General features: G+C 65.5%; 206 protein-coding genes, 5 tRNA genes and 2 riboswitches (2 of these 213 cut by a window edge). Of the genes, 82 read left to right on the top strand and 129 right to left on the bottom strand.

Going from position 1 to position 225,935, the window contains the following annotated elements; genetic code table 11:
• Positions 1-1,072, top strand: the 3' portion of a protein-coding gene (locus AVME950_RS18230; RefSeq protein ID WP_284430894.1) for an L-talarate/galactarate dehydratase. The gene continues 83 nt to the left of window position 1, outside the view; 1,072 of the gene's 1,155 nt are visible here — the last part of the coding sequence; its start codon lies off the left edge, out of view; its stop codon occupies positions 1,070-1,072.
• Between the two features lie 78 nt (positions 1,073-1,150).
• Positions 1,151-2,746: a galactarate dehydratase gene (garD, locus tag AVME950_RS18225; protein WP_284430893.1), complete on the top strand. Its 1,596-nt coding sequence runs from the start codon at positions 1,151-1,153 to the stop codon at positions 2,744-2,746.
• A gap of 42 nt (positions 2,747-2,788) precedes the next feature.
• Here garD and AVME950_RS18220 read toward each other — a convergent pair whose 3' ends face one another.
• Complete coding sequence (locus AVME950_RS18220) at positions 2,789-3,211, bottom strand: acyl-CoA thioesterase (protein WP_284430892.1); 423 nt, start codon at positions 3,209-3,211, stop codon at positions 2,789-2,791.
• Positions 3,212-3,550: 339 nt separating this feature from the next.
• On the opposite strand from AVME950_RS18220, the gene AVME950_RS18215 reads away from it, so the two are divergent.
• Positions 3,551-4,456, top strand: a complete 906-nt coding sequence (locus AVME950_RS18215; RefSeq protein WP_284430891.1) for a metal-dependent hydrolase — start codon at positions 3,551-3,553, stop codon at positions 4,454-4,456.
• A gap of 83 nt (positions 4,457-4,539) precedes the next feature.
• On the opposite strand, the gene AVME950_RS18210 is transcribed toward AVME950_RS18215, so the two are convergent.
• The 5 genes from AVME950_RS18210 to AVME950_RS18190 all read right to left on the bottom strand — a co-directional run bounded on the left by AVME950_RS18210 (position 4,540) and on the right by AVME950_RS18190 (position 9,676).
• On the bottom strand, positions 4,540-5,196 hold the full coding sequence (locus AVME950_RS18210; RefSeq protein WP_284430890.1) for an ankyrin repeat domain-containing protein: 657 nt from the start codon (positions 5,194-5,196) through the stop codon (positions 4,540-4,542).
• A gap of 113 nt (positions 5,197-5,309) precedes the next feature.
• Entirely contained in the window at positions 5,310-6,836 is a 1,527-nt protein-coding gene (katB, locus tag AVME950_RS18205; protein WP_284430889.1) for a catalase KatB, read from the bottom strand.
• A 256-nt stretch (positions 6,837-7,092) separates the two neighbouring features.
• On the bottom strand, positions 7,093-7,812 hold the full coding sequence (locus AVME950_RS18200; RefSeq protein WP_284430888.1) for an autoinducer binding domain-containing protein: 720 nt from the start codon (positions 7,810-7,812) through the stop codon (positions 7,093-7,095).
• A gap of 153 nt (positions 7,813-7,965) precedes the next feature.
• A complete protein-coding gene (locus AVME950_RS18195; RefSeq protein ID WP_284430887.1) occupies positions 7,966-8,883 on the bottom strand; it encodes a DMT family transporter in 918 nt (305 codons plus the stop codon).
• 10 nt (positions 8,884-8,893) lie between these two features.
• Positions 8,894-9,676, bottom strand: coding sequence for an SDR family oxidoreductase (locus tag AVME950_RS18190; protein ID WP_272563733.1), 783 nt, complete (start codon positions 9,674-9,676; stop codon positions 8,894-8,896).
• A gap of 139 nt (positions 9,677-9,815) precedes the next feature.
• On the opposite strand from AVME950_RS18190, the gene AVME950_RS18185 reads away from it, so the two are divergent.
• A complete protein-coding gene (locus AVME950_RS18185; protein WP_284430886.1) occupies positions 9,816-11,522 on the top strand; it encodes an electron transfer flavoprotein-ubiquinone oxidoreductase in 1,707 nt (568 codons plus the stop codon).
• 192 nt (positions 11,523-11,714) lie between these two features.
• Positions 11,715-12,317 (top strand): lipocalin family protein, encoded by a 603-nt coding sequence (locus AVME950_RS18180; protein ID WP_284430885.1) that lies wholly within the window; start codon positions 11,715-11,717, stop codon positions 12,315-12,317.
• 136 nt (positions 12,318-12,453) lie between these two features.
• Here the strand turns inward: AVME950_RS18180 and AVME950_RS18175 are convergent, their stop codons facing one another.
• Positions 12,454-12,912 carry an Lrp/AsnC family transcriptional regulator gene (locus AVME950_RS18175; RefSeq protein ID WP_272563736.1) on the bottom strand — a complete coding sequence of 153 codons (459 nt, stop codon included), beginning with the start codon at positions 12,910-12,912 and terminating at the stop codon, positions 12,454-12,456.
• Between the two features lie 280 nt (positions 12,913-13,192).
• Positions 13,193-13,280: riboswitch (glycine riboswitch) on the top strand.
• A 23-nt stretch (positions 13,281-13,303) separates the two neighbouring features.
• A riboswitch (glycine riboswitch) is annotated at positions 13,304-13,417 on the top strand.
• A 47-nt stretch (positions 13,418-13,464) separates the two neighbouring features.
• On the opposite strand from AVME950_RS18175, the gene gcvT reads away from it, so the two are divergent.
• From gcvT to AVME950_RS18125, 10 genes are all read left to right on the top strand, one after another.
• Positions 13,465-14,598 (top strand): glycine cleavage system aminomethyltransferase GcvT, encoded by a 1,134-nt coding sequence (gene gcvT, locus AVME950_RS18170; protein ID WP_284430884.1) that lies wholly within the window; start codon positions 13,465-13,467, stop codon positions 14,596-14,598.
• A gap of 80 nt (positions 14,599-14,678) precedes the next feature.
• Complete coding sequence (gcvH, locus tag AVME950_RS18165; protein ID WP_284426881.1) at positions 14,679-15,053, top strand: glycine cleavage system protein GcvH; 375 nt, start codon at positions 14,679-14,681, stop codon at positions 15,051-15,053.
• Positions 15,054-15,096: 43 nt separating this feature from the next.
• Positions 15,097-17,985 (top strand): aminomethyl-transferring glycine dehydrogenase, encoded by a 2,889-nt coding sequence (gene gcvP, locus AVME950_RS18160; protein ID WP_284430883.1) that lies wholly within the window; start codon positions 15,097-15,099, stop codon positions 17,983-17,985.
• 174 nt (positions 17,986-18,159) lie between these two features.
• Positions 18,160-18,507 (top strand): FKBP-type peptidyl-prolyl cis-trans isomerase, encoded by a 348-nt coding sequence (locus tag AVME950_RS18155; protein ID WP_442867280.1) that lies wholly within the window; start codon positions 18,160-18,162, stop codon positions 18,505-18,507.
• Positions 18,508-18,529: 22 nt separating this feature from the next.
• Positions 18,530-19,549 carry a MerR family transcriptional regulator gene (locus tag AVME950_RS18150; protein WP_284430882.1) on the top strand — a complete coding sequence of 340 codons (1,020 nt, stop codon included), beginning with the start codon at positions 18,530-18,532 and terminating at the stop codon, positions 19,547-19,549.
• An 80-nt stretch (positions 19,550-19,629) separates the two neighbouring features.
• Positions 19,630-20,991 carry an MFS transporter gene (locus tag AVME950_RS18145; protein WP_284430881.1) on the top strand — a complete coding sequence of 454 codons (1,362 nt, stop codon included), beginning with the start codon at positions 19,630-19,632 and terminating at the stop codon, positions 20,989-20,991.
• Between the two features lie 194 nt (positions 20,992-21,185).
• Complete coding sequence (locus tag AVME950_RS18140) at positions 21,186-23,381, top strand: PAS domain-containing hybrid sensor histidine kinase/response regulator (RefSeq protein WP_284430880.1); 2,196 nt, start codon at positions 21,186-21,188, stop codon at positions 23,379-23,381.
• The gene (locus tag AVME950_RS18135) at positions 23,365-24,066 is read left to right on the top strand and encodes an RluA family pseudouridine synthase (RefSeq protein ID WP_284430879.1); all 702 of its coding nucleotides are present in this window, start codon (positions 23,365-23,367) and stop codon (positions 24,064-24,066) included. Before AVME950_RS18140 ends, AVME950_RS18135 begins: the two co-directional genes overlap by 17 nt.
• Positions 24,067-24,199: 133 nt before the next feature.
• Positions 24,200-24,958: an SDR family NAD(P)-dependent oxidoreductase gene (locus AVME950_RS18130; RefSeq protein ID WP_284430878.1), complete on the top strand. Its 759-nt coding sequence runs from the start codon at positions 24,200-24,202 to the stop codon at positions 24,956-24,958.
• Positions 24,959-25,084: 126 nt separating this feature from the next.
• The gene (locus AVME950_RS18125; RefSeq protein ID WP_284430877.1) at positions 25,085-26,068 is read left to right on the top strand and encodes a Bug family tripartite tricarboxylate transporter substrate binding protein; all 984 of its coding nucleotides are present in this window, start codon (positions 25,085-25,087) and stop codon (positions 26,066-26,068) included.
• Positions 26,069-26,193: 125 nt separating this feature from the next.
• On the opposite strand, the gene AVME950_RS18120 is transcribed toward AVME950_RS18125, so the two are convergent.
• A complete protein-coding gene (locus tag AVME950_RS18120; protein ID WP_272552433.1) occupies positions 26,194-26,631 on the bottom strand; it encodes a universal stress protein in 438 nt (145 codons plus the stop codon).
• Positions 26,632-26,766: 135 nt separating this feature from the next.
• Positions 26,767-27,516 (bottom strand): 2OG-Fe dioxygenase family protein, encoded by a 750-nt coding sequence (locus tag AVME950_RS18115; RefSeq protein WP_284426889.1) that lies wholly within the window; start codon positions 27,514-27,516, stop codon positions 26,767-26,769.
• Positions 27,517-27,636: 120 nt separating this feature from the next.
• Here AVME950_RS18115 and AVME950_RS18110 point away from each other — a divergent pair, with 120 nt between their 5' ends.
• On the top strand, positions 27,637-28,020 hold the full coding sequence (locus AVME950_RS18110) for a PilZ domain-containing protein (protein WP_284400318.1): 384 nt from the start codon (positions 27,637-27,639) through the stop codon (positions 28,018-28,020).
• A gap of 15 nt (positions 28,021-28,035) precedes the next feature.
• Here AVME950_RS18110 and AVME950_RS18105 read toward each other — a convergent pair whose 3' ends face one another.
• Positions 28,036-29,739, bottom strand: a complete 1,704-nt coding sequence (locus tag AVME950_RS18105; protein ID WP_284430876.1) for a long-chain fatty acid--CoA ligase — start codon at positions 29,737-29,739, stop codon at positions 28,036-28,038.
• Positions 29,740-30,088: 349 nt separating this feature from the next.
• Here AVME950_RS18105 and AVME950_RS18100 point away from each other — a divergent pair, with 349 nt between their 5' ends.
• Entirely contained in the window at positions 30,089-31,096 is a 1,008-nt protein-coding gene (locus AVME950_RS18100; protein WP_284412378.1) for a D-2-hydroxyacid dehydrogenase family protein, read from the top strand.
• 133 nt (positions 31,097-31,229) lie between these two features.
• Here AVME950_RS18100 and AVME950_RS18095 read toward each other — a convergent pair whose 3' ends face one another.
• The 4 genes from AVME950_RS18095 to AVME950_RS18080 all read right to left on the bottom strand — a co-directional run bounded on the left by AVME950_RS18095 (position 31,230) and on the right by AVME950_RS18080 (position 35,022).
• On the bottom strand, positions 31,230-32,360 hold the full coding sequence (locus tag AVME950_RS18095) for a branched-chain amino acid ABC transporter substrate-binding protein (RefSeq protein WP_272563750.1): 1,131 nt from the start codon (positions 32,358-32,360) through the stop codon (positions 31,230-31,232).
• A gap of 160 nt (positions 32,361-32,520) precedes the next feature.
• Complete coding sequence (locus AVME950_RS18090; protein ID WP_284430875.1) at positions 32,521-33,057, bottom strand: hypothetical protein; 537 nt, start codon at positions 33,055-33,057, stop codon at positions 32,521-32,523.
• On the bottom strand, positions 33,057-33,491 hold the full coding sequence (locus AVME950_RS18085; RefSeq protein ID WP_284430874.1) for a DNA polymerase III subunit chi: 435 nt from the start codon (positions 33,489-33,491) through the stop codon (positions 33,057-33,059). The genes AVME950_RS18090 and AVME950_RS18085 overlap by 1 nt, the downstream gene beginning before the upstream one ends.
• 19 nt (positions 33,492-33,510) lie before the next feature.
• Positions 33,511-35,022, bottom strand: a complete 1,512-nt coding sequence (locus AVME950_RS18080; RefSeq protein WP_284430873.1) for a leucyl aminopeptidase — start codon at positions 35,020-35,022, stop codon at positions 33,511-33,513.
• A 23-nt stretch (positions 35,023-35,045) separates the two neighbouring features.
• On the opposite strand from AVME950_RS18080, the gene lptF reads away from it, so the two are divergent.
• The 6 genes from lptF (at position 35,046) to AVME950_RS18050 (ending at position 40,798) form a co-directional block, all read left to right on the top strand.
• The gene (lptF, locus tag AVME950_RS18075) at positions 35,046-36,140 is read left to right on the top strand and encodes an LPS export ABC transporter permease LptF (protein ID WP_272563754.1); all 1,095 of its coding nucleotides are present in this window, start codon (positions 35,046-35,048) and stop codon (positions 36,138-36,140) included.
• Positions 36,137-37,240 carry an LPS export ABC transporter permease LptG gene (gene lptG, locus AVME950_RS18070; protein WP_284430872.1) on the top strand — a complete coding sequence of 368 codons (1,104 nt, stop codon included), beginning with the start codon at positions 36,137-36,139 and terminating at the stop codon, positions 37,238-37,240. The genes lptF and lptG overlap by 4 nt, the downstream gene beginning before the upstream one ends.
• On the top strand, positions 37,237-37,632 hold the full coding sequence (locus AVME950_RS18065; protein WP_284430871.1) for a sirohydrochlorin chelatase: 396 nt from the start codon (positions 37,237-37,239) through the stop codon (positions 37,630-37,632). The genes lptG and AVME950_RS18065 overlap by 4 nt, the downstream gene beginning before the upstream one ends.
• 109 nt (positions 37,633-37,741) lie before the next feature.
• Positions 37,742-38,683 carry a CysB family HTH-type transcriptional regulator gene (locus tag AVME950_RS18060; protein ID WP_092743937.1) on the top strand — a complete coding sequence of 314 codons (942 nt, stop codon included), beginning with the start codon at positions 37,742-37,744 and terminating at the stop codon, positions 38,681-38,683.
• A gap of 87 nt (positions 38,684-38,770) precedes the next feature.
• Positions 38,771-39,943: a pyridoxal phosphate-dependent aminotransferase gene (locus AVME950_RS18055; RefSeq protein ID WP_284430870.1), complete on the top strand. Its 1,173-nt coding sequence runs from the start codon at positions 38,771-38,773 to the stop codon at positions 39,941-39,943.
• 243 nt (positions 39,944-40,186) lie between these two features.
• Positions 40,187-40,798 carry a hypothetical protein gene (locus tag AVME950_RS18050; protein WP_284430869.1) on the top strand — a complete coding sequence of 204 codons (612 nt, stop codon included), beginning with the start codon at positions 40,187-40,189 and terminating at the stop codon, positions 40,796-40,798.
• 142 nt (positions 40,799-40,940) lie between these two features.
• Here the strand turns inward: AVME950_RS18050 and AVME950_RS18045 are convergent, their stop codons facing one another.
• The 5 genes from AVME950_RS18045 to AVME950_RS18025 all read right to left on the bottom strand — a co-directional run bounded on the left by AVME950_RS18045 (position 40,941) and on the right by AVME950_RS18025 (position 44,898).
• Entirely contained in the window at positions 40,941-41,642 is a 702-nt protein-coding gene (locus tag AVME950_RS18045) for a pentapeptide repeat-containing protein (protein WP_284430868.1), read from the bottom strand.
• A gap of 6 nt (positions 41,643-41,648) precedes the next feature.
• Positions 41,649-41,990 carry an SMR family transporter gene (locus tag AVME950_RS18040; protein ID WP_284430867.1) on the bottom strand — a complete coding sequence of 114 codons (342 nt, stop codon included), beginning with the start codon at positions 41,988-41,990 and terminating at the stop codon, positions 41,649-41,651.
• Positions 41,987-42,613 (bottom strand): TetR/AcrR family transcriptional regulator, encoded by a 627-nt coding sequence (locus AVME950_RS18035; RefSeq protein WP_284430866.1) that lies wholly within the window; start codon positions 42,611-42,613, stop codon positions 41,987-41,989. Before AVME950_RS18035 ends, AVME950_RS18040 begins: the two co-directional genes overlap by 4 nt.
• A 103-nt stretch (positions 42,614-42,716) precedes the next feature.
• A complete protein-coding gene (rng, locus tag AVME950_RS18030) occupies positions 42,717-44,204 on the bottom strand; it encodes a ribonuclease G (RefSeq protein WP_284400347.1) in 1,488 nt (495 codons plus the stop codon).
• A gap of 76 nt (positions 44,205-44,280) precedes the next feature.
• Entirely contained in the window at positions 44,281-44,898 is a 618-nt protein-coding gene (locus AVME950_RS18025; protein WP_284430956.1) for a Maf family protein, read from the bottom strand.
• 115 nt (positions 44,899-45,013) lie between these two features.
• On the opposite strand from AVME950_RS18025, the gene AVME950_RS18020 reads away from it, so the two are divergent.
• Positions 45,014-45,634: a GNAT family N-acetyltransferase gene (locus tag AVME950_RS18020; protein ID WP_284430865.1), complete on the top strand. Its 621-nt coding sequence runs from the start codon at positions 45,014-45,016 to the stop codon at positions 45,632-45,634.
• A 20-nt stretch (positions 45,635-45,654) separates the two neighbouring features.
• On the opposite strand, the gene rlmH is transcribed toward AVME950_RS18020, so the two are convergent.
• From rlmH to AVME950_RS17995, 5 genes are all read right to left on the bottom strand, one after another.
• Entirely contained in the window at positions 45,655-46,122 is a 468-nt protein-coding gene (gene rlmH, locus AVME950_RS18015) for a 23S rRNA (pseudouridine(1915)-N(3))-methyltransferase RlmH (RefSeq protein ID WP_054255308.1), read from the bottom strand.
• A 19-nt stretch (positions 46,123-46,141) separates the two neighbouring features.
• Complete coding sequence (rsfS, locus tag AVME950_RS18010) at positions 46,142-46,969, bottom strand: ribosome silencing factor (protein WP_284430864.1); 828 nt, start codon at positions 46,967-46,969, stop codon at positions 46,142-46,144.
• A 193-nt stretch (positions 46,970-47,162) separates the two neighbouring features.
• Positions 47,163-48,128: an oxygen-dependent coproporphyrinogen oxidase gene (hemF, locus tag AVME950_RS18005; RefSeq protein WP_284430863.1), complete on the bottom strand. Its 966-nt coding sequence runs from the start codon at positions 48,126-48,128 to the stop codon at positions 47,163-47,165.
• Positions 48,128-49,408: a phosphoribosylamine--glycine ligase gene (purD, locus tag AVME950_RS18000; RefSeq protein WP_284430862.1), complete on the bottom strand. Its 1,281-nt coding sequence runs from the start codon at positions 49,406-49,408 to the stop codon at positions 48,128-48,130. The genes hemF and purD overlap by 1 nt, the downstream gene beginning before the upstream one ends.
• Positions 49,409-49,490: 82 nt before the next feature.
• Positions 49,491-50,210, bottom strand: a complete 720-nt coding sequence (locus tag AVME950_RS17995) for a YebC/PmpR family DNA-binding transcriptional regulator (protein ID WP_272563766.1) — start codon at positions 50,208-50,210, stop codon at positions 49,491-49,493.
• An 82-nt stretch (positions 50,211-50,292) separates the two neighbouring features.
• Between AVME950_RS17995 and AVME950_RS17990 the strand changes: the two genes are divergently transcribed.
• Both AVME950_RS17990 and AVME950_RS17985 read left to right on the top strand, forming a co-directional pair.
• Entirely contained in the window at positions 50,293-51,801 is a 1,509-nt protein-coding gene (locus AVME950_RS17990; protein WP_284430861.1) for a helicase HerA-like domain-containing protein, read from the top strand.
• Between the two features lie 38 nt (positions 51,802-51,839).
• Positions 51,840-52,541 carry a glutathione binding-like protein gene (locus AVME950_RS17985; protein ID WP_284430860.1) on the top strand — a complete coding sequence of 234 codons (702 nt, stop codon included), beginning with the start codon at positions 51,840-51,842 and terminating at the stop codon, positions 52,539-52,541.
• Between the two features lie 27 nt (positions 52,542-52,568).
• Here AVME950_RS17985 and AVME950_RS17980 read toward each other — a convergent pair whose 3' ends face one another.
• Together AVME950_RS17980 and AVME950_RS17975 are read right to left on the bottom strand one after the other, a co-directional pair.
• Positions 52,569-53,336: an amino acid ABC transporter permease gene (locus AVME950_RS17980; protein WP_272563769.1), complete on the bottom strand. Its 768-nt coding sequence runs from the start codon at positions 53,334-53,336 to the stop codon at positions 52,569-52,571.
• Between the two features lie 102 nt (positions 53,337-53,438).
• Positions 53,439-54,206: a basic amino acid ABC transporter substrate-binding protein gene (locus tag AVME950_RS17975; RefSeq protein WP_272563770.1), complete on the bottom strand. Its 768-nt coding sequence runs from the start codon at positions 54,204-54,206 to the stop codon at positions 53,439-53,441.
• Positions 54,207-54,347: 141 nt separating this feature from the next.
• Here AVME950_RS17975 and AVME950_RS17970 point away from each other — a divergent pair, with 141 nt between their 5' ends.
• The 10 genes from AVME950_RS17970 (at position 54,348) to AVME950_RS17925 (ending at position 63,311) form a co-directional block, all read left to right on the top strand.
• A complete protein-coding gene (locus AVME950_RS17970) occupies positions 54,348-55,208 on the top strand; it encodes an enoyl-CoA hydratase-related protein (protein ID WP_284430859.1) in 861 nt (286 codons plus the stop codon).
• A 169-nt stretch (positions 55,209-55,377) separates the two neighbouring features.
• Positions 55,378-56,352, top strand: a complete 975-nt coding sequence (locus AVME950_RS17965) for a threo-3-hydroxy-L-aspartate ammonia-lyase (RefSeq protein ID WP_284400376.1) — start codon at positions 55,378-55,380, stop codon at positions 56,350-56,352.
• 109 nt (positions 56,353-56,461) lie between these two features.
• On the top strand, positions 56,462-57,091 hold the full coding sequence (gene upp / locus AVME950_RS17960; RefSeq protein ID WP_272552393.1) for a uracil phosphoribosyltransferase: 630 nt from the start codon (positions 56,462-56,464) through the stop codon (positions 57,089-57,091).
• Between the two features lie 85 nt (positions 57,092-57,176).
• The gene (locus AVME950_RS17955; protein WP_284400379.1) at positions 57,177-58,187 is read left to right on the top strand and encodes a BMP family protein; all 1,011 of its coding nucleotides are present in this window, start codon (positions 57,177-57,179) and stop codon (positions 58,185-58,187) included.
• Positions 58,188-58,220: 33 nt separating this feature from the next.
• On the top strand, positions 58,221-59,873 hold the full coding sequence (locus tag AVME950_RS17950; RefSeq protein ID WP_284430858.1) for an ABC transporter ATP-binding protein: 1,653 nt from the start codon (positions 58,221-58,223) through the stop codon (positions 59,871-59,873).
• The gene (locus AVME950_RS17945) at positions 59,870-60,931 is read left to right on the top strand and encodes an ABC transporter permease (protein ID WP_284406417.1); all 1,062 of its coding nucleotides are present in this window, start codon (positions 59,870-59,872) and stop codon (positions 60,929-60,931) included. Before AVME950_RS17950 ends, AVME950_RS17945 begins: the two co-directional genes overlap by 4 nt.
• 109 nt (positions 60,932-61,040) lie before the next feature.
• Positions 61,041-61,964, top strand: a complete 924-nt coding sequence (locus tag AVME950_RS17940) for an ABC transporter permease (protein WP_284430857.1) — start codon at positions 61,041-61,043, stop codon at positions 61,962-61,964.
• Between the two features lie 54 nt (positions 61,965-62,018).
• Entirely contained in the window at positions 62,019-62,633 is a 615-nt protein-coding gene (locus AVME950_RS17935; RefSeq protein ID WP_284430856.1) for a GNAT family N-acetyltransferase, read from the top strand.
• A 16-nt stretch (positions 62,634-62,649) separates the two neighbouring features.
• A complete protein-coding gene (locus AVME950_RS17930; protein ID WP_284430855.1) occupies positions 62,650-63,003 on the top strand; it encodes a hypothetical protein in 354 nt (117 codons plus the stop codon).
• Positions 62,988-63,311 carry a hypothetical protein gene (locus tag AVME950_RS17925; protein ID WP_284430854.1) on the top strand — a complete coding sequence of 108 codons (324 nt, stop codon included), beginning with the start codon at positions 62,988-62,990 and terminating at the stop codon, positions 63,309-63,311. Before AVME950_RS17930 ends, AVME950_RS17925 begins: the two co-directional genes overlap by 16 nt.
• Positions 63,312-63,435: 124 nt before the next feature.
• Here AVME950_RS17925 and AVME950_RS17920 read toward each other — a convergent pair whose 3' ends face one another.
• On the bottom strand, positions 63,436-63,825 hold the full coding sequence (locus tag AVME950_RS17920) for a VOC family protein (protein ID WP_284430853.1): 390 nt from the start codon (positions 63,823-63,825) through the stop codon (positions 63,436-63,438).
• A gap of 252 nt (positions 63,826-64,077) precedes the next feature.
• On the opposite strand from AVME950_RS17920, the gene AVME950_RS17915 reads away from it, so the two are divergent.
• Positions 64,078-65,352, top strand: coding sequence for an amidohydrolase family protein (locus AVME950_RS17915; protein WP_284430852.1), 1,275 nt, complete (start codon positions 64,078-64,080; stop codon positions 65,350-65,352).
• A 60-nt stretch (positions 65,353-65,412) separates the two neighbouring features.
• Here AVME950_RS17915 and AVME950_RS17910 read toward each other — a convergent pair whose 3' ends face one another.
• On the bottom strand, positions 65,413-67,545 hold the full coding sequence (locus AVME950_RS17910) for an NAD(P)-binding protein (protein ID WP_284430851.1): 2,133 nt from the start codon (positions 67,543-67,545) through the stop codon (positions 65,413-65,415).
• A gap of 69 nt (positions 67,546-67,614) precedes the next feature.
• Positions 67,615-69,153: a winged helix-turn-helix domain-containing protein gene (locus tag AVME950_RS17905; protein ID WP_284430850.1), complete on the bottom strand. Its 1,539-nt coding sequence runs from the start codon at positions 69,151-69,153 to the stop codon at positions 67,615-67,617.
• 145 nt (positions 69,154-69,298) lie between these two features.
• Between AVME950_RS17905 and AVME950_RS17900 the strand changes: the two genes are divergently transcribed.
• Together AVME950_RS17900 and AVME950_RS17895 are read left to right on the top strand one after the other, a co-directional pair.
• Entirely contained in the window at positions 69,299-69,832 is a 534-nt protein-coding gene (locus AVME950_RS17900; RefSeq protein ID WP_284430849.1) for a hypothetical protein, read from the top strand.
• A gap of 73 nt (positions 69,833-69,905) precedes the next feature.
• Complete coding sequence (locus AVME950_RS17895) at positions 69,906-70,199, top strand: hypothetical protein (protein WP_284430848.1); 294 nt, start codon at positions 69,906-69,908, stop codon at positions 70,197-70,199.
• Positions 70,200-70,284: 85 nt separating this feature from the next.
• Here AVME950_RS17895 and AVME950_RS17890 read toward each other — a convergent pair whose 3' ends face one another.
• Both AVME950_RS17890 and AVME950_RS17885 read right to left on the bottom strand, forming a co-directional pair.
• A complete protein-coding gene (locus AVME950_RS17890; protein WP_272563794.1) occupies positions 70,285-70,998 on the bottom strand; it encodes a YebC/PmpR family DNA-binding transcriptional regulator in 714 nt (237 codons plus the stop codon).
• 269 nt (positions 70,999-71,267) lie between these two features.
• Positions 71,268-71,672 (bottom strand): TfoX/Sxy family protein, encoded by a 405-nt coding sequence (locus tag AVME950_RS17885; protein WP_284430847.1) that lies wholly within the window; start codon positions 71,670-71,672, stop codon positions 71,268-71,270.
• Positions 71,673-71,979: 307 nt separating this feature from the next.
• On the opposite strand from AVME950_RS17885, the gene adh reads away from it, so the two are divergent.
• The 3 genes from adh (at position 71,980) to AVME950_RS17870 (ending at position 75,072) form a co-directional block, all read left to right on the top strand.
• Positions 71,980-73,500 carry an aldehyde dehydrogenase gene (adh, locus tag AVME950_RS17880; protein WP_284430846.1) on the top strand — a complete coding sequence of 507 codons (1,521 nt, stop codon included), beginning with the start codon at positions 71,980-71,982 and terminating at the stop codon, positions 73,498-73,500.
• 109 nt (positions 73,501-73,609) lie between these two features.
• Positions 73,610-74,644, top strand: coding sequence for an alcohol dehydrogenase AdhP (gene adhP / locus AVME950_RS17875; RefSeq protein ID WP_284430845.1), 1,035 nt, complete (start codon positions 73,610-73,612; stop codon positions 74,642-74,644).
• A gap of 5 nt (positions 74,645-74,649) precedes the next feature.
• Complete coding sequence (locus tag AVME950_RS17870; protein WP_284430844.1) at positions 74,650-75,072, top strand: DUF779 domain-containing protein; 423 nt, start codon at positions 74,650-74,652, stop codon at positions 75,070-75,072.
• On the opposite strand, the gene AVME950_RS17865 is transcribed toward AVME950_RS17870, so the two are convergent.
• From AVME950_RS17865 to sbcB, 3 genes are all read right to left on the bottom strand, one after another.
• Positions 75,047-77,167 (bottom strand): sigma-54-dependent Fis family transcriptional regulator, encoded by a 2,121-nt coding sequence (locus tag AVME950_RS17865; protein WP_284430843.1) that lies wholly within the window; start codon positions 77,165-77,167, stop codon positions 75,047-75,049. The genes AVME950_RS17870 and AVME950_RS17865 overlap by 26 nt on opposite strands.
• 161 nt (positions 77,168-77,328) lie before the next feature.
• On the bottom strand, positions 77,329-78,195 hold the full coding sequence (locus AVME950_RS17860; protein ID WP_284430842.1) for an NAD-dependent protein deacetylase: 867 nt from the start codon (positions 78,193-78,195) through the stop codon (positions 77,329-77,331).
• A 48-nt stretch (positions 78,196-78,243) separates the two neighbouring features.
• Positions 78,244-79,680, bottom strand: a complete 1,437-nt coding sequence (gene sbcB / locus AVME950_RS17855) for an exodeoxyribonuclease I (protein ID WP_284430841.1) — start codon at positions 79,678-79,680, stop codon at positions 78,244-78,246.
• A 61-nt stretch (positions 79,681-79,741) separates the two neighbouring features.
• Between sbcB and AVME950_RS17850 the strand changes: the two genes are divergently transcribed.
• Both AVME950_RS17850 and AVME950_RS17845 read left to right on the top strand, forming a co-directional pair.
• Positions 79,742-81,139, top strand: coding sequence for a lytic murein transglycosylase (locus AVME950_RS17850; protein WP_284430840.1), 1,398 nt, complete (start codon positions 79,742-79,744; stop codon positions 81,137-81,139).
• A gap of 83 nt (positions 81,140-81,222) precedes the next feature.
• The gene (locus AVME950_RS17845; RefSeq protein ID WP_284430839.1) at positions 81,223-82,149 is read left to right on the top strand and encodes a restriction endonuclease; all 927 of its coding nucleotides are present in this window, start codon (positions 81,223-81,225) and stop codon (positions 82,147-82,149) included.
• A gap of 127 nt (positions 82,150-82,276) precedes the next feature.
• On the opposite strand, the gene clpA is transcribed toward AVME950_RS17845, so the two are convergent.
• The 3 genes from clpA to dnaE form a co-directional block, all read right to left on the bottom strand.
• Positions 82,277-84,628 (bottom strand): ATP-dependent Clp protease ATP-binding subunit ClpA, encoded by a 2,352-nt coding sequence (gene clpA, locus AVME950_RS17840; protein WP_284430838.1) that lies wholly within the window; start codon positions 84,626-84,628, stop codon positions 82,277-82,279.
• Between the two features lie 57 nt (positions 84,629-84,685).
• Positions 84,686-85,054, bottom strand: coding sequence for an ATP-dependent Clp protease adapter ClpS (gene clpS / locus AVME950_RS17835; protein WP_272563803.1), 369 nt, complete (start codon positions 85,052-85,054; stop codon positions 84,686-84,688).
• An 80-nt stretch (positions 85,055-85,134) separates the two neighbouring features.
• Entirely contained in the window at positions 85,135-88,683 is a 3,549-nt protein-coding gene (dnaE, locus tag AVME950_RS17830; protein WP_284430837.1) for a DNA polymerase III subunit alpha, read from the bottom strand.
• A 188-nt stretch (positions 88,684-88,871) separates the two neighbouring features.
• Here dnaE and AVME950_RS17825 point away from each other — a divergent pair, with 188 nt between their 5' ends.
• Entirely contained in the window at positions 88,872-89,669 is a 798-nt protein-coding gene (locus AVME950_RS17825; protein WP_272563805.1) for an outer membrane protein assembly factor BamD, read from the top strand.
• Here the strand turns inward: AVME950_RS17825 and yoaA are convergent.
• Positions 89,632-91,722, bottom strand: coding sequence for a DNA repair helicase YoaA (yoaA, locus tag AVME950_RS17820; protein ID WP_284430836.1), 2,091 nt, complete (start codon positions 91,720-91,722; stop codon positions 89,632-89,634). The genes AVME950_RS17825 and yoaA overlap by 38 nt on opposite strands.
• A 196-nt stretch (positions 91,723-91,918) precedes the next feature.
• Between yoaA and AVME950_RS17815 the strand changes: the two genes are divergently transcribed.
• A complete protein-coding gene (locus tag AVME950_RS17815) occupies positions 91,919-92,707 on the top strand; it encodes a PP2C family protein-serine/threonine phosphatase (protein WP_284430835.1) in 789 nt (262 codons plus the stop codon).
• A 99-nt stretch (positions 92,708-92,806) separates the two neighbouring features.
• On the opposite strand, the gene AVME950_RS17810 is transcribed toward AVME950_RS17815, so the two are convergent.
• The 6 genes from AVME950_RS17810 to AVME950_RS17785 all read right to left on the bottom strand — a co-directional run bounded on the left by AVME950_RS17810 (position 92,807) and on the right by AVME950_RS17785 (position 100,661).
• Positions 92,807-93,508 carry a hypothetical protein gene (locus tag AVME950_RS17810; RefSeq protein WP_284430834.1) on the bottom strand — a complete coding sequence of 234 codons (702 nt, stop codon included), beginning with the start codon at positions 93,506-93,508 and terminating at the stop codon, positions 92,807-92,809.
• Positions 93,509-93,522: 14 nt separating this feature from the next.
• Positions 93,523-94,620 (bottom strand): cell division protein ZapE, encoded by a 1,098-nt coding sequence (gene zapE / locus AVME950_RS17805; protein WP_284430833.1) that lies wholly within the window; start codon positions 94,618-94,620, stop codon positions 93,523-93,525.
• Between the two features lie 86 nt (positions 94,621-94,706).
• Entirely contained in the window at positions 94,707-96,134 is a 1,428-nt protein-coding gene (lpdA, locus tag AVME950_RS17800) for a dihydrolipoyl dehydrogenase (protein ID WP_284430832.1), read from the bottom strand.
• Positions 96,131-96,430, bottom strand: a complete 300-nt coding sequence (locus tag AVME950_RS17795; RefSeq protein ID WP_284430831.1) for a hypothetical protein — start codon at positions 96,428-96,430, stop codon at positions 96,131-96,133. Before AVME950_RS17795 ends, lpdA begins: the two co-directional genes overlap by 4 nt.
• Positions 96,431-96,445: 15 nt before the next feature.
• Entirely contained in the window at positions 96,446-97,729 is a 1,284-nt protein-coding gene (gene odhB, locus AVME950_RS17790) for a 2-oxoglutarate dehydrogenase complex dihydrolipoyllysine-residue succinyltransferase (protein ID WP_284425474.1), read from the bottom strand.
• Positions 97,730-97,781: 52 nt separating this feature from the next.
• On the bottom strand, positions 97,782-100,661 hold the full coding sequence (locus AVME950_RS17785; protein WP_284430830.1) for a 2-oxoglutarate dehydrogenase E1 component: 2,880 nt from the start codon (positions 100,659-100,661) through the stop codon (positions 97,782-97,784).
• A gap of 232 nt (positions 100,662-100,893) precedes the next feature.
• Between AVME950_RS17785 and AVME950_RS17780 the strand changes: the two genes are divergently transcribed.
• The 3 genes from AVME950_RS17780 to AVME950_RS17770 are packed head-to-tail and all read left to right on the top strand — an operon-like array spanning position 100,894 to position 104,694.
• On the top strand, positions 100,894-101,952 hold the full coding sequence (locus AVME950_RS17780; RefSeq protein ID WP_284430829.1) for an AI-2E family transporter: 1,059 nt from the start codon (positions 100,894-100,896) through the stop codon (positions 101,950-101,952).
• A gap of 42 nt (positions 101,953-101,994) precedes the next feature.
• A complete protein-coding gene (locus AVME950_RS17775) occupies positions 101,995-104,253 on the top strand; it encodes a diguanylate cyclase domain-containing protein (RefSeq protein ID WP_284430828.1) in 2,259 nt (752 codons plus the stop codon).
• A gap of 57 nt (positions 104,254-104,310) precedes the next feature.
• Positions 104,311-104,694 (top strand): FlxA-like family protein, encoded by a 384-nt coding sequence (locus tag AVME950_RS17770; protein WP_284430827.1) that lies wholly within the window; start codon positions 104,311-104,313, stop codon positions 104,692-104,694.
• Positions 104,695-104,832: 138 nt separating this feature from the next.
• On the opposite strand, the gene AVME950_RS17765 is transcribed toward AVME950_RS17770, so the two are convergent.
• From AVME950_RS17765 to AVME950_RS17750, 4 genes are all read right to left on the bottom strand, one after another.
• Positions 104,833-106,536, bottom strand: a complete 1,704-nt coding sequence (locus tag AVME950_RS17765; protein WP_502869423.1) for an ABC transporter ATP-binding protein — start codon at positions 106,534-106,536, stop codon at positions 104,833-104,835.
• A complete protein-coding gene (locus tag AVME950_RS17760; RefSeq protein ID WP_372588246.1) occupies positions 106,533-107,630 on the bottom strand; it encodes an ABC transporter permease in 1,098 nt (365 codons plus the stop codon). The genes AVME950_RS17765 and AVME950_RS17760 overlap by 4 nt, the downstream gene beginning before the upstream one ends.
• Positions 107,614-108,651, bottom strand: coding sequence for a microcin C ABC transporter permease YejB (locus tag AVME950_RS17755; protein WP_284430826.1), 1,038 nt, complete (start codon positions 108,649-108,651; stop codon positions 107,614-107,616). The genes AVME950_RS17760 and AVME950_RS17755 overlap by 17 nt, the downstream gene beginning before the upstream one ends.
• 63 nt (positions 108,652-108,714) lie before the next feature.
• The gene (locus tag AVME950_RS17750) at positions 108,715-110,547 is read right to left on the bottom strand and encodes an extracellular solute-binding protein (RefSeq protein ID WP_284430825.1); all 1,833 of its coding nucleotides are present in this window, start codon (positions 110,545-110,547) and stop codon (positions 108,715-108,717) included.
• Positions 110,548-110,672: 125 nt separating this feature from the next.
• On the opposite strand from AVME950_RS17750, the gene fabI reads away from it, so the two are divergent.
• Complete coding sequence (gene fabI / locus AVME950_RS17745; RefSeq protein WP_272563819.1) at positions 110,673-111,470, top strand: enoyl-ACP reductase FabI; 798 nt, start codon at positions 110,673-110,675, stop codon at positions 111,468-111,470.
• 75 nt (positions 111,471-111,545) lie between these two features.
• Positions 111,546-112,421, top strand: a complete 876-nt coding sequence (locus AVME950_RS17740; protein ID WP_284430824.1) for a DNA ligase — start codon at positions 111,546-111,548, stop codon at positions 112,419-112,421.
• A gap of 139 nt (positions 112,422-112,560) precedes the next feature.
• Here the strand turns inward: AVME950_RS17740 and AVME950_RS17735 are convergent, their stop codons facing one another.
• Both AVME950_RS17735 and AVME950_RS17730 read right to left on the bottom strand, forming a co-directional pair.
• A complete protein-coding gene (locus tag AVME950_RS17735; protein WP_284406391.1) occupies positions 112,561-113,121 on the bottom strand; it encodes a fasciclin domain-containing protein in 561 nt (186 codons plus the stop codon).
• Between the two features lie 175 nt (positions 113,122-113,296).
• Positions 113,297-115,678, bottom strand: coding sequence for an arginine/lysine/ornithine decarboxylase (locus AVME950_RS17730; protein WP_272563822.1), 2,382 nt, complete (start codon positions 115,676-115,678; stop codon positions 113,297-113,299).
• 134 nt (positions 115,679-115,812) lie between these two features.
• Between AVME950_RS17730 and AVME950_RS17725 the strand changes: the two genes are divergently transcribed.
• The 3 genes from AVME950_RS17725 to AVME950_RS17715 all read left to right on the top strand — a co-directional run bounded on the left by AVME950_RS17725 (position 115,813) and on the right by AVME950_RS17715 (position 117,383).
• Positions 115,813-116,238: an NfeD family protein gene (locus tag AVME950_RS17725; protein ID WP_284430953.1), complete on the top strand. Its 426-nt coding sequence runs from the start codon at positions 115,813-115,815 to the stop codon at positions 116,236-116,238.
• Positions 116,239-116,312: 74 nt separating this feature from the next.
• Entirely contained in the window at positions 116,313-117,233 is a 921-nt protein-coding gene (locus AVME950_RS17720; RefSeq protein ID WP_272563823.1) for an SPFH domain-containing protein, read from the top strand.
• A 60-nt stretch (positions 117,234-117,293) separates the two neighbouring features.
• Positions 117,294-117,383 (top strand) — tRNA-Ser (locus AVME950_RS17715).
• A 95-nt stretch (positions 117,384-117,478) separates the two neighbouring features.
• Here the strand turns inward: AVME950_RS17715 and AVME950_RS17710 are convergent.
• A complete protein-coding gene (locus tag AVME950_RS17710) occupies positions 117,479-118,396 on the bottom strand; it encodes a carbohydrate kinase family protein (protein WP_284430823.1) in 918 nt (305 codons plus the stop codon).
• 1 nt (position 118,397) lies between these two features.
• A complete protein-coding gene (locus tag AVME950_RS17705; protein WP_284430822.1) occupies positions 118,398-119,366 on the bottom strand; it encodes an ROK family protein in 969 nt (322 codons plus the stop codon).
• On the opposite strand from AVME950_RS17705, the gene AVME950_RS17700 reads away from it, so the two are divergent.
• Positions 119,365-120,186 (top strand): LysR substrate-binding domain-containing protein, encoded by an 822-nt coding sequence (locus AVME950_RS17700; RefSeq protein ID WP_284430821.1) that lies wholly within the window; start codon positions 119,365-119,367, stop codon positions 120,184-120,186. The genes AVME950_RS17705 and AVME950_RS17700 overlap by 2 nt on opposite strands.
• Here the strand turns inward: AVME950_RS17700 and AVME950_RS17695 are convergent.
• From AVME950_RS17695 to AVME950_RS17625, 15 genes are all read right to left on the bottom strand, one after another.
• Entirely contained in the window at positions 120,183-121,082 is a 900-nt protein-coding gene (locus tag AVME950_RS17695) for a DMT family transporter (RefSeq protein ID WP_284430820.1), read from the bottom strand. The genes AVME950_RS17700 and AVME950_RS17695 overlap by 4 nt on opposite strands.
• A 9-nt stretch (positions 121,083-121,091) precedes the next feature.
• On the bottom strand, positions 121,092-121,847 hold the full coding sequence (locus AVME950_RS17690; RefSeq protein WP_284430819.1) for an SDR family NAD(P)-dependent oxidoreductase: 756 nt from the start codon (positions 121,845-121,847) through the stop codon (positions 121,092-121,094).
• The gene (locus AVME950_RS17685; RefSeq protein ID WP_284430818.1) at positions 121,844-122,278 is read right to left on the bottom strand and encodes a GlcG/HbpS family heme-binding protein; all 435 of its coding nucleotides are present in this window, start codon (positions 122,276-122,278) and stop codon (positions 121,844-121,846) included. The genes AVME950_RS17690 and AVME950_RS17685 overlap by 4 nt, the downstream gene beginning before the upstream one ends.
• On the bottom strand, positions 122,265-123,437 hold the full coding sequence (locus AVME950_RS17680) for a sedoheptulose 7-phosphate cyclase (protein ID WP_284430817.1): 1,173 nt from the start codon (positions 123,435-123,437) through the stop codon (positions 122,265-122,267). The genes AVME950_RS17685 and AVME950_RS17680 overlap by 14 nt, the downstream gene beginning before the upstream one ends.
• A gap of 346 nt (positions 123,438-123,783) precedes the next feature.
• Positions 123,784-123,860: transfer RNA gene (locus AVME950_RS17675), tRNA-Pro, on the bottom strand.
• 29 nt (positions 123,861-123,889) lie between these two features.
• Positions 123,890-124,309, bottom strand: a complete 420-nt coding sequence (locus AVME950_RS17670; RefSeq protein ID WP_284430816.1) for a MerR family transcriptional regulator — start codon at positions 124,307-124,309, stop codon at positions 123,890-123,892.
• A 98-nt stretch (positions 124,310-124,407) separates the two neighbouring features.
• Positions 124,408-124,764 carry an integration host factor subunit alpha gene (locus AVME950_RS17665; protein WP_272563834.1) on the bottom strand — a complete coding sequence of 119 codons (357 nt, stop codon included), beginning with the start codon at positions 124,762-124,764 and terminating at the stop codon, positions 124,408-124,410.
• Complete coding sequence (gene pheT / locus AVME950_RS17660) at positions 124,764-127,205, bottom strand: phenylalanine--tRNA ligase subunit beta (RefSeq protein WP_284430815.1); 2,442 nt, start codon at positions 127,203-127,205, stop codon at positions 124,764-124,766. The genes AVME950_RS17665 and pheT overlap by 1 nt, the downstream gene beginning before the upstream one ends.
• 74 nt (positions 127,206-127,279) lie before the next feature.
• Complete coding sequence (gene pheS / locus AVME950_RS17655) at positions 127,280-128,332, bottom strand: phenylalanine--tRNA ligase subunit alpha (protein WP_272563836.1); 1,053 nt, start codon at positions 128,330-128,332, stop codon at positions 127,280-127,282.
• 111 nt (positions 128,333-128,443) lie between these two features.
• Entirely contained in the window at positions 128,444-128,806 is a 363-nt protein-coding gene (gene rplT / locus AVME950_RS17650; protein WP_092745027.1) for a 50S ribosomal protein L20, read from the bottom strand.
• Positions 128,807-128,830: 24 nt separating this feature from the next.
• A complete protein-coding gene (rpmI, locus tag AVME950_RS17645) occupies positions 128,831-129,034 on the bottom strand; it encodes a 50S ribosomal protein L35 (protein WP_092745026.1) in 204 nt (67 codons plus the stop codon).
• A gap of 187 nt (positions 129,035-129,221) precedes the next feature.
• Positions 129,222-129,818, bottom strand: coding sequence for a translation initiation factor IF-3 (gene infC, locus AVME950_RS17640; protein ID WP_284430952.1), 597 nt, complete (start codon positions 129,816-129,818; stop codon positions 129,222-129,224).
• A gap of 80 nt (positions 129,819-129,898) precedes the next feature.
• Positions 129,899-131,818: a threonine--tRNA ligase gene (gene thrS, locus AVME950_RS17635; RefSeq protein WP_284430814.1), complete on the bottom strand. Its 1,920-nt coding sequence runs from the start codon at positions 131,816-131,818 to the stop codon at positions 129,899-129,901.
• A gap of 269 nt (positions 131,819-132,087) precedes the next feature.
• The gene (aceA, locus tag AVME950_RS17630) at positions 132,088-133,407 is read right to left on the bottom strand and encodes an isocitrate lyase (protein ID WP_284430813.1); all 1,320 of its coding nucleotides are present in this window, start codon (positions 133,405-133,407) and stop codon (positions 132,088-132,090) included.
• A gap of 249 nt (positions 133,408-133,656) precedes the next feature.
• Positions 133,657-134,085 carry a gamma-glutamylcyclotransferase family protein gene (locus AVME950_RS17625; protein WP_284430812.1) on the bottom strand — a complete coding sequence of 143 codons (429 nt, stop codon included), beginning with the start codon at positions 134,083-134,085 and terminating at the stop codon, positions 133,657-133,659.
• Between the two features lie 49 nt (positions 134,086-134,134).
• Here AVME950_RS17625 and AVME950_RS17620 point away from each other — a divergent pair, with 49 nt between their 5' ends.
• Complete coding sequence (locus AVME950_RS17620; RefSeq protein WP_284430811.1) at positions 134,135-135,115, top strand: DMT family transporter; 981 nt, start codon at positions 134,135-134,137, stop codon at positions 135,113-135,115.
• Between the two features lie 21 nt (positions 135,116-135,136).
• Here AVME950_RS17620 and AVME950_RS17615 read toward each other — a convergent pair whose 3' ends face one another.
• The gene (locus AVME950_RS17615; protein ID WP_284430810.1) at positions 135,137-135,628 is read right to left on the bottom strand and encodes an Lrp/AsnC family transcriptional regulator; all 492 of its coding nucleotides are present in this window, start codon (positions 135,626-135,628) and stop codon (positions 135,137-135,139) included.
• A gap of 93 nt (positions 135,629-135,721) precedes the next feature.
• Between AVME950_RS17615 and yedA the strand changes: the two genes are divergently transcribed.
• The 8 genes from yedA to hemP all read left to right on the top strand — a co-directional run bounded on the left by yedA (position 135,722) and on the right by hemP (position 139,913).
• On the top strand, positions 135,722-136,645 hold the full coding sequence (yedA, locus tag AVME950_RS17610; RefSeq protein WP_284430809.1) for a drug/metabolite exporter YedA: 924 nt from the start codon (positions 135,722-135,724) through the stop codon (positions 136,643-136,645).
• Positions 136,646-136,867: 222 nt separating this feature from the next.
• Positions 136,868-137,176, top strand: a complete 309-nt coding sequence (locus tag AVME950_RS17605) for an SWIB/MDM2 domain-containing protein (RefSeq protein ID WP_272552302.1) — start codon at positions 136,868-136,870, stop codon at positions 137,174-137,176.
• A gap of 34 nt (positions 137,177-137,210) precedes the next feature.
• Positions 137,211-137,351 carry a hypothetical protein gene (locus AVME950_RS17600; protein WP_284430808.1) on the top strand — a complete coding sequence of 47 codons (141 nt, stop codon included), beginning with the start codon at positions 137,211-137,213 and terminating at the stop codon, positions 137,349-137,351.
• 38 nt (positions 137,352-137,389) lie between these two features.
• Entirely contained in the window at positions 137,390-137,662 is a 273-nt protein-coding gene (locus tag AVME950_RS17595) for a (2Fe-2S)-binding protein (RefSeq protein ID WP_272552300.1), read from the top strand.
• 97 nt (positions 137,663-137,759) lie between these two features.
• Positions 137,760-138,461 carry an energy transducer TonB gene (locus AVME950_RS17590; protein ID WP_284430807.1) on the top strand — a complete coding sequence of 234 codons (702 nt, stop codon included), beginning with the start codon at positions 137,760-137,762 and terminating at the stop codon, positions 138,459-138,461.
• 15 nt (positions 138,462-138,476) lie between these two features.
• On the top strand, positions 138,477-139,193 hold the full coding sequence (locus AVME950_RS17585; protein ID WP_284430806.1) for a MotA/TolQ/ExbB proton channel family protein: 717 nt from the start codon (positions 138,477-138,479) through the stop codon (positions 139,191-139,193).
• Between the two features lie 3 nt (positions 139,194-139,196).
• Positions 139,197-139,604, top strand: coding sequence for an ExbD/TolR family protein (locus AVME950_RS17580; RefSeq protein WP_284430805.1), 408 nt, complete (start codon positions 139,197-139,199; stop codon positions 139,602-139,604).
• Between the two features lie 90 nt (positions 139,605-139,694).
• A complete protein-coding gene (gene hemP, locus AVME950_RS17575; protein ID WP_092745014.1) occupies positions 139,695-139,913 on the top strand; it encodes a hemin uptake protein HemP in 219 nt (72 codons plus the stop codon).
• Between the two features lie 212 nt (positions 139,914-140,125).
• On the opposite strand, the gene AVME950_RS17570 is transcribed toward hemP, so the two are convergent.
• Positions 140,126-140,533 carry a GlcG/HbpS family heme-binding protein gene (locus tag AVME950_RS17570; protein WP_092745095.1) on the bottom strand — a complete coding sequence of 136 codons (408 nt, stop codon included), beginning with the start codon at positions 140,531-140,533 and terminating at the stop codon, positions 140,126-140,128.
• Positions 140,534-140,755: 222 nt separating this feature from the next.
• Between AVME950_RS17570 and AVME950_RS17565 the strand changes: the two genes are divergently transcribed.
• On the top strand, positions 140,756-141,448 hold the full coding sequence (locus AVME950_RS17565) for a Bax inhibitor-1/YccA family protein (RefSeq protein WP_272563846.1): 693 nt from the start codon (positions 140,756-140,758) through the stop codon (positions 141,446-141,448).
• Positions 141,449-141,604: 156 nt separating this feature from the next.
• Positions 141,605-141,985: a hypothetical protein gene (locus AVME950_RS17560; protein ID WP_284430804.1), complete on the top strand. Its 381-nt coding sequence runs from the start codon at positions 141,605-141,607 to the stop codon at positions 141,983-141,985.
• 34 nt (positions 141,986-142,019) lie between these two features.
• Here AVME950_RS17560 and rlmD read toward each other — a convergent pair whose 3' ends face one another.
• The 3 genes from rlmD to AVME950_RS17545 form a co-directional block, all read right to left on the bottom strand.
• Positions 142,020-143,459 (bottom strand): 23S rRNA (uracil(1939)-C(5))-methyltransferase RlmD, encoded by a 1,440-nt coding sequence (rlmD, locus tag AVME950_RS17555; RefSeq protein ID WP_284430803.1) that lies wholly within the window; start codon positions 143,457-143,459, stop codon positions 142,020-142,022.
• Between the two features lie 43 nt (positions 143,460-143,502).
• On the bottom strand, positions 143,503-143,817 hold the full coding sequence (locus AVME950_RS17550; RefSeq protein WP_284430802.1) for a hypothetical protein: 315 nt from the start codon (positions 143,815-143,817) through the stop codon (positions 143,503-143,505).
• A gap of 112 nt (positions 143,818-143,929) precedes the next feature.
• Positions 143,930-144,406 carry an Lrp/AsnC ligand binding domain-containing protein gene (locus tag AVME950_RS17545; protein ID WP_284430801.1) on the bottom strand — a complete coding sequence of 159 codons (477 nt, stop codon included), beginning with the start codon at positions 144,404-144,406 and terminating at the stop codon, positions 143,930-143,932.
• Positions 144,407-144,510: 104 nt separating this feature from the next.
• Between AVME950_RS17545 and putA the strand changes: the two genes are divergently transcribed.
• Positions 144,511-148,272: a trifunctional transcriptional regulator/proline dehydrogenase/L-glutamate gamma-semialdehyde dehydrogenase gene (putA, locus tag AVME950_RS17540; protein WP_284430800.1), complete on the top strand. Its 3,762-nt coding sequence runs from the start codon at positions 144,511-144,513 to the stop codon at positions 148,270-148,272.
• 140 nt (positions 148,273-148,412) lie between these two features.
• On the opposite strand, the gene AVME950_RS17535 is transcribed toward putA, so the two are convergent.
• The 19 genes from AVME950_RS17535 to AVME950_RS17445 all read right to left on the bottom strand — a co-directional run bounded on the left by AVME950_RS17535 (position 148,413) and on the right by AVME950_RS17445 (position 174,358).
• On the bottom strand, positions 148,413-149,135 hold the full coding sequence (locus tag AVME950_RS17535; protein WP_284430799.1) for a DUF2325 domain-containing protein: 723 nt from the start codon (positions 149,133-149,135) through the stop codon (positions 148,413-148,415).
• A 494-nt stretch (positions 149,136-149,629) separates the two neighbouring features.
• Positions 149,630-152,377 carry a type VI secretion system ATPase TssH gene (gene tssH / locus AVME950_RS17530; protein ID WP_284430798.1) on the bottom strand — a complete coding sequence of 916 codons (2,748 nt, stop codon included), beginning with the start codon at positions 152,375-152,377 and terminating at the stop codon, positions 149,630-149,632.
• Positions 152,378-152,414: 37 nt separating this feature from the next.
• A complete protein-coding gene (gene tssG, locus AVME950_RS17525; RefSeq protein ID WP_284430797.1) occupies positions 152,415-153,545 on the bottom strand; it encodes a type VI secretion system baseplate subunit TssG in 1,131 nt (376 codons plus the stop codon).
• Complete coding sequence (gene tssF / locus AVME950_RS17520) at positions 153,542-155,416, bottom strand: type VI secretion system baseplate subunit TssF (RefSeq protein ID WP_284430796.1); 1,875 nt, start codon at positions 155,414-155,416, stop codon at positions 153,542-153,544. Before tssF ends, tssG begins: the two co-directional genes overlap by 4 nt.
• Positions 155,417-155,482: 66 nt before the next feature.
• Positions 155,483-156,007 (bottom strand): type VI secretion system baseplate subunit TssE, encoded by a 525-nt coding sequence (gene tssE / locus AVME950_RS17515; RefSeq protein WP_272552281.1) that lies wholly within the window; start codon positions 156,005-156,007, stop codon positions 155,483-155,485.
• Between the two features lie 8 nt (positions 156,008-156,015).
• Positions 156,016-156,810 carry a type VI secretion system accessory protein TagJ gene (locus AVME950_RS17510; protein WP_284412226.1) on the bottom strand — a complete coding sequence of 265 codons (795 nt, stop codon included), beginning with the start codon at positions 156,808-156,810 and terminating at the stop codon, positions 156,016-156,018.
• Positions 156,811-157,006: 196 nt separating this feature from the next.
• On the bottom strand, positions 157,007-158,503 hold the full coding sequence (tssC, locus tag AVME950_RS17505) for a type VI secretion system contractile sheath large subunit (protein WP_272563858.1): 1,497 nt from the start codon (positions 158,501-158,503) through the stop codon (positions 157,007-157,009).
• Positions 158,504-158,521: 18 nt separating this feature from the next.
• A complete protein-coding gene (tssB, locus tag AVME950_RS17500; protein WP_272563859.1) occupies positions 158,522-159,061 on the bottom strand; it encodes a type VI secretion system contractile sheath small subunit in 540 nt (179 codons plus the stop codon).
• A 313-nt stretch (positions 159,062-159,374) separates the two neighbouring features.
• Positions 159,375-160,382, bottom strand: a complete 1,008-nt coding sequence (tssA, locus tag AVME950_RS17495) for a type VI secretion system protein TssA (RefSeq protein WP_284430795.1) — start codon at positions 160,380-160,382, stop codon at positions 159,375-159,377.
• Positions 160,383-160,456: 74 nt separating this feature from the next.
• Positions 160,457-161,134: a type VI secretion system-associated protein TagF gene (gene tagF, locus AVME950_RS17490; RefSeq protein ID WP_284430794.1), complete on the bottom strand. Its 678-nt coding sequence runs from the start codon at positions 161,132-161,134 to the stop codon at positions 160,457-160,459.
• A 17-nt stretch (positions 161,135-161,151) separates the two neighbouring features.
• Positions 161,152-164,778 carry a type VI secretion system membrane subunit TssM gene (tssM, locus tag AVME950_RS17485; protein ID WP_284430793.1) on the bottom strand — a complete coding sequence of 1,209 codons (3,627 nt, stop codon included), beginning with the start codon at positions 164,776-164,778 and terminating at the stop codon, positions 161,152-161,154.
• A 2-nt stretch (positions 164,779-164,780) separates the two neighbouring features.
• The gene (locus tag AVME950_RS17480; RefSeq protein WP_284430792.1) at positions 164,781-166,121 is read right to left on the bottom strand and encodes a DotU family type VI secretion system protein; all 1,341 of its coding nucleotides are present in this window, start codon (positions 166,119-166,121) and stop codon (positions 164,781-164,783) included.
• A gap of 8 nt (positions 166,122-166,129) precedes the next feature.
• Positions 166,130-167,464, bottom strand: coding sequence for a type VI secretion system baseplate subunit TssK (tssK, locus tag AVME950_RS17475; RefSeq protein WP_284430791.1), 1,335 nt, complete (start codon positions 167,462-167,464; stop codon positions 166,130-166,132).
• Positions 167,465-167,469: 5 nt separating this feature from the next.
• Positions 167,470-168,039: a type VI secretion system lipoprotein TssJ gene (gene tssJ, locus AVME950_RS17470; protein WP_284430790.1), complete on the bottom strand. Its 570-nt coding sequence runs from the start codon at positions 168,037-168,039 to the stop codon at positions 167,470-167,472.
• Positions 168,040-168,068: 29 nt separating this feature from the next.
• The gene (locus AVME950_RS17465; protein WP_284430789.1) at positions 168,069-168,857 is read right to left on the bottom strand and encodes a PP2C family protein-serine/threonine phosphatase; all 789 of its coding nucleotides are present in this window, start codon (positions 168,855-168,857) and stop codon (positions 168,069-168,071) included.
• The gene (tagH, locus tag AVME950_RS17460) at positions 168,854-171,064 is read right to left on the bottom strand and encodes a type VI secretion system-associated FHA domain protein TagH (protein WP_284430788.1); all 2,211 of its coding nucleotides are present in this window, start codon (positions 171,062-171,064) and stop codon (positions 168,854-168,856) included. The genes AVME950_RS17465 and tagH overlap by 4 nt, the downstream gene beginning before the upstream one ends.
• A 27-nt stretch (positions 171,065-171,091) precedes the next feature.
• On the bottom strand, positions 171,092-171,574 hold the full coding sequence (locus AVME950_RS17455) for a TssQ family T6SS-associated lipoprotein (protein ID WP_284430787.1): 483 nt from the start codon (positions 171,572-171,574) through the stop codon (positions 171,092-171,094).
• Between the two features lies 1 nt (position 171,575).
• A complete protein-coding gene (locus AVME950_RS17450; protein WP_284430786.1) occupies positions 171,576-172,391 on the bottom strand; it encodes a PEGA domain-containing protein in 816 nt (271 codons plus the stop codon).
• Positions 172,391-174,358, bottom strand: coding sequence for a serine/threonine protein kinase (locus AVME950_RS17445; RefSeq protein WP_284430785.1), 1,968 nt, complete (start codon positions 174,356-174,358; stop codon positions 172,391-172,393). The genes AVME950_RS17450 and AVME950_RS17445 overlap by 1 nt, the downstream gene beginning before the upstream one ends.
• A 627-nt stretch (positions 174,359-174,985) precedes the next feature.
• On the opposite strand from AVME950_RS17445, the gene AVME950_RS17440 reads away from it, so the two are divergent.
• Positions 174,986-175,468, top strand: a complete 483-nt coding sequence (locus tag AVME950_RS17440) for an Hcp family type VI secretion system effector (protein WP_284430784.1) — start codon at positions 174,986-174,988, stop codon at positions 175,466-175,468.
• A 244-nt stretch (positions 175,469-175,712) separates the two neighbouring features.
• Here the strand turns inward: AVME950_RS17440 and guaA are convergent, their stop codons facing one another.
• Positions 175,713-177,332 (bottom strand): glutamine-hydrolyzing GMP synthase, encoded by a 1,620-nt coding sequence (gene guaA, locus AVME950_RS17435; RefSeq protein ID WP_284402196.1) that lies wholly within the window; start codon positions 177,330-177,332, stop codon positions 175,713-175,715.
• A 75-nt stretch (positions 177,333-177,407) separates the two neighbouring features.
• A complete protein-coding gene (gene guaB / locus AVME950_RS17430; protein ID WP_272552260.1) occupies positions 177,408-178,883 on the bottom strand; it encodes an IMP dehydrogenase in 1,476 nt (491 codons plus the stop codon).
• 105 nt (positions 178,884-178,988) lie between these two features.
• On the opposite strand from guaB, the gene AVME950_RS17425 reads away from it, so the two are divergent.
• Positions 178,989-179,504 carry a DUF4124 domain-containing protein gene (locus AVME950_RS17425; RefSeq protein ID WP_284406423.1) on the top strand — a complete coding sequence of 172 codons (516 nt, stop codon included), beginning with the start codon at positions 178,989-178,991 and terminating at the stop codon, positions 179,502-179,504.
• Positions 179,505-179,579: 75 nt separating this feature from the next.
• Here AVME950_RS17425 and AVME950_RS17420 read toward each other — a convergent pair whose 3' ends face one another.
• On the bottom strand, positions 179,580-179,936 hold the full coding sequence (locus AVME950_RS17420) for an RnfH family protein (protein WP_502869422.1): 357 nt from the start codon (positions 179,934-179,936) through the stop codon (positions 179,580-179,582).
• On the bottom strand, positions 179,929-180,369 hold the full coding sequence (locus AVME950_RS17415) for a type II toxin-antitoxin system RatA family toxin (protein WP_272568720.1): 441 nt from the start codon (positions 180,367-180,369) through the stop codon (positions 179,929-179,931). Before AVME950_RS17415 ends, AVME950_RS17420 begins: the two co-directional genes overlap by 8 nt.
• Before the next feature lie 140 nt (positions 180,370-180,509).
• Here AVME950_RS17415 and smpB point away from each other — a divergent pair, with 140 nt between their 5' ends.
• The 4 genes from smpB to AVME950_RS17395 all read left to right on the top strand — a co-directional run bounded on the left by smpB (position 180,510) and on the right by AVME950_RS17395 (position 182,842).
• On the top strand, positions 180,510-180,983 hold the full coding sequence (gene smpB / locus AVME950_RS17410) for an SsrA-binding protein SmpB (protein ID WP_272568719.1): 474 nt from the start codon (positions 180,510-180,512) through the stop codon (positions 180,981-180,983).
• A 100-nt stretch (positions 180,984-181,083) separates the two neighbouring features.
• Positions 181,084-181,467: a COG4315 family predicted lipoprotein gene (locus tag AVME950_RS17405; RefSeq protein ID WP_272568718.1), complete on the top strand. Its 384-nt coding sequence runs from the start codon at positions 181,084-181,086 to the stop codon at positions 181,465-181,467.
• Between the two features lie 27 nt (positions 181,468-181,494).
• Complete coding sequence (locus AVME950_RS17400; RefSeq protein ID WP_284430783.1) at positions 181,495-182,010, top strand: sigma-70 family RNA polymerase sigma factor; 516 nt, start codon at positions 181,495-181,497, stop codon at positions 182,008-182,010.
• Between the two features lie 7 nt (positions 182,011-182,017).
• Entirely contained in the window at positions 182,018-182,842 is an 825-nt protein-coding gene (locus AVME950_RS17395; RefSeq protein WP_284430782.1) for an anti-sigma factor family protein, read from the top strand.
• Positions 182,843-182,851: 9 nt separating this feature from the next.
• On the opposite strand, the gene AVME950_RS17390 is transcribed toward AVME950_RS17395, so the two are convergent.
• Entirely contained in the window at positions 182,852-183,955 is a 1,104-nt protein-coding gene (locus AVME950_RS17390) for an enoyl-CoA hydratase/isomerase family protein (protein ID WP_284430781.1), read from the bottom strand.
• Positions 183,956-184,194: 239 nt separating this feature from the next.
• Here AVME950_RS17390 and AVME950_RS17385 point away from each other — a divergent pair, with 239 nt between their 5' ends.
• Positions 184,195-185,955, top strand: a complete 1,761-nt coding sequence (locus AVME950_RS17385) for an ABC transporter ATP-binding protein/permease (RefSeq protein ID WP_284430780.1) — start codon at positions 184,195-184,197, stop codon at positions 185,953-185,955.
• 104 nt (positions 185,956-186,059) lie between these two features.
• On the opposite strand, the gene typA is transcribed toward AVME950_RS17385, so the two are convergent.
• The 9 genes from typA to AVME950_RS17340 all read right to left on the bottom strand — a co-directional run bounded on the left by typA (position 186,060) and on the right by AVME950_RS17340 (position 197,065).
• Positions 186,060-187,880: a translational GTPase TypA gene (gene typA, locus AVME950_RS17380; protein ID WP_272568713.1), complete on the bottom strand. Its 1,821-nt coding sequence runs from the start codon at positions 187,878-187,880 to the stop codon at positions 186,060-186,062.
• Complete coding sequence (gene truB, locus AVME950_RS17375) at positions 187,877-188,866, bottom strand: tRNA pseudouridine(55) synthase TruB (RefSeq protein ID WP_284430950.1); 990 nt, start codon at positions 188,864-188,866, stop codon at positions 187,877-187,879. The genes typA and truB overlap by 4 nt, the downstream gene beginning before the upstream one ends.
• Positions 188,867-188,955: 89 nt before the next feature.
• On the bottom strand, positions 188,956-189,327 hold the full coding sequence (gene rbfA / locus AVME950_RS17370; RefSeq protein ID WP_272568711.1) for a 30S ribosome-binding factor RbfA: 372 nt from the start codon (positions 189,325-189,327) through the stop codon (positions 188,956-188,958).
• A gap of 15 nt (positions 189,328-189,342) precedes the next feature.
• A complete protein-coding gene (infB, locus tag AVME950_RS17365; protein ID WP_272568710.1) occupies positions 189,343-192,192 on the bottom strand; it encodes a translation initiation factor IF-2 in 2,850 nt (949 codons plus the stop codon).
• 23 nt (positions 192,193-192,215) lie between these two features.
• Entirely contained in the window at positions 192,216-193,700 is a 1,485-nt protein-coding gene (nusA, locus tag AVME950_RS17360; RefSeq protein ID WP_272568708.1) for a transcription termination factor NusA, read from the bottom strand.
• Between the two features lie 76 nt (positions 193,701-193,776).
• The gene (gene rimP / locus AVME950_RS17355; protein ID WP_272568705.1) at positions 193,777-194,367 is read right to left on the bottom strand and encodes a ribosome maturation factor RimP; all 591 of its coding nucleotides are present in this window, start codon (positions 194,365-194,367) and stop codon (positions 193,777-193,779) included.
• Between the two features lie 252 nt (positions 194,368-194,619).
• The gene (locus AVME950_RS17350; RefSeq protein WP_284430779.1) at positions 194,620-195,000 is read right to left on the bottom strand and encodes a thioredoxin family protein; all 381 of its coding nucleotides are present in this window, start codon (positions 194,998-195,000) and stop codon (positions 194,620-194,622) included.
• A gap of 17 nt (positions 195,001-195,017) precedes the next feature.
• The gene (locus AVME950_RS17345) at positions 195,018-196,301 is read right to left on the bottom strand and encodes a cytochrome c (RefSeq protein ID WP_284430778.1); all 1,284 of its coding nucleotides are present in this window, start codon (positions 196,299-196,301) and stop codon (positions 195,018-195,020) included.
• Complete coding sequence (locus AVME950_RS17340; RefSeq protein ID WP_284430777.1) at positions 196,298-197,065, bottom strand: c-type cytochrome; 768 nt, start codon at positions 197,063-197,065, stop codon at positions 196,298-196,300. The genes AVME950_RS17345 and AVME950_RS17340 overlap by 4 nt, the downstream gene beginning before the upstream one ends.
• A gap of 166 nt (positions 197,066-197,231) precedes the next feature.
• Here AVME950_RS17340 and AVME950_RS17335 point away from each other — a divergent pair, with 166 nt between their 5' ends.
• A complete protein-coding gene (locus AVME950_RS17335) occupies positions 197,232-198,692 on the top strand; it encodes an aminotransferase-like domain-containing protein (RefSeq protein ID WP_284430776.1) in 1,461 nt (486 codons plus the stop codon).
• A gap of 78 nt (positions 198,693-198,770) precedes the next feature.
• Here the strand turns inward: AVME950_RS17335 and AVME950_RS17330 are convergent, their stop codons facing one another.
• The 4 genes from AVME950_RS17330 to AVME950_RS17315 all read right to left on the bottom strand — a co-directional run bounded on the left by AVME950_RS17330 (position 198,771) and on the right by AVME950_RS17315 (position 203,963).
• Entirely contained in the window at positions 198,771-200,864 is a 2,094-nt protein-coding gene (locus AVME950_RS17330; protein ID WP_284430949.1) for an alpha/beta hydrolase domain-containing protein, read from the bottom strand.
• A gap of 186 nt (positions 200,865-201,050) precedes the next feature.
• Positions 201,051-202,076 carry a Bug family tripartite tricarboxylate transporter substrate binding protein gene (locus AVME950_RS17325; RefSeq protein ID WP_284430775.1) on the bottom strand — a complete coding sequence of 342 codons (1,026 nt, stop codon included), beginning with the start codon at positions 202,074-202,076 and terminating at the stop codon, positions 201,051-201,053.
• 80 nt (positions 202,077-202,156) lie between these two features.
• Positions 202,157-202,585, bottom strand: coding sequence for an AtuA-related protein (locus AVME950_RS17320; RefSeq protein WP_284430774.1), 429 nt, complete (start codon positions 202,583-202,585; stop codon positions 202,157-202,159).
• A gap of 25 nt (positions 202,586-202,610) precedes the next feature.
• Positions 202,611-203,963 carry an acyclic terpene utilization AtuA family protein gene (locus AVME950_RS17315; protein WP_284430773.1) on the bottom strand — a complete coding sequence of 451 codons (1,353 nt, stop codon included), beginning with the start codon at positions 203,961-203,963 and terminating at the stop codon, positions 202,611-202,613.
• 81 nt (positions 203,964-204,044) lie between these two features.
• Between AVME950_RS17315 and AVME950_RS17310 the strand changes: the two genes are divergently transcribed.
• Entirely contained in the window at positions 204,045-204,947 is a 903-nt protein-coding gene (locus AVME950_RS17310; RefSeq protein WP_284430772.1) for a LysR family transcriptional regulator, read from the top strand.
• 349 nt (positions 204,948-205,296) lie between these two features.
• Here AVME950_RS17310 and AVME950_RS17305 read toward each other — a convergent pair whose 3' ends face one another.
• Positions 205,297-205,656 carry a hypothetical protein gene (locus tag AVME950_RS17305; RefSeq protein WP_284430771.1) on the bottom strand — a complete coding sequence of 120 codons (360 nt, stop codon included), beginning with the start codon at positions 205,654-205,656 and terminating at the stop codon, positions 205,297-205,299.
• Positions 205,657-205,809: 153 nt separating this feature from the next.
• Here AVME950_RS17305 and AVME950_RS17300 point away from each other — a divergent pair, with 153 nt between their 5' ends.
• The 3 genes from AVME950_RS17300 (at position 205,810) to AVME950_RS17290 (ending at position 206,734) form a co-directional block, all read left to right on the top strand.
• Positions 205,810-206,121, top strand: coding sequence for a hypothetical protein (locus AVME950_RS17300; protein WP_284406272.1), 312 nt, complete (start codon positions 205,810-205,812; stop codon positions 206,119-206,121).
• A 43-nt stretch (positions 206,122-206,164) separates the two neighbouring features.
• Entirely contained in the window at positions 206,165-206,446 is a 282-nt protein-coding gene (locus tag AVME950_RS17295; protein WP_284430770.1) for a hypothetical protein, read from the top strand.
• A gap of 111 nt (positions 206,447-206,557) precedes the next feature.
• A complete protein-coding gene (locus tag AVME950_RS17290) occupies positions 206,558-206,734 on the top strand; it encodes a DUF3606 domain-containing protein (protein WP_284430769.1) in 177 nt (58 codons plus the stop codon).
• 687 nt (positions 206,735-207,421) lie between these two features.
• Here AVME950_RS17290 and AVME950_RS17285 read toward each other — a convergent pair.
• Positions 207,422-208,546: a hypothetical protein gene (locus tag AVME950_RS17285; RefSeq protein WP_284430768.1), complete on the bottom strand. Its 1,125-nt coding sequence runs from the start codon at positions 208,544-208,546 to the stop codon at positions 207,422-207,424.
• A gap of 432 nt (positions 208,547-208,978) precedes the next feature.
• Between AVME950_RS17285 and AVME950_RS17280 the strand changes: the two genes are divergently transcribed.
• Positions 208,979-209,188 (top strand): hypothetical protein, encoded by a 210-nt coding sequence (locus tag AVME950_RS17280; RefSeq protein WP_284430767.1) that lies wholly within the window; start codon positions 208,979-208,981, stop codon positions 209,186-209,188.
• Positions 209,189-209,220: 32 nt separating this feature from the next.
• Here AVME950_RS17280 and AVME950_RS17275 read toward each other — a convergent pair.
• From AVME950_RS17275 to tolB, 5 genes are all read right to left on the bottom strand, one after another.
• A tRNA-Lys gene (locus tag AVME950_RS17275) sits at positions 209,221-209,296 on the bottom strand.
• Between the two features lie 70 nt (positions 209,297-209,366).
• Positions 209,367-210,146: a tRNA threonylcarbamoyladenosine dehydratase gene (locus tag AVME950_RS17270; protein ID WP_284430948.1), complete on the bottom strand. Its 780-nt coding sequence runs from the start codon at positions 210,144-210,146 to the stop codon at positions 209,367-209,369.
• Between the two features lie 47 nt (positions 210,147-210,193).
• Entirely contained in the window at positions 210,194-210,988 is a 795-nt protein-coding gene (ybgF, locus tag AVME950_RS17265; protein ID WP_284430766.1) for a tol-pal system protein YbgF, read from the bottom strand.
• Positions 210,988-211,539 (bottom strand): peptidoglycan-associated lipoprotein Pal, encoded by a 552-nt coding sequence (gene pal / locus AVME950_RS17260; protein WP_284430765.1) that lies wholly within the window; start codon positions 211,537-211,539, stop codon positions 210,988-210,990. The genes ybgF and pal overlap by 1 nt, the downstream gene beginning before the upstream one ends.
• Positions 211,540-211,586: 47 nt before the next feature.
• Positions 211,587-212,906 (bottom strand): Tol-Pal system beta propeller repeat protein TolB, encoded by a 1,320-nt coding sequence (gene tolB / locus AVME950_RS17255; RefSeq protein ID WP_284430764.1) that lies wholly within the window; start codon positions 212,904-212,906, stop codon positions 211,587-211,589.
• A 122-nt stretch (positions 212,907-213,028) separates the two neighbouring features.
• Between tolB and msbA the strand changes: the two genes are divergently transcribed.
• Entirely contained in the window at positions 213,029-214,810 is a 1,782-nt protein-coding gene (gene msbA / locus AVME950_RS17250; RefSeq protein WP_284430763.1) for a lipid A export permease/ATP-binding protein MsbA, read from the top strand.
• Positions 214,811-214,857: 47 nt separating this feature from the next.
• Here the strand turns inward: msbA and AVME950_RS17245 are convergent, their stop codons facing one another.
• From AVME950_RS17245 to mltG, 6 genes are read right to left on the bottom strand one after another with little or no spacing between them, the layout of a single operon-like run.
• Positions 214,858-215,538: an ankyrin repeat domain-containing protein gene (locus tag AVME950_RS17245; protein ID WP_284430762.1), complete on the bottom strand. Its 681-nt coding sequence runs from the start codon at positions 215,536-215,538 to the stop codon at positions 214,858-214,860.
• Entirely contained in the window at positions 215,535-216,347 is an 813-nt protein-coding gene (locus AVME950_RS17240; protein ID WP_284430761.1) for a TatD family hydrolase, read from the bottom strand. The genes AVME950_RS17245 and AVME950_RS17240 overlap by 4 nt, the downstream gene beginning before the upstream one ends.
• A 60-nt stretch (positions 216,348-216,407) precedes the next feature.
• Positions 216,408-216,767, bottom strand: a complete 360-nt coding sequence (locus AVME950_RS17235) for a PilZ domain-containing protein (protein ID WP_272568678.1) — start codon at positions 216,765-216,767, stop codon at positions 216,408-216,410.
• A gap of 18 nt (positions 216,768-216,785) precedes the next feature.
• Positions 216,786-217,790: a DNA polymerase III delta subunit-related protein gene (locus tag AVME950_RS17230; RefSeq protein ID WP_284430760.1), complete on the bottom strand. Its 1,005-nt coding sequence runs from the start codon at positions 217,788-217,790 to the stop codon at positions 216,786-216,788.
• Complete coding sequence (gene tmk / locus AVME950_RS17225; protein WP_284430947.1) at positions 217,787-218,467, bottom strand: dTMP kinase; 681 nt, start codon at positions 218,465-218,467, stop codon at positions 217,787-217,789. The genes AVME950_RS17230 and tmk overlap by 4 nt, the downstream gene beginning before the upstream one ends.
• Before the next feature lie 29 nt (positions 218,468-218,496).
• Positions 218,497-219,498: an endolytic transglycosylase MltG gene (gene mltG, locus AVME950_RS17220; RefSeq protein WP_284430759.1), complete on the bottom strand. Its 1,002-nt coding sequence runs from the start codon at positions 219,496-219,498 to the stop codon at positions 218,497-218,499.
• Between the two features lie 46 nt (positions 219,499-219,544).
• Here mltG and ygfZ point away from each other — a divergent pair, with 46 nt between their 5' ends.
• Positions 219,545-220,462: a CAF17-like 4Fe-4S cluster assembly/insertion protein YgfZ gene (ygfZ, locus tag AVME950_RS17215; protein WP_284430758.1), complete on the top strand. Its 918-nt coding sequence runs from the start codon at positions 219,545-219,547 to the stop codon at positions 220,460-220,462.
• Between the two features lie 70 nt (positions 220,463-220,532).
• On the opposite strand, the gene AVME950_RS17210 is transcribed toward ygfZ, so the two are convergent.
• The 7 genes from AVME950_RS17210 to uvrC form a co-directional block, all read right to left on the bottom strand.
• The gene (locus AVME950_RS17210; protein ID WP_284430757.1) at positions 220,533-220,805 is read right to left on the bottom strand and encodes a hypothetical protein; all 273 of its coding nucleotides are present in this window, start codon (positions 220,803-220,805) and stop codon (positions 220,533-220,535) included.
• Between the two features lie 148 nt (positions 220,806-220,953).
• Positions 220,954-221,029, bottom strand: a tRNA-His gene (locus AVME950_RS17205).
• Between the two features lie 50 nt (positions 221,030-221,079).
• Positions 221,080-223,002: a SurA N-terminal domain-containing protein gene (locus AVME950_RS17200; RefSeq protein WP_284430756.1), complete on the bottom strand. Its 1,923-nt coding sequence runs from the start codon at positions 223,000-223,002 to the stop codon at positions 221,080-221,082.
• A gap of 59 nt (positions 223,003-223,061) precedes the next feature.
• Positions 223,062-223,137 (bottom strand) — tRNA-Val (locus AVME950_RS17195).
• A gap of 17 nt (positions 223,138-223,154) precedes the next feature.
• On the bottom strand, positions 223,155-223,427 hold the full coding sequence (locus AVME950_RS17190; protein ID WP_007858657.1) for an HU family DNA-binding protein: 273 nt from the start codon (positions 223,425-223,427) through the stop codon (positions 223,155-223,157).
• Between the two features lie 349 nt (positions 223,428-223,776).
• Entirely contained in the window at positions 223,777-224,346 is a 570-nt protein-coding gene (pgsA, locus tag AVME950_RS17185; RefSeq protein WP_272568672.1) for a CDP-diacylglycerol--glycerol-3-phosphate 3-phosphatidyltransferase, read from the bottom strand.
• A gap of 54 nt (positions 224,347-224,400) precedes the next feature.
• Positions 224,401-225,935 carry the 3' portion of an excinuclease ABC subunit UvrC gene (uvrC, locus tag AVME950_RS17180; RefSeq protein ID WP_284430755.1) on the bottom strand. It continues 514 nt past the right edge of the window, so only the last 1,535 of its 2,049 coding nucleotides appear in the window; its start codon lies off the right edge, out of view; its stop codon occupies positions 224,401-224,403.

Below are 225,935 nucleotides of genomic sequence, written 5' to 3'. Positions count from 1 at the left end.
CCCCATCAGCGATGCCAAGGTGCTGACCGGACGGCAAAAGCCCATGACCGAGATCGCCATGCTGTTCGCCGAGATCGAGAGCAAGGACGGCCACCGGGGCCTGGGCTTCAGCTACTCCAAGCGGGCGGGCGGGCCGGGGCAGTTCGCGCACGCCCGGGAGGTCGCGCCGGCGCTGCTGGGCGAAGACCCGAGCGACATTTCCCGGCTGTGGACCAAGCTCTGCTGGGCCGGCGCGTCGGTGGGGCGCAGCGGCATGGCGGTGCAGGCCCTCGGCGCCTTCGACGTGGCGCTGTACGACCTCAAGGCGCGCCGCGCGGGCCTGTCGCTGTCCAAGCTGCTGGGCTCGCAGCGCGACTCGGTGCGCTGCTACAACACCTCGGGCGGCTTCCTGCACACGCCGCTGGACCAGCTGCTGCGCAACGCCAGCGCCTCGCGCGAGCGCGGCATCGGCGGCATCAAGCTGAAGGTGGGCCAGCCCGACCATGCGCTCGACATCCAGCGCGTGGAGGCGGTCCGCAAGCACCTGGGCGATGCCATGCCCATCATGGTCGATGCCAACCAGCAGTGGGACCGCCCCACCGCGCAGCGCATGTGCCGCGTCTTCGAGCCCTTCAACCTCGTGTGGATCGAAGAGCCGCTGGACGCCTATGACTTCGAAGGCCACGCCGCGCTCGCCGCCCAGTTCGACACGCCGATCGCCACTGGCGAGATGCTCACCAGCGCGGCCGAACACGGCGAGCTGATCCGCCACCGCGCGGCCGACTACCTCATGCCCGATGCACCCCGCGTGGGGGGCATCACCCCGTTCCTCAAGATCGCCGCGCAGGCCGAGCACGCGGGCTTGAGCCTGGGCCCGCACTTCGCGATGGAACTGCACGTGCACCTGGGCGCGGTCTATGCCACCGAGCCCTGGGTCGAGCACTTCGATTGGCTCGAGCCGCTGTTCAACGAGCGCCTGGAAATCCGCGACGGCCGCATGATGGTGCCCACGCGCCCGGGCCTCGGCCTGAGCCTGAGCGAGCAGGCCCGCGGCTGGACGCGCGAAACAGCGGAGTTCGGCACCCGCGCGTGAGCCCGGCGCCATCGACAATCGAGCGGCATGCCGCATGCAAAGCCCCCAGAACATCGCCCCACCCACGACGACCGCCCCATGACCGATTCCGCTTCACCCACCCGCCCGCCCCTGACCGTGCAGATGCACGCGGCCGACAACGTGGCCATCGTCGCCAACGACGGGGGCCTGCCCGCAGGCACGGTGCTGGCCTCGGGCCTGACGCTCGTCGACCGCGTGCCCCAGGCCCACAAGGTCGCCCTGGAAGACATCCCACAGGGCGCCGCCGTGCGCCGCTACAACGTGCCCATCGGCTACGCCATCCAGCCCATCCCCGCCGGCAGCTGGGTGCATGAGCGCCTGCTGCACATGCCCGAGGCCCTGTCGCTGGAGGGCCTGCCCCTGGCCACCGTGCGCCCCGAGCCCCTGCCCCCGCTCACCGGCTACACCTTCGAGGGCTACCGCAACGCCGACGGATCGGTGGGCACCCGCAACATCCTGGCTATCACCCAAACCGTGCAGTGCGTGGCCGGTGTCACCGAATTCGCCGTCGCGCGCATCAAGGCCGAACTGCTTCCCCGCTTTCCCAATGTGGACGACGTGGTGGCGCTGGAGCACACCTACGGCTGCGGCGTCGCCATCGACGCGCCGGACGCCGTCATTCCCATCCGCACCCTGCGCAACATCAGCCTGAACCCCAACTTCGGCGGCGAGGTGATGGTGGTCAGCCTGGGCTGCGAGAAGCTCCAGCCCGAGCGCCTGCTGCCCCCGGGCAGCATCCCGCTGGTGGACGAGCGCAGCGTGGCCGACGTGGGCACCAGCGCCGAACCCAAGCTGGACGTGGTCTGCCTGCAGGACGAAGCCCATGTGGGTTTCATGTCCATGATCGACTCCGTCATGCGGCAGGCGGAAAAGCACCTGGAGCGCCTGAACGCCCGCCGCCGCGAGACCGTGCCCGCCGCCGAGCTGGTGGTCGGCGTGCAGTGCGGGGGCAGCGACGCCTTCAGCGGCGTCACCGCCAATCCGGCCGTCGGCTTTTGCACCGACCTGCTGGTGCGCGCGGGCGCCACCGTCATGTTCTCGGAAGTGACCGAGGTGCGCGACGGCATCGACCAACTCACCTCGCGCGCCAGCACCCCGGAAGTGGCCCAGGCCATGATCCGCGAGATGGCCTGGTACGACGCCTACCTGGACAAAGGCCGGGTGGACCGCAGCGCCAACACGACGCCGGGCAACAAGAAAGGCGGCCTCTCCAACATCGTGGAAAAGGCCATGGGCTCCATCGTCAAATCGGGCAGCGCCCCGATCTCGGGCGTGGTCTCGCCCGGGGACAAGGCCACGCAGAAAGGCTTGCTGTATGCCGCAACACCGGCCAGCGACTTCATCTGCGGCACGCTGCAGCTTGCGGCCGGCATGAACCTGCACGTGTTCACCACGGGGCGGGGCACGCCCTACGGGCTGGCCGAGGTGCCGGTGATCAAGGTGGCCACGCGCAGCGATCTGGCCCGGCGCTGGCACGACCTGATGGACATCAACGCCGGGCGCATCGCGGACGGGCAGGCGACCATCGCGGACGTGGGCTGGGAGATGTTCCATCTGATGCTGGAGGTGGCCAGCGGGCGCAAGAAGACCTGGGCCGAGCAGTGGAAGCTGCACAACGCCCTCGTGCTGTTCAATCCCGCGCCCGTGACCTGAGCGGCCCGGCGGCGCCGGCTGCCGAACGCGATGACGGCGGCGTCACGCGCCGACCAGCGCGCGCACCCAGGCCGGCAGGTCCACGGCTTTCTTGCGCGGAAAGTCCACCCAGATGGTCGTGGCACCGCCCGCCGCGCACACCACGCCGGGCCGGTCCACGCGTTCCATCGTGCCCCAGGTCTCGAACGTGGTGCGCCCCGGGTCGCTCACATAAAGCTTGAGCAGCACCTCGGCCGGGTACTTGAGCTGCTGGTAGAAATTGCAGAAGGCATTCACGATCACTGGCCCCTGGCCCTGCGGGTCGGGATTGCAGCCCGCCGCGACCAGCCAGTCGATGCGGGCCGTCTCCAGATAGCGGAAGTACACGGTGTTGTTCACATGGCCCATGGCGTCCATGTCGCCCCAGCGCACGGGAAAGCGCATCGTGTGCACGAGCGTCTTGGCTTCGGGAATCTCGATCTTCATCGGCGGCCTCGGTTGGTGCCGGGCGTGCGGGGCGGAACGCGCTGCAGACGGCCCGGCGAAGACTGGCGTCCACCCGCACAGCGTATCGCACGGCAGTCCCTGCACAGCGACCTTTTCCCAAACATGAGCACGGCGGCCAAAGCGGGACGGTCGCTCGACCACCTCACGGCTGAAACGCAGCATCCACGCGGTCCCGGGGCCTGGCTGCAGGCGATCGGGCTGCCCCGGAAAACCTGAGCAGTAGGCGAGTAGCGCGTCCGGTCTAAAACTGAATAATCCTCAGAAAACGGAGCCCGGCGGCGTTGCCGGGCCACCGCCGTTTCTGGAAAGCCGCCTCCCATGTCCGAGATCCCCGCCTCCCCCGCCCCCGCGCCCGCAGCAGCAGCCGCCGCCGCAGCCACCCTCCCCGTGCGCAAGCTCGAAGTGGACCTGCAAAAAGGCTTCGCCCGCCACTGGCACGGCGGCGATGCCTTCCGCACGCAGTTCTTCAATGCGCTGTCGATGAGCTTTCCGGTAGGCGAGCAATTTTTCATCGATTCCGTGCGCGATGCCACGCCGTTGCTGGGCAATCCCCATGGGCCGCTGGCCACCCGCTTCCAGTCCCTGCTGCGCGGCTTCATCGGGCAGGAAGCCACGCACCGGCATCTGCACGGGCTCTACAACGCCGAGTTGGAGCGCCAGGGCCTGCAGAACCACTGGCAGCACTGGGCGCGCGGACGCATCGCCCGCCTGCACCTGCGCACCAAGAATCCGCTGCACGCCCTGGCGGTCACCTGCGCCTACGAGCATTTCACGGCCCTGCTGGCCGATGGCACGCTGCGCCATGGGCGCTGGCTCGATGGTGCCGACGCCACGCTGCAGACCGTGTGGCGCTGGCATGCGGCCGAGGAGACCGAGCACCGTGCCGTCGCCTTCGACCTCTACCGCGCGGCGGGCGGCAGCAACGCCTGGCGGGTGCGCTGGTACTTGTATGTGGTGCTGGTGTTCACCGTCGATGCGATGCGCCAGACGGTGCTCAACCTGCAGCGCGACGGCACGCTGTGGCGCCCCTCCACGGCCTGGAGTGCGCTGCGGTTCTTCTGGGGACGCGATGGCGTGGCCTGGCGCTCGCTGCCGGCGCTGGTGCGCTACCTGCGCAGCGACTTCCACCCCGATCAGGAGCACGCATCGCCCACGGCCGCGGCGCTGGCCCAGCAATGGCTGCAGGCGAACGCCGAGCGCTTTCGCGTGGTGGGGCGCAGCTGACCCTCTTTACTATTATTTTTATAGCAAAACGCCCTAGTTCCCATTGCGCTGGAGGGCGATTTGGCTTGAAGCCCCGTGAAGGCTCATCGCGCGGGTGAACCGGCAAATTCGCCGCGCTGCAGCTGCGACACATCGTTGCCCCGCGCGTCCCTGGCGCCGAGATCCGCGCCTTTGGCGGCCAGGGCCTGCAGCAGTTCGGTCCGCTGGAACAGGGCGGCGTACATGGCGGCGGTCTGGCCGGCGTTGTTGCGCTGATCGGGGGCGCAGTCGGCCTGCACCAGCCGCCGCGCGATCGCCACCTCGCCCTTGAAGATCGCGCCCATCAGGGCGGTGTTGCCGCGCAGGTCCTGCACGCAGGGGTCGGCGCCGGCCTTGAGCAACTGCTCCACCACCTCGCGGTGCCCGTGGTAGGCCGCCAGGATGAGCGCGGTATAGCCTTTTTCATCGCGGACATTGAGGTCGTAGCGGGCGGCGATGAACTCGCCCAGCATGTCGCGCCGGCCCTCGCGGGCCGCATCGAAGAAATAGCGGCGCAACTGCCGCTGGACCTGGGCCGGATCGGTCGGGGCTGCCGGCTCGGCCCCCGCCGCGGCTGCGGGTGGCGACGCAGATGCCGCCGCTGCCGTGCCTGGGACCGCACTGGGGGCCGCGCTGGGGGCCGCACCCGCTGCGCCAGCCGCCATCGCGCCCATGCACAGCACTGCCAGCACCCAGGGGCGCGATCGATGGGAAAGGGACATGCCGATCTCCTTGAAATGGGGGGACGGTCGTGGGAGGGGCACCGCCAGCGGCGCCCCTCGATGCAGCACGCGGGCGCCAGAACGGCCCCCACGCGTGCATCGCATGCCCCGCGTCAGTCCTGCAGCGTCGAGGCCAGTTGCTTCACGCGGGCCAGGTCGCCCTTGGCCACGCGGGCCACGCCCGTGCCGTACTCGGGATCGGCCTTGTACAGGAACGACAGGATGATGTGCTTGCTCTCGGCATCGGCGCCGGCCAGCGATTCGCCGAAGCTCTGGATCAGGTCCTCGCGGTCCTTCTTGCCGTAGCTGCGGTACAGATCACCGGCCTGCTTGAAGTTCTGCTCCTTGCCGATCTTGGCCTGCTGCGTGGTGCCGGACAGCGGCAACTGGCTGTAGCGCGCCGCCGAGACCTGCGGGCGGGGCTCCAGGCGGCTGGGCTCGTAGTTCACGCCGCTGGTCGTCTGCCCGAAGTTCAGCGTGCCGTCCTGGTTGCCGTTGTTCACGCCGACGCGGGGGCGGTTCACCGGCAGGCTCAGGCCGTTGGTGCCCACCCGGTACAGCTGCGTATCGGCGTATGAGAACACGCGGCCTTGCAGCAGGCGGTCTTCCGAGGGCTCGATGCCGGGAACCACGTTGGCGGGCGCCATGGCGACCTGTTCGGTTTCCTGGAAGAAGTTGTCCACGTTCTTGTTCAGCACCATCTGGCCGATCTTGCGTTCAGGCACATCGGGCCAGATCTTGGTGGCATCCAGCGCGTTGAACTCGAACTTGTTCAGGTCCTCGGGCTTGAGCACCTGCACGTACAGGTCCCACTTGGGGAAATCGCCTTGCTTGATCGCGTTGACCAGGTCGTTGGTCATGTGGCTGTAGTCCTTGGCCTGGACGGCGGCGACCTGCTTGGGGTCGAGGTTCTTCAGCCCCTGCAGGCTCTTCCAGTGGAACTTCACGTAGTGCACCTGGCCCTGGCTGTTGACCAGCTTGTAGGCATGCACTCCGTTGCCGTCCATGAACCGGTAGCCGGCGGGCGTGCCCTCGTTCGAATAGAGCAGCGTGAGCGTGCGCGTGGCCTCCGGCACGTGCGAGAAGAAGTCGAAGCGGCGGGAATCGTCGTCCAGGTTGGTGCGGGGGTCCGGCTTGAACGCATGCACCATGTCGGGAAACTTGATGGCGTCGCGGATGAAGAAGGTGGGGAAGTTGTTGCCCACCAGATCCCAGTTGCCCTGGCTCGTGTAGAACTTGGTCGCGAAGCCGCGGGGGTCGCGCAGCGTCTCGGGGGAATGGTTGCCGTGCACCACGGAAGAGAACCGCACGAACACCGGGGTGCGTTCGCCGGCGCTGAACACCTTGGCCTGGGTCAGCGAAGAGAGGTCTTCCGTCGCCACGAACTCGCCGCGCACGCCGGTGCCGCGGGCATGCACGACGCGCTCGGGGATGCGCTCGCGATCGAAGCGCTGCAGCTTCTGGATCAGCTGCACGTCCTGCAGCAAGGTGGGGCCGTTCGGGCCGGCGGTCTGCGAATTCTGGTTGTCGCCCACCAGGGCGCCGTTGTCGCGCGTGAGGGCGGATTGGGCGAACGCCGCAGGCGCTACCAGCACGCCTTGCAGCACCAGCGCTGCGGTGAAGATTTTTCTGGTTGTCATGGAAACTCCGCTCCAGTCGTTAAGGGAAGCGAATGATCCACGTGGCGGAATGTCGCTCACAAGGGGGGTTTGGCTATGGCCGCGATGAATATTGCCGATGGGCCCCTCACAACCCTTTGGATGGAGTGCCGTCAATGCCGGAAAGCGCGCGGACGGGCGCTATTAAAAAAATAGCAATCCACGAATAAAAATATCCCGCCGGTCGCTTTTTATTACATATCCGAAGCGCTTTCCGGGGTCTTTCGGTTAATTGCGGTCAGTCGAGCCAGCCCAGCAACGCCGCCTTGACCGCGGCCGCCGTCTTGTTGGGCGTCTGCAGTTTGGCAGTGGCGTTCTTGAGGTGAAACCGCACCGTGTTTTCGGACACGTCCAGAATCTGCGCAATATCCGCCATGGTTTTCCCATCCGCCGTCCATTTGAGGGCTTCCAGTTCGCGCGGGGTCAGGAAAGCCTTCTGGCGGGTGCCGTGCAAGGCTTTCATGGCACGGCCCATGGCCTCGTACGAGGCGCTTGCAAGGAACGACATGCGGGGCTCGTTCGCCTTGAGTTCCTCCTCTGCCAGGGGGACACGGGAGCGCACCAGGGTCAGAACGCCGCGCAGGCTGCCCGCGCTCTGGTTGGCCTGCGACCAGCCGACCTTCAGCCCATGGGACTGCGCTTCACGCCACAACTCGGGCGCCGAGGCGAAAAGCTCGTCGCTCCAGACCACGGGGCGCTCGGATTTGCGGCAATGGGCCACGGTGGGGTCGATATGGTGGTATTCGGCGACGGAATATCGCCTTTGCCACGCTTCCGGAAAATCGTCCACCTGGACCACCTGCGGGCGGGAGATGGGGACGGGAATGTAGAGGGTATACGCGCATCGCTCGAAACCCAATTCCGTCGCCGCGGACTTGATTTTGCTGAAGATTCTGTTCTTGCACGTCTCATTGGAGAAACATTCAGAAACCTTGTGCTGCCACGACTGCACTGCCATCACCACCCCCTTTTTGATTAACTATTTATTAATCAGTCTACCCAGCAATGTTTTGGGAGTGCTCTCTTTCGCCATGCCGATTGGGATGCGCAATATGAAAACCGCGCATAACCCCACCCGATTCCAAGGACGCGCGGGGGGGCCGAACAGGGCTCAGCGGTGGGCCTGGATGGTCGCCAGAATGCCCAGGGTGAACATGGCGCATGCCGCCCATTGGGCAGGCGCCGGCCAGTGGCCGTCCCAGGCGAAGGAATAGAAGAGAGCGAACAGGGTCTCGCTCACGATCAGCTGGCCGCACAGGCTGGCGGACAGGCGCTGGCTGGCCACATTCCAGAGGATGGTGGCCAGCCAGGTCGCGCCCAGCCCGATCGCAAGGCAGACCAGCACAAAGGCGCCGAAACCTGGCTGCGCCGCCAGTTCTGCCAGAGGCGTGCCCTTCACCCCCCACAACAGCCATCCCCCCAGGCCCGTGGCCACGCCCAGCCAGTTGGCCCATTGGGTTGCGCCCACCTCCGGGTGGCGCTGCACCCAGGCCGAATTGAGGATGGCGAACGCCGTCCAGAAGACCAGCGCCACCAGCACGATGCCGATGCCGCGCCACCAGTACGCCCCGCCACCCGCAGCCGGCGATCCGCCCTCCCCGTGCGGCGCGAACGCCATCAGCGCCAGGCCCGCCAGGGTCAGGGCCAGCCCCGGCACCAGGGCCGCCCAGCGCAGCCCCTTCGGCTTGCCCAGCAGCATGACCCACACCGGGATGGTGCCGATGATGAGGGCCGGCACCTCCACCCCCGCATCGCGGATCGCCAGCACCAGCAGCAGGTAGTAGCCAGTGAATCCCAGCACGCTCAGGCCCAGGGCGGCCCCGGCCTGGCGGGCGGTGGGCCAGCGCACCGCCCGGCGCGTGCCGGGGCGCAGGCCCCACAGCAGCATGCCCACAGCCATGGCGCCGTAGGCCACGAAACGGCCAGCGGTGAGGTCCACCGACGCGAACCCGGCCGCCATGCGCGGCGCGACGAACACCAGCCCCCAGAGCGCGCCCGCGGCGAGCCCTGCCAGGATTCCAGTCAGCATCGGCCGGCGGTCAGACCGCGAAACCGTCGTCGGCGGCGATCACCGCGCCGTTCACGAAGTGGCTCTGGTCGCTGGCCAGCATCACGATGAGCGCATCCAGGTCCTTGGGCTGCCCCACGCGCTTGCGCGGCAGCATGTCCAGGAGCTTGCGGCCCTGCTCGGTCTGCCAGTGGTGGTGGTTGATCTCGGTGTCGATGTAGCCCGGGCACAGGGCGTTGACCGTGATGCCGAAGCGGCCCCATTCGAGCGCCATGGCACGCGTCATGTGCACCACGGCCGCCTTGCTCATGCAGTAGGCACCGATCTGCGGCAGCACCTTGAGGCCAGCCATCGAGGCGATGTTGATGATGCGCCCGCCGGTGAAGCTGCCCGGCGCCGCCCCGCGCGAGCGCGCCAGCATGCGCTTGCCGACCTCCTGCGCCACGAAGAAGGCGCCCTTCACGTTGGTGTCGAAGATGAAGTCGAAATCCTCGGGTTCCACGTCCTGCAGGCGCTGGGTGGTGGAGACGCCCGAGTTGTTGACCAGGATGTCGATGGAGCCCATCTCCGTCTCGGCGTGGGCCACGGCCGCCTTGATGGAGTCATGGTCGGTCACGTCCAGCTCGATCACATGGGCGTCGCCGCCCTCGCCTTCGATGCGCGCGCGCAGCTCCTTGAGCTTTTCCACGCGCCGGCTGGCCAGCACCACGCCGGCCCCTGCGGCGGCCAGCGTGCGGGCGAACTGCGCGCCGAGCCCGCTCGATGCCCCGGTCACGAAGGCGACGCGCCCTTCCAAATCGATGCTGTAAGCCATGGGATGTCTCTCTTGTCAGAAAATAGAACGATCGTTCGATTGTCGGTTTTCCGTGAATACAATCTGTCCGACCGACGGACTGCGCGCAGGCCAGTCGCCCGCGGCGGATCACCCATTATCAAACCACCACGAGACACCCATGACCCCAGAAGAAATCCTCGCCCAACACGGCCCCCGCGAAGCCATGGAGTACGACGTGGTGGTCGTCGGCGGCGGCCCCGGCGGCCTGGCCACCGCCATCCGGCTCAAGCAGCTCGCCACCGAAAAAGGCCAGGACATCTCGGTCGTGGTGCTGGAAAAGGGCTCCGAGACCGGCGCGCACATCCTGTCGGGCGCCATCATGGACCCGAAGGCGCTGACCGAGCTGATCCCCAACTGGAAGGAACTGGGCGCGCCGCTCAACCAGCCCGTCACCGACGACGCCATGATCTTCCTGGGCGAAAAGTCGTCCTGGCGCACTCCCAATTTTCTGCTGCCGCAGTGCTTTCAGAACCACGGCAACTACATCGTGAGCCTGGGCAACGTGGTGCGCTGGCTCACCACCCAGGCCGAAAACCTGGGCGTGGAGATCTTCCCCGGCTTTCCGGCCGCCGAAGTGCTCTACAACGAAGACGGCTCGGTCAAGGGCGTGGCCACCGGCAACCTGGGCGTGAGCAAGGAAGGCGAGCCCACCGCCGACTTCCAGCTGGGCATGGAACTGCACGCCAAGTACACGATCTTCGCCGAGGGGGCTCGAGGCCACCTGGGCCGCCAGCTCATCAGCCGCTTCAAGCTGGACCAGGGACGCGACCCGCAGGCCTACGGCATCGGCGTGAAGGAACTGTGGGAAATCGACCCCAAGCGCCACCAGCCCGGCTTCGTCATGCACACGGCCGGCTGGCCCATGGACAGCGACACTTACGGCGGCGCGTTCCTCTACCACGCCGAGGACAACAAGGTCACGCTGGGCTTCATCACCGGGCTGGACTACTCCAACCCCTACCTGAGCCCGTTCGAGGAATTCCAGCGCTGGAAGACGCACCCCAACATCCGCTACTACCTGGAAGGCGACGAGGCCAAGGGCATCAAGCCGGCCAAGCGCATCGGTTACGGCGCACGCGCCATCACGGCCGGCGGCCTGCTGTCGCTGCCCAAGACGGTGTTCCCGGGCGGAGCGCTGGTGGGCTGCGAGGCGGGCTATCTCAACGTGAGCCGCATCAAGGGCAGCCACGCGGCCATCAAGACCGGCATGCTGGCGGCCGAAGCGGCCTACGACGCGGTGCAGGCGGGGCGCCAGCACGACGAACTCACGGCCTACCCCGAGGCGTTCGAAAAGAGCTGGCTCTACGCCGAGCTGAACAAGGCGCGCAACTTCAAGGCGTGGTTCAAGAAGGGCCTGGCCACCGCCACGCTGATGAACGGCATCGAGCAGTTCGTGCTCAAGGGCAACATTCCCTGGACGCTGCACCGCGACAAGCCCGACCACGCCTACCTGAAGCCCGCCGCCGAGTGCAAGCCCATCGTGTACCCCAAGCCCGACGGCAAGCTCACCTTCGACCGGCTGTCCAGCGTGTTCATCAGCAACACCAACCATGCCGAGAACCAGCCGGCACACCTGACGCTCAAGGACCCGAGCGTGCCGGTCAATATCAACCTCGCCAAGTACGCCGGCCCCGAGGCGCGCTACTGCCCCGCCGCCGTGTACGAGTTCGTGCCCGACGAGGCCAAGGGGGGCGATGCCCAGCGGCTGCAGATCAACGCGCAGAACTGCGTGCACTGCAAGACCTGCGACATCAAGGATCCGACGCAGAACATCGTCTGGGTCACGCCGGAAGGGGGCGGCGGCCCGAACTACTCCGGCATGTGATGCCTCCCCCCCCTCGCCAGGGCGACCCGAAGGGCCTGCGTTGCAGGCCCTTTTTTGTGGCGATTCCGACGGCCTTTGCAGGAACGCGCCTACAGGACCCTCCTGACCTGCGGGCGAGACTGTCTGGCCTTTCAGCGCCGCGCACTGCAGCGCAGTATCAAGAACCACCACGCCATCGAAGCAGGAGACCCCATGGCCCGTTCCCCCGCCCCACGCTACCGCACCCACCGTCGCCCGCTCTGGCCCCTGGCCTTGGGCGCAGCCGCCGTGGGGGCAGCGCTGGCATTCTCGGCCAGCGCATCCGTGCGGGCCCCGCGGGGCATCGAGGTGGTGGAGGATTTCAACGTGGACCGCTATGCCGGGCACTGGTACGAGCTGGCCCGCATCGACCACCGTTTCGAAAAGGGCCTGGTCCAGACCAGCGCCCACTACAGCCGGGGCCCGGACGGATCGGTGCAGGTGCTCAACCGCGGGTTCGATCCGGCCCGCAAGCGCTGGCGCGAATCGCGCGGCCGGGCGGTGTTCATCGGCCGCCCCGACCAGGCATCGCTCAAGGTGTCGTTCTTCGGCCCCTTCTACGGCGGCTACCACGTGGTGGCGCTGGATGAGGACTACCGCTGGGCCATGGTCGTGGGCGCGAGCCTCGACTACCTGTGGATCCTGTCGCGCACCCCCACCCTGCCCCGCGGCGTGCGCCCCCGCCTGCTGGCCCAGGCACGCGCGATGGGCGTGGACATGGACCGCATCGTCTGGGTGCCGCAGGACGAGGACGGTGCCGTGCGCATCGCAGCCTGACGCGGCAGGGCGCCAACGTCGCACCCCGTTGCTCCCGAATTAATAGCATCCAAGGCAATCAGATCTAGGGCAATCGGCACTTTTCAGCACAAGCCGATTGCCTTGGCCCGTCCGAGTCCCCCCGGCACCTCCACGGTCACTGCGCGAACAACGGTAGGTCGGCCCGCTTGAGCGTGCGCAGCACGAAGCTCGACCGGCTGTGGCGAATGCCCTTGATCTTGTAGAGCTTCTCGCGCAGCAGCCGCTCGTAATCGCGCGTGTCCTTCACCACCACGCGCAGCAGGTAGTCGTAATCGCCCGACACCAGGTGCGCCTCGATGACCTCGGGAATGCTGGCCAGGGTTTCGCCGAACTTCTCCAGCGTGTTGTCCGAATGGCTGTCGAGCGTGACCTGAACCAGCACCGTGTCGTTCAGATCGAGCGCCTTGGGATTGAGGCGCACGGTGTAGCCCTCTATCACGCCCGCCTCCTCCATCTTCTTGATGCGGCCCCAGCAGGGCGACGGGCTCAGGCCCACGGCGTTGCCGATCTCCTGCAGGCTGGCGCGGGCGTCGGCCTGCAGGACGGAGAGGATTTTTCTGTCGAGGCGGTCCATGCACTGCATTGTTCTCCCAATTCACATATTTCAGAAGAATTTTCTGCAAATCTGGCATTTTTGAAGAAATTCAGAAAATCCATCCAGTGCCCGCACCGCATACTTCATCCATCAAGGCGCCCTTACCGGGGCGCACGAAACAGGCAGGGCCCCGGCGGATTACCGTTCGCCGGGGCGCTTGGCTTTCGAAAGCATGGCCTTCTGGATACACGGCAAGCCCCCGCGCACACCGCGGTCGGATCGCCCGGCGCGCACCGGCGCTGCAGTTAGAATCCGCCCGGTCAGGAGAGAGCGCCGCCCCGTCACCGGGATTGCTGGCGCCGCCGAAGGCGCAGGGTGACCCCGAACGCTCAGGCAAAAGGACTGGCAAAACGCCCGCAGGGATGCGGGCGTTCCCCTTGCTGGAGAGAGGTCCGCCGCGTGCGCGGGCCCACCGAAGGAGCAAGCCCCGCGCCGCCTTGGCACGTGGGTGAATCTCTCAGGTAAAGCGGACAGCGGGGCAAAGGCGTGGCCATGGGGCCGCGTTCCCATTTGCCCTTGCTGGAGATTGCCATGTCCGCCGCCGACGCCGCCCTGCTCACCACCCCGCTGAATGCCCTGCACCTCGAACTCGGGGCCCGCATGGTGCCGTTCGCCGGCTATTCCATGCCCGTGCAGTACTCTGCCGGCCTGATGGCGGAGCATCTGCACACGCGCCAGGCCGCCGGCCTGTTCGACGTGTCGCACATGGGCCAGTTGCGCCTGGTGGGCAGCGATGCCGCGGCCGCCTTCGAATCCCTCATTCCCGTGGACGTGATCGACCTGCCCGTGGGCAAGCAGCGCTACGGCCTGCTGCTGAACGACGAGGGCGGCATCATCGACGACCTGATGTTCATCAAGCAGGGCGAGGGCGACATCTTCGTGATCGTGAACGGCGCCTGCAAGGCCGGCGACATCGCCCACATCCAGGCCCGCATCGGCCAGCGCTGCGAGGTCGTCCCCATGCCCGACCATGCGCTGCTGGCGCTGCAGGGCCCGCAGGCCGTCGCGGCGCTGTCGCGGCTGGCACCCGGCATCGAGCAACTCGTCTTCATGACCGGCGGGCGCTACGAGATCGCGGGCTGCGAGGCCTTCGTCACCCGCAGCGGGTACACCGGCGAGGACGGGTTCGAGATCTCGGTGCCCGCATCGCAGGCCGAGGCGCTGGCACGCGCCCTGCTCGCACAGCCCGAGGTGAAGCCGATCGGCCTGGGCGCGCGCAACTCGCTGCGCCTGGAAGCGGGCCTGTGCCTGTACGGCAACGACATCGACACCACCACCACGCCCCCCGAAGCCGGCCTGAACTGGGCCATCCAGAAGGTGCGCCGCACGGGCGGTGCGCGGGCCGGCGGCTTTCCCGGCGCGGCCAAGGTGCTGGCGCAGATCGACGACCCGGCCACCCTGGCGCGCAAGCGCGTGGGCCTCACGGCGCTGGAGCGCGTGCCCGTGCGCGAACACACCCCGCTGCAAAGCGCCGAGGGCGAGGCCCTCGGCGAGGTCACCAGCGGCCTGCTGGGCCCGAGCGTGAACCAGCCCATCGCCATGGCCTACGTGCCCCCGGCGCTGGCCGCCATCGGCACCCGCGTGCAGGCCATCGTGCGCGGCAAGCCGGTGCCCATGCAGGTGTGCGCGATGCCTTTCGTGGCGCCCCGCTACTACCGCGGCTGAAACGGGCAGCCGGGGCCGCCGCCAAGGCGGCAGCCACCGCTACATTCCAGATTCCTTTTCTTCATTTTTCAGGAGCCCCCATGACCGTTCAATACTCCCGCGATCACGAGTGGATCGACGCCGCCGATGCCAACGCCGCCGTGGTCGGCATCACCGTCCATGCCCAGGATGCCCTGGGCGACGTGGTGTTCGTGGACCTGCCCGAAGTCGGCAAGACCTTCTCGCAGGGCGAAGTGGCCGGCGTGGTCGAGTCCGTCAAGGCCGCCGCCGATGTGTACATGCCCGTCTCGGGCGAGGTGGTGGAAGTGAACGAGGCGCTGCGCGCCGACCCCTCGCTCGCCAACTCCGATCCCTTGAACGCCGGCTGGTTCTTCAAGGTCAAGCTGTCCGAGCCGGCCCAGTTGTCCGGCCTGATGGACGAAACGGCCTACACCGATTTCGCCAAGAACGCCTGAGCCTTTTCCTTCCCCTTTCTTTTTCCGTCCACGGTCCTCTTCCATGCTGATGCAATCCGCCCTGCCGCTTGGCGCGCTTGAAAACGCCACCGAGTTCCTGCCCCGCCACATCGGCATCGACGGGGCGGACGAACAGCACATGCTCTCCGCCATCGGCGAGGCCTCGCGCCGCGCGCTGGTGGACGGCATCGTGCCGCGCTCCATCGCACGCAGCCGGGCCATGGACCTGCCGCCCGCCACGACGGAAGCCGCGGCACTGGCCGAACTGAAGGCCATCGCCGCACAGAACCAGGTGCTGCGCAGCTTCATCGGCCAGGGCTACCACGGCACGCACACGCCCGGCGTCATCCTGCGCAACATCCTGGAGAACCCCGCCTGGTACACGGCCTACACGCCGTACCAGGCCGAGATCTCGCAGGGCCGCATGGAGGCGCTGGTCAACTTCCAGACCATGGTGTGCGACCTCACGGCCATGCCCATCGCCAACGCCTCCATGCTGGACGAGGCCACCGCGGCGGCCGAGGCCATGACGCTGGCCAAGCGCTCGGTCAAATCGAAAAGCACGCGCTTCATCGTGGCCGGCGACGCGCACCCGCAGACCATCGAGGTGATCCAGACGCGCGCCGCGCCGCTGGGCATCGAGGTGGTGCTGGCCAATTCGCTGGCCGAGTGGAATGACGCGCTGGACGGCGACTACTTCGCCGTGCTGGCGCAGTACCCCGCCACCAGCGGCCGCATCGACGACCTGGCGGCCGATGCCGCCAAGGCGCATGCCAAGGGCGCGGCCTTCATCGCCGCGGCCGACCTGCTGGCCCTCACCCTCATCACGCCGCCCGGCGAATGGGGTGCGGACATCGTGGTGGGCACCACGCAGCGCTTCGGCATGCCCATGGGCGCGGGCGGCCCGCACGCCGCCTTCATGGCCTGCCGCGACGAGTACAAGCGCTCCCTGCCCGGCCGCCTGGTCGGCGTGAGCGTGGACGTGCACGGCAAGCCCGCCTACCGCCTGGCGCTGCAGACGCGCGAGCAGCACATCCGCCGCGAAAAGGCCACCTCCAACATCTGCACGGCCCAGGTGCTGCCCGCCGTGGTGGCCAGCATGTACGCCGTCTACCACGGGCCCCAGGGCCTGATGCGCATCGCCCAGCGCGTGGCCGCCTACACCGCCATCCTGGCCAAGGGGCTGGAGCAACTGGGTGCGCCGCTGCGCCTGCAGGCCGCCTTCGACACGCTGTCGCTGCACACCGAAGGGGCGACGCAAGCCATCGCGGCCCGCGCCGTCTCGCTGGGCGCCAACCTGCGCGTCTACTTCGAGAACTACCTGTGCATCTCGCTGGACGAGACCACCACGCGTGCCGACATCGAGCTGCTGTGGAAGGTGTTCGCACAGGACGGCCAGGCGCTGCCCACCTTCGCCGCCTTCGAAAAGGGCGTGGAGCCGCTGATTCCCACGGGGCTGCGCCGCACCAGCGCCTTCCTCATGCACCCGGTGTTCAACACCCACCATTCCGAGACCGGCATGCTGCGCTACATCCGCCAGCTGTCCGACAAGGACCTGGCGCTGGACCGCAGCATGATCCCGCTGGGCAGCTGCACCATGAAGCTGAACGCGACCAGCGAGATGATCCCCATCACCTGGCCCGAATTCGCGAATGTGCACCCCTTCGCCCCGGCCGACCAGCAGCGGGGCTACCGCCTGCTCGACGAGCAACTGCGCGCCTGGCTGTGCGAGGCCACGGGGTACGCCGGCATCAGCCTGCAGCCCAACGCGGGCTCGCAGGGCGAGTACGCCGGCCTGCTGGCCATCAAGGCCTACCACGCGGCCCAGGGCGAGGGCCACCGCAACATCTGCCTGATCCCCAGCAGCGCGCACGGCACCAACCCCGCCAGCGCCCAGATGGTGGGCATGCAGGTCGTGGTGACGGCCTGCGATGCCAACGGCAACGTGGACCTGGCCGACCTGCGCGCCAAGTGCGAGCAGCACAGCGCGCACCTGGCCTGCGTGATGATCACCTACCCCAGCACGCACGGCGTGTTCGAGACGCAGGTGAAGGAACTGTGCGCGCTGGTGCACCAGCACGGCGGGCGCGTGTACGTGGACGGCGCCAACATGAACGCCCTGGTGGGCGTGGCCGCCCCCGGCGAGTTCGGCGGCGACGTGAGCCATCTCAACCTGCACAAGACCTTCTGCATTCCCCACGGCGGCGGCGGCCCCGGCGTGGGCCCGGTGTGCGTGGTCGAAGACCTGGTGCCCTACCTGCCGGGCCATGCATCGGCCGGCGTGGCTGGGGGTGTGGGAGCCGTCAGTGCTGCCCCGCTGGGCAATGCCGCCGTGCTGCCGATCAGCTGGATGTACATCCGCATGATGGGCGCCGAAGGCCTGCAGGCCGCGACCGAGACGGCCATCCTGTCGGCCAACTACATCAGCGCGCGCCTGAAGGACCACTACCCCACGCTGTACGCGAGCGCCAACGGCCACGTGGCCCACGAGTGCATCCTGGATCTGCGGGGCCTGAAGGAAACCAGCGGCGTGATGGCCGAGGACGTGGCCAAGCGACTGATCGACTACGGCTTCCATGCGCCCACGCTGTCGTTCCCGGTGCCCAACACGCTGATGGTGGAGCCCACCGAGAGCGAAACGCTGTCCGAGCTGGACCGCTTCATCGACGCGATGATCGCCATCCGCGAGGAGATCCGCCAGATCGAATCCGGCGCCTGGCCGCAGGACGACAACCCGCTCAAGCACGCGCCCCACACGGCCGAAAGCCTGCTCGCCCCGGAATGGACGCGGCCCTACACCCGCGAGACCGCGGCCTTTCCGGTGGACGCCTTGCGCCGCAGCAAGTACTGGTCGCCGGTCGGCCGCGTGGACAACGTCTGGGGCGACCGCAATCTGTCGTGCAGCTGCATTCCGGTGAGCGACTACGCGTGACGGAGAGGGGTGAGCCGGCCGCGCCACGGGCCCGGCCGGCCTGGCCCTCCAACATGGGGTTACAGGGCCGCGGGCAGACTCTTTAAGATCGCGGGCTACCTTTTTTCAGGAGATGCTTTCGTGCGAAATTCCTTGTGCGCCCTGCTTGCCGGGCTTGTGATCGTTCCCGCCGCCATGGCGCAGACCGCCCCCGTCACCCTGCCCAGCGGGCTGGTGTACGAGTCGCTGAAAGAAGGCACCGGCACCTCGCCCAAGGCCACGGATACCGTCAAGGTGCACTACAAGGGCACGCTGCCGGACGGCAAGGAGTTCGACAGCTCCTACAAGCGCGGCGAACCCACCGAGTTTCCGCTCAACCGCGTCATTCCCTGCTGGACCGAGGGCGTGCAGCGCATGAAGCCGGGCGGCAAGGCCAAGCTGACCTGCCCGCCGGCCATCGCCTACGGCGAGCGCGGCGCGGGCGGCGTCATTCCCCCCAACGCCACGCTGAACTTCGAAATCGAACTGATCTCGGTCCGCTGACCCGTCCGAGGCCCCGCCATCCATGCTGCTCCAGGTCGGCGAGCTGGCCCGGCGCACCGGCCTCACGGTGCGCACGCTGCACCATTACGACGAGGTGGGTTTGCTCAAGCCCTCGGGCCGGTCCGAGGCGGGTTACCGCCTCTACAGCCCGTCCGACGTGCAGCGGCTGCACGGCATCCAGACGCTGCGCCAGATGGGCCTGCCACTCAGCGACATCGCGGCCCTGCTGGCGGGCGACGGCATGGCGCCCGAGCAGATCATCGGCCAGCAGATCCGCGCGCTGGACCAGCAGATCGCGCAGGCCGCCGAGCTGCGCGGCCGCCTGTCGCTGCTGCGCGACGGGCTGGAGGCCGGCGCCGAGCCCGACATGGGCGACTGGCTGCAGGCGCTGGCGCTCATGGCCACCTACGGCAAGTACTTCAGCGCGGCCGAGCTCAAGCACATCTTCTCCCATTGGCACCGCATCGAAGCGGACTGGCTGGTCGTCAGGGACCGGGTGCGCCAGGCCATGGACGAGGGCCTGCCGATCGATGCGCCCGCGGTCCAGGCGCTGGCCTACCGATGGATGGCGCTGATGCTGCACTGGATGGACGGCGACATGGACCTGCTGGAACGCTGGGGCCACATGTTCCGCACCGAGCCCAGCACCCAGGGCCGCAACCATGCGCCGCCGGGCGACATGATCCGGTACATCGAAGGCGCCATCCAGTTGCGCATGGACCTGCTGCTGCGCTACCTGGACCGTGACGACCTGCGCCGGCTGGGCCAGGTACACCACACGCAATGGCAGCAGCTGGAACAGCAAGTGCAGCAGTTGCTGGACCAGGGCATTCCCCCGGGCCATCCCCAGGCGAGGGATGCCGCTGCGCACTGGGACACCCTGTTCGCCACCCTTTGCAGCAACGACGCCGGGTTGCGCGCCAAGCTGATGCGCGCATCGGCCAGCGAGCCCCTGCTGCGCGCCGGCTCCCCCTTGAGCGAGCCCGTGCGCAACTACCTGCACGCCGTGCCACGCCTGCCGGCAGCCGCGCCATCGCCCTGAAAAAAGGGTTGACCCTCACGCTACGTGAGGCTTCACAGTCGGCCCCCATCGCTGCCCCTGCGCAGCCAACGGACCGACCCATGACCCCTTCGCCCCACCACCCGCGCGCCGCATTGCTGCAGGACTCCAACTTCCGCTGGATGGTCAGCGGCACGGCCCTCACCCTGCTGGGCGACCAGTTCACGCTCATCGCCCTGCCCTGGCTCGTGCTGCAGATGACCGGCGACACGCTGGTACTCGGAACGGTGCTGGCCCTCATGAGCGTGCCGCGCGCGCTGTTCATCCTCATCGGCGGCGCCCTGGTGGACCGCCACTCGCCCAAGCAGGTGCTGATGCGCACCAAGTACGCCAACCTGGCCTTGCTGGGCCTGCTCAGCGGGCTGGTGCTGGCGGGTGCGCTCACGCTGTGGATGGTCTATGCCCTGTCGCTGGCCATCGGCCTGGCCACCGCCTTCAGCATCCCGGCCGGCACGGCCATGCTGCCGCACGTGGTGCCGCGCACACAGCTGCAGGCGGCCAACGGCATCAGCATGGGCATTCGCCAGCTCACGATGTTCCTGGGGCCATTGCTGGCCGGCCTGCTGATTGCCCTGTTCGGCGACGGCAGCCGTGTGGACGGCGCCGGCACCGGCGCCATGGCCAACGCGACGGGCATCGGCATTGCCTTCGGGCTCGATGCGCTCAGCTTCGGCGTGTCGGCCTGGACCCTGTCGAAGGTGCGGCTGCTGGCTGCAGCGCCGGCCCCCTCCGCCCGCACCGAGGGCTCCACCGCCTCCACGCCGCCGGCCGCGCCGGGCACGGCTTTACCGGCGGTGCTGGCTTCGGTGGCGCAGGGTCTGGCGCACTTCTGGCGCGACCGCGAATTGCGCACCTGCTTTCTCTACTGGAGCGCCGTGGCCATCCTCATCATGGGGCCGCTGCACATCGCCATGCCGGTGCTGGCGAGCAGCCTGCCCCACCTGGGCGCCGCCGCGTTCGGCACGCTGGTGGGTGCCCACGGTGCCGGCACGCTCGCGGGCATGGTGGCCTCGGGCATGCTGCCGCGCCTGCGCTGGGGCAGCCTGGGGATGACGCTGCTGGCATTCGACGCCACCATCGGCCTGCTCTTCATGCCCATGGGCGTGATCGGCGCCCTTTGGCAAGGGGTTGCGCTCATGCTGGCCATCGGCCTGCTGGGCGGCTTCATGCAGGTGCGCATCTTCACGTGGATCCAGCAGCGGGTGCCGCCGGCACTCATCGGCCGGGCGATGGCGCTGTTCATGTTCATCTTCATGGGGCTGGCGCCGATCTCCGCCGCCGTCACGGGCTGGGTCATGAAGGGCATCACGCTGGCCCAGCTGTTCGCGGCCTGCGGCGGCGCGCTGGTGGCGGTGGCAGCGCTGGCCTTCCTGCTCACGCCGCTGCGGCAGGTGAACGACGCCCCGGGCACCGTGCCGCGCTGAACCGCGGCGTGGCGGCCACCGGCCCGGTGAACGCTTGCCGATGGCCGGTGTAAGGGCTGCGCCGCACCGCCGCGCGAAAGGCACTTCCCGCAGCAGGCCACCGGCTGGCCGGCACCCAGGGGCGGGCGTACACTGAGCCCCTTCCGTGCGGCGCTGGCGCCGCTGCCGCTCTGCCTGCCGTCGCTGCTTCGCCCATGAGCCGTCCTGATCTTTCCCTGCTCCTGCCCCCGGGTTCGGAGAACCCGCCCGCGCCCGTTCCGCCCGAGCGCCGCGCGCCCGCGAGCCGTGCCGAGGGCCCCGTGGCCGCGCTGATCGGTGAATTGCGCGCCTACCAGGCCGAGCTGGAGGTGCAGAACAAGGTGCTGCGCTACAGCCAGGCCGCGGCGGAAAGCGCCTCGGAGCGCTTCGAGACGCTGTTCGCCAGCGTGCCGCTGTCGCTCATGGTGCTCGACGAGCACGACATCGTGGTGCAGGCCAACTCCATGGCGCACCGCTCCTTCCAGCCCACCGAGGCCGACCGCCCCGTCACCTCGCTCATGCCGTTCGTGAGCGCGGCCGACGCCGAACGCGTGCGCGAGGCCTTCGCGCAGGCGCGCGAACTCGGCCACAGCGAGGCGACCGAGGTGGTGTTTCCCGTGGGCTCGGGCGGCACCATCACCGGCGACCTGCACATCGCCCGCATCGAGGCGCCACAGGAAAGCGGCCCGCCGGTGCTGCAATTCCTGTGCGCCGTGATCGACCAGGGACCGCTGCTCACCGAGCGCCAGGCGCTGCAGCAAAGCGCCCAGGCCCTGCAGGAGCGCAATGCCCAGCTGCACGCCAGCGAGCGGCGACTGGAGGCGGTGATCAACTCCGCCCTCGATGCCATCCTGTGCGTGGACCAGAACCAGCGCATCACCGTCTTCAACCCCACGGCCGCCGCGCTGTTCCAGTGCGCCACGGCCGACGCCATGGGCAGCCGGCTCGACCGCTTCCTGCCCGATGCGGCGCAGGCGCTGGCGTTCGCGCAGCTCACCACGCAGGCCGTGCTGGGCGAGATGGTGGCCTGCACCGCCAGCGGCAAGGAGCTGGCGGTGGAGGTGAGCATGTCGTTCGAGCGCCATGCCGAGGGCGAGACCACCACCGTCTTCGCGCGCGACCTCACCGGCCGCAAAAAGGCCGAAGCCCACCGCAGCGAGCTGGAAGCGCAGCTGCGCGAGTCGCACAAGATGCAGGCCGTAGGCACCATGGCCGGTGGCATCGCCCACGACTTCAACAACATCCTGAGCGCCATCCTGGGCAACGTCGAGCTGGCCAAGGCCGACTGCGACGCCGCCTCGCCCGTGCTGGAGAGCCTGCGCGAGATCGACAAGGCCGGCCGCCGCGCGCGCGACCTGGTGCGCCAGATCCTCACCTTCAGCCGCAACGAACCGCCGCAGCGCACCGCCGTGAGCGTGCACGACGCCATGCACGACACCGAGCGGCTGCTGCGCGTGACCCTGCCGCCCGCCATCGAGCTGCGCATGCGCCTGGATGCGGGGCTGCCGCCCGTGCTGGCCGACGCCACCCAGGTCGAGCAGGCGCTGCTCAACCTGTGCACCAACGCCATCCATGCGATCGGCGAGGCGCGCGGCATCGTCAGCATGGAGGCCTCGGCCCTGGAGCCCGACCTGCGGCTGTGCGAGCGCCTGGGCCTGCCCCTGGGCGAGTACGTCGCGCTCACCGTGGTGGACAACGGCCCGGGCATCGACGCGGCCACGCAGCAGCGCATCTTCGAGCCCTTCTTCACCACCAAACCCGTGGGCCAGGGCACCGGCCTGGGCCTGGCCGTGGTGCACGGCGTGATGCGCACGCACGGCGGCGCGGTGGATGTGCACAGCGCTCCGGGCGAAGGCAGCCGCTTCACGCTGTACTTCCCCGTGGCGCCGGATTCGGCACCGAGCGCGCCGCCGCACGCCCCCCAGCCCGCCGCCCCGCCGCCCGTGCAGAGCGCGGACGAGCGCACGCGCCACGTGATGTACGTGGACGACGACGAGGCGCTGGTCTTCCTCGTGCGGCGCCTGCTGCGCCGCCGCGGCTACCAGGTGACCGGGTTCACCGATCCGCACGAAGCCACCGAGGCCCTGCGCGCCGACCCGCGCAACTACGACCTGCTGGTGACCGACTACAACATGCCCGGCTACTGCGGCGTGGACCTGGTGCGCGAGGCCAAGCGCATCCGTCCCGACCTGCCGGTGGCCCTGGCCTCGGGCCACGTCACCGCGGAGATCGAACAATCGGCCCTGGCCGAAGGCGCGAGCGCCCTCATCCACAAGCCCAACGACGTGGAAGAGCTTTGCGCCACCGTGCACCAGCTGGTGCATGGCACGGCCAAGGGCCCCGATGACCCGGCCGATGGCGGACGCCACTGAGGTGGTGCCAGGCGCCGGGAAAGCCGCACCGCCGCCCGATTGCCTGTACGCCGACGACGACCTGCTGGTGCTGGCCAAGCCCTCGGGCCTGCTGTGCGTGCCGGGGCGCGGCCCCGACAAGCAGGACTGCCTGAGCGCCCGTGCGCTGCAGCACTGGCCGGACGCCCTGGTGGTGCACCGGCTGGACCAGGCGACCTCCGGCATCGTGCTCATGGCGCGGCACGCGACGGCCCAGCGCACGCTGGGCGACGCCTTCGCCGCACGGCAGGTGGACAAGCGCTACGAGGCCGTGGTGCAGGGCCCCGCGCCCGCGCCGTCCGCCGCCGATGGGAGCACCGACGGCTGGCAGGCGATCGACCTGCCGATCGCCGCCGACTGGGAGCGCCGCCCGCTGCGCGTGATCGACGCCGCACACGGCAAGCCGAGCCTGACCCACTGGCGCGTGATCGCCCACGACACCGCCGCCCACACCACCCGCGTCGAACTGCAGCCCGTGACCGGCCGCACCCACCAGCTGCGCGTGCACCTGGCGGCCATCGGCCACCCGATCCTGGGCGATGCGCTGTATGCGCCAGGGGCGGTGCAGGCCCGCGCGCCGCGCCTGCTGCTGCATGCGCGCCAGGTGGCGTTCACGCATCCGCGCACCGGGCAGCCCATGGCGTTTTCGTGCCCCACGCCCTTTTAGTGTTTCGGGCCACCAGCACAATCAACACCAGGGCATATTGCTATATTTTTAATAGCATGCTGAGCCGCGGAAACCGGTGCGCCCTCGAAGCCCCCGCCGGCCACGCCCGCAGTCCACGCAGTACCATCGCCGGATGCCAAAACACCTCACGATCTTGACCGGCGCCTCGCGCGGCATGGGCCTGGCGATGGCCCGCCAGCTGCTGCAGCCCGGCCACGCGCTGCTCACCCTGTCACGCAACGCCCATCCCGAGCTCGCCGCCGAAGCCGCACAGGCCGGCGCCACGCTCGAGCAGTGGGAGCAGGACCTGTCCCAGGGCCTGCACGCTGCGGCCCGCCTGCGCATCTGGCTGGCCAACGTGCCGGCCGGCGAGTACGCCAGCGCCACCCTCATCAACAACGCCGGCGTGGTGCCGCGCATCGCACCGCTCTCGGGCAGCGACCCGGCCGACCTGGCGCACGCGCTGCGCGTCGGGCTGGAGGCCCCGATGCAGCTGAGCGGCGCCTTCCTGGGCGCCACCGAGAACTGGCCGGTGCCGCGCAAGGTGCTGAACATCTCCTCGGGCCTGGGGCGCCGCGCGATGGCCTCGCAGGCCGCCTATTGCGCCGCCAAGGCGGGCATGGACCACTTCACCCGCTGCCTGGCGCTGGACGAGGCCGCCAAGCCGAACGGCGCCAAGGTGTGCTCGCTCGCGCCCGGCGTGATCGACACCGACATGCAGGCCCACTTGCGCGATGCGAGCGCCGCCGACTTCCCTGACGTGCAGAACTTCGCCAACCTCAAGGCGGGCGGCCAGCTCACCTCGCCCGCCGATGCGGCGGCGCGCGTGCTGGCCTGGCTGGAGCGTGCCGACTTCGGCGAAACGCCCGTGGCCGACGTGCGCGACGCCTGAGGGCCACCCCCGTGCAAACGCTATGCTTTCAATAGCAATATGCCTTAGATAATATTGCGCTGAAGGCCATTTTTGCCTTGCATCGACTGGCTTGAATTTCCCCCGCAAAAAATGGAGACACGACCGATGATCCGCAGCCTGCTTTCCTTCACCGCGCTCGCCCTGGCGCTGGGCGCCACCGCTCAGGCGCAGACGCCCCCTCCCGCCGCCACCTACCCCACCAAGCCAGTGCGCCTGATCGTGCCCTTCCCGCCCGGCGGCGGCACCGACATCCTCTCGCGCCTGGTGGCCACCAAGCTGACCGAGGTGACCAAGTGGACCGTGGTGCCCGACAACCGCGCGGGCGCCGGCGGCACCATCGGCATCACCGAGGCCGTGAAGGCCGCCCCCACCGGCTACGACCTGGTGATGGGCCAGAAGGACAACCTGGTCGTCGCGCCCTGGCTGTACAAGAACCTGCCCTGGGACCCGACCAAGGACCTGGTCGCCGTGGCCCACGTGGCCTACACGCCGGTGATCATCGCCACCGGCGCCAACTCCCGCTTCAAGACCCTGGCCGACGTGGTGGCCGCCGCCCGCGCCGAACCCGGCAAGATCACCTACGGCTCACCCGGCAACGGCACCACCATCCACCTGGCCGGCGATCTGTTCGAAAAGGCCGCAGGCATCAAGCTGAGCCACATCCCGTACAAGGGCTCCAACCCCGCACTGATGGACGCGCTGGCGGGCAATGTGGACCTGCTGGTGTCCTCGGTGCCCTCGGCGATGGGCCAGATCAAGTCGGGCAAGCTGCGCCCGCTGGCCGTCACCTCGGCCAAGCGCAGCTCGTCGCTGCCCGACGTGCCCACCGTGGCCGAGTCGGGCTACAAGGGCTTCGACGTGAGTTCGTGGTACGGCATCTTCGCGCCGGCCGGCACGCCCGCCAACGTGGTGACCACGGTGAACGCCGAGGTCAACAAGTTGCTGGCCTCGCCGGAGATGCAGGCCGCCATCCAGGCCCAGGGCGCCGAGCCCGAGTCGCTGTCGGCCGCGCAGTTCTCCATGCTGCTCAAGACCGACTACGCGAAGTGGAAGGGCATCGTGGAAGCCTCCGGCGCGAAGATCGAATAGGTGCGGCACGGGCCTTGTGCCCCCTGCTGCCTGCAAGCAACGCGCCCCATGCAAAACGGCTCCCGAGGGAGCCGTTTTGCTTTGAGGGCCGGGTCAACGCCGGCCCCCATGGCATCGACTGGCGATCAGTCGCGCACCACCAGCACGGGCACGTGCACCGCGCCCAGCACGCGCTGCGTCACGCTGCCCAGCACCAGCTTTTCCAGGCCGCGGCGGCCATGCGAGCCCATCACGATCAGGTCGGCCTGGCTGGTCTCCAGCGCACGCAGGATGCCGTCGTGCACCGCATGGCCCTCGCCCACCACCGCCGTCACCGGAACGCCGGCTTCCTGCATGGCCTTCTTGACGCCGTCCAGCGCCACGTTGGCCTCGGCCGTCGCAGCGCTCAGGTACTGCGACTGGCCATAGGCAAAGTCCGCGCCCACACCCGTGAACGGGTACGGGTCCACCACGTACACCGCGGTCACGGCCGCACCGAACGCCTTGGCCAGGCCGGCGGCCTTGGATACGGCGGTCATGGAGGTCGGCGAGCCGTCCACGGGAATCAGGATGTGCTTGAACATGGTTACTTCTCCTTCGGTTGATGGATCAGGCAGGGCCTGGGCCGGGGGGATCGCCTGCGCGATCCGTGCCCGCGTCAGGCCCCAGTGTCGCGGCGACCGGTTGGCCGGCCGTTGATCCGCATCAAGTCATGGCCTTCAGGCCGGCGCGTCCTGGAAGCCTCCGCGCCGGCAGGTCACGACCAGCGTGTCGCGGAACCCACCGTCGGCCAGCGGCTGGATGGGCGTGGTCTCGTGGATCATGCGCGCATCGTCCAGCAGCATCAGCGACCAGGGCTCGCTGAGCGTGAAGCGCTGCCCGCTGGGCCCGGACGCTTCGAATATACGCGTCTCGCCGCCCTTGACCCGCTCACGGCCGACGAGGAAAACCGCCACCAGGTCCACGCCGTCGCGGTGCGCGCCCTCGGGCGTGGGCCGGCCGATGCCGTCGGTGGTGTCGATGCGGAACTGGTGCGCCTCGACGAACCAGCGCTCGGGCTGCGTGGCCAGGGCCTGCTGCGACACGCGGGCCAGCGCGGCGATCAATTGCCGCCACGCCGGGCGCGCCACGGTGGTGTCCAGCATCGGCGCGAACATCCGCTGCATGCCGCCGTGCAGCGCGTTGTATTCCACCGGCTGCCAGTGCGCGCGGTGGGGCACCGCCTGCACGCTGTCGCCATCGGCGACGAAGCTCGCGTGGCGGCGGCGGCGGTACCGCCCGCCGTCCTTCAGGAACTCATCGGGCGGCAGGCCGCTCCAGTCGGCGTGCAGCGCCTGGAGCTCGCCCAGCGGGCAACCGATCCACGCCGCGGTGTCGGCAGGCCGCAGCACGGCATAGCCGGCGCTGCGCAGATGGCTTGCCACTTGGTCCGGTGGCAGGTACGGAGGGGAGAAGGTGATGTGCGCCATAGGCGGCCAAGCTTAACCCGGCCCGCCCCTGGAACCTGGCGCAAAAGTGCCAGCCATCCGCTGGCGGCATCACCACCGTGCAGTAGCATGGCGGGGCCTTCGCCATTCCAGGAATCCGCCATGCCCCATGAACGCCGCCACTACGTCCGTGTGGCTTTCGATGCACCCGCGCTGCTCACCACCGGCCTGGGCACGTTCGACGTGCAGGTGCTGGACCTGTCGCTGCAAGGCGCGCTGCTCGCCCTGGGTGCCGAGCCCGCGGCCGCCCAACTGCCCGCCGGCGCGCCGTGCCAGTTGGTGATCGCCTTGTCGGCCGACAACGACCACATCGCCATGACCGGCGACATCGTGCACATCGAAGGCCCGCATGCCGGCCTGCAGTGCCGCACGATGGACCTGGACAGCGTGACCCACCTGCGCCGCGTGATCGAGCTGCAGCTGGGCGATCCCGCCCTGCTGGAGCGGGACCTGGCGGAGCTCATTGCCGCGCACGCGGCCCAATAGGCGCGGCGCGGCCCATCAGGCGGCGGCAGGGCTGGCCAGCTCGGCCTCCTGCAAGGCCCGCCACATCACCTTGCCGCTGCCGCTCTTGGGCAGCGCGTCCACCAGTTGCACCACGCGGGGCACCTTGTACACGGCCATGTGGTCTCGGCACCAGGCGATGATGTCTTCGCCGGTCACCTGCCCGCGGTGCTCCTGGCGCAGCACCACCACGGCCTTGACCGTTTCGCCTCGGTAGCTGTCGCGCGCGGCGATGATGCAGGCCTCCTGGATCGCCGGGTGGCGGAACATGAGCGCCTCCACCTCGGCCGGCCAGACCTTGAAGCCGCTGGCGTTGATCATCCGCTTGAGCCGGTCGGTCAGGAAGAAATACCCCTCGTCGTCCACCCGCCCCAGATCGCCCGAGCGGAAGAACCGCTTGCCGTCCAGGTCGATGAAGGCCGAGGCCGTGGGCCCGGGCAGCTTCCAGTAGCCGCTGAAAACACCCGGGCCGTGGATCACGATCTCGCCCTGCTCGCCGGCGGGCAGCTCCTGCAGCGTGTCGGGGTCGATGATGCGGGCATCGGTGCTGATGAACGGAATGCCCAGGCACTGCTGCTTGGGGTGGTCCGGGGGGTTGGTGTGCGACGGCGCGGCGGTCTCGGTGAGGCCGTAGCCCTCGGTGTAGCGCAGGCCGTACTGCTCGAACAGCCGCTGCGCCACCGCCTGCGGCATGGCCGCGCCGCCGCCGCCGATGTACACCAGGCTGGACAGGTCGTACTGGCCGAAGTTCGGGCTGCCCATGAGGTCGATCACCATCGTGGGAATGTTGGTCCAGTTGCTCACGCGGTAGCGGGAGATGAGCCGCCCGGCCAGATCCCGGTCCCAGCGCGGCATGAGCACCAGGGTGGCCCCCACGTAGATACAGGAATGCATCACGCTGACCATGCCGGTGATGTGGAACATGGGCACGACGGCCAGCGTCACGCTCTCGGGCGTGGCGGTGCCCCACAGGCTGCTGGCCACGGCGTTGTGCATCAGGCTGCGGTGCGGGTGCATGCAGCCCTTGGGCAGGCCGGTGGTGCCGCTGGTGTAGGGCAGCACGGCCAGGTCTTCGGGCCCGACCGTGAGATCCGGGGCGGGCGCCGTGCAGGCCAGCGCATCCGTCCAGGCATGCACCTGGCCGCCGGCCAGGACCGGCAGCGGGTGGCGGGTGCAGAGCCAGTCGCGCCACGCCGGCGGAATCGCGTCGGCGCCGGCCTCCTCGGGCGAGAACGCATCGGTGAACTGCGCCACCACCAGGTGGGCCAGGCCCGCGCCCGGCGCCAGCGCATCGCTGGCCTGCACCAGCTCGGGGGCCAGGTCGGCCGTGGTGATGGCCACGCGTGCGTCGGGGTCGGTGATGTAGTGGGTGAGTTCCTGCGCCCGGTTCATCGGATTGACCGGCACGACGACCGCGTTGGCCCGCAGGATGGCGAAGTGCGCCAGCACCAGTTGCGGACAGTTCTGCGTGCACAGCAAGACGCGGTCGCCCTGCCGCACGCCCAGGGCATGCAGGTGCGCTGCCATCCGCTCGGCACCGTCGGCGAGCGCGCGGTAGGTCAGCGTGCGCCCGAAGAACACCAGTGCCGGCTTGTCCGGGTAGCGGCGGGCGCTGATCGCCAGGTTGTCCCAGAGGGAAGTGGCGGGCGGCGTGAGCGCGTGCGGCAGGCGGCGGGGCCAGAAGGCGTGGTGGGCAGGCATGGGCGATTCGGTTCCTTTCGCTTGCAGCCTAGTGACCTGCCCCGGGCCCGGCATCGGGGATGCCCCCTACGGCCCGTCGCGTGGGCGACCCGGTCTGCCCATGGCCCGCCGAGGTGCGGCAATGGTGCCAGGACGGAGACTTTTGTAACCGCGTGTCCCGCACCGGCGCTTTGAGCGGGCTTGCGCGGCGACGCGGCCGCGCGCATCAACGACAATGTGCGGCTGGGCCAAGCGCCCTGCCCCGCCGGCACCGCCCGGGCCCGGCAGGCCGCGCGGCACGATTCTTTCGATTTCTGCGGCAGGCCCCCCCACAGGCCCTGCCCCGCAGCTTGCGGGTTTTACGGACAACATGAACATTGTCATTCTCGACGACTACCAGGACGCAGTGCGCAAACTGCATTGCGCCGCACGCCTGGACCCCTACAACGCCAAGGTGTACACCAACACCGTCAAGGGGCTGGGCCAGCTTTCGGTGCGCCTGAAGGACGCGGACATCATCGTGCTGGTGCGCGAACGCACCCACATCTCGCGCCAGCTGGTCGAAAAGCTGCCGCGCCTCAAACTCATCGCGCAGACCGGCAAGATCGGCCCGCACGTGGACGTGGCGGCCTGCACCGAGCGCGGCATCGCGGTGGCCGAAGGCGTGGGATCGCCGGTGGCGCCGGCTGAACTGACCTGGGCGCTCATCATGGCCGCGATGCGCCGCCTGCCCCAGTACATCTCCAACCTCAAGCATGGCGCCTGGCAGCAGTCGGGCCTGCGCGCGGCATCGATGCCGCCCAACTTCGGTGTTGGCACCGTGCTGCGGGGCAAGACGCTGGGCCTGTGGGGCTATGGGCGCATCGGGCAGATCGTCGCCGGCTACGGCCGGGCCTTCGGCATGAATGTGCGGGTGTGGGGCCGCGAGGCCTCGCGCGCCCAGGCCCTGAGCGACGGGCTGCAGGTGGCGACCACGCGCGAGGAGTTCTTCGCCCAGTGCGACGTCATCTCGCTGCACCTGCGCCTGAACGACGAGACACGCGGAATCATCCGGCTGGAAGACCTGTCGTGCATGAAGCCCACCGCGCTGCTGGTGAACACCTCGCGCGCCGAACTGATCGAGGCCGATGCGCTCATCGCCGCCCTGAACCGCGGCCGCCCCGGCATGGCCGCCGTGGACGTGTTCGAGAGCGAGCCCATCCTGCAGGGCCATGCCCTGCTGCGGCTGGAGAACTGCATCTGCACGCCGCACATCGGGTACGTGGAGCAGGACAGCTACGAGCTGTACTTCGGGGCCGCTTTCGACAACGTCGTCAACTACATCCGGGGCACGCCCACCAACATCGTGAACCCGGGCGCGCTGCAGGTCCGGCGCTGAAGCGCCCATCCCCCGGCCACACCGGAATCGAGCGCGGCCCGTTTCAGCCGCACCATGAAAAAAGGCCTCCGAACCGGAGGCCTTTTGCTTGGCGTGGACCACCGGTCTTTCAACCGGCGGTGCCGCTGCGCGCTCAGTTCAGAGGCGTCTTCTTGCCGTCCTTGTACACGTACAGGGTGATGGCGGGGTTCTTCAGTTCGCCATTGGGTTCGAAGGCGATGTTGGCCGTCACGCCCTTGTAGTTGGACTTTTGCAGTTCAGGGATGTAGACCTTCGGATCCCACGAGTTGGCACGCTTCATGGCATCGACCAGCAGCATGGTGGCGTCGTAGGTGTAGGGGCTGTACACCTGGAACTGGTTGGGGTACTTGGCGTCGTACTTGGCGCGCCATGCGGTGCCGCCAGGCATCTTGGCCAGCGAAGCGCCGCCTTCGGCGCAGACCACGTTGTTCAGCGTCTTGGCGCCGGCGGCCAGCTTGGCCACTTCAGCGGTACAGATGCCGTCGCCACCGAAGTACTTCACGTTGCCCATGCCCAGCTGTTCCATCTGGCGCAGCATCGGGCCGGCCTGGGGGTCCATGCCGCCGTAGAACACCGCATCGGGGTTCTTGGACTTGATGGCCGTCAGAATGGCCATGAAGTCGGTGGCCTTGTCGGTCGTGAACTGCTCGTCCACCACCTTCATGCCCTTGGCGGCCGCCGTCTTCTTGAACACGTCGGCAACGCCCTGGCCGTAGGCCGTGCGGTCATCGACGATGGCCACGGTCTTGAGCTTCAGCGTGTCGGCCGCGTAGAACGCCAGGCCAGCGCCCAGGGCGTTGTCGTTGGCGATGATGCGGAACGTCGTCTTGTAGCCTGGCTTGGTCAGGTTGGGGTTGGTGGCGGCGCCGGTGACGTGGGGAATGCCGCAGTCGTTGTACACCTTGGAGGCAGGGATGGTCGTGCCGGAATTCAAATGGCCCACCACGCCAGCAACCTTTGCATCGCACAGCTTCTGTGCGGCGGCGGTGCCTTGCTTCGGATCTGCAGCATCGTCTTCCGCCTGCAGTTCGAACTTGATCTTCTTGCCGCCAATCGTGACGCCTTGGGCATTCAGTTCTTCAACTGCCATGCGGGCGCCGTTTTCGTTGTCCTTGCCGTAGTGGGCTTGTGGGCCGGAAACCGGTCCCACGTGACCGATCTTGACCACCTGCTCTTGTGCAGAGGCCGCGCCGGCAAAAGCCGCGATAGCGGCAACCACGGTCAGTTTCAACTTCAGTTGCATATGAATCTCCATTAAGGGGTGAGCGCTGAGAAATATTGTTGTGTCTCAACGCCGGAAACATATCGCAATTTATGGGCCAGATCACTAGGGAACACGATGACATGCGGCAGAAACCACAGGGGAATACCCTGTCACTGACCCAACGCACCCCCGAAGGAGGTCAAACGGAGGACGCTCCGGGGTGTCCAGCCAGCTCTTCGGCCACGGCTTCGTACACCGCATGGCGCACCACCGACTCCACTTCTTCGCGCAGCCGGGGCACCATGGAGCGGGTCTGCTCCATGACCACGGTGGCGATCGCCTCGCGCAGCCGCTGGTCCAGCACCACGTCGACGCGCTGCATGACACGGTGGATCACCACCTCTTCGATGTCCTTCAGCCCGGCAGCCGGCAGGGCCAAGTCCATGGGCGCGGGGGCCGGCAAAGGCGCGGGGGTGTGGGCCGCCGCCGGGGGAACGGGCGGCGTGGCAGACCGCGCCATGGCCGGCGCCATGACAGGCGACAGGACCGGCCGGGGCGGCAACCCGGCGACCACGGGAGGCTTGACGAACGACGGCGAAACCGCGGGCACTGCAGGGGCCGCCGCACCCGGCACCGCGGGGCTCGGCTGCCCCACGCCGGGTACGCCGTCCGAAAGCTGCACCACATCGGTGAGTGTGGGCACAAATCTGGGGGGCGCCTTGGGTGGTGAAGACATTAAGCGCCTTTCAGCACGAGGTCGTGCCGCACGATCTGGTAGCCGCGCGACGCATAGTGGCGCCACCGGTCGCGCGCACCGCTGCGGTCGGCCTCGTCGTGCGCGCTCACCACCTCCACCAGCTTGCCGAACCGCTCGAAGCCTTGGGGCACCGTACCGCCCAGGTTCAGCAGCACCTCGTGGTGCGGCGCCAGGCGCAGGTCCTGCGCCAGCAGCACGGGCGAGGCCTCGCGCAGGTCGTCACCGTCGCGCTCGTTGCAGTGGGCAACGAAATCCTGCGGAGCCATCGCCCAGAGCGCGCGGTCCAGGCCGTCAAGCGCGGACTCCGGCCCCGTGATGACCAGCCGGGCATCGCTGCGCAGCACCTTGCGCGCGAAGCGGCAGGCATAGGCCAGCTTGTCCGGCGCGTTGAAGTGGAAAGCGATTTCCGTCATGGCCAACCGGTGGGCGCGATCAGCGGGCCGACACGCGCGGCGCGCGCGCGGCCTTGGCCACCGGCTTGCGCGCCGGCGCCTTGGCCCGGGGTTGCGCCGCCGCATCGAGCAGGTATTGCACCAGCAAGCCGACCGGCCGGCCCGTGGCGCCCTTGGCGGCGCCACCCTTCCAGGCCGTGCCGGCAATGTCCAGGTGCGCCCACGGGGTGTCGCCCACGAAACGCTGCAGGAACTTGGCCGCCGTGATGGCGCCGCCAGCCCGCCCGGCCACATTCCCCATGTCGGCGAAGTTGCTTTTGAGCCCCTCGCCATATTCGTCGTCCAGCGGCATGCGCCAGCACGGATCGAGCGCCGCATCGCCAGCCGCCTGCAGGCTTTGCGCGAGCGCGTCGTCGGTGGCGAACAGGCCGCTGCGCAGGCCGCCCAACGCGACCACGCAGGCGCCGGTCAGGGTGGCGATGTCCACCATCGCCGCCGGCTTGAAGCGCGCGGCGTAGGTAATGGCATCGCACAGCACCAGCCGGCCTTCGGCGTCGGTGTTCAGCACTTCGATGGTCTGGCCGCTCATGCTGGTGACCACGTCGCCGGGCTTGACCGCACGGCCATCGGGCATGTTCTCGCACGCGGGAATGAGGCCCACCACGTTGATGGAGGGCTTAAGTTCGGCCAGTGCGCGGAACACGCCCAGCACACTGGCGGCGCCGCCCATGTCGAACTTCATCTCGTCCATCTCGGCCGCGGGTTTGATCGAAATGCCGCCTGTGTCGAAGGTGATGCCCTTGCCGATCAGCACCGTGGGCGCCTGCCCGCGAACGCCGCCGTCATAGCGCAACTCGATGAAGCGCAGCGGCTCTTCCGAGCCGCGCGCCACCGCCAGAAACGCACCCATGCCCAGCTTGGCGGCTTCTGCGGGGCCCATCACCTTGCACTGGACGGAGGGGAACTTGGCCAGTGCCTTCGCGGCGCCCGCCAGCAGCGTGGGCGTGGCATGGTTGGCCGGGCGGTTGGCCCACTCGCGGGCATATTCGATGCCCGACACCAACGCTGCGCCACGCGCGAACTCGGACCTGGCGGCAGCGGCGTCCACCACGCCGAGCACCACGCGCGACAGCACGCGGGGCTCGGTCTTGGATTTGGTGGCGGTATAGATGTAGGTGGCTTCGGCCAGCGCCTGCACGGCGGCGCAGACGGCCCCGCTGACGGGGGGCGCGGCGAAGCACACCGCGGCGCGCTTGACCTGGGGGGATTTGAGCAAAGAGGCCGCAGCCAGGATGGCCTGGCGCGTGGCGCGCGCGGAGCCGTCGCCACCGCCCAGCAGCACCACGCGGCGAGCGGCCACGGCGGGCATCTGGTACAGCTGCAGGCTCTTGCCGGCCTTGGTGTCGAAGTCGCCGTTCTTGAGGGCATGGGCGATCAGGCTGGGCAACGCACCGCCGGCGGGTTTCGCGCCGTCGGCCACCACGATGGCCAGCAGGTCGCATTTCTCGGCGGCGGCGCCGTCAAGGCTCAGGGTCTTCAGATCGAAGTTCATAATCGGTGTTTTCCTTCGAGCCAATGTTATTCGATTCATCCATTCGCAAGGAGCTGGCGCGCAGCTTCGGCGCGACCCTGGTGGTGCTGGTCACCGTGGTCATGACCATGATGCTGATCCGCACGCTCGGCCAGGCCTCGCGCGGCAGCGTCAATCCCTCCGACGTGATGCTCGTCATGGGCTTCACCGTGCTCGGGCAGTTGCCCACCATCCTGAGCCTGAGCCTGTTCGTGGCCGTGGTCGGAACGCTCTCGCGCATGTACCGCGACAGCGAGATGGTGATCTGGTTCGCCAGTGGCCGGGGGCTCATCAACCTGCTCACTCCGCTGCTGCGCTTTGCCTGGCCCGTGATGCTGGTCATCGCGACCCTGGCCCTGGTGATCTGGCCCTGGGCCAACCAGCAGATCCAGGCCCTCAAGGTGCAGTACGAACAGCGCGGGGACGTGGACCGCATCGCGCCCGGTGAATTCCAGGAGTCCGCCAACGGCAGCCGCGTGTTCTTCATCGACCGGGAAAGCCCGGACAACGAACAGGCCAGCAACGTTTTCATCGCCTCGACCGAGCGCGGCCGCGAGACCGTGACATCCGCCCGCAGCGCCCGGCTGGAGACGCGCAACGGCGAGCGCATGGTGCTGCTGAGCGACGGCCAGCGCCTGGAGACGACCGTGGACAAGCCCGGGCTCAAGGTGAGCGAGTTCATCGAGTACGGCACCCGCATCGGATCGGCGCCCCCGGGCGCGCAGGATGAGCAGGCCGTCAAGACCATCTCCACCCCTGCCCTGCTGGCCTCGGCCGAGCCGGCCTTCCGCGCCGAACTGGGCTGGCGTTTCGGCCTGGCGGTGGCCGCCCTCAATTTCGTGGTGATGGGGCTCGCGCTGGCCAGCGTGAACCCCCGCGCCGGTCGCAGCAGCAGCCTGGTGCTGGCGCTGTTCGCCTTCGTCGTCTACTACAACCTCATGACCCTGGGACAAAGCTGGATCAGTTCCGGACGGCTCGGCGTGGTGCCGTTCATGCTGCTGCTGCACGGCGGCACGCTGGCCCTGGGCCTGGCGCTGCTGACGGCACGCCACCATCGCTGGTCGCCCAGCATGCTGTGGCGCCGTGGAGGCCGGGCATGAAGACGATCCGCCGCCTGATCTACCGCGAAGCCCTGTCGGCCGTGGCTTTCGTCACACTGGGCTTTCTCGCGCTGTTCTTCTTCTTCGACATGGTCGATGAACTGCGCTGGGTGGGCCGCACGGGGCCGGACGGCTACCAACTGTCCCATGCCATGCTGTTCGTCGCGCTCAGCATTCCCAGCCACCTTTACGAGCTGCTGCCGATCACGGTGCTGATCGGCACGATCTTCGTGATGGCGCGGCTGGCGCAAAGCTCGGAGTTCACCATCATGCGCACCAGCGGCCTGGGGCCCTGGCGTGCGTTGCGCACACTGCTGGTGCTGGGCCTGGGGTTCGTCATGCTGACCTTCGCCGTCGGCGATTACATCGCACCGATGACCGACCGCGCGGCGCAACTGGTCAAGGCGCGGCACCTGGGGCAACTGACCACCGGCGCGACGGGCGCCTGGCTCAAGGAGCGCCAGGGCACCCATTCGATGGCCGTGAACGTGCGTGCGCTCAGCCCCGATGGCGGCATGCTCAACATCCGCGTATTCGAGTTCGATGCGGACGGCCGGGTGGCCTCCACCCTGCAGGCCGCCAGCGGCACGGTCGGCAACGACCAATGGGAGCTGAAACAGGTCAAGCGCAGCGTGTTCCATCGCAGCGGCGAGGCGGAAGCACGGGTGGAGCGCCTGCAGGAGGCCGAACTGCGCTGGCCCACGCGCATCAGCGCCGACATGGTGTCCGCGGCGCTGCTCAAGCCCGACCGCATGGCGACCATCGACCTGTTCCAGTACATCCGGCATCTGGAGGCCAACGGCCAGTCGGCGCAGCGCTATGAGATCGAGTTCTGGCGCAAGGTGTTCTACCCGCTCAGCTGCCTGGTGATGGTGGTGCTCTCGCTGCCCTTCGCCTACCTGCATTTCCGCTCGGGTGGCATCGCGGGCTATGTGTTCGGCGGGGTGATGGCTGGCATCAGCTTCTTCCTGCTGAACAACGTTTTCGGCTACGCGGGCAACCTGCAGAACTGGTCACCCTGGCTCACTGCGGCGGCGCCGGGGCTGATCTACTCGGTGCTTTCGCTGGCCGCTTTCGGCTGGTTGGTGCTGCGCCGATGAACCAAGGACCACACGCGTTGACTGCTACCCCACCCCGAGGCGTTGTCCTGTTCGCCCATGGTTCGCGCGACCCGCTGTGGCGCGCCCCGATGGAGGCGGTCCAGGTCCACCTGCAGCAGCATCGCCCCGAACTGCGGGTGCGCTGCGCCTATCTCGAATTGACCACGCCCGACCTCGCGCAGGCCGTGCAGTCGCTGGTGGACGAAGGTGCCCGGCAGGTGACGGTGGTGCCGATGTTCCTGGGCACGGGCAAGCACGCCCGCGAGGACCTTCCACTCCTGGTACAGACACTGCGCGCCACGCACCCCGGCGTGCAGTTCGAGGTTCAGGGCGCGATCGGCGAAGATCCGCGCATGACCGCATTGATGGCTGAGATCGCCGGCTCGGCCTGACGTGGGCTTCAGACGGGGGCCTGCAGTGGGCCCTTCGAAAATTGGACAGCCGCTGTTTTTCCTTAGACGACTGCAGCATAATGATCGCCTTCTTTAGCAGCGATACGATATGAATCTGCACCAATTCCGCTTCGTTCAGGAAGCCGCGCGCCGCAACCTCAACCTGACCGAAGCCGCCAAGGCGCTGCACACCTCGCAGCCCGGCGTGTCCAAGGCCATCATCGAGCTGGAAGAGGAATTGGGCGTGGACATCTTCGCGCGCCACGGCAAGCGGCTCAAGCGCATCACCGAGCCAGGCCAGCACGTGCTCAAGAGCATCGAGCTGATCATGCGCGAGGTCGGCAACCTCAAGCGCATCGGCGAACAGTTCAGCGCCCAGGACAGCGGCACCCTCAGCATCGCCACCACCCACACGCAGGCGCGCTATGTGCTGCCCCTCCCCGTGGCCAAGCTGCGCGAGGCGTACCCCAAGGTCAACATCAGCCTGCACCAGGCCACGCCGCACGAGGTGGCGCGCATGGTGATCGACGAGGTGGCCGAGATCGGCATGGCCACGGAGTCGCTGGCCGACTATCCCGATCTGGTCACCCTGCCCTGCTATGAATGGCAGCATGTGCTGGTGATGCCCACCGCCCATCCACTGGCGCAAAAGGAGCGCCTGGGCCTGGACGACATCGCGCACGAGGCTCTCATCACCTACCACCCGTCGTTCACCGGCCGGGGCAAGATCGACCAGGCGTTCGCCGCCCGCAAGCTGCAGCCGCGCATCGTGCTGGAGGCCATCGACTCCGACGTGATCAAGACGTACGTGCGCCTGGGCCTGGGCATCGGCATCGTGGCCGAGATGGCGATGCGCGACGACCCGCTGGGCGACCTGGTGGTGCGGCCCGTGGGCCACCTCTTCGGCCAGAGCGTGGCGCGGGTGGCGTTCAAGCGTGGCGCCTACCTGCGCAACTTCGTCTATAAGTTCGCCGAGCTGCTGAGCGACCGCCTGAACCGCGAACTCATCGCCCGGGCCATGACCGGCCACGTGAACGATTACGAACTCTGACCCCCACCGCTTGCACACCAAGCGGCTTTCGTTCTGCATCGAACCTGCTCTTTTCCCAGACCGTCTTTCCAGCCAGCCCCTCGCGCCATGACTTCCACCGACATCGCACCGCGCACGCCCGCCTTTCCCAGCAAACTGCCTCAGGTGGGCACCACCATCTTCACGGTAATGTCGGCCCTGGCGGCCGAGCATGGCGCCGTGAACCTGGGCCAGGGTTTTCCGGACTTCCACTGCGACCCGGCGCTGATCGATGCCGTGGACCGCGCCATGCGCGCCGGGCACAACCAGTACCCGCCCATGGCAGGCGTGCCTGCGCTGCGTGAAGCCGTGGCTGCCAAGATAGAAGCGCTCCATGCCCGCCGGTATGACGCCAACACGGAAATCACCATCACCGCTGGCGCCACCCAGGCGATCCTGACCGCCATCCTGGCGACGGTGCATGCGGGCGACGAGGTGATCGTGCTCGACCCCTGCTACGACAGCTACGCCCCCAATGTGGAACTGGCAGGCGGCACGGTAGTGCGGGTGCCGCTCACGCCGGGCAGTTTCCGGCCCGATTTCGGCAAGATCGCCGCAGCCATCACGCCGCGCACGCGCGCGCTCATCATCAACAGCCCGCACAACCCCAGCGCCACCATCTGGACGGCCGAGGACATGCGCACCCTGGAAGAACTGCTCGCTCCCACCGATGTGCTGCTCATCAGCGACGAGGTGTACGAGCACATGGTGTTCGACGGTGCGCAGCATGAGAGCGCGGCACGCTTTCCCGGCCTGGCAGCACGCGCGTTCATCGTGTCGAGCTTCGGCAAGACCTTCCACGTCACCGGCTGGAAGGTCGGCACCGTCGCGGCCCCGGCCGCGCTGACGGGGGAGTTTCGCAAGGTGCACCAGTTCAATGTATTCACCGTGAACACGCCGATGCAGCACGGCCTGGCGGCCTACCTGCAGGATGCGGCGCCCTACCTGCAATTGCCTGCTTTCTACCAGGCCAAGCGCGACCTGTTCCGCCAGGGGCTGGAAGGCTCGCGCCTTCGGTTGCTGCCCAGCACGGGAAGCTACTTCCAGTGCGTGGACATCTCGGCCGTGAGCGATCTGAACGAGTCCGACTTTTGCCAGTGGCTCACCCGCGAGGTGGGCGTGGCGGCGATCCCGCTGTCTGCCTTCTATGGCGACAGGTTCGACCAGCGTGTGGTGCGGTTTTGCTTTGCAAAGCAGGACGACACGCTGCGCCAGGCACTGCAGCGGCTGCGCAAGCTCTGATCACAAAGGGTGATCATTCTGGTTGTCCCGCCAACGCGTAGCGCAGCCAGTCAAGAAAATCCGGCCCTGTGCGACAGGGCATCAGCAAAGGCGCCATGGGGCGCGATGGGACGCCGCGCCCAAGTGGGCTGATGGAAACCGTCAGGTGCCCGCTGCAAATTCTGCTGACCTGCAGGCAACCAAAGACGGACGGTTGTGGCACTCACGCTGCGACAACTCTCAAGGCGCCCCGTGCGTCACGCCATGCTCCTCAAGAATGCGCTCGTCTTCGTTCACCTGCTCGCCATGGCCGTTGCCGTTGGAAAGATGCTGGAGTATGACTTCCGGTTTCTTCGCTCCGTCCACCGCCCGATTTCAGCGCAGCAGTGGGAGAACCTGCTCCACACCAAGCGAACGATGACGGTGGCGTTGGGCGTGCTGTGGGTGACCGGGCTGGGCTTTCTCTACGTCGGCCAAGCACAGTACCCCGGGTATCTGGCCAACGAGAAACTCTGGATGAAAGTGCTCACCGTGTGCGTGCTGACGTTGAACGGAATGCTCATGCACCATTTCGCGTTTCCCTACATGCAGCAGGGCAAGGTCTTCCTGCAGTGGTCTCTGGGCCGGGTGCTGCTGCTGACTGGATTTGCCACCGTGTCTTCGATCTCGTGGCTATACGCATCGTTTCTCGGTATCGCACGCTCATGGAACGACACCGTGGCGTTCGGACATGCGCTTGGCGTCTATGTGGCGCTGCTGCTCCTGGCAGCCACTGGCACGGCAGGGCTCATGGCTTTTTTGCACCACCGCCACGCCAGGGGCATTCAGCCGGGTCCACTGCCATGCACCGGCCCCCGTGGCGGCTGCCCGCGTTGAGTGGCATGCGCCGTCCGTGAATGCCCTGCAGCGCGAAAACCAGCGAAGTCAGTCGGCCAACCAGTCCCGCACGCAAAGCGAAAGCTGGAGGCTGGCGCGCATTCGATGGCTTGCCAAAAGCGCTGATGGCCCGCCTGCCCGGTCAGCCCACGCGAACGCCCAGGCCACCAATGAGTGCAGCGGCCTGATCCATCGACAGCATCGCACCCTTGAACGATTGGGCCACGGTGGTCACCGTCAGGCCGCCCAGGTCCACCGAACGCAGGTCCGCGCCATCGAAGCGTGCATTCTTCAGGTTCGCATCCCGCAGGCTGCCACCCTCGAAGACCGCGTCGCGGAAATCACATCCAGCCAGGTCGGCTTCGGACAGATCCAATTGCTCCAGGCTGCGCTTGCGGAACGAAAGCCCGCGCAGGTCCGCGCCCACCAGTCGGCACTGGTGAAATTCCAGCCCCAAGGTGCTCGCCTGACTGAAATGCGCGCCCGTCAGCTTGGCCTCGGTGAACAGCACGCCCGCCAGCTTGGTGCCGGTCCAACGCGTGTTGTTGAAATCGCTGCTGCACAGCCGGGCGCCGGACAGATCGGCCAGGCTGAAATCCGCTTGCCGCGCCTTGCAATCCAGCCAGCGCGAATCCGCCAGCATCGCTTTCTCGAAGCGGGTCTCGGCGAAGGTGCAATCCAGGAACCGGGCACCGCCCAGGTCCAGGCCGGAAAGGTCTTCTCCGTCGAAGCGGCAGTGCTCGAACGCCAGCGGGCCATGCGGGCCTGCAAGGGCCGCCACCAGCGCACCGCGCGAAAAAAACTGATCGCTGAAAAGCGCGGAATCCATGTCGGAACGGGCCATCACGGTTCAATGCCCCGCGCTTTTGGAAAAGAGATTGACCACCAGCACCCCCGCGATGATCAGCCCCAGGCCGACCATCGCCGGCGCGTCGAGCCGCTGCCGAAACACCACCCAGCCCACCACCGAAATCAGCACGATGCCAACGCCCGACCAGATAGCATAGGCGACCCCCACCGGAATCGTCTTCAAGGCCAGCGAGAGTGCGTAGAACGAGGCGGCATACGCCACCCCGGTGATCAGGCTGGGCGCCAGGCGGGTGAAGCCGTCAGACGCCTTGAGCGCGGTGGTGCCCACGACCTCCAAAGCGATGGCCAGTCCCAAGATGAGATAGCTGGGATGCACGGTCATGGCGCGGTTCCTTGGGTGAGTTCGAGCAGAAGGGAAAGAAGGCGATCCTTGCGGTCTGGCGGCGTGCCGTAGACATCCAGCAACTGGTCGAACCAGAAGCCGTCGGCCGCCAAGCGGCACAGGAACAATCGGTCCGTGGCGGCGGGGTCGGCACGGTCTTCGGCCAGCAGGACGCGCATCTTGGCGCTCCAGCGCTCGCGGCAGGCTGGCAACGCCAGGGCCAGCAAGGCAATGGCACGCTGCGTGAGGCGCTCTTCGGCAGTCTGGCCGCCTTGGAAACAGGTCTTCAGATAGGCCCGCGCGTGCCGCCCTGGAGCTTCGGGCTCGGATTCGAGTGCCGCGGCATAGAACACATCGAATGCATCGAACAACTGATCGCACAGCGCATCCAGCAGCGCCTGCTTGGTTCTAAAGTGGTGCTGCAAGCCGCCTTTGGTCACGCCGGCACGGTGCGCGACAGCGTCCAAGGTGACCGCCTCCGGGCCGTCCTGCACCAGCAGATCGGCCGCCACGGCAAGCAGCCGGGTGCGCACCCACTCGGGTTGCTTCAGGCGTTTATGGGCTTCAGACATACATACAAACCATCCGGATGGATTGTTTATTATGGCTTCGGCATCCACCATGGGGCTACCGATTCCTTGTGTTTTCCAGGGCTGATCCAGGCGCCGCTTGACCGCGCCCCGATAAGGATTGCAAGTTGCCTGTTTGGGGCGGCACGCCCGCTTCTCAGAGCAGCACGATGTCGTACTGCTCCTGTCCCACCGCCGTTTCGGCCTGCAACGAGATGGGCTTGCCGATGAAATCCGACAGCCCTGCCAGGTGCTGGCTCTCCTCGTCGAGGAACAGTTCCACCACGCGAGGCGAGGCAACAACGCGAAACTCGCGTGGGTTGAACTGGCGCGCCTCACGCAAGATTTCACGCAGGATGTCGTAGCACACGCTGCGCGCGGTCTTCACGATGCCTTTGCCCTGGCAATGCTCGCAGGGTTCGCACAGCATGTGGGCCAGGGATTCGCGGGTGCGCTTGCGCGTCATCTCGACCAGGCCCAATTGCGAAAAGCCACCAGCCATGGTTTTGACCCGGTCGCGCGCGAGCTGCTTCTTGAATTCCGCGAGCACGGCCTGCTGGTGGTCTTCGCGCGCCATGTCGATGAAGTCCGCAATCACGATGCCGCCCAGATTGCGCAGCCGCAACTGCCTTGCGATGGCCTGCGCCGCCTCCAGGTTGGTCTTGAAAATGGTGTCGTCGAAATTGCGGGCGCCCACATAGCCGCCCGTGTTCACATCGATGGTGGTCAGTGCTTCGGTCTGGTCCACGATCAGGTAGCCGCCCGACTTCAGATCGACGCGCCGGCCCAGGGCCCGGCCGATTTCCTCGTCGATGCCATACAGGTCGAAGATGGGCCGCTCGCCCTTGTACAGCTGGAGCTTGGGCGCCGCAGCCGGCATGAATTCGTGGCCGAAGGCCTGCAGCGCGGAAAACTGTTCGCGCGAGTCGATGCGGATGGTGGCCGTTTCCTCCCCCACCAGATCGCGCAGCACGCGCTGAAGCAGGCTCAGATCCTGGTGCAGCAGCGACATGGGTGGCAGGCGCAGCGAGGCGTCCTTGATGCGCGCCCAGGTCTTGCGCAGGTAGGCGATGTCTTCGGCCAGTTCGGCGTCGGTGGAATCTTCCCCATTGGTTCGCAGGATGAACCCGCCGCCGCCTCCCGACGCCTTGTCGCCCACCAGTGCCTGCAGACGCCCGCGGAGGGCATCGCGCTCGTCGGCAGGAATCTTCTGCGACACGCCCACGTGGTCGTCCTGGGGCAGAAACACCAGCAGCCGTCCCGCGATGCTGATCTGCGTGGACAGGCGCGCGCCCTTGGTGCCGATGGGGTCCTTGATGACCTGCACCATGAGCGACTGGCCTTCGAACACCTGTTTTTCAATGGGCACCGGCGGCTCGCCCTTGCGCGCGAACATGGGTGCCTCGCCGCCTTCCTGGCGGTGCCACACATCCGCCACGTGCAGGAACGCCGCGCGCTCCAGCCCAATGTCGATGAACGCCGACTGCATGCCCGGCAGCACGCGCGAGACCTTGCCCAGATATACGTTGCCCACCAGGCCCCGCTCCAGGGTGCGTTCCACGTGCAATTCCTGCACCGCGCCGTGCTCGACCACCGCCACGCGGGTTTCTTGGGGGGACCAGTTGATCAGGATGTCTTGTTGCATGGGGTCGGAAAAAAGTGGCCGCCCATGATGCCTGAAACCCGCCTGCATGGCGGAGTCACTGGGCCCACATCGCCATTCAGCCGCGCAGCATGCCGGCCGAGCGCAGCAGCTGCGCCGTCTCGAACAAGGGCAATCCCATGATGCCGGTATAACTGCCGGCCAAGTGCGACACGTACTGCGCCGCGGGCCCCTGAATGCCATACGCGCCGGCCTTGCCCATGGGTTCGCCGCTGTCCACATACGCCGCGATCTGGGCGGGCGTGAGTGCGGCAAAGGTTACTTTCGAGACCGACAGCGCGACCGACCGCGTTTCGCCGTGCTGCAGGGCCACCGCCGTGAGCACGCGGTGCGTGCGCCCCGACAACTCGCCCAGCATGCGGCGCGCGTCGGCGGCATCCTCGGGCTTGCCGTAGATCGTGCGACCCCAGGCCACCGTGGTGTCCGAGCAAAGGATGGGCGCATCCGGCAACCCGCGCCGGGCACGGCGGGCGACGGCCGCATCGAGCTTGAGCCCCGTGACGCGCTGCACGTAGCGGGCGGGCGGCTCGCTGGCCAGCGGCACCTCGATGGCTTCTGCGTCTTCGGCCACATCGCCATCGGCATTGGGCAGCAGCAGTTCATGGCGAATCCCCAACTGCTCGAGCAGTTGGCGGCGGCGCGGGCTTTGGGATGCGAGATAGATGAAGGAAGGAATAGAGGACGGCACGGGGCGCGAGGATAGCCGATCGCTCGCGCGTGCCGCTTCGGTTCGCCGGCGCCGGCTTCGGGAACCAGCCGCCCTGCGCTGCCGGCCTTTTCAAGAATGGCGCATGACCTTCTTTCCCACACTGGAGACACCGCGGCTCAGGCTGCGCAAGATGGTGGCGGCCGATGCGCCGGCCATGCTCGCCATGCATGCGCATGCGGAGTCAAGGCAGTGGGCCGGCTACAACGCGATCCAAGACCTGGAGGGTGCTCTGGATTTCGTGAACTGGACCGATCAATTGACGCAGCGGCCCGTCCCGGGGTTCTGCTGGGCCATCGAGCGCAAGGACGCGCCGGGCATGATCGGGCAATGCAACTTCACGCAATGCGACGCCGCCACGCTCAGCGCCGCACTGGGCTATGAACTGGCGGCGCCGTACCAGGGCCAGGGCTTCATGAACGAAGCAATCGGCAGGGTGCTGAACTGGTGCTTCCTCCATCTCCAGCTGATGCGCATCAGCGCCACGGTGCATCCCGACAACCTGCCATCGATCCGCATGCTGCAGCGTTGGATGTTCCAGCGGGAAGGGTTGCTGCGCAGTGCAGGGTTCTGGAGCGGACGGCACCATGATCTGCTGTCCTTCAGCCTGCTGGCCACGGAGTTCGCGCCCGCCTATGCCCTGCAGGCGCCAGCCGCCAACCTCAGCGCAGCGGCTGCGCCGTCCGAAGAACTGGCCGAGGCCTGACACCGCCGGGTCGTCAGCGCTCATTCGCGGTGGTAGGGGTGCCCCGCGTTCACCGACCACGCCCGGTAAAGCTGCTCGATCAGCAGCACCCGCACCATGGCGTGCGGCAAGGTCAGGTCGGACAGCCGTATGCGCTCGTGCGCAGCCTGCCGAAAGGCGGGGTCCAGGCCATCGGGTCCGCCGATGACCAGGGCCACGTCGTCGCCCCCCAATTGCCAGCCTTTGAGACGCTCTGCGAGTGCTTTGGTGGTGAGGGACGTGCCCCGCTCGTCCAGCGCCACCACACGGGTGCCGCGGGGTATGGCGGCCTCGATGCGCTCGCGCTCGGCGGCGTAGAGCGTCTCCAGCGTCTTGGAGCCGCGCGGCTCGGTCTTCACCGCCTTGAGCTCGACCTTCAGTTCCGGAGGAAACCGCTTGGCGTAGTCGTCGTAGGCCGTCTGCGCCCAATCGGGCACCCGCTGGCCCACGGCCACGATCAGCAACTTCATCGATCGCTCAGGCGCTGGCTCAGCCCCTGCGGGTCGGCGAATTCTTGGCGGCGGGGCGCTTGGCCGCCGTCTTCACGGTGGCAGCACGGGGCGCTGCCTTGGGGGCCGCAGCGGCGGTGGAGCGGTCCGGAGCCTTCTTGGCTGCGGGCTTGCCCGCCGTCTTCTTGGCGATGGGCTTGACCACCAGGGTTTTGATGGGCGCCTTGGCCACCGGCTTGGCGGTCGTCTTGGCCGCCGTCTTCGCGGTCGTCTTTGCAGGCGCGGCCTGCTTCAGGGCGCCACGGCCGGCCGGCTTTGCGGTCGCCTTGGCTGCGGTCTTGGCCGGGGCTTTCGCAGCAGGGGCCTTGGCCGCGACCTTGCTCACGCCGGGCTTGCGGGCGGGTTGTTCGGGAGCGGCGGCGGCCTTCTTGGCGGCGGGCTTTTTCTTCGCAGTGCCTGCCGCGCCTTCCACGGCCTTGGGCTTGACAGCGCCGAGCTTCAAGCGCACGGGGGTATCGCCCCAGATCTCTTCCAGGCGGTAGTACTGGCGGATGGCCGGCTGCATGATGTGCGCCACGGCGGCGCCGCAGTCCACGATGATCCACTCGCCGTTGTCCTCACCCTCGATGCGGGGCTTGCCGAAGCCCGCTTCGCGCACCGCATCGCGCACGCTGGCCGCCAGCGCCTTGGTCTGGCGGTTGGAGGTGCCCGACGCCACGATCACGCGCTCGAACAGCGGCGAGAGGTGCTCGGTGTTGAACACCTGGATGTCTTGCGCTTTGACGTCTTCCAGGCCATCGACGATGGCGCGCTGGAGCTTGGTGACGTCTTTTTTGGCAGCGGATTCCGATTTGGAGGAGGTGGTCATCAGGCGTTTGTCTAAAAAGGATGGGGCCAATATAGCGTGCAACCCGGGCATCGGCCAATGCGGCGGGCCCGGGTGGCGATTCGGCCATCCCGCGCACATCAAGGGTGTTTTTGGCCTTCGGCGCTCATGGCATGAGCGCGAGCAGCTATTGAAATTATAGCTTTCGGCCTTTTTGCGAACGCACAGGCTGGGTTCAGAGCCAGTCCCGCCGCACCAGAAAGCGCCGTGTGAGCTCAGCCTCGGGCGAGCCCGGAGCCTCCTGGCGCTGGTACGACCAGCCCGCCATGGGCGGCATCGACAGCAAGATCGATTCGGTGCGCCCGCCCGACTGCAGGCCGAAGTGCGTGCCCCGGTCCCACACCAGGTTGAACTCCACATAGCGACCGCGCCGGTAGCACTGGAACTCGCGCTGCCGATCACCGAACGGGATCGCCTGGCGCCGATGCACGATGGGCAGGTAGGCGCCCAGGAACGCATCCCCCACGGACTGCACCATGCCCAGGCTGCGCTCGAAGCCCAGCTCGGAAAAATCGTCGAAGAAGATGCCTCCCACGCCACGCTGCTCGTTGCGGTGCTTGAGGTAGAAGTACTCGTCGCACCAGCGTTTGAAACGCAGGTACAGGCCCTCGCCGAAGGGGTTGAGCGCATCGCGGCAGGCGCGGTGAAAGTGCACCGCGTCTTCTTCGAAACCATAGTAGGGCGTGAGGTCCATGCCACCGCCGAACCAACACACCGGCGCGCCTTCGGCCGGAGCCGCCACGATCATGCGCACGTTCATGTGCACCGTGGGCACATAGGGGTTGACCGGGTGGAACACCAGCGATACCCCCATGGCCTCGAACGGTGCGCCAGCCAGCTCGGGCCGGTGCTGCGTGGCCGATGGCGGCAGCGTGGCGCCCCGCACGTGCGAGAAGCCGCAGCCCGCGCGCTCGAACACCCGGCCACCCTCCAGAATGCGGGTGATGCCGTCGCCCTGCAGCGGTTCGCCCGGCGCCTTGCGCCACGCATCGTTCAGGAACCGGCCGCCACCGCGCGCTACAGGCCCTTCGATCTCTTCCAGGGCCGAGGTGATGCGTGCCTGCAGCCCTTCCAGGTAGGCCCGCACGCGGGTGGCCGTGTCGGCCGCGTTCAGGGCAGGCGTCGGTGCGGGTGCCGCCATCAGCTCTTCACCGCGCGGTGGCCGATGTCGCGGCGGTACTGCGCGCCATCGAAATGGATGCCACGGGCCACGTCGTACACACGCTGCTGCGCCTGTTTCACACTGTCGGCCAGCACGGTCACGCACAGCACGCGTCCGCCCGTGGTGTGCGGCACGCCGTCCTTCAGCGCCGTGCCGGCATGGAACACCATGGCTTCGTCGGCGTCCGCAGGCAGGCCCGTGATCGCATCGCCCTTGCGCGGATCTTCCGGGTAGCCGTGCGCGGCCATCACCACGCCCAGCGCGGTGCGGCGGTCCCATTGCAATTCGACCTGGTCAAGCTTGCCGTCCACCGCGGCGCCCAGCACATCGACGAAATCGCTCTTGAGGCGCATGAGGATCGGCTGTGTCTCGGGGTCACCCATGCGGCAGTTGAACTCCAGCGTCTTGGGGTGGCCGGTCGAATCGATCATCAGGCCGGCGTACAGGAAGCCCGTGTATGGAATGCCATCCTTTTCCATGCCACGGATGGTGGGCAGGATGATCTCGCGCATGGCGCGGGCGTGCACGTCGGCGGTGACCACGGGCGCGGGCGAATACGCGCCCATGCCACCGGTGTTGGGGCCCTGGTCGCCGTCCTTCAGGCGCTTGTGGTCCTGGCTGGTCGCCAGGGCGGTGACGTTCTTGCCGTCGCACAGCACGATGAAGCTGGCTTCCTCGCCTTGCAGGAACGCTTCGATCACGACGCATGCGCCGCCTTCGTTGTGCGTCACGCCGTACTTGTTGTCCACCAGCATGAAGTCCACCGCGTCATGGGCCTCCTGCAGCGACATGGCCACCACCACGCCCTTGCCGGCCGCCAGGCCGTCGGCCTTGATGACGATCGGCGCTCCCAGCCGCTCCACGAAGGCATGGGCCGCCACCGGATCGGTGAAGGTGTCGTAGTCCGCCGTGGGAATGCCATGGCGGCGCATGAAGGCCTTGGAGAACGCCTTGGAGCTTTCGAGCTGCGCGGCAGCCTTCGTGGGCCCGAAGATGCGCAGTCCGTGCGCGCGGAATTCGTCCACCACGCCGGCGGCCAGAGGCGCCTCGGGGCCGACCACGGTGAGCGCGATCTTCTGCTCGTGCGCCCAGGCCCGCAGTTCGCGCACATCGGTGATGGCCACGTTCTCGAGCTTGGGATTCAGGGCCGTGCCGCCGTTGCCCGGCGCCACAAAGACCTTCGTGACCTTGGGAGACTGCGAAAGCTTCCAGGCCATGGCATGTTCACGGCCGCCGCCGCCAATCACGAGGACTTTCATACCGGACTCCGATGGGCCGCTGGCGGCAGGCAGGTGGGCCCTTCGGCGGGCAGGGGTCGATTGCAGAGGTTCAGGCTCATGTTCATAAGGCAGCGTTGTGATAGACCTCTTGCACGTCGTCCAGGTCTTCCAGCACGTCGAGGAGTTTTTGCATGCGCGCGGCGTCTTCGCCTTCGAGCTCGATGGTGTTTTCGGCGCGCATGGTGACCTCGGCCACCTCGGGCACCAGGCCGGCGGCCTCCAGCGCGTTCTTCACCGCTTCGAAATCGGCGTAGGCGGTGAGCACTTCGATGGCGCCGTCCTCGCCCGTGACCACATCCTCCGCGCCGGCTTCCAGCGCCACTTCCATCACCTGGTCCTCGCTGGTGCCCGGTGCGAAGATCAATTGGCCGCAGTGCTTGAACTGGAAGGCCACGGAGCCTTCGGTGCCCATGTTGCCGCCATGCTTGCTGAAGGCGTGGCGCACTTCGGCCACGGTGCGCACGCGGTTGTCGGTCATGGTGTCCACGATGATGGCCGCGCCGCCGATGCCGTAGCCTTCGTAGCGGATTTCCTCGTAGCTCACGCCTTCGGCATTGCCGGTGGCCTTGTCGATGTTGTACTTGATGCGGTCGGCCGGCATGTTCGCCGCCTTGGCCTTTTCGATGGCCAGACGCAACCGGGGATTGGCGGAGACATCGCCCCCGCCCGCCCGTGCCGCCACCGTGATCTCTCTAATGATCCGGGTCCAGATCTTGCCGCGCTTTTCATCCTGCCGACCTTTGCGGTGCTGGATGTTTGCCCATTTGCTGTGTCCTGCCACAGGAGTCCTTCTGGTATTGATTTAATCTACTGCCCGCGATTTTACTTTTGACGCACCCCACCCCACTCCGCACCCCGACGCCATGGCCGAACCTCTTCTCATTGCCAAGCATGGCACCACCGAATGCCATCTGCTGCCCGGCCTGGCCAACCGCCACGGCCTCATCACCGGTGCCACCGGCACGGGCAAGACGGTCACCCTGCAGACGCTGGCCGAAGGCTTCTCGCGCATCGGTGTGCCGGTGTTCATGGCCGACATCAAGGGTGACCTCACCGGCATCAGCCAACCGGGCAGTATCGGCGACAAGCTGGCGGCCACGCTCAAGGAGCGAGACCTTCCGCTGCCGGAGCCCCTGGCCTGCCCCACCACCCTGTGGGACGTGTTCGGCCAGCAAGGCCACCCGGTGCGCGCCACGGTGTCCGACATGGGCCCGCTGCTGCTGGGCCGCATGCTCAACCTGAACGAAACCCAGCTGGGCGTGCTCAACCTGGTTTTCAAGATCGCCGACGACAACGGCCTGCTGCTGCTCGACCTCAAAGACCTGCGGTCCATGCTCCAGTACGTCGGGGACAACGCCAAGGAATTCACGACAGGGTACGGCAATATCAGCGCCGCCAGCGTAGGCGCGATCCAACGGGGCCTGCTGCAGATCGAGCAGCAGGGTGGCACCCAGTTCTTCGGCGAGCCCATGCTCGACATCAACGACCTCATGCAGACGGTGGACGGGCGAGGTGTCGTGAACATCCTGGCCGCCGACAAGCTCATGAATTCGCCGCGCCTGTATGCCACCTTCTTGCTGTGGATGCTGTCGGAACTGTTCGAGCAGCTGCCCGAGATCGGCGACCCGGAAGTCCCTAAACTCGTCTTCTTCTTCGACGAGGCCCACCTGCTGTTCAACGAAGCGCCCAAGGTGCTCATCGAGCGCATCGAACTGGTGGTGCGGCTGGTGCGGTCCAAGGGCGTGGGCGTGTATTTCGTCACCCAGAACCCGCTCGACATTCCCGATAGCGTGCTGGCCCAGTTGGGCAACCGCGTGCAGCACGCGCTGCGCGCCTTCACGCCGCGCGACCAGAAAGCGGTGAAGGCCACGGCCACCACCATGCGCCAGAAGCCGGGCCTGGACATCGAAACCGCCATCACCGAACTGGCGGTGGGCGAGGCGCTGGTGAGCTTCCTGGACGCCAAGGGCCGGCCCAGCGTGACCGAGCGCGTGTTCGTGCTGCCCCCTGCCAGCCAGTTGGGACCCATCACGCCCGCCCAGCGCCAGGCGTTGCTGGCCGGTTCGCTCGTCGCCGGCGTGTACGAGAAAGCCGTGGACCGTGAATCCGCCTACGAAAAGCTCCAGGGCCGCACCGAAGCCGCCGCCACGGCGCCCGCCGGCTCCAAGGGGGGCACCACCGACGGCGCGGGCGGCGGTGTCATGGGCGGGCTGAACGACGTGCTGTTCGGCTCGACCGGCCCACGCGGCGGCAAGCACGACGGGCTGGTGCAGACCATGGCCAAATCCGCCGTGCGCACCATGGGTACCTCGCTGGGCAAGGAGATCCTGCGCGGCGTGCTGGGCAGCCTGTTCGGCGGCCGCAAGCGCTGATGAATCCGCCCTCGCCAGAAAAACCAAGGAACCCTGCCATGATCGACCTGCACTACTGGACCACGCCCAACGGCCACAAGATCACGATGCTCCTCGAAGAGGCCGCATTGCCTTATCGCGTGCGGCCCGTGAACATCGGCCGGGGCGAGCAGTTCCAGCCCGACTTCCTGCGCATCGCACCCAACAACCGCATTCCCGCCATCGTGGACCATGCGCCCAAGGGGGGCGGCGAGCCCATTTCGGTGTTCGAGTCCGGCGCCATCCTGCTGTACCTGGCCGACAAGACGGGAAAGTTCGTTCCCCAGGACCTGCGCGGCCGCACCGAAGCCCTGCAGTGGCTGTTCTGGCAAATGGGAGGCCTGGGTCCCATGGCGGGGCAGAACCACCACTTCACGCAATATGCGCCGGAGCCCATCGCCTACGCGATCGACCGCTACGTGAAGGAAACCGGGCGCCTGTATGGCGTGCTGGACAAGCACCTGTCCGATGGCCGCGAGTACATCGCCGGCACGTATTCCATCGCCGACATGGCCTGCTACCCCTGGATCGTTCCGCACGAGCGCCAGCGGCAGAACCTCAAGGACTTCCCGCATCTGGCGCAATGGTTCGAACGCATCCGCGAGCGCCCCGCCACCGTCAGGGCGTACGACCTGGTCCAGCGCATCAACACCGCCCCCACCGTGGACGAAGACGCGAAGAAGGTGCTGTTCGGGCAGGACGCCAGCACCGTGCGGCGCTGAAACCGCCAGCGCCTTCCAGCAGCGGCTTCAGACCCGGTCGCTGCGCGCCAGGTGGCTTTCCAGCCTGCGCAGCGCGCCGGTCAGCGCGAGCGTCATGATCCAGTAGGCCAGGGCAATCGCCAGATACGGCTCCCAGTAGCGCGAATAGGCCCCGGCCACGGTGCGCGCGGCATAGGCCATCTCGGCCAGGCCGATGGCGGAGATCAGCGAGGTGTCTTTCAGCAGCGCGATCGCGTTGTTGCCCAGCGGCGGCAGCATGCGGCGAAAGGCCTGCGGCAGCACCACGTAGCGCATTACCTGCCCGGGCGTGAAGCCCAGCGAGCGCCCCGCATCGGACTGCCCGCGCGCGATCGACTGGATGCCCGCGCGGAACACCTCCGAGATGTACGCGGCGGAATTGAGCGTGAGCGCCACGATCCCCGAGATCAGCGCGCCATGCTCCTGCTTGAGCGTGCGCGCGAAGTCGCCCGTCACCAGCAGGCCCGAGGTCGGATGGATGAACAGCGGCAGCACCGCGAAGTGCATCAGCAGGATCTGCACGAACAACGGCGTGCCGCGAAAGAAGCTCACATACACGGTGGATGGCCACCGCAGCAGATAGCGGCACACCCAGCTCAGCGGCGCATGGCGCGCCTGCGCCAGGCGGGCCAGCGCGAGCAACAGCCCCCATGTGCCGCCCAGCAGCACGCACACCACCGTCACGCCGATCGTCATCCACGCGCCCTGGATGAACAGGTCCTTGTATTCCACCAGGATGTCCGGCCGGAACCAGCCAAACCACTCAACAGGCTCCATGGCCTCTTCCTCTCATTGGTCGCGTCGGGCGCATAGGCGCCCGCAAAAACGGCCGCAGCGCGGCCGTGGTGTCATGCCGAAAAGCGGCGTGCCGATCAGCGATCAGCGTGGCTTGTATTCCTTGCCGAACCACTTCTTGTAGATCTCGTTGTAGCTGCCATCGGCCCGCACGGCGGCCAGGCCGGCGTTGAGCTTGTCCTGCAGCGCCTTGTCGCCCTTCTTGACGACGATGCCGAAACCCTCGACGGGGAACGCGGGGTCTTCCACCGTCTTCAGCGCGGCGTTCTGCGCCACGCGGTAGGCGATCACACCGTTGTCGCCGATGGCCGCATCCACGCCGCCGCCCGCCAGTTCGGAAATGATGAGCGGCGTGCTCTCGAAGCGCCGGATGTTCGGGCTGGTCTTGCCAAACTCGCGCGAGGCCACGTCGTCCGCCGTGGAGGCATTCACCACGGCGATCTTCTTGCCTGCCAGGTCCTTCAGCGAAGCCACGGAGCTCGCCTTGGGCACGGCGATCAGCTGCTGGGCGGCGAAGTACGGCTCGGTGAAGTCGTAGCTCTGGCGGCGCTTGTCATTGATGGTCACGCCGGAGATCACTAGATCCACATCGCCGTTGTTCAGCGCCGCGAAAATGCCGCTCCAGGGGGTGTTCACCACCTTGATCTTGAGCGACTGCTTCTTCGCGATGGCGTTGATGATGTCGATGTCGAAACCGACGATCTGCTTGTCCTTGTTCTCGAAGGCGAACGGCGCATAGGTGGCGCTGGAGGCCACGGTCAGCTCGCGGTCCTGCGCGTGGGCAGCCAGCGGAGCGGTCATTGCGGCAGCCAGGCCAAGGCCCAGGGCGAAAAGGCGGCGGGAGATTTGCATGGGGAGATGGGGCGGGAAAGCCCGGAAACAGGACCGGGAAGTATATCGGCCGGCCCCCCGTGCCTTCCTTGCGGTGCCGCCCAACGCCGCCGTCGCACAGGTGACGGCCGCCTTGGCGCCAACCCGCCTAGAGTGCGCCGCATGACCGATACCACCGACCTCCCCGCCCTCACCTGCTTTTCGCTCGCCATCACGGACCAGGTGGCGCATCTGGTGCTGAACCGGCCGGAGGCCCTGAACACCATGCACCCGGCGTTCTGGCGCGAGCTGGACACCGTGCTGGCGCGGCTGCACCGGTCGGGCGAGGCGCGCGCGCTCGTCATCAGCAGCACGGGCAAGCACTTTTCGGCCGGCATGGCGCTGGACACGTTCGGTGGCGCCATCGCCATGGACGACCAGAGCCCCGAAGGCCGCGCCGCCGTCTTCGACCTGCTGACCGACATGCAGGCCACGTTCACGCGTATCGAATCGCTGCGCATTCCCGTGATCGCCGCCATCCACGGCGGCTGCATCGGCGGCGCGGTGGACATGGTGACGGCCGCCTGCATCCGCTACGCCACGCAGGACGCGTTCTTCTGCATCCAGGAGATCAACATCGGCATGGTGGCCGACGTGGGCACGCTGCAGCGCCTGCCCAAGCTGATTCCGCTGGGCATCGTCAAGGAGCTGGCCTATACCGGCCGGCGCCTGCCCGCACCGCGCGCCCTGGCCTGCGGGCTGGTCAACGAACTGTTCGACACGCAGGCGGCGATGCTGGACGCGGCCCTGGCCTGCGCCCGCGAGATCGCCGCCAAGCCGCCGGTCGCCATCTGGGGCACCAAGCAGGCCGTGCACTATGCGCGCGACCACTCGGTGGACGACAGCCTGCGCCAGATGGGCTGGCTGCAGGGCGCGATCTGGAGCAACCGGCATGTGGGCGAGGCCGTGGACGCGATGCGTGGCAGGCGCGAGGGCGCCTTTCCTCCGCTCGCGCCGCTGCAGCGCTTCAGCGATGGAGGGTGAGCGATCGGTCCGCCCGGCCTGCGGGCTGCGACAGGCGGGCCTTTGCTATCAAATTCCATAGCTGCCTGCGCTTGCTGGGCTTGCGCTGCAGCCCATTTCCGCGCTCCGCCGCTCGCTGGCGGGCTATGATGCGTGCTCTTTCCGATCCCGTCTACGCGAGGACGCTGCCATGCCTACGCACATCCCGGCCCTGCCCACCTACACCGACGTCGCCGACGCGGCCCATCGGCTCCAGGGCGTCGCGCACCGCACGCCCGTGGCGCGCTCCAGCACGGCGGACCAGCAGTGCGGCGCCCAGCTCTTTTTCAAGTGCGAGAACCTGCAGCGCATGGGCGCCTTCAAGTTCCGCGGTGCCTACAACACCCTGGCGCAGTTCGACGCCACCCAGCGCGAAGGCGGCGTGCTGGCTTTTTCTTCCGGCAACCATGCGCAGGCCATCGCCCTCTCGGCCCGCCTGCTGGACATGCCCGCCCTGATCGTCATGCCCGAGGATGCGCCCACCGCCAAGATGGCTGCCACGCGCGAGTACGGCGCCCAGGTCGTCACCTACAACCGCTTCACCGAAGACCGCGAAGCCATCAGCCACCGGCTCGCGCAGGAGCGCGGCATGACCCTGGTGCCGCCGTTCGACCATCCGCACGTCATCGCCGGCCAGGGTACCGCCGCCAAGGAGCTGCTCGAAGAAGTGCCCGACCTCGATTACCTGTTCGTTTGCCTGGGCGGCGGCGGATTGCTGTCCGGCAGCCTTCTGGCCGCGAAGGCGCTGGCCCCCGACTGCCAGGTGATCGGCGTGGAGCCGGCCGCCGGCAACGACGCCCAGCAATCGCTGCGCGCCGGCCGCATCGTGCGCATCGACACGCCCCACACCATCGCCGACGGCGCGCAGACCCAGGCGCTGGGCAGCATCACCTTTCCCATCATCCAGCGCGACGTGGCCGACATCGTCACCGCCACCGACGAGCAGCTGGTGCAGGCCCTGCGCTTCTTCGCCGAGCGCATGAAGATCGTCGTGGAGCCCACCGGCGCCCTCGCTTTTGCGGGCGCCCTGCATGGCGGCGTGGACCTGCATGGCAAGCGCGTGGGCATCATCGTGAGCGGCGGCAACGTCGACCTGGCGCGGTACGCACGCTTTCTGGCAGACTGATCCGCGCCCCGCGCCGCCCCTGGGCGGCGACGCACGCACCTTTTCTTTCCCCTGCCCCCTGCAGACCGGTTTTCCAGCTTTTCACTTTCCCAACAAGAGGCCCCAGCCCATGAGCAATGTCCACGTCATCACCCATCCCCTGGTCCAGCACAAGCTGACCCTGATGCGCAAGAAGGACGCCAGCACCAACAGCTTTCGCCGCCTGCTCGGCGAACTCAGCACCCTGATGGCCTACGAGGTCACGCGCGACATGCCGCTGCAGGACGTGCAGATCGAAACCCCGCTGGAAACCATGACGGGCCAGGTGATCGACGGCAAGAAGCAGGTGCTCGTGTCCATCCTGCGCGCCGGCAACGGCTTTCTGGACGGCATGCTCAACGTGATCCCGGGCGCCCGCGTGGGCCACATCGGCCTGTACCGCGACCCGCAGACACTGCAGCCGGTCGAGTACTACTTCAAGATGCCGTCCGAAATGGAAGAGCGCGACATCATCGTCGTGGACCCCATGCTCGCCACCGGCAACTCCGCCGCGGCCGCGGTGGACCGCCTGAAGAAACTCAACCCCCGCTCGATCAAGTTCGTCTGCCTGCTGGCCGCACCGGAAGGCGTGGCCACCTTGCAAAAGGCCCACCCCGACGTGCCGATCTACACCGCCGCGATCGACCGCGAACTGAATGACCACGGCTACATCCTGCCCGGGCTGGGCGATGCCGGGGACCGGATCTTCGGGACGAAATGAATCACGGGGTGAATGACTGGCGCGCATTTTGCATGCGCTGCTGGCTTCCTGCATCGACCTCTTTTCCCCTGCAAAAGGACGCTCCATGACCTCTCGCCGCCTCTTCACCGGCCGCCTGTTCTGCACCTCCCTGGCCATCTCCGCCACCCTGGGCCTGGCGCCCACGCTGGCCTTCGCCCAGGCCAAGCTGAAGGTGGCGGCGATCTACACGGTGCCCTATGAACAGCAATGGGTGAGCCGCATCCACAAGGCGCTCAAGGCGGCGGAAACGCGTGGCGAGATCGAATACAAGAGCAGCGAGAACGTGGCCAATGCCGATTACGAGCGCGTGATGCGCGAGTACGCCACCGGGGGCAACCAGCTGATCTTCGGCGAGGTGTTCGGCGTGGAGGCCGCCGCGCGCAAGGTGGCCAAGGACTTTCCCAAGACAGCCTTCGTGATGGGTTCCTCCGGCAAGCCGCAGGCGCCCAATTTCAGCGTGTTCGACAACTACATCCAGGAGCCGGCCTACCTGTCCGGCATGGTGGCGGGCGGCATGACCCGCACGAACAAGATCGGCATGGTGGGCGGCTTTCCGATTCCAGAGGTCAACCGCCTGATGCACGCCTTCATGGCCGGCGCGAAGGAGGTGAACCCGAAGGCCGAGTTCACCATCACCTTCATCAACAGCTGGTTCGACCCGCCGAAGGCCAAGGAGGCGACCTTCGCCATGATCGACAAGGGCGCCGACGTGCTGTATGCCGAGCGTTTCGGCGTGTCCGACGCCGCCAAGGAAAAGGGCAAGCTGGCCATCGGCAATGTGATCAACACGCAGGCCCAGTACCCGGACACGGTGGTGGCCTCGGCGCTGTGGCACATGGAGCCCAGCGTGGACCGCGCGATCGCGCTGGTCAAGGAAGGCAAGTTCGCCGCCGAGGACTACGGCCCCTATTCGATGATGAAGCACAAGGGCTCCGAACTCGCGCCGCTGGGCACGTTCGAGAAGAAGGTGCCGGCCGAGGTCGTGGCCAAAGTGAAGGCCAGGGAGGCCGACATCCTGGCGGGCAAGTTCACCGTGAAGGTGGACGACAGCCAGCCCAAGTCCACGGCCAAGTGATGCGCGCGCGCTGCGCCGGGCGGAGCACGCCGCGTGGGTGAGCCCGCCGCCTGCCCGCCGTCCGCCGAGGCCGGGCCGCCCGTGCTGCGCCTTCGCGGCATCACCAAGCGGTTCGGCCCGCTGGTCGCCAACGATGGCATCGACCTGACCCTCGCCCGGGGCGAGGTGCTGGCGCTGCTGGGCGAAAACGGCGCGGGCAAGTCCACGCTGATGTCGATCCTCTTCGGCCACTACCGGGCCGACGCCGGGCACATCGAGGTCTTCGGCCAGCCGCTGCCGCCGGGCCAGCCCCGCGCGTCGCTGGCGGCCGGCATCGGCATGGTGCACCAGCACTTCACGCTGGCCGACAACCTGAGCGTGCTCGATAACGTGATGCTGGGCAGCGAGCCGCTGTGGCAGCCGTTCTCGCGCCGGGCCGCGGCCCGCGCGCGGCTGCTGGACGTCTCGGCCCGGTTCGGCCTGCCGGTGGTGCCCGATGCCCGTGTGGGCAGCCTTTCGGTGGGCGAGCGGCAGCGCGTGGAAATCCTGAAAGCGCTGTACCGCGGCGCCCGCATCCTGATCCTGGACGAGCCCACCGCGGTGCTCACGCCGCAGGAGAGCGAGGCGCTGTTTCACACCCTGGCCCAGATGGTGGCGCAGGGCCTGTCGATCGTGTTCATCAGCCACAAGCTGGGCGAGGTGCTGCGCGTGTCGCACCGCATCGCCGTGCTGCGGCAGGGCCGGCTCGTGGCCGAGGCGCCCGCGCGGGGCACCACGCAGGGCCAGCTCGCGCAGTGGATGGTGGGCCATGCGGTGGAGATGGCGGCGCGCAGCCCGGCCCGCGCGGTGGGTGCGCCGGTGTGCACCCTGGACGACGTGCGGACGCAGGCGTCGGCGCGGTCGGCGCACGACGCGCTGCGGGGCGTGAGCCTCACGCTGCATGCGGGCGAGATCGTGGCCATCGCGGGCGTGTCGGGCAATGGCCAGGTGGCGCTGGCCGATGTGCTGTGCGGCGTGCGCGCCCCCACGGGCGGCACCGCCACGCTGCTGGGCGCGCCTTTGACCGCCCGGCCCACCCGGCTGGTGGCGCAAGGCGTGGCCCGCATTCCCGAAGACCGCCATGCCGTGGGCGTGGTGGGCGATCTGCCGGTGTGGGAGAACGCGGTGTCAGAGCGCCTGTCCAGCCGCTGGTTCTCGCGCGGCGCGTTTGCAGGCTTCTGGATACGGCGCGGCGTGGCGCGCCAGCATGCCCGACGCGTGGCCGAGACGTTCGACGTGCGCGGCGGCGGGCTGGACGCGCCGGCGCGGTCGCTGTCGGGCGGCAACATGCAAAAACTCATCCTGGGCCGGGCCCTGCTGCCGCCGGGCGACGGAACGCAGCCGGCCCCCCGCCTGATCGTGGCGCACCAGCCCACCTGGGGCCTGGACATCGGCGCGGTCACGTTCGTGCAGCGGCAACTGGTGGCGGCGCGCGATGCCGGCGCGGCCGTGCTGCTGATCTCCGACGACCTGGACGAGGTGCTGGCGCTGGGCGACCGCGTGGCGGTGATGCACGCCGGGCACCTGAGCGAAGCCCGCCCCGCTGAGGGCTGGACGCGCGAGGCCATCGGCCTGGCCATGGCCGGAGCAGACCCCGGCGGGGCCCGCGGCAGCGCCGACGCCACACCGGCCACCGTGGCGCCCGCGGCTGAAAGCGACACCCCATGAGACTGGAAAAACGCGAGCGCACTTCGGCGCTGGCCTATGTGGCGGCCCCGGTCGGCGCGGTGGCCTTCACCCTGCTGGTGAGCGCCCTGCTGGTGCTGTGGGCCGGCGCCCCCGTGGGGCGCACCTACGCGCTGCTGGCGCAGGGCGCGTTCGGCTCGGTGTTCGCGCTGACCGAGACCTTGACGCGCGCCACGCCGCTCATCCTGACGGGGCTGTCCGCGGCCGTGGCGTTCCGCGCGCGGCTCTTCAACATCGGCGCGGAGGGCCAGCTGTATGCCGGCGCGATCGCGGCGGTGGCGGTGGGCGGCATGCATGGCGGCACCGGCCTGCAATGGCCCGTGCCGGTGCTGTTTCCGCTCATGATGCTGGCCGCCGCGCTGGCCGGGGCCGCCCTGCTGCTGGGGCCGGCGCTGATGAAGGCGCGGCTCGGCGTCGACGAGGTGGTGACCACGCTGCTGCTGAACTTCGTGATGCTGCTGCTGGTGTCCGCTCTGCTCGACGGTCCGATGAAAGACCCCCTCGCCCTCGGCTGGCCGCAAAGCGTGGCGCTGCAAGGCGAGCTGGAACTGTCGCGCCTGGTGCCGCAGACGCGGCTGCACACCGGCCTGCTGTGGGCCGTGGGGCTGGCCGTGCTGCTGTGGGCGCTGCTCACGCGCACGGTGCCGGGTTTCGAGATCCGCGCGGCGGGGGCCAATGCCCGCGCGGCGGCGTTCGCCGGCGTGCCGATCACGCGCACGGTGGTGCTGGTGGCCCTGCTCTCGGGCGGCCTGGCAGGGCTGGCAGGCGCCATCGAGGTGGCGGGCCGCACCAGCTACGTGACGCTGGACATGTCGCCAGGCTATGGCTACAGCGGTATCGTGATCGCCATGCTGGCGGGCCTGCACCCGCTGGGCGTGGTGGCCGCGGGCGTCTTCGTGGCGGGGGTGCTCGTGGGGGCGGACAGCATGAGCCGCGCGGTGGGCGTTCCCACCTACATCGCCGACGTGATCGTGGCGGCCTCACTGATCGCGGTGCTGGTGGCGGGGCTGCTCGCGCAGTACCGGGTGCGCTGGAAGTGATGCGGGAGCATGCCATGACCGATTTCAAGCCGAATCGCCCCCATGCCCTAGTCAAAATTGCCCTCAATGCTATTAAAAAAATAGCAAATACCCAAAAGGCGCCGCCCGCATGACCGAGCTGATGGACATCCTGGCCAACCCGGCGTTCTGGATCGCCACGCTGCGGGTGGCCACGCCGCTCGTCCTGGGCACGCTGGGCGTGCTGCTGTGCGAGCGCGCAGGCGTTTTGAACCTGGGCATCGAGGGGATCATGGTCGCGGGCGCCTTCACGGGCTGGCTAACAGTGTATGCCGGCCATGGCCTGTGGACCGGCGTGCTGGTGGCCGCGCTCACCGGGGCGGCCTTCGGGCTGCTGCACGCCTGGCTGACCGTGGGGCTCGCGCTGTCGCAGCACGTGTCGGGGCTGGGCATCACGCTGTTGGCCACCTCGCTCAGCTACTACGGCTACCGCGTGGGCTTTCCGAAGGTGACCACGCCCCCCACGATCGAGCCGTTCGCGCCTATGGCCTGGCTGGGCATTCCCATCCTGTCGGCCCAGACGCCGCTCACGCTGCTGGCCCTGCTGCTGGTGCCGCTGCTGGCCTGGGTGCTGCTGCGCACCCCGCTCGGGCTGGCCGTGCGCATGGTGGGCGAGAACCCCCAGGCGGCCGAGGGCCAGGGCATTCCGGTGGCGGCCACGCGCACCGCTTCGGTGGTGGCGGGCTCCGCGCTGATGGGGGTGGCGGGGGCGTTTCTCACGTTGTCGGCGTTCAATGCGTTCTTCTTCAACATGGTGAATGGGCGCGGCTGGATCTGCGTGGCGCTGGTGGTGTTCGCCTCGTGGCGGCCCGGCAAGGCGCTGCTGGGCGCGCTGCTGTTCGCCTTTTTCGATGCGCTGCAGTTGCGGCTGCAGCAGGCGGGCGATGCGTGGCTGCCGTATCAGGTGTACCTGATGCTGCCCTACCTGCTGTCGATCCTGGCGCTGGTGCTGGTGGCCCGCAAGGCGGCGTATCCACAGGCGCTGATGAAGCCCTACCGCAAGGGCGAGCGGTAGCGAACCTTGGGCGACCGGACCTTGGCCCCCTCTCCTCTCCCATAACATCGGCGCATGCCGACGCCCCAGCCCCCGGACACCTTCGTCCCCATCGCCCCGGAGTCCCTGGCCACGCCGCGGCTGCGCCTTCGGCCCTGGACCGCCGCCGACCGCGCGCCCTTCGCCGCGATGAATGCCGACCCGGCGGTAATGGCGCACTTTTCCGCGCCGCTGGCCCGCGACGCCAGCGATGCCATGGCCGACCGGATCGAGGCGCTGATCGCGCAGCGCGGCTGGGGTTTCTGGGCCGCGGATTGCCTGCAGGGCGACAGCGGCCCGCGCTTCATGGGCTTTGTGGGCCTGCACACGCCCTCGGCCGAACTGCCCTTCGCGCCGTGCGTGGAGATCGGCTGGCGGCTCGCCCGGCCCTTCTGGGGCCAGGGCCTGGCCAGCGAGGCGGCGCGCCTGGCGCTGCGGGCAGGCTTCGAAGACTTGGGCCTGGCGGAGATCGTGTCATTCACCACCCTGGGCAACCAGCGCTCGCGCGCGGTGATGCAGCGCCTGGGCATGCGCGAAAGCCCCACCGAAGCGTTCGACCACCCGGCCGTGCCGGTGGGCCACCCGGTGCGGCCGCATTGCCTGTACCGGCTCGCCCGCACCAACTGGCACGCCGGCACGCATGGCGGCTGAAAGGCCCCGGCCTCCCATGGAACACCCCCTGCTGCCCGCCTGCCCCACCGCGGTGTGGCTGCCGCCCACGGTGCTGGAACGCTGGCAGCACCAGGGCACCGAAGCCGGCGTGACCTGCGTGCTGCCCGACGGGTGCCGCGACCTCATCGTGCAGATCGACGCCCACGGTGCCGTGCACTGGATGGTGTCGCATTTGCCGCAGCAGGCCTACGGCGTGCCCGCCCGCGCCGGCGAGGACTGGCTGGGCTTTTGGCTGCATCCCGGCGTGGGGGTGGATGCCGACGCGCTGCTGCAGTCGGTGCAGGCCATCGACCTGACCCGCGATCCGGCCGAGACCGCCGCCCGCGTGCACGCGTGCACGCGGCTCTAGCCGACTTCACGCGGTGCGACACGCGCGTGCAGGAGGCACTGGCCGCCCTCGCGCAGTCCCCGACCGTGGGGGCCGCCGCGCGGGCGCTGGGCGTGTCGGAACGCACGCTGGAGCGGCTGATGCGCACCGCGACCGGCGAGCCCCCACGCTACTGGCGCGCCCTCGCGCGGGTGCGCCGAGCGGCCCAGGCCCTGGCGGGCGATGGTGCCCGCCCCTGGCCGCCATCGCGGCGGACCATGGCTACGCCGACCAGGCGCATTTCGGCCGCGAATGCCGGCACTGGCTGGGACAGACGCCCGCCCGGCTGAGGGCATCGAAGGACCTGCTGGCTTCCGTGCAGTCCAGCGGCTACGGCTGAACGCTGCCTTGCCATCGGCCACATCGAACCAGCCGCGTGGAACGGCGCAGCGCCGCCCAAGCGCCGCTCCCCCGTCAGTTGCCCGCGCCCATCGGCGTGCACAGCTCCACCAGAAAGCCGTTGCAGTCGTGCACATAGGCCACCGTCTGGCCCCAGGGCATGGACTCTGGGGCCTGCACCAGGGTGGCGCCAGCCTGGATCGCGCGGTCCACGGCTGCGGCGACATCGGCCGTGGTGAAAGCGATCTCACACTGGGGCGCGCCCGCCACCGCCCGCTGCGGGTTCTTGCCCAGCTGGGCCATCAGCTGGAGCGACGAGAACGCCAGCGCGGTGGCGCCGGTGTCCATCTCGCCGAAGTCCCCCGCCTCGTGCACGAAGCGGCGCGAAAGACCGAACGCGGCCTCGTAGAAAGCGACGGTGCCGGGCACGTCCTCGACGTAAAGAATGGTGTAGCCGAACTGCATGGGGTCTCCTTCAGCAAAAGACAGGGTGGATCGAACGTGCCCGCAGCATAGGCGGCCTTTCCGCGCGGTCTGGAAGAAATCCGACATGGGCCGTTGTCCCGGCCGGCGCACCCGGTCCGGCCATCGGACTGCGCAACGGCACCCCCCGCGGCCTACACTGGCAGGCCCGGTGGCGCCGCGGGCAAGCCTTTTGCATGCCGGCCTGCACCGCTTCCGCCAGCCCCCTCACACCCTTGCCCGGCCCCACACACCATGCTCGACCTGCTCATCCACAACGCCACCCTGCCCGATGGCCGCACGAACGTTTCCGTGGCCGTGCAGGACGGGCGCATTGCCGAAGTGACCGAGGGCCTGCAGGCCCCGGCGCACGAGACCGTCGATGCGGGCGGCCTGCTGCTGAGCCCGCCGTTCGTCGATGCGCACTTCCACATGGACTCGACCTTGAGCTACGGCCAGCCCCGCGTGAACGAGAGCGGCACGCTGCTGGAGGGCATCGCGCTGTGGGGCGAACTGAAGCCCCAGCTGACGCACGAGGCCATCGTGGAGCGGGCGATGCACTACTGCGACTGGGCCGTGGCGCGCGGCCTGCTGGCCATCCGCTCGCACGTGGACACCAGCGACCCGCGGCTGCTGCCCGTGCACGCGCTGCTGGACGTGAAGCGCCGCGTGGCGCCCTACCTCGACCTGCAGCTGGTCGCCTTCCCGCAGGACGGCGTGCTGCGCGCCGCGGGCGGCCTGGACAACCTCCAGCGCGCGCTGGACCTGGGCGTGGACGTGGTGGGCGGCATTCCCCATTTCGAACGCACCATGGCGCAGGGAGCGGAAAGCGTGCGCATCCTGTGCGAGCTGGCCGCCGATCGGGGCAAGCGGGTGGACATGCACTGCGACGAGACCGACGACCCGCTCTCGCGCCACGTCGAAACGCTGGCTTTCGAAACCCAGCGCCTGGGCCTGCACGGCCGGGTGACGGGCTCGCACCTCACCTCCATGCACAGCATGGACAACTACTACGTGAGCAAGCTCATCCCCCTGATGGCCGAGGCGCAGCTGGGGGTGGTGGCCAACCCGCTCATCAACATCACCCTCCAGGGCCGCCACGACACCTACCCCAAGCGCCGCGGCATGACCCGCGTGCCCGAGTTGATGGCCGCGGGCCTGACGGTGGCCTTCGGCCACGATTGCGTGATGGACCCGTGGTACGGGGGCGGCAGCGGCGACATGCTGGAGGCCGCCCACATGGGCCTGCACGTGGGGCAGATGACCGGCCAGCAAGCCATGCGCCAGTGCTTCGAGGCAGTGACCACGAACCCGGCCCTGCTGCTGGGCCTGGAGGGCTATGGCCTGCAGGCCGGCTGCCATGCCGACTTCGTGCTGCTGCATGCGCGCGATCCGGCCGAGGCGATCCGGCTGCGCGCCACGCGCCTGGGGGTGTGGCGGCGAGGCCGGCGGGTGGCGGGCAGCCCGGCGCCCGTGGCGGCGCTGCATCTGCCCGGCCGGCCCGGCCACGCGGACTTCCTGCGCGGCTGACCGGCCCACGGGCTGCGCCGCCGCAGCCCGGTTTCCCGCTGGCCCTGTCGCCTTATTGCCTTATTCAGCGGCGGCGGGCGCCGCAGGCGGTGCGCACGGGGCGTCGGCCGAGACCGGATAGCCCACGATGTCCGTCAGCGCTGGATACCCGCTGATGGCGTGCGACGCCAGCCGGCCGCCCATGGTCGCGCCCTCGGCGCTGCCCACGTTCAGCCCGGTGTAGATCCAGTCGCCCGCCAGCACGAGGTTGCTGAAGCCCGACTCCCACGCCTTGAGCCGCGCGGCGGTGCTGCCCGGCGGGCTGATCACGTAGCGCTCGGACGGGTCGATGTTGGCGCGCCAGAACTGCTGGTCGAAGCGCTGCACGCCCAGCCCGGTGTTGGCCGGGTCGTGGTCCTGCAGCAGGCTGAAATCCATGCCCGTCGGGTCGCCCGGCGGCGAGACCACGTTGGTCGTGGATTTCGGCAGCAGCGGTCCCATGCACACCTGCAGGTACTGGATGCACTGGGCCTTCACCCTGGCGTCGGCCCGTGCGGGGTAGCCGGTGTCGGTCAGGGGCGGCGGCGGCTCGTAGTCGGCCATGGCGCCCGAGAAGTACCACAGCGATTTGGGCATCTGGCTGGCCGGCCACGACTCCCACTGCAGCAGGTGGGTGAAGTCCACCTGCCCATCCAGCGGGTTCATGTAGGTGGCGCCGATCACCGTGTCGGTGGGGTTCTTGAGGGGAATGTCCCAGCCCAGATCGGTGGTGCTGCGGTTCAGCCAGACCTGCATGGTCTGCGTCTGCACGGTGGGCACCTTCTCGACCATCGCGCGCCATTCGGGACGCGCGGCCAGCAGCTCCTTGCACAGGTAGGGCACGGCACCCACCGCGATGGCCAGCACCACCTGATCGAAGTCTTCGCCGGCCTTCAGGGTCTTCTGGCCCACGTTCTTCCAGGGCGTCCAGTACGACTCCAGGTCGATGTCCTGCTCGCGCAGCGCATCGCCTTCCACCAACTGGTCGTAGCAGGGGCCGGACGGCCACGCTGGCAGGCCTTCGATCGGCACGAGCGGTTCGTAGGGCGCATCCGGCTTCACCAGGGTGGCCTGCACGCCCATCTGCACGGCAGCCACCGACTGGCCGTCCGCCGACAGCGCGAGGTTTTCGACCTTGTGGAAGAACTCGAACTGCACGCCGCGCTGGCGCAGCACCAGGTACAGCGGCGCGATCACCGTCTCGCCCGTGCCCGCCGCGAACAGCCAGGCGAATGCACCCATGTACGCATAGCTGCGCAGCGACCAATGCAGGTAGGCGCCTGCCGCCATGCTGGCGGTGCGGGCCGTATCGCCCTGCGGGTACTGGTAGGACAGGTTGACCGTGTTGAGCGCGAGCGGGGACGACACCGTCATCACCGAAGCGCCGTGGCGCGCCAGCCAGTCGCTGAAATTCTCGTTGTCGATCACATCGAAGCCGCGCTCGATGATGCGGTCGGCCAGCACGCCGCGCACGATGGCCATCAGGTATTCGAGCAGGATGTACAGGCGCCGCAGGTCGTCGTTCTCGTCGATCAGACCTTTGAGCCGCGCGTGCAGCCAGTCCCACACCTCGTCAAGCACGGGGTGGCTGGTGCCCAGCTCGGCGTTCTCGTCGAGGATCGCGGTCTGCAGGCGTTCCAGGATGTCCTGGCCGGCGCGCAGCTCCAGCTTGTGGATCTCGCTCAGGCCGGGCGTGGCTTCGGGGTCGATCAGGCCCTGGGTCGTCTCGATCAGCCCGCCGATCCACTGGCGGATGGTCTGCAGGGACGAAGCATCGTCCGGAGTCAGCGAATTGGTCGGCACGGTCATGGGCCAGCGCTTGAAGCCGCCGTTCTCGAATTCCCACATCAGCACGAAGCTCTCGGGAATGAAAGCCTGCTCGAACGTGGCCAGCTTGGCATCCGCCGGGCGGCCCAGGGCCTTGTAGCAGTCGGCCATGATCGGCAGCGCGTTGTAGTAGCTGCCCAGGAACCCGTGGATGCCGTGCTCCTCGATGCGGTTGTTGGGCCCCCGCTTGGTGGCGCACTTGCCGCCGAGCCGCCAGCCCATCTGGTACACCGTGATGGCGTATTTTTCCTGCCAGCCGGGCTGGCTGGTCAGCTCGTAGGCCGCCGTCAGGGCGGCGAGGCCACCCCCCAGGATGGCGATTTTCTGGGGTGCATTCGCTTCAGACATACCGTTTCCCTCTCTCTTTTGGATTGCCGATGGTTGGGTTTCTCATGGACTGCCGGTGGGAGGCGCGCCTCACTCGCTCCAGCCCGCCTGCCGCAGGCAGTCGGTGTAATGGTTCAGGTGCGCTTCGTCCACGAAGGGGTGGCCGGCCTTCAACGCCTGCAGGGAGTACGGGCCGAACTTCTGGGCCTGCCGCAGGGTCTGCTGTCCGTCCTCCGGGCGGCCGGACGCGACCTGGCACGCGGCCAGCAGGTAGTGGTTGAAGAACCAGTCCGGACGCTTGGACAGCGCCTGCAGGGCGAAGCCCAGCGCGGCCTGGTAATCGCCCTCGATGAAGCTCGCCAGCGCCCGTGTGCGGATCCACAGGCTCAGGTGGGGATCGAGCGGGCTGGCCTCGCAGGCCTGCAATGCGTAGCTCGCGGCCTCCTGCGTGCGCCCGCAAAACGCCAGCAGGCGCCCCAGTTCGCCCGCCGCGGCGGCGAACTGCGGATAGATCGACAGGGCATGCTCCTGCTCGGAAATCGCCTGCGGAAAATTGCGCGAGAACGAAAGCACCGTGCCCAGCGTGAAATGGGCGAAGGCGTCGGTGTCGTCGTGGCTCACCGCCTGCAGGGCATGGCGGTTGGCTTCGGCGATGTCCATGCGGGCGGATTCGGACCAGCCGGCCCACACCCGCGACATCAGGATGAATGCCAGCAGGGCCAGGGCCGGGGGATCGTCGGGCTTGGTGTCCAGCGCCTTTTGCGCAAAGTACTCCGCCTTCTCCATGTGGTCGCGCGTGGAGCGCCAGAAATGCCAGCGCGCGCGCATCAGCAGTTCCCAATGCTCGCGGTCGCGGGGCGTGGTCTGGCTGCTGACCCATTCCTCGCGCCGCAGGTACACCGGCTCGATGGCGCTCACGATGGCCGCCGATATCTCGTCCTGCACCTGAAAGAGGTCATCCACCGGCCGGTCGAAGCTCTGCGCCCAGATGGTTTCGTTGCGCGGCCCGTCGATCAGCTCCGCGGTCACGCGCAACCGGTTGCCGTTGAACCGGATCAGGCCTGACACGAGGTAGCGCACCCCCAGCTCCTGGCTGATGGTGCCGTTGGGCGGCAGCGGATGCCGGTAGCTCACCGAGGAGCTGCGGGCGATCACGTACAGCCAGCGCGAGCGGGACAGGCGGTTGATGATGTCCTCGGCCATGCCGTCGGCCAGATAGCCGTCATCGGCGAGGCCGCCCGCCACACCGAACGGCAGCACCGCCACCGAGCGGGAGGCACTGGACACCATGGCGACCGGCAGCGGCTCAGGCACCTGGGTGCCACTGGCCACCGGCGCGACACGCGCGACGAACCGGTAGCCCTGCCCCGGGATGGTCATGATCAGGTCGGAGCCCAGCAGCTTGCGCAGCGAGGACACATGCACCTGCAGGTTGTTTTCCTCCACCACCATGCCCGGCCAGACGAGATTGAACAGCTCCGATTTGGTCACCAGCGCGCCGGCTTTGTGGACCAGGGCGCACAGCACATCGAAAGCGCGGGCTCCCAGCAGGACAGGCTTACCGTGGGCCAGCAACTGGCGCTCGTGGACCCTCAGCGTGAAGTGGGAAAACGTGAATTCAGTGGTCATGGCCCGCAAGTTCTTGTCGCCTCTAACAACCCAGCCTCCCCGGCGGGTCTCTCACTCTACACCAAGATTGTTTCAGAACGCTTCAGGTTTTCCAAGGCCGCGTTAAGGGCAATAAAAGGGGTCGAAGAACAAAATCCGCCCACTCATGAATCGCAACCGAGGGGGATTTTTAAGCGGCGTCAAAAACGCCATTAAAAAAATAATCGAGGGGCGTCATGAGAAAGCAACCGGCCACGCAATCTTGCTGAAGCCGGTATTTTGTTCAGAGAAAACAAACCCTCTAGGAAACATAATGTCCGATTGTAATTGCAACCAAAACAACGCCCAAGACGAATCGACCCACGTGCCGAACTTCACGGCTGTGGGTTTCGCCGAGGGCAGCAGCCACGCACCTGCACTGCGCAGCAACGCTGCCGGCGCTCCCAACCTGGAAGGCGTGGAAGCGCTGAAACTGTCCGTCTGCGTGGGCGCCAGCTACAACCCGACCACCAACCAGATCTGCTTCTCGGTGCCCATCTACGGCAATCTCTGCATTACCTCTCCGATCCACATTCCCGTCGGTGGCCAACTGAAGGCATGCGCGCAGACTTGCGGCTCTTTCATTCCCACGGGCCTGAAAGTCACCATTTACCTCAACGGCAATCCCATTTACAGCGGCACGGTGGTGGGCCGCTGCTGATTTGCCACCAAGGGAGGGGCCGAATCAAAAATCAAATCAATTCGGCCATTTTTCATTACGCAGGAGAAAAACCATGGCTTCATGCAGCCCTTTCAATGTGAACTTCACGGGCAGTGCCCAGGACCTGTTCGTCAAGATCGCCGCCCTCATTCACCAGAATGGCGGCGTCATCTCGGGCGGTCCCGCGGGTGGCAGCTTTTCGGTGGGCACGCCACTGGGCACGGTGGCTGGCACGTTTTCAGTGAACGGCCAGACCTGCACCGTGACGATCACCCAGCGGCCGTTCTTCCTGCCCTGCAGCACCATCCAGTCGTTCGTGCAGTCGCACATTCCGACCGTGGTGCAGTCCAACATCCTGGACTTCTGAAGCGTCTCCTGGCGCATTGAAAAAGCCGCCCCGACCTCACGGCCGGGGCGGCTTTCTTTTGGAAAGGCAGGCGTGCCGGAGGCGCTCAGCCCGCCAGCGCCACGAACACGTTCTGCACGTCGTCGTTGCCGTCGATGGCGGCCAGGAACGATTCGACCTCTTCCAGTTGCTCCGCGCTGAGATTGGCCGGGTTCACCGGGTTCTTGGGCCGGTAGCCCAGCTTGGCCGACAGCACCGTGAACCCCTGCGCCGGCAGCGCGCGGCACACCAGGTCCAGATCAGTGGGATCGGTCCAGAACGTGGTGTTGCCCTCTTCCTCGCCGGGCTCGAAATCCTGGGCGCCCGCCTCGATGGCGGCCATTTCGGGGTCCGCATCGGCAGACGCCGGCTCGGCCTCGATGATGCCCACATGGTGAAAGTCCCAGGCCACGGAGCCGGACGTGCCGAGTTGGCCCTTGCGAAAAAGCACGCGCATTTCCGGCGCCGTGCGGTTCACGTTGTCGGTGAGGCACTCCACCATCACCGCCACCTGGTGCGGGGCGAAGCCTTCATAGATCACGCGCTCGTAATTGACCGCATCGCCGGACAGGCCCGCACCCTTTTTGATGGCGCGCTCGAGGGTGTCCTTGGGCATGGACACCTTGCGAGCCTGCTCCACCACCAGGCGCAGCCGCGCATTGCCCGCCGGATCGGCGCCACCGCGCGCCGCGACCATGATTTCCTTGACCAGCTTGCCGAACAGCTTGCCTTTGGCATCCGCGACCTGTGCCTTGCCCTTTGCTTTCCACTGCGCGCCCATCGTGACGATTCCTTGGTTTGCGGCGCTCCAGGCGTCCCGCGTCGTTGATTGATTGATCGATTGGTTGGATGGGCCGGGCGACGGCATGGAAGGAATGGCCTCCGCGCCCGCAGGCGCTGCACGGGCGCCCGACCCGGAGGGCATCGGTTATACACCCGCGGCCCCGCGCCGCCACGGTTGCCGCCACCCTTGAGGCGAAAAAGAGCCCATGCCGGGGTTTTGATTGCCCTGGTAGCTATCAAATCAATAGCACCGAACGGCGCGGTGGCTCACCGCCCCTTTTTGTCCACCGAACCACCCGGCCTGCGGCTGGCCGCCGGCCCCGGCCGGGAAGCCGACCGCAGGGCGGCCTCCCAGGCCCGGCTGGCCCACTCCACCGCTTCGGCCGGGTCTTCGTACATTTCCGCCGGGGCCTGCCGGTACGACAGCGCCACCGGGCGGCCATGGCGCTCGTAGACGAAAGGCTGCAGGCCACGGGCGTCGAACACCGGCGCGGTGAGCGCGTCGGCCTTGAGGTACAGCGCATCGTTCACCACCAGCGCCAGCATGCGGCCTTCGTGGAAGACGCCCCAGCCGCCGAACATGCGCCGCAACCGGACGGAGCCCCAAGGCGCGAAGACCCCGGGCAGTTCCTGGGCGAAGGCACTCACGGGAGCGGAAGGCGGCTTTTTCATCGGGGTGGCGTGCGGAGTTCGGATGGGGAACCCGTCCATTGTGCGGGTCCGGCGTTGTTCCACATCGACCCGCCAAGTGTTCCGCAACGGAACACCCGTTGCGCCACGGGGCACTCCAGCGCTCGATGCGGCCTTGAAGCGATCAAAGAGAAATCGACCACCACCGCTTGATCTGCTTGGTTTCCCTGCTATTCATTTTGAAGGTTGGCCTGCCCTGACCCAGCTGGCACGTGCATTGCGCCAACACAGAGGCCCGCGCCACCCCGGTGGCGTGGAACACCCCAACCGACCACAGGAGACATGCACCATGAACATGGCAGAAATCGCCAGCCTCGGCATCGCCAACCCTTACAAGAAGCAGTACGGCAACTACATCGGCGGGCAGTGGGTGCCGCCCATCGACGGCCAGTATTTCGAGAACACCTCTCCCATCAACGGCCAGGTGTTCACCTCCATCCCCCGCTCCAACGACAAGGACATCAACGCTGCACTGGATGCCGCCCACAAGGCCAAGGTTGCCTGGGGCAAGACCTCTACCACCGACCGGGCGAACGCCCTGCTGAAGATCGCCGACCGCATGGAAGCCAACCTGCTCACCATCGCGGTGGCCGAGACGCTGGACAACGGCAAGCCGCTGCGCGAGACCATGGCCGCCGACATTCCCCTGGCCATCGACCACTTCCGCTACTTCGCCGGCTGCATCCGCGCGCAGGAAGGCGGCATCAGCGAGATCGACCACGAAACCATGGCCTACCACTTCCACGAGCCGCTGGGCGTGGTGGGGCAGATCATTCCGTGGAACTTCCCGATTCTCATGGCGGTATGGAAGCTCGCACCGGCCCTGGCCGCCGGCAACTGCGTGGTGCTCAAGCCCGCCGAGCAGACGCCCGCCTCCATCCTCGTGCTGCTGGAACTGGTGGGCGACCTGCTGCCGCCCGGCGTGGTCAACGTGGTGAACGGGTTCGGCCTGGAAGCCGGCAAGCCGCTGGCCAGCAGTCCGCGCATCGCAAAAATAGCTTTCACGGGCGAGACCACCACGGGCCGGCTCATCATGCAGTACGCCAGCCAGAACATCATTCCCGTGACGCTGGAGCTGGGCGGCAAGAGCCCCAACGTGTTCTTCGAAGACGTGATGGCGGCCGACGATGGCTTCTTCGACAAGGCGCTGGAAGGCTTTGCGATGTTCGCGCTCAACCAGGGCGAGGTCTGCACCTGCCCCAGCCGCGCGCTGGTGCAGGAATCGATCTACGACCAGTTCATGGAACGCGCCCTGAAGCGCGTGGCGGCCATCAAGCAGGGCCACCCGCTGGACAAGGCCACCATGATCGGCGCGCAGGCCTCGCAGGAGCAGCTCGAAAAGATCCTCTCGTACCTGGACCTGGGCAAGCAGGAGGGCGCGCAGTGCCTGATCGGCGGCGAGCGCAACCACCTGGACGGCGACCTGGCCGGCGGCTACTACGTCAAGCCCACGGTGTTCAAGGGCCACAACAAGATGCGCATCTTCCAGGAGGAGATCTTCGGCCCCGTGCTGTCGGTGACCACCTTCAAGACCGAGGAAGAGGCGCTGGAGATCGCCAACGACACGCTCTACGGCCTGGGCGCCGGCGTGTGGAGCCGCGACGGCGCACGCGCCTTCCGCATGGGCAAGGGCATCCAGGCCGGGCGCGTGTGGACCAACTGCTACCACCAGTACCCCGCGCACGCGGCCTTCGGCGGCTACAAGCAGTCGGGCATCGGCCGCGAGAACCACAAGATGATGCTGGACCACTACCAGCAGACCAAGAACCTGCTGGTGAGCTACTCGCAGGCGCCGCTGGGCTTCTTCTGATCGCTTGATCTGCATCAGCCCAGCCACCGGGTGTCGGGCCTACCGTGAAGGCCCGACACCCCGTTGAACCCGCTGCACATCCGCTGCAGACGAAAGGATTTCCCCACCCATGACCGCCAAGACCATGAAGGCCGCTGTCGTTCGCACATTCGGCCAGCCGCTCACCATCGAGGAAGTGCCCGTGCCCACGCCTTCGGACGACCAGATCCTCGTGAAGATCAAGGCCTCCGGCGTGTGCCACACCGACCTGCACGCCGCCGAAGGCGACTGGCCCGTCAAGCCGAACCCGCCGTTCATCCCGGGCCATGAAGGCGTGGGCTTCGTGGCCGGCGTCGGCAAGAACGTCAAGCACGTGAAGGAAGGCGACCGCGTGGGCGTGCCCTGGCTGCACTCGGCGTGCGGCTACTGCACGCATTGCATGGGCGGCTGGGAGACGCTGTGCGAATCGCAGAGCAACACCGGCTATTCGGTCAACGGGGGCTTTGCCGACTACGCCCTGGCCGACCCGAACTTCGTGGGCCACCTGCCCAAGGACATCGGCTTCGTGGACATCGCGCCGGTGCTGTGCGCCGGCGTCACGGTGTACAAGGGCCTCAAGGTGACCGACACCAAGCCCGGCGACTGGGTCGTCATCTCGGGCATCGGCGGCCTGGGCCACATGGCCGTGCAGTACGCCAAGGCCATGGGCCTGAACGTGGCCGCCGTGGACGTGGAAGACGACAAGCTCGACCTCGCCAGGCAGCTGGGGGCGAGCGTGACGGTGAACGCCAAGACCACCGACCCCGCCGCCTACCTGCAAAAGGAGATCGGCGGCGCCCACGGTGCGCTGGTGACCGCCGTGTCGCCCAAGGCCTTCGAGCAGGCCCTGGGCATGGTGCGGCGCGGCGGCACGGTGGCGCTCAACGGCCTGCCGCCCGGCAACTTCCCCCTGCCGATCTTCGACATGGTGCTGCGCGGCGTGACGGTGCGCGGCTCCATCGTGGGCACGCGGCTCGACCTGCAGGAGTCGCTCGATTTCGCCGCGCGCGGCCAGGTGAAGGCCACCGTGGCCACGGAGAAGCTCGAGAACATCAACGACCTGTTCGACCGCATGCGCCAGGGGCAGATCCAGGGGCGCATCGTGCTGGACATGGCAACGGCCTGATCCCCATGAACACGCCGGCCGCCCCCTCCACACCGGTACCCGCCCCGGAGACCGGGCCCGTGGGCCGCGTCTCGGCCACGCCGGCGGCCGTCGCGCTCATCGAGCGCCTGGTCGCGCAGCACGGCCCGCTCATGTTCCACCAGTCGGGGGGGTGCTGCGACGGCAGCGCGCCGATGTGCTTCGCGCTGGGGGAGTTTCTGCTGGGCGATTCGGACGTGCTGCTGGGCGAGATCGCGGGCACACCCTTCTACATGAGCCGCTCGCAGTTCGCCTACTGGGAGCACACGCACCTCATCATCGATGCGGTGCCCGGCAACGGCGGCATGTTCTCGCTGGAACGGCCCACGGGCCTGCGTTTCCTCACCCGGTCGCGGCTGTACAGCGACGCGGAATGGGTGGCCGTCAGCGCGCTCGGGCCGCCGGCTTGAAAGGCTCGGGCCCACCTGCGGCCTGCGCCGCCTTGAGGTGACGGTACACGGTGTTGCGCGACACGCCCAGCGCACGCGCCGCGGCCGATACATTGCCGCCGTGGGCCGTCAGCGCCTGCGCCAGGGCAGCAGCGGTGGTATCGCCCAGGCGCGGCACGGCAACGGGGCTGTGTGCCAACGCATGCTCGCCCGGCAAGGCCCGGGCCAGGGCCGGGGCAGGCCCTCCTGCATTGCCTGCTGTGCCGCTGGCATGCGCCAGCAGCAGGTCGCAATCCTCCAGGAAGTCCTCGGGCAGATGCGCCCGCTGGATCACCCCGGCGTCGCCCCGTGCCATCAGCGCCGCGGTGCGCAGCACGCTGCTCAACTGGCGCAGGTTGCCCGGCCAGGCATGCGCGGCGAACAGCGCCATGGCCTCGGGCGCGACGCGCGGCACCGCGCTGGCGGGGGCGTCGGCCTGCGCACGCAGGATGCGCTCGACGATCACGGCCAGATCGGTGCGCTCACGCAGCGCGGGCAGCCGCACGACGAGCCCGTTCAGCCGGTAGTAGAGGTCATCGCGGAAGGTGCCCTGCGCCATCATCTCGCGCAGGTTGCGGTGCGTGGCGCAGACCACGGCCACGTCCACCGGCACCTGCCGCACCCCACCCAGCGGCGAAACGCTGCGCTCCTGCAGCACGCGCAGCAGCCGGGCCTGCATCGACAGCGGCATGTCGCCGATCTCGTCGAGGAACAGCGTGCCGCCATGGGCCTGCACGATCTTGCCGGGATGGCCCTTGCGCCGTGCGCCGGTGAAGGCGCCTTCGTCGTAGCCGAACAACTCGGACTCGATCAGCGTCTCGGGAATCGACGCGCAGTTGACCGCCACGAAAGGGCCGCCCTGCCGCGGCCCGTCCTGGTGGATGGCGCGGGCCAGCAGTTCCTTGCCCGTGCCGGTCTCGCCCAGGATCAGCGTGGACACGTCGCTGCCCAGCAGCCGCGTGACCCGGTCGATCACCTGGGCGAGCTGGGCATCGCCCGTGTCCAGGTAGCGCAGGCTGGACAGCCGGGCCGGCTTCGCCGGTCGCGGCCGGGCGGGCGGCGCGCCTGGCGCATCGCCCTCCCCTGGCTGGATCGCCGGTGGCGCCCCGGCCCCGTCGGACCGATCAGACCGATCGGGCCCGTTGCCCGGGTCGACCCAGGGCAGCAGCGTGCCCGAGCGTGGCCGAAACTCCACCATCGCCTGCACCGCCACGCCGCCGGGCAGCTGCAGGCGCAGCGGCTCCGGAACAGCCTGGCGGGCATGCGCGAGCAGCGCCGCCATGGGCATGCCGAACAGCGAAGAGAACGTGTGCGCCTGCAACGCATTGGCCGACATGCCCAGCTGGAACTGCCCGCTGCGGTTGGCGGCGAGGAACCGCCCGTCCGGCGTGAACGCGGCCAACCCCTCCACCAGCGTGCCGAGGAATTCCGTCCGCGCATGGAAGCGCAGCCGAACGGCGTCTTCGAACACCTTGCCGAACAGGTGGTTCTCCACCATCTTGGCCGACATGCGCACCAGCGCCATGGTGTGGGCGCTCTGGCTGCGGTGGTCGCCGCTCACGTCGAGCGCGCCGATCACATGCCCGTGCGGGTCGAGGATGGGCGCGCAGGAACAGGTCAGGAAATGGTTGGCCTGTAGAAAGTGCTCATTGCCGTTGACCTGCAGCGCCTCGCCCAGCGCCAGGGCCGTGCCGATGGCATTCGTGCCCTTGCTGCGCTCGGACCACGCCGCGCCGGGGCGCAGGGCGACTCGGCTCGCCCGGTCCAGGAACTCGTCGTCGCCCAGGGCGTGCAGCACCACGCCCTGCGCATCGGTCAGCAGCACCATGCTCTGGGTGCCGGCGATCTGGGCCGACAGCGTTTCCATCACGGGGCGGGCGTGGGCGAACAGCGCTTCGTTGCGGGCCACCATCCAGGCCAGGGCTTCGGCATCCAGGGGCCGCAGGTCCGCCGACTCGTGCCGCCGCAGGCCGAAGGCGGTGGAGCGCTCGTGCGCCTGCGTGATCCGCTGCGCCGCCGAAGCGGCCACTTCGCCCGGCGTCGGGCCGGGCGCACCGAGGGATGCGTTCGTCTCCATGCTGTCTCCTTGGGGCTCTGTCATCGCCCGGCGCTGCATGGCGCCAGGGTGTTGCTTGGGCGACTGGCACCTTACACCAATGGCACGGCCGGGGTGTATCCAAAGCCCTGGCGGTGTCCTCGGTTCACTTTGGCGCCACATCCCGAGCGCTGCCACCTCGCTCACAGCGGTCCGGCAGCCCCTCCAGCCAGCGCACGGGCCACCGCGCCCAGCGCCGTTCCGACATCCTGCTCGACCTTGAGCGACAGCAGCGGATCGGCCCGCGTGCGGCCCCAGTTGACGGCCGCCACGGGCTTGCCCGCGTCCACCGCCATCTGCACGAAGCGAAAGCCCGAATACACCATGAGCGACGAGCCGGCCACCAGCATGGCATCGGCGCGCAGCAGCGCATCGCGGGCGGCCTGCACGCGATCGCGCGGCACGCTCTCGCCGAAGAACACCACATCGGGCTTGAGCGGGCCGGCGCCGCAGCGCGGGCACGGCGGCACATCGAACGCGCTGAAATCCTGGCCTTCCAGGTCGGCATCGCCATCGGGCGCCGCATGCGCATGCAGCGCAGCCCAATCGGGATTGCGGCGCAGCAACTCGTCTTGCAGCTCGGCGCGTGGCAAACGGGCTTCGCAGGCCATGCAGCGCACGGTGTCGATGCGGCCATGCAGATCGATGGTGCGAAGGCTCCCCGCAGCCGTGTGCAGGCCGTCCACGTTCTGCGTGAGCAGCAGTTCCACCCGGCCGGCCGCTTCCAGCGCGGCGAGCGCATGGTGCGCCGGTGCAGGACGCGCCCGCCCCATCACGCGCCAGCCGATGAAGCTGCGCGCCCAATAGCGGCGGCGCGTGGCGTCGTCGCCCATGAAGGCCTGGAACGTGAGGGGCGGCGGCCGCTTCCAGTCGCCATTGCCGTCGCGGTAATCGGGAATGCCAGCCGCCGTGCTGCAGCCCGCCCCGGTGAGCACGAACACCCGAGGGTGCGTCGCCATGAACTCGGCCAGCGCGTGCACACCGGCCTCGGCCGGGGGTGGCACGGGCATGGTGGTACTTTCCAAAGGGGACGGAGTCATGGACATCGAAGCCTCCCGCTACATCGCGGGCGCGATGCTTTCCGCGTAGTCGTACAGCGCGCCCAGGATTTCCTCGCCCCGCTCGTCCGCCTCGGCGCCCAGCTCGTCCAGCTTGGCGAACAGCTCGTCGAAGGTGAGCGCGCCGCCCGCGCCTTCCATCAGGCAAGCCACGCGGTGGCCCTCCCAGCGCTCCTGGTCGGCCCCGTCCAGCGTGTGCGGGAAATTGCGCGCACGGTAGCGCCACACCAGCTCTTCGAGCCGCTCGTCGTCAAAGCCCGTCTTGGCCAAGGCGAGTTCCTGGGGCGGCAGGGCACGCAGGCGGTTCAGCCGGCGACGGTCCTCGTTGCCGACGAAGCCGCCGTACAGGTCCTGGTCCACGTCCGGTGCGGCTTCCTGCGGCCGCGCGAACACGCTGGCCCAGATGGCGCTCATGTCGGGCAAGGCGCGCGCCACCTCGGCGTGGCCGGCGGCCCGCTCGAGATCGACGGCCCAGCGCTGGGCCATCTGCGGCGTCAGCGTGTTGACGTTGCCCACCACCATCGGCGACTTGTTCAGGTGCACGGTCTTGATGGGCAGGCGCGTCACGCCTTCGGGCAGCGCATCCGCCCGGCTGAACAGCCGCTCGCGGATCGCCTCGGCGCCCAGCAGGGCCAGTTCGGACGGATCGTGGGCCAGGTCCCAGGCGATCAGTTCGTTCTTGTTGGTGGGGTGGCTGGCGAGCGGCCACATCACCGCGACGCAGCCGCGCTCGGCAGGAAACATGCCCGAGATGTGCAAAAAAGGCCGTGCGGTGTCGGCCGTGGCGGGCAGGCGCAATTCAGTGGCCACGCGGTCTTTTTTATGCAGCCCCAGCGCGAACTCGAACAGCTTGGGCTGCCGGTCGCGGATCAGCCGGGCCAGGCCGATGGTGGCGCGCACGTCGGAGAGCGCATCGTGCGCGGCCTCGTGCGCCAGGCCATTAGCCTTGGACAGGTGTTCCAGCTTGAAGCTGGGGGAGCCGTCTTCCTTCTTCGGCCAGACGATGCCATCCGGGCGCAGCGCGTAGGCCATGCGCACCACGTCGAGCAGGTCCCACCGGCCGCACTGGTTCTGCCATTCCCGGGCATAGGGGTCCATCAGGTTGCGCCAGAACATGAACCGCGTGATCTCGTCGTCGAACCGGATGGTGTTGTAGCCGACGCCGATGGTGCCGGGCAGCGCCAGCTCGGCCTCGATGCGCGCGGCGAATGCGTGCTCCGGCAGGCCACGCTCCAATGCGACCTGCGGCGTGATGCCGGTGATCAGGCACGACACCGGGTCGGGCAGGTAATCGGGTGCGGGCTGGCAATAGACCATCAGCGGTTCGCCGATTTCATTCAGGTCCGCATCGGTGCGGATCCCCGCGAACTGCGCGGGGCGGTCACGGCGCGTGTTGGCGCCAAAGGTTTCGTAGTCGTGCCAGAAAAAGGTATGCATGAAATCGTGCAGCCGGTAACACCGAAGCCCGCAAGTATGCCGGGGCGCGGGACAATAAGGCATGCAACGACGCCTTGCCCCCTCCTCGCCCCTCCGTCTCTCCTCCAGAACCCGCGCAGCCCACTGGCTGGTTCCGCTGGCCGCCGCGGCGGCCCTCGCAGGCTGTGCATCGGCGCCGCGCGCCCAGCTTCCGGAAACCGCCCCGGCCCACGCCGCCCCTGCCGTTCCGCCTGCGCAGCCCGCAGTGTCACCACCGGCCGCGATACCTTCCGCCCCTCCCCCGGTCCAGGACGCCGCGGCGCCTGCGGTCAGCCCCGAAGAAGCCGCTGCGGCCGAACAGGCCGGCTTCGCCGCATGGATCACGGCCTTCACCCAGGACGCACTGGCGGCCGGGATCCGGCCCGATACCGCGCAGACGGCCCTGGCCGGCGCGCAGTTGCAACAGCGGGTGATCGAGCTGGACCGCGCGCAGCCCGAGTTCACGCGCACCCCGTGGGCGTACCTGGACAGTGCTGTTTCTGCCCAGCGCATCGCCCAGGGCCAGGCCAAGCGGGCCGAATACGCGGCGCCGCTCGAAACCGCGGCTGCGCGGTACGGCGTGCCGGCCTCGATCGTCACCGCCATCTGGGGCATGGAAAGCAACTACGGCGGCAATTTCGGCACCTTCCGTGCCGTCGATGCGCTGGCCACGCTGGGGTTCGAGGGCCGCCGCGCCCAATGGGCCCGCAACGAACTGCTCGCGGCGCTGCGCATCCTGGACCAGGGCGACATCGCGGCCGACCGCATGATCGGATCGTGGGCGGGCGCCATGGGCCACACGCAGTTCCTGCCGTCCGTGTTCCTCGCCTACGCGGTCGACGCCGACGGCGACGGCCGCCGCGACATCTGGGGCAGCATCCCCGATGTGGCGTCGTCCACCGCCAACTACCTGGCCAGCTCCGGCTGGCGTAGCGGACAGCCCTGGGGTGTCGAGGTGCAGCTGCCGCCGGGTTTCGATCACGCCCGCGCAGAGAACACCGTGCGCCAGTCGTCCGCGCAGTGGACCGCGGAAGGGGTGGTGGCCATCGACCGGCAACCCCTGCCCGGCCTGGGTGCGGCGTATGTCATCGCCCCCGCGGGTGCGCGCGGGCCGGCCTTCCTGGTGGGCGACAACTTCCGCAGCATCCTGCGCTACAACAACTCGGTGAACTACGCCCTGGCGGTGGGCCTGCTGGCGCGGCAGATCGAGGGCGGCACGGGCGTGGTGGCCCCCTGGCCGCGGGATTTGCAACCCCTGTCGCGCAGCCAGGTGAAAGACCTGCAGACAGCACTGAACCAGCGCGGGTTTTCCGCCGGCACGGCGGACGGCGTGATGGGCCCCGCCACGCGCGCCGGCCTGCGCCAGTTCCAGCAGAGCATCGGCGTGGTGGCCGACGGCTATCCCACCTTGGAGTTGCTGCAGCGGCTGATGGCGCCGTGATGCAGATCGGTGCCTGTTTACAGTGCGCAGAACTGCTTTGTCGCCCCAGCCAGACTGACAAGCTCCTCTAAAAGGAAATTAAAGTGGCCGTTCCACCGTTCCAAGATTTCATGCTGCCTTTCTTGCAGCGAATTGCTGATGGGAGCGAGCACCGAATAACCGAACTTTTCGAGTTCCTCGCCCAAAAATTCGCGCTATCTGAGGAGGACTTGAAAGAGGTCTTGCCGAGCGGACGAGAGACACGATTCAAGAACCGCGTCTACTGGACGCGGGTGCACCTTGGCCAAGCTAAGTTGCTCGACTCTACTGGCCGCGGACGCTTTCGCATCACCGAACGCGGCAAAGAGCTTCTACGGGTGAAGCCTGCGCGTATCGATATGCGCACATTGGCTCAGTATCCCGAGTTCCAAGAGTTCCGCAGTCGCACGTCCGCAAGCGAGGAGCAAGTCACGCCTCCGGCTCACGCGCCCACAGAGCCCCTTTCGGCTCAGAGCCCAGAGGAGCAACTGGAAAGTAGCTACCAGATGCTTCGCTCTCAACTCGCTCAATTGCTACTGGCGACTATACGAAAGTCACCACCGGAATTCTTCGAGCACCTAGTCGTTGACCTGCTTGTGGCGATGGGCTACGGCGGCTCGCGAGCAGATGCTGGACATGCAATAGGCCAAAGTGGTGACGGAGGCATCGATGGCATCATCAAAGAGGACCGCCTAGGACTGGACATCGTCTACCTGCAGGCGAAGCGTTGGGTTGACCCGGTCGGAAGTCCGGAAGTTCGCAACTTCACAGGTAGTCTTGAGGGACACGGCGCTCAAAAAGGCGTGCTTATCACTACGTCTAAATTCACTCGTGATGCTATCGAGTTCGCCAAGCGACTTCAGCAGAAAAAGCTTGTACTTATCGACGGGGAGAAGCTTACTGAACTGATGATGGACTTTGGTGTGGGGGTGAGCCACATGGCTACTTACACCGTTCAGAAGATTGACCTGGACTACTTCGGTGAGGAGTGAGGCGTGGCAATTGACGATGGTTTAGCCGCTTGCTATTAACCTTCGTTGAAAAGAAAAAGCCCGCGGCGAACGCGGGCTTTTTCATATCAGGCGGCCACCATGGGCGGCCGGGTAATCCATCGGCCGATCAGTCTGCCGTGGCCTCTTCCGGCTCGGCCGGCTCGGATTTCGCCGAGCGCTCCCGCTTGGGCAGCGGCTGGATGTCCAGCAGCACCTCGGGCGTTTCCACGCCTTTTTCGTCCGTCTTCACCTCGATGTCCACCGTGAGGCGGCCACCTTCGGTCAGGCGGCCGAAGAGCAGTTCGTCGGCCAGGGCACGGCGGATGGTGTCCTGGATCAGGCGCTGCATCGGGCGGGCGCCCATCAGCGGATCGAAGCCCTTCTTGGCCAGGTGCTTGCGCAGCGTGTCGGTGAAGGTCACCTCCACCTTCTTCTCGCTCAACTGGGTTTCGAGTTGCAGCAGGAACTTGTCCACCACGCGCAGGATGATCTGCTCGTCCAGCGCCTTGAAGTTCACGATGGCATCCAGCCGATTGCGGAACTCGGGCGTGAACAGGCGCTTGATGTCGCCCATTTCGTCGCCCGCCTGCCGCGGGTTCGTGAACCCGATGGTGGCCTTGTTCATGGTCTCGGCACCCGCGTTCGTCGTCATGATGATGATGACGTTGCGGAAGTCGGCCTTGCGCCCGTTGTTGTCGGTCAGCGTGCCGTGGTCCATCACCTGCAGCAGCACGTTGAAGATGTCCGGATGCGCCTTTTCGATCTCGTCGAGCAGCAGCACGGAGTGCGGCTTTTTCGTGACTGCCTCGGTCAGCAACCCACCCTGGTCGAACCCGACATAGCCCGGAGGCGCACCGATCAGGCGGCTCACCGCATGGCGCTCCATGTACTCGGACATGTCGAAGCGGATCAGCTCGATGCCCATGATGTAGGCGAGCTGCTTGGCCGCTTCGGTCTTGCCGACGCCAGTGGGGCCGCTGAACAGGAACGAGCCGATCGGCTTGTCGCCCTTGCCCAGGCCCGAACGCGCCATCTTCACGGCGGAAGCGAGCACCTCCAGCGCCTTGTCCTGGCCGAACACCACGCTCTTGAGGTCGCGCTCGATGGTCTGCAGCTTGCTGCGGTCGTCGTTGGACACGTTCGCGGGCGGGATGCGCGCGATCTTCGCCACGATTTCCTCGATCTCGGCCTTGCCGATGGTCTTCTTGCGCTTGCTGGCCACCTGGATGCGTTGAGCCGCGCCGGCTTCGTCGATCACGTCGATCGCCTTGTCGGGCAGGTGACGGTCGTTGATGTACTTGGCCGACAATTCGGCCGCTGCCTGCAGCGCCGCCGCAGCGTACTTCACGCTGTGGTGCTCTTCGAAGCGCGACTTGAGCCCCTTGAGGATGTCCACCGTTTCCTGCACGGTCGGCTCCACCACATCGACCTTCTGGAACCGGCGCGACAGGGCCGCGTCTTTTTCGAAGATGCCGCGGTACTCGGTGAACGTGGTCGCGCCGATGCATTTGAGCTGGCCGCTGGAGAGCGCCGGCTTGAGCAGGTTGGACGCGTCCAGCGTGCCGCCCGAGGCCGCACCGGCGCCGATCAGCGTGTGGATTTCGTCGATGAACAGCACCGCATTGGGCTTGTCCTTGAGCGACTTGAGCACACCCTTCAGGCGCTGCTCGAAATCACCACGGTACTTGGTGCCCGCCAGCAAGGCGCCCATGTCGAGCGAATACACGACCGCCTCGGCCAGGATTTCCGGCACGTCGTTCTGCGTGATGCGCCATGCCAGGCCCTCGGCGATGGCCGTCTTGCCCACGCCGGCTTCGCCCACGAGCAGCGGGTTGTTCTTGCGGCGCCGGCACAGGATCTGGATCGTGCGCTCGACCTCGTAGTGGCGGCCGATCAGCGGGTCGATCTTGCCGTCCTTGGCCGCCTGATTGAGGTTCTGGGTGTACTGCTCGAGCGGCGAGGCTTTCTCGTTGCGCTCGCCACCGCCACCGCCCTCTTCGCCTTCTCCCTGGTTCTCAGGCTTGGCGGGTTCCGGCGGCTCGCCTTTCTTGATGCCGTGGGCAATGAAATTGACCACGTCCAGACGCGTCACGCCCTGCTGGTGCAGGTAGTACACGGCGTGCGAATCCTTCTCGCCAAAGATGGCCACGAGCACGTTGGCGCCCGTGACTTCCTTCTTGCCGTTGCCCGTGGACTGCACGTGCATGATGGCGCGCTGGATCACGCGCTGGAAACCCAGCGTGGGCTGCGTGTCCACCTCGTCGGTGCCGGCGACCTGAGGGGTATTGTCTTTGATGAAATTGGCCAGCGATGAACGCAGATCATCGATGTTGGCCGAACATGCGCGCAGCACCTCGGCTGCGCTGGGGTTATCTAGCAGTGCAAGCAGCAGATGCTCCACGGTAATGAACTCGTGGCGCTGCTGGCGGGCCTCGACAAAGGCCATGTGCAAGCTGACTTCCAGTTCCTGGGCAATCATGTGAACTCCTTTGTGCTTGCGTGGAAGGGATTACTGTAGATCGGGACCAAAGGCCGTTTATTCAACAGGCTCGCTGAGGCATTGCAGCGGATGCCCCGCCTTGTGGGCCGCCTCGCGGACCTGCTCCACTTTGGTGGCGGCGACATCGCGGGAATACACCCCACATACGCCTTTGCCGTCCAAATGGATTTTCAGCATGATCTGCGTGGCGGCTTCCCGGTCTTTGCTGAAGAATTCCTGCAGCACGACGATGACGAATTCCATCGGCGTGAAGTCATCATTGAGCATGACCACCTGAAACATTTGCGGCGGCTGGGTCTTTTGCGTGCGACGTTCGAGCACGACCGAACCGCCATCATCCCGCGCTGGCGTCCTGGTGGGCGGAGCGGGGGTGGGGGAAGGTGGTTTAGTTGCCATGGATTTCATTCTAGCGAGCCACGGCGGTCGACGCAGCCTCTCCCATGTAGTGATCATCCAACGGTGTTTCAAGCCCCATCCTCGCCGGGTCAGCCTGCGTCGTACACCACATTGACCGAACCGGTGCCGGCCTGGGCGCTCCAGGCCGCCAAAGCGGCGTCGGAGGGGAAGAAACGGCTGCCCTCACCCAGTTGCAACTCCGCCACGGCCTGGCCTTGGCCGGCTTTACAGCGGATGCCCATGCGCACCCGAAGGCCGTGCACCAGCACCTCGCCCTGCTCGGTTTCCTGTCGGCGGGGCGGGAATTCGCGCACCAGGCGCTGCACGTCCGGCGCGGTATCGCCGATGGCGACCTGCAGGTAGCGTCCGAACTTGGCCCGAGCCCCCGCCAGGTCCCACACCTGCTGCACCTTCACCCGCAGCCCGCCACTGAAATGGTCGAGCTGCAGACGGCCGCTCATGACCACGAACTCGTCGTCCTTCAGCATGTCCCGGTGGGCGTTGACCACGTTCTCGTCGGCCGAGGCTTCGATGGTGGCCGACTTGTCGTCCAACTTGAACAGGGCCAGCCGGCCCCGCTGCCCGTTGATCACCCGAAAGTCGCTGATGATGCCCGCCAGGATCTGGGGCTCGCGGCTGTCGAGCAGTTCGTCGATCTGCGTGCGTACGAAACGGCGCACCTCACTGGCCACCTCGTCGAACAGGTGGCCCGACAGGTAGAAGCCCACGGCCGTCTTTTCCTGCGTGAGGCGCTCCTTCACACCCCAGGGCACCATCTCGACGAGTTCGGGCTCCTGCGTGCTCGAGCCGTGGGCGTCCTCGCCCATCATGTCGAACAGGCCGCCCTGGTTGGCATTGGCCAGCGTGGCGTTCGCAAAGTCGAACGCCCGGTCGATCGAGGCGACGAGCGAGGCCCGATTCATGTTCATGGTGTCGAACGCACCCGCCTTGATGAGCGCCTCCAGCGTGCGCTTGTTCAAGCGCGTGCGGTCCACGCGGACGCAGAAGTCGAACAGGCTGGTAAAAGGGCCCTTGGTATCGCCGCGCGGTCCCGCGCCGCGCCCATCCCGGGCCGCAATGATGGCTTCGATCGCCTGCTGGCCCGTTCCCTTGATGGCGCCCAGCCCGTAGCGGATGACCTTGTCCGTGACCGGCTCGAACCGGTACATGCCCCGGTTCACGTCCGGCGGCTCGAACGTCAGGCCAAAGTTCTTCATGGCATCTTCGAACAGCACCTTGAGCTTGTCGGTGTCGTCCATTTCCACCGTCATGTTGGCGCAGAAAAATTCGGCCGTGTAGTGCACCTTGAGCCAGCCGGTCTGGTAGGCCAGCAGCGAGTAGGCCGCCGCGTGCGACTTGTTGAAGCCGTACCCGGCGAACTTCTCCATCAGGTCGAAGACTTCGTCGGCCTTTTCCTGGCTGATGTTCTGCTTGGCCGCTCCCGCACGGAAGATCTCGCGGTGCTCGGCCATCTCCTCGGCCTTCTTCTTGCCCATCGCCCGGCGCAGCATGTCGGCGCCGCCGAGCGAGTAGCCGCCCAGCACCTGGGCGGTCTGCATCACCTGCTCCTGGTACACCATGATCCCGTAGGTTTCCGACAGCACCTTCTCGACCAACGGATGGGGGTATTCCACCACCTCCTTGCCATGCTTGCGGTTCACGAAGCTGGGAATCAGATCCATCGGACCCGGCCGGTACAGCGCGTTCAGGGCGATGAGGTCTTCCAGCCGGCTGGGGCGTGCTTCCTTGAGCATGCCCTGCATGCCGCGGCTTTCAAACTGGAATACGGCTTCGGTCTTGCCGTCGGAAAAGAGACGGTAGGTGGGCGCATCGTCCAGCGGAATGCTCTCGAACGTGAAGTTCTCCTGCCCCTTGTGGCGCTTGACGATGAACTCCTTGGCGATCTCCAGGATGGTCAGCGTGGCCAGGCCCAAGAAGTCGAACTTCACCAGGCCGATGGCTTCCACATCGTCCTTGTCGTACTGGCTCACGGCGGAATCGCTGCCCGGCTGCTGGTAGAGGGGGCAAAAATCGGTGAGCTTGCCCGGGGCGATGAGCACGCCCCCGGCGTGCATGCCGATGTTGCGGGTCATGCCCTCGAGCTTTTGCGCCATCTCGATGATGGTCTTGACGTCTTCTTCCTTCTGCACGCGCTCGGCCAGCAACGGCTCCAGTTCGAGTGCGTAATTGTTCTTGTCGCCCTCCTTCTTGGGGTTGGGCGGGTACTGCAGCGTGTACGACATGCCGGGCTTGCCCGGCACGAGTTTGGAAATGCCGTCGCAGAACGTGTAGCTCATGTCCATGACCCGGCCCACGTCGCGGATCGCGGCCTTTGCGGCCATGGTGCCGAACGTGGCGATCTGGCTCACGGCATCCTTGCCGTACTTGTCCTTCACGTAGTCGATCACGCGATCGCGGTTGGACTGGCAGAAATCAATGTCGAAGTCGGGCATCGACACCCGCTCGGGGTTCAGGAACCGCTCGAACAGCAGGTTGTACTGCAGCGGGTCCAAATCGGTGATCTTGAGTGCATAGGCCACCAGCGAGCCAGCACCAGAGCCCCGGCCCGGCCCCACCGGGCAGCCGTTGTTCTTGGCCCACTGGATGAAGTCCCCCACGATCAGGAAGTAGCCCGGGAACCCCATTTTCAGGATGGTGTTGATCTCGAACTCCAGCCGCTCCAGGTAGCGCGGGCGCTCCTTGTCGCGCTCCGCCTCCTTGGGATACAGGTGCGCCAGACGCTCTTCCAGCCCCGCCAGCGAAGCCACCCGGAAGTACTCGTCGATGGGCATGCCGCCCGGGGTGGGAAAGTCCGGCAGCTGCGGCTTGCCCAGCACCAGGGTCAGGTTGCAGCGCTTGGCGATCTCCAGCGTATTGGCGATCGCGGACGGCACGTCGGCAAACAGCGCCTCCATCTGCGCGCTCGATTTGAAGTATTGCTCGCGCGTGAACTTGCGCACCCGCCGCTGGTTGCCCAGGATTTCGCCTTCGGAGATGCACACACGCGCTTCATGGGCCTCGTAATCGTCGGCCGTGGCGAACTGCACGGGGTGGGTCGCGACGACGGGCAGGTTCAGCCGGGCGGCCAGTTGCACGGCAGACACCACATGGGCTTCGTCGTCGGGCCGGCCGGCGCGCTGGATCTCCAGGTAGAAGCGATGGGGGAACAGCCCTGCCAGCCGCAGTGCCAGACGCGCGGCCCCCGCGTCGTCGCCCTTCACGATGGCCTGCCCCACGGGACCGGCCTGAGCGCCCGCCAAAGCGATGAGGCCTTCGCCCAGTTCCTCCAGCCAGGCCCAGGTGCAAAGGGGCTGGTTCTTCACCACGTTGCGCGTCCAGGCGCGCGCGAGCAGTTCCGACAGGTTCAGGTACCCCTGCTTGCCCTGCACCAGCAGGATCATGCGGGAAGGTGGATTGCCCGGCTCCTCGGGTTCGACGAACACTTCGGCGCCCAGCAAGGGCTTGACACCCTTGCCCCGCGCTTCCTTGTAAAACTTGATGGCGCCGAAGAGATTGCCGAGGTCGGTGATCGCCAGGGCGGGCTGGCCGTCCTTGGCAGCCGCCTTGGCCACTTCATCAATGCGGTTGGTGCCGTCGACGACGGAAAATTCGGTGTGCAGGCGCAAATGGACAAACATGGCGGGTATTGTAGGAACGCCCGCCTCCCTGCCCCGCGCCAGAGCCCCGGCGTTTCGTTCAGGCCGCCGGCTGGCACGCCGGTACAATCCGGCTCCTGCCCGATCGCCGCGGCCAGCCCCCTGTGGCCGTCCCGGCCCCTGATCGGAAGCGGGAACCGATGCCCTTCTTTTGCCTGAAAGCTGCCTCCATGCCGCGTTTTCCCCTGCCCCTGTTGTCCGCCCTGCTGGCCGCCGGCCTGATGGCGGGCTGCTCCAGCACCCCCGAAGACAAGACCGCCGGCTGGAGCCCCAATCGCATCTACTCCGAAGCCCGCGACGAACTCAACAGTGGCGGCTACGACAAGGCCGTGCCCCTGCTGGAAAAGCTCGAAGGCCGCGCGGCCGGCACGCCGCTGGCACAGCAGGCCCAGTTGGAAAAGGCCTATGCCCAGTACAAGGCCGGCGAAAAGGCCCAGGCCATCGCCACGCTGGACCGCTTCATGAAGCTGCACCCCGCCAGCCCCGCCTACGACTACGCGCTGTACCTGAAGGGGCTCGTCAACTTCAACGACAACCTGGGGCTGTTCTCCTGGCTGTCACGCCAGGACCTGTCCGAGCGTGACCAGAAGGCCGCCAAGGATTCGTTTGAGTCCTTCCGCGAACTGACCACGCGGTTCCCGGAATCGCGCTATGCCCAGGACTCGCGCCAGCGCATGACCTACATCGTCAATTCCCTGGCGCAGTACGAAGTGCACGTGGCCCGCTACTACTACGAGCGCGGCGCCTATGTGGCGGCCATCAGCCGGGCCCAGATCGCCCTGGCCGACTACAAGGAAGTGCCTGCGCTGGAAGAGGCGCTGTACATCCTGGTGAAGTCCTACGATGCGCTGGGCATGACCCAGTTGCGCGACGATGCGCAGCGCGTCATGGCGAGTTCCTACCCGCAGAGCGAGTTGAACCGCGATGGCCTCAAGGCCAAGTCGGAGCCGTGGTGGAAGGTGTGGTGAGCGCGCGCAGCGCCGCATCGAATTCCTGCGCCGTGTGAAGGCGCCGCATGGGTGGCAAGGCTGACAGCAGGCGCTTGCCGTAGCCCATCTCCACCAGGCGGGTGTCGGCCACCACCAGCACGCCCCGATCGGTTTCGCTGCGAATCAACCGCCCCGCGCCCTGCTTGAGAGCGATCGCGGCCTCCGGCAGCGAAAAGTACCGGAAGGCGCTGCGTTTGGCCTGTTCCAGCCGTTGGGAGCGCGCCTCCACCAGCGGATCGCCCGGTGGCGGGAACGGCAGCTTGTCGATCACCACCAGTTGCAGGGCCTCGCCCGGCACGTCGAACCCTTCCCAGAACGTGGCGGACGCGACCAGCACGCACCCTGCCCGCCCCTCGGACGCGCCTTCGCGGAACCGCTCCATCAAACGCCGCTTGGGCCACTGGCCCTGCACCAGCACCTCGATGCCGGAATCCGCAGCGAACCGGGCCTGAAGCGCATCGCCGATGGTCCGCAGGGCCTTGAGCGTGGTGGTGAGCACCAGGGTTCGCCCTCCGAGCACCATCACCGCGCTGCCCACCCAGGCCGCCAATGCCGCGCTGTGGGAGGGGTCGGAAGGCTTGGGCAATTCCAAAGGCACATGGAAGGCCGCCTGCGATGCATAGTCGAACGGGCTCTCCACCCGCAGGATGCGCGCGTCCTGCAAACCGCAGGGCTCGGTGAACCAGCGCAGGCTCGCATCGTCCCCCAGGGTGGCCGAGGTGAAGATCCATGCACGGGGCTTGCCCTGCGACAGCACCGCGGCCGCATCCGGCTCGTCCCAAGCCGAGGCCTCGGCCTCAGGCTCGGGCTCGCCAGCGGGCAGTTGCCACAGGGACCGCATCGGGCCCGCGATGTCGAGCGGCGCTTCCACGAGCCGCAACGCGCCCGCCACATCCACCCATCGGACCGCGTCCGCGCCACAAGGCTGGGAAAAGCCGTCCATGCGCTCCATGAGCTGCACCGCACGGCCATGCAGGCGCACAAAGTCCGGGGCGATCTCGCTCACGGTGTCCAGGGCCGCCAGGGCTGCGCGGCATGCGCCGACCACCTGCTGCATGGCCGCATGCCATTCGCCGGGGTCCACGCCGTCGGGCACCTCGCTTGTCCAACGCAACCGCGAACCCACCGGGGCACGGCCTGCGGCCAGGCGAAGATCGCGGCCGGCGCGGTCCAGCGCGGCGGCCACCCCCAGCCAATCGGCCAGCCCGCGGGCGAACTGCAGGCCTGCCGCCATCACGTCGCGCGAAAAATCCAGCAACTGCGCGGTGGAGGCTTGTTTGCCCATGAACTGCACGCCGGTTTCGTTCAGCTGGTGCGCCTCGTCGAAGACGACGACGCGCACGGAAGGCAACAGTTCGGCCATGCCGGAATCGCGAACGGCCTGGTCCGCAAAAAAGAGGTGGTGGTTGATCACCACCACATCGGCAGCCAGCGCCTCGCGCCGGGCACGGTGGACATGGCAGTCCCGAAAGCGCGGGCACGGCGAGCCCAGGCAGTTCTCGCGGGTAGAGGTGACCAGCGGAATCACCGGAGAGCGCTCATCCAGCCCCGGCAACTCAGCCAAATCCCCGCTCACCGTCCCTTGCGACCAGGTTTCCACGCGGGCCAGCACCCGCGCCACAGCTGCATCGTGAGCGGCCGCATCCTGGCGTGCCAACTCCATGCGGTGCAGGCATAGGTAGCTGGCCCGGCCCTTGAGCAGCGCGGTGCGCACGGGCAACGCCAGTGCCTGAACGAGGCGGGGCAGGTCGCGCGCGAACAACTGGTCCTGCAGCGCCTTGGTGGCGGTGGACACCAGCACACGCTCGCCACTGAGCAGCGCCGGCACCAGATAGGAGAACGTCTTGCCGACGCCCGTGCCCGCCTCCACCACCAGACCCCCTCCCTGCTCGATGGTCTCGGCCACCGCCAGCGCCATCTCGGTCTGGCCAGCGCGGGGCGAGAAATGCGCCTGGGCCAGCGACAGCACGCCGCCCGCTTCGAACGCGGCCTGCACGCCATGGACGAGCGATTCGATGCGGGGCAATTCCATGCCGGTCATTCCTGGTTGCGCTCACGGGCGACCGCACCGGACCGCATGGTGGAACCGGGAGGAAATGGACAGGGTAAAAGGCGGTGCAAGGAAAGAAGGCAGCAGAGGCGTCGCATGGCAAAACCGCCAAAGGGCGCCCGATAATACGTGCTTCGCCCGGCCCTTCGGCTGGCCCGCGCCTTCCACCATTTCTGCCATGACCAAACCGTTTCGCCTCACTGCGTCAACCGGCATCCACAAAGGCGATCGCGAATACCAGCAGGACCAGGTCGCGTTGATCGCCCACCCCCGCTACAACGGCTGCGTGCTCGGTGTCGTGGCGGACGGCATGGGAGGGCGCAGCGGGGGCCGCAAGGCGTCCGACCAGGTGATGCTCACGGCCCGGCAATGGTTCGAGCGGTACTCGCCGGACACCGACGACACCGCGACGATGCTCAAGCACATGGTGGAAGAGGCGCACATCGTGATCCGCCTCACCGCCATCTCAGCCGAGCAGGAGCCGCACAGCACGGTGGCGGCCTTCATCATCAACCCCCGGGGCGACTGCCACTGGGCGCATGCCGGCGATTCACGCATCTATCACTTCCAGGGCGCGCGGCTGGCCCACCGCACCAGCGACCATTCATATGTGCAGGCCCTGGTCGACCGCGGCGAAATCACCGAGGCCGAGGCCAACACCCATCCGCACTCCAACATCCTGGTGGGCTGCCTGGGCACCGAGAGCGATCCGCCGGTGGCCCAGCACATGATTCCGCAACTGCTGCCGGGCGATGTGCTCCTGGCGTGCAGCGACGGCGTGTGGCACTATTTTTCGCCCGCGGAGCTGGCGTCGGTGGTGGACTCGCTGTCGCCGCGCGAAGCCACGGAATTCCTCATCGAGAAAGCGCGGTCACGGGCCCGTGGCGGCGGGGACAACCTCTCGCTCGCCATCGTGAAGATCGAGGCGCTGGTGGAAGAAAAGAAACCGGCCCGGCTGGTGCGCTGAGGAAGGCGTCAACAGCGCGCCCCTGCCCCGCGCCACAGGATTGGGGTGCCCCATGGCAGTCGCCGCGCCTGGTGGAAGGCGTGCGCGTTGGCGCCGCCTTCAGGGGGCAGCGCTGGCCGGTGGAACCGGCGGTGGCGGTGGCAGCGCCGCTGCCGGCTTGCGGCCCTGGGCTTCGGCATCGGCCCGCGCCTTCTCGTGCTTTTCGCGCCGCTCCTGGGCGGCCTTCTGCTTGGCCTCGTAGCGGGCACGCGCTTCGGAAATCTGGCCGGGTTGCGCCGCTGCGCGCTCGGCCTTGGCGGCTTCGTGCGACTGCTCCCGCGAATGCTGCTGTACGGCGCGCTGCTGCGCGTCGTGCTCGCGCTCCGCACGGCCCTGCGCTTGCGCCTGGGCCCGGGAGGCGGCCTGCATGGGTGCGGGGCGTTCGCCGGCTTCAAGCTTCTCGCGCTGCTCCTGCTGCTTTTGCTCGATCGACTGCACGCGCAAGGCCGCCTTTTCACGGCGCTCGGCGTCGTTCAGGGCCACTTCGCGCTGCCGTAGGGCGCTTTCCTGGTCCCGCACCTGCGCCCGCACGCCGATCAGGCAGTCCTCAACGGAAAAGCGCTGGTAGCAGACGGCCTCTTCCTTGATGCGCCGGGCCTCCAGCGCGCGGCGGTCGCGCTGGATCTGGTCGCGCTCGGTGCGGCGCTCGGCCTGCGCGGCATCGGCGGCGGCGCGCGATGCGGCCAGCGGTGACTGGGCCGCAGCCAGCGTCGAGGTGAGCGCCAGTGCGGTGGCAAGGAAAAGGCGTTGGAAGGATGGCATGGCGAGAAAAGAGGTTACGTCAATCCGGTGTCCACCACGCGCCGCTCCAGATCCAGGAATTCCTTGGACTGCATTTCATTCAGCCGGGAGACGGTGCGCGGAAATTCATGGGCCAGCGGGCCCTCGGTGTACAGCGCTTCGGGGGGCACGGCGGCGGACAGGATGAGCTTGACGCGCCGGTCGTACAGCACGTCCACCAGCCACGTGAAGCGCCGGGCCGGCGACGCCATCGATACGGGCATGTGGGGCACGTCCGACAGCAGCACGGTGTGGAACTGCGTGGCGATTTCCAGGTAGTCGTTCTGCGAGCGGGGTCCGCCGCACAGCACGCTGAAATCGAACCAGACGACGCCGCCGGCCTTGCGGCGCGCACGGATCTCGCGTGCCTCGATGTGCAGCACCGGGTCTTCGTCGCGCACTTCGGCCAGTTGGTCGAACGCCTCGGACATCTCCTCATCGGCCTGGGGTCCCAGCGGCGTGTGGTACAGCCGCACCATCTCCAGCGTGCGGCGGCGGTAGTCGGTGCCGTTGTCCACGTTGACCACCTCCATCCGCTGGTTCAGCAGTTCGATGGCGGGCAGGATGCGGTCGCGGTGCAGCCCACCGGGGTACAACCCGTCGGGCTCGAAATTGGAGGTGGTGACAAAACCCACGCCGTTGTCGAAAAGCGCCGCCAGCAGGCGGTGCAGGATCATCGCGTCGGTAATGTCCGCCACATGGAACTCATCGAAGCAGATGAGCTTGTAGCGCTTGGAAATGCGCTCGCCCAGCACGTCCAGCGGATTGACGGTGCCCTGCAGGCCCGCCAGTTCGCGGTGCACTTCGCGCATGAACTCGTGGAAATGCAGCCGCACCTTGCGGCGGATGGGCACGGCGTTGAAAAAGCAGTCCATGAGAAAGCTCTTGCCCCGCCCCACGCCGCCGTACATGTACACGCCGCGCGGCACCTCGGGCCGGTTGATGAGCTTCTTCAAGGCGTTGGAGCGGCGCTCCTTGTACAGCGCCCAATCGTCGGCACATCGCTGCAACGCCTCGACGGCGCGCAACTGGGCCGGATCGCTCTGGTAGCCCTTGCTGGCAAGTTCCGCCTCATACGCCTGCTTCACATTCACACGCACACTCCAAACGCTATAAAAAAGATAGCTGCCTGCGCTAGTATTTCAAGCGCAGGCAGCCATTTTTACCCAAAGTCCCGGGGTCAGAAGTTCAGCGTGCGCTTGTCCACGGCCAGGGCCGCTTCCTTGGTGGCTTCGCTCAAGCTCGGATGGGCGTGGCAGATGCGCGCGATGTCTTCGGCGCTGGCCTTGAACTCCATGGCGACCACGGCTTCGGCGATCAGTTCGCTGGCCATCGGGCCGACGATGTGCACGCCCAGGATCTCATCCGTGGCCGCGTCCGCCAGGAACTTGACCATACCGGTCGTGTCGCCCAGCGCGCGGGCGCGACCGTTGGCCAGGAACGGGAACGTGCCGGCCTTGTACTTCACGCCGTCCGCCTTGAGCTGCTGCTCGGTGCGGCCCACCCAGGCGATCTCGGGGTTGGTGTAGATCACCCAGGGGATGGTGTTGAAGTTCACATGGCCGTGCTGGCCCGCGATGCGCTCGGCCACGGCCACGCCCTCTTCTTCGGCCTTGTGCGCCAGCATCGGGCCGCGCACCACGTCGCCCACCGCCCACACGCCCGGCAGGTTGGTCTTGCAATCGGCATCGACCACGATCGCGCCGCGCTCGTCCAGCTGCAGGCCCACGGCTTCGCCGTTGAGTCCGATGGTGTTGGGCACGCGGCCGATGGACACGATGAGCTTGTCCACTTCCAGCGTCTGGGCTTCGCCCTTGGCATTGTTGTAGGCCACGCTCACGCCATTGTTGCCGGTCTTGATCTCGCCGATCTTCACGCCCAGCTCGATCTTGAGGTTCTGCTTGTCGAACGCCTTCTTGGCTTCCTTGGCGATCTGCTCGTCCACCGCGCCCAGGAACGTGGGCAGTCCTTCCAGCACCGTCACTTCGGCACCCAGGCGGCGCCAGACCGAGCCCATTTCCAGCCCGATCACGCCGGCGCCGATCAGGCCCAGCTTCTTGGGTGTCTCTCCAATGCGCAGGGCACCGTCGTTGGAGAGGATGTGCTCTTCGTCGAACGGCACGCCAGGCAGCGCGCGGGCGTTGGAGCCCGTGGCCAGGATGATCTGCTTGCCGGTGATGGACTCTTCGGCAGCGCCGGCCACGCGGATTTCATAGCCACCGTCGGCGGCTTTCACGAACGAGCCACGGCCGTGGAAGAACGTGATCTTGTTCTTCTTGAACAGGTACAGGATGCCGTCGTTGTTCTGCTTCACCACGCTGTCCTTGCGGGCGATCATCTTGGCCACGTCCATGCGCACGTCCTTGACCTCGATGCCATGGTCGGCGAAGTGGTGGTTGGCCTGGTCGAAATGCTCGGACGACTGCAGAAGCGCCTTGGAAGGAATGCAGCCCACGTTGGTACAGGTGCCGCCCGGTGCGGGGCCGCCCTTGCCGTTCTTCCACTCGTCGATGCAGGCCACGTTGAAGCCCAGCTGCGCAGCACGGATGGCGGCGATGTAGCCGCCGGGGCCGCCGCCGATCACGATCACGTCGAATTGTTTGCTCATGCTTGATCCTTGTTTCTAGCCTGCTGTTGCAGAGCCTTAACAGAACCTTTCGCAATTTTTATAACTTTCTCTCCTAGTTCTTTACGCCTTTCGGCTGTTCCAGCAGCTTCAAACTGCTTTGCAATGCGAGTAATGCTGTTCAAACGACCCTTAAGAGTTTGCTGCTCAGCAACTTCGGCACTCACATCTCTATAGTCGGCCCCATCCCTAACTATCTCGTTGTAGATATCTGCAGCAGCTTTATCTTGAATGATCAATTCGAGAATTTTGTCTTTGTGTTTCTGAGTTAATGGCATGTCATCGTCTCCAACTTAGATGTCGAACAGCAGGCGCGAAGGATCTTCCAGCGCTTCCTTCATGGCCACCAAGCCCAGCACGGCTTCACGGCCGTCGATGATGCGGTGGTCATACGACATGGCCAGGTAGTTCATCGGGCGGATGACGATCTGGCCGTTTTCCACCACGGCACGGTCCTTGGTGGCGTGCACGCCCAGGATGGCCGACTGCGGCGGGTTGATGATGGGGGTGGACAGCATGGAGCCGAACGTGCCGCCATTGGAGATCGAGAACGTGCCACCGGTCATCTCTTCAATGCCCAGCTTGCCGTCCTTGGCCTTCTGGCCGAACTCGGCGATCTTCTTTTCGATGTCGGCGAACGTCATCTGGTCGGCATTGCGCAGGATGGGCACCACCAGGCCGCGGGGCGAGCCCACGGCGATGCCGATGTCGAAGTAGCCGTGGTAGACGATGTCGTTGCCGTCGACCGAGGCGTTGAGCACCGGGTACTTCTTCAGGGCATGCACGGCCGCCTTCACGAAGAAGCTCATGAAGCCGATCTTCACGCCGTGTTCCTTGGTGAAAGCGTCCTGGAACTTCTTGCGCATGTCCATCACCGGGGCCATGTTCACTTCGTTGAACGTGGTCAGGATGGCGTTGGTCGACTGCGACTGCAGCAGGCGTTCGGCCACGCGGGCGCGCAGGCGGCTCATGGGCACGCGCTGCTCGGGGCGGCCGCTCAGGTCTTCCTTGGCGGTGGGCGCAGCCACCTGCGGCAGCGCCTTGGTGGGCACGCCGGTGGGGATCGCGCTCGGTGCGGCCGCAGCGGCCTTGCCCGTGCCCGATGCCACGGCACCCAGCACGTCGCCCTTGGTCACGCGGCCATCCTTGCCCGTGCCGGCCACGGCCGAAACGGACAGGTTGTTGTCGGCCAGCAGCTTGGCGGCGGCGGGCATGGCCACATCGCCCTTGGAGCCGCCCGCGGCAGCGGGGGCTGCAGCGGCTGGTGCGGGCGCCGCAGCTGCGGGCGCGGCGGCAGGGGCAGCTGCAGCGGCAGGGGCGGCTGCGCCGGCCTTGCCTTCGGTGTCGATCTTGGCGATCAGCTGGTCGGCCACCACGGTGGCGCCGTCGCCTTGCACGATTTCCGCCAGCACGCCGGCCGAGGGAGCAGGCACTTCGAGCACGACCTTGTCGGTCTCGATTTCGATCAGGATTTCATCGACGGCGACAGCCTCGCCGGCCTTCTTCTTCCAAGTGAGCATCGTGGCTTCCGCCACGGATTCGGACAGTTGGGGGACTTTGACTTCAACGATAGCCATGGGAATTCTTTCGGGGTTTGTTTCTGCTTTTTGTGTGTTCGGGTTTCCGGCCTTACTTGGTCAGGACAAACCCCTTGAGCTTGGCGAACGCGCCGTCCACCAGGGCCTTTTGCTGCTCCTGGTGCAGGTGCGAATAGCCCACCGCGGGCGATGCCGAGGCGGCACGGCCGGAGTAACCCAGCTTCTGGCCTTCGAGCATGTTCTCGTGGATGTAGTGCTGCACGAAGAACCAGGCGCCCTGGTTCTGCGGCTCGTCCTGGCACCACACGATGTCGGTGGCGTTCGGGTACTTCTTCAGCTCGGCGGCGAAGGCCTTGTGCGGGAACGGATAGAGCTGTTCCACGCGCAGGATGACGACGTCGTCGGCTTCCTTCTCTTCGCGCTTCTTGACCAGGTCGTAGTAGACCTTGCCCGAGCAGGCGATCACGCGCTTGACCTTCTCGGCCTTCTTCTCGATGGCTTCGTTCTGCTCCGGGATCACCGTCTGGAAGCTGCCCTTGGTGAACTCGGACAGCGGCGAGGTCGCGTCCTTGTTACGCAGCAGCGACTTCGGCGTCATGATGATCAGCGGCTTGCGCAGGTGGCGGACCATCTGGCGGCGCAGCACGTGGAAGATCTGGCTGGCGGTGGTGGGCTGCACCACCTGCATGTTGGCGTCGGCCGACAACTGCATGAAGCGCTCCAGGCGGGCCGAGCTGTGCTCGGGACCCTGGCCTTCGTAGCCGTGCGGCAGCATCAGCGTGATGCCGTTCACGCGGCCCCACTTCACTTCGCCGGAGGCGATGAACTGGTCGATCACGACCTGCGCACCGTTGGCGAAGTCGCCGAATTGCGCTTCCCAGATCACGAGCGTGTTGGGGTCGTTGGAGGCATAGCCGTATTCGAAGCCCAGCACCGCCTCTTCGGACAGGATGGAGTCGATCACGACGAACGGAGCCTGGTTCTCGCTCACGTTCTGCAGCGGCACGTAGGTGCCCGTGTCCCACTTCTCGCGCTTTTGGTCATGGATGACCGAATGGCGGTGGGTGAACGTGCCGCGGCCGCAGTCTTCGCCGGACAGGCGCACGGGGAAGCCGCTGGCCACCAGCGAGGCGAAGGCCATGTGCTCGCCCATGCCCCAGTCCACCGGAATGTCGCCACGGCCCATGGCGGCGCGGTCGTCGTACACCTTCTTGACCAGTTGGTGCGGCGTCACGCCTTCAGGGATGGTGGTGATCTTTTCGGACAGGCGCTTCCACTCGGCCAGCGGGATGGCGGTGTCGCCGGCATCGGTCCACTTCTTGCCCAGGAAGGGGCTCCAGTCCACCGCATACTTGCTCTTGAAGTTGGTCAGTACCGGATCGACCGTGTGCTTGCCCGCATCCATGGCGGCGCGGTAGGCCTTGGACATGTCGTCGCCCAGGGTCTCGCCCAGGCCCTGTGTGGCCAGCTTGTCGGCGTACAGCTTGCGGGTGCCGGGGTGCGCGCCGATCTTCTTGTACATCAGGGGCTGGGTGAGCGCGGGCGTGTCCTGCTCGTTGTGGCCCAGCTTGCGGAAGCAGATGATGTCCACCACCACGTCCTTCTGGAACTCCATGCGGAATTCGAGGGCGAGCTGCGTGGCGAACACGACCGCTTCGGGATCGTCGCCGTTCACGTGCAGCACGGGCGACTCGATCATCTTGACCACGTCCGTGCAATACAGCGTGGAGCGGCTGTCGCGCGGATCGGAGGTGGTGAAGCCGATCTGGTTGTTGATCACGATGTGCACCGTGCCGCCCGTGGAGTAGCCACGGGTCTGGGCCAGCGCCAGCGTTTCCTGGATGACGCCCTGGCCGGCGAAGGCCGCGTCGCCGTGCACCAGCACGGGCAGCACCTGCTTGCCATGCGGGTCGGCGCGGCGGTCCATGCGGGCGCGCACCGAACCTTCCACGACGGGGTTCACGATTTCCAGGTGGGAGGGGTTGAAGGCCAGCGACAGGTGCACCGGGCCGCCAGGGGTGCTGACGTCGGAACTGAAGCCCTGGTGGTACTTCACGTCGCCTGCCGGCAGGTCTTCCGGAGCGGTGTGGTCGAACTCGGCGAACAGGTCCTTGGGCATCTTGCCCAGCGTGTTCACCAAAACGTTCAGGCGGCCGCGGTGGGCCATGCCGATCACGATTTCCTGCACGCCCTTAGTGCCGGCGGCCTGGATGAGTTCATCCATGGCGGCGATGAAGCTTTCGCCGCCTTCGAGCGAGAAGCGCTTTTGGCCGACGTACTTGGTGTGCAGGAAGCGCTCCAGGCCTTCAGCGGCCGTGAGGCGGTCCAGGATGTGCTTTTTCTTGTCGGGACCGAAGCTGGGCTTGCTGCGGATGGTCTCGAGCTTTTCCTGCCACCAGCGCTTCTGGTTCTGGTCGGTGGCATACATGTATTCGACCCCGATCGAGCCGCAGTACGTTTCGCGCAGCGCGTTGATCAGCTCGCGCAGCGGCATGGCTTCCTTGCCGAAGAAGGTGTTGCTCGTGTTGAACACCGTTTCCTGATCGGCGTCGCTGAAGCCGTAGAAGGAGGCTTCGAGTTCAGGAATCTCAGGGCGCTCGGTGCGCTTCAGGGGGTCCAGATCGGCCCAGCGCTGGCCGACATTGCGGTAGGCCGAGATCAGTTGCTGGACAGCGGTGCGCTTGCGGCCCATTTCGGAGTCGGCGCCGGTGGCACCGACGACCTTCGTGCCGCCTTGCTTGGCGCGCTCGGCGAAGGCATTGACCACGGGCAGGTGGGGCACGTCCTTGGCGTTCGAGCCATCGACGGCAGGCACGTGCTGCAGGGCATCGAAGTATTCGCGCCACGTGTCGGGCACGCTGCCGGGGTTGACGAGATAGTTCTCGTACATCTCTTCGACATAGGGCGCATTGCCGCCGAAAAGATAGGTGTTGCCTTGGTAGGCTTGGTATACGGATGTCGTATCGCTCATATTCCGCTGACCTCCGCTTCCCTGAGGGAAGCATTAGCTGGTGGGTGAAACCTTCCGCGACACGGCTGAACCGATTGGCGGATGCGACTGTGGCTGGGGAAGGGCCGGGGGTGCGGGCGCCATTGTGCCACCGAACGCCCAGGAGCGAGCCCTACACGGCGTAAGCGCGTGTTCCTTCGCCGCGTTGTCACGGCGGTCGCTTACATTTCGTCATTATCCGTACCCCGCCTCTATGAATTCACCCACCCTTCAGAGCCGCACGCTGTTGCTTCTTCTCATCGCGGTCACTGTCGCGTTCTTCGCCATCCTGTGGCCGTTCCACGGGGCGGTTTTCTGGGGCGTCATCCTGGCGATCCTGTTCACGCCGCTGCACCGGCGGCTGCTGCGGCGCATGCGGGGGCGGCGCAACCTGGCCGCCCTGTGCACCCTCGGACTGTGCCTGGTGATCGTGATCCTGCCCATGACCTTCATCAGCATTTCGCTGGTCCAGGAGGCAGGGCTCATCTACGAACGCATGAAGTCGGGGCAGCTCAACTTCGGCGCCTACGTGCAGCAGGTGCTGAGCGCCCTGCCCTCCTGGCTGCTCGGCCTGCTGGACCGCTTCAACCTGACCTCGGCCGCCGAGGTGGAGGCCAAGCTTTCGTCCGTGTCGGTGCAGGCCGGCCAGTTCCTGGCCACCAAGGCGCTGGACGTGGGCCAGAACACGCTGCAGTTCATCGTGAGCTTCGGCATCATGCTGTACCTGCTGTTCTTCCTGGTACGTGACGGCAGTTCGCTGGTCAACCGCATCCGACAGGCAGTGCCCCTCGACGAGGAACACAAGCGGCAACTGGCCAGCAAGTTCACCACGGTGATCCGCGCCACCGTCAAGGGCAACATCGTGGTGGCCGCCGTGCAGGGTGCGCTGGGCGGGGTGATCTTCTGGATCCTCGGTATCCAGGGCCCCATCCTCTGGGGCGTGCTGATGGCCTTCCTGTCGCTGCTGCCAGCCATCGGCGCCGGCCTGATCTGGGGCCCGGTGGCCATCTATTTCTTCGCGACCGGCGCCATCTGGCAGGGGTCGGTGCTGGTGGCCTTCTGCGTCTGCGTGATCGGGCTGGTGGACAACGCCCTGCGCCCGGTGCTGGTGGGCAAGGACACGAAGATGCCGGACTACATCGTCCTCATCTCCACCCTGGGCGGCATGGCGCTGTTCGGGCTGACCGGTTTCGTCATCGGCCCGGTGATCGCAGCACTCTTCATCGCCACCTGGGATTTGTTCTCCCAACCCACCGATTCCCCGATAAAGTAATCGCGCAGCATCCGCCGGCCTGCGTGCCGGCCGCCTTGCGCCATGCCCCAGATTTCGCCCCGTCGCATCGTCCTGCTGGCCCTCGTGCTGTCGGCAGGCATTGGTGCGCTCTTCGTGCGGGCGATCCTCACGATCCGCGACGACGCCTGGTCGTACGCGCTGCACACCAACAGCAGCCTGGCACGCACCATCGAGCAGAACATCCAGCGCACCCTGAACGGCTTCGACTACTCGCTGGTCGGGGTAGCCAAGAGCCTGTCGGACCCCGGCCTTCCGAGCCTGACCCCGCAGATGCGCAACACCTTCCTGTTCGACCACTCCTTGCACACGCCCGGCCTGGGCGCGGTCGCGGTGCTGGATGACAAGGGCAACTTGATAACGCGCTCCACCAGCCTGGAGCCCCTGAACCTCAACCTGGCCGACCGCGATTACTTCCAGGTGCACCAGACCAGCCAACGCGAGGGGCTCTACATCGGGCATCCCATCCGCGGCCGGGTCTCGGGCTCGTACAGCCTGCCCATCAGCCGCGCGTATTTCCGCGGCGACGGCAGCTTCGGCGGCGTCGTGGTGGGCACCGTGCGAATCAATTATTTCAAGGAGCTGTTCGCCTCCATCGACGTCGGGCCGATGAGCCGCGTGGAGCTGTGGAGCACCCGCGACGGAACCACCGTCGCGCGATTTCCCTATGCCGAAGGGGATGTCGGCCAGCCGATGGACGACGCCAGCCTGCTGGCCCGGCTGCAAACGGTCGACAGCGGCAGCTACACGGCGCAGGACCCGCAGGACCGCACCGAGCGGCTGCACACCTTCCGCCGCATCGGCAACTACCCGCTGGCGGTGAGCGTCGGGCAGTCGGCGGACACCATCCTGGCCAAGTGGCGCGCCAGCGCCAAGGTGCTGGGCGCGTTCGCGGTGCTGTTGATGGCGGCCTGCCTGGGCCTGTCCGCCCTCTTCGCGCGGGAGTTGCAACGCCGCCAGGCCATCGCGGCCCAGCTCAAGCAGGCCGAGCACGACACGCGCACCATCCTGGACAACCTGCCTTCCATGGTGAGCTACTGGGACAAGGACCAGCACAACCGCTTCGCCAACCAGGCGTACATGGACTGGCTGGGCGTCTCGCGCGAGCGCATGCCCAACGTGAAACTGCTGGACGTGCTCGACCGGGGAACCTACGAACACGCGTTGACGCACATCCGGCAGGCGCTCAAGGGCCACAAGCAGGTCTTCGAGCGGACCATGCCCCTGCCCTCCGGCGAGGTGCGCCACACGCTGGTGTCGTACATCCCGGACAAGGAAGGCGACGAGGTGCAGGGCATCTTCGTGCAGATCGACGACCTGACCGACCGAAAGCGCATGGAAGACCTGCTGTTCGAGGAAAAGGAGCTCATCCGCCTGACGCTGCAGTCCATCGGCGATGCGGTCATCTGCACCGATGCCGAGGGCTGCGTCACCTACATCAACCCGGTGGCCGAAAAGATGACCGGCTGGCAGGCCTTTCATGCCGCGGGATCGGACATCGACGACGTCGTGCCGCTGCACGAGGCCGGCAGCGACAGCGGCTTGAGCCCCACCCGCAAGGCGCTGGCCGAAGGCCGGGCCCAGCCCTCGAAACGCGGCGTGGTGCTCCAGTGCCGCGACGGACGGCGCATCGACATCGAGAAATCGGTCAGCCCCATCACCGACCGGCACGGGCACGTCACCGGTACGGTGATGGTGCTGCGCGACGTGACCGAGGCCATGGAGATGTCGCGCCGCATGGCCCACCTCGCGCAGTACGACGTGCTGACCGACCTGCCCAACCGCGTGCTGCTGCAGGACCGCGCCCAGCAGGCCATCGCGCACGCCCTGCGGGATGACCGAAGCCTGGCGCTGATGTACATCGACCTGGACGGGTTCAAGCAGGTGAACGACACCCTCGGCCACGATGCCGGCGACCTGCTGCTGGTGCAGGTCGCCCGCCGCTTCAAGGGCGCCGTGCGACATTCCGACACGGTGTGCCGCCAGGGGGGCGACGAGTTCGTCGTGCTGCTGCCCAAGCTGGACAACGCCGACCAGGCCTGCCTGGTGTCGCAAAAGATCATGGCCGCGTGCGAACCGCCGTTCGATCTGCAGGGCGAGGTCCGGCAGATCGGCCTGAGCGGCGGCATCGCGCTGTTTCCGCAGCATGGCCGCAATTTCGAGGAGCTGTCGCGCAGCGCCGACATGGCGATGTACGCGGCCAAGCGCGCGGGGCGGGGGCATTTCCGGCTGTATGCCGGGCCCGACCAGGAGCCCACCATCGTGCCGGCGGACAAGAAATGACGGAATAAACGCCGGCAAGGCCTACAGTTCCATCCCCAATCAGCCGATACCTCCTTCATGTCCCTGTCCATCTCCTCCGCCTCCAGCACCTCCTCCACCAGCGTTTCGGGGAGCCGCTCTTCGGGCCAATCGAGCGGTGACATCGCGGCGCTTCAAAAGCAGCTCAAGGACCTCACGGCCGACCTCAAGCAGGCGTCGGCAGAAGCCAGCCAGGCATCCGACCCCAACGACGCCAAAGCCAAGCAGCAGAGGCTGCAGGCACTGCAGAACCAGATCCAGCTCGTGCAGCAGCAGATCGCAGCCATCCAGCAGGCCCAGCAACAGGAGCAGCAGCAAAAGGCCATGGAAAAGGCCATGGAGCAGCAGCAGTCGGCCGACCAGAAGAAGACCCCGCCCGCCGCCTCCACCACGCTGGGCACGCAGGTCGATACCTTCGCCTGATCGCCGCACACGGCGCCCAGACAGACCGCACGAACGCGCGGCGCGCCCCAATGCCTCAAGCCTGCGATTTGCTATTTAATTGATAGCAAACAGGACAATCAATACGCCGGCATGGGGCCGAAAACACCCCAAATCGGCTCAACCCTCCCCATCCAGCCCGGCCGCGGACACCAGCCGCTGGGTGTAGGGGTGCCGGGGCGCATCCAGCACCGCCTGCACCGGGCCCGACTCCAGCACCTCGCCGTCCTTCATCACGATCACGTCGTGCGCCATCGCGCGGATGACGGCCACGTCGTGCGTGATGAGCAGGTAGCTGAGCGAGCGCTCCTTTTGCAGGCGCTGTAGCAGTGCCAGCACCTGCTGCTGGATGGTGACGTCGAGCGCGCTGGTGGGCTCGTCCAGCACCAGCAACCGGGGGCTCAGGATGAGCGCACGGGCAATCGCCAGCCGCTGGCGCTGCCCTCCGGAAAACTCGTGCGGATAGCGCGCCAGCAGGCCCGGGAACTGCGCGTCGGTCAGCCCCACGTCCTCCAGCGCCGACTCCACGCGCGCGCGGCGGTCGGCGGGCGGCAGTCCGGGCTCGTGCACCCGCAGGCCCTCGCCCACGATCTCCTCGACCGTCAGGCGCGGCGACAGCGACGAAAACGGGTCCTGGAACACCACCTGCACCTGCCGGCGCAAGGCCTGATTGGCCGGGGTATTGCGCTGGGCCGGCAGCTGCCAGCCCTGCCCTGCGATCCGCAGGTCGCCCTGGTACGGCAGCAGCCCCAGCAGCGCCTGCGCCAGCGTGGACTTGCCCGAACCCGATTCGCCCACCACGCCGAGCGTGCGGGCTGGCGCGATGGAAAAGTCGGCCCCCTTCACCGCCACGAACTCCCCGCGGCGGAACCAGCCGCGGATGCCGGGCAGCGGCGTGGCATAGGCCACGCGCAGCGCGTGCGCCTGCGCGGCGGGTACCGCCGTGGCCGAGGCCTCCGGCTCCAGCACGTCGCGGCGCGGCACGCTGCCGATGAGCCGCTGCGTGTACGCGTGCTGCGGCGAGCGGAACACGTCCGACACGGCGCCGGACTCCACCAGCACCCCGTGCTCCATGACCGCCACGCGGTCCGCGAACTTGCGCACTAGGTGCAGGTCGTGGGTGATGAGCAGCACGGCCATGCCGGTCTGGCGCTGCAGGTCGGACAGCAGGTCGAGGATCTGGCCGCGCAGCGTCACGTCCAGCGCGGTGGTGGGCTCGTCGGCCAGCAGCAGGCGCGGGCGGCTGGCCAGGGCCATGGCGATCATCGCGCGCTGGCGCTGCCCGCCCGACAGCTGGTGCGGGAACGCGTCCGCACGCCGGGCCGGCTCGGGAATGCCGGTGCTGGCCAGCAGTTCGACGGCCGCCTGGCGGGCCTGGGCGCGCGAGAGCGCCTGCTTGAGCTGCAGCACCTCGGCCACCTGGTCCCCCACCGCCATGAGCGGGTTGAGCGCCGTCATGGGCTCCTGGAACACCATGGCGATGTCGCCGCCGCGCACACCGCGCATCTCGCGCTCGGACAGGGCCAGCAGGTCCTGCCCGTCCATCAGCGCCCGGCCGGTGATGTGCGCATCGCCCGCCAGCCGCAGGATCGACAGCGCGGTGATGGTTTTGCCCGAGCCCGATTCACCCACCAGCGCGAGCTTCTCGCCCGCCGCGATGTCGAAGCCGACCCCGCGCACCACCTCTTTGTCGCCGAAGCGCACGTGCAGGTCCTGCACCTGCAGAAGCGGCGCCGACGAGGCGGCAGGCGAAGTGCCGGCCGAAGACGATGAAGCAGCAGAGTGTGGAATCGGCGCGGTGCCGCGCATGCGTGCGTCGCTCATGAATGGTCTGCCTTGCGGGGGTCGAGCGCATCGCGCAGCGCGTCGCCCATGAAGGTGAGCAGCAGCAGCGTGACCACCAGCGCCGCGAACGTGAACAGCGAAATCCACCAGGCGTCGATGTTGTTCTTGCCCTGGTTGAGCAACTCGCCCAGCGACGGGGTGCCGGGCGGCACGCCCAGGCCCAGGAAGTCGAGCGAGGCGAGCGCCAGGATGGCCGCGCTCATGCGAAACGGCAGAAAGGTCACCACCGGCGTCATGCTGTTGGGCAGGATGTGGCGCCAGATGATCTGCCCGTTGGGCACGCCCAGCGCGCGGGCGGCCTTCACGTAGTCGAGCTGCCGGTTGCGCAGGAACTCCGCGCGCACGTAGTCCGACAGGCCCATCCAGCCGAACAGCGACAGCAGCACCAGCAGCAGCCCGACGCTGGGCGCGAACACGGCGCTGAAGATGATGAGCAGGTACAGCTCGGGCATCGAACCCCAGATCTCGATGAAGCGCTGGAACGCCAGGTCGGTCTTGCCGCCGAAAAACCCCTGGATCGCACCGGTGATGACGCCCAGCAGCACGCCCACCACCGTGAGCGCGATGCCGAACAGCACGCTCACGCGAAAGCCGTAGATCAGCTGCGCGAGCAGGTCGCGGCCCCGGTCGTCCGTGCCCAGCCAGTTCTGCGATGTGGGGCCGGACGGGTTGGGCGACTTCGCGAAATAGTTCAGCGTGTCCGGGCCGTAGGGGTTCAGCGTGTACAGCGCCCAGTTGCTGCCCTGCTGCAGGCGCTCGCGGATGAACGGGTCCAGGTAATCGGTGGGGGTGTCGAAATCGCCGCCGAAGGTCTTTTCGGAATAGTCGTGCAGCATGGGCAGGTAGGTCTGCCCTTCGTAGCGCACGATCAGGGGACGGTCGTTGCTGATCAGCTCGGCCACCAGGCTCAGGGCCACCAGCGCGCTGAACAGGATCAGGCTCCAGTAGCCCAGCCGATTGCGCTTGAAGCGCCTCCACGCACGGCGGCCGGGCGAAAGCGACGGGGCCACGGGCACCGCGCCGCGCGGGGGGCGGCCATCGGCCGGCTCGGGGGGGTTAGTCAAACTTGACACGCGGGTCCACCCATACGTAGCAAAGATCGCTCACCAGCTTGGTCACCAGCCCGATGAGGGTGAAGAGATAGAGCGTTCCCAGCACCACGGGGTAGTCGCGCCGGATCACGCTTTCGTAGCTCAGCAGGCCCAGGCCGTCGAGCGAGAACAGCGTCTCGATCAGCAGCGAGCCGGCGAAGAACGCCCCGATGAACGCTGCAGGAAAGCCCGTGATGATGGGAATGAGGGCATTGCGGAACACGTGCTTCCACAGCACCTGCCGCTCCGACAGCCCCTTGGCGCGGGCCGTGAGCACGTATTGCTTGCGGATCTCTTCGAGAAAGGCGTTCTTGGTCAGCATGGCCGTCACCGCGAAGCTGCCCAGCACCATGGCCGTGACCGGCAGCGTGATGTGCCAAAGGTAGTCCACGATGCGCGCGCCCCAGGTCATCTCGTCCCAGTTCGCCGAGGTGAGCCCCCGCAGCGGAAACCACTGCAGCTGCCCGCCGAAGATCACCAGCAGCGCCACGCCCAGCACGAAGCCCGGGATGGCATAGCCCAGCAGCACGATGAGCGTGGTGACGAAGTCGAAGCGCGAGCCCGCCCGCACCGCCTTGGCCACGCCGAGCGGCACGGCCACGAGGTAGCTGATGAAGAAGGTCCACAAGCCCAGGCTGATCGACACGGGCAGCTTTTCCTTCACGAGTTGCCACACGTCCTTGTTCTGAAAGAAGCTGCGGCCCAGGTCGAACCGCGCGAACTGCCCGAGCATCTGGAAAAAGCGCTCGTGCGCCGGCTTGTCGAAGCCGTAGAGCGCCTTGATCTGCTCCAGCCGCTTCGGGTCCACGCCCTGCGCCCCCCGGTAGGCCAGGCCGCCGCCTTCGGCCCCACCGCCGCCGCGTCCCATCCCGGCCTTGGACTCGGCCAGGTACTGCTCGACGGGGCCGCCCGGTACGAACTGGATCACCACGAAGGTCAGCAGCAGCACGCCCAGCAGGGTGGGCAGCATGAGCAGCACGCGCTTGAGGATGTAGGCGAACATGGCGGCGGTGGGGGGTCGGAAAGTGAGCGGGAGTCTGGACGGTGGGCCGGGGCTGCGGGCGGATCAGCGCCGTGCGGGGTCCGGCGCCGTCTGGGGCGGCATGCGCGCCCACCACGTGTCGATGGCCCAGGCCTCGCCCGTGGAATACGGCGGCAGCGTGGCCGGCCGCTCCAGGCGCCAGGCGTTGTAGACCATGCGGTGCGAAGGCGCGGTGTACTGGGGAATCAGGTAGTGCCCGTGCGCGATGACGCGCTCCAGGGCATGGCAGGCGGGCAGCAGTTCGTCCAGCGTCTTGGCCGACACGATGCTGCGGATCATCGCGTCCACGGCCTTGCTCTTCACGCCGGGGAAGTTGCCCGAGTCTTCCGTGTCCGCCGCCTGCGAGCCGAACATGTCGGCCAGTTCCTGCCCCGGATTGTTGGTGCCCTGGTACGCGATGGTGGTGATGTCGAAGTCGAACTTGCTCAGGCGCTGCTGGTACAGAGCGAAGTCCACCGCCCGGAAGTTCAGCGTGATGCCGAGCTTTTGCAGGTTGCGGATCCACGACGACAGCGACCGCACACCGCCTTCGCTGCTGTCCAGGTACTCCAGCACCATGGCCTGGCCCTGCGCGTTGCGCAGCGCGCCGTCCCGGACCTCCCAGCCCGCCTCTTTCAAAAGGGCCTGGGCACGGCGCAGGTTGTCGCGCAGCGTGGTGACGCCCTCGGTGCGCGGCGGCGTGGTCATGGGGCCGAAGGCGCTGGCGGGAAGGCTCTGGCGCCAGGGCTCCATCAGCGCCAGCTCCTCGGGCGTGGGTGTGCCGCGGGTCTCGCACAGGGTGTTGCCGAACAGGCCGTTGATGCGCTGGTAGGCGCCGTAGAACAGCTGGCGGCTCATCCACTCGAAGTCGTAGGCCAGTCCCAGCGCTTCGCGCACGCGGGCATCCTGCAGCAGCGGCCGGCGCGTGTTGAGCACGTAGCTCTGGAAGCCCGAAGGCAGCTTGTGCTCGAAGTTGCCCTTGACCAGCTCGCCGGTATCGAACTTGCGCCCCGTGACGCGGCGCGCCCAGTCGCCCGCGCTGAAAAAGCGCATGAGGTCGAACTCGCCCGCCTTGAGCGCCTCCAGTCGCGCGGTGTTGTCGCGGTAGATCTTGACCAGGATGCGGTCGAAATTGGCGGTGCCCTTGCGCACGTTGAGATCGCGCGCCCAGTAGCCGGGATCACGCACGTAGGTGATGTCCTTGCCGAAGCGCACCGGCCCGATCTTGTAGGGGCCGCTGCCGATCGGGATGTCCATCACCACCTGATCGAAGCGCTTGGCCTTGCCGTTCTCCACGCCCCAGTCGCGGCTGAAGACGGGCAGCCCGCCCACCGTGAGCGGCAGCTCGCGGTTGGGGTGCTTGAAGCGGTAGCGCACCGTGCGGTCGTCGATCACGTCGATGCCCGCCACGTCGAACAGCGCCGTCTTGTAGGCCGGCGAGGTGTAGGGGCCCATCAGCGTGTCGTAGCTGAACTTCACGTCCTGCGCCAGCACCGGTTTCCCGTTGTGAAAGCGCGCTTCGGGCCGCAGGCGGAACACCACCGAGAGGCCATCGGCGGCCACCTCCACGTCCTGCGCCAGCAGGCCGTAGCCGGTGGCAGTCTCGTCGAGCGAGCCGGTGAGCAACGTATCGAACATCAGGTCCGACAGGTAGGCCGGCGAATTGCCCTTGATGGTGAACGGGTTGTATTTGTCGAAGGTGGAGACGCGCAGGTTGCTCACCAGCCGCAGCTCGCCGCCCTTGGGCGCGTCGGGGTTGACGTACCCGAAGTGGTCGAAGCCCGCAGGCATCCGGGGCTCGCCCCACAGCGCATAGGCGTGTCCCGCCCACACGGGCATCGCACTCCCCCACAGCAACAAGATCGGCCAAAGACGCATGCGACAATTCTGCACTACGCTGGCGGCGCCCCGACGGGTCGCATGTCACATGCCCCGGTGGGCCATCAGCGGCGCACGCGCCGCCGCCACGCCCCCAATCCCCCGCATTCCACAGGAGAAGAAACATGGGTTTTCTGACCGGCAAGAAGCTGCTTATCACCGGCGTGTTGTCCAACCGCTCGATCGCCTACGGCATCGCCCGCGCCTGCCACGCGCAAGGCGCAGAACTTGCCTTCAGTTACGTCGGCGAGCGCTTCAAGGACCGCATCACCGACTTCGCCGCCGAGTTCGACTCCAAGCTCATCTTCGATTGCGATGTGGGCAGCGACGAGCAGATCGACCGCATGTTCGCCGACCTGTCGCAGGCCTGGCCGAAGTTTGACGGCTTCGTACACAGCATCGGCTTCGCGCCGCGCGAGGCGATCGCCGGCGACTTTCTCGAAGGGCTGTCGCGCGAATCGTTCCGCATCGCGCACGACATCAGCGCCTACAGCTTTCCCGCCATGGCCAAGGCCGCCCTGCCCTACCTCAACGAAAAATCGTCCGTGGTCACCCTGAGCTACCTGGGCGCGTTGCGCACGGTGCCCAACTACAACACCATGGGCCTGGCCAAGGCCAGCCTGGAGGCCAGCGTGCGCTACCTGGCCGAATCGCTGGGCCCGCGCGGCATGCGCGCCAACGGCATCAGCGCCGGTCCCATCAAGACCCTGGCGGCCAGCGGCATCAAGGACTTCGGCAAGCTGCTGGGCGTGGTCGCCGGCGCCTCGCCCCTGCGCCGCAACGTGACGATCGAAGACGTGGGCAATGCCGCCGCCTTCCTGCTGTCGGACCTGGCCAGCGGCGTGACGGCCGAGATCATGTACGTGGACGGCGGCTTCAGCCAGACGGGTGGCATCAGCCGGGAAAGCGCCGAGCTGTCCTGAGATTCAAGCCGAATCGGCCGCCAGCGCATATTCCTCTAGGGCATTCCGCTATTAAATCAATAGCAAAATAATCCCATGCTTCGCCGCATCGCCATCACCGTCCTGCTGGTCTGCGGCGCGCTGCCGGCCTGGGCGCAACCCCCAGCAACGGTATCGACCGCCTCGCCGCCGCCCCTGCTGCTGGCCAACGTCTACCGCACCGGACTGCCGCTGGCGGACTACTGGGTGAGCGAAAAGTACGACGGGGTGCGCGGCTACTGGGACGGCCACCAGTTGCGCACGCGCGGTGGCGAGCGGGTGAATGCGCCCGCCTGGTTCACCCAGGGCTGGCCCGCGATGCCGATGGATGGCGAGCTGTGGGCCGGCCGGGGCCGCTTCGCCCAGGCACAGTCCACCGTGCGGCAGCAGCGGCCTGACGATGCGGCCTGGCGCCACCTGCAGTTCATGGTGTTCGACCTGCCCGCGCAGGGCGGCCCGTTCGACGAGCGCCTGCCGGCATTGCAGGCCGCCGTGGCCGGCATCGGCCAGCCCTGGGTGCAGGCCGTGCCCCAGCAGCGCATCGCCACCGATGCCCGGTTGCAGGCCCTGCTGCACCGCACGGTGCGCGACGGGGGAGAAGGGCTGATGCTGCACCGTGGGGCGTCGCTCTACAAGGCCGGCCGCAGCGACGATCTCATCAAACTCAAGACCCATGAAGACACCGAGGCGCGGGTCGTGGGCTATGTGCCCGGCAAAGGCCGGCACCGGGGTCGCATGGGCGCCTTGCTGGTGGAGATGCCCGGCGGCCAGCGCTTTCGGCTCGGCGCCGGCTTCAACGATGCGGACCGAGCGCATCCACCGCCCCTGGGCAGTTGGGTGACCTACCGCTTTCGCGGCACGCACGAGGGCGGCCTGCCGCGCTTCGCCAGCTTCCTGCGCGTGCGCGAGGACATGCACGCCGCCGCACCCTAGCAGGCCTGGGGCCGGGCTCCCACGGAAAAAGCCGCAAGGCCCCTCCGGGGTGCCCTTGCGGCTTTCCTGGATGCCTTGGGGTAAGGCCCGCATCGGCTGGCGCCATCGGGTGCCAGCGATGCGGACCGCCCGGCGCGGCTTACTTGGGCAGCAGCACCTTGTCCACGACGTGGATCACGCCGTTGGACTGGTACACATCGGCGATGGTCACGTTGGACATGCCGCCTTTTTCATCCGTCAGCGCAATCGAGGAGCCGCTGGCCTTGGCCGTCAGCGTGCCACCGGCGACGGTCTTCAGGCTGGCCGAGCCCTTGCCGTCGGCAATCATCTTGGACAGCGCGGCCGCATCGACCTTGCCCGCCACCACGTGGTAAGTCAGCACTTTGGTCAGCGTGGCCTTGTTCTCGGGTTTCAACAGCGTGTCCACCGTGCCGGCAGGCAGCGCGGCGAAGGCGGCGTTGGTGGGCGCGAACACCGTGAACGGACCGGGGCCCTTCAGCGTGTCCACCAGGCCGGCGGCCTTCACGGCGGCGACCAGCGTGGTGTGGTCCTTGGAGTTCACCGCGTTGTCGATGATGTCCTTGGTCGGATACATCGGCGCGCCACCGACGGTCACCTGCGCGAAAGCGGGCATCGCAGCGGCAGACAGGGCGAGCGTGAGGCTGGCGGCGGCCAGGCGGGCATTCATGCGAAAGGTCATGGAAATCTCCGTTGTGTCAGTGGGTGGATGCCGCCCGAAAATTCGCGCGGCTGAACACTGATACGGTGCAGGAAGCCGCCTGGATTCAATCCCGTGACATTCCCATACAAAAAGCCCGGAGGCGCTGTCGCGCAGCCGGGCTTTCGGAGCCAAGGCCCACGGCCTTGCGCGGCGATCAGACCTTGCGGCCGAACGGTCCGTCGCTGCCCACCTGCACGATGTCCTCGGCGGCAGGCGCGTTCTTGCGGCTCTTGCGAGCGGACGGCGGCTGCGGTGCGGCGGCTACGCAGTCGGCGTAGTAGCGCACGTTGCCGTTGTCGTCCTCGATCTCCACCAGGCCGTGGATGTCGGTCTCGAAGCCCGGGCACAGCTTGGAGAATTCGCGCGAGAACTTGAGGTAGTCCACGATCTTCTTGTTGAAGACCTCGCCCGGAATGAGCAGCGGAATGCCGGGTGGGTACGGCGTGATCAGGCTGGTCGTGATGCGGCCTTCCAGCGCATCGATCTCCACGCGCTCGGTCTTGCGGTGCGCGATGTGCGCATAGGCGTCGCTGGGCTTCATCGACGGCGTCAGGTCCGACAGGTACATCTCGGTGGTCAGGCGCGCGATGTCGTACTTGGCATAGAGCTGGTGCACGTGCTGGCACAGATCGCGCAGGCCCATGCGCTCGTAGCGCTTGTGCTGCTGGCAGAACTCCGGAAGGATGCGCCACATCGGCTGGTTCTTCTCGTAGTCGTCCTTGAACTGCTGCAGCGCCGTGAGCAGCGTGTTCCAGCGGCCCTTGGTGATGCCGATGGTGAACATGATGAAGAAGCTGTAGAGCCCCGTCTTCTCCACCACCACGCCGTGCTCGGCCAGGTACTTGGTCACGATGGAGGCGGGAATGCCGTTCTCGTCGAACTTGCCGTCCAGATTCAGGCCGGGCGTGACGATGGTGGACTTGATCGGGTCCAGCATGTTGAAGCCGTCGGCCAGCTGGCCGAAGCCGTGCCACTTGCTGGCGTGGTTCTTCTTGCCCTTGCCGTCGCTGCGGATGACCCAGTCCTCGGCTCGGCCCAGGCCCTCGTCCACTAGCTTGTCCGGGCCCCACACCTTGAACCACCAGTCGTCCTTGCCGAACTCCTCTTCCACCTTGCGCATCGCGCGGCGGAAGTCCAGGGCTTCAAGCAGGCTTTCCTCCACCAGCGCCGTGCCGCCGGGCGGCTCCATCATCGCGGCGGCCACGTCGCAGCTGGCGATGATGCTGTACTGCGGCGAGGTCGAGGTGTGCATCAGGTACGCCTCGTTGAACAGCGGCCGGTCGAGCTTGACCGTCTGCGAGTCCTGCACCAGCACATGGCTGGCCTGGCTGATGCCGGCCAGCAGCTTGTGGATGGACTGCGTGGCATACACCACCGAGTGCTTGGGCCGCGCGCGCTTCTTGCCCATCGCGTGGTAGCTGCCGTAGAACGGATGGAACGCCGCGTGCGGCAACCAGGCCTCGTCGAAATGCAGGTTGTCCACGTAGCCGTCGAGCATGCCCTTGATGGTTTCGGTGTTGTAGAGCACGCCGTCGTAGGTGGATTGCGTGAGCGTGAGAACGCGTGGCTTGACGGCCTTGGCATCCACACCCTTGAGCAGCGGATTGGCGCGGATCTTGGCCTGGATCGCCTCGGGCTCGAACTCCGACTGGGGGATCGGGCCGATGATGCCGAAGTGGTTGCGCGTGGGCTTCATGAACACCGGAATGGCGCCCGTCATGATGATGCTGTGCAGGATGGACTTGTGGCAGTTGCGGTCCACCACCACCACATCGCCGGGCGCCACCGTGTGGTGCCACACCATCTTGTTGGACGTGCTGGTGCCATTGGTCACGAAGAAGCAGTGGTCCGCATTGAAGATGCGCGCGGCATTGCGCTCGCTCTCGCCGATGGCGCCGTTGTGGTCCAGCAGCTGGCCCAGTTCCTCGACCGCATTGCACACGTCGGCGCGCAGCATGTTCTCGCCGAAGAACTGGTGGAACATCTGTCCCACGGGGCTCTTGAGGAACGCCACGCCGCCGGAGTGGCCGGGGCAGTGCCAGCTGTACGAGCCGTCTTCGGCATAGTCCAGCAGCGCCTTGAAGAACGGCGGCTGCACGCTCTCCAGGTAGCTCTTGGCTTCGCGGATGATGTGGCGGGCCACGAACTCCGGCGTGTCCTCGAACATGTGGATGAAGCCGTGCAGTTCCCGCAGGATGTCGTTGGGCAGGTGGCGGCTGGTCTTGGTCTCGCCGTGCACGTAGATCGGCACGTCGGAGTTCTTGCGGCGCACCTCGGCGATGAAGGTGCGCAGGCTCAGCACGATGGGGTCCAGGCCCGAGCCGAGGGTGAACTCCTCGTCGTCGATCGACAGGATGAACGCGCTCGCGCGGCTTTGCTGCTGCGCGAACTGCGACAGGTCGCCGTAGCTCGTGACACCCAGCACCTCGAAGCCCTCCGACTCGATGGCCTGCGCCAGCGCGCGGATGCCCAGGCCCGACGTGTTCTCGGAACGATAGTCCTCGTCGATGATGACGATGGGAAAGCGGAATTTCATGCGCAGCCTCCGAGCGAGCGGGCCCAAAAAACGAAACAGGCGCGAAGTGTAAGGAATAACGTTGTCACGCCTTTGACGGTCCGCTCTTTTGACCCAGAATGTGGTGCACTAAACACAACGAGGAGCGCGCAGTGATAGAGCAATCCACCCTCTGGTGGCTGATGGCGGGAGGGGCCGTCGCCGTGGAGCTGTTCACGGGCACGTTCTACCTGCTCATGCTGGCCATCGGCCTGGCCGCCGGCGCCCTTGCGGCCCATGCGGGCGGCTCGGTCGCGGCGCAGCTGCTGGCCGCGGCCGCGGTCGGGTCCGCGGGCGTGGTGGGCTGCTATGTGTTCCGTAAAAAGAACCCGGGCGCCCAGCCCGCATCGAGCAACCGCGACGTGAACATGGATGTGGGCGAGTCCGTGAACGTGGAGATCTGGAACGCCGACGGCACCGCGCAGGTGCGCTACCGAGGCGCCCAATGGACGGTGGTCCTGCGCCCCGGCAATGCCCCCTCCTCCGGCATGCACCGCGTGGCGGAAGTCATCGGCAACCGGCTGCTGGTCGACAAGCTCTGAGGCCGGACCCCTCACGCACCGCCACAACGCAACGCCAAGCACCCACCCCAATCTTCACCATCGCAAAGGACCCCATGGAAATCATTGCCCTCGTCATCGTCGTCATCGCCGGCATCTTCATCGCTCGCTCGGTGAAGGTGGTTCCCCAACAGAACGCCTGGGTCAAGGAGCGGCTGGGCAAATATGCCGGCACCCTCACGCCGGGGCTTAACTTCCTCGTGCCATTCGTCGACCGCGTGGCCTACAAGCACAGCCTCAAGGAAATTCCGCTCGACGTGCCCAGCCAGGTCTGCATCACGCGCGACAACACCCAGCTGCAGGTGGACGGCATCCTCTACTTCCAGGTGACCGACCCCATGCGCGCCAGCTACGGCTCCAGCAACTACATCATGGCCGTCACCCAACTGGCCCAAACGTCGCTGCGCAGCGTGATCGGCAAGCTCGAACTCGACAAGACCTTCGAAGAGCGCGACATCATCAACGCCCAGGTGGTCCAGGCGATCGACGAGGCCGCGTTGAACTGGGGCGTGAAGGTGCTGCGCTACGAAATCAAGGATCTCACGCCGCCGGCCGAAATCCTGCGCTCCATGCAGGCGCAGATCACGGCCGAGCGCGAAAAGCGCGCCCTGATCGCCGCTTCGGAAGGCCGCCGCCAGGAGCAGATCAACATCGCCACCGGCGAGCGCGAAGCGTTCATCGCACGGTCGGAGGGCGAAAAGCAGGCGCAGATCAACAACGCCCAGGGCGAGGCCGCCTCCATCACAGCCGTGGCCGAAGCCACCGCCCAGGCCATCGAACGAGTCGCCGCGGCCATCCGCCAGCCGGGCGGCGAACAGGCCGTGCAGCTGAAGGTGGCCGAGCGCGCCGTGGACGCGTACGGCAAGGTGGCCGCCGATGCGACCACCACGCTGATCGTGCCCAGCAACATGAGCGAAGTGTCCGCCCTGATCGGCTCCGCCATGAAGATGGTTCAAACGACCCAACGCGCGCCTTGAACGGCGCTTCAACGGTTTTTCCAAAAACGAGCCAAAACCACTGCTACAATCGCGGGCTTCGGAGAGGTGGATGAGCGGTTTAAGTCGCACGCCTGGAAAGCGTGTGTGGGCTAATCCCCACCGCGGGTTCGAATCCCGCCCTCTCCGCCAAAGACAGTCCTGATTCCCAGTCGGGAACAAAAAAGCCACCCTCGGGTGGCTTTTTTATTGCATGCGGCACCGCAATGCTGACACCCCGTTGGCCCCTACATGACCAAGGTGGCGAGATTCGCAGCCGCGACGCCAAGCACCTCCACCGCACGGCGATTGGCCGCCTCCAGCGAGGCGCGGGCCCCATTCCCCGAAAACCAGTGAAAGGCGAACGCCGACGCATAGGCGTCCCCTGCACCCAGTGTGGACACGACGGTGGTGGGCTCTGCAGGGCGGTGGTGGCCGTGCTGCCCATCGAAGAACGCCGCACCGCCAGCGCCGAGGGTGACCAGCACCCCCTGTCCCTGTGGGCGTGCCAGGGCCGTGGCAAGCGCCACGGCCTCGTGGGCATCCATCTCCGGGGTGCAGGTCACACCTCTGTGGGCGGCCAGCCACTGCGCTTCGATCGCGTTCAGGCAGACCAGGTCAGCCGCTTGCAGCAACCGTTCCAAGGAATCGGGCGATTGGCGCAGTGAACGTGCGCCCGGATTGACCACCAGTTGGAAAGGCCGGGACGGCAGGCCCGCCAACGCGTGGCTCAACTCGTCGGTGGCGGCATCGGCCAACGCGGACACATAGACAAGCTCGGCTTGCATGAGCATTGCAGAGGCATCCGCCAACGACAGCCGGGTACTGGCACCGCGCTGCGCGAACACGGTGGCATCACCCTGCGGGTCCAGGTGGATCACGGCCTTTCCCGTGGGGCATCCGGGGATGGCCTGCACACGTTCCACCGCGATGCCTTGCCGGTCCAACGTGTCGCGCAGCCATCGCCCTTCCACATCCGCGCCGATAGCGCAGCAGGCCGTGACCTGTGCGTGAAAGGCTGCGAATCCGAGCGCCGCGTTCACCGCGCCGCCCCCGCTGGACCATCGCACGCTGGCCACATCGTGTTTGGCTCCGGGGCCTCGCACCGCGTCCACGCCTGCAACCACGATGTCGAGCGTGGCACCGCCAATCGTCAGGACACGCATGTCAGACCCCGACCATGGCAGCGCCGATCACACCCGCCGAATTGCCCAGCCTGTTGCGCAGCACGGGGGTGTGGAACTCATCGTTGAAGACCATGCGCTGCAGCCGAAGAGCGCCCTCCTCATACAGTTCATCCATGCTGGCAAGCCCTCCGCCGATGACGATCACATCCGGGTCCAGCACGGCGACCACGTTGGCGACCGCGCCGGCAAATTGGCTGAGAAATCGATCCAGCAATTCGACGGCCGCGCCATCGCCATGGCGCGCCATTTCAACGATGCGGGCCGCATCGGCAGACTTCCCGGTGGACTGCTGGTAGCGGGCCTCCAGCGCGGTTCCGCTCAGGTAGCGTTCGACACATCCCTGGCGGCCGCAGTAGCAGGCAGGCCCGTCCGGATCAATGGACATATGGCCCCATTCACCGGCAATGCCATGTCGCCCGCTCCACAAACGACCATTCACCACGATGCCTGCACCCACCCCCGTGCCGAGCACCAGCCCGAGCACGCAGCCGTGCCCGCTGCCTGCGCCTTGGAGGGCTTCGGCCATCGCGAAGCAGTTGGCATCGTTTTCCATGTTGAAGGGGCGGCCCAGCCGCTGGCGCAGATCCGCCTGCAGAGGATGGCCGTTCAGCTCGGTTGCATTGCAATTTTTCAGCAAACCGGTGGTTTTCGAAATGGACCCCGGGGTGCAGATTCCCAATGTCGTTTCTGCCCCCAAAACCACAGTGGCCAATTGGCAGTGCATTTCAATAATGCGCTGCAGCACCTGAAGATAGCCATCGCTGGCCCGGGTCTCCATTCGGATTCGCCGACATTCTCGATATTGATGGTCGAGTACGATGCCTTCGATTTTCGTCCCGCCCAGATCGATCCCGATATGGAATCTTTCCTTCGAATTTTCCTTATCCGCGTCCATGCGAAAGATACCCCCCATCCATTTGATTCTTGCGTTCGACGCTGTGGCACGCATGCGCAGCTTCAACAAAGCGGCAGACGAGCTGAATATTTCCCACAGTTCCGTCAGCCATCGGATTCGTGAACTGGAGCGATTGCTGGGCAATAGCCTGTTCACACGAACGACCCGCTCGGTCGCAATGACCCCTGAAGGCGAGTATTTGCACCAGCAGATGAAAGACGCATTGGAGACGCTGGAGGAGGCCTTCTCCGGCTTCACACAGGAGCGCAGCGTGATCCGGATCAGCGTGTTGCCTTCTTTTGCTCGCTTTCGGCTGGTTCCAGCCCTCACCGAATTCCAGCGCCTGCACCCGGCCGTCTCCATCGAGGTGTCGCCAACGACATGCAAGGTGGACGTCGATCAGGGAGAGGCAGACATTGCCATCCGGTTCGCCAAAGCCCGCCCCCAGGCCCACCATTGCGAACCGCTGCTGGAGGACGAGTGGTTTCCAGTGGCAGCTCCCGCCTATCTGAAACGGTGCGATGCACCCGGCATCGAGGCTCTGTTCAAACGCGCGGTGTTCCTGTCCCATAGCAGGCAGCCCTGGGAACCCTGGCTGAAGAAGGCCGGCATACAGATTTCGCCGGCGCAGCGCACGCTGACCTATTCCGACACGGGCTTCATGCTGGATGCAGCCCTCAATCTGCAAGGGATCGCACTGGGTCGGCGTTCTCTGGTGAAAGGCCTTCTGCAAAACGGCAGTTTGGTGCGGGTTTCCGACATCGCCATTCCGTCGGAGCAAGCTTATTTCCTGCTCGCATCGGAGCGGGCCCTGATCTCTCGCCACGGCAGCACGGTGATCCATTGGATCCGTGCTCTGGTGCAAGACGGCTAATGAACGATGGTGAGCACGATGCCGATCAACACACCTGAAATCGCCAGCATTTTTTGGCGGATGAATCGCTCTGCAAAGAACAGCGCGCTCAAGGCGAACACCATGATGAGATTGGTGCGCCGAAGCACCGATATCACCGAGATCAGCGCACCCTCGGCCTGCACGGCCGTGAGATAAATGAACTCGGCCAATACGTATGCGGCGGCAATCGCAGGGACCGCCCAATTTCGGGACAGCAGGCTTCGGCATTCCATGGCCCCGAAAACCCAAGGCAATAAAAGCAGCGCCATGCCGCCCCGCTGAATGGCCGAGTACGCCTGGACGGCGGCCAGATCCAAATGCAGGGTTGCCAGAATGTGCTTGTCGTAAAGGGCGTTGGCCGAAGACAGCAACGTGGCCGCGAGCATGCAAAACACCCACCCGTTGCGCTGAAACCGGATGCCCTCTTTTTGCCCGATCAGGGAGAACAGATAGTAGGAACCCATGGAGACAGCGAGCCCCATCCATTGCCACCAGTTGAGTTGCTCGGACAGGAAAACGATGGCGCCTACCGCCGTCCAAAGCGGCCCGGAAGCGCGCACCCCCGCGGAGATCGATAACGGCAAGGATTTGACCGAGTAATACGAAAGAATCCACGTGACCACCATCATTGCCGATTTGGGCAGCAACGCCAGCTGCTCGGCCCGGGTCAACGCTGCAGGGTGCAAGCCCAGGGGCTGCAGTGTGTCGGCCCAGGCAGCCGGAAGGAAAAAGAAAGGGGCCCAGATCAGCGCCCCGAGAACGGACGACCACAGCACCACCTCCAGGACCGTTTTTTCCCTGAGGGCGAGTTTGGTCAAAAAGTCGTAGGTTCCCAGCACCAACCCGGCCAGCAGGCCCAAGGCAATCCATGTCATGTTCGGGCATCAAAGTGCGAGAAAGCCGCCGTCCACGGGAACCACTGCGCCCGTCAAAAATGATGCCTGGGGACTGCTGAGCCAAAGCACGGCTTGTGCGACCTCATGCGACTCGCCGACGCGCTTCATGGGCAGGCGCTCGGCCCATCCCTCCAGCCCGCCGGAGACAGCACTGGAGCGGGCCAGCATCTCCGTGGAGATCGGCCCGGGGGACACGGCATTCACGCGCACGCCATAAGGCGCCGCCTCGACTGCGGCCGCCTTCGTCAGCGCAAGCGCTGCATGTTTGGAAGCGGTGTACGCGCCCGTGCCTTCCAGAATCGTGCGATGGGCATGCACGGAAAGGTTGTTGACGATGCAGCCCGAGCGCCGCTCGTACATCGGTCTGAGCAAATGCTTCATGCACAGCATGAGCCCGGTGCAATTGGTGCGCATCACTGCTTCAAACGCATCGATGTCTTGGTCCACGATGGCCGATGCCGTTCCAACGCCCGCATTGAGGAAGGCGATATCCACCACGCCAAGACGGCGCTCGACTTCGTCCATCAGGTTCATCACGTCGTTCTCGCTGCCGACATCGCAGGCCACCGCGAAGCCGATGCCGCCGGCGTCCAGAATCATCTTGGCGGTCTCAGCGCAAGAAGACACCGTGCGGCCCGCGATGGCCACCTGGGCGCCCTGCTTGGCGAAAGCAAGCGCCGTCGCCCTCCCGATGCCCGTGCCTCCGCCTGTCACCAGCACCACCCTGTCCTTGAAAGCGTTCATGGGGTCCAACCTGACAACGAGTTCAGCAACGATGCGATGGCCCGGGCCAGCACGCCATCCTGGGCAGACGCGGCACCGCTGATTCCGAGTCCGCCCACCAAGGTTCCTCCCACCAGCAGCGGAACACCGCCTTCCAGGGGCAGGACGTCGGCCAGGGCGAGATAGGCCGTCTTGCCCTGTTCCAGCGCCTGCTGCATCGCGGCGGTGTCCCTGCGGAAATAAACCGCTGTCCGCGCCTTCGCAATCGACGCGTCGATCGATCCCAGAAAGGCATCGTCCGCACGGGCAAACGCCAGAAGGTGTCCCGAGCTGTCCACTGCCGCCGCCGAAACGGCCAGGCCTTCGTCCAGGCCTGTGATCAGCGCGCTCTGCACCAATTGCTGCGCCTGACTGGCGCTCAGCCGCGAAAGACCGGTTTCAGGCATCTGCATGCGCCATCTCCTCGGCAGCAATGCGGATGGCATCGGCGTCCACATCATTTACAAAGCGGCATGCGCCGATCCCGTCGGGCAGTGGCAGTCGCTGCCGGCCATCGCGATGACGCATCGTGTCGGCCAGCGCCTCCTGCAGCAGGCCGGGCTGCTCGAAAAAGCGATGCCGCAAAGGCAATTGCATGGACTTCATGACACGCACGACCCGACGTACATCCTGGTCTGCAAGGAGCCCTCTCGCCCGTGCCAGGCGGCAAGAAAACAGCACATCCAAAGCGACCGCCTCGCCATGCAGCAATTCTGGCAGCGCTTTCATCTCGATCAGCGGAGCAAACGAGTGTCCGAAATCGACGCATCGGTCCAGCGTGAGCTCCCACAGGTTGGGAGCCAACTCTTCCAGCATGCCCTCCACCGCCAGACCGATGACCTCTGGAGCGACGATCGCATCCTGAAAGCGGGTCAGCAGCAGCATCTCGGAGTGCCGCTCCAGCAGGTCGAACAACCGAGGGCTCTTGATCACCGCGAGCTTGAGCAACTCTCCCATCCCATTGGAGAGCTCGCGGGACTCCACCGTCGACAAAAAGCTGCGATCCAGCAAGGCAACGGTAGGCGCATGGTATGAACCCAGGCGGTTGCGACGATCCATTGCATTCACGGCGGTCTTGATACCGACCGCGGCATCCCACAGCGCCATCGCGTTGGTAGGAACCTTGACGTAGGGAATTCCTCGCCGATACAGCCCCGCCGCAAAACCGACGAGGTCCAGCAACACACCACCGCCAATGGCAACCACGGGCTCAGAACGGCGCAGCACCCCTGCCGATTCGAGGTGGCGAGCGATTGTCATGGCCGTCTCCAAGTCTTTCGTTTCTTCCGAAACGGAAAGGCTCAGGATGGAAACGTCTACTCCATGGTGAGCATAGTAGGCGCGCATCTCTTCGCCATAAAGTTGGTCCACGTGCGCATCGATCACGAGGGCTTGGCGCAAACCAGGCTGTGCCCTGCCGCAGGTGATCAATTCGAGGGCATCGAGCCTGAAGATGCCATCGATCTGTCGCACTTCGTATGAAACCTCCTGTGTCGCGTGCACCCTCCAGCCATGCGCCTCGAAACGGTTCAGCGCGCCCATGCTCGCCGGCCATATCACCCGATCGTTCATCCATGCCCTCCCTTTTTTGTAGGGGGCCAAGCGTATTGCGAAGCGACGCCGGCATTGCTGAACGTTTCGCGAGCTTTCTACGGCTTGGTTGATGAATCCTTCGCAAAGGTATGGGAGCGGCTCAAAGCCCAGGCAGGCTTCCTGGCGTGCCCTTTGCCCGCATGAGGCCATAGAGCGCTCCAGCGGCTACTGAATCAGAAACGGTGAACGCAGGTGCAAAGGAAAAATGGAGAGGTGGGCTTTGGGGCTGTGAGATCCCGCAAAGCCCATGCAGCCAGTGCATGCTGCAAGACAAAGAAAAAACGGGCTACCGCTTTTGGCGATAGCCCGTTGATTTTTTTATAAATGGTCGGCGTGGCGGGATTCGAACTCGCGACCCCTTGCACCCCATGCAAGTGCGCTACCAGGCTGCGCTACACGCCGACAAGACTTAGATTATATGCACAAAAAACTCAGTTCAAGGAAAGCAGCGCACGAATTTCAAATAATTCCCGCCGCAGGATCTGTGTATCCAAAAGCGCAATCGAGGACAAAGTCGCCGATGGGCTCGACAAGTCGGCCCCATGTGACGCTTGCAGAGCAAAAGAGGAGCTGCCATCCAACTCCGGCGACAACGAATCGCCCTCTTGCAGGCGATTGCGCGCTCCGCTGATCGTGAAGCCTTGCTCGTACAGAAGGTCCCGGATACGACGGATCATGAGCACCTCGTGGTGCTGGTAGTAGCGGCGATTTCCCCTGCGCTTCATGGGCCGAAGCTGCGTGAACTCCTGCTCCCAATAGCGCAGTACGTGCGGTTTGACGCCACAGAGCGCGGCCACCTCTCCAATGGTGAAATACCGTTTGGCCGGGATGGGAGGAAGCGGTGTGCCCATGGGACGCGGTTTCTAGCGAATAAACAAGCAGCGTACTGCAGCCGGAACAAAGGCGCCAGCCACTTCCGTTCAGTGGCAGGCGGGAAAGAGACAGCGCTTCAGCCAGCAGCGCCCGCGTTCTGGATCTGCTCCTTGAGCTTGCTGCTGGCATGGAAAGTCACGACACGGCGGGCCTGAATCGGAATCGCCTCGCCCGTGCGGGGATTTCGCCCCGGCCTCGGGGCTTTGGTACGGATCTGAAAGTTACCGAAGCCCGACAGCTTCACGTCTTGACCGTCCACCAGGCGCTGCGCAATCAGATCGAAAAAAGCATCGATCATGTCTTTCGATTCGCGTTTATTCAGACCAATGTGATCGAACAGAAGGTCCGCCAGCTGCGCCTTCGTCAACGCAGGGGTTTCCAGGCTTTCTACCGCAAATTCCATCACGTCAGCGCTCCCGTTCAGCATCGTCATCACCGCAACCTCGCACCGGCACGGCTCGACAGTTGTTCGACCACCGACTGAATCGTCGCTTCGATTTCAGCATCCGTCAGCGTGGCGCCATCAGCCCCCAGCGTCAGGCGCACGGCCAAGCTCTTTTCACCGCTGGCGAGACCACCAACGGAGGCTTCGCCATCACGCAAAGGCTTGGGCCGGAACACATCAAACAGCACCGCCGCGCGAAGCCGTGTGGGAGGCACGGCAGCCTGAATGGCTGCCATCACATCGGCGTGCGTGATCCGCTCGGCAACCACTACGGCCAGATCCCGCTCAACCGCTTGATGCTTGGCCACTGCATGAAAATGAGGGACCTGCCGCTGCATGACCGCATCGAGTTCCAGCTCAAACATGACTGGGGCCTGGGGAAGCTCCCAGGACTGGCGCCACCGAGGATGCAGCTCTCCAATGAACCCAATGGCTTGGCCATTCAGCAGCACGCGGGCACAACGGCCAGGGTGCATGGCAGGGTGCGTTGCAGGCTCAAAAACGGGCTTCAGGGGAGCAAGCAGCGCCTCGACATCGCCTTTGGCATCGAAGAAATCCACCCCTTGCTCTTTGCGTCCCCATTGGAGGACGTCGGATGCGCCGTATGCAAGACCAGCCACGCGCATGGGCTGATGAAAACCTTCTACCGTGGTATCAGACTCCGCAACGGACGCATCGCGCAGAAAGACCCGGCCCAACTCGAAAACCCGCACGCGCGACGCCTTGCGATCCAGGTTGAACTTCAAGACCTGCAGCAAGGAGCCCAACAGCGAAGAGCGCATCACGCTCATCTGGCTGGCAATGGGATTCAACAACCGGATGGGCTGTGGATTGCCCGCCAGTTCGTGCTCCCAATGCTCTTCCACAAAGCTGAAATTGATGGTTTCCTGGTATCCAAGTCCCGCCAATGCACGACGCACGGCAAAAGGCCCCCGACGTTCTTCGGCACGCAGCTTGGGCGTGATGGGCGCCAGCGGCGGCGTGGTAGGCAATTGCTGGTAGCCCACCATGCGAGCCACTTCCTCGATGAGATCTTCCTCGATCGCGAGATCGAATCGATAGGGCGGCGGCAGCACCGTCAATGTGCCCTCGCCGGAAGTCACCGGCAGGCCCAGGCGCTTCAGCGCATCGGCACACTGCTCTTGCGTCAATGGCATGCCGATCACCTTGACGGCTCTGGCAACGCGGAGCGTGACGGGTTTGGCTTCAGGCACGTTCGGACACTGGTCGTCCATCGGCCCGCAAACGGTCTCAGGCGTGCCGCAGATGTCAATCACCAACTGGGTGATGCGCTCAATGTGTTCCACGGTCTGGCTCGGATCCACGCCACGTTCGAAACGATGTCCGGCATCGGTCGAGAAGTTATAGCGGCGCGAGCGGCCAGCCACGGCCTTGGGCCACCAGAAAGCCGCTTCGATGTAGATATGGCGGGTGTCGTTCGACACGGCCGTGGCATCGCCCCCCATGATGCCCGCCAACGATTCGACCTGGCTTGCATCCGCAATGACGCCCACCTTTTCATCGAGGGCGACGGTGTTGCCATTCAGCAATTTGAGTTCTTCGCCCGCACGCGCCCAACGCACATCCAGGGGGCCGTGAATTTTGTCCAGATCGAAAATGTGAGAGGGGCGGCCCAGCTCGAACATCACATAGTTGGAAATATCGACCAACGGGGAGACGCTTCGCTGCCCGCAACGTGCAAGCCGGTCCAGCATCCACTGCGGAGTCGCAGCCTGCGTGTTGATGTTGCGAACGATACGTCCCGAGAATCGCCCACACAGATCCGAGGCGCTGATCTTGACTGGCAAAACGTCGCCATGACCCACCGGTACCGCCGGAAACTGCAGCGGCTTCAGCGGCGCTCCAGTCAGGGCAGAGACTTCACGCGCGATGCCGTAAACGCTCAAGGCATGTGCCAGATTGGGCGTGAGCTTGAGGGTGAACAGGGTGTCGTCCAGGTTCAGATGAGTCCGAATGTCCTGCCCGAGCGGAGCATCGGCCGCCAGTTCCAAAAGGCCTCCATGGTCTTCCGAGAGCTTCAACTCCCTGGCGGAGCACAGCATGCCCTGGCTTTCCACACCGCGAAGCTTGCCCACCTTGATCAAGAACGGTTTGCCATCCTCCCCGGGAGGCAACTCCGCACCGACAAGCGCGCAAGGCACTTTGATACCGACGCGTGCATTGGGCGCACCACACACGATGTTGAGCAAAGCACCCTGCCCCGTATCGACCTGGCAAACGCGCAGGCGATCAGCATTTGGGTGCTGCACCGCCTCCTTGATTTCTCCCACCACGATCTTCGTGAAAGGAGGCGCCACAGGCTGCAGCTCTTCCACTTCGAGCCCTGCCATGGTCAGTGTCTCGGCCAATTCTTTGGTCGAAAGTGGAGGATTGCAGAACTCGCGCAGCCAGGATTCTGGAAATTGCATATTCAGTCTTCGGTGATTCTTGAGCGCAGCAGCCCTCATTAGGTGGGCCGCCTGTGTGGAACGCGGCGTGCGGTTTACTGGAACTGCGAAAGAAAACGAATGTCGCCATCAAAGAAGAGGCGCAAATCATTGACCCCATAGCGCAGCATCGTCAGCCGGTCAGGCCCCATGCCGAACGCAAAGCCGATGTATTTTTCTGGATCGAGGCCCATGTTCCGGACCACGTTCGGATGCACCTGTCCGGAGCCCGCCACTTCAAGCCAACGCCCGGCCAAAGGGCCCGTCTGGAACTGGATGTCTATTTCGGCACTGGGCTCGGTGAAAGGGAAAAAGCTGGGCCGAAAGCGCAAGACCAAATCATCGCTTTCAAAGAAAGTACGGCAGAAGTCGGTGAAGACGACCTTCAGATCCTTGAAGCTCACGTTCTCGCCGATCCACAGGCCTTCGCATTGGTGGAACATGGGTGAGTGCGTGGCATCGCTGTCCACCCGGTATGTACGGCCCGGAGCAATGACGCGGATCTCCGGCATGGCCTGGCCCGAGTCGATCAAGGCGCGGTGTTTTTTGACATGCTGAACGGCATGGCGGATCTGCATGGGGCTGGTATGGGTGCGCAACAGGTTCGGAGCGGTGGCTGTGCCGCCCTCGACATAGAACGTGTCGTGCATGGAGCGCGCCGGATGGTCTTCAGGCGTATTCAACGCCGTGAAATTGAACCAGTCGGACTCAATCTCGGGCCCCTCGGCCACGTCAAAACCCATCGAGCCGAAAATGCCCTCGATGCGCTCCAGGGTCAAGGACACGGGATGCAACCCACCTTGCCCCCGTTGACGACCGGGCAAGGTGACATCCAACGATTCCGCCTGCAATTGTGCTTCCAGCTCGGCATCTGCCAACGCTTTTCGGCTTGCGTTCAGGGACGCTTCAATGGCCTGCTTGGCAACATTGATGGCGGCACCGCGAGATTTCTTTTCCTCAACAGACAGCTGGGCCATGCCTTTCATGAGCTCGGTCACTCGCCCCGACTTGCCCAGAAACTGCGCCTTGGCATTTTCCAGATCGGCAGGGGTGACGGCTTGCGCGAACAGGTTCCGCGCGCTTTCGACCAGGGAGTCCAACTCGTTCATACCAGCTCTCATCGTCTCTTGGAAATGAACAAGGGCTAGTGCCTTTTCAAGCCCTAGCCCTTGCGTTTATTGCGCAAGCAGCTATCAATAAGATAGCTACCAGTCGTGAACTCAAGCAGCAGCCAGCTTGGCCTTGACTTGCTCCACGATGCTGCCGAAGGCAGCCTTGTCGTGCACCGCGAGGTCGGCCAGCATCTTGCGGTCGATCTCAATGGCAGCCTTCTTCAGGCCGTTCGTGAATTGGCTGTAGGTCAGACCCAATTCGCGCGAAGCGGCGTTGATACGGGCGATCCACAGTTGGCGGAACACGCGCTTCTTGGTGCGGCGGTCACGGTAGGCATACTGCCCAGCCTTCATTACCGCCTGTTTGGCGATACGGAAAACATTACCGCGGCGACCACGGAAACCCTTTGCAAGGGCCAGAACTTTCTTGTGACGGGCACGGGCCGTTACACCACGTTTGACGCGAGGCATGTGAGTACTCCTTGTTCGTCGTTGTTAAAGGCCAGCACCAGGCAGCATTTGTGCAATGGAGCCCATATTGGTCTCATGCACAGAAACTGCACCACGCAGATGGCGCTTATTCTTGGTGGTCTTCTTCGTCAAGATGTGACGCTTGAAGGCTTGACCGCGCTTGACGGTGCCACCGGGACGAACGCGGAAACGCTTTTTCGCGCTGCTCTTGGTCTTCATTTTGGGCATGTGAATGCTCCTTTTGTTTGTGCTCGCGAGGCGTTTGCGAACCGATCCGCAACCTTGTTGGCCCCGAGTCACTTTTTGACGGCAAGCCTTGGCCTGCCGTTCGGTGCCGCTTACGCGGCCCCTATGCCCGAGCCAGCCTTGAGGCTGGCCCGGTCAATTCACTTAACCACTTGGCCCACCAGCCACCTCAAGCAGTGGTGGTAGCGCCTTCCGCTGCAGGTTTGCCAGCGGGCTTTTTCTTGCCCGGCGCGATCATCATGATCATTTGCCGGCCTTCGAGCTTGGGAAACTGCTCGATCAGGATGGTGTCACCCAAATCATCGCGAATGCGATTGAGCAAGGCCAAGCCCAATTCCTGATGGGTGATCTCCCGGCCGCGAAAGCGCAAGGTGATCTTGCATTTGTCACCCTCCGCCAGGAAGCGGCGAATGTTGCGCATTTTGATGTTGTAGTCACCATCATCCGTACCGGGACGGAATTTGATTTCCTTGATCTCGATGACCGTCTGCTTGGCCTTGGCCTCTGCCGCGCGTTTTTGCTCCTGATACTTGAACTTGCCATAGTCCATCAGGCGACACACGGGAGGGTTGGCCGTGGCGGCAATCTCCACCAAGTCCACATCCAGCTCGCCCGCCATGCGGAGGGCTTCCATGAGGCTCACGACCCCGAGCGGCTCGTTCTCAGGACCGGAGAGGCGAACCTCAGGGGCCATGATTTCACGGTTCAGGCGGTGCTTGCGCTCTTCGCGCTGGCGACGATCACGAAATTCAGTAGCGATGGCTATTTTCCTTCAATCAAAATGCTACGGATAACGTAGCGAGTACCGCACAGCTCACGCGGGCTAAAGCCAAGTTTGACACCAAATCAAGCTTTAGAAGCGATGTCCTGGGCGATGAGCGCTACGAACGCTTCGAGGGACATCACACCGAGGTCTCGATTGCCCCGGGCGCGCACTGCGACAGCTCCTGCTGCCTTTTCTTTCTCACCGGCGACGATGATGTAAGGCAGCTTTTGCAACGAATGCTCTCGTATTTTATACGTAATCTTTTCGTTACGCAGGTCAAGCGCCACCCTAAGGTCTTGATTCGGCAGTGCTTTTTGAAGCTTTGCGGCGATTTCACGACAGTAATCGTCCTGTGCACCCGTGATGTTCAGCACGGCCACCTGCACTGGAGCCAACCAGACTGGCAATGCGCCTGCGTGCTGTTCGATCAGAATTCCGATGAAGCGTTCCAGGCTGCCAACGATGGCACGGTGCAAAACGATGGGGCGATGCCGGGCACCATCTTCTCCCACGTATTCGGCACCCAGCCGCTCAGGCATGGAAGGATCGACCTGAATGGTGCCGCATTGCCAGTGACGGCCAATGGCATCGCGCAAGGTGTACTCCAGCTTGGGGCCGTAGAAAGCGCCGTCACCAACGGCGATTTGATAGTCGCAACCAGAGGCTTTCAGGCTTTCAATCAGTGCACTCTCTGCCTTGTCCCAGCTTTCTTCGGAGCCGATGCGCTTTTCGGGACGCGTGGCGACTTTGTAGATGATGTCGGTGAAGCCGAAGTCTTTATAGACCTTTTGCAGCAGCGTCGTGAAGTTGATGCACTCCTGCTGGATCTGTTCTTCGGTGCAGAAAATGTGTCCATCATCCTGGGTGAACGCACGCACCCGCATGATTCCATGCAGGCCGCCCGTCGGCTCATTGCGATGGCACTGACCGAACTCGCCGAAGCGCAAAGGCAGATCGCGATAGCTCTTCACGCCTTGGTTGAAGATCAGGATGTGCCCAGGGCAGTTCATCGGTTTGAGCGCGTAGTCGTGCTTTTCGCTCTCCGTCGTGAACATGTTCTCGCGGTACTTGTCCCAGTGCCCCGTTTTTTCCCACAGGTGCTTGTCCAGGATTTGCGGGCCTTTCACCTCCTGATAGCCGTTGTCGCGATACACCTGACGCATGTACTGTTCGACGCCCTGCCAGATCGTCCAACCTTTGGGGTGCCAGAAAACGGTACCGGGCGAGTGCTCGTCGATGTGGAACAGGTCCAGTTCTCTGCCGAGGCGACGGTGATCGCGCTTCTCGGCCTCCTCGATGCGTTTGACGTACGCATCCAAGTCTTTCTTGTCGGCCCACGCAGTACCGTAGACGCGCTGCAATTGCTCGTTCTTGGCATCGCCACGCCAGTACGCACCGGACACCCGGGTCAGCTTGAAGACTTTCAGGAATCGCGTGTTGGGCACGTGGGGGCCACGGCACATGTCCACGTACTCCTGGTGGTAGTACAGACCCATGGCCTTCTCTTCGGGCATGTCCTCCACAAGGCGCAGCTTGTAGTCTTCCCCACGCGCCTTGAACACCTCGATCACCTCGTCCCGCGGGGTCATCTTCTTGATCACGTCGTAGTCCTGCGCAATCAGTTCCTTCATGCGCTGCTCGATGGCAGCGATGTCGTCGGGCGTGAAGGGGCGCTCATAGGCGATGTCGTAGTAAAAGCCTTCGTCGATGACGGGGCCAATGACCATCCGGGCCGTCGGATAGAGTTGCTTCACGGCGTGGCCAACCAAGTGAGCGCAGGAGTGGCGGATGATCTCCAAGCCTTCCTCATCGCGCGGCGTGATGATTTGCAGGCGGGCATCGTGATCGATCACATCGCTGGCATCCACCAGGCGCCCATCCACTTTGCCTGCCACCGTCATCTTGGCCAGTCCTGGACCGATGGACTGGGCCACCTCTGCCACCGTCACCGGGCCAGGATATTCGCGTTGGGAATTGTCGGGAAGCGTGATCTGAATCATTGAAGAATCCTTGTCGAGGGGGGTGGCGCGCGGTGCCACAAAGCAAAAAGCGCGGAACGAAGTCCGCGCTTTTGGAAGAAGAGTGCAAATCTGTGCAGGCGCGAACAGGCAGCCTTAAAGGCCGGTCAACATCTCCGTTGTAGTTCGCGGTGTCATAACCAGATGTGCCTTTCTCGCTCTTGTGCTGATGGGTGGTCGCGGGATTCTAACCTGCCCCCAATGGAAAAAGCCTGGGGCCTTGATGCCCCAGGCCCATCGACAGCGCCAGGTCAGTGGAACTGCTCTTCTTCGGTCGAACCCGTGAGTGCCGTCACGCTGGATTTGCCACCCTGGATCACCGTGGTCACGTCGTCGAAATAACCGGTGCCCACTTCTTGCTGGTGCGACACGAAGGTGTAGCCACGCTCGCGTGCTGCGAATTCAGGCTCCTGCACCTTCTCGACATAGGCCGACATGCCGCGATTTACATAATCCTGCGCCAGATCGAACATGTTGAACCACATGCTGTGGATGCCGGCCAGCGTGATGAACTGGTACTTGTAGCCCATGGCGCCCAGCTCGCGCTGGAACTTGGCGATGGTGGCATCGTCGAGGTTCTTCTTCCAGTTGAATGATGGCGAGCAGTTGTACGCCAGCAGCTTGCCGGGGTGCTTGGCATGCACGGCATCCGCAAACTTCTTCGCGAACTCCAGGTCCGGCGTGCCCGTCTCGCACCACACCAGATCCGCGTAATCCGCATATGCAACGGCGCGGCTGATGGCCTGATCCAAGCCCTTCTTGGTCTTGTAGAAACCTTCGGCCGTGCGCTCACCTGTCAGAAACGGCTTGTCATTGGCGTCGTAATCGCTGGTGATCAGATCGGCGGCCTCCGCATCGGTCCGCGCGATCACCAGGGTCGGCACGCCGTAGACATCTGCAGCCATGCGTGCAGCAATCAACTTCTGCACTGCCTCCTGGGTGGGAACCAGCACCTTGCCGCCCATGTGGCCACACTTCTTCACAGACGCCAACTGATCTTCGAAATGCACACCGCCGGCCCCCGCGCGGATCATGGCCTTCATCAACTCGTAAGCGTTCAACACGCCACCGAAGCCTGCCTCCGCGTCGGCCACGATGGGCGCGTAGTAGTCGACAAAGCCTGCGTCGCCAGGATTGGCCCCTTTGGACCACTGAATTTCATCGGCGCGGGTGAAAGCGTTGTTGATGCGCTCCACCACCTTCGGCACCGAATCGACGGGATACAGCGACTGGTCGGGGTACATCGCCGCGTATTCATTGTTGTCTGCCGCGACCTGCCAGCCCGACAGGTAGATCGCCTTGATGCCGGCCTTGACTTGCTGCATGGCCTGGCCTCCCGTGAGCGCGCCCAGGCAGTTCACATAAGGTTCGTTGTTGACCAAACCCCACAGTTTTTCAGCGCCACGCCGTGCCAGCGTGTATTCCACCTGGAAGGAGCCCCGAAGACGAACAACATCCGCAGCGCTGTAGCCGCGCTTGATGCCCTTCCAACGCGGGTTCTGTGCCCAGTCTTTTTCAAGGGCGGCAATTTGCTGTTCGCGGCTGAGCTGTTCATTGAAGGATTGCGGCATAAGTCACTCCGTGGGTTGGTTGATGAGCCGGGCTGCAAGAGGCCGCCCTTGGAGATCACTTTAAGTCTTGTACAAGACTTGATCAAGCTCTTATATCTTATATAAGAGATAAAATTTATTGTTTTAAATCAACAACTTATTCACGCCCTCTCTTATTGCGAAATTTAATTTCTCATATCAAGAAATTTTTCTGCAGCGCAGCATCATGTATTTTTGCAATGTGAAAATCAAATTTTGCGATACAAAAAATCAGGTTCGGCGATCGGTCATCCAGTCGCCATGCACGATCCGGGTGGCGTTCTGCAAGTATTCGGAATTGATTTCATACACCAGGCATTCCAGCTCCTGCCCTCCGACGGAGACCGAGATCTCCCGTTTTTCGTACTCGCCATTGGGTTCGGGCAGCAGCCCCTCGATTTCGTCCAACTGGATCTCCAGTTCGGGCGAAATCGCATAGACCTCCCCGTGCACCGAAAAATCGCCCGGCTCCCGCACGTCCGCCAAATGCAGCGCAATGCCGGGATAGGCACCGAGGTCGTACAGCGTTCCGCAGACGGTGGCCTCCCCCAGGAAGGTCGCGCGGGGCGTCAAACGGGTGATGTCATTGCTGCCGCCACGGCGCAAAGTGCCATAGACAAAAACGTAGCGTGAAAAAGGATGAAGGGTTTCGTCGGGCATGATGGCGCGCTCCAGGGTACTACCCGCAAAGTCTAGCCAACACGCGAACATGCCAAGCCGCCCCATCGCCTATCTCTGCCTTGCATTGAGCATGTCGCTCGTGGGCAGCTATGTCGCCTTGTCCAAGCCACTGGCGGCCGCGCTGCCGGTCTTCCTACTGGCCTGGATGCGATTCGGCATTGGGGGATTGGGAATGCTCCACTGGCTCAAGAAACCGGCGGATGAGGGCCCGATGACACCGCAGGTGCGGCGCCTGCTGTTTCTCGAGTCTTTTCTGGGTAACTTCCTCTTCACCCTTTGCATGATCTCGGGTGTGAGTCTCACCAGCGCCGTGTCGGCAGGGGTGACGATGGCCGGAATACCTGCCGCAGTGGCAGTCATGAGCTGGTTCTTCCTGAAGGAAAAGGTCTCTACGAGGACCTGGATCGCGGTCGGGTGCGCCGTCGTCGGCATCGCGCTCTTTTCGCTATCAAATTCAGAGCATCACACCCAATCAAATTCCCGGCATGAGGGCGAAAACGCTCCCAACCTGGTTTGGCTTGGGCAATTGCTCTTGCTGGGCGCCGTTCTGTGCGAGGCGGCCTATTCGGTCATCGGCAAGAAACTGACGGGCACGCTGGGGCCGCGCCGAATCACTTCGTTGATCAACCTGTGGGGATTCGCACTGGCCACCCCCATGGGACTGTACGCAGCATGGCATTTTGACTTTGCCAGCCTCACACCCGGTCTTTGGACGTTGCTCGTCTTCTACGCACTGGCCGCGAGCATGTGGACCGTGTGGCTGTGGATGACGGGGCTCAAGGCGGTGCCTGCCGCACAAGGCGGCGTCTTTACGGTGATGCTTCCCATCAGCGCGGCGTTGGTGGGGGTGCTGGTGCTCGGAGAGCGTCTTGCACCAGTTCAACTGATCGCTTTCGGTATTGCGATCGCCAGCGTCGTCCTGGCCACGCTTCCTGAAAAATCTTCAGTGCGCCAGCGTTCATCCGAAGCCAATGCCAAAGCGATGGACTCGCAATCACCTCGGCATTGATTCCGCCTTCTGCTCCAGGGGCTAATGCCCTGTCACTTTGCGGATGGGGGGCTTGATGCTGTCGCGCCGCGCCGGCAACACCTGCGCGTGCTCGCGAGGGGCGTTGAGCACGATGCACGTGGAGGTTTCCGCCAGCAGGCAGAACCCCGTGACCACGGCATCCAGGTGGCTGACATCGATCACTGCGATTTCCAGGACCCAGCTGTCTTCCCCCGTGACGTTGTAGGCATTCAAGACCTCGGGCGTCTCTTCGATCAGTCGAACCACCCGGGCATATTCCGCCCGGCCCACGCGGATGATGGCCCGAATGCCATAGCCCAAACGGGCGTAATCCAGACGAACACCGTAGCCCCGGATCACCCCCGAAGCTTCCAGTTTGCGAACCCTCTCGGTCACTGCAGGCTGACTGAGGTGCACCCGGCGGCCCAGTTCGGCCATCGAAATGCGGGCATCCTGCTGCAATTCAGCGAGGATTCTGCCGTCGTGAGCATCCAATTGAGAAAATTCGGTCATGGCGTTATTTAACCATTGAAACAAAGGCAATCTATATTTCCAGCCTTTCAAATGCCATGGAAAATCACACTCAGCCTGCATAGCATTTGCGGCATGACTTCACTTTCTACATCCCCCGCCAGCCCCGCTGCACGCAGCCTGCCCACGGTGCTGCTCCTGGCCCTTTTGGCCTGCTACCTCATCTGGGGCTCGACCTATCTGGCCATCCAGGTGGCCCTCAAAAGCTTTCCACCGTTTTTCCAGATGGGAACCCGCTTTCTCGCTGCAGGCACACTGCTGATGGCATGGGTGGCGTGGCGCAAGCCCCAAAGCGGCAGCGCACCGAAGCTGCCGACGAAGCGGCAATGGATGCATGCCCTCATCGTCGGCGCTCTGATGCTGGGCGGCGGGATGGGGCTAACGGCCACCGCCAGCGTGCACGTCGGCTCCGGCCTCATCGCGGCCTGCGTGGCCGTGGTGCCAATGATGATCGCCGCATGGGGACTCTTGTGGGGAAGGCGTCCGACCCGTGGCGAGACGGTGGGCATGCTGCTGGGGGCCCTGGGTGTGTTGGTACTGGTGCAAGGTGCCAGCTTTTCCGCGTCCCCTCTCAGCATGGTCTGCATCCTCGCGGCGACCTTGTGCTGGTCTTTGGGGTCTGTGCTGTCCACCACGCGCTTTCCGCTGGCCGACGGGGCCAGTGGTTTCGCCAGCGAAATGCTGTGCGGAGGCGCTGTGCTGATGGCCGTCTCCCTGGCGCTGGGCGAGAAGCCCGCGTGGCCGCCGCGACCCGAAGCCTTGCTGGCATGGCTCTACCTGGTGACGCTGGGCTCGCTGGTGGGATTCAGCGCCTACCTTTATCTGCTGCGCCATGCGACGCCGGCACTGGCATCGAGTTATGCCTTCGTCAACCCGCTCATCGCCTTGCTGCTCGGCAGCGCCATCGCTGGCGAGCATCTGACCGCCGGCGAATGGGGCGCCTGCGCGTTGATCCTGTCCGCGGTCGCAGCCATTTTTGTCTCGCGGCGATCGCGCTGAGATCGCAGCCGATGCGCCACCGAAGATCGTGCGCATCCCATTGCAATGGCGGTGACGGGCGCCAGCACCGTGGCGCTTGCGCGGTACCCAAGCAACAAATGGAGGCAAAAAAAGCCCTGCCTCGCTTGGAAACGCGTTTTTTTCCCAGTAGCATCTGCGGGCCAGTGGAGAAGCAGGTTTTCGCTGGTGACGATATTTCACTTCCAACAAGGAAAACCCAACATGGCAACTGCAAAGAAAGCGCCGGCCTCCGAAGCCAAGGCCGCAGCTCCCGCGAAGAAGCGCACCCCGAACGCCGCTTTCATGAAAGCCCTTACGCCCAGCCCTGCCCTGGCTGCCGTCGTGGGCTCCACGCCCTTGCCCCGTACCGAGATCATCAGCAAGCTGTGGGTCTACATCAAGGCCAACGACCTGCAAGACGCCAGCAACAAGCGCATGATCAATGCCGACGCCAAGCTCAAGGAAGTGTTCGGCAAGCCCCAGGTTTCCATGTTCGAAATGGCTGGCCTGATCGGCAAACACGTGAAGTAAGCATTCCATCGTCTGCACGTTCAGCAGGCGGCGAATGAAAAACGAAGCCGGCACCACTGCCGGCTTTTTTTCGCCTGGGCCACCGGGAACCCAAGTGCTGCCGGTGTGTCAATCCACTGCTTTTCAACAAGCAAGAAACCAAAGGATTGCAAATGCGATGAATTCGCATTTATAATACCCCATTGTCAACAGCCAGCCAACACTGCCTGCACCATGATCGTTTGTGTCTGCCGCCGGGTTTCTGACCGCGAAATTGCACGCCATGCACATGCTGGCATGAGTTTCGACGAGATCCAGTTTGAGCTGGGCGTGGCCACCCAATGCGGCCGTTGCGAAAGCTGCGCACGGGATGTCGTGGCCCAATGCAGCGTTTCGCATCCGGTCGCCGCGCTGCACAAAGAGATCGCTTCGCAGACGATCCAGCTTGCCAACTCCATCCTGGAAAGCAAAGCATGGAACTGCTCTCAACCCTCGCAGGCAGCCTGATTCTCGTCATCGGCTCCGTGTGGTGGATCTTCCGTAAGTAACTTGGCCTTCTAGGCCTCTGGCGCTTGTCCTGTGGGCGTTGGCAGCTATCATTTTTATGTCCCAATTTGATCGATATGGCTCCTCACGGGGTGTGAGCCGCAACGCCGTGATCGCAGGCTCCGTCGTGCTGCTGCATGTGGCCGGATTGTGGGCACTGCAGTCGGGCCTGCTGCGCAAGGCCGCAGAGGTCATCGTGCCTGCCGAGGTACTGAGCGAATTCATCACGCCGCCAGCGCCCCCTGCTCCACCCGTTCCACCGCCACCCAAGCCGGCGCCGCCGCCTCCGCCAAAACCAGCCCCAAAAGCGCCTGCCCCGCGTCCGGCGCCCATGCCGGTGGCCATTCCCGACCCCACGCCTGCGCCCAATGCGCCCACCGGGATTACCGAACCCCAGCCGCCTGCGCCCCCCATCGCGGCACCCATGGCGCCCCCTGCACCGCCGCCCGCTCCTCCCGCGCCGCCGGCCCCTCCCAAGATCGAGTTGCCTTCCAGCGATGCGGCCTACCTGAACAATCCCAGACCGACCTACCCCGCCATCAGCAAGCGGCTGGGTGAACAAGGCAAGGTCGTGTTGCGTGTGCTCATCGGCACGGACGGGCTTCCGCAGAAGGTGGAAATCAACAAGTCCAGCGGCTTCGACCGGCTGGACCGCCAAGCACAGGAAGCCGTGATGCGCTGGCGCTTCGTGCCGGGCAAACGCAACGGCGAGCCCGAGACCATGTGGAACCTGGTCCCCGTCAATTTTGTTCTCGAATAATTTTCAGGAGTTTTCATGGAATCGCATTTCGGCATTGCCAACGTTTGGATCCAGGGTGACTTTGTCACCCGCGCTGTTGCCGTGCTGTTGCTCGGCATGTCTCTGGCCTCCTGGATCGTCATCCTGATCAAGGCGATGGACATCTTCCGCTTCAAGAAACATGCGCGTGGTGCACGCGATTTCTGGCATAGCGAAGACTTCGCCGCCGGCCTGAGCAAGCTCGGCGACGACCCTGCCAACCCCTTCCGCCATCTGGCCCTGGAAGGGCGCGAAGCCACGGCGCACCACCGCAATACCAAGGCGCATCTGCATGACAGCCTGGATGTGAGCGACTGGGTCACGCGCAGCCTGCGCAACTGCATCGACGAGTTCACGGCCCGCGTGCAATCGCGCCTGGCGGTGCTGGCCTCGGTCGGCTCGACCGCTCCGTTCATCGGCCTGTTCGGCACCGTCTGGGGCATCTACCACGCGCTGGTGGCGATCGGCACTTCGGGCCAATCGACCATCGACAAGGTGGCCGGCCCGATCGGCGAGGCACTGATCATGACGGCCCTCGGCTTGGCCGTGGCGATTCCTGCCGTGCTGGGCTACAACGCGCTGGTGCGGGGAAACAAGTCCATCCTGAACAACCTGAACAGCTTCGCGCATGACCTGCACGCCTACTTCGTGACAGGCGCACGCGTCAGCGCCCCTGGCGAACAAGCCAAGGTGCTGCCGATCAAGAAGGGCTGAAACATGTCTTTCGGAACCCAGGACGACTCCGACGAGGTGATGAACGAAATCAACATGACGCCGCTGGTGGACGTCATGCTGGTGCTGCTCATCATCTTCATCATCACGGTGCCAGTGATGAAGCACGCCGTGCCGGTGGACTTGCCACGTGCCTCCAATCAGCGCGAAGACGTCAAGCCCGAGACCATCCGCCTGAGTGTCACCGCCGATGGCAAATACCACTGGAACGAACTGACGATCAGCGACGACGAGCTCGAACCCCGCCTCAAGGCCGAAGCGGTCAAGGATCCGCAACCCGATCTGCACATCCGTGGCGACAAGGAGGTCCGCTATGAGCGCGTGGCACAGGCCATGTCTGCCGCCCAGCGGGCCGGCGTGCGCAAGATCGGGTTCGTGACCGAGCCCCAGTGATAAATATTTACAAGATAGGCAAGCGCGTCACTTGACGAACAATTGAGAATGGTTATCATTAACCCAATCGCAAAGCACAGAGGATTTCTCATGCACGCCAGTCTCAACGCCCTGCCTTCTTCGTCTTTTTTTGGCTCCGCCGTCTTTCAGGAGCGCGAGCCGTCCGGCGCCGCGCATCTGGCAAGCTCCGCACCGGCCGTCGATAGCCGGGAGCTGCTCAAAGGCCAGAAGACCGTGGCCATCTGCCACAACGGTTCGGTCTACCGCCTGCAGGCCACCAAACTGGGCAAACTGATTCTGACCAAATAGGTTTCATCGTGGGGCGACTCCAGGGCACCTCAGTGCCTGAAGGGTCGTATTTGCCAGCCAACGGGTTGCCCGCGTAGCCAGGCTTTTTTTCTCACCACCCCAAAAACAAAACCGGCCCTACAGGCCGGTTTTTTTATATGCCATGCGGATCCGGTGTCTGCCGCGCGTCATGTCCACTACGGCATTGGCTGGGCATCCCGACCACCGCCGATTCAAAGGCCCAATGCGGCGATGCCTGCCTTGGCGATTTGCGCATCTTCCGTTGATTTCACGCCACTCACCCCCACTGCGCCCAGGCACTGGCCGTCCTTCATGATGGGCACGCCGCCTTCCAGCAGGCCGTCGATGAATGGAGCACTCAGAAACGCGGTACGGCCACCGTTGACGATGTCTTCGTAGACCTTGCTTTCACGGCGTCCCAGCGCGGCCGTGCGGGCCTTCCCGGGAGCGATGTGGGACGACACCGGAGCGGCCCCATCCAGGCGCTGAAGGGACAGCAGATGCCCACCATCGTCCACGATGGCAATCGTGACCGCCCATTGGTTCTTGAGGGCTTCGGCCTCGGCCGCCGCAGCGATCTTCTTGACATCGGCGGCTTCGAGTTCGGGTTTGTTTTTCATGGCGGTAGCAGTCCAGTCCAGTTCAAATCAGGGAAGGCAGGGCCGATGGCCCAACGAAGTCCACGAGCATACCGGCTCCCCATGGCGGCGCTCTGCGGGCCCAAGGCAAAAGACTGCATCCTTAAAGTACGGGATCGAGAGAGGGTATTTGAAAGCGCCGAGATCGGCACCACCTAGAATTTGTACGTCTGCGCTGTGCAGGCCTCAAAGGAGAGATAGAAGATGAACGACCAAGTCACCACCCTGGGCTCAGCGGGATATGGGGTCTCGCAGGAGCAGCGGCAGAAAGTGCTGCGCAATACCTATTGGCTGCTTGCGCTGAGCATGCTGCCGACGGTGCTGGGCGCGTGGGTCGGCGTCGCAACCGGCATCACCCAGTCGCTGCGTGGCGGCGTCGGGCTGATCGTGTTCCTGGGTGGCGCTTTCGCCTTCATGTATGCGATCGAGAAGACCAAGCACTCTGCTGCGGGCGTTCCCGTGCTGCTGGCCTTCACGTTCTTCATGGGGCTGATGCTGTCTCGCCTGATCGGCATGGTGCTGGGCTTCAAGAACGGTACCGATCTGATCATGACCGCCTTTGCCGGCACGGCAGGCGTGTTCTTCGTGATGGCCACCCTGGCCAGCGTGATCAAGCGCGATCTGTCAGGCATGGGCAAATGGCTGTTCGTGGGTGCGATGGTGCTCATGGTCGGCGCCATCATCAACGTGTTCGTCGGCTCTTCGGCCGGAATGATGGCAATCTCGGTCGCCGCCATCGGCATCTTCAGCGCCTACATGCTGTATGACCTCAAGCAGATCCTGGACGGTGGCGAGACCAACTACATCAGTGCCACGCTGGCCCTGTACCTGGACATCTTCAACGTGTTCCAAAGCCTGCTGGCCCTGCTGGGCATCGCGGGTGGCGAGCGCGATTGATGCGCTGCTCTGATTGAACGTTGACGTAAAAAAGGCCTCGCAAGAGGCCTTTTTTCATGGTGCGGGGGGTGTTGCATCAATGCGTTCGGGAATATTCCACGGAAAAGCAGGGCCTCGCCCTCAATCCTCCAGGCGCCGTGCCGATAATCAAACCACATGGCTCATTTTCCAGCCCCCCTCCTCCGTCCGCGCTACGCCGCAGCATCCCTGGCATTGGTGCTTTTGTCCGGCTGCGAGATTCCGGGCCTGGGACCCGATCCCCGAGTGGTTCAGAAGGAGGCCGAAGCCAAGGCGATCGGCGGCGCCTGCCGGCATGCGCTGCGCGGCCTGGAGGATTGCTTCACGCTGAACCCCAAGGCCGCCAAGGCCTCGGTCTTTGCCGGCTGGAAAGACATGGATCAGTACATGCGTGACAACAAGCTCGAGGGCTCGCCCTCGGTGCTGGGCAAGCTGGAGGCCAAGCCCGATCGCGCCAGCCGCGGCGGTGAAGCCGGGGAGTCTGGCGAGTCCGGCGTCGCCTCCCGCAACCGCAGCTGACCGCCACACTGGTCAGCCCGCATCGACGGCACCGTCAGGCGCGCTCGAACACCGCCATGCTCTCCACGTGTGCCGTGTGGGGAAACATGTTGACCACGCCCGCGGCCACGCACCGATAGCCCGCCTGGTGCACCAGCAACCCCGCATCGCGTGCCAGCGTGGCCGGATTGCAGCTCACGTACACGATGCGCTGGGGTGGAACCCATCCTTCTGCCCCTGCCGGCAGCGCAGGCGCCTCTTCGGCACCCAGGCGTGCTTGGTGGATGTCCGCCAGGGCTTTGGCGAGGGCGAAGGCCCCTTCGCGGGGTGGGTCGACCAGCCACTTGTCCGCCACGCCATCGGCCACCAACATCTCCGGGGTCATTTCGAACAGATTCCTAGCGACGAAGTCCGTCGGGGCCAGGGGCTGTCCTTCGGCGGCCTGGGCCTGGTTGTAACGGTAGTTCTCGCGCGAACGGGCCACGAGGGCCTCGCTGCCTTCGATGCCCAGCACTTCGCGCGCCTGGGTGGCGATGGGCAGCGTGAAGTTGCCCAAGCCGCAGAACCAGTCGATCACCCGCTCCTCCTTGCGCGCGTCCAGCAGGCGCAAGGCACGCGCCACCAGGACGCGGTTGATGTGCGGGTTCACCTGGGTGAAATCCGTGGGCTTGAACGGCATGGTGATGCCGAAGTCAGGCAGTGCATAGGACAGCTGCTCGCCCTCGGCATCCAGCAGCTTCACGGTATCGGGCCCCTTGGGCTGCAGCCACCACTGCACGCCCTGCTCGGCCGCAAAGGCACGCAGCTTGACCAGGTCGTCCTCGCTCAGGGGTTCCAGGTGCCGCAGGACGAGGGCGGTGACTTGGTCGCCGCAGGCCAGCTCGATCTGGGGGCAGGTGTCGCGGGCCTCCATGGAGGCAATCAGGGCGCGCAACGGCACCAGCATGGCGCTCACATGGGGCGGCAGCACGGGGCAGACCTCCATGTCGGCGACGTAGCGGCTCTTGCGCTCGTGGAAGCCGACGAGCACCTGGCCTTTCTTGATCACGTAACGGACCGAGAGGCGCGCACGGTAGCGGTATCCCCAGGCCGGGCCTTCGATGGGCCGCATGATGGTCTCGGCCTTGACCTTGCCCAGGTGCCAGAGGTTGTCCTCCAGCACCCGCTGCTTCACGGCCACCTGGGCGGCCACGTGCAGGTGCTGCATCTTGCAGCCGCCGCAGGCCCCGGCATGCAGGCCGAAATGCGGGCAGCCCGGGCGCACGCGTTGCGACGATTCGCGGTGGATTGCCGTGAGGCTGGCCTGCTCCCAGTTATTCTTCTTGCGGTGGGTATTGGCCGTGACGAGTTCCAGGGGCAAGGCGCCGTCGATGAAGACGACCTTGCCGTCGGGCTTGCGGGCCACGCCCTGGGCGTCCATGTCCATGGACGTGACTTCCAGCCAGCCTTGCGGCCATTCGTTCGTGGGGATCGGTGTTTCTGTGGGGTCGCTCATCCCCCGATTGTCTCAGGCCGGCCGCCCTTCCCGGCGCGAGGCGTCAGCTGCGGTCGGCACGCGCGCGGCGCGGCGTGGCGGGCAGCGCTTGCACCGAAGCGCCGCCCATGGATGCAGACACGGGAAGCCGGTTGATCTCCAATTCGCAGCCGTAGTTGTCGAGCGTGAACACCAGCGTGCCGCCGGGAACCACGCGGGGAAGCGTTTCGTGCACCTGGCGGGCCAGGTCCACCGGAGGCCGTTGCGAGCGGTAAATCACCTGCTGGTCGGCGCCATAGACGAGGTAGCAGGCGGCAGACGCGCCCTGGGAGAAAAAGCCGGCCAGGAGCGCGGCGGCGGCATAGCGGATGACTGGCATGGGTGGATCCCTTCCTCGGTGCGTTATCGCAGATGAATGGCGCAGATTATTGCGGACTTCATGCCATGGCGGATCAGCGATGGGAGTCCTGGTGCGACAGACGGCGCCCCGTTCAGCCCAGATTCAGGTGGGTGGAGTGCTTGACCTCCTCCATGACGGCGTAGGTTCGCGTCTCGCGCACGCCGGGCAGTTGCCAGAGCACATGGCCGGCAAATTCGCGGTAGGCCGTCATGTCGGCCGAGCGGGTTTTGAGCAGGTAGTCGAACCCACCCGCCACCATGTGGCACTCCAGGATCTCGGGGTGCACCTGCACCGCCGCCTTGAACTGGTCGAACACATTGGGGGTCGTGCGATCCAGCAACACCTCCACGAACACCAGCAGCCCCGCCCCGAGCTTGAGCGGATTGAGCCGCGCCTCGTAACCCAAGATGTATCCGTCGCGGGTGAGACGCTGCACGCGGGACAGCACGGCCGTGGGCGACAGGGCCACGCGCTCGGCCAGTTTGAGGTTCGCGATGCGTCCGTCTTCCTGCAGCGTTTTGAGGATGCGGCGATCGATGCGATCCAGGGAAGGTTCGGAGTCTTGCATCTTTGGATTTTTATTCTGTTCTATCGGGTTTTTTTGGAAAGTAATTCAAATTAATCGCTTGCATGATGCACAGACCTCCAGCTCACTGGTTCTCCTACGCCGCCATGTCCCTCTCCGCCGACTCTGCCGCACCCGAAACCAACGATTTCGCCTTTGCGCCCCGCCCACCGGACAGCCATCCGTTGCGCCACGCCATCACCGCCGCATACCGGCGGCCCGAGCCGCAGGCACTGGCTCCCTTGCTGGATCTGGCGCGCCTGCCGGGCAGCGTGTCCGGAGACATCCAGGCGCTGGCCCTGCGCCTGGCCGACACGTTGCGCCATCGCAAGAGCGCTGGCGGACGGGCGGGCATCGTGCAGGGCTTGCTGCAGGAGTTCGCCCTGTCTTCACAAGAAGGGGTTGCACTCATGTGCCTGGCCGAGGCCCTGCTGCGCATTCCCGACAGTGCAACGCGCGACGCGTTGATCCGCGACAAGATCCGCTCGGGCGACTGGGAGCCCCACCTGGGCAAGAGCCCCTCGCTGTTCGTGAACGCCGCCACCTGGGGGCTGCTGCTCACCGGCAAGCTGGTGGCCACGCACAGCGAGCGCGGCCTGACCTCCGCACTGCGGCGCCTGACCGCCAAGGGCGGCGAGCCCCTCATCCGCAAGGGCGTGGACATGGCGATGCGCATGATGGGCGAGCAGTTCGTCACGGGCGAAACGATCGAACAGGCGCTGTCCAATGCCCGCGCGATGGAGGCACAGGGCTTTCGCTACTCCTACGACATGCTGGGCGAGGCCGCGCTGACCGCCGACGATGCGGCGCGCTACCTGCGTTCCTACGTGGAGGCGATCCATGCCATCGGCAAGGCATCCGCCGGCCGCGGGGTTTACGAGGGTCCCGGCATCTCGATCAAGCTGTCGGCGCTGCATCCGCGATACAGCCGGGCGCAATATGCCCGCGTGATGGACGAGCTGTACCCCAAGGTACTGCAACTGGTCGAGCTGGCCCGCCAGTACGACATCGGACTGAACATCGACGCCGAAGAGGCCGACCGGCTGGAGCTGTCGCTCGACCTGCTGGAGCGGCTGTGCCGCGCCCCGTCGCTGGCGGGCTGGAACGGCATCGGCTTCGTCATCCAGGCCTACCAGAAGCGCTGTCCGCACGTGATCGACTGGGTGATCGACCTGGCCCGCAACACCGGGCACCGCCTGATGATCCGCCTGGTCAAGGGCGCCTACTGGGACAGCGAGATCAAACGCGCTCAGCTGGACGGCCTGTCCGACTACCCGGTGTACACCCGCAAGGCCCACACCGACGTCTCCTACATCGCCTGCGCACGCAAACTGCTCGCCGCCACCGACATGGTGTACCCCCAGTTCGCCACGCACAACGCGCAGACGCTGGCCACCATTTACCAGCTCGCGGGCCCCAGCTACCAGCCTGGACAGTACGAGTTCCAGTGCCTGCACGGCATGGGCGAGCCGCTGTACGAGCAGGTGGTGGGCGCACCATCGGACGGCAAGCTGGGCCGCCCCTGCCGCATCTACGCGCCGGTGGGCACACACGAAACCTTGCTCGCCTACCTCGTGCGCCGATTGCTGGAAAACGGTGCCAACACCTCGTTCGTGAACCGCGTGGCCGACACCACGCTGGCGCTGGAATCGCTCGTGAGCGACCCCGTCGCCACGGTGGATGCCGCCGCGGCGGCGGAAGGCACCACCGCCCTGCCCCATCCCCGCATTCCGCTGCCCAAGGACCTGTACGGAGCCCGCCGCGCCAATTCGGCGGGGGTGGACCTGTCCAACGAATCCGTGCTGGCCCGGCTGTCGAATGCGCTGGCCGCTGAAAGGCAGCAGTTCTGGCAGGCCGAGCCCCTCATCGACGGGCCGGTGGCCGATGCAGGCACGACGCTGGCGGTGCGCAACCCTGCAGACCCCACCGATGTCGTGGGCCACGTGCAGGAGGCGACCGAGGCCGATGTGGACTGCGCGCTGCAGGCTGCCTGCGATGCCGGCCTCGCCTGGGCCGCCATGGCGCCCGGCGCACGGGCCGCTGCGCTGCGGCGCACCGCCGGACTGCTGGAGGCGGGCCTGCCCCAGCTGATGAGCCTGCTGATGCGCGAGGCCGGCAAGACCTGCGCCAACGCGGTGGCCGAAGTGCGCGAGGCGGTGGACTTCCTGCGCTACTACGCCGTGCAGACCGAGGGCCATTTCGACAACGAAACCCACCGCCCGCTCGGCCCCGTGGTCTGCATCAGCCCATGGAATTTTCCGCTCGCCATCTTCATGGGACAGGTGGCCGCCGCCCTGGCCGCCGGCAACACCGTGCTGGCCAAACCGGCGGAGCAAACCCCGCTGATCGCAGCCGAAGCCGTGCGCCTGCTGCATGAAGCGGGCGTGCCGCAAGGTGCGGTGCAACTGCTGCCAGGGCGTGGCGAGACGGTGGGCGCCCGGCTGGTGGGCGATGCCCGTGTGATGGGCGTGATGTTCACCGGTTCCACCGAAGTCGCGCGCATCCTGCAGCGCAGCGTGGCCGGACGGCTCGACGCGCACGGCCGCCCGATTCCGCTGATTGCCGAAACCGGCGGGCAGAACGCGATGATCGTGGACTCCTCCGCGCTGGTGGAGCAGGTGGTGGGCGACGTGGTGGCCTCGGCCTTTGACAGCGCCGGCCAGCGCTGCTCCGCCCTGCGCGTGCTGTGCGTGCAGACCGATGCAGCCGACCGCGTGATCACCATGCTCAAGGGCGCCATGGCCGAATTGACCGTGGGCGATCCCGGCCTGCTGGCGGTGGACGTGGGCCCGGTGATCGACGAAGAGGCCCGCGCCGTCATCGAGCAGCATGTGGCCACGCTGCGCGCCCAGGGGCGCGCCGTATTCCGCCCAACGGTGGATGCCGAAGTGCTGGCGCGCGGCACCTTCGTCGTCCCGACGCTGATCGAGCTGTCCAGCATCGGCGAGCTCAAGCGCGAAGTGTTCGGCCCTGTGCTGCACGTGGTGCGCTACGCCAGCGATGGGCTGGACACCCTGCTCGACCAGATCAACGCGACGGGCTACGGCCTCACACAGGGGCTGCACACGCGCATCGACGAGACGGTGGAGCGCGTGGTGCGCCGCGCGCACGCGGGCAATGTCTATGTGAACCGCAACATGGTGGGCGCCGTCGTGGGCGTACAGCCTTTCGGTGGCGAGGGGCTGTCGGGCACGGGTCCCAAGGCCGGCGGGCCGCTGTACCTGCTGCGCCTGCTGTCCCAACACCCGGCCGACGCCGCGCGTACCGCCATCGGCAGCACGGCCGCCGCCCCACCGGACGCCGCTGCGCGCGCCGTGCTGCAGGCACCGCTGCAGGCGCTGGCCGACTGGGCACCGGGCGCAGGCCATGCCACGCTGGCAGCGGCCTGCAAGGCCTTGGCCGATGCCGCGGTGGCCGGCCTGGCTTGCACCCTGCCGGGCCCCACGGGCGAGCGCAACCAATACACGCTGGCGCCGCGTGCCCGCACGCTCTGCCTGGCCGACAACGACAGCGATCAGTTGACCCAGCTGGCGGCGGTGTTGGCGGTCGGGGGCAGCGCGGTGTGGCCGGCGGCCGAAGCCAGCGCCCTGCATGCCCGGCTGCCCGCCAGCGTGCAAACACGCGTGGCCTTGGTGAACGACTGGCGCAGTCCCGGCGTGGCGCTGGACGCCGTGCTGCACCAGGGGAGCGCCGAAGCACTGGCGGCACTGTGCCAGCAGATGGCGCAGCGGCCGGGCCCCATCGTGGGCATTACCACGCTGGCAGGGGGGACCACGGTGGTGCCGCTGGAGCGGCTGGTGATTGAACGCGCCCTGAGCGTGAACACCGCAGCGGCGGGCGGCAATGCCAGCCTGATGACCATGGCCTGACGCGCGGCAAAGGGGCCCCTGGTCAAAATGGCCTCCAGAGCATGATTGACTAGGGCATATTGCTATAAATTTAATAGCGATCGATCATCAGCTGCTAATGGCCACGCGCGGTCGAAGCCCGCGGTGCACGGGCTGCTGGCCTACCGCTGCGGCACAGGCTCATCCTGCGGATGCGCCAGCCCTCGCATGATCTGAACGACCTGTGGCTGGTCCACCAGCACGCACGGTTTGCCCGTGCGCTTGCAGTGGTCCTGCACCCGCCAATAGTCGTCATGGCCGACGCAGCCGGTCTGGCAGATGACGAAGTCGGCGGCGATCAGGCTGGCTTCCAGCGCCGCATTTCCGCCGGACAATGCGGCGGCGCTTTCTTCCACCGCCGCTTCCGGCTTGCGGCCCACCGGCTGCGCGATCAGGCTGCCCGCGGCATCCGGCGCAATGCAGACCACGGACCGCATGGCCCCTGGCTGGGCCGATAGCGTTTCACTCGCTACCGCCCGCAACGCCATGGCGGGCACAGGCATGGTGTGATGGGAGCGTGCGGCCCGCCACTGCCAGTGCAGCACCTCGTGCATCAGCTCATGAATGCGCTGCCCCAGGGCTTCGATCTGCCGGCCCATGGCGCGCCGCCGAGCCGGGCCCTGGAGCGCAGCGGCGTTCCCTTCGGCGGCTTCCTCGCGGGCGAATGCCAGCGCCGTCTCGGCCACGATGGCCCGTGCCCGCAGGCGGATGGCCTGGGCCTGCAGACGCTCGATCTCGGTGGCTTGCATGGTCAGCAGGCGGCTGCAGCGAATCTGCGCCCGCCCATACCCGTCCAGAAGGACCCGGTGTTCCTCGATGAGATCTTCCAACGGCGTGGCGGTCATCTGCGCTCCCTTTTTCAAACCGATGCGGGACGAGCCCGATGTCCAGCGCGGCGCATCGGGCTGCGCCCCTGCTCGACCCGCAGTGAACTGCTGAGGTGCCGCTGCGATCGCGGCATATTTGATTGATAACCATTCTCATTTAATGATACACTGGCGTCAATCGTTGACCAGGGCCTTCGGTGGCTTCTTCTCAGAATCCACCGCTAAGCCCGGTCAGCCCCCAACCGGTTTCATCGTGGGGCGACTCCCGGACTCTCCGTCCGACGGGTCGTTTTTTGCCAGCCAACGGGCGTGCTCGCGTAGCCAGGCTTTTTTTGCGATGAATGCATCCGTTCGAACGAATGAACGGCGTCCTTTGCAGACTGCAAATGCCGCGCGGCCTTCACCGGCGTGCGAGCGCCTGCCGCCAGCACCATTCCCTCGCCCTTGCCGGCAGCCCTGGGGCCGGCGCCAGCCTCCATGGCCCCTGCGCCAGGGGCCATGGATCGTCCGCATCAACCGAACACGATCTCGAAATCGCTGTCCGATGCGCTGAGCTGGATCTGGCGGATCACGTGCGCGTCCACGGACGATTGCAGGAACTGCATGGCCAAGCGCGGCAGCAGGTTCTGCGTGATGATGCCGTCCACCATGCGCGCGCCGGATTCGACCTCGCTGCAGCGCTGGCGGATCAGCTGCACCGCGGCCTCGTCGAACGTGAACTGCGCGTTGTGCCGCTCCAGGATGCGCGTCTGAATGCGCTGCAGCTGCAGGCGGATGATCTGGTCCAACATCGCGTCGGAGATGGGGAAGTACGGCACCACCACCAGCCGGCCCAGTAGCGCGGCCGGAAAATTTTCGAGCAGCGGCTGGCGCACGGCCTTGGCAAGCGCCTCGGGCGGCGGCACCAGATCGGGGTCGCGGCACATGCCGGCGATCAACTCCGAACCCACGTTGGAGGTCAGGATGATCACCGTGTTCTTGAAATCGATGTAACGTCCTTCCCCGTCTTCCATCCAACCCTTGTCGAACACCTGGAAGAACAGTTCATGCACGTCGGGGTGGGCCTTCTCGATCTCATCGAGCAGCACCACGCTGTAGGGGCGGCGGCGCACGGCCTCGGTCAGCACGCCGCCTTCGCCATAGCCCACGTATCCGGGCGGCGCGCCCTTCAGGGTCGAGACCGTGTGCGCTTCCTGGAACTCGCTCATGTTGATGGTGATGAGGTTCTGCTCGCCACCGTACAGCGCCTCGGCGAGCGAAAGCGCGGTCTCGGTCTTGCCAACGCCCGACGGACCCGCCAGCAGAAACACGCCGATGGGCTTGCCCGGATTGTCCAGTTGCGCGCGGGCGGTCTGGATGCGCCGCGTGATGGCCTCCAGGCCGTGCCGCTGGCCGATCACCCGCTTTTCCAGCGTGTCCGCGAGCGTGAGCACCGATTTGACCTCGTCGCGCACCATGCGGCCCACCGGAATGCCGGTCCATTCCGCCACCACGGCGGCCACCACGCTGGCATCGACCACGGGCTGCAGCAGCGGGTCCTCGCCCTGCATGCGCAGCAGTTCACCGCGCAGGCCGCTCAACTGGTGGACAGCCGCGGGGTCCGCACCATCGCCCTGCGCTGGCGCTGGCTCCGAAGCGGCCGGGCTCTGCGCATCGGCGGGTGCCACGGTGCCGCCCTGCGCCGCAGCTTGGGCCGCGGCCTCCTTGGCCACGCGGCGGGACAGCACGGCTGCCTCCGCGTCCACGATCTGCTGCACCATGGCCTTTTCGCTTTCGAAGCGGGCCTTGAGCACCTCATGCTCCGCCTCCAGCCGCGCCAGCGACGCATTGATTTCGTCGAAGCGTTCGGTCTCGCCCACGCCCAGGTCCAGTTCGCGCTGCACGATGTCCTTTTCGACCGCCAGCGACTCCAGTTGCCGGATCACGGCCTCCAGGCGCGCCGGGGTGGCATGCAGGCCCATCGCCACGCGCGAGCAGGCGGTGTCCAGCAGGCTCACCGCCTTGTCCGGCAGTTGCCGCGAGGGGATGTAGCGGTGCGACAGGCTGACGGCGGCAGCCACCGCGTCGTCGCCGATGCGCACGCGGTGGTGGCCTTCCAGCTTGGCGGCCACGCCACGCAGCATGAGCACGGCCTTGGCTTCGTCCGGCTCGTGGATCTGCACGAGCTGGAAGCGCCGGGTGAGCGCCGGGTCTTTCTCGATGTACTTTTTGTACTCGGCCCAGGTGGTGGCGCCGATGGTGCGCAGCACGCCGCGCGCGAGCGCCGGCTTGAGCAGGTTGGCCGCATCGCCTGTGCCGGCCTGACCGCCCGCGCCGATCAGCGTATGGACCTCGTCGATGAAGAGCACGATGGGCGCCGTGCTGGCCTGCACCTCGTCCAGCAGGGCCCGCAGTCGGTTCTCGAACTCGCCCTTCATGCTGGCGCCGGCCTGCAGCAGGCCGATGTCCACGACGCGCAGCTGCACGTCCTTGAGTGGCGGCGGCACGTCGCCCGCCGCGATGCGCAGCGCCAGGCCTTCGACCACGGCCGTCTTGCCCACGCCGGCCTCACCGACGAGGATCGGGTTGTTCTGGCGGCGGCGCATCAGGATGTCGACCATCTGGCGGACTTCTTCGTCGCGCCCGGTGACGGGGTCCAGCTCTTGCTGGCGCGCGCGCTCGGTCAGATCGACCGTGTATTTCTGCAACGCCTCGCCACGCCCCGTGCCGGCCGGGCCTGTGGCACCACTGGCCTCGCCGGGCACGCCCGAGAGGCCGGAACCGTCTGCCGCGCCCAGGCGCGATTCCGGCGAATCGGGCAGCAGCCGCGCGAACGCGTCGCTCAAGGCCGGCTCCGTCAAGCGGCCCAGTTCGCTGGAGATGGCCCGCAATTCATTGGCCAGCGCACGCGTGCGCACCATGCCGGAGAGCCAGTAGGCACTGCGGATCTGGGACTCGCCGAACATCAGCGTGGCATAGACCCAGCCGCGCTCGATGGCGGTCTCGATCTGGGCCGAGAAATCGCTGATCGAGGTGGCCCCGCGAGGAAGACGGTCCAGGCTCTGCAGCACGTCGGCCGCGAGCTTTTCGGCATCGATCTCGAAGTGCCGGAACACGCGCACCAGATCGGAATCGGTTTCCTGCAGCAGTTGGTGCAGCCAGTGCACCAGCTCCACATACGGGTTGCCGCGCAGTTTGCAGAACACCGTAGCGCTTTCCAGCGACTTGAACAGCAGGGGATTCAATTTTCCGAAAAGGGCTTGCCGGCTAATTTCAGACATGGGACCTCGGTGAGTCAGTTTTTAAAAAGGGAACGCATCAGGTGTGCGCGGATGTGGGCGGCGAGGTGGCGCGGCGCGCAGCGCCCTTGCGCAGGGTCAGCCAGTGCTCGGGGTCCAGGCGGAAGTCGTCCGGATCGCGGGTGGCGGGCGCCGACAGGGACCAGGTCGTCCACCCCAGCCGCGTGGCGCCGCCGAGCTGGCAGGGGGGCACGTCTTCGCGGCGCAGCACCAGTTCGAAGTCCCACGCGAACTCGATGCCCAGGTAGTTGCGCACCCAGTCCACCAGCGCCTGGAAGTCTTCGCCTGAAGGCAGGAAGCGTTCGTACTGCGCCAGCGTGAGCGGCCCGATCCGCAACCGGAATTTGCTCTGTGCATCGGGCACCCGGCTTCCGACCACGGTGTCCACGCCCAACTGAGAATTGCAGGCATTGCGCGACAGCCGCGTCTGCTGGCGGGGTTCGAGTTCCAGGTAGTGCAGCGCGTATTCGATCAACTCCACCGGCACGCCGAAATACAGGCGAATGGCCGCCGTCAGGCCTTCCGGGTTGCGCGTCCAGCGGGTGAGGTGGCCCGCCATGTACTGCTTGGCGTGGTCCGGCACCGCGTCGCGGGACCGTTGCGTGGGCTCGCCCAGCCCCACCAGGCTGCGCACGTGCCGGCCGAAGGAGTCGTCGCCCGCGCGGTCCAGCGAGGTGGTCGGCTGCGGGTCCGACCAGGCCCGAAAGAACAGCAGCAAGAGCCGGTGGTGGAAGATGTCCGAGAAGCGCGCCAGCGTCGGGTCGTCGTACTGCCTCAGGCGCTCGCGCACGTACTCCGTGAGGTGTGTGGGCATCGGCCCGTTGGGCCCGTAGAGCCCGAAATTCCACACCATCAGCCGCTCTGGCTGGCCCGCCACAGAGGGCAGGACCTCCGCGAGGGTCGCCGGGGCAAAGGCCAGCGACGGGTCCTGGCCCAGGCGAAGGGACTCGCCCTGGGGCCGCAGGGCCCGGCCGAACCGGGGAAACTCAGGCTGGCGGGCCTGCAGCAGCCGCAACGTGAAGAACAGATCGAATTCGTGCGGGTTGTCTTTCAGCTTCTGCCAAAAGAGCGCCACCCCGGCATCACTCGGTGGCCGTGCAATCCGCGCCTGCCGGGCGTCGCCCGCGTCGAGCGTGGGCAAACGGCTCATGTGCAGGGCCTTTGGCCGGGCCGCACCCGCCATTGCGCGATGCGGCCGCGCTGGCGCGAATCGAGGGCCAGTTCGGTGTAGCTGTTCACCCCCACGTGCCGCGCGAAGAAGCGCTCCAGCACGGCCATCAGCGGCCAGGGGCTGACACCGGCCAGCGAGCTTTCGTCCACGCCGACCGAGACCCCCACGCCACGGCCATAGACCAGTTGCCCATGCTGCGGCAGGCGGCGGGTGATGGCGGAAATGCCCACGCCCTTGATGCTGGAGACTTGGCCGGACAGGTCCTTGTCGCCCAGGTCGAGGTACAGTCGCAGCAGATCGCGCAGCGTGGCCGCGCCCTCTTCGTCCGACAGGTCGGTCATCGCCAGGTAGTTCAGGGACAGGTGCGAGATGAGGCGCCAGGTGATCTCGTTCTCGGCCACGCTGGATGTGGGCCGCGTGGGGCCCGCGACAGTGCGAACGCGGTCCACCGGCACGGATTCCACCGTGGTGAAATCGCCCTCGCTGCTGCGCCCGCCCATCAGCAGCGGCAGGTCGCGGTTGGTGCACAGGGTGCGCACGCTCAGCTGCTTGAGATCGTCCGAAAACGGGGCTTCCCGCTGATCCACGAGGGAGATGAACACCTCGCTGCCCAGGTACTGCGTGCGGGGGCCGAAGCGCGCCGCATGCTCCGAAAACAGGCGAGGCTCCCTGCGCGCAGCAAAGTAGGCCTGGTCGCTGGACCGGATGCCATGGATGGAAGAAAACAGCGGCACGAACTCGCGGTCGTTGAGCTGACCCTCGCGGTGGCCGGTCACGCCCAGAACGCTGTAGACCTCGAAATCCCGAGGGCGGGTGCGGTCGGGCACCACGTGGTATTCGTTGACGTTCGGCGCCACATGGATGCGGTCGGCCGGGCGTTCGAACAGGTTGATCGCGGGCACGCAGTGCAGCAGGAACTTGTGCCGATCCACCTGGGCTTCCAGCGCAGGCTGGGCACGGCGCAGCAGCAAGGTGATCGCAACAGCCTTGGTCTCGGCCTTGGCCAGTGCGGTTTGCAGCCCGCGAATCGAGAAGAACCGGAACCGCGCCGGGAACGCGAAATACTCATGGAGCAGCCGGTGCCCCTGGAAGCTGCGGTGCGAGTACGGCAGCAGGGCCTGCGACTGCTCGTAGCCTTCTGCCTGCAGGGCGTCGGCCGGCAGGTGGGCCCAGACCCGCGAGGGGTCCTGCGCATCGTGCACCACGATGCCGATCAGCGACTCGTGGATCAGCTCCTGCAGATGCGATGCCACCGCATCGCCTGCCGAGATGTGCACCTCCAGCCGGTCCAGGCGCAGGTCGCAAAACCGCAGCGCTCCACGGGTGGACAAGTCGATGCGCAGGTGTGCCGCTGGCTCTTCGGGCAGGCGCAGCCGCGACAGCGGCAGATCCAGCGGCGGGCCGCCGAGACGGGCCTGGGTGAGATCGATTGGCCACAAAGTAAGCTCGTGCCCGGTGCGGAAGTCGCATGGCGTCTGCTCCTCAGCCGTCTTGCGCGCCCTCAGCACGCTGCCCACCGGCAGCGTGTAGCCATCGGCCAGGCTCCCTTCGCTCGCGCTGGGGTCCATCTGCACCACCACCATCGACGGCGTGGGGGCCAGATAGTGCGGGCAAACCATTTCCAGAATGCGCTGGGAGAGCCGGGGAAACTCCGCATCCATCTTCATCTGGATGCGGGCGGTCAGGAAGCTGAACCCCTCCAGCAGGCGCTCCACATAAGGGTCGGCCACCTCCAGTTCGCGCAGCGACAGGCGCCCCGCCACCTTGGGAAAGGCGGCCGCGAATTCGGCACCCAGTTCCCGCAGATAGCTGAGTTCCCGGTTGTAGTACTCGACCAGGCGAGGATTCATCGGGACATGCCCTCCGGCACATGGAGGACCGGTCGGATGGCGCAAATATGCATGGCCTGGATCACTTCACCGTAAATCAGAGACGACCACCTGCCCGGTTTCCAGGTCCAGGCTGGTCTTGAGCAGCAATTCCATCGGATAAGGCGCGGACCAGAACTGGCAGCGGATTTCGAACTGCAGCGTGTTGTGGTGGCTGAACAGCTTGCTGGAGGGGGCCAGGGCCACCGTCAGCGTGTCGCGAAGGATGCGGGGCTCGTGGGCCAGGATGGACTTGCGGATGGCTTTCTCGATGTCCTTCCAGTCCAGCTCGGACAGCAACTGGCCTGCCAGTGGCGTCATGCCGAAGTTGATCACCGACCGTTCTGCCTCGGGAAGGCCTTCGAAGTCGATGTGCGAGGTCGCATCCGAAGCGTTGAGCAACCAGTTCAGATCCCGCAACAGGGCCTGGCGCAGGCGGGCCTCGGTGACATAGACGGCATCGGCACGCTCGGTGCGCTTGCTGGGCTCGTGGTCCGTCAGGCGGTCCAGCAGGGCCGGCTGCAGGCGGTCCTTTCCGTTGCCGAAGTTGTCATTGGGGCGCGTGGTCGCCATGGATCGGGTCAGCCCTGGGTCGATTCGGCCGTGAACTTGATGCGGCGCACGTCCAGCAGCGCATGGTCTGCCTGCTCGGAAATCCACACGCGCTGGCCGAGGCCAGCCACCTGCTCCTGCCCCAGATCGCTCCACTCGGTGGTGCGGGACAAGCGTACGCCATCGGACGCCACGCTTTCCGAGCCCGGGTACCGGGTGGGAATGAAGCCGAGCATCTGCCCGCCGTTGACCAGCGTCACCTCGCAGGCTGACCAGACCAGATCGCGCAAGTCCTGCGGTTTTTCGAAGTTGATCTGCTGTATCGCAGTGAAAGGAACCCAGTAGTACCCGCCGTTGGCATACAACTCGCAGACCGGGCCCAGCCGCGCATCGGAATCCGCCAGCCACTCGAAGGGGGTTCCGTCCAGTTCACCCGGCGAAGCAGGCGCCTCGTCGAAGGCACTGCTGCGCAATTCGGCGGCCTTTTCGGCCTGCCCGTCCGCCGCGCACTGGAGCGCCTCGACCATCCAGCCCAGCCAGGCCGGTGGGTCCCCCAGAATCTGCGGCGTGCGCCGGCCGGCGAACACGTCCCGCCGAGCCACTTCGCAAAGAATCACCTCGCGATAGGCCTTGGCCATCGGCGCCGTCTTGCTGTCCAGTTGCGCGCAGATCTGCAACTGGTCGAGCGCCTTCTGCCACTCGCCGAACAGCACCAGCATCTGGAAGTAGTAAACGCGCAGAGACGCATCCGCCGGATCCTTGCGAATCGCCTCCTTCAAAGAACTTAGCTGCGTATCCAACGGAAGCTTGGAATCAAAGATCATGGGATGGGTGGGACCTTGAACGAAAGGGGGCATGAAGACAGCGCCGCCGATGCACCCTCCCTGCAGGATGCCAGCGCAAGACCAAGCAGATGCCATGACAGGCACCCCTTGGTTTGCGCCCTTCGAAAGTCAGCGCTGCGATGGTTCGACAGGCAAGGGAGTCATGCCCCCGACGCCCGCCCTCTACAGCGCTGGATCAGTTGCCGGCTTGCTTGACCGACGGCAGCTTGGAAACCAGGCGCAGCGAAACGGTCAGGCCTTCGAGCTGATAGTGCGGGCGCAGGAAGAACTTGGAGGTGTAGTACCCCGGGTTGCCCTCAACCTCTTCCACTTGCACTTCGGCAGCCGCCAGCGGCTTGCGGGCCTTGGTTTCCTGCGAAGAATTGGCGGGATCGCCATCGACGTAATTCATGATCCAGTCGTTCAGCCACAGCTCCATGTCGGAACGCTCCTTGAACGAGCCGATCTTGTCGCGCACGATGCACTTGAGGTAGTGCGCAAAGCGGCAGCAGGCGAACATGTAAGGCAGGCGCGCGGACAGATTGGCATTGGCCGTGGCATCGGCGTCGTAGTACTCGGCCGGCTTGTTCAGCGACTGCGCACCGATGAATGCGGCCACATCGGAGTTCTTGCGGTGCACCAGGGGCATGAAGCCGTTCTTGGCGAGTTCTGCTTCGCGGCGGTCGCTGATGGCGATTTCGGTCGGGCACTTCATGTCCACGCCACCATCGTCCGTCGGGAAGGTGTGGGCAGGCAGGTTGTCCACCGCGCCGCCGGACTCGACTCCGCGGATGGATGTGCACCAGCCGTAGTACTTGAACGAGCGGTTGATGTTCACGGCCATCGCATAGGCCGAGTTGGCCCAGCAATACTTGCTGTGATCGCCGCTGGCGGTTTCCTCTTCGAAATCGAATTCGTCCACCGGGTTGGTCTTGGCACCGTAGGGAAGGCGCGCCAGGAACCGCGGCATGGCCAGGCCGATGTATTTCGAATCATCGGACTCGCGCAGGCTGCGCCAGGCGGCGTACTCGGTGTTGGTGAAGATCTTCGTCAGATCGCGGGGATTGGCCAGTTCCTGCCAGGACTCCATCTGCATCATGGCGGGCGAGGCGCCGGAAATGAAGGGGCAATGCGCCGCGGCAGACACCTTGGCCAGTTCGCCCAGCAATTCCACATCGGTCGGGCTGTGGTCGAAGTGGTAGTCGCCCACCAGGCAGCCGAAGGGCTCGCCACCGAACTGACCGTATTCCTCTTCGTACACCTTCTTGAAGATGGGGCTCTGGTCCCAGCCCACCCCCTTGTAGCGCCGCATGTTGCGATGCAGTTCCTTCTTGGAGATGTTCATCACGCGGATCTTGAGCATCTCGTCCACTTCGGTGTTGTGGACCAGATGGTGCAGACCGCGCCATGCGCCTTCCAGTTGCTGGAATTCGCTGTGGTGAATGATCTGGTTCACCTGTTCGGACAGCTTGCGGTCGATTTCCGCAATGATCGCCTGCACCGTTTGATAGGCGTCATCCGACAGCGTGGCGGAGGCCGCCAGGGCCTGCTGGGCCAAGGTCTGTACCGCGGCTTCGACGGCCTCGCGTGCCTGATCGGTCTTGGGCTTGAATTCTTTTTGCAGCAACGACGCGAATTCGTTGCCTTCGAGTGTCTGGGCGGCTGGTGCCGCTTCCATTTGGCGTGCGTTCATGGTCGGGTCACTCCTCGCTTATTTCACGTCCGTCGATGGTTCAGCGCTGTCGGCCGGCTTGGGCATGGCAGCGAGCGATTTGAGCAATGCCGGATCCTTCAAGACCTTGCTGATCAATTCTTCGGCCCCTTGCTTGCCGTCCATGTACGAAAGCAGGTTGTGCAACTGAGTGCGAGCCTCCAGCATGGAGTTGAGTGCACCGACCTTGCGGGCGATGGCCGCGGGCGAAAAATCCTCCATGCTGTCGAACGTGAGCTCGATGTGCAGGCGGCCATCGCCAGTCAGGGTGTTGGGCACGTTGAAAGAGACGCGGGGCTTAATGGACTTCATCCGCGCATCGAAATTATCGATGTCGATTTCCAGGAATTTGCGGTCGGCAATCTCCGGCAAAGCTTCGACAGGCTTGCCGGACAAGTCGGCCATCACGCCCATCACAAACGGGATCTGCACTTTCTTTTCAGAGCCGTAGATTTCCACGTCGTATTCGATCTGGACCCGGGGCGCGCGATTGCGAGCGATGAATTTCTGACCACTCTTGCCCGTTTTGCTCAGTGTCATGATGTAACTTCTCTTTTCCTAGGATTTATAAAACGTGAGCGTAGGGTCTTGTGAAGGCATCGCAATTACAACGACTTCGCAACAACACCAACTTACAAATTCATAACAAAATGGAACGCCCATTTCTTTGGGCACGCCGCATCACCGTTCTTGGTCGGCTGGATCACCACTCCGCTACTGGAACATACCGCAGAGATGGTGCGCAGATTCAGGCTCAAACCCATGAATGGAACTTTGGACAGGCTGCAGTATCCGCACGACGCACCGTCCCGCAAGTATCTCCAGCCCTTCGCGCTTAGATGCTACAAAACGTTTACAGAGGGCTCTTCACGCCAGTGATATTTTCCACTTGGGCCACGCTGTCTGGAGACAGTTCACGAAGAATGTCAAGAAAGTCCAGGCCCATCAGTCGCACGGCCCTTCGGATCAGCAAGGGAGCAGGATTGGTGGGCTCCGTGCGTTCCAGAAATTCAGCAATCTCCATCAGGCGCGACACGGCATCGGACCGCGTGCGCAGCGCAAATCCCTGGTTGGATGCAGTAGCCAGAGGAGTTTCAACAGGTACGCCCCCCGCCTCTTCCACCGCTTCCGACACCGGCGCGGCAGCATCGGCATCCTTGGGAATCAGATCGCGAAGCACGCTGAACACGCCGCGAATCTGCTCCAGATCAGGTCGTTGATCCGCGTCGAGCCGATCATGGAAGATGGCTTGCATCGAATCGAAAGCCTCGCTGGCCACAACCCATGCGCGAAGCGTTTCGTTGCCCTGCCGCCACGCATCGAACACGGCACCACGCAACTGATCCAGCGACATCTTGATGGTGCCGTCGGCTGCCGTGCCGCGTGCCAGTGCTTCCGCGTCCCGGACATTGATCGCACCCGCAGCAGACCGCAAGAAATCTTGTTGGCGAATATCTCGCAGTTGTCCGGTCACGTCGTTCAGCGAAGCCACCGCATTCATCCGCATGAAGTGATCGCCGTCTTCCGGCAGCGGATGGAGGTGATCCCAATGCTGGCTGAACATGGCCGACATCAACTGCACGCCCTGGGACATGCCGCGCACGCCCTGTGTGTTGGTCAAGGCATGGGACAGCTTCGCCACCACCCGGATGTCTTTGGTGCGGGACAGAAGCGCAGTGGAGCGTTTCTCCACTTCACGCCAGTCCGGCGGTTCCGCCGGGATCACGGTCTCGCCAAATTGCTGCTCCGGCTTGCCGTTCGCGGCGTTTTCCAAGGCGAGAAACTCGGCGTCGTACGTCAGATCCTCACCGCACGGTGGGGCATCGCTGGTGGGCGCCAGCAGGGCGTCAAGATCAATCATTCAAATACCTGTCTGTTCGCATCGAAGAGGCTCGCTCGGGCTCAACAAAAGAAGAACGAAGGGCACCGACACGGCTAGGAAGCCTTTTTGAAAAGCCGAGAGAACAGATGGCCATCAAAGGCGCCGCCGTGCTCCACCATTTCGTGCCCCCCAGCCGCATCGGACCACCAGACGCTGCGCGCCTGTTGCGATCGCAGGATATCGCGCCCGGCGCTCCAGGGCCGGCCATTGACTGTGCTGCCACTGGACGATGGACTCAGCCCCAGGTCCGCCAGGATGCCCGCCATCGAAGGTGCAGCCGCTGGTGCCGACTGGTCTGCGTGAAACGGCCATGGCAATACGGAAAGCCTTGCATCCAACTCTTCCGCAGGCAGGGCCAGCCTGCGGGCCTCGATGATGGCGTCCCGCGTGCCGAAGAAGAACCGTTCCAGCGTCGGGTCGGATACCAAAGCGCTGGTCCGATCGGTGGCGATGGCCACTGCCGTGATGGGATAGCACCGCCCGATGCGGTCCGCACTGGGGGCCAGCACGCCGCACACTGGCGAAGTTTTCCCGCCCAGGCTGGCAATGAAGAACCACAGTGGCGACTGAATAAAGCCAGGCTCCCATTGCCCGGGTCCCTGCGCACGCAGTTGGTCCAGCCCACGGCTCACCCAAGCGTCCCATTCGTCACCGATGGCGCGGGGCATCCTGCGTCCCACGAAATCGCCCTGCCCCGGCAGCTTTCCAAACCAGGAGATGCGGGACTGCACTTGTGGCGATGCTTGACTCACAGGTTGCCAGGACACTCGAACTCCTCCATGGCTTTAAGACGGAAAGGATTCAACACACTGCCTGTGGTGATTTCGAATCGCAGGCGCCGTCCGTCGATGTTGAAAGCGGCAATGAAGCGCTCGGGTGCGTTGCCGGGAAGAATCTGCGCCCGGTCGAAGAACCGGTGCAATGCCCAGGGCCCCTCGGTGACCAAGCCAGTGTTTTCAGCCCCCGATCCGGTCAATTGCAACCGGACCTGCCCCGTGCCACGAGCTCCCGGCCAGTTCACCGACTTCGGAATCTGAGGTCCATGCTGGTAGCGCAGGACTTCGCCATCAACATCCAGCACCATTTGCGTGATGGCAGCATCCATCTCCAAGGGCTTGATGTCCAGCCGGATCGACGGCGCCTTGCCCCCGGCCCGGAAATAGACATCCCGAATGACGGAGGCACGCTGGAACGAAGCCAGCGCAGCAGAGCCGCCCACGGGCGAACCGTCCACACCCTGCTTGAAGCTCCAGGGATTGGTGGAGATATCGACCATTGGCTGCAGCGTAGTCCGGAAAAATTCATCCATGGTGCCGCCCACGGAGAACAGGCGGGCGAAGTCATCCGTCGTCACATCGCGGCCAGCGCTGCGCGTGAAGGGATAGCGACCCAGGATCGCGCGCCGGCAAAAGGCGCCGATCGTGGCGTTGAGATTTCCGCCCACAGCGGCCCGCACGTCGCGCCCCACGAAAGCCGAAGTGGCTCCCGCCAGATCTTCGTACATGACGTTCAGGGGCGGCGGCACGCGCTTGGCTTCCGTGCGCACCCGCTCCAGCGTGGCGGACAGCGAAGGCGGCACCGTTCCACCGGCACTGACCTGCTGCCGTGCCGATGCGATCACTGCGGCCGCCTCGTTCAGCACCTGCAGGCTGGCGGTCATGGGAGAAGGGCCCGAACCGTTCGAGGTGGCCAGCCGCCGATATTCGCGGAAGCGGAAATCGACCAGATCCGCCTCCAGCGTACCGCTGGAGGTGAGCCCCCCCACATTCACCTGCTTGCCCGTCAGGCGGCTCAACTGCTCCTGCTCTTCCTTGATGCGGTTGATTTTCTCTCCCAGCCAACTGCTGGTTCCTCCCCCTGCAGACGGACGCTGGCCAAGGGTGGTTTCCTTAGCGACGGCGCGAATGAACTGCTCCAGGCTGGAATTGGCGGCAGAGTACAGGCGAGCCTGCTCTCCCGCCTGATCGAGGGAGGCGATGCGCACCGGTCGCACATCGGCCAGGAAGTCCTCCCATAGCTTGGCGTACTCCATCAGGTAAAGCCGCTTGACCTCGAGCGCCAGCTGGCCGGTCAGCACTTCGTTGGCCGTGCTGCGCCGCCCATCGGCCTTGCCCAGCACCCAGCTCTCCTCCTGGGACAACAAGGCCGTGACCTTGGGCAGTTCCTGCGCGAACGCCCCGTAGTACCCGTCATAGGTGAACAGGCCGGAAATACCCTGGGTCAGCGGACGGCCACTGCGGCGGGAGAATACCTGCGGCGCCTCGGGCCCGCTGGCGCGAACCACCGTGAATTCAGGCGGCAAGGAATTGCCCGTCAGCAGCAGTTGCTTGAGCCGGCTGTAGGCCCGTTGGGCTGGTGACATCTGGGCCAGCCGCTGGCGCACTTCGGCCACCAGTTGCTGATCCATCGGCACCGGTGCCACCAGCGCGCGGTCCTGCATCAGATTGTCGAGGTGGTGGGCCAACTGGTTGACCACGCCAGATTGCACCAAGCCAGGCGGAAGAGACGTTTCCCAATCGTTGACCATCCATGCGCGGATGGCCTTGGGATTGAAGCGCTCGGGCTCGTACAGCATCAGGTAGACCTTCAACGCTTCGAAGCTCGCCTCCGGGTTGCTGGTGGACGTCTGCTGCAGTGACCGGCGCAAATGCCGGGACAGGCGCGGAAGCCAGGCATCTTCGAGCAGGCGCATGTAGGTGGCGTCCGCAGCCGTCTGGACCTTGGGCACCTGCAGCAGGCCCTGGCGCCAGCTCAACGGGGCAGAGTCGCCATCGTAGCGCTGGCTCACGGCCAGGGTCTCCGCATTGTTCAACAGCGGCAGCAAGCTCACCATGTCTTCCGGGTCGGCGTCGCGGGCGTCGTTGACCGCCTGCTTGAGTGCCGGAACCCGGTCTTTCACTTCTCCGATGTAGGCGACGTTGTTGTCGTGGCTGACGGTCCATGCGACGGTCACGCCGACCAGGGCCAGAACCAGGGCAATCAGCCCTCCGGCCTGGGCAAGGCGCAACTGACGTTCTTTCTTGGCATTGCGGCCGGTCAAGCCCGCTTCATTGAACATCACGCCTTTGAGCAGCGTTTCAATGAAATAGCTTTTCCCGCTCTTGGCTCCCACCGAAGCCCCTGCGGGCGAGGGAACCGCGAACCGGCGCGAGAGTGCTGAAAGCACCCGGTCGAACGGCATGCCCTCTTGCGTTCCGCTGGTGAAATACACGCCGCGGAAAAGCGGCTTTTCCTTGAAACGGGACGATGCGAAGATGGTGGAAAGCGTTTCCTGCAACACATCGCGCAAACCGACGAATTGCTGAGGAAGGCCGTAGATCAGCCCCCGTCGCGACAAGTCAGGCTCGGAAAGCAGGCGCTGCGGCAAGAGGCGGTTGATCTGCCCCGCCAGTTCGTCGAACTCAGCACGGAAGCGGGCTGCCGGTTCCTCTTGCACGCCCCCTTCGTTGTACGGGCTGGTGAAGCCCCAGACCTGGGCCCGCTCCTCGCGGTTCATGTTGCCGAAGAACTCGTTGAACCCCGCCAGCAAGTCGGTCTTGGTGACCAGCACATACACGGGGAACTTGATGGCGAGCTCTTCGCACAGCTCGCCCAGGCGCATACCAATCAGCCGCGCAAGGCGTTCACGCTCCGCGTCGGTGCTGCTCAGCAACTCCTGAACACTCAACGTGACCAGCACGCCATTGACAGGCTGCCGCCCCCGGAATCGGCGCAGCAAAGACAAGAATCCGCCCCAGGCGGCCTTGTCTTGCGTCTCATCGCTTTCCTGGGTCGTGTAACGTCCTGCGGTGTCCAGAAGCACCGCCTGATCGGTGAACCACCAGTCGCAATTGCGCGTGCCACCCACGCCCCGAATCGAAGCCTTTCCAAACTGCGCCTCCAGCGGAAAATCCAGACCGGAATTGACCAGCGCCGTGGTCTTGCCGGAACCGGGCGAGCCGATGATCAGATACCAGGGCAACTGGTAGATGTAGCGGCGATTCAGCCGTCCGAACCAGCCTTGTTCCGTTTGTCCAAAGCGCGTCTTGCTCAAAACGCTGATCGCCTCCTTGAAGCGGGTTTCGAGTTCTGCGACTTCTTCTTCCCCTGGACCGGCTTTTTCAGCCGGCCGGTCACCCGTGCCGAACCGGGCCAGTTGGGACAGCAGGCGAGCGTTCATCTGCTTCGCACGCCACCACTGGACCAAAAGCTTCAAGAACCAGAACGCGAAGATCGCAAAGATCAACCAGCCACGGACCTGAGGGCTTTCCAGGGGTTGGTATGGCTTGATGTAAATGAGCGGTCCGATGAACCAGATGACCAAGCTCAAGAGCACCAGCCCCAGCAGGACCAGCGTGAACCGGTTGAACAGGAAATCGAATATCTTGCGGAACATGCTTATTTTTGATTGGTGGCGCCGCCCTGGGGATTTGCACCCGGGGTGAGTTGCAGCTCGCTGTCACGGGTCTGCGGGGCAACATGCAAAACGATCTCCACGCGGCGGTTGAGCGCCCTGCCTTCCGGCGTGGTGTTCGGCGCTACCGGATCGCTTTCTGCACGGCCTTCGGCATGCAACCTGCGCCCATCGGAGACGCTCTTCGTCAGCATCGTGGTGACAGCCTGCGCACGTTCCTGGGACAAATGCCAGTTGGAAGGAAACCGGGCGGTGCGGATGGGAGAGTTGTCGGTGTAGCCATTGACCACCACCTTCCCGGACACCTCGTTCAACGCAGCCGCAATGCGCTCGATCACGCCGACGTACCGAGGCTTGACCACCGTGGCCCCGGCATCGAACAACCCATCGCCGCGCAGGATGATGATGCTTCGATCCGCCAGGTCGTTCACCTCCACCAGACCCTCTCGAATTTCGGGCTCCAGGAACTGGCGCAACCTGGGCTTGGGCGCGGCGGCGATGACGGCAGGGGCCTGCGGAAGCCGGATACCGTTGATTGATGCGAACAGATCGTCGGACCGCGATGCGAGGCGGTAGTTGAACCAGAGGAAGATCAAAAACGCGATCAGCAAGGCCAGTGCGGCCGCCACCCAAAAGGGAATCAAGGTCCACGGCGGCACCGCCGCGCGCTGAACGCCACGCCAATGCAGCGACAAGGCACCGCTGCGGTCCCCCCTCGCCCCTTCGATGACTTGAAGCAGACGGGCCTTGAGGCTCTCCAACTGGCTCTTGCCGTTTTCGACGACGTGGTACCGGCCTTCGAAACCCAGCATCAGGCAGAAATACATCAACTCGATGAGGTCGATGTGCTGATTGGGCGTCTGCACCAGCTTGGAGAGCAACTGGAAAAACTTCTCACCGCCCCAGGTTTCGTTGTGCAACGCAACCAGCAGGCTGTACTTGGGCCAGACACCCGAGCCACCCCAAGGGGTCTGCGCCGCCGCTTCGTCAATCGCCGTGCAGATGCAGTACCGGGCACCGATGATGGTCTCCATCGGCACGCCGGTGTTGCCGGCCCGGCTTTCGAACTGCCGGATGTTTTCCAGCAGAAACTGCTGAAATCCACCAGGGTCGCCATTGGTGGCCATGGCCCGGATCTGAGGGATCAGATTCAGCAGCGTGTTGGAGGCAGCCACGAGGGGGTTACCCCCGCTGACGACATCCGGAAGCGCTGTTTCGCGCACCGCGCCGCCAGGGGTGTGAGGTGCCGTGGTCCCGGCCCGTGGCGCAGCGGCTCCAGTGCCCGTATCGAAGGCAAATACATTGCCAGAGGTTTGAATGGACATATCGGTTCTTAACGGCGAATGGCCCACATCTCAAGCTGCAGTTCAGGAAACTCGCCGGAGACGTGCAAGGCCAGGCCGCCGGAGTTTTGAAGTTGGCGCCACAGGTCGTGCGCTGTATCCAACTCGAAATACGAGTAGCCGGCGTGGTAAGGAATTTCGCGGGGAGCGACCGGCAGGGACCGCAGAGTGACGCCAGGCAAATGCAGATTGACCAAGTCCCGAATGCGCTCCACCGGGCCCAGTTTGATCTGGGTCGGAAAGTGCGCCCGCAGAAACTCCACCGTCGCCTGCGAATGGACCGCCAGCACGAAGTCGCAACTGGTCAGGAGTTCGGTGCTCGGGATCAGTGCGACATGCACGCCATACTGGCGTTCCTGCAGTTCGATCTGGATGGCGTTTTGTTCCAGCACTGAAGACAAGCCACGCCGCAGCTCCAGCATCAATGGCAGGAAAGAGCTTCGCAAATCGTCATGGTCATAGGCAGGCATGGGCGCAGGACGCCTCTGGTCGCGCGTGAAGGTGGCCAGTTCGCCCGCCATTTTGAGCAGGTCATCGAACAGCCGCTCAGGATGGATGGCGCGGATCCGAACCCAGTGCTCCACCGCCGGCTCCCAGCGGTTCAGGAACTGGAGCATCAGGAAGTCGCCGACCTCCCCCACGCCGCCGCGCCCCGGCTGGGTCAAGCGCTCCTCCAACGCAGCGCCACGCTGGCGCAGCAGGCCAAACAGCTCACGGCAGAACACCGCAAGGTTGGACATATCGGCATTGGTGACGACCGTGGGTATGAAGGTGGGATCCAACAGCAGCGAGCCATCTGCGCGGCGCTCCACCACCTGCACCAATGGCAGACTGACCCAGCCATCGGCAATGTCGTGCGATGCACGCAGCGCGAGCTTGATCTGCCCGACCTGCACCTCGGCAGCCTGCGCTCCAACGTCGTTGGAATCCGCCACTTCGATCACTTCTGCAGCGTAGCGCACGAGTGCGCTCGGCTCGGATCCCAGAGACACTTCAGCAGCCATGCGCCTGCGCATCGGCAAAGCCAGATGAATGACCGTGTCTTTGACGTCTTTGCCGATGCTCAACGCAGGCGGGGGCTCGTCGTGGTGGGGAAAGCTGAAAGGCGTACCGTCCGGCAACACCCCTTCGGCAGAGATCAAGCCGATCTTGCCCAACGCGAGAAGCTCCGTGTCCAGGACGAGGCTCGAAAACCCCCAGAAGAAGAACTGCGTGGGCAGCGTACGTGCCTGCACCAGAAAATCGGTGAATCGATCTTGCTGCTGAAAATGCTGAGGGCGCAAGAACATGCCCTCCGCCCATACGACCTTGCGCTGCCAGACCATGATAGTTACTGCGTTTTTTCTTGGATTTGAACTTTGACGGCATCCTGGGAGACGGTGACCAGATAGCGCACGGGCTTCAGGCGTTCAGTCTCACCCAGACCCCACCAGCGCCGGCGCATCTCCACCGAATTGGGTGCCGGCGCAGTGGCGCGCCAAGTGCTTTTCTCCAGGTCACGATAGCCCGCGAAGAATGCAAAGGCACGGACCTCGGCACTTCCTTTTCGCTCAAAGACGCGCCGCTCCCCTGGGACCACCAGAAACTCTTCACGGCGCACGAAGTCGCTTGCCAACTGCGCTTCGTCTTTTTCTTGAAGGTCCAGAAAACTGGCTTTGTCGAACGCAGCGGTGGCACGCAATTCGTACATTCGAAGCAAGATGGGCTTGGGAGCGCCATGCACATCGGGATTGAGCTTGGCGTCGGCAACCACTTCGAACACGGCTGAAGGAACGGCCGTAGGGGCTTCCTGAGGACGGTTCATCGAACTGATGACTCCGCACCCAGCGAGACCCAATACGCCAACACCCACGGCCCCTCCGAGCAAAGCACGGCGCAATCCATAAACCCGATCAAGCATCGTCGATTCCTTTGTTGGTAGAACTGGTTTCACAGCCCGTCTTCACTGGGTGACACCCAAATGGCGAATGCGCTGAAGTTGTCCTGGTGCGGCTTCCCCTGCGCGCGCAGCGTGGTCTCCATGTGCTCCAGCCAATCTTCCGGGTTCTGGCTGAGCCGCAGTGCCTCTTCCATATCGTCTTCATGAATGCCTTCCCAAAGTCCATCCGAACACAGCAGGAAGGCATCTCCCGCCACCAGATCGACGGCTTTGGAAAGCACGGTAGGAGGAATCTGCGATTCGGCCCCGACAGCGCCCGCAAGAACGCTTCGATTGGGAAGGTCCCGGGGGTCCTCGTTGCGATAGACCCCCGCATGCAGCAGTTGTTGCACTACGCTGTGGTCTTCCGTCATGCGATGCACTCGCTGGTCCCTGAACCAATACAGCCGTGAATCGCCCCAATGCGCCCAGAGCGCCCGACCCTTGGCCAAGTCCAGGCACAGCAGGACCACCGTGGCACTCATGTGCCTGCGGGAAACCGACACCGGTTGCTCCACCGCGACCGTATGCTCGGCCAGCGAAATCAACGAGGCCAGGCCTGCGGGGGCGAACAGCGGGTTGTGGCGAAACCCATCAAGGACCGCGTTGACCGTCAGCCGCGCAGCCAATCCGCCGTGACCGTGGCCACCAGCCCCATCAGCCAATGCGCAACAAAACCCGCGGCCTCCTACATCCACCATTCCCAGGAAATCGTCGTTGGTCGCGCGCGAGCCCCTGTCCGAGAGCGACGCTGCGGTGAGACGGAACCGGTACTGATCGCCAACAACATGTGCAATCACAACTTGGCCTTTGCAGCGGCTTCCGCGTTCTCATAGGCTTCCAGAAAGGCCTGGCCAGAGAAGGCAGTGAGATCGTCCTCCGCGTCCCGACGGATGGCATCGAAGTTTTTCTTGTACTCGTCCCACAAAGCCGCCTTGCGGCCGATGGAGGAAACCTTTCCAAGCATCCCGCCAATGGAAGCGGCCTGCTTTTCCAGCTCGACCGGATCAAAGCGGGCCAGCGCCTCGGCATAGGCCGCCCGAATACCGGCCATCAATGCCAACTGGTGCACACAAAGATCCTGGTAGGCGTCCTTCATGGCCGGAACTGGCTGCATGAACCCCGGAAAATTCTGTCCGATCATCTGCATGATGACGCCATCCGGCGTGGGCAAAAACTTCAAGGGGTTGTTGGCACCGGAGGCGATCACCGTGACGCCCGCGCGGAACTCCCGCTTGATCTCGGAGCGGGCTGCCAGCAAGTCAATGGTTCCCTGCACTGCGACACGGAACGCCTCGCCAAAAGATCGCATGAATTCCGGCGTGAGCGTGGGTTCCAGCTTTTTGGGCAGCACCCCGGCGCCGTCCAGAAAAGCGGTGACCAACGCGCTCAACTCCGCGGGAGGCATGGCCGCCAGGCCTGGCAAGGTAGCCGGTGCAGGAAAGTCGGAAGAAGGCGAAGGCGAAGGCGAAGGCGAGAGTGCAGGTGCAGGTGCAGGTGCAGGTGCAGGTGCAGGTGCAGGTGCAGGTGCAGGCAAATTGGACGGTGGAAGCGGCTCCAAAGGTGCCGCAAAGGACATGATTTCGCCCCGGTGTTGCACTGTCCGATCCTCCAGGAACGCCGGCGGGACTGCACTTTTTTCCAGGACCGGAGACACCGGCTCAATGGGAGGCAGCCAATCGGAATCCGCTGCAGGCAATCCGCTTCCGAAACTGTCCAGGTTCAGCCCCTCCACCTTGCGAAGGCCTGGCAAAGGCGCTATCACAGGCTCGTTCGGTAACGGTATCGCCAGATCGGGGGGCACGACCTTGGCCTTCGTGGAAGACACCGCCGCATCGACGCTGATGGCCTCGATGCCCAGCGCCCCCACAGGGAGACGCTCGTCCGTACCGCTTCCAGCAGCCGTACTCTTCGGCATGCTGAAAGCCTGCGATAGATCGCATCCAGGCACTGCAAGTGAAGTGTCTTGAAGGGCTGGCGATTCGCGGTCCTGCTGAAACAAACGCAACGGGTCCAACTCGTTGCGGGGATCCAGCGCCTTGGGCAGGCCTGCATGGGCAGGATTGTCCATCTGATGCTCGAAGCGTCCGGAAACCGGCAACGCTTTCAGCAACTCGTCATGACGAAGATTGGCGACGTCCGTCAGACTCTTCGTCTGCAAGCCACCGGCCCAGGGGTCGCCCTTTTGCGCCTGCTTCTTCGGGTCCTGTGCAAACAGATCGAAATCGTCCGGGATGACCAGTGCCCGATGCGCAGCTGCCGGCGCGTTCCGAGGCATTGGGGTATCGTCCCATCCGGAAGGCAGCGGCGCAGTGGCAACACCTGCAGTTGGAGATAGGTCTGCCGGCAGCACAGGCACTTGCAAACGGGTGTCCCGGGACGAATCGGAGACCAGAGGCTCGGCCGGCACACCAGGAGGCACCCCGGCAGCGGCCACCTCTTCGTGAGGCATCGCCATGAACGCAGGCACGGTCGGCGGTTCCGCGTCGGAGGATGCCTCGATGGGGTCTGAAACCAGGCCCAGGATGGCAAAAGGATTGGTGTCGCCCGCATCAGCCGGGACTTGCAACTCCTCCAGGAGGTCGCTTGCCGGCGTTTGCGGAGCGGCAGCGGGTGCGGCCTCCAGAGGTGCGACCGGCGCAACATCTGCTTTAACGGCAGGTGCCACTGGAGCAGGCAAGGCCTGCCCCGGCAGCAACGCGTACAAGCGATAAGGGCCGATGACCACTTCATCGCCGATCGCCAGCGGCACCTCTTCACCAGAGCGTACCTCCTGTCCGGCTACGGTGATGGAGCGGCGTTCGCAAAGGTTGGCGATAAAAGCCGCCTCGGACTCCATGCGGACCATCGCATGCACGCGGGCCACACTGGCATCGGAGTCGGGCAGCACCAACTTGTTCTGCCCTCCGCGACCGATGGTGCCTCCGGCAACGCCGAAAACTGCAGACCAAGTCCGATCTACTGCAAGATCGGCCTGTTGAGCGACTCTGAGTTCGACTTTATCCATGGACGGTGCCTGACTGATCCGCTTTGCTTAAGGGGCTTTTCGATTGCTGCGCTGCTTTGCACGGGCTGCCGCAGCGCGCGCCGCATTGAACTCCCGGCCCCAAACGGGGTGCCCCTTTTCCGCCTCGGTCAGCTGAAAGGTGGGATCCTGTTCGAGCGCCAGATCGAAATGCTGGCGACATTGCCTGAGCCGGCCCATCGCACAGTGGCTGAAGGCGATGAACTTGAGCACTTTTACCTGAGAGGCCAGCGGAAGTTCAGCAGCGCCGATCAGAGGGGTCAACGCAGCAATCGCATCGTCGTAACGACCATCTGCATACACATCCAAGGCACGCGCCAGCGCTTGCTCCTTGGCAGCCACAGGATCCTGCTTGGCAGGTTCAGGCACGGCCGGCTGCTGACTTGCGGCATCCGCTCCCGGCGTTGCCGTGGCCTGAGGGGGCGTCTGGCAGGCAGTCAGCAACAGGCCGAGCATGCACTGGCCAACGATTAAAGGAAATCTGTATTTCATGCTACCTCGCATCAAAATCATGTTCGATGGTGAACGTCTCACCATCAATGACAGTGATCACTTTCTTAACGGTTTCAAAGCCTGGATTAGACAACTCCAGCGAATGGGAGCCAGCCGGCAACTTCAACTGCGTCAATGGAGGACTCACCCCCATCGCCTTGCCATCGACTTGCACGTGCCCCCAGGGCGACAGCCGAATGCGGACATTGAATGCAGCGTCTTTCTCTGCAGTCTTGAACAGCGCGCTGACCGGCACGGAATTCGATGTCTGAGCGGCAGTCATCCGGGATGCGGGAACCGCAGCTGCAGTGACCGCCTCCGCGGCACGGGCAGTACCCGGGGTTGTCGCAGGGTCTACAGAGGCATCCAGCACCGGTTTACCGCAGCGGGTGGCCCATCGTGCCTGCGAACGGAAATAAGCGCTGCGCCAGGGCGTGTTGTTGAGTTCATAACCATCGATCTTGAACGAGGGGCGTACAGCGAACGCCGCGTCGAATTCCGATTCGCAGCGCTTTCCCTCTCCGTTCGTGCAATAGATGAATGCCAAATACTTATGCGCTGATGCGCGCTCCTGTCCATCCGGCAGGCCGGCGAACAAGGCCGATTGAAACGCGCGCTCGGCGGTCTGAAAATCTTTGGCGTCAAACAACGCAATGCCTTGACCCAGATATTGCCGGCCGGTGTTGACCGGGGCCGTCTCAGACCTGCCGGGTGCGGGTTTTTCGTCGCAATCTGCAGCGGCGTGAAGCAACGGCGCGTGACTCAGCGCCACCAGACAAGCAACGCGTCCAAGCGCAATGAATGGCCTGAAATGCATCATTCGAACTTGTGCGTTAAAACGACCGACTCGCCCTTTTTCACCAACACCATCTGTGTCACGGTGGGCGCAACCGGGTTGGAGATATCGATTCGGTGAAGCCCCTCGGACAAGGTCAACTGGGTCAATGGCGGAGTCGTTCCTGCCGGCACCCTGTCGACCGATACGTTCCCCCATGGCATGACGCGCAAAATAATCTTGCCTTTGTTTTCGGCATCTGCCGTGCGGGTTACCTGCGCAGGTACACGCACGGCCTCCTCAGACGTGGGCAGAGCACTCGGCGCTGCAGGAACCGAAGCCGCCGGCGTCGGCACGGATGCGGGAGGCAGCTTCGCGGGTGCAACATCCGCCACCACCGTGGGTGCCGATGCCGCCATCACAGGAGCCGAAGCCGGGGCCTGCTGCGTTACGGGAACCGAGGCCGGCGCCATGGCCGACGTCAGCGCAGCAATTCGTTCTTCGGCTTCAACACGGTGCACACCATTGGGGAAAAGACTCAAATAAGTCCGCAATGAATCGGGCGTATTGATGCGGGCCGCCAGCATCCATTGGTCCGATTCCTGGGCATCCTGGGCCACGGCGGCTGTCTTCGCAGCGTCATCACCACTGGTGATCCACCATGCGCCACCTGCCGCAACAACCAATGCAGCGAAGCCCAATGCAGGGATCAGCCACATGGGGCGCTTGGTTGGCGGGGCATGTGCGGCACCTTGTTGGTTGGCCGCAGGTTTGGTTTTCCGGGACTGCGCTTTCGCAGATGACTCTGCAGAGGGCGATGGCGGCGCATGCACCGGCGCACTGGCAGCCTTGGAGGGCCGAACGTCAGTGGATGGGCGTTGCTGGTGTGCGGTGTCCAAGCCAGACACAACGGGGGCATAAGCCTCGCTGGGCACGGCGCCATGCCGCGCATCGGGGTGAGGAGCGATTGGCGCAACGGCCTCTGCAGGAAGCTGCGGTGCAGTAAATGCCGCTGGAGCCGCAACCGCCGATGGGACGTGGACGGGCGCATCCACTGAAGGATCACTTTCTTCGGCCACACTGAGACCCATCAAACCGGAACTGGGCCATGACAAGGTGACAGTCTTCAAACCCAGGAGGTGCCGCAGATCGCCGATGGATTGCGGGCGGTCCTGGGGTTTGATCGCCAAAGCGTGGTGCACGCCACTGAGGAATCTGGCACTGAAACCTGGACAGTTTTCAGGCACGAGGGTGGACACCGGATCGTTGATCATCCGAGCCACCGACGTCGCAGGCGGACGACCGGTGATCGAGAGATAAAGCAACGCGCCCAACTGGTAGATATCCGTCCAGGCGCCTTGGGGCATGGCGCCGTCATCGACGTACTGTTCGATGGGTGCAAAGCCCGGCTTCAAGACCATGGTCAGGGCCTGGGTCATGTCCCCGATGATTCGCCGCGCTGCGCCGAAATCCAGCAGCACCGGCATGCCGGAAGATTGCAGGAAGATGTTGTCCGGCGCGATGTCCCGGTGGTAGCAGTCCGCAGCGTGCAACATCTCCAGCACATCGAGGATGGGGGCGATGATGGTCGACAGCCATTGTTCGTCCATGGCCTTCGGCTGCTGGTTCAAAAACGTCCGGAAAGTCTGGCCTTCGTAATACTGCATGACCATGTAAGCAGTACCGTTCGCCTCAAAGAAGCGATAGACATGCACCAGCGCAGGATGCGAGAACTTCGCCAACAGCCGCGCTTCGTTGATGAAACTGCGCAAACCTGCGTCGAAAGCGCCACGGTGCTGGGAGCGGACGTGGATCTGATTGGACTCCTTTCGGCCCGCCAACGTCGATGGCATGTACTCCTTGATCGCCACGATGCGATCAAGACTCAAGTCTCTGGCCCGGTAGACGATGCCAAAGCCGCCCTCTCCAATGACATCGCTCAGTCGGTATTCACCAACCTGGACACCGGGAGCCAGGCAGTTCGCCGAACCACTTATTTCCTTGTGCATGTTTTCACGCTTTTGCGCATCTATGTCGTGGAAGTTGAAGAACGAATCAAGTCAACTCTGAGTGCCCTGCGCACCGAGCCCCAAGGCAGAGATGAAAAGCAGGAGCACTTGCCGCCAAACAGGCCAAGTGGGATTGTGGACGGGGTTCCTGCATGCACGACCCGGACCGAGCCCTGGCGTGCTGCCGCAGCATCATAGAACAGCGATAGGCCCGGGACGCTGTAGACCCCTCAGATCGCAGCATCCGAAACAAGACCCTTTGCCATCACGCCCTTTTTTGGAAGTGGCGAGTCTACCTTCACATGCGAGCAACCCGTTACCTATGGAAGCCAATTCAAACCGCAAAACAAATTGTTTCCTCTGTTTCTTTGGGGCGCCAATTAGTCCGAACTTGTATCACCGAAATGACACGCGGCACTCTTATGATCGCCGGCAGATAAACAGATCACGGATCGGCATCGCAAAAGCGGTCCAGAGGGAGATCGCCGCACAGGCATTTATTTTTCCTCTTGCTGCCTTTCTACACAGTGACTGTTTCTTCAGGTCAGCGCGTCCCATCTGTTCACGGGCCCGCAGACTTTTCATTGACTTTGCGTACCAAACATCGCAACTACAGGAGAAGCAATAATGTCAGTCGATATGTTCATGAAGGTCGAAGGCGCCAGCGGTGAGTCGCAAGACTCCAACCACAAGGGCTGGACTGACATCAACTCGTTCACCTGGGGTGCCACCCAGCCGAACTCCATGGCCAGCGGCGGTGGTGCCGGCGCCGGCAAGGTCACCTTCCATGACCTGAACATCGTGGCCGCCATCGACAAGTGCTATCCGGCCGTGCTCAAGCACTGCTCCACCGGCAAGCACTTGGGCCAAGTGGAAATCTCTCTTTGCAAGGCCGGCGGCACGCAAATCGAATTCGGCAAGATCACCCTGACCGACGTGATGGTGACCAGCGTGACCGTCAGCGGCACCGACGGCAGCGACTCTGTCCTGGTGAACTATGCCTTCCAGGCAGCCAAGGTCAAGACCCAGTACTGGGAACAAACCAACCAAGGCGGCAAGGGTGCGGAAAGCCAAATGGGCTTCAACATCAAGGAAAACAAGGAAGCCTAATACGCTTCTTGGCCAACAAAAAAAGCCACATTCGTGTGGCTTTTTTTATGGCTTAATTTTTTCTTCGACGATCCATTATTTGGAGTCGGACCCACCTTGTCGCGGGCTATATCCATCCGCGGCCGACCGGTATAAATTGCTCCCTGAATAAAAGTCAAAGCCGCAAATCGGAACCAAACGCCAGCGGTTCAGATGCCCCCGGCAATGGGACATCCGCTCCATCTGCCATCGAGGAGACGCCAGTTCATTCCCACTCAATCGTCGCGGGCGGCTTGCTGGAGACGTCGTAGGTCACTCGATTGATCCCGCGCACCTCATTGATGATCCGTCCGGACACTTTCTTGAGCAACGCGTAAGGCAGCTCTGCCCAATCCGCGGTCATGAAGTCACTGGTTTGCACGGCGCGCAGGGCTACCACGTAGTCGTAAGTGCGCCCATCCCCCATGACACCCACGCTTTTCACGGGCAGGAACACGGTGAAGGCCTGGCTCGTCAACTCGTACCAGCTCTTGCCAGTGCCTGGATCAATGAAGTTGCGCAGTTCCTGAATGAAGATGTCGTCGGCGCGCCGCAGCAAATCGGCGTATTCCTTTTTCACTTCGCCGAGAATGCGCACGCCCAGGCCCGGCCCGGGGAATGGATGGCGGTACACCATTTCGGGCGGCAGCCCGAGGGCGACGCCCAGTTCGCGCACCTCATCCTTGAATAGATCGCGCAGCGGCTCCAGCAGCTTCAAGCCGAGCTGCTCAGGCAAACCGCCGACGTTGTGGTGGCTCTTGATGGTGACGGCCTTCTTGCTCTTGGCGCCGCCCGACTCGATCACATCGGGATAGATGGTGCCTTGCGCGAGGAAGGTGGCACCCTTGTGCCCCTTGTCTCCCGCCTTCAGTTTGGCGGCCTCTTGCTTGAACACCGTCACGAACTCGCCGCCGATGATCTTGCGCTTGGCTTCCGGGTCGTTCACGCCTGCCAGCTTGCCCAGGAACAGATCGCTCGCATCGACACGAATGACATTCGCATGCAGCTTGCCCTGGAACATCTCCATGACCAAGTCGCCTTCGTTCAAACGCAGCAGGCCGTGGTCCACGAAAACGCAGGTCAGCTGATCGCCGATGGCGCGGTGAATCAGCGCCGCCGCCACCGAGGAGTCGACCCCGCCGGACAGCCCCAGGATGACTTCTTCGTCGCCCACCTGGTCGCGGATTTTCTGGACCGCTTCGGAGATGTAGTCCCCCATGATCCAGTCGGGACGCACGCCGCAGATACCGAGCACAAACCGCTCCAGCAGCGCCTTCCCCTGCACGGTATGCGTGACTTCCGGGTGAAACTGCACCGCATAAAACTTGCGCTCTTCATCCGCCATCCCGGCGATGGGGCAGCTCTCGGTGCTGGCCATGAGCTTGAAGCCCGGGGGCAGTTCCGTGACCTTGTCGCCATGGCTCATCCACACATTGAGCATGCCGTGGCCTTCTTCCGTGGTGAAGTCGGCAATGTCGCGCAGCAGCTCCGTGTGGCCCCGTGCACGCACCGCCGCGAAACCGAACTCGCGCTTGTGCCCGCCCTCGACCTTGCCGCCCAGTTGGTGGGCCATGGCCTGCATGCCGTAGCAGATGCCCAGGACGGGAACACCCAGTTCGAAAACGGCTTGCGGGGCCTTGTCGGTGGTGTCCTCGTACACGCTGGCATGGCTGCCGGAGAGGATCACCCCTTTGAGCGAACCGTCCTTGGCATATTCGCGGATCCATTCATCCGTGACATCGCAGGGGTGTACTTCGCTGAGCACATGCGCCTCGCGCACACGGCGCGCGATGAGTTGGGTGACCTGGGAGCCAAAATCGAGGATGAGGATTTTCTGGTGTTGCATGGCAGGCGACGGGGGGAGGAAAAAACAAAGGCCCGAACACCGCAAGAAGGGTTCGGGCCTGTGGTGGCGACAAGATCAGTCGGCGCGGTAGTTGGGCGCTTCCTTCGTGATCTGCACATCGTGGACATGGCTTTCGCGAATGCCTGCGGTGGTGATCTCGACGAACTCGGCCTTGTTGTTCATTTCTTCGATCGTGGCGCAACCGCAGTAACCCATGGCGGCGCGCACACCGCCCGCCATCTGGAACACGATGGAGACCATCGACCCCTTGTAGGGCACACGGCCTTCGATGCCTTCCGGCACCAGTTTGTCCGCATTGGGGTTGCCTGTGCTGGACTCCTGGAAGTAACGGTCCGCACTGCCCTGCTGCATGGCGCCGATGCTGCCCATCCCGCGGTAGCTTTTATAACTGCGGCCCTGGAACAGGATGACCTCGCCCGGCGCTTCTTCGGTGCCGGCGAACATGCCGCCCATCATCACGGCGCTGGCGCCGGCCGCCAACGCCTTGGCGATATCGCCGGAGTAACGGATGCCGCCATCGGCGATGAGAGGAACGCCCGTGCCCCGGAGCGCCGTGGCCACGTTGTCGATGGCCATGATCTGCGGCACGCCCACACCCGCCACGATGCGGGTCGTACAGATGGAGCCCGGGCCGATACCGACCTTGACACCATCGGCGCCGGCTTCCACCAATGCCAGCGCAGCAGCGCCCGTGGCAATGTTGCCGCCGATCACGTCGATCTGCGGGTAGTTCTGCTTGACCCAGCGCACCCGGTCGATCACGCCCTTGCTGTGGCCGTGGGCCGTGTCCACCACGATGGCATCGACTCCGGCCTTCACCAGCGCTTCCACGCGCTCTTCCGTGCCCTCGCCCACGCCGACAGCCGCGCCGACGCGCAGGCGGCCAGCGGCATCCCGGGCGGCATTGGGAAAGCTGGTTTGCTTGGTGATGTCCTTGACGGTGATCAGGCCCTTGAGCTCGAACGCGTCATTGACCACCAGCAGCCGCTCGAGCTTGTGCTTATTGAGCAAGGCCTTGGCCGCGGCGGGAGAAGTGCCTTCCTTCTCGTTGACCGTGATGAGCTTGTCGCGCGGCGTCATGATTTCATGCACCTTGACGTCGTAGCGCGTTTCAAAGCGCAGGTCGCGCCCCGTCACGATGCCGACGACCTTGCCACCGTCGCACACCGGAAAACCCGAGATGCCCAGTTGCTCCGACAGTTGCGACACCTGCAGCACGGTGTGCTCGGGCGTGATGACGACGGGATCGCGAACGACACCGGACTCGTACCGCTTGACCTTGGCCACGTGGGCGGCCTGCTCCTGCGGCGTGAGGTTTTTGTGCACGATCCCCATCCCGCCCTCTTGCGCGATGGCAATGGCCAGGCGCGCTTCGGTGACCGTGTCCATGGCGGCGGACACCAGCGGCAGGTTCAGGGAAATATTGCGGGAGAGTCGCGTCGCGAGGGACGTGTCCTTGGGGAGGACCTGGGAGTACGCTGGCACCAGCAACACATCGTCGAAGGTGAGCGCTTTTCCAAGAAGGCGCATGAGAAAGCTCCAAAAAAAGGATTGTACCTGCGGGCCGTGCATGCGCTCGCGTTGTGGCTTGGCAACCATGGCGCCAAGGGACTTCGGCCGCTAAACTTGCATCGCATGAAAACTCCCCAGCTTCTTTTGGCCGCCCTCGCCTGCACGTGGGCCATGGGCGCTGCGGCGCAATGGCAGTGGATCGACAAGGACGGCCGCAAGGTCTTCAGCGACCGGCCGCCGCCAACGGAGATTCCGCAGAAGAGCATTCTCAAGCAGCCCGGCGGCAATGCGATCTCGGCCCGCCCGGTTGCCGTGCCGCCTGCGGCGGATGGGGCGTCTGCCGCCATGGCGGCAGCCAGTGCGCCACGCCCCAGCGGGAAAGACAAGGAACTGGAAGAGCGCAAGGCCCAGGCCGACGCGGCAGAGGCCGCCAAGAAGAGGGCCGACGAGGAGCGCCAGGCCAAGCTGCGGGCCGAAAACTGCGAGCGGGCACGGCAATCCAAGGCAGCGATGACATCCGGCCAGTTGTTCAGCCAGACCAATGCACAGGGAGAGCGCGTGTTCATGGACGAATCCGCCAAGGCCGCGGAGGCCCGCCGCGCCGACAGTGTGATCGCGTCCGAGTGCGCGCCGCGCTGAGCCGGGCATAACCCGGCACGGTCACTGGATGACCACCCGCAAGGGCATCTCAAATACCCCCGTACCCGCCAGCCCTCAATAGCCGGCCTTCGCACCCGGCCGGCGCTGCGCGAACAGGCCGGTGGACCGGGCCCCCTGGCGGGCGAAACGCTCGCGCCGCGCCACCTTGGGGTCCACCACCAAAGGCCGGTACAGCTCCACCCGGTCCCCGTCCTGCAAAACCTGATCGGGCGCCGCCGCCCTGCCCCATACGCCGCAGGCGCTGTCGCCCGCAGCCAACTCGCAGGCCTTCAATGCATCGGCCAGGGTGGCCCCCCTGGGCAACGGCAAGACCCGTTCCACGGTCGATCGGGGTGCCGAGGAGTGCACCACCGTCACCGTCATCCACTCCACCGCCGCCCCAGCAGCGGATGTGTCCGGCCTGTCAGCCATACACCTGCTCGGCGCGCTGGATGAACGCATCCACCATCGTGCCGGCAATGCGATCGAAAACCGGCCCGACCAAGGCCGCCAGCGCCACGCTGTCGAAACCGTAGTTCAGCGTCAGCTCGACCTTGCAGGCGCGCTGCGAGCCGTCTCCCACGGGATGGAAAACCCAGTCGCCGTCCAGTTGCGAAAATGGCCCCTTGACCAGGCGCATCTGAACGCGGCGCCCGGCCTCCTGCGTGTTGCGCGTGACGAATGTCTTGCGCAGCCCGCCCAGCGCGATGCCGACCTCGGCCGTCATGCCTTGCGCGTCCTGGTCCAGCACGGCCGCATGGTCGCACCAGGGCAGAAACTCCGGGTACTTGGCCACATCGGTGACGAGGGCGAACATTTCCTCGGGGCTGTACCAGATCAGGACGGACTTGTTGACGTTTTTCATGGATGAAGCAAGGCGCCCAGGGCAAAGGGCCGGATGCCCTACGGAGGGCCTGGAGCGCGTGGGCCTAAAATCTTGGAAGCGAGACGACAACGATTGTAGGGAGGGCTTTCATCTCCCGGTTTGCGCCGCACCTATAACCCATGGCCAAAAAACCCGAAACACAGTCCCGCATCGCCGACAACAAAAAGGCAGCCTACAACTACTTCTTCGAGGAACGCTACGAAGCCGGCATGGTGCTGCATGGCTGGGAGGTCAAGGCACTGCGCGAAGGCAAGGTGCAACTGACCGACGGCTACGTCGTGATCCGCGAAGGCGAGTTGTTCCTGATCGGCTGCCAGATCAACGCCCTCAAGACCGCCTCGACCCACGTCAGCCCCGAGGCGGCGCGCACCAAGAAACTGCTGCTGCACCGGCAGGAGATCGATCGCCTGATCAACAAGGTCGAGCAAAAGGGGTACACGCTGGTGCCGCTCAACCTGCACTGGAAGGATGGCCTGGTGAAGTGCGATTTCGCGCTGGCCAAGGGCAAGGCGGAGCACGACAAGCGCGACACCATCAAGGACCGCGAAGGCAAGCGCGAGGTCGAGCGCGCGATGAAAAGCCGCCACCGGTAATTTTTTCGGCGGCGCAGGGAATAAAAGCGCATCCTTCGGTGTTCATCCAGGTGCAGGGCCGCATTTCGCGTCGCCCGCACCCGATCGACTGGAGACACCCATGATCCGCATCGCTTCCTCCGTGGCCACCGCCGCCTTTGCACTGGCGCTGGCCGGCTGCTCTTCCATGATGACGGCGCCGGCTGGCGTCCAGGCCAAGGACGGCGCACTGACCGGCCCCAACGGCATGACCCTCTACACCTTCGACCGCGATGCGACGGGCAGCGGCAAATCGGTCTGCAACGGCCCCTGCGCCACCAACTGGCCGCCGCTGATGGCCGGCAATGCCACCCCGACCGGCGACTACAGCGTGGTGCGCCGCGACGACGGCAGCAGCCAGCTGGCCTACAAGGGCAAGCCGCTGTACTACTGGGCCAAGGACGCCAAGCCAGGCGATCGCACCGGCGACGGCGTCAACCAGGTCTGGCACACCGCCAAACCCTGATCCGGGACCGGCCCAGCGCCCGCCCCCATGGACCGGATCGTCGAGCACCTGCCCAGCCTGCGCCGCTATGCGCGGGCCCTGACCGGCAATGCCTGGGCCGCGGACGATCTGGTGCAGGACACCCTGGAGCGCGCGTGCCGCAAGTGGCTGCTCTGGCGGTCGGGCAGCGATCTGCGGGCGTGGCTCTTCACCCTGATGCACCACCTGTACCTGAACCAGCAGCGCTCGGCTTCGGCCCTGCCGCTGCTGGACATCGAGGCCGTGCAGGACAGCCTGCAGGCCCCGGCGCCCGCATCGGACGACGCCATCGACCTCGATCGCTGCCTGCAGCGCCTGCCCTCCGACCAGCGCGCGGTGCTGCTGCTGGTCACGCTCGAAGACATGGACTACGCGCAGACGGCCCGCGTGCTGCAGATCCCCGTCGGCACGGTGATGTCGCGCCTGTCTCGCGCGCGGGCACGGCTGCGCGAACTGATGCACGCGCCCGCCGCAGCGCGCCCGGCGCCCGGTGACGCCCCGCCCGCGCTGCGCCGCATGAAGTGAGGACCCCATGGCCTCCCACGACGCCCCCCCCATTTCCGAGGACGCATTGCACGCCCTGACCGACGGGCGGCTTTCGGCCGCGCAGGCCGAGGCCCTGCGCGCCCGCCTCGCCCGCGATGCCGAGACCCAGGCCACCGCAGCGGCCTGGCAGGCCCAGCGCGCGCAATTGCAGGCCCTGCACGCCGCCTGGGATGCGGCCCCGGTGCCGGACAGCCTGCGCCGCGCGGCCGGCCGCCTGGAGGCCGTGCGCGAGCGCGAGGCCCGCTGGTGGCGCCTGGGCGGCATGGCCGCCTCGCTGCTCCTCGCCTTCGGCCTGGGCTGGACCGTGCATGGGCAATGGCCCACCGACCACCGCGGCCAGGCCGCCGGCCGCGTGGCCGATGCCGCACCCGCCGTCGCCCGCCGATTCGCGCAACAGGCCGCCGTGGCGCACGCGGTGTACCAGCCGGAGCAGCGGCACCCCGTGGAGGTGGCCGCCGCACAGCAGGAGCATCTGGTGCAGTGGCTGTCCAAGCGGCTCGGGCGGCCGCTCAGGATTCCCGTGCTGGCGGCCCAGGGGTACGAGCTGGTGGGCGGGCGGCTGCTGCCGGGAGACACGGGCGCACGGGCCCAGTTCATGTACCAGAACGCCGCCGGAGAGCGCGTCACCCTGTACCTCGGCGCCTTGGCGGCGGGCCAGCCCGGCGCCGCCGACACGGCTTTCCGCTTCGATGCGGACGGCCCGGTGCCCTGCTTTTACTGGACGGATGGCGGCTTCGGCTATGCGCTCAGCGGCGCCCTGCCGCGCGCCGCCCTGCTGGGGCTGGCGACGGCGGTGCATCCGCAGTTGTGATGGCCGCGCTCAGCGCAGCGCGGCCAGCGGGTGGGCATGGGCTGGCCACGGGCTCTCGAAGAACGGCGCCACCATCTCCGGCGTCACGTCCTCGATGCGCGCTGGACTCCAGCGTGGGGTGTGGTCCTTGTCCACCGCCAGGGCCCGGATGCCTTCGACCGTTTCGCTCTGGCCGGGGCGCAGGAAAAAGCAGTGGCGCACCATGTCGCGCTCCATGCGCAGATCGGCGGCAAGGTCCATGCGGCGGGCGCGGCGGATCTGCTCCAGCACCACGTGCAGCATGAGCGGCGAGCGCTTGCGCAAGGTGGCTGCCGTGGTGCGGGCCCAGTCGGTGCCGGCGGCCTCCAGGGCCGCCATGATGGCCTGGACTGTGTCCAACGCGAAATATCGATCGATTTCGGCCGATGCCCTAGTACTCATTGCCTCTTGTGCTACAAATTTAGCAGCAATCGATGCCTGCACTGCCGCTGCGTCGGCGAAGGACTCCGTGCCCAGCGCATCCCAGACCGCCGCCTGCCGATCGGACGGCAGGCATCCGTCGGCCAGGCCCAGCGCCACCGCATCGCCCGCGCCGATGGTGTCCCCCGTCAGGCCCAGCCATTCGCCGGCGTGTCCCGGGCAACGCGACAGGAAGTAGCCGCCCCCCACGTCCGGAAACAGGCCGATGGCCGTCTCGGGCATGGCCATCTTCGTGCGCTCGGTCACGATGCGCAGGCTGGCCCCCTGGCTGATGCCCATGCCGCCGCCCATCACGATGCCGTCCATGAACGCGATGTAGGGCTTGCCGTAGTGGTGGATCAGGTGGTTGAGCGCGTATTCCTCGGTGAAGAAATCCTCCAGCCTCGGATCGCCCTGGCTGCCCGCCTGGTGCAGAAAGCGGATGTCGCCGCCCGCACAGAAGGCGCCGAACGGGCCTTCCTTGTTGCTACCGCGAATGGCCACCGCCAGGATGCGCTCGTCGTCCTGCCAGGCCAGCAGGGTCTCCATGAGCGCGCGCACCATGCCCAGCGACAGCGCATTCAGTGCCCGGGGGCGGTTGAGGGTGATGAACCCCACCTGCCCGCGCACCTGGGCCAACACCTCTGCGGCCGCTGCCGTCGTCGTCTCCGTCATCGTTGTTCCTTTTTTCAATCGGTTCACGGTCTGAAAGGCCCGCTCGCACGCTGGCGGCCGGCCCGGGCGGAATCTTAGGGCCTGTGGCCCGCAGCGAATGTCAGGCGGTGGACAGGTGCCGGCACCTCGCACGCAACAAAGCACGCAGCGACGCACGGGAGCGCGTTTAAGGCCCGGCTAAGCCAGCCGCCCGGCGCGCGCGGCACACTGGCCATCCCCCCACAACGATCGCGCCCTCGATGCCCCATCCCCCGCTTGCCAAGACGTCCGCCTGGTCGCTGATCCGCCCCTACTGGTTCTCGCAGGAGCGCTGGCCCGCGCGGGGCCTGCTGGCATTGATCGTGGCGATGAACCTGGGCATCGTGTACATCAACGTGCGCATCAACGCCTGGAGCGCGGACTTCTTCAACGCCCTGGAGGCGCGGGACACTGCCCGTTTCGGCCCCCTGCTGCTGCTGTTCACCGGGCTGGCGCTGGCCTACATCGTCCTGGCCGTGTATGCGCTGTACTTCAAGCAGATGCTGGGCTTTCGCTGGCGCCGGTGGCTCACGACCGACTACCTGCAGCGGTGGCTGCACGGCAACGCGTTCTACCGCATCGAACGCGACCGGCTGGCCGACAACCCGGACCAGCGCATCGCCGATGACCTGAGCAGCCTGGCGACCACCACCCTCGCGCTGACGCTGGACCTGCTGTCCACGGTAGTCACCCTCGGTTCATTCGTTGTCATCCTCTGGTCGGTGGGCGGGCCGCTGCTGGTGCATGTGGCGGGCTACAGCGCCACCATTCCGGGCTACATGGTCTGGGCCGCTGCGGCCTATGCCCTGGTGGGCTCGGTCGCCATGCAGGCCTTCGGCCACCGCCTCGTGGCCGTGAACTACCGCCAGCAGCAGGTGGAGGCGCACTTCCGCTTCGGCCTGGTGCGGGTGCGCGAAAACGCGGAACCCATTGCGCTGTACGACGGCGCACGGGCCGAAGCCGCCCAGTCCGCCACCCTGTTCGGCCGCATCCAGGACAACTGGCGGATGGTGATGCGCTACACCAAGCGCCTCACGCTGGTGAACTCGCTGTACGCGCAGGTGGCCGTGGTACTGCCGCTCGCGCTGGCGGCGCCGCGGTACTTCGCGGGCGCCTACAGCTTCGGGGTGCTGATGCAGATCAGCCGGGCCTTCGACACGGTGAGCGGAGCGATGTCCTGGTTCATCAACAGCTACGGCACGCTGGCGGAATGGCGCGCCACGGTGAACCGGCTGGCCGAGCTGCGCGACGTGCTCGCCACCGTGCCTGCCACGCCGTCCGAAGGAATCCAGTGGCGAGCCGGGGACGGCTCCGTGCTGGCGACGCACGGCCTGCAACTGGCCCTGCCCGGCGGCGCCACGCTGCTTCGCGTGCCCGACCTGCGCATCGCACCCGGCGAGCGCTGGCTGCTGCGGGGCCCCTCCGGAACGGGCAAGAGCACCCTGCTGCGCGCGCTGGCAGGCCTGTGGGACTTCGGCAGCGGCACCATCGAGCGGCCGCGCGCGCGGATGCTCTTCGTGCCGCAGCGCAGCTACTTGCCGATGGGAAGCCTGGCCGATGCGCTCGCCTACCCGGACACGGCCGGCGAACACCCCGAAGCGCAGGTGCGCGAGGCACTGCAGGCGGTGGGGCTCGCACCGTTCAGCGGCCTGCTCGGCGAGGTGGCGCCCTGGGCCCAGCGCCTGTCGCCCGGCGAGCAGCAGCGCCTGGCCTTCGCGCGCGTGCTGCTGCAGCAACCCGAATGGGTGCTGCTGGACGAGGCCACCAGCGCGCTGGACCCGGCGGCCGAGCGCATGCTCTACACGCTGCTGGCCGAGCGCCTGCCTGCCTCCACGGTCATCAGCGTGGGCCACCGGGACGCGCTGGCCGACTTCCATGCGCGCGAATGCGTGCTGGCGCCGAGCCACGCACCGCAGGCGATCGCCACCTCCACCCTGCCCGGGCACGGCGCCCCAGCCGGGGAGACCGCCCTGCCTGCCTGAGCCCTGGGGCACCGCAGGAAGGGCAACGAGAAAAAGAAAAAGGCACCTTGCGGTGCCTTTCTCGAAGCCAGCGAAGGGGATCGAATCCCCCTCACACTCATCGGTCAGCGGCCGGCGCGCTTGCGCTCGTTTTCCGTCAGGAAGCGCTTGCGCAGGCGCACGCTCTTGGGCGTGATCTCGACCAGTTCGTCGTCCTCGATGAACTCCACGCCGTATTCCAGCGTGAGGTCGATCGGGGGCGTGATCTTGATCGCGTCTTCCTTGCCGGAGACGCGGAAGTTGGTCAGCTGCTTGGTGCGCGTGGCGTTCACGATCAGGTCGTTGTCGCGGCTGTGGATGCCGACGATCATGCCTTCGTACACCGGGTCGTTCGCCTTCACGAACATGCGGCCGCGGTCGTCCAGCTTGCCCAGGGCGTAGGTGAAGATTTCACCGTCGTCCATGGAGATCAGCACGCCGTTCTTGCGGCCGCCGATGGCGCCCTTGTGCGGTTCGTAGCTGTCGAAGATGTTGGAGATCAGGCCCGAGCCGCGCGTCAGGTTCAGGAATTCGTTGGTGAAACCGATCAGGCCACGGGCCGGAATGCGGTACTCCAGGCGCACGCGGCCACGGCCGTCCGACTCCATGTTCACCAGTTCGCCCTTGCGCTCGCCCAGGGCCTGCATCACGCCGCCCTGGTGGGTTTCTTCGATGTCGGCCGTCACCAGCTCGATCGGCTCGTGCTTTTCGCCGTTGATGTCGCGGAACACCACGCGCGGCTTGGACACGGCCAGCTCATAGCCTTCGCGGCGCATGTTTTCCAGCAGGATGGTCAAGTGCAGTTCGCCACGGCCCATCACCTCGAAGATGCCTTCTTCGTCGGTTTCCTTCACGCGCAGGGCCACGTTGTGCTGCAGTTCCTTTTGCAGGCGGTCCCAGATCTGGCGGCTGGTCACGAACTTGCCTTCGCGGCCGGCCAGGGGCGAGGTGTTCACGCAGAAGTTCATGGTCAGCGTGGGTTCGTCCACCTTGAGCATGGGCAGCGGTGCGGGATTGGAGGGGTCGGTCACGGTCACGCCGATGCCGATGTCCTCGATGCCGTTGATCAGCACGATGTCGCCCGGGCCGGCCAGGGGCGTCTGCATGCGGTCCAGGCCCTGGAAGGTCAGCACCTGGTTGATGCGGCCCTTGACGCTCTTGCCCTCGGGGCCTTCCATCACCAGCACGTCCTGGCCGGGCTTCACGGTGCCCTGGCTGATGCGGCCCACGCCGATGCGGCCCACGAAGGTGGAGAAATCGAGCGCCGAGATCTGCAGCTGCAGCGGAGCGGTCGGGTCACCCGAGTTCGGCGGCACGTGCTTGAGGATGGTGTTGAACAGGGCCGACATGTCGGGGCCCCACTGCTCACCGGGAGCGCCTTCTTCCAGCGAAGACCAGCCATTGATGCCCGAGGCATACACCACGGGGAAGTCGAGTTGCTCGTCGGTCGCGCCCAGCTTGTCGAACAGGTCGAACGCGGCGTTCACCACCTTGTCGGGGTTGGCACCGGGCTTGTCCACCTTGTTCACGACCAGGATCGGGCGCAGGCCCAGGGCCAGGGCCTTCTTGGTCACGAAACGCGTCTGGGGCATGGGCCCTTCTTGCGCGTCGATCAGCAGCACCACGCTGTCCACCATGGACAGGGCACGTTCCACTTCGCCGCCGAAGTCCGCGTGGCCCGGGGTGTCGACGATGTTGATGTGCGTGCCTTCCCAGCTCACGGCGCAGTTCTTGGCCAGGATGGTGATGCCCCGCTCTTTTTCGATGGCGTTGTTGTCCATCACGGTATCGACGACCTTTTCGTGGTCGGCGAAGGTGCCGGACTGGCGCAGCAGCTGGTCGACCATGGTGGTTTTGCCGTGGTCAACGTGCGCGATGATGGCGATATTGCGGATTTGTTTGCTCATAGTGCTTCCAATATGCCGCGCTCTACCTGCGGCGTGCTTTCTAGAATCTGTTGAATTTCCAAGGGGCTCAGGAGCCGGTCGGGCACCAGTTCACCCGCTGTGGTGTGGCCCACGCCCAGCAGGGCATGGGGATCGTCTCCGAAGACCGCGACCGCGGGCGCATCAGGCCAGGGGCCGCGGCGGCGCACGCCGGACAGGAACCGCCCGGCATTCTCGCTGTCCAGCGTGACACGCACATGCTGTGCCAGCAGGATCTCGGCGGGGTGCACGCAGGCCATGCGCTCACCCTCGTCCATCGCCTCCAGCGCGGCCAGCGTGACGCAGCGCTCCACGCCCAGCCCGCCGGTGTCGATGCGCCGCAGGAACGTGAGGTGCGCGCCGCAACCGAGCGCGGCACCGATGTCCTCGCCCAGCGTGCGGATGTAGGTGCCCTTGCTGCAGGTCACTATTATTTTGATAGCATAACGCCCTAGTGTTTCTTGCACTGGAGCCAGTTTCAATGCATGGATGACCACGGCGCGCGCCTCGCGCTCCACGGCAATGCCGGCGCGTGCGTACTCGTACAGCGCCTTGCCGTCTTTCTTGAGCGCGCTGTGCATGGGCGGCACCTGGCGGATCGGTCCCGTGAACTGGCGTTGCACCTCGGCCAGGCGCTCGGGCGTGAGCTTCGCCGGATCAACCTCGCGCTGCGCCAGCACCTCGCCCTCGGCGTCGCCGGTGGTGGTGGTCGTCCCCAGCAGGGCGATGGCCTCGTAGGTCTTGGGAGCGTCCAGCTGCAGCTGGCTGAACTTGGTCGCCGCGCCGAAGCACAGCGGCAGCACGCCCGTCGCGAGGGGATCGAGCGTACCGGTGTGGCCCGCCTTCTCGGCCCGCAGCAGCCACTTGGCCTTCTGCAGGGCATCGTTGCTCGACAGGCCCAGCGGTTTGTCGAGCAGCAGCACGCCATGCACCGGACGCCGCTGGATGCGGGTGCGAGGCGCGCGCACCGCACCGCCACGCGGCCCGTTCGCTGCGTGCAAATCGCTGCCCCCCAAGGGGGCACTCGCTCCCTGGGGCGGCCCGTCGGTATGCATGCTCAGTCTTCTTGGGCGCGCGAAGAAACCGCCTTGGCGATCAAGGCGTTCATGTCGGCCGCACGCTCGGTGGTGCGGTCGAACACGAAGTGCAGCGTGGGCACGGTGTGGATGTGCAGGCGCTTGAACAGGCCGTTGCGCAGGAAGCCCGCGGCCTGGTTCAGCGCCACCTGCGTGGCTTCGGGGTCACCGATCAGCACGCTGAAGAAGACCTTGGCATGCGCGTAGTCGGGAGTCACCTCCACGGCCTGCAGCGTCACCATGCCCACGCGCGGATCTTTCAATTCGCGCGCGATCAGCTCCGTCAGATCGCGCTGGATCTGATCGGCGACCTTGAAGCCGCGGTTGGGGGTGGAGGATTTCTTCGCAGCCATGTCGAGCCTCGGGCCTTACAGCGTCCGCGCGATTTCCTTGATGTCGAAGAACTCCAGCTGATCACCTTCCTTGATGTCGTTGTAGTTCTTGAGCTTGATACCGCACTCGAAGCCTTCCTTGACTTCCTTGACATCGTCCTTGAGGCGCTTAACCGAGTCGACTTCGCCCGTGTAGACCACCACGTTGTCGCGCAGCAGGCGGAAGCGTGCGTTGCGATGGACCATGCCCGAGGTGATATACGAACCGGCAATCGTGCCGATCTTCGTGGCCACGAACACCGTGCGGATCTCGGCCGTGCCGATGACTTCCTCGCGCTGCTCGGGGGCCAGCATGCCGGACATGGCGACCTTCAACTCGTCCACGGCGTCATAGATGATGCTGTAGTAGTGCAGGTCGACGCCGTTGCTCTCGGCCGTCTTGCGCGCGCCGGCATCGGCACGCACGTTGAAGCCGATCACGATGGCCTTGGAGGCGATCGCCAGATTGATGTCGGACTCGCTGATACCGCCCACGCCCGCATACACGAGCTGGACCTTGATCTCGTCCGTGGACAGCTTGAGCAGCGACTGCGACAGCGCTTCCTGAGAACCCTGCACGTCGGCCTTGACGATGATGGGCAGGTACTTGACCTCGCCCGCCGTCATGTCGGCGAACATGTTCTCCAGCTTGGCCGCTTGCTGCTTGGCCAGCTTGGTGTTGCGGAACTTGCCGGCGCGGTAGGTGGCGATTTCGCGGGCCCGGCGTTCGTCGCCCAGCACCATGAATTCGTCGCCGGCCTGCGGCACTTCCGTCAGGCCCTGGATTTCCACCGGGATCGACGGACCGGCCGATTTGGCGACCTTGCCGTTTTCGTCCAGCATGGCGCGCACGCGGCCATAGGTCTGGCCTGCCAGCACCACGTCGCCGACCTTCAGCGTACCGGACTGCACCAGCACCGTGGCCACGGGGCCGCGGCCCTTGTCCAGCTCGGCTTCGATCACGAGGCCCTTGGCCATCGCATCGACCGGGGCGCGCAGTTCCAGCACTTCGGCCTGCAGCAGCACCTGCTCCAGCAGGTCGTCGATGCCCATGCCGGTCTTGGAGGACACGGGCACGAAAGGCGAATCGCCGCCGTACTCTTCGGGCACGACCTGCTCGGCCACCAGTTCCTGCTTGACGCGGTCGGGGTTGGCATCGGGCTTGTCGGACTTGGTGATCGCGACCACCATGGGCACACCGGCCGCCTTCGCGTGCTTGATGGCTTCCTTGGTCTGCGGCATGACGCCGTCGTCGGCCGCCACCACCAGGATGACGATGTCGGTGGCCTGCGCACCGCGGGCCCGCATGGCGGTGAATGCCTCGTGGCCCGGGGTGTCCAGGAACGAGATCATGCCGCGCGGCGTTTCCACGTGGTAGGCGCCGATGTGCTGCGTGATGCCGCCGGCTTCGCCCGCGGCCACCTTGGCACGGCGGATGTAGTCCAGCAGCGAGGTCTTGCCGTGGTCCACGTGGCCCATGACGGTGACCACCGGAGCGCGCCAGACCGATTCGGCCTGGGCACCCGCCACGTCGTCGTTGGTGAAGGCTTCCGGATCGTCCAGCGCCGCCACCACGGCCTTGTGGCCCATTTCTTCCACCACGATCATGGCGGTGTCCTGGTCCAGCGGCTGGTTGATGGTGACCATCTGGCCCATCTTCATCAGCGCCTTGATGACTTCGGACGCCTTGATCGACATCTTGTGCGCGAGCTCGGACACCGTGATGGTTTCGGGCACGTGCACTTCGATGATGCGGGCTTCCACCGGAGCGGATTGCTGGTGATGGTGGTCGTCGCGCTCGTTGCGGCGGCCACGGGGCCCCCCGCGCCAGTTGTTGCGACCCACGCCGCCACTGCTGTCGCCGCGCGTCTTGATTTCCTTCTTCTTGGCAGGATCGCCGGCCCAGCTGGACGACAGCTTGGCGGACTTGACCTCCTTGTTGCCGCCGGCGGGCGCGGCCGGTGCACGGGCACCCGGCGCAGCGGCCGGCTTGTGCAGCGTGCCCTTCTTGGCATCGGCACCGGCGGGCTTGGCGGCCGCGGGAGCCGGCTTGGGCTCCTCGGGCTTCTTGGCCACGAGCACCTTCTTGGGTGCGGCCATCATGGCGCGGATCGCCTCGGCTTCGGCCAGGGCCTTGCGGCGGCGTTCGTCCAGATCGACGGCGCGCGCGGTTTCCTCGGCCGCACGGGCCTTGGATTCCTCTTCGGCCTTGGCGCGGGCTTCTGCCTGGGCGGCCTGGCGTGCACTGGCTTCCGCCGCCTGCTCGCGTGAGGCCTCCTGCTTTTCCGCCTGCATCTGGGCCTTGCGGCTTTGCTCCTGCGCGGCGTAGGCAGCAGCACGCTCTTCGGCTTCGCGCTCGCGCTGTTCGCGGGCTTCCCGCTCGCGGCGCTTTTCGTTCAGCTCGGCTTCCTGGTGGCCGATCAGCTCGGCCTGGCGGCGCGCCTCCTCTTCGCGGCGCACGAGGTCCTGCGATTCCGGAGACATCACGGTTTCCGCGGCTTCGGCAGCCTCGTCGGAGCCGGCGTCGGAGGCGCCCTCGCCCCCTTCGTCGCGCTTGATGAAAGTGCGCTTCTTGCGCACTTCCACCTGGATCGTGCGCGCCTTGCCGGTGGCATCGGCCTGCTTGATCTCGCTGGTGGATTTTTTCGTCAAGGTGATCTTCTTGCGATCGGCCGAGGCGGTGCCGTGGCTGGCCTGCAGGAAGGCCAGCAGCTTTTGCTTGTCCGTTTCGGTCAAGGCATCGGTCGGGGCGGCCTTGGCCACCCCGGCAGACTTGAGCTGGTCGAGCAGGGTTTCTGGCGATTTCTTGAGTTCAGTGGCGAACTCGGCGACTGTGTTACTGGACATATTTGGTTCGTACCTCCCCTGACCTACTCTTGCCCCGCGAACCAATGTTCGCGCGCCTTCATGATCAAGGCTTTGGCATCTTCTTCAGACTGGCCGGTCAGGGCGGTCAGTTCGTCAAGGCCTAAGTCGGCCAGATCATCCCGGGTGTTCACGCCGCCTTCGGCGAGCTTGCCGATCAACTCGGGCGTGAGGCCCTCGAGATCGCGCAGGTTCTGCGAAACGCCGTCCACGCTTTCCTCTCGGGCAATTTCCATGGTGAGCAGCGCATCCTTGGCGCGGGCACGCAGCTCGTTCACGGTTTCTTCGTCGAAGCTTTCGATCTCCAGCATTTCCTGCAGCGGCACGTAGGCCACCTCTTCGAGGCTGGCGAAGCCTTCCTCGATCAGGATGTTGGCGATTTCCTCGTCCACATCGAGCTTTTCCATGAACAGCTTGCGGGCCGTGTCGGTCTCGTTGGCCTGCTTTTGCGCACTTTCAGCCGCGTCCATGATGTTGATCTTCCAGCCCGTCAGGTCGGAAGCAAGGCGCACATTCTGGCCACCGCGGCCGATGGCGATGGCGAGGTTTTCCTCGTCCACCACCACGTCCATGGCGTGTTTCTCTTCATCCACCACGATGGACGACACGTTGGCCGGCGCCAGCGCGCCGATCACGAACTGGGCGGGGTCTTCCGACCACAGCACGATGTCCACCCGCTCGCCGGCCAGTTCGTTGGTGACCGCGTTGACACGCGTGCCACGCACGCCCACGCAGGTGCCGATGGGATCGACGCGCTTGTCGTGCGACAGCACCGCGATCTTGGCGCGGCTGCCGGCATCGCGCGCGCAGCTCTTGATCTCCAGCAGGCCCTGCTCGATCTCGGGCACTTCGTTGCGAAACAGCTCGATCATGAACTCGGGCGCCGAGCGCGAGAGGATGATGGGCGCGCCGCGCAGCGTCAGGTCCACTTCCATGATCATGGCGCGCACGCGGTCGCCATTGCGAAGGTTTTCCTTGGGGATCATCTCGGAGCGGCGCAGGCGGCCTTCCACCCGGCCCGACTCGACGATGATGTCGCCCTTGTCCATGCGCTTGACGGTGCCGGTGAAGATCTTTTCGCCGCGCGACATGAAGTCGTTGAGCAGCATCTCGCGCTCGGCGTCGCGGATCTTCTGCAGGATGACCTGCTTGGCAGCCATGGCGCCGATGCGGCCGATCGGCACGGAATCGACGCCTTCTTCGATGAATTCACCCACTTCGATGTCGGCGATGCGCTCGCGGGCATCCATCAGCAGCTCTTCGGCTTCGGGGTTCTGCAGACCAGCGTCGTCGGGCACGACGAGCCAGCGACGGAAAGTCTCGTAGTTGCCGCTGTCACGGTCGATGGCGACACGGATGTCCACTTCGCCTTGGTACAGCTTCTTCGTGGCCTGGGCAAGGGCCAATTCGACGGCGCCAAAGACCACATCGCGTTCCACGTTCTTCTCACGCGAAATGGCTTCGACCAACATCAACAGTTCGCGATTCATGCGACGACTCTCCTATTTTTCAATCTCTTGAAGGCCGCCGCGCCGCGCGCGCCAACCTTTGTATTCGTTCGGTGTGTCAGGCCTGGACCGGCCCGTCTTTGGATCCCCGCCCCTTGAAATCGACGATGGACGCCAGGCGCGCATCGCGCAGTTCGTCCAGCGTGAAACCCAGCGCTTGCAGCGGCGCCGGTACCCGTTTCTTGCTGACCCGCTGGCCAGGCTTCACGGGCGGCTCCTCGCTCCAGACGACCTGCCATCCACCGGCTTCGGTACGCTCCAGCGTGCCGCGGAATTTCTTGCGGTTGGCATTGACCTGACCGCCGCCAGCCTCGCCGATGGGCGCCTTGAGCGTGAGGTCCACCATGTGCCCGGTGAAACGGATGAAATCCTGCTCGTGACGCAGAGGGCGATCGATGCCGGGCGAGGAAATCTCCAGCCGCTTGTACTCGACGCCATCCACTTCCAGCGCGAACTGCAGTTGCCGCGTGACCTTTTCGCAGTCTTCCACGGTGACGAACTGCTCGGGCAGCACGGGCTCGCCCTCCACGGGCGCCTGCCAGGGCAAATCGATGGTGATGCGCAGCAGGCCGCCGGCGGAGCGCTCGATCTCCACCAGGTCATAGCCCAGCCCGGTCACGGTTTGTTCAACGATCTGCTGCAATGCCACGTGTTGTTCTGTTCAGTATCCAGAAGTACAAAAAACCCGATAACCACCTAGGACCTTCCAGGGCAGCTTCGAGCTCCAAAAGCGAACGGCCAAAAAAAACGGGCGGTAGGTACCCGCCCGTTTGGTCGTGAAGATGCAATTGTAGCCTGTCGCGCGCCGCTTTGCAAAGGCGGCGGCATGCAATTTGCATTGGCGCCACAGGCGTACTGGCCGCCCCTGCGGCCAGCGAGCGAAAAACCCGGCGGTTCTCCGCTATCCATGGGCTGCGCGCACCCGTTCGATCAGCGCCTGGGCCTGCGGATCCCGCCCTGCCGGAGGCTGGGATGCCAGGCTGTCGAGCAACCGCGAAAGCACCCCGGACTGGGGCAGCAGCGGACCGAGAAAGCGCGCGCCGGCCGGATCGGCGATGAGCAGGGTCGGAAAGGTTTCCACGTCCAGATCGCCGGCCAGGTCTTCCTCGTCTTCGATGTCCACCCACACGAAGCGGGCCTGCGGATGGGCTTGCGCCACGGTGTCGAACACCGCCCGGTATTCGCGGCACGCACCGCACCAGCCGGCACACAGGCAGACGACCCACCAGCCGGCGGTCGCGCTGGAAAGGGAGATGTCGGGAGAGGCGGCCGGTGCGTGCATGGAAGAAAGGGTGGAGCTCAGGGATGGCGCCCCTCACGGGCGCGGTAGATGTCCATCGTACCCACACTGGCCGCCCGGTTGCCCCAGGCGTTGCGAACATAGGTCGATACCGCCGCCACGTCGTCGTCACCCAGCACGTGACGGAATGGCGGCATGCCGTAGGGACGCGGGTTGCCGGCCGTGGTGGGCGGGTAACCGCCCAGGAGCACCATGCGCACCAGATTGGTCGGATTTTCCATGGTCGCGGCGCGGTTTCCTGCCAGTGCGGGAAACGCCCCAGGCCGGCCCTCGCCGCGCTCTCCGTGGCATTGCGCGCATTGTTGCGAATACACGGCAGCGCCCCGCTCCATGGCCGAAGCGGACGGGGGTACCACCGCCGGCGCCGGGCGTTCGTGTGCGGGCAGCGCGCGCAGGTAGACCGCCATGGCGCCCAGGTCGGCGTCGTTCAGGTATTGGGTGCTGCGGAACACCACCTCGGCCATGGGCCCGGTGACCGACCCGCGCGGCGCCACGCCGGTGCGCAACAGCGCCACCACGTCTTCCTGCGGCCAGCCGGCCACACCCGCCTCGGCGGCGGCGTTGAGGGCTGGGGCATACCAGTTCTGTACCGGGATGAGCCCGCCGCGGAACGCCTGCGACTCGCTCGTCGCGCCGAAGGCGTTGCGCGGGCTGTGGCAGGCCGCGCAATGGCCCAGGCCCTGCACGAGGTAGGCCCCACGGTTCCATTCGACCGACTGCTGCGGATCGGGCGCCAGCGTGCCGGGCCGGAAGAACAGTGCGCGCCAGCCGGCCAGCGCGGCTTGCGTGCTGAACGGGAACGCCAGCGCATGCGGCGTGTTGGTGCGCTGCACGGCCGGCAGGCTGCGCAGGTAGGCGTAGATCGCGTCGGAATCCTCGCGCGTGACGTGGGTGTAGTTGGGGTAGGGAAACGCGGGGTACAGCAGCCGGCCGTCCCGAGACCGGCCGTGGTGCATCGCGCGCCAGAACTCCGCCGCTGTCCAGCGCCCCAGGCCGGTTTCGGCGTCGGGCGTGAGGTTGCTGGCGAACACCACGCCGAACGGCGTCTCCACGCCCCGACCTCCGGCGAACGGCGCCCCGCCCTGCGCGGTGTGGCACGACATGCAATTGCCCGCACGCGCCAGGTATTCGCCGCGCTGCACGGCCTGCGGCGCGGGCTGGGCCAGGGGCACGTCCTGCGGCGGCAAGGGCGCTTCGCCGCGCAGGTTCAGGTACACCACCACGGCGCACGCCAAGGCGCCCAGCAGCACCAGGCCGGCCAGCCCTTTCAGCGCGCGCTTCATCGCAAGCCCCCCGATGCGCCCGTGCCGGCAGCGGCCACGCCGCCGCAGGGCATCGGCAGCCGGCCGGGCAAGGCAGCGGCAGGCCGAGCGTCGGCGGGCACGGCCTGCGCGGACAGCCAGGCGGTGACCGCACTCACGTCTTCGGGTGCAAGCTGGCGGGCCACATGGGCCATGCAATCGGGCGCCTGGGCACGCCGCTGGCCGGTCTGCCAGGCGCCAATCTGGCTGTTGAGGTAATCGCGCGGCAATCCGAGCAGGCCGGGAATGGCCGGGGCCACGCCGGTCATGGCAGCCCCATGGCACTGCACGCAGGCCGGAATGCCCAGCGCCGCATCCCCCTGGCGCACCAGCGTGCGCCCGCGTTCCAGGGCCGCAGGCGTGGCCGGGGTCGGGGGCGGCGGCGTGTAGGGCAGGTCCAGCGCGGCGAAATGCGCGGCGATCTCGCGCAGGTAGTCGTCAGTCATGTGCTCCAGCAGGTAGGCCATTTGCGGATAGCTGCGGCGGCCGTCCCGAAAATTGAGCAGCTGGTGGTAGAGGTAGCCCGCCGGCTTGCCGGCGATGCGCGGAAAGTAGCCCTCCTGGGTGGCGCGCCCTTCCCAGCCGTGGCAGGCGGTGCAGGCCAGCACGCGGTCGCCCAGGGCAGGAGCGGCCGGCCCGTCGGCAGGGGCCGCCGCGGCGGCCGGCCCCGCCGCCGTCAGCAGCGCCAGCAGCGACACGAGGGCCGGCAAGGCCAGGCGCCCGGCCCGGCGTGCGGTTTCATTCATGGGGATCCGATCGGACGTGGAAATGCGGCAGGTCTGCCATGGTGCGACTCTACGCACCTCGGGCAAAACAGTACAGATTCAGTTTGCCGCTAAAAATACGGATCAGTTGCATGCCGTCCACGCCGCCACGGTCCATCCACCACCCCTCCCCGGTCCGCTCCCGTCCATGAAACGCTACGAACGCCACGCCGACGCCCTCGCCCAGTTGATCCACAGCGGCGCCCTGCGCGCGGGCGATCGCATGCCCTCGGTGCGGGAAACCAGCCGGGCCCGGGGCATCAGCCCATCGACCGTGTTCGCGGCCTACGACCTGCTGGAAGCGCAGGGCCTGGTGCATGCGCGGCCGCGCTCGGGCTACTACGTGAGCCACCGGCAGCCGTCCGCCACGGACCGCGTCCCGGCCGAGCCCCAGCCTTCGGCGCCGCACGACGGCTCGCGCGGCGTGGAGATCAGCGACTTGGTGTTCGACGTGCTGGGATCGGCGCGCGACCCGCACCTGGTGCCGCTCGGGTCGGCGTTTCCGGGCCCTGAACTCTTTCCGCTGGCGCGGCTGGCGCGCTGCCTGTCCAGCGGCATGCGCCGGCTGGACCCGGCCGCCATCGTGCAGCACCTGGCGCCAGGCGACGAGCGGCTGCGCCAGCAGATCGCGCTGCGCTACGGCCTGCACGGCATGGCGGTGGATGCGGCCGAGATCGTGACCACCAACGGCGCGATGGAGGCGCTCAACCTGTGCCTGGAGGCCATCACGCAGCCGGGCGACATCGTGGTGCTGGAGTCGCCCACCTTCTACGCGGCGCTGCAGGCGCTGGAGCGGCTGCGGCTGCGCGCGGTGGAGATCACCACCCACCCGCGCGAAGGCATCGACCTGGGCGCCCTGGAACGCGCGCTGCGCGCGCACCCCGTCAAGGCCTGCTGGCTGATGCCCACATTCCAGAACCCGCTGGGCAGCACCCTGCCCGAGGAGCGCAAGGAGGCGCTGGTGGCGCTGCTGGCCCGCCACGGCGTGCCGCTGATCGAGGACGACGTGTATGGCGAACTGCACTTCGCCCCGCGCCGCCCACCGCCGGCCAAGGCCTTCGACACCGGGGGCCAGGTGCTGCACTGCAGCTCGTTCAGCAAATGTTTGGCGCCCGGCTACCGCGTGGGCTGGGTGGCCGCGGGCCGCTTTGCCGGCGCGGTGCAGCGGTTGAAGCTGATGACCACGCTTTCGACCGCCACGCCGTCGCAGCAGGCGCTGTCGGAATACCTGGACCAGGGCGGCTACGACCGGCACCTGCGCCAGTTGCGTGGCACGCTGGCGCGCCAGCAGGCGCGCGCACGGGCGCTGATCGCCGAGCACTTTCCGCCCGGCACGCGCGTGTCGCGGCCGGACGGCGGGTATTTCCTGTGGGTGGAGCTGCCCCAGTCCGTGGATGCCCTGGCCCTGCACCGCGCGGCGCTGGGCCAGGGCATCAGCCTGGCGCCGGGGCACCTCTTTTCCACCGACCGGCGCTTCTCGCACTGCGTGCGCATCAACTGCGGCCACCCGGCCGCGGCGCGCTTCGACGAGGCCCTGCGCACCGTGGGGGCGCTGGCCGGCGCGCTGTGCCGGAGCGGGCCCACCGGCGCCGCCACCGATTGCTATTAAATCAATAGCAACAGAGACAATGACGACTAGGGCATCGGCACTTTTTCTTTCAAACCGCCGCCCCGCCATCCTTCCGCGTCAGGGAAGCACGGAAGACGCCCTGGCCTTGGCCATCAGCGCATCTGCATCGCGCCGCAGCAGCAGGCGCCCCGCCACCAGTGCATCGGCCGCCTGGGTGACCGCGGCCACGTAGCCGGCCTGCGTGCCGTACAGCTCTTCCAACGACGGCCGCGCATCGCCCGCCGCCAGCCGCGCGGCGCGCGTCTTGTGGAAGGGAATGAAGCTGCCGGTGAGGTTGGACAGATCGGTGATGCCCGGCGTGGCCACGTAGTTGAACTCGATGCTCGTGCCCAGCGGGGCGCGCGCTTCCACGCTCTGGATGCCGGCGCGGGCCAGGCCGGTGGACGGGTCCACCTGCGGCACCAGGATGGCGTAGTCGCGGCCCACGGCGCGCGGCGGCTGCAGCGTGGCGATGCCGGACTCGTCCTGCGGCACGTACTGCGGCCCGAAGTCCAGCAGTGAGAAGCCGTTGTAGCGCGCCAGGTAGTCGAACGCCGGGATGGCGGTCGGCGTGCCGCCCACGCTCCAGGTCAATCCCCGCATGGCCGGATACACGAGCTTCGCGGGCGGCACCAGCGTGCCGTCGGCCACCTTGGGCACCTGGCTGGCTGGCGGCTCGGTGCCGCGCACCACCCAGTCTTCCAGCGCGATGAACAGCGCGCGGAAGGTGTCGGTGAAGTGCACCACCGTGCCGGCCGGATAGACATTGCGCGTGGGCGCGTAGCTGATGCTTTCGGTGCCGCCCGTGCCGCCGTGCTGCGTGCTGGCGTAGTAGTAGATGCGCGCATTGGCGGGCTGGGCGAGGTCGCGCAGGCCGTTGGCATCCGTCAGCACCGGTGAGCCCTGCAGCTGCCAGAACTCGGTGCCCGACAGGCCCAGGAAGAACTTCGGGCAGGTGTCGGTGGCCGCGCAGCGCTTCATCACGCCGCCTTGCCGGCCGCTCACCTCGTCGCTGTAGTCCTTGTCCAGCCCGCGCGGCGCCGTCTGGCCGAAGGCCGTGTGGTCGGTGCGCAGCCCACCGCCGCCGCCCGGCACGGCGAAGCGCGTGTTGATGTGGGTCTGGCGCGCGGCCACGTGGGCGAACATGCCGTCGAACACCTTGCCGCCGCGCAGCGACTGGTTGAAGCCCAGGTGCAGGAAGGTCTTCATCGCATTGCCCGACTGCGAGGTGCCCTGCCCCAGCGTGGACTGGATGCGGCCGGCGACCGGGTTGGCCCGGCCATCGGCATCGGCCGCCGCGCTGCGGAAAAAGCTCACCGTGTCGCGCAGCGCCGCCAGGCCCACGCCCATGACCTTGGGGTCTTTCGCCACATAGACCAGCTCGTACAGGTACTGCGGATCGAAGCCGCCCTGCAGGCACACGCTGGCCGGGTTGGGCGTGCCCGGGAACGGGTTGGCGGCCGCATCGCAGGTGGCGAACTTCCACTGGCCCGAGGGCACGGGCTCGCGCGCATCGGTCTCGTTGCGTCGGCGGGTGAGCGAATAGCCGGGTTGGGTGTTGTCCAGGCTGGCGGGCTCGTACGGGATCATGGTGCCGTTGAACACGCCGCCCGGCAGCGCCATGGCAGCCACGGCGGCCGTGGGCACGAGTTCGGTGCGGTACGGGCCGGTGATGGTGCTGCCGTCCTGGTTCCGGGCCACGGGCACCGTCACGGTCAGGCGAGCGGGCGTGCTCTTGGGCACATCGCCCTGCCAGGCCGAATACAGCATCACGTAGCCCCGCTCGAAGTACACCGCATCGCCCGGCGTCGCGGCCGGGTTGGGCTGCGTGAGGATGTTGCCGCGGTTGGGCGCGTCGTAGCGCAGCACGCCGCTGGCGCGGGCCATGTCCTTGGGCTTGAGCATCACGAAGTCGGCGCTGTACTCCACCATGCCGCGCGCATTGACGGGGGCCAGTTGCAGGTCCTGGATCACCGCATTGCGCGGGTCGGCGGGATCGACCTCGCCGCGCAGGGTGCCGGTCAGTTTCTCGTAGGCGCCCACGCTGCCGTAGGTGCCCGCGACGTCCTCGGTGGCCGTGATGGACAGGCGCATCTGCGGGGCGGTGGCCGCGGGAGGGGAATCGCTGCCGCCGCAGGCGGCCAGCAGCGCCGCAGCCAGCACGGGCGCCATGGCGCGCAGCCGGGGGCGACCCAGCGGGTAAATCGCGAAGGACGGGAATGTCATGGTTTTGTCTCCGGAAGGTTCTTGGGTGTTGTCGTCGGTACAGGGCAAGGCTGCGCCCTCCCCGCCGTGCGCTGCGGCGGGGACGTGCGCGCCTTCAGGGCGCGGCCCGATGGGCCGTGAGGGGGCGAGAACCTATTCGGGCTGGATGCCCGCGGCCTTGATGACCTGGCCCCATTTCTGGGTTTCGGCGGCCTGGAACTTCGCGAGTTCGTCGGAGGTGGTGGTCCAGGCCTCGGAGCCCGCCATGTCGTAGAACGACTGGGCCGCCGCGCTCTTGGTGGCCTGCCCAAGCAGTTCGTTGAGCCGCGCCACCACCGGGGCCGGCGTGCCCGCAGGCACGTAGGCGGCGAACCAGTAGCCCATGTCGTAGCCCTTCACGCCGGCCTCTTCGATGGTGGGCACGTCGGGCAGTTGCGCACCGCGCTTTTTCGTCGAATAGCCCAGCGCGCGCAGCTTGCCGGCCTTGATCTGCGGCACGCCCGTCGAGGTGTCGGTGATCATCAGATCGATCTGCCCGCCCAGCAGGTCGGTGATGGCCAGGGGGTTGCTCTTGTAGGGCACGTGCAGGATGTCCACGCCGGCCAGTTGCTTGAGCATCTCCCCCGCGACGCGGCTGGACGAACTGCCGCTGCCAAAGCTGAGCTTGCCCGGGCTCTTCTTGGCCGCCGCGATCAGCTCGCCTACGTTCCTGTAGGGCGCCGCGGCGTTCACCACCAGCACCTGGCCGCCCTTGCCCAGGCCGGTGACCGGCACGAAATCCTTCACCGGGTCATAGGACAGCTTTTTGTACAGGTGCTCGTTGGCGGCGTGCGTGGTGTTGGTGGTGATGAGCACCGTGTAGCCGTCCGGCGCGGCCTTGGCCACGGCCTGCGCGGCGATCATGCCGCTGGCGCCGGCCTTGTTGTCCACCACCACCGCCTGCCTGGTGTCGGTGGTGACGGACTGGCCGAGGGCGCGCGCGAGCTGGTCGGTGGCGCTGCCCGCCGCGAACGGCACGACGAAGGTGATGGGCTTGGACGGATAGGCCGGGGCCTGGGCAGCGGCCGGCCCGGCCACCGCCAGGCCCAGAACCGCCGCCACGGTGGCGGCGAGCGCATGGCGGCGCGAGGCATGCCGGTGCGGTTCGGGGCGAGGCTGGGGGTGGAAAAAGGGGTTCATGTCGTCTCCTGTGTGGTTATGGAAAAAGCGATGCAGGACCGCGGGCCTGGCGCATGGCCGGGTGCGGCATTCGAAAGGCGTTACCCGGGCGGTCCCGCCAGGTGCGCGGCCAGCGCGGCAGGCACCTCGACGGGCAGGTCGAGCAGCAGGAACGACAGCGCCTTGCCGTGGCTGTCGAGGTTGAGCGCATCGTTCACGCCGCCGTCCAGCACGTCGTCGATGACGAAGTTCATGGCATGCAGGTTCGGCAGCAGGTAGCGCGCGACGCGGCTGGGCCGGCGCAGCGCGAACTGGCGCGCCACGGCGGCCTCGGTGACCTGCGCGGTCAGCACCTCCCACAGCGCGGGATGCCAGGCGATCACGCTGATGTTGGAGCGGTTGCCTTTGTCGCCCGTGCGGCTGTGCGCCAGGCGGTACAGGGGCACGGTCAAGGGCGCGGCGGTGGCGGAGGCCGAAGCGGACGATGGCGCGGCAGCCGATGCGGGGATCGAAGGGGCGGCGGTGGTCATGGGCGTGTTCCTCAAAGGCTTGGCGTCAATCCAGCATCACGTGGCCCACGGCCACGGACTCGCGCGGCACCAGGCACGAAACCGTGCCCAGGCGCGGCCGCATCGCGGTGCGCACGCCGCCGCCGCCCGCCGGGCCGCAGCAGTACAGGGCCGTCACCTCGCGCACCAGGCGCTGGGCGCTGGCGTGCTCCCGGTGCTGCAGCGCCACGCGCAGGCGCACATCGCGGGCATCGCCGGCCGCAGCCGCGTCCCGCCAGTGCCCGGCGTCGTCGCCGAACACGCTGGTCACCCCGATCAGGTCGATGCGCAGCGGCGCGACGCCGGCCAGGCGCTCGCGCAGAACCTCGCCCGCCAGCCGCGCGCGTGCTTCGGCACGGGCCCCGGCATAGGAAATCTCGCCCTCGGCGAACCAGCCGGATTCGAAGCACACATTCACCTTGAGCGACGGTGGCCGCACATGGCCGCTCACCCCTTCCAGCCGCACACGGTCGGTGCCGGCCGGCAGCACGCGCGCGGTGGTGATGTCGGCCACCACATCGGGCGTGAGGTAGGCGGCCGGGTCGTGCAGCTCGTACAACAGCTGCTCCTTCACCGTGCGCTCGTCGATGCGCCCGCCTGTGCCCGCGGGCTTGGCGATGGTGCAGTGGCCATCGGCGTCGATCTCGGCGATGGGGTAGCCCAGTTGCGCCATGCCCGGCACGTCCTTGTAGCCCGGGTCGGCGAAATACCCGCCGGTGACCTGCGAGCCGCATTCCAGCAGATGCCCGGCCATGGTGGCGCGCGCCAGCCGGTCCCAGTCGTCCGGGGCCCAGCCGAAATGCGCGAGGGCCGGCCCCACCACCAGCGAGGGGTCCGCCACGCGGCCGCACACCACGATGTCGGCGCCAGCGCGCAGCGCATCAGCGATCGGCTGCGCGCCGATGTACGCATTGGCGCTCACGATGGGGTCGGTGGGCAGGGCTGCGCCCAGCGCCTGGGCCAGCACGGCACGGTGCCCGTCCCCGCTCAGGTCGTCGCCCTGCACCACGGCGATGCGGGGGCGGCGCGCGCCCAGCGCTTGGGCCAATTGCTGGATGCGGTGCGCGGCACCCAGCGGATTGGCCGCGCCGAAATTGCTCACGATGCGAATGCCGTGCTGCAGGCACTGCGCCAGCACGGGGCGCAGCAGGTCGTCGAGCAGCGGCTCGTAGCCGGCGTCCGGATCGGCACGGCGCGCCAACTGGGCCAGGGCCAGGGTGCGCTCGGCCAGGGTTTCGAAAATCAGTACCGCGGGCTGGCCGCTGTCGATGAGGGCCTGCACCACGGGTGCGGCGGCATCGGTGCGGTCGCCCGAGAAGCCGGCGGCGCAGCCGACCAGCAGGTTTTTTGGGGGGGGCATGGTTGTCTCCTGCCGGCCAATGTAGGCGCCGCGCGTTATTCTGTGAAATAGATAATCAGGATCAATTCATCCAAATCTTCAATGAATATCTCCACACGGCAGATCGATGCCTTTCTCGCCCTGGCCGGCCAGCGCAGCTTCACGCGGGCGGCCGCGCACTGCCACCTGTCGCAGCCCGCCTTCAGCGCGCTCATCCGCACGCTGGAAGATGCGATGGGACTGAAGCTGTTCGACCGCAGCACGCGCCACGTGGCCCTGACGGCGGAAGGAGAGGATTTTCTGGAATCCGCGCGCCGCATCCGGGCCGAGGTCGACAACGCCTTCGCCGCGGTGCACGACACCGCCACACTGCGCCGGGGGCGCGTGGCGATCGCCCTGCTGCCCTCGCTCGCGGCGGGCTGGCTGCCCGGTGTGCTGGCAGCGTATCGCGCAGCCCATCCCGGCATCGAACTGGACATCGCCGATGTGCTGTCGGAACCCTGCATCGAGCGGGTGGCCACGGGCAAGGCCGATTTCGCGTTGGCGGCCATCCGGGCAGATACGCCGGAATTGCAGGCCGAGCCGTTCAGCAGCGACGGCTTTCACCTGGTGTGCCGCGCCGACCATCCACTCGCGCGCCGCCGACGCAGCGGCGGCAAGGTCGTTGCGGTGCAACCCGCCGACCTGGCGGCGTTCCCTTTCGTGCATCTGGCCCGAACCAGCAGCGTGCGCCAGTACCTGGAGGCAGCGCTGCACCCGCAGGCGATGAACACGCTCATGGAAGTGGAACAGCTCGCCACCGTGATGGGCATGGTGCGCGCGGGCCTGGGCATCAGCGTGGTGCCCACGCTCACGCTTTTCCACTTCGACCAACCCGGGCTGGTGACACGGCCACTGGCATTGCCGGGGCTGACCCGCCAGATCTACCTGGTGCGGCGCCGGGACCGCAGCCTGTCGGTCGCGGCCCAGGCGATGTATTCCCTGGTCATGGAGCACCGGCCTTGAGCGCCATCAGGCGCTTCTTTTTTTCATAGCAAATTAAGCCGTGGATAAAGCGGTACAAGCGGATTGGACTCAAGACCTGGACCCGGCCGTGGCCGCGCCGTACCGGCTCAGTGGTGAGGCGGCGGCTCCTGCACGGGTGGCCCATCGCCTCCCGGCGGGTCTTCGACGGGCGGTGCAGGCGTCCAGGCGGGCTGGGGCGGCGTATCCAGCGGAGGCTGCGGGGTGGTCGGGGTCGGAATGGGGATGGAGGACGCGTGCATCGATGGCCTTTCAAGGGACAGTGAAAACGTGGGGATCGGCGGTGCCGCTGCAGCGGGCGAAACAGGCGCCTGGCAGCATGAAGCCAGCCCTACTCCGTCTTCTTTCGGTCATCGAGCTCGCCGATCAGCGCCGCACCCTGGCGTGAGGACAACCGGGGTTCCTTGTGCGCATCGCCCCCGTAGTCCAGGCCCAGGCCGCGTGCCGAGCCGGAGGCATCGACGGCGGCGATCGGGCCTGTGGGATGCTCATGCACCGCGTCTTCCGGCGCGCGGTTGGCGTACGTGGATTCGTCACCACTGGCTCCGAAGCGCCGGGGGCCTTCGCCATCGCCGCGGTTCTCGCCGTCCACTTCGCCACGGCCGCGCGCGTCGTCGCGCATTCCATAGAGGTTGAAATGGCCCTGATCGCGCTGGCGATCCTGCTCGGGCGTCAATTTGTCATGTGCCATTTTTTTCGCTCCTGAAAAGGAAGCTGCCAGCCTATGCCGCGCATGGCCAGGCAGGTGTAGGACCAGCGCTTCCAACGGCCGGGCACTAAAAATCGGGTGAAAGTTGCTCCAAAATACTGTAAATTCATACAGCATCAACCCAAGGAGCACGCCATGGAAACGGAAGAACTCACCTACACGGTCACCCTGCGCGACTATCCGGAAAACCTGCCCGAACGCGAGCGCACCAACGCCGAACGCCGCTATGCCAAAGCGATGGAAAAGGCCTTCGGCTCCGCCGCCCAGGTCGCCGCGGCACTGGACACGCTGCGCAGCCTGGAAGAGTCGCCGCCCGAAGTGGTGCCTCCTGCCGATCTCGCCTTGCTGCGGCAATGGGGCAAGGCCAGTACCGCGGCGCGCCAGGCCGCGTTCCAGGGCTTGGGCGAGGCAGAGAGCGCGTACTTCGACGTCCATCTGGCGGGATGAACTGGCGTTGTTGCCCGTCCTTTCCCCAGCCATTCCCACACCCATGGGCTTCGACCAAATCGCCATCGCTTTGCTGGGCGCCGCCGCGGCGTGGCTCTCTCAATCGCGCCACGAGGAACGCCGGCGCTGGGCCTGCATCTTCGGACTGCTGGGACAGCCCTTCTGGTTCTATGCCAGCTGGACGGCGGGCCAATGGGGCATCTTCGCCGTCAGCGTCCTCTACATGGGGGCGTGGCTTCGCGGCCTGTGGATCCACTGGCTGACCGCCCGCGAGGCGCCGCAGGGCATCGGTACCATTCAACTGACCCCGCAACGCAGGCCTTGACCGCCGCCCACGGCCATCGCGGTCGATGGTGGTGTCCTGCCGCAATCGTCCTACGCGAAACCAGCGAGTGACAGACCTAGCATGGCGCTCCCATTCCATCAGGAGCCACCCATGTCGGACGACGCCACGAAAACTGCGGAAGACCGCAAACTCATCAGCCTGGCCGAGGACTACGAGGTGCGCGACTGGGCCCGGTCTCTGAATTGCACGGAGGACGAGTTGCGCAGCGCGGTGAAAGCCGTGGGCAATTCTGCGCAGGCGGTGCGCTCTTATCTGGCGAATCGGTAGGTGCTCGCCATGTGGGAAGAACCAGTTGGAAAATTGGCAGATCTTCGGCAAGTGTGCATGCCGGACTCACGTGACAACGTGCTGGGCGCGGATCCAGCGCAATTGCCGCAGCAGGCACATCAAGCGCACGAGGCCCGTGTGCAAATGAGCCATTCGGAGGCGCCTTCGCGCCAGCTTTCCTGAGGGCCCAGCAAGAGTTGATCAGCGCTTGGCAAGGCCTCTGCCCTTGCACTGCGATGCCCGCATTATCGAGCTGAGCCGTCCATTTTGCACAATCCACCACTTTCCATGCAGTGGGACAACAGATTGGTCAACAGCGCCTAATATTGACCTGTCGACACTCCCTGTCGACACCTCCCTTTCTTGCTCTTGAGCAAGTTTCAGCCCGCCTTGTGCGGGCTGCCTTTTTTTGTGCAGCCGCTTTCAGTCGCCTTGGCGATCTGATGCGTGAGGAATGCATTCAAAGGTGAAAGGAAAGCACTGGATGCAATCGTCCACACTCAGACAGCGGATGGCCAGCCCCGGTGTATATCTGTCTATTAGGTGTCGTCAGTGCGCTGTTTCGCTTCGACCATGAACGCCCCCCAATCGTCGTAACAGAACTTGGTGTCGCAGTGCATGCGAGATGACGATCTGCTGGGAGTGGTTCAACCTGACGAATGGGCACTTCCAACTTTCAGTCGCCAATCAATAAGTTGAATACACCCACCATCCATAGGTGCTGTAACCCATCGCCCCGCCTGAACCTGGGCTGGATCTTGCAACTTCCCCGTCTAGATGGACCAGGCCCAATCTATAGTCTGCTGGATTTGTGGACCAGGGAGTGCACTTCTTTATCAATGCCGGTGTTGTGGCTGGAGCAGCGCATGACGGATCCGCCGAAATCGCATTATTCAGGGAATGCAGCGCAGCCTGAGCTTGCGCGTATGAGACGGAAAGGGAGAACCATCTCCATCCCGTCCAGGGCTGGTTGGTGGAAAACGCTGACCCTGGCTCGGTTGTCGAGTACGTGGTTCCAGGGTTGAACGACGTGCCGATGATCGGGCTCTCCGTTGCTTCATCCCTTGCGATGCTCTGAATAGGAGCCGGCGGCTCGCCACCGGAGGGGAAATCGAAGGCCCACACACCAAACCAGATATACCTCGATTGACTGCCGGTTTTCTCTTCAAGCGTAAACGACGGCCCGACATGCGCTCTTGCCTTGCCCGCGGTGTGAGCAGTCGGCACTTGGAGCATCAGAGAGAAATTAAATTTGCTGGTTGGCCCTCGCCCGAAAGGCCGATGGTCGACGTCCTGGGAAAACGCATAGTCAAGATTGCCACCCATGATGTTCCGATGGTGGCCGACCGGCGTTCCATCTGCATTGAACACCGGCACACCATTTTCGGTTCTCTGGTTCCAAGGAAGATTGTAGGCATTCAGCATTGCGCCATAGCGTGGCGAAACCACCCCACCATCGAGCACGTCGTGCGCTGACACAGCTGTTCCGCCATAACTCGCCCCGGGCTTACTACGCTGGTAGTTTTCCAGCGGGCTCGGTACCGCAAGACCCGTAAAGTCACCAAGATTCCAGCCGCTAAATGCGACGCCATCCTGATTGAATGCTGGATTCATTGCCGCAGTTGCATTGTCTACCGACCAAATTGGTCGGTTGTATAGGTCGGGGCTAAATACCGTTAAATCGAACTTGACGTTGCCGGCAATCCCTCCCACTGGGGGAGACATGACGTAGAAATAATCAGTCCCAGCCATGGCGACGCCGGCTGCCAAGCCAAAGACAGTTGTGATGAGAGATTTATTGATCGATTTCATTGATTTCCTCCTATTCCTGCCCGATGGCCAGCCCAAACACTGCGGAGGCCCGGAGTAACGAACCTTAGAATCGAAGGCTTACTTGTAGCTTGCTTCTACAAGAAAAATCAGGTTGTAGCGAACCCAAATATTTTGGTCGGGTCGACGCAAAATTTTGACCGCCATTGTTTTTGGGGACCGGTCGTTGGCGGCATAGCCAGCGAAAAATCAGACTTTGGAGGCATGATGCCTCGGAGGGTAAAGTCCCAGGTGAAATGAAAAGCGACGCTAATGGTCGCGTTTCCTCTTTTGAAGCTCTCGCATGATCTGCTTCCCATACGGCGTATCAGTTGAAGGTTCGTAAAGTCCGCTTTCACAGGAAAAACGGACATGAAGAGGAGCAAATTCACCGACGAACCTAACGCAGGGAGGTCAAGCTGAACAGGGTGTGGCGTGACGACCACCTCCATATGCATCCTCTCTGTGAATGGTTCGTTGGAAGACAAACCTCAACGCCCCAGCGCCTACCAACTTCGTCTGTATGAAATAGAAGTCACATGTGGCAAGAATGCGCTACGCAGCAAGCACTCGCATCTCTTGATGGCAGAGGGTTCTGCAGAAAATCTGCCAGAGACGGACAAGAAAAAAGCACTTACCGCGTAATCGCCGTAAGTGCTTGATTCAATTCATATCTTTGGTGGGACGTGCGGGGGTCGAACCCACGACAAACGGATTAAAAGTCCGCTGCTCTACCAACTGAGCTAACGTCCCAACCTTTGCCACATCGGCATGGAACCCAATGCAGCAAAGCCTCGAATTATAGCGTCTTTTCCAGGCGGATCTACCGCTTTGGCACGGTTGCCAGCATGTCCAAGACCCATCCGGCAGCGCATTGGCCAAACGTGGCGGTCACCGCCACCACCGAACCATAGCCATGGCAATTGAGCGAACCGTCGCCATCGCCGGCGATATCGCAGGATGCATGGGGACGTGCCACCGCTTCCCGGCTGAACACGCACTGGACACCGATGCGGCGCCCCTCTTTCGCAGCACCATAGTGTTTGCGCAACCGGTAACGCATCTGGGCGAGCAGCGGATCGTGCGTGGTGTTCGACAGATCGTCGATGTCCACCTTGTGCGCCAGCCGTTTGCCGCCTGCAGCACCCACCGCCACGAGCCGATGCTTACCGCGAATCGCCCAGTCAGCGATCAGCGCCTTGGTCTTGACCTGGTCGCAGGCATCCACGACCGCATCGACCCCGTGCGGCAACAAGGCCGGCCAGTTGCCGGCATCCGCAAACTCCTCGATGCAAGTCACCTCGCACTCAGGATTGATCTGTCCAATGCGGTCTCGCATGGCTTCGACCTTGGCTTGGCCCACCGTGCTGGACAGGGCATGGATTTGGCGGTTGATATTGGACTCGGCCACCTGATCCAGGTCGATCAATGTGAGGTGCCCGACACCGCTGCGCGCCAGCGCTTCCGCAGTCCAGGAGCCCACGCCGCCAATGCCCACCACGGCCACATGCGCGTTGCGAATGCGCGCGGCGCCGTCCACGCCATACAGACGCTCCAGGCCGCTGAAGCGGCGCTGGAGATCGGCGGTGCCGGCATCCTGCATCGCGTTGACGTGCGAATGGATTTCTGCCGAAGGCTCTACCGCGCCGCTCACTTCAGGCGCGACAAGCGTTCTTTGGCCGCTCCAGCCGCTTCCGACTGGGGGTAGACGCGGATCAGGTCTTCCAGCGTCTTGCGAGCGGCGCGCGTGTCCTTCAACTCGATCTGGCAGTTGGCGATCGACAACGCAGCCTCCGGGGCACGCGCATGGTCAGGCGCAGCAGCCAGCAAGGCCTTGAAGTTGTTGATGGCTTCTTTGTAATCGCGCGTAGCGTATTGGGCATTGCCCAGCCAGAACCTGGCGGAAGGCGCATAGCCGCTGCGCGGGTACTGCTTCAGGAAATTTCCGAATGCGCTCACGGCATCCGGAAACTTGCCAGTACGAAAGACCGCCAGTGCCGCATCGAAATCCCGCTTTTCGGCGGGGTCGGCCTGGAACTCCTGACCATCCACCGTGACCTTGGCAGGTTCGAACTGGCGCAGCCGTTCGTCAACGCCTTGGGCGATGTCTTTCTGGCGGCGCTGCAGCTCGGAGACATCCCGAAGCAACTGCTCGTTCTGCCCACGCAGATTGGCCTGCTCAGCCCTCAGGGTTTCGATCTGCGTCTGCAGATCGAGCAGGCTTCGGCGCATCTGGGAAGTCTCGTCGCCTGAGCGACGAAGATCGTCACCCGCACGCTGATTGGCCTGCTGCAGCGTGTCTACACGCTGACGCAATTCCAGAATGGCGCGGCGTGCTTCTTCATCCTCGAACAGCGCGGCATGGCTTGTCGGAGCGAAAGCCGCCGACAGGGCCAAGGCCAGCAGGGCAAGTGCCTTGCGGGGAACCACCATCTGCGCGCTCATCAACGGTAAGACAGCTCAACGCGGCGATTCTGGGCGTACACGTCTTCCGTGCTGCCCTGTGCCGCAGGCTTTTCCTTGCCGAAGCTCACGGCTTCCATTTGCGCTTCCGACACACCGAGCAAGGCAAGCGAGCGGCGCACCGCTTCAGCGCGCTTCTGACCCAGGGCCAGGTTGTATTCACGGCCGCCACGCTCGTCGGTGTGGCCTTCGATCATGACCTTGCGGTTCTGGCCTGCCTTGATGAAACGGGCGTGCTGCTCGATCAGCGACTGGAACTCCGGCTTGACCGCGTAGCTGTCGTAGTCGAAGTACACGATGCGGCTCACGCCGACCGGGCCGGCGCCATCGCGCGCCGACTGGCTCAGGTCCACGGGAGCGACGCCGCTTTGTGAAGCGCCGTTGGGGTTGGCGCCACCATTGCCTGGCATCGTCGAAGTAGCGCCCTTGTCTTCCACAGGCACGTCTTCCAGCTTTACGCCGGAGCTGCAGCCAGCCACGATGGCTGCAGCGATGAAGATGGCGGAAATGCGTTTGAAGGGAAAGCGGTTCATTGAAATACTCCTCAAGTCCAAATGATCAAAAATCGAAAGATGGGCGGTCACTGTTTTTGGAACGGGCCCCAGTCGGGCTCGCGGATATCACCGCCCTGCCCGGCCAAGCGCGCCTTTATCTTGCCGTCCAGCGTGGTCGTCATGAGCGCTTCCCGGCCTTGTTGCTGCGTCGCGTAGACGATCAGGCGGCTGTTGGGCGCAAAGCTGGGGTTTTCATCTGCAGTCGTGTCGGTCACGGCCGTGGCCGTACCGGTCGCCAGATCCATGACGTGGAGCTTGAACGCACCGCCAATGCGCGAAACGTAAGCCAGCCACTTGCCGTCGGGGCTGATGCTGGGGGAAATATTGTAGGAACCAGTGAACGTCACACGCTCGGCATTGCCGCCCGAGGTGCCGACCTTGTAGATCTGCGGTGCGCCGCCCCGATCGCTCACGAAGTAGATGCTACGGCCATCGCTCGAGAACATGGGTTCGGTATCGATGCCGGTGCTCTGCATGAGACGGCGAGGCTCGCCGCCATTGGCATCGATGGTGTAGAGCTGCGAGCCACCGTCGCGGCTCAGAGTCACGGCGAGCGTGCGGCCGTCGGGAGACCATGCAGGCGCGCTATTGGAGCCCCTGAAGTTGGCGATCAGGCGGCGCCGGCCCGAGGCCACATCGTGCACATACACAACCGGCTTGCGCGACTCGAAAGACACATAGGCCAATTGCCCACCGCTGGGAGACCAGGCCGGCGAAATGATGGGCTCCGGGCTGGACAACGCCGATTGCGCGTTCTCTCCATCGGCATCGGCCACCCAGAGGCTGTAGCGCGGACCGGACTTGGTGACATAAGCAATGCGGGTCGAGAACACCCCGCGCTGGCCCGTGAGCTTTTCGTAGATGAAATCAGCGATGCGGTGGGCCACCAGACGCAGGTCTCCCTGCGTGACCACAAAGCTCTGGCCACCGAGGTCCTGGCCACGCACCACGTCCCACAAGCGAAAGCGGATGTCGAAGCGACCATCGGGCAAGCGCGCGATGCTGCCGGTCGTGAGCGATTCCGCGCCCTTTTGCTTCCAAAGGGCGACGTCGGGGCGCGACGTTTCGTCGAGCGCCGGCCCGGAAGAATCGACCGCCCGGAACTGGCCACTGCGCTCCAGGTCGGCCTGGATGATGGCCGAGATCTTTTGCGGGGACTGCGCCTCACCACGGAACGGCGAGATCGCAAAGGGAAGCTGGGTCAAACCCACGCCGGTGATTTCGACCCTGAACTGGGCCAGTGCAGGCAGTGCGGAGGAAGAAACCAGCGCGGTGATAGCGTGCCGGCGAGAAAGGTGCGGCAGAGCCGCAGCAAGAATGGAGGATGGATTTCGGTCAATAGTCATTGGCAGCCATCGGATACCGAGCAAATGCCGGTGGACAGACCGTGGATGTTACACACTGGGGGGATACCCCTGTGACAAACTGTGCAAGGTTTGGATGCGGTCCTACGTAGAATCCGCGCCTCATGCACGCCCCAGACCCCCGCCCCCTTCCGGCTTCCGAGCAAACCGCCCGCCTCACCCTGGCCACCAGGCTCCGGCGGCTTTCCGTTTACTTCGGCAACCAGCGCTCCGCATGGACACTCGCCGTGCTGGCCACGCTGGTCGGAGCGGTCACTGAGCCCCTCATTCCCGCGCTGCTCAAGCCCCTGCTAGACCAGGGATTCACCGAAGGCTCCTTGAAACTCTGGATGGTTCCGCTGGCCATCATGGGTGTGTTTCTGGTACGGGGATTGGCGCAGTTCGCGGGGCAATACGCTCTCGCCCGCATTGCCAACGAAGGCATGATGAAGCTGCGCGAGGCGCTCTTCGACCGCCTGCTCGCAGCCGAAATGGCCCTGTTCACGCGGCAGTCGGCCAGCACCCTGTCCAACACCGTGGTGTACGAAGTGCAGACCGGCGCCACGCTGCTCGTGCAGGCGCTCATGGGGCTGTCTCGCGACGGATTCACCCTGATCGCCCTGCTGGGATACCTGCTCTACCTCAATTGGCAGCTCACGCTCATCGTCGCCATCGTGGTGCCGGGCGTGGCCTGGATCATGAAGACGCTGTCCCGGCGGCTCTACCGCATCACCAAAAGCAGCCAGGAAGCGACCGACCAGTTGGCCTACGTGGTGGAAGAAAACGTGCTGGCACATCGCATGGTTCGGCTGCACGGTGCGCAACCCAGCCAGTCGCGGCGCTTCGGTGTTCTGAGCCAGAGCCTGCGCCGGCTGGCCATCAAGGCCACCATCGCTTCGGCAGCGATGACCCCGCTCACTCAATTGCTCGCCGCTGCAGCCCTGTCGGGCGTGATTTGCGTGGCGCTCTGGCAGAGCCATGCCAGCGGCGACCGTGATGTGACTGTGGGTGGCTTTGCGGCATTCATCACCGCCATGCTCATGCTCATCGCACCGATCCGCCGCCTGGCGGACGTGGCCAATCCCGTGACCCGGGGGGTCGCGGCCCTCGAACGCGGATTGGCCCTGCTGGGAGACACCCGGGCAGAGGACGGAGGCGACCACGCGCCCGAGCGCACCTCGGGAGCCATTACCCTGGAAGACGTCACCGTGGCGTTCGGCGAAGAGCAGGCCATGGCCCTGGACCACGTGAACCTGACCGTGCACCCTGGAGAAACCGTGGCGCTCGTAGGCCCGTCCGGCGCCGGGAAAACCACTTTGGTAAACCTGTTGCCCCGCTTCATCGCGCCGAGCGCCGGCCAGGTCCTCCTGGATGGCCAGCCTGTGTCGCGCTGGAACCTGCAAGCCCTGCGGTCGCAATTTGCCATGGTCAGCCAGGACGTGGTGATGTTCAACGACACGGTGGCAGCCAACGTGGCGTTGGGCGGCGAAATCGATGAGCAGCGCGTTCAGGACTGTCTGGCCGCCGCGAATCTGGCCGAGCATGTGGCGGCGCTGCCTTCAGGCATGCACACCGTGGTGGGCCACAACGCGACGCAGCTGTCGGGCGGGCAGCGCCAGCGCCTGGCCATTGCCCGAGCGCTTTACAAGGATGCGCCGATCCTCATCCTGGACGAAGCCACATCGGCACTGGATACCGAATCAGAGCGTCTGGTACAAGACGCGCTGCAGCGCCTCATGCAGGGGCGCACCACGCTCGTGATCGCGCACCGCCTGTCCACCATCGAGCATGCCGACCGGGTGGTGGTGATGGAGCGTGGACGCATCGCCGAACAGGGCACGCACGCCGACTTGATCGCCCAAGGCGGTCTGTACGCCCGGCTCCAGGCCCGCCCTGCGGGGCACTGAACCTCCGCTGCGCTCAGGTCCGACCGAGGGCGAAACGCTTCGCCGCCTTACCACTGTCCGCGGCGAGGTTGCCGCCGGCGCACGGCCTCAGCCACGAGTTCCTCCATGTCCTTGCGGTCGGCACGCCGCGCGAAGTCAGCGGCACCCAGACCGATCTGATTGCGCAACGTGGGGTCCGCTCCTTCGTCCAGCAGCAGCTTGGCCACGTCGGCCGTGCCGTAGCTCACCGCCATCATCAAGGGCGTGGTGCCGTTGGGCGAGGCGGCGTCGATGTAGGCGTGATTTTCCAGTAGCAGCGTGGTGATGGCCGCCTGCTGCGGCGTGGTGCCGGAAGCTGCATAGTGCAGAGGCGTCCACCCCGTCTTGTTGACATCGGCATCCTTGGCAATGAGCGCGCGCGCCGCCTCGACATTGCCCTTGATCGCGGCCAACATCAGCGGGCTTTCATCCTTGACGTTCCGCTCCTCCACCTTGATACCCTTGGCCGCCATCAGCGCCGCAAAGGCGCGCATGGAACCTTCTTTCAAGGCAAGCGTGAGCGCGACCTCACCCTTCGGATTGCGCGTATTCGGATCGAATCCCCGGCGTACCAGCGAGTTGATGCCGGAGTCGTCGTCGCGCAATACGGCGGTAAAGAAATCCTCATACGCACCGGCGTGGGCACATGCGCCGCACAGCGCCGCGGCGGCCAAAGCAAAGGAAGCAAGCACTCGGCGACGGACCATCATGATGGGGTGGCTCCAGAAAAGAACAGTGTGTCGAAATTGCGGCTCGTGGCCAGCGCCACCTCCTGCACGGGCATCCCTTTGACCTCAGCCAGTTGTTGCGCCACGAAAGGGACATACGATGGGTTGTTGGTCTTGCCACGGTAGGGCACCGGCGCAAGGTAGGGGCTGTCGGTTTCGATGAGCATCCGATCCAGCGGCACGAAAGCCGCCACATCCCGCAAATGCTGGGCGCTCTTGAACGTCACAATGCCGGAAAACGAAATGTAGTAGCCCAGATCGAGGGCCGCGCGAGCCACCTCTGCGGTCTCGGTGAAACAGTGGAATACCCCGCCAGCCAGGTTTCCAATCCCGTTCTCGCCCTCTTCGCGCAGGATCGCCAGGGTGTCGTCCGACGCGCTTCTCGTATGGATGACCAAGGGCTTGCCGCACGTGCGGGCAGCACGGATGTGCGTGCGGAAACGATCACGCTGCCATTCCAGATCAGCGATGCTACGCCCTCCTTTCCGATCTTCCATGCCGTAGTAGTCGAGACCGGTCTCGCCGATGGCTATCACCCTCGGCAAGGCAGCACGATCGAGCAGGTCCTGCTCGGATGGTTCGGCAATGCCTTCGTTGTCGGGATGAACGCCCACGCTGCTCCAGAAGTTGTCGTAGGCCATGGCCAGCCCGTGCACATCGGAGAACTCTTCCAGGGTAGTGCAGATGCAGAGCGCACGATCCACGCTGGCATCGGACATGGCCTGGCGAATGGCTGGCAGTTGGGAGACCAAATCAGGAAAGGTGAGATGGCAGTGGGAATCTGTGAACATGCGCAATCCAAACAAAAATGCCGACCGGCAGTCGGTCGGCATGGCAAAGGCGCGGGGCGCTCAGAGGGTCTGGGTCGGCCGGTCCGACCCCAGACTGGTTCCAAGCAACTCTTCGATCTTGAGCTTGAGAATGCGGGATTTCTCATCCCTCGGAAACTGAATGCCGACACCCTGTGTCCGATTCCCGGCCGCCCGCGCGGGGGTCACCCAGGCCACTCGCCCCGCTACGGGATACCGCTGCGTGTCTTCCGGCAACGTCAGCAGCACGTAGACATCATCGCCCAGCTTGTATTCGCGCTGCGTCGGCACAAAGATGCCGCCTTCGGCAAACAAGGGGATATAGGCCGCATACAGAGCCGCCTTCTCCTTGATGGCCAGCTGCATGACGCTGGGACGGGGCGCGGTAGAGGGGCTGCTCATGGTCTTGGGGCGTCTTCTTCAATGGCGCGAGTGTAGGGTGTTTCGCGCCTGCGCAACAAGCGCTTCCAGCATGAGCCCCGCATTGAAGGGGTGATCGGCGGTACGTGCCTCTTTTGCCAAAGCCTTCGCCCAGCGGCTCAACGGCCCGATGCCCGGCGGCGTCGGCAGGTCCTCCACTGCAAAGTAGCGTGGCGCCGCGCCGACCCGGCACGCCATCAGGTCATGGCAAATTTTTTGCAACGCGTCCACCGCCTGGGCAGGAGAGGCATCGGCCAACGCCGTGACATCGCCCCGGGCGACCGCCTTGGGCAGCTGCGACCACGATTGCGGGCTGCGTCCGGCGCGGGCCAGGCTCAGTGCGTCGTCGGGACGACCGCCGCATGCACGCAGAAATGCGCTGGCAGCATCGGATTCCAGACCTTGCTGAACCAGCCAATTCACCATGTCGGACTCAGACGGCCATTGCATCGTGTGCCCCAGGCAGCGGCTTCGGATAGTGGGCAGCAACTGGTGCGCGGCCTCGGTGGCCAGGACAAATCGCACGTCGCCTGCCGGCTCTTCCAGCGTCTTGAGCAACGCATTGGCCGTGACGTTGTTCATCTGCTCGGCCGGGTACACGAGCACAGCCTTACCACGCCCGCGGGCGGATGTGCGCTGCGCGAACTGCACGGCGTCCCGCATGGCATCCACGCGGATCTCGCGGCTGGCCTTGCGCTTCTTGTCGTCGATCTCAGACTGCGCCTTCTCTGGCAATGGCCAGCCGCGCTCCATCATCTGCGTCTCGGGCATGAGTACACAAAGATCCGCATGCGTTCTGACCTCGACCGCATGGCAACTGCCGCAGTGACCACATGCGCCATCATTTGTGGGCGTATCGCACAACCAGGCTCGTACCAACTCCATCGCCAACGCATACTGGCCCAGCCCGGACGGGCCACTCAGCAGCCACGCATGACCCCGCTGTGCCAGCAGCGTCTGGCGTTGTGCGGCAATCCACGGGGCGATCAATCGAGGATGGCTCATGGTGCACCCGCGCCGACGTCTGAAGTGCCCGACTGCAGCCAGCCTCGCTGGACCAGCGCGCCTGCCAATTGCGACCACACCGCTTCCCGGGGCTGTCCTGCGTCCAGGCGCACGAAGCGCTGCGGCGCAGCAGAGGCGCGATCGGCATAACCCTGCCGCACCCGGCCAAAAAACTCGGCAGGCTGCGATTCGAAGCGATCAGGAGCACGTGCATCGGCCAGGCGTGCTGCGGCTGTCTCCGGAGGGAGATCGAACCAGATCGTCAGATCAGGATCACGCATTTTTTCAGGCTCCAGTGCGTTACCTGATTGGGTGATGCGCTCCAAAATAGATAGCACCTTCGCGTCGAAGCCGCGTCCTCCTCCCTGATACGCGAAAGTGGCATCCGTGAAGCGGTCGCACAGCACCACCTCGCCCCTTGCCAACGCAGGCTCGATCACGCAGCGCAGGTGGTCGCGGCGCCCCGCGAACACCAGCAGCGACTCCGTGAGAGCGTCCATGGCGTCATTCAGCAAAAGCGCGCGAATCTTTTCCGCCAACGGCGTGCCGCCGGGTTCCCGGGTGACCGTGACGGTCTGGCCGTGACGCCGAAAGGCAGCCGCCAAGGCATCGATGTGCGATGACTTGCCCGCACCGTCGATGCCTTCGAATGTGATGAACCGTCCCGCTGGCTCCATGGTGGACTTTCTGCCGGGTTGGGGCGTGGTCAAGGCTGCCCCCGCTGGTAGCGGTTGACGGCCCGGTTGTGCTCATCGAGGGTCGGGCTGAACTGGCTGGTCCCGTCGCCTCGGGCAACGAAATACAAGGCGTTGGTCTTCTCCGGCTGGACTGCAGCGATGAGCGAGGCCTTGCCCGGCATGGCGATGGGCGTCGGGGGAAGGCCGGGACGGGTGTAGGTGTTCCAGGGCGTGTCCGCAAGCAGGTCACGTCGGCGCAGGTTGCCGTCGAATTTTTCACCCAGACCGTAAATCACGGTGGGATCGGTTTGAAGCAGCATGCCCGCCTTCAATCGGTTGCTGAAGACGCCCGCGATCTGTGCGCGGTCGGAAGAACGGCCCGTTTCCTTTTCCACAATGCTCGCCAGGGTGAGGGCTTCGTCGGCGCTTCGCAAAGGCGTGTCCGCCGCACGTTGCGCCCAAGCCGCCTCCAGCCGCCGGTCCATGGCATGCATCGCCCGGCGAAGCACGGACAAATCGCTGCTGCCTTTGGCATAGGTGTAGGTATCGGGGAAAAAGCGGCCCTCCGCCGGCACGCCGGGACGCTCGAGGCGCGCCATGATGGCGTCGTCAGCGAGGCCTTTGGTATCGGGCTTTAGCTGCTCTTCGCGCGCCAGCGCCTGGCGGACCTGCCGAAAGGTCCATCCCTCTACCAAGGTGACGGCGCGCAGAGCCTCTTCCCCACGCACGAGTTTTTGCAGCAGCTCGCGTGGGGTGGTGCCTGGCGGAATTTCGTAGTTCCCGGCTTTGATCAGGCGATCCTGACCGGACAAGCGAAACCAGGCGTAGAGCAGACGTGGATCGGAGTCGACACCGGCGGCGACCACATCACGCGCTACACCGCGGGGCGTAGTGCCTGGCTCGATCGCCAACTCCAGCGGCTGCGCGGAGGACACGCCGCTGCGAACGGGCATGGGCTGGTGCAACCACCACACCGCTGCCGCAGTGGCGGAGCACACAATGACTAGCAACAACGCGAAAAAACGACGCACAACCTTGGCAGCCTGTAGGGAAGTAACCGGGCATCATAATTCAGCCATGACTTATCCCTTGAACGGCATAGCCCCCCTTTCCCACCTCGGCGTGATTCGCGTGGAAGGGGAAGATGCAGCGAAATTCCTGCATGGCCAGCTCACCCAGGATTTCGCGCTGCTGGGTATGGAGGAGGCCCGATTGGCCGCATTCCTTTCCGCCAAGGGACGGGTGCAGGCCAGCTTCATCGGCTTCAAGCGCAGCGCCACGGAAGTGCTGTTGATCTGCAGTGGCGACCTGCTCGCTCCTACGCTCAAACGGCTGTCCATGTTCGTGCTGCGTGCCAAGGCACGGTTGAGCGATGCCACGGCAGATTTCGCCCTGTATGGCTTGGCAGGGAATGCGGTGACCGCTCTGGCAGCGGGTGAGCCACCCTCACCGTGGTCCAAAGCCAAGCGGGACGTTGCCACCGTGGTGCATCTGTATCCGGCAGTGGGTCAGCCGCGCGCACTATGGGTGGCACCGACCACCGCCCCTGCGCCGGTCGGGAATTTGCTCGCACCCGGCATGTGGGAGTGGGGCGAAGTTCAGAGCGGAGTCGCGACTCTGACAGCCCCCCTGGTGGATGTGTTCGTGCCCCAGATGTTGAACTACGAATCCGTTGGGGGAGTGAATTTCAAGAAGGGCTGCTATCCCGGCCAGGAGATCGTGGCTCGCAGTCAATTCCGCGGCACGTTGAAACGACGCACCTATCTCGCCCATGCAGCCCGTCCGATCATGGTGGGATCGGAGGTGTTCGCCGCCAGCGATGCAGAACAACCCTGCGGTTTGGTCGTGCAAACAGCGGAGTCTCCCACGGGGGGCATGGACGCCCTGGTGTCGCTGCAAATCGCCTCCACGGGCGAATCGCTTCGCGCAGGCGGCGCAGAGGGCGTGCCCCTTGCGTTAGGCACGCTACCTTATGCTTTGCTGGAAGACATCTGAATCGAACTGAAGGCCTGAATGAAGGTTCGTGCAGGCCCTTGGATTGAATTCGCTCTCTCGGTGAGCAGAATCATTTTTTCGTAGCACCTGCCACTTGCGGCTCATCCAGTTTACGGGCCCCAGAAGCAAAATCGGAGAGCGCAACCATGGCTTCGTCACGGGTGGCCCAGTGGTCTTCGGGTAGAGGCAGGTTATGGCCGTCTACCTGGATCTGTGCGAAGTAATAGCGTCCTGCCTTGCTCAGACACAACTCGGCTGTGTAAGTAGCCCCGTCGGCCACTCCAAAAACTGTCTCTTGCGCGTGTTTCTCATGCATCTCGAGCCCTTTCAGAACTTTTTCCATTCTGAGCAGGTAGCCTCACAGTTTTTGTAGGCGGCTTGGCCTTGTGCAAGTCACGCCACGAACAATTCATGGGCAATCTGAAATCGGCAAACACCACGCGCACAAAAAGAAGCGCTGCAACCTTTCGATTGCAGCGCTTTGGTGATTTTGGGGTGGCTGATGGGGCTCGAACCCACGACAACAGGAATCACAATCCTGGACTCTACCAACTGAGCTACAGCCACCGCAGACTCAAATTATACCCACAAATCAATCGACCTCTGAGAAAAAGCCATCAATTTTCCAGAACAGGCGCAACCGCTGGGCGAGGTACCTTGAACTGCACCTTGAAGCGGTCTTTCAGCAATTCGTAATATGCCAACGCTTCTGCGGAACCTGCAGCCTGCGCATACTGCTGATGTTGTTGGCGGTTTGCCGCCTCATCAGGGGCAGGACGGGGCACCAAGCGGTTGACCTTCACCACAGCGTAGCCCTGGGCGCCCAGGCTCACGCCAGTCCATGAAGGCAAAGCATCCACATTGGACTGCAGCGCGGCATCGATCACAGGCCGAGGCAGATTCTGCGGCTGATCCCGAGAAACGGTGAGTGCAGGCGCGAGGCCTGTGGCCGATGCAGGTGCAGCCTTCCAGGCCGCAAGCTTGGCTTCACCTTCCTTGCGAGCCATTTCCGCGGACTTCTCAGCCACATACAAATCCTTCACGCGGGCACGAACATCTTGCAGCGGCAATGCACGCGCAGGCGTATACGACGTGATTCGCCCGGCCACCAGGGCGCTGGGCCCGGTTTCGATGGCTTCGGTGTTCCGCTTGTGCTCCAGCGAATCCGGGGAGAACAGAGCCTCCAGGAAGCGCTGATTGGCCAAAGGCCCCTGCGCCCCCGCAGCAGGCGTGCGCATCACGCCATTGGCGGTCTGCACCTTGAGCTTGAGCTTCTCTGCGACGGATTGCAGACCGTCTGCCTGTTCGTACACCCCGTTGGTGAACGCTTCGGCCACTTCCGCAAACTTGCGTTGGGCCTGCTGCTGCTTCAGCTCTGTCTCCAGCGTGGGGCGCAATTGCTCGAAGCTGGGTTGCTTGGGCGCCTTGATGTCGGTCAACAAAATGATGTGATAGCCGAAGTCGGACTCCACCACGTTGCTGATCTCGCCCTTCTTCATGGAGAAGGCGGCATCCTCGAACGGTTTGACCATCGCACCGCGGGCGAAGAAATCCAGATCTCCGCCAGAGGCTGCGGAGCCAGTATCCTGCGAGTATTTCTTGGCCAATTCGGCGAACGTGCCAGGGGCCTTGCGAACCTGCTCCAGCAGTTCGGTCGCACGTGCCTTGGCTTTTTCACGATCAGAAGCAGGGGCGTCCTTGCTCGCATTGATCAGGATGTGGCTGGCGCGGCGCTCTTCCTTGCCAGCCAAGCGTTCCAGATTTTGCTTGTAGTAGGTGCGCAGGTCTTCTTCGTTCACGACGATGCTGGACTGCACTGCATTCGTGTCCAGCACCACATATTCGATGTTGGCCTGCTCGGACTGCTGGAACGACGCTGCATGCGACGTGTAATAAGCCTCCAGGTCGGCATCCGAAGGCGTGACCTTGGTGGCGAAGTCGGCGGCATTGAAGCGCGCGATCTGGATTTCGCGCCGCTGATACAACGCGTCCAGCGCCAGTTGAGATTGTGCGTTGCTGCTGAAGGCCGAACCCAGCACACCCGACATCACCTGATTCACGGAAATGTCGCGGCGCACATTGGCTTCAAAACCTTCCGGCGTCAGTCCCTGGGCTCCTACGATGGCGCGATAGGCCTCCGCATCCAGCGTGCCATCCGGGCGCCTGAGATTCGCGATGGCAGGAATGCCCTGCAAAGTGCGGGCCAGCTGCGCGTCGCTGGCGATGAGGTGCATCTTCTGCGCGGCGGTCTGCAAAACACGATCACGCACCATCCGCTCCAAGGTCGCATAGCGCGCCTGAGGCGTGTCGAGCAGCTTGGCATCCACCGTGGGAGATTGCGCGCGAATGCGGTCCGTTTCAGCGCGATGGGCGTTGTCCCATTCGTCCTGCGTGATGTCGTGGCCATCGACGCGTGCGACCACTGGACTCTTGCTGGAGAAGTAGCTGCGGTCGATGCCGACAAGGACAAAAGACGGAATGATCAGCAAGAACAGCAAGAACATCACGATCTTGGAGTGCTTGCGGATGGATTCGAACATGTGCGATCTTTCAGTGGCGACAAAAGAAAAGGCGAACTCGCGTTCGCCTTTTTGTTCAGTGGTGGGTGCTGACGGGGTCGAACCGCCGACCTACGCCTTGTAAGGGCGCCGCTCTACCAACTGAGCTAAGCACCCCACCTAAACATAAACCATCAGTTCAGAGCATCCTTCAATGCCTTGCCTGGACGGAACTTCGGGACTTTAGCAGCCTTGATCTTAATCGTATCGCCCGTACGGGGATTACGGCCGGTGCGCGCAGCGCGCTTGCCCACGGCAAAAGTGCCAAAACCGACGAGAGACACCGTACCGCCCTTCTTCAGGGTCTTCTTGACCGCCTCGATCGTGGACTCCAGCGCTCGCGCTGCTGCAGCCTTGGAGATGTCGGCGTTGTTAGCAATGTGCTCAATCAGTTCGGTTTTATTCACAAGAAGCCTCTCGGGAAAAGAGTGGATGGAATGTCTTTTGCAAATCTGGCCCTCCGACACGCGCCGTACCGAGCCGCAACGAAGTGGCACATCAAGCAGGCGGGGAAGGGCTGACACTGGGGCAGATTCTGCTGTGTCAGATTAAAGCCATCGACTTTCCGGGTGTCAATACAGTGCGCCGTTTTACGGCAGCGTAGCAGCGAATTCTAGACGCATTTGTGAAGCGGGCCGGGGCTTCCAAGGGCTTTTTCTCGGTGGCGTTGCGCCCATAGGCACATCCCGTATTGACAATCTGCTGGACGGAATTTCCGTGCTCGCACCACCCGTCCATTCACGATGCAATGCACCGTCACTTCTTGACCCGCGCCCGAATTTCCGGAAGCGCCTTCTGAAGGTAATACACCATCGACCACACCGTGAGCACAGCGGCAATCCAGATCAGCCATGTGCCCCAGACGCCCGTGTCGACCACGCCGAACAGCTGTCCGTCGTACAGAAGAAAAGGGATCGCGATCATCTGCACCGTGGTCTTGACCTTGCCCAGCATGTGCACAGCCACGCTGCGCGACGCGCCGATTTGCGCCATCCACTCGCGCAGTGCCGAGATTGCGATTTCGCGCCCGATGATGATCATCGCAACGAAGACATCGGCCCGCTGCAGATGCACGAGCACGAGCAAGGAGGCACAGACCAGGAACTTGTCTGCCACCGGGTCGAGGAAGGCGCCGAACGACGAGGTCTGGTTGAGCTTGCGCGCCAGATAGCCATCCAGCCAGTCCGTCGCGGCGAAGATGACGAACATCACCGTCGCGATGAGATTGCGCGTGGTCGGCTCCAGTGGCGCGTAGAACACCCCCACGATCAAAGGTATCGCGACAATGCGCGTCCAGGTCATGATGGTGGGGATGGTCAGGAACATGCGGCGATTGTGTCATGCCCGTTCGGCCACCATCGCCGAACGAGGCCAATCCAGTCAACGCAGCGCGCGATAGATCTCCTCGGCCAGATCGCGCGAAATGCCCTCCACCGTGATCAGGTCCTCCACGCTGGCCGCTGCGACACCGCGCACGCCGCCGAACCGCTGAAGCAGCCGCGCCCGCTTCTTCGGCCCCACGCCCGGAATCTCTTCCAGTTGCCCCCCGCCCACACGCACCTTGGCCCGCGCCGCCCGCATGCCGGTAATGGCGAAGCGGTGCGCCTCGTCGCGGATCTGAGCGACCAGCATCAAGGCAGCAGAGTCCCGGCCCAGGTAGACCTTTTCACGCCCATCGGCAAACACCAGCTCTTCCAGCCCCACCTTTCGGCCCTCGCCTTTTTCAACGCCGACGATGCGGCTGAGGTCCAGGCCGAGTTCGGTGAACACCTCGCGCGCCATGCTCACCTGCCCCTTGCCGCCGTCCACCAGCACCAGGTCGGGCAGCCGGGCTTGGCCTGGCGCGGGGTCCGCGCCCCCGGCCTCGCGCTGTGCTTCCGCGACCTTGCTGTAGCGGCGCATGAGCACCTGCCGCATGGCTGCATAGTCGTCTCCGCCCGTGATGCCTTCGATCTTGAAGCGCCGATACTCGCTGCTCTGCATTTTGTGATGGTGGAACACCACGCAAGACGCCTGGGTGGACTCGCCCGCCGTGTGCGAGATGTCAAAGCACTCGATCGTGAGGGTATCGAGGTCCTCTTCGCTCAGGTCCAGCGCCTCAGCCAGGGCCCGGGTACGCGCCTGCTGCGAACCCTCTTCGGCCAGCAGGCGGGCCAGCTGGATGTCTGCATTTTTCTGAGCCATGTCCAGCCAGGCGCGGCGCTGCTCCCGCGGCTGGTGCACCGCCGTCACCCGCACGCCGGTCTGTTGGGACAGCGCATCGATCAGTGCGCGATCGACCGGGTGGCTCACGATGAGCGCAGGGGGCACCGGCACGCCGATGTAATGCTGCGCGATGAAGGCCTCCAGCACCTGCGCCTCGACGGAACGCGCCGGTGCAGAACGCATGGACTGAGCCGACTTTCCTTCATCCACCGTGGCGCCAGCCAATTCACCGCCCTGCCCGCCTTCAATGGAAGCGGCCTCACTCGTGGACCCAGCGTCGTCCGCGGCCTCCTCTGCCTGGAATACGGCCGCAGCGTCTTCCACGTGCACGGGAAAGTACGCCCGGTCGCCCAGGTGCCGACCTCCCCGCACCATGGCCAGATTCACGCAGGCGCGCCCCCCCAGCACCTTCACTGCCAGAATGTCCACATCCTTGTCGGACACGGTTTCGATGGCCTGCTGGTGCAGCACGCGCGACAGCGCGGTGATCTGGTTGCGTACATCGGCTGCCTGCTCGAACTCGAGGCGGCCGGAATGCTCCATCATGCGGGCCTCCATCGATCGCAGCAGCTCTTGCGTCTCGCCCCGCAGCATGGCTTCCGCATGCGCGACATCGCTCGCGTAGGCCTGGGGCGAGATCAAATCCACGCAGGGACCGGTACAGCGCTTGATCTGATACAACAGGCAGGGCCGGGTGCGGTTGGCAAACA

This window comes from Acidovorax sp. SUPP950, from assembly GCF_030158935.1.
Classification (GTDB): Bacteria; Pseudomonadota; Gammaproteobacteria; order Burkholderiales; family Burkholderiaceae_C; genus Paracidovorax.
This window is presented reverse-complemented; position numbering and strand designations above follow the sequence as displayed.

Excerpts from the sequence above, each read along its gene's own strand:
- garD (WP_284430893.1), top strand. The coding sequence starts at position 1,151 with ATGACCGATTCCGCTTCACCCACCCGCCCGCCCCTGACCGTGCAGATG.
- AVME950_RS18220 (WP_284430892.1), bottom strand. The coding sequence starts at position 3,211 with ATGAAGATCGAGATTCCCGAAGCCAAGACGCTCGTGCACACGATGCGC.
- AVME950_RS18215 (WP_284430891.1), top strand. The coding sequence starts at position 3,551 with ATGTCCGAGATCCCCGCCTCCCCCGCCCCCGCGCCCGCAGCAGCAGCC.
- AVME950_RS18210 (WP_284430890.1), bottom strand. The coding sequence starts at position 5,196 with ATGTCCCTTTCCCATCGATCGCGCCCCTGGGTGCTGGCAGTGCTGTGC.
- katB (WP_284430889.1), bottom strand. The coding sequence starts at position 6,836 with ATGACAACCAGAAAAATCTTCACCGCAGCGCTGGTGCTGCAAGGCGTG.
- AVME950_RS18200 (WP_284430888.1), bottom strand. The coding sequence starts at position 7,812 with ATGGCAGTGCAGTCGTGGCAGCACAAGGTTTCTGAATGTTTCTCCAAT.
- AVME950_RS18195 (WP_284430887.1), bottom strand. The coding sequence starts at position 8,883 with ATGCTGACTGGAATCCTGGCAGGGCTCGCCGCGGGCGCGCTCTGGGGG.
- AVME950_RS18190 (WP_272563733.1), bottom strand. The coding sequence starts at position 9,676 with ATGGCTTACAGCATCGATTTGGAAGGGCGCGTCGCCTTCGTGACCGGG.
- AVME950_RS18185 (WP_284430886.1), top strand. The coding sequence starts at position 9,816 with ATGACCCCAGAAGAAATCCTCGCCCAACACGGCCCCCGCGAAGCCATG.
- AVME950_RS18180 (WP_284430885.1), top strand. The coding sequence starts at position 11,715 with ATGGCCCGTTCCCCCGCCCCACGCTACCGCACCCACCGTCGCCCGCTC.
- AVME950_RS18175 (WP_272563736.1), bottom strand. The coding sequence starts at position 12,912 with ATGGACCGCCTCGACAGAAAAATCCTCTCCGTCCTGCAGGCCGACGCC.
- gcvT (WP_284430884.1), top strand. The coding sequence starts at position 13,465 with ATGTCCGCCGCCGACGCCGCCCTGCTCACCACCCCGCTGAATGCCCTG.
- gcvH (WP_284426881.1), top strand. The coding sequence starts at position 14,679 with ATGACCGTTCAATACTCCCGCGATCACGAGTGGATCGACGCCGCCGAT.
- gcvP (WP_284430883.1), top strand. The coding sequence starts at position 15,097 with ATGCTGATGCAATCCGCCCTGCCGCTTGGCGCGCTTGAAAACGCCACC.
- AVME950_RS18155 (WP_442867280.1), top strand. The coding sequence starts at position 18,160 with ATGGCGCAGACCGCCCCCGTCACCCTGCCCAGCGGGCTGGTGTACGAG.
- AVME950_RS18150 (WP_284430882.1), top strand. The coding sequence starts at position 18,530 with ATGCTGCTCCAGGTCGGCGAGCTGGCCCGGCGCACCGGCCTCACGGTG.
- AVME950_RS18145 (WP_284430881.1), top strand. The coding sequence starts at position 19,630 with ATGACCCCTTCGCCCCACCACCCGCGCGCCGCATTGCTGCAGGACTCC.
- AVME950_RS18140 (WP_284430880.1), top strand. The coding sequence starts at position 21,186 with ATGAGCCGTCCTGATCTTTCCCTGCTCCTGCCCCCGGGTTCGGAGAAC.
- AVME950_RS18135 (WP_284430879.1), top strand. The coding sequence starts at position 23,365 with ATGGCGGACGCCACTGAGGTGGTGCCAGGCGCCGGGAAAGCCGCACCG.
- AVME950_RS18130 (WP_284430878.1), top strand. The coding sequence starts at position 24,200 with ATGCCAAAACACCTCACGATCTTGACCGGCGCCTCGCGCGGCATGGGC.
- AVME950_RS18125 (WP_284430877.1), top strand. The coding sequence starts at position 25,085 with ATGATCCGCAGCCTGCTTTCCTTCACCGCGCTCGCCCTGGCGCTGGGC.
- AVME950_RS18120 (WP_272552433.1), bottom strand. The coding sequence starts at position 26,631 with ATGTTCAAGCACATCCTGATTCCCGTGGACGGCTCGCCGACCTCCATG.
- AVME950_RS18115 (WP_284426889.1), bottom strand. The coding sequence starts at position 27,516 with ATGGCGCACATCACCTTCTCCCCTCCGTACCTGCCACCGGACCAAGTG.
- AVME950_RS18110 (WP_284400318.1), top strand. The coding sequence starts at position 27,637 with ATGCCCCATGAACGCCGCCACTACGTCCGTGTGGCTTTCGATGCACCC.
- AVME950_RS18105 (WP_284430876.1), bottom strand. The coding sequence starts at position 29,739 with ATGCCTGCCCACCACGCCTTCTGGCCCCGCCGCCTGCCGCACGCGCTC.
- AVME950_RS18100 (WP_284412378.1), top strand. The coding sequence starts at position 30,089 with ATGAACATTGTCATTCTCGACGACTACCAGGACGCAGTGCGCAAACTG.
- AVME950_RS18095 (WP_272563750.1), bottom strand. The coding sequence starts at position 32,360 with ATGCAACTGAAGTTGAAACTGACCGTGGTTGCCGCTATCGCGGCTTTT.
- AVME950_RS18090 (WP_284430875.1), bottom strand. The coding sequence starts at position 33,057 with ATGTCTTCACCACCCAAGGCGCCCCCCAGATTTGTGCCCACACTCACC.
- AVME950_RS18085 (WP_284430874.1), bottom strand. The coding sequence starts at position 33,491 with ATGACGGAAATCGCTTTCCACTTCAACGCGCCGGACAAGCTGGCCTAT.
- AVME950_RS18080 (WP_284430873.1), bottom strand. The coding sequence starts at position 35,022 with ATGAACTTCGATCTGAAGACCCTGAGCCTTGACGGCGCCGCCGCCGAG.
- lptF (WP_272563754.1), top strand. The coding sequence starts at position 35,046 with ATGTTATTCGATTCATCCATTCGCAAGGAGCTGGCGCGCAGCTTCGGC.
- lptG (WP_284430872.1), top strand. The coding sequence starts at position 36,137 with ATGAAGACGATCCGCCGCCTGATCTACCGCGAAGCCCTGTCGGCCGTG.
- AVME950_RS18065 (WP_284430871.1), top strand. The coding sequence starts at position 37,237 with ATGAACCAAGGACCACACGCGTTGACTGCTACCCCACCCCGAGGCGTT.
- AVME950_RS18060 (WP_092743937.1), top strand. The coding sequence starts at position 37,742 with ATGAATCTGCACCAATTCCGCTTCGTTCAGGAAGCCGCGCGCCGCAAC.
- AVME950_RS18055 (WP_284430870.1), top strand. The coding sequence starts at position 38,771 with ATGACTTCCACCGACATCGCACCGCGCACGCCCGCCTTTCCCAGCAAA.
- AVME950_RS18050 (WP_284430869.1), top strand. The coding sequence starts at position 40,187 with ATGCTCCTCAAGAATGCGCTCGTCTTCGTTCACCTGCTCGCCATGGCC.
- AVME950_RS18045 (WP_284430868.1), bottom strand. The coding sequence starts at position 41,642 with ATGGCCCGTTCCGACATGGATTCCGCGCTTTTCAGCGATCAGTTTTTT.
- AVME950_RS18040 (WP_284430867.1), bottom strand. The coding sequence starts at position 41,990 with ATGACCGTGCATCCCAGCTATCTCATCTTGGGACTGGCCATCGCTTTG.
- AVME950_RS18035 (WP_284430866.1), bottom strand. The coding sequence starts at position 42,613 with ATGGTGGATGCCGAAGCCATAATAAACAATCCATCCGGATGGTTTGTA.
- rng (WP_284400347.1), bottom strand. The coding sequence starts at position 44,204 with ATGCAACAAGACATCCTGATCAACTGGTCCCCCCAAGAAACCCGCGTG.
- AVME950_RS18020 (WP_284430865.1), top strand. The coding sequence starts at position 45,014 with ATGACCTTCTTTCCCACACTGGAGACACCGCGGCTCAGGCTGCGCAAG.
- rlmH (WP_054255308.1), bottom strand. The coding sequence starts at position 46,122 with ATGAAGTTGCTGATCGTGGCCGTGGGCCAGCGGGTGCCCGATTGGGCG.
- rsfS (WP_284430864.1), bottom strand. The coding sequence starts at position 46,969 with ATGACCACCTCCTCCAAATCGGAATCCGCTGCCAAAAAAGACGTCACC.
- hemF (WP_284430863.1), bottom strand. The coding sequence starts at position 48,128 with ATGGCGGCACCCGCACCGACGCCTGCCCTGAACGCGGCCGACACGGCC.
- purD (WP_284430862.1), bottom strand. The coding sequence starts at position 49,408 with ATGAAAGTCCTCGTGATTGGCGGCGGCGGCCGTGAACATGCCATGGCC.
- AVME950_RS17990 (WP_284430861.1), top strand. The coding sequence starts at position 50,293 with ATGGCCGAACCTCTTCTCATTGCCAAGCATGGCACCACCGAATGCCAT.
- AVME950_RS17985 (WP_284430860.1), top strand. The coding sequence starts at position 51,840 with ATGATCGACCTGCACTACTGGACCACGCCCAACGGCCACAAGATCACG.
- AVME950_RS17980 (WP_272563769.1), bottom strand. The coding sequence starts at position 53,336 with ATGGAGCCTGTTGAGTGGTTTGGCTGGTTCCGGCCGGACATCCTGGTG.
- AVME950_RS17975 (WP_272563770.1), bottom strand. The coding sequence starts at position 54,206 with ATGCAAATCTCCCGCCGCCTTTTCGCCCTGGGCCTTGGCCTGGCTGCC.
- AVME950_RS17970 (WP_284430859.1), top strand. The coding sequence starts at position 54,348 with ATGACCGATACCACCGACCTCCCCGCCCTCACCTGCTTTTCGCTCGCC.
- AVME950_RS17965 (WP_284400376.1), top strand. The coding sequence starts at position 55,378 with ATGCCTACGCACATCCCGGCCCTGCCCACCTACACCGACGTCGCCGAC.
- upp (WP_272552393.1), top strand. The coding sequence starts at position 56,462 with ATGAGCAATGTCCACGTCATCACCCATCCCCTGGTCCAGCACAAGCTG.
- AVME950_RS17955 (WP_284400379.1), top strand. The coding sequence starts at position 57,177 with ATGACCTCTCGCCGCCTCTTCACCGGCCGCCTGTTCTGCACCTCCCTG.
- AVME950_RS17945 (WP_284406417.1), top strand. The coding sequence starts at position 59,870 with ATGAGACTGGAAAAACGCGAGCGCACTTCGGCGCTGGCCTATGTGGCG.
- AVME950_RS17940 (WP_284430857.1), top strand. The coding sequence starts at position 61,041 with ATGACCGAGCTGATGGACATCCTGGCCAACCCGGCGTTCTGGATCGCC.
- AVME950_RS17935 (WP_284430856.1), top strand. The coding sequence starts at position 62,019 with ATGCCGACGCCCCAGCCCCCGGACACCTTCGTCCCCATCGCCCCGGAG.
- AVME950_RS17930 (WP_284430855.1), top strand. The coding sequence starts at position 62,650 with ATGGAACACCCCCTGCTGCCCGCCTGCCCCACCGCGGTGTGGCTGCCG.
- AVME950_RS17920 (WP_284430853.1), bottom strand. The coding sequence starts at position 63,825 with ATGCAGTTCGGCTACACCATTCTTTACGTCGAGGACGTGCCCGGCACC.
- AVME950_RS17915 (WP_284430852.1), top strand. The coding sequence starts at position 64,078 with ATGCTCGACCTGCTCATCCACAACGCCACCCTGCCCGATGGCCGCACG.
- AVME950_RS17910 (WP_284430851.1), bottom strand. The coding sequence starts at position 67,545 with ATGTCTGAAGCGAATGCACCCCAGAAAATCGCCATCCTGGGGGGTGGC.
- AVME950_RS17905 (WP_284430850.1), bottom strand. The coding sequence starts at position 69,153 with ATGACCACTGAATTCACGTTTTCCCACTTCACGCTGAGGGTCCACGAG.
- AVME950_RS17900 (WP_284430849.1), top strand. The coding sequence starts at position 69,299 with ATGAATCGCAACCGAGGGGGATTTTTAAGCGGCGTCAAAAACGCCATT.
- AVME950_RS17895 (WP_284430848.1), top strand. The coding sequence starts at position 69,906 with ATGGCTTCATGCAGCCCTTTCAATGTGAACTTCACGGGCAGTGCCCAG.
- AVME950_RS17890 (WP_272563794.1), bottom strand. The coding sequence starts at position 70,998 with ATGGGCGCGCAGTGGAAAGCAAAGGGCAAGGCACAGGTCGCGGATGCC.
- AVME950_RS17885 (WP_284430847.1), bottom strand. The coding sequence starts at position 71,672 with ATGAAAAAGCCGCCTTCCGCTCCCGTGAGTGCCTTCGCCCAGGAACTG.
- adh (WP_284430846.1), top strand. The coding sequence starts at position 71,980 with ATGAACATGGCAGAAATCGCCAGCCTCGGCATCGCCAACCCTTACAAG.
- adhP (WP_284430845.1), top strand. The coding sequence starts at position 73,610 with ATGACCGCCAAGACCATGAAGGCCGCTGTCGTTCGCACATTCGGCCAG.
- AVME950_RS17870 (WP_284430844.1), top strand. The coding sequence starts at position 74,650 with ATGAACACGCCGGCCGCCCCCTCCACACCGGTACCCGCCCCGGAGACC.
- AVME950_RS17865 (WP_284430843.1), bottom strand. The coding sequence starts at position 77,167 with ATGGAGACGAACGCATCCCTCGGTGCGCCCGGCCCGACGCCGGGCGAA.
- AVME950_RS17860 (WP_284430842.1), bottom strand. The coding sequence starts at position 78,195 with ATGCCCGTGCCACCCCCGGCCGAGGCCGGTGTGCACGCGCTGGCCGAG.
- sbcB (WP_284430841.1), bottom strand. The coding sequence starts at position 79,680 with ATGCATACCTTTTTCTGGCACGACTACGAAACCTTTGGCGCCAACACG.
- AVME950_RS17850 (WP_284430840.1), top strand. The coding sequence starts at position 79,742 with ATGCAACGACGCCTTGCCCCCTCCTCGCCCCTCCGTCTCTCCTCCAGA.
- clpA (WP_284430838.1), bottom strand. The coding sequence starts at position 84,628 with ATGATTGCCCAGGAACTGGAAGTCAGCTTGCACATGGCCTTTGTCGAG.
- clpS (WP_272563803.1), bottom strand. The coding sequence starts at position 85,054 with ATGAAATCCATGGCAACTAAACCACCTTCCCCCACCCCCGCTCCGCCC.
- dnaE (WP_284430837.1), bottom strand. The coding sequence starts at position 88,683 with ATGTTTGTCCATTTGCGCCTGCACACCGAATTTTCCGTCGTCGACGGC.
- AVME950_RS17825 (WP_272563805.1), top strand. The coding sequence starts at position 88,872 with ATGCCGCGTTTTCCCCTGCCCCTGTTGTCCGCCCTGCTGGCCGCCGGC.
- yoaA (WP_284430836.1), bottom strand. The coding sequence starts at position 91,722 with ATGGAATTGCCCCGCATCGAATCGCTCGTCCATGGCGTGCAGGCCGCG.
- AVME950_RS17815 (WP_284430835.1), top strand. The coding sequence starts at position 91,919 with ATGACCAAACCGTTTCGCCTCACTGCGTCAACCGGCATCCACAAAGGC.
- AVME950_RS17810 (WP_284430834.1), bottom strand. The coding sequence starts at position 93,508 with ATGCCATCCTTCCAACGCCTTTTCCTTGCCACCGCACTGGCGCTCACC.
- lpdA (WP_284430832.1), bottom strand. The coding sequence starts at position 96,134 with ATGAGCAAACAATTCGACGTGATCGTGATCGGCGGCGGCCCCGGCGGC.
- AVME950_RS17795 (WP_284430831.1), bottom strand. The coding sequence starts at position 96,430 with ATGCCATTAACTCAGAAACACAAAGACAAAATTCTCGAATTGATCATT.
- odhB (WP_284425474.1), bottom strand. The coding sequence starts at position 97,729 with ATGGCTATCGTTGAAGTCAAAGTCCCCCAACTGTCCGAATCCGTGGCG.
- AVME950_RS17785 (WP_284430830.1), bottom strand. The coding sequence starts at position 100,661 with ATGAGCGATACGACATCCGTATACCAAGCCTACCAAGGCAACACCTAT.
- AVME950_RS17780 (WP_284430829.1), top strand. The coding sequence starts at position 100,894 with ATGAATTCACCCACCCTTCAGAGCCGCACGCTGTTGCTTCTTCTCATC.
- AVME950_RS17775 (WP_284430828.1), top strand. The coding sequence starts at position 101,995 with ATGCCCCAGATTTCGCCCCGTCGCATCGTCCTGCTGGCCCTCGTGCTG.
- AVME950_RS17770 (WP_284430827.1), top strand. The coding sequence starts at position 104,311 with ATGTCCCTGTCCATCTCCTCCGCCTCCAGCACCTCCTCCACCAGCGTT.
- AVME950_RS17765 (WP_502869423.1), bottom strand. The coding sequence starts at position 106,536 with ATGAGCGACGCACGCATGCGCGGCACCGCGCCGATTCCACACTCTGCT.
- AVME950_RS17755 (WP_284430826.1), bottom strand. The coding sequence starts at position 108,651 with ATGTTCGCCTACATCCTCAAGCGCGTGCTGCTCATGCTGCCCACCCTG.
- AVME950_RS17750 (WP_284430825.1), bottom strand. The coding sequence starts at position 110,547 with ATGCGTCTTTGGCCGATCTTGTTGCTGTGGGGGAGTGCGATGCCCGTG.
- fabI (WP_272563819.1), top strand. The coding sequence starts at position 110,673 with ATGGGTTTTCTGACCGGCAAGAAGCTGCTTATCACCGGCGTGTTGTCC.
- AVME950_RS17740 (WP_284430824.1), top strand. The coding sequence starts at position 111,546 with ATGCTTCGCCGCATCGCCATCACCGTCCTGCTGGTCTGCGGCGCGCTG.
- AVME950_RS17735 (WP_284406391.1), bottom strand. The coding sequence starts at position 113,121 with ATGACCTTTCGCATGAATGCCCGCCTGGCCGCCGCCAGCCTCACGCTC.
- AVME950_RS17730 (WP_272563822.1), bottom strand. The coding sequence starts at position 115,678 with ATGAAATTCCGCTTTCCCATCGTCATCATCGACGAGGACTATCGTTCC.
- AVME950_RS17720 (WP_272563823.1), top strand. The coding sequence starts at position 116,313 with ATGGAAATCATTGCCCTCGTCATCGTCGTCATCGCCGGCATCTTCATC.
- AVME950_RS17710 (WP_284430823.1), bottom strand. The coding sequence starts at position 118,396 with ATGCGTGTCCTGACGATTGGCGGTGCCACGCTCGACATCGTGGTTGCA.
- AVME950_RS17700 (WP_284430821.1), top strand. The coding sequence starts at position 119,365 with ATGCGCAGCTTCAACAAAGCGGCAGACGAGCTGAATATTTCCCACAGT.
- AVME950_RS17705 (WP_284430822.1), bottom strand. The coding sequence starts at position 119,366 with ATGCGTGCCACAGCGTCGAACGCAAGAATCAAATGGATGGGGGGTATC.
- AVME950_RS17695 (WP_284430820.1), bottom strand. The coding sequence starts at position 121,082 with ATGACATGGATTGCCTTGGGCCTGCTGGCCGGGTTGGTGCTGGGAACC.
- AVME950_RS17690 (WP_284430819.1), bottom strand. The coding sequence starts at position 121,847 with ATGAACGCTTTCAAGGACAGGGTGGTGCTGGTGACAGGCGGAGGCACG.
- AVME950_RS17685 (WP_284430818.1), bottom strand. The coding sequence starts at position 122,278 with ATGCAGATGCCTGAAACCGGTCTTTCGCGGCTGAGCGCCAGTCAGGCG.
- AVME950_RS17680 (WP_284430817.1), bottom strand. The coding sequence starts at position 123,437 with ATGAACGATCGGGTGATATGGCCGGCGAGCATGGGCGCGCTGAACCGT.
- AVME950_RS17670 (WP_284430816.1), bottom strand. The coding sequence starts at position 124,309 with ATGGGCACACCGCTTCCTCCCATCCCGGCCAAACGGTATTTCACCATT.
- AVME950_RS17665 (WP_272563834.1), bottom strand. The coding sequence starts at position 124,764 with ATGACGATGCTGAACGGGAGCGCTGACGTGATGGAATTTGCGGTAGAA.
- pheT (WP_284430815.1), bottom strand. The coding sequence starts at position 127,205 with ATGCAATTTCCAGAATCCTGGCTGCGCGAGTTCTGCAATCCTCCACTT.
- pheS (WP_272563836.1), bottom strand. The coding sequence starts at position 128,332 with ATGAACGAGTTGGACTCCCTGGTCGAAAGCGCGCGGAACCTGTTCGCG.
- rplT (WP_092745027.1), bottom strand. The coding sequence starts at position 128,806 with ATGCCTCGCGTCAAACGTGGTGTAACGGCCCGTGCCCGTCACAAGAAA.
- rpmI (WP_092745026.1), bottom strand. The coding sequence starts at position 129,034 with ATGCCCAAAATGAAGACCAAGAGCAGCGCGAAAAAGCGTTTCCGCGTT.
- thrS (WP_284430814.1), bottom strand. The coding sequence starts at position 131,818 with ATGATTCAGATCACGCTTCCCGACAATTCCCAACGCGAATATCCTGGC.
- aceA (WP_284430813.1), bottom strand. The coding sequence starts at position 133,407 with ATGCCGCAATCCTTCAATGAACAGCTCAGCCGCGAACAGCAAATTGCC.
- AVME950_RS17625 (WP_284430812.1), bottom strand. The coding sequence starts at position 134,085 with ATGCCCGACGAAACCCTTCATCCTTTTTCACGCTACGTTTTTGTCTAT.
- AVME950_RS17620 (WP_284430811.1), top strand. The coding sequence starts at position 134,135 with ATGCCAAGCCGCCCCATCGCCTATCTCTGCCTTGCATTGAGCATGTCG.
- AVME950_RS17615 (WP_284430810.1), bottom strand. The coding sequence starts at position 135,628 with ATGACCGAATTTTCTCAATTGGATGCTCACGACGGCAGAATCCTCGCT.
- yedA (WP_284430809.1), top strand. The coding sequence starts at position 135,722 with ATGACTTCACTTTCTACATCCCCCGCCAGCCCCGCTGCACGCAGCCTG.
- AVME950_RS17605 (WP_272552302.1), top strand. The coding sequence starts at position 136,868 with ATGGCAACTGCAAAGAAAGCGCCGGCCTCCGAAGCCAAGGCCGCAGCT.
- AVME950_RS17600 (WP_284430808.1), top strand. The coding sequence starts at position 137,211 with ATGAAAAACGAAGCCGGCACCACTGCCGGCTTTTTTTCGCCTGGGCCA.
- AVME950_RS17595 (WP_272552300.1), top strand. The coding sequence starts at position 137,390 with ATGATCGTTTGTGTCTGCCGCCGGGTTTCTGACCGCGAAATTGCACGC.
- AVME950_RS17590 (WP_284430807.1), top strand. The coding sequence starts at position 137,760 with ATGTCCCAATTTGATCGATATGGCTCCTCACGGGGTGTGAGCCGCAAC.
- AVME950_RS17585 (WP_284430806.1), top strand. The coding sequence starts at position 138,477 with ATGGAATCGCATTTCGGCATTGCCAACGTTTGGATCCAGGGTGACTTT.
- AVME950_RS17580 (WP_284430805.1), top strand. The coding sequence starts at position 139,197 with ATGTCTTTCGGAACCCAGGACGACTCCGACGAGGTGATGAACGAAATC.
- hemP (WP_092745014.1), top strand. The coding sequence starts at position 139,695 with ATGCACGCCAGTCTCAACGCCCTGCCTTCTTCGTCTTTTTTTGGCTCC.
- AVME950_RS17570 (WP_092745095.1), bottom strand. The coding sequence starts at position 140,533 with ATGAAAAACAAACCCGAACTCGAAGCCGCCGATGTCAAGAAGATCGCT.
- AVME950_RS17565 (WP_272563846.1), top strand. The coding sequence starts at position 140,756 with ATGAACGACCAAGTCACCACCCTGGGCTCAGCGGGATATGGGGTCTCG.
- AVME950_RS17560 (WP_284430804.1), top strand. The coding sequence starts at position 141,605 with ATGGCTCATTTTCCAGCCCCCCTCCTCCGTCCGCGCTACGCCGCAGCA.
- rlmD (WP_284430803.1), bottom strand. The coding sequence starts at position 143,459 with ATGAGCGACCCCACAGAAACACCGATCCCCACGAACGAATGGCCGCAA.
- AVME950_RS17550 (WP_284430802.1), bottom strand. The coding sequence starts at position 143,817 with ATGCCAGTCATCCGCTATGCCGCCGCCGCGCTCCTGGCCGGCTTTTTC.
- AVME950_RS17545 (WP_284430801.1), bottom strand. The coding sequence starts at position 144,406 with ATGCAAGACTCCGAACCTTCCCTGGATCGCATCGATCGCCGCATCCTC.
- putA (WP_284430800.1), top strand. The coding sequence starts at position 144,511 with ATGTCCCTCTCCGCCGACTCTGCCGCACCCGAAACCAACGATTTCGCC.
- AVME950_RS17535 (WP_284430799.1), bottom strand. The coding sequence starts at position 149,135 with ATGACCGCCACGCCGTTGGAAGATCTCATCGAGGAACACCGGGTCCTT.
- tssH (WP_284430798.1), bottom strand. The coding sequence starts at position 152,377 with ATGTCTGAAATTAGCCGGCAAGCCCTTTTCGGAAAATTGAATCCCCTG.
- tssG (WP_284430797.1), bottom strand. The coding sequence starts at position 153,545 with ATGAGCCGTTTGCCCACGCTCGACGCGGGCGACGCCCGGCAGGCGCGG.
- tssF (WP_284430796.1), bottom strand. The coding sequence starts at position 155,416 with ATGAATCCTCGCCTGGTCGAGTACTACAACCGGGAACTCAGCTATCTG.
- tssE (WP_272552281.1), bottom strand. The coding sequence starts at position 156,007 with ATGGCGACCACGCGCCCCAATGACAACTTCGGCAACGGAAAGGACCGC.
- AVME950_RS17510 (WP_284412226.1), bottom strand. The coding sequence starts at position 156,810 with ATGATCTTTGATTCCAAGCTTCCGTTGGATACGCAGCTAAGTTCTTTG.
- tssC (WP_272563858.1), bottom strand. The coding sequence starts at position 158,503 with ATGAACGCACGCCAAATGGAAGCGGCACCAGCCGCCCAGACACTCGAA.
- tssB (WP_272563859.1), bottom strand. The coding sequence starts at position 159,061 with ATGACACTGAGCAAAACGGGCAAGAGTGGTCAGAAATTCATCGCTCGC.
- tssA (WP_284430795.1), bottom strand. The coding sequence starts at position 160,382 with ATGATTGATCTTGACGCCCTGCTGGCGCCCACCAGCGATGCCCCACCG.
- tssM (WP_284430793.1), bottom strand. The coding sequence starts at position 164,778 with ATGTTCCGCAAGATATTCGATTTCCTGTTCAACCGGTTCACGCTGGTC.
- AVME950_RS17480 (WP_284430792.1), bottom strand. The coding sequence starts at position 166,121 with ATGTCCATTCAAACCTCTGGCAATGTATTTGCCTTCGATACGGGCACT.
- tssK (WP_284430791.1), bottom strand. The coding sequence starts at position 167,464 with ATGGTCTGGCAGCGCAAGGTCGTATGGGCGGAGGGCATGTTCTTGCGC.
- tssJ (WP_284430790.1), bottom strand. The coding sequence starts at position 168,039 with ATGCTTGATCGGGTTTATGGATTGCGCCGTGCTTTGCTCGGAGGGGCC.
- tagH (WP_284430788.1), bottom strand. The coding sequence starts at position 171,064 with ATGGATAAAGTCGAACTCAGAGTCGCTCAACAGGCCGATCTTGCAGTA.
- AVME950_RS17455 (WP_284430787.1), bottom strand. The coding sequence starts at position 171,574 with ATGAAATACAGATTTCCTTTAATCGTTGGCCAGTGCATGCTCGGCCTG.
- AVME950_RS17450 (WP_284430786.1), bottom strand. The coding sequence starts at position 172,391 with ATGCATTTCAGGCCATTCATTGCGCTTGGACGCGTTGCTTGTCTGGTG.
- AVME950_RS17445 (WP_284430785.1), bottom strand. The coding sequence starts at position 174,358 with ATGCACAAGGAAATAAGTGGTTCGGCGAACTGCCTGGCTCCCGGTGTC.
- AVME950_RS17440 (WP_284430784.1), top strand. The coding sequence starts at position 174,986 with ATGTCAGTCGATATGTTCATGAAGGTCGAAGGCGCCAGCGGTGAGTCG.
- guaA (WP_284402196.1), bottom strand. The coding sequence starts at position 177,332 with ATGCAACACCAGAAAATCCTCATCCTCGATTTTGGCTCCCAGGTCACC.
- guaB (WP_272552260.1), bottom strand. The coding sequence starts at position 178,883 with ATGCGCCTTCTTGGAAAAGCGCTCACCTTCGACGATGTGTTGCTGGTG.
- AVME950_RS17425 (WP_284406423.1), top strand. The coding sequence starts at position 178,989 with ATGAAAACTCCCCAGCTTCTTTTGGCCGCCCTCGCCTGCACGTGGGCC.
- AVME950_RS17420 (WP_502869422.1), bottom strand. The coding sequence starts at position 179,936 with ATGGCTGACAGGCCGGACACATCCGCTGCTGGGGCGGCGGTGGAGTGG.
- AVME950_RS17415 (WP_272568720.1), bottom strand. The coding sequence starts at position 180,369 with ATGAAAAACGTCAACAAGTCCGTCCTGATCTGGTACAGCCCCGAGGAA.
- smpB (WP_272568719.1), top strand. The coding sequence starts at position 180,510 with ATGGCCAAAAAACCCGAAACACAGTCCCGCATCGCCGACAACAAAAAG.
- AVME950_RS17405 (WP_272568718.1), top strand. The coding sequence starts at position 181,084 with ATGATCCGCATCGCTTCCTCCGTGGCCACCGCCGCCTTTGCACTGGCG.
- AVME950_RS17400 (WP_284430783.1), top strand. The coding sequence starts at position 181,495 with ATGGACCGGATCGTCGAGCACCTGCCCAGCCTGCGCCGCTATGCGCGG.
- AVME950_RS17395 (WP_284430782.1), top strand. The coding sequence starts at position 182,018 with ATGGCCTCCCACGACGCCCCCCCCATTTCCGAGGACGCATTGCACGCC.
- AVME950_RS17390 (WP_284430781.1), bottom strand. The coding sequence starts at position 183,955 with ATGACGGAGACGACGACGGCAGCGGCCGCAGAGGTGTTGGCCCAGGTG.
- AVME950_RS17385 (WP_284430780.1), top strand. The coding sequence starts at position 184,195 with ATGCCCCATCCCCCGCTTGCCAAGACGTCCGCCTGGTCGCTGATCCGC.
- typA (WP_272568713.1), bottom strand. The coding sequence starts at position 187,880 with ATGAGCAAACAAATCCGCAATATCGCCATCATCGCGCACGTTGACCAC.
- rbfA (WP_272568711.1), bottom strand. The coding sequence starts at position 189,327 with ATGGCTGCGAAGAAATCCTCCACCCCCAACCGCGGCTTCAAGGTCGCC.
- infB (WP_272568710.1), bottom strand. The coding sequence starts at position 192,192 with ATGTCCAGTAACACAGTCGCCGAGTTCGCCACTGAACTCAAGAAATCG.
- nusA (WP_272568708.1), bottom strand. The coding sequence starts at position 193,700 with ATGAATCGCGAACTGTTGATGTTGGTCGAAGCCATTTCGCGTGAGAAG.
- AVME950_RS17350 (WP_284430779.1), bottom strand. The coding sequence starts at position 195,000 with ATGCACGCACCGGCCGCCTCTCCCGACATCTCCCTTTCCAGCGCGACC.
- AVME950_RS17345 (WP_284430778.1), bottom strand. The coding sequence starts at position 196,301 with ATGAAGCGCGCGCTGAAAGGGCTGGCCGGCCTGGTGCTGCTGGGCGCC.
- AVME950_RS17340 (WP_284430777.1), bottom strand. The coding sequence starts at position 197,065 with ATGAATGAAACCGCACGCCGGGCCGGGCGCCTGGCCTTGCCGGCCCTC.
- AVME950_RS17335 (WP_284430776.1), top strand. The coding sequence starts at position 197,232 with ATGAAACGCTACGAACGCCACGCCGACGCCCTCGCCCAGTTGATCCAC.
- AVME950_RS17330 (WP_284430949.1), bottom strand. The coding sequence starts at position 200,864 with ATGGCGCCCGTGCTGGCTGCGGCGCTGCTGGCCGCCTGCGGCGGCAGC.
- AVME950_RS17325 (WP_284430775.1), bottom strand. The coding sequence starts at position 202,076 with ATGAACCCCTTTTTCCACCCCCAGCCTCGCCCCGAACCGCACCGGCAT.
- AVME950_RS17320 (WP_284430774.1), bottom strand. The coding sequence starts at position 202,585 with ATGACCACCGCCGCCCCTTCGATCCCCGCATCGGCTGCCGCGCCATCG.
- AVME950_RS17315 (WP_284430773.1), bottom strand. The coding sequence starts at position 203,963 with ATGCCCCCCCCAAAAAACCTGCTGGTCGGCTGCGCCGCCGGCTTCTCG.
- AVME950_RS17310 (WP_284430772.1), top strand. The coding sequence starts at position 204,045 with ATGAATATCTCCACACGGCAGATCGATGCCTTTCTCGCCCTGGCCGGC.
- AVME950_RS17305 (WP_284430771.1), bottom strand. The coding sequence starts at position 205,656 with ATGGCACATGACAAATTGACGCCCGAGCAGGATCGCCAGCGCGATCAG.
- AVME950_RS17300 (WP_284406272.1), top strand. The coding sequence starts at position 205,810 with ATGGAAACGGAAGAACTCACCTACACGGTCACCCTGCGCGACTATCCG.
- AVME950_RS17295 (WP_284430770.1), top strand. The coding sequence starts at position 206,165 with ATGGGCTTCGACCAAATCGCCATCGCTTTGCTGGGCGCCGCCGCGGCG.
- AVME950_RS17290 (WP_284430769.1), top strand. The coding sequence starts at position 206,558 with ATGTCGGACGACGCCACGAAAACTGCGGAAGACCGCAAACTCATCAGC.
- AVME950_RS17285 (WP_284430768.1), bottom strand. The coding sequence starts at position 208,546 with ATGAAATCGATCAATAAATCTCTCATCACAACTGTCTTTGGCTTGGCA.
- AVME950_RS17270 (WP_284430948.1), bottom strand. The coding sequence starts at position 210,146 with ATGCAGGATGCCGGCACCGCCGATCTCCAGCGCCGCTTCAGCGGCCTG.
- ybgF (WP_284430766.1), bottom strand. The coding sequence starts at position 210,988 with ATGAGCGCGCAGATGGTGGTTCCCCGCAAGGCACTTGCCCTGCTGGCC.
- pal (WP_284430765.1), bottom strand. The coding sequence starts at position 211,539 with ATGAACCGCTTTCCCTTCAAACGCATTTCCGCCATCTTCATCGCTGCA.
- tolB (WP_284430764.1), bottom strand. The coding sequence starts at position 212,906 with ATGACTATTGACCGAAATCCATCCTCCATTCTTGCTGCGGCTCTGCCG.
- msbA (WP_284430763.1), top strand. The coding sequence starts at position 213,029 with ATGCACGCCCCAGACCCCCGCCCCCTTCCGGCTTCCGAGCAAACCGCC.
- AVME950_RS17245 (WP_284430762.1), bottom strand. The coding sequence starts at position 215,538 with ATGATGGTCCGTCGCCGAGTGCTTGCTTCCTTTGCTTTGGCCGCCGCG.
- AVME950_RS17240 (WP_284430761.1), bottom strand. The coding sequence starts at position 216,347 with ATGTTCACAGATTCCCACTGCCATCTCACCTTTCCTGATTTGGTCTCC.
- AVME950_RS17235 (WP_272568678.1), bottom strand. The coding sequence starts at position 216,767 with ATGAGCAGCCCCTCTACCGCGCCCCGTCCCAGCGTCATGCAGCTGGCC.
- AVME950_RS17230 (WP_284430760.1), bottom strand. The coding sequence starts at position 217,790 with ATGAGCCATCCTCGATTGATCGCCCCGTGGATTGCCGCACAACGCCAG.
- tmk (WP_284430947.1), bottom strand. The coding sequence starts at position 218,467 with ATGGAGCCAGCGGGACGGTTCATCACATTCGAAGGCATCGACGGTGCG.
- ygfZ (WP_284430758.1), top strand. The coding sequence starts at position 219,545 with ATGACTTATCCCTTGAACGGCATAGCCCCCCTTTCCCACCTCGGCGTG.
- AVME950_RS17210 (WP_284430757.1), bottom strand. The coding sequence starts at position 220,805 with ATGGAAAAAGTTCTGAAAGGGCTCGAGATGCATGAGAAACACGCGCAA.
- AVME950_RS17200 (WP_284430756.1), bottom strand. The coding sequence starts at position 223,002 with ATGTTCGAATCCATCCGCAAGCACTCCAAGATCGTGATGTTCTTGCTG.
- pgsA (WP_272568672.1), bottom strand. The coding sequence starts at position 224,346 with ATGTTCCTGACCATCCCCACCATCATGACCTGGACGCGCATTGTCGCG.